General features: G+C 70.0%; 208 protein-coding genes, 1 tRNA gene and 14 pseudogenes (1 of these 223 only partly in view). 164 read left to right on the top strand and 59 right to left on the bottom strand.

Annotated elements, in window-relative coordinates:
• Positions 1-24 precede the first annotated feature (24 nt).
• The 26 genes and pseudogenes from GKE56_RS08105 (at position 25) to trmD (ending at position 26,017) form a co-directional block, all read left to right on the top strand.
• Positions 25-598: pseudogene (locus GKE56_RS08105) on the top strand (DUF177 domain-containing protein).
• 1 nt (position 599) lies between these two features.
• On the top strand, positions 600-794 hold the full coding sequence (gene rpmF, locus GKE56_RS08100) for a 50S ribosomal protein L32 (RefSeq protein WP_154684112.1): 195 nt from the start codon (positions 600-602) through the stop codon (positions 792-794).
• A gap of 104 nt (positions 795-898) precedes the next feature.
• Positions 899-1,672: a ribonuclease III gene (rnc, locus tag GKE56_RS08095; RefSeq protein WP_230209304.1), complete on the top strand. Its 774-nt coding sequence runs from the start codon at positions 899-901 to the stop codon at positions 1,670-1,672.
• A 20-nt stretch (positions 1,673-1,692) separates the two neighbouring features.
• The gene (gene mutM, locus GKE56_RS08090; protein WP_154684110.1) at positions 1,693-2,607 is read left to right on the top strand and encodes a bifunctional DNA-formamidopyrimidine glycosylase/DNA-(apurinic or apyrimidinic site) lyase; all 915 of its coding nucleotides are present in this window, start codon (positions 1,693-1,695) and stop codon (positions 2,605-2,607) included.
• Between the two features lie 45 nt (positions 2,608-2,652).
• The gene (locus GKE56_RS08085; protein ID WP_154684109.1) at positions 2,653-2,949 is read left to right on the top strand and encodes an acylphosphatase; all 297 of its coding nucleotides are present in this window, start codon (positions 2,653-2,655) and stop codon (positions 2,947-2,949) included.
• A 171-nt stretch (positions 2,950-3,120) separates the two neighbouring features.
• A complete protein-coding gene (locus GKE56_RS08080) occupies positions 3,121-3,312 on the top strand; it encodes a hypothetical protein (RefSeq protein WP_154684108.1) in 192 nt (63 codons plus the stop codon).
• Complete coding sequence (locus GKE56_RS08075; protein ID WP_154684107.1) at positions 3,309-3,605, top strand: chorismate mutase; 297 nt, start codon at positions 3,309-3,311, stop codon at positions 3,603-3,605. Before GKE56_RS08080 ends, GKE56_RS08075 begins: the two co-directional genes overlap by 4 nt.
• Before the next feature lie 166 nt (positions 3,606-3,771).
• A complete protein-coding gene (smc, locus tag GKE56_RS08070) occupies positions 3,772-7,344 on the top strand; it encodes a chromosome segregation protein SMC (protein WP_154684106.1) in 3,573 nt (1,190 codons plus the stop codon).
• Positions 7,345-7,405: 61 nt separating this feature from the next.
• Complete coding sequence (locus GKE56_RS08065; RefSeq protein WP_154684105.1) at positions 7,406-7,672, top strand: YtxH domain-containing protein; 267 nt, start codon at positions 7,406-7,408, stop codon at positions 7,670-7,672.
• A gap of 98 nt (positions 7,673-7,770) precedes the next feature.
• Complete coding sequence (ftsY, locus tag GKE56_RS08060; RefSeq protein WP_154684104.1) at positions 7,771-8,973, top strand: signal recognition particle-docking protein FtsY; 1,203 nt, start codon at positions 7,771-7,773, stop codon at positions 8,971-8,973.
• A gap of 127 nt (positions 8,974-9,100) precedes the next feature.
• On the top strand, positions 9,101-10,543 hold the full coding sequence (locus GKE56_RS08055; protein ID WP_154684103.1) for an ammonium transporter: 1,443 nt from the start codon (positions 9,101-9,103) through the stop codon (positions 10,541-10,543).
• Positions 10,540-10,878 (top strand): P-II family nitrogen regulator, encoded by a 339-nt coding sequence (locus tag GKE56_RS08050; protein WP_154684102.1) that lies wholly within the window; start codon positions 10,540-10,542, stop codon positions 10,876-10,878. Before GKE56_RS08055 ends, GKE56_RS08050 begins: the two co-directional genes overlap by 4 nt.
• A 211-nt stretch (positions 10,879-11,089) precedes the next feature.
• On the top strand, positions 11,090-13,465 hold the full coding sequence (locus tag GKE56_RS08045) for a [protein-PII] uridylyltransferase (protein ID WP_154684101.1): 2,376 nt from the start codon (positions 11,090-11,092) through the stop codon (positions 13,463-13,465).
• Positions 13,466-13,557: 92 nt separating this feature from the next.
• Positions 13,558-15,167 (top strand): annotated as a pseudogene (gene ffh, locus GKE56_RS08040) (signal recognition particle protein).
• Between the two features lie 9 nt (positions 15,168-15,176).
• Positions 15,177-15,998: an alpha/beta fold hydrolase gene (locus GKE56_RS08035; RefSeq protein WP_370518492.1), complete on the top strand. Its 822-nt coding sequence runs from the start codon at positions 15,177-15,179 to the stop codon at positions 15,996-15,998.
• A 10-nt stretch (positions 15,999-16,008) separates the two neighbouring features.
• Positions 16,009-17,100: an amidohydrolase family protein gene (locus GKE56_RS08030; protein ID WP_154684100.1), complete on the top strand. Its 1,092-nt coding sequence runs from the start codon at positions 16,009-16,011 to the stop codon at positions 17,098-17,100.
• A gap of 131 nt (positions 17,101-17,231) precedes the next feature.
• Positions 17,232-18,272 (top strand): sulfate ABC transporter substrate-binding protein, encoded by a 1,041-nt coding sequence (locus GKE56_RS08025; RefSeq protein WP_154684099.1) that lies wholly within the window; start codon positions 17,232-17,234, stop codon positions 18,270-18,272.
• Between the two features lie 3 nt (positions 18,273-18,275).
• Positions 18,276-19,145: a sulfate ABC transporter permease subunit CysT gene (gene cysT, locus GKE56_RS08020; protein WP_154684098.1), complete on the top strand. Its 870-nt coding sequence runs from the start codon at positions 18,276-18,278 to the stop codon at positions 19,143-19,145.
• A complete protein-coding gene (gene cysW, locus GKE56_RS08015; protein ID WP_154684097.1) occupies positions 19,142-19,948 on the top strand; it encodes a sulfate ABC transporter permease subunit CysW in 807 nt (268 codons plus the stop codon). The genes cysT and cysW overlap by 4 nt, the downstream gene beginning before the upstream one ends.
• Positions 19,945-20,964 (top strand): sulfate/molybdate ABC transporter ATP-binding protein, encoded by a 1,020-nt coding sequence (locus GKE56_RS08010; RefSeq protein ID WP_154684096.1) that lies wholly within the window; start codon positions 19,945-19,947, stop codon positions 20,962-20,964. Before cysW ends, GKE56_RS08010 begins: the two co-directional genes overlap by 4 nt.
• Positions 20,965-21,092: 128 nt before the next feature.
• Positions 21,093-21,557 carry an Rrf2 family transcriptional regulator gene (locus GKE56_RS08005; protein ID WP_154684095.1) on the top strand — a complete coding sequence of 155 codons (465 nt, stop codon included), beginning with the start codon at positions 21,093-21,095 and terminating at the stop codon, positions 21,555-21,557.
• On the top strand, positions 21,554-23,089 hold the full coding sequence (locus tag GKE56_RS08000; protein WP_154684094.1) for an SDR family NAD(P)-dependent oxidoreductase: 1,536 nt from the start codon (positions 21,554-21,556) through the stop codon (positions 23,087-23,089). The genes GKE56_RS08005 and GKE56_RS08000 overlap by 4 nt, the downstream gene beginning before the upstream one ends.
• A gap of 217 nt (positions 23,090-23,306) precedes the next feature.
• Positions 23,307-23,915, top strand: coding sequence for a 30S ribosomal protein S16 (gene rpsP / locus GKE56_RS07995; protein WP_154684093.1), 609 nt, complete (start codon positions 23,307-23,309; stop codon positions 23,913-23,915).
• 2 nt (positions 23,916-23,917) lie between these two features.
• A complete protein-coding gene (locus GKE56_RS07990) occupies positions 23,918-24,160 on the top strand; it encodes an RNA-binding protein (protein WP_154684092.1) in 243 nt (80 codons plus the stop codon).
• A gap of 100 nt (positions 24,161-24,260) precedes the next feature.
• Positions 24,261-24,803 carry a ribosome maturation factor RimM gene (gene rimM, locus GKE56_RS07985; RefSeq protein WP_154684091.1) on the top strand — a complete coding sequence of 181 codons (543 nt, stop codon included), beginning with the start codon at positions 24,261-24,263 and terminating at the stop codon, positions 24,801-24,803.
• A gap of 11 nt (positions 24,804-24,814) precedes the next feature.
• On the top strand, positions 24,815-26,017 hold the full coding sequence (trmD, locus tag GKE56_RS07980) for a tRNA (guanosine(37)-N1)-methyltransferase TrmD (protein ID WP_154684090.1): 1,203 nt from the start codon (positions 24,815-24,817) through the stop codon (positions 26,015-26,017).
• Positions 26,018-26,042: 25 nt separating this feature from the next.
• Here trmD and GKE56_RS07975 read toward each other — a convergent pair whose 3' ends face one another.
• Positions 26,043-26,801: an ABC transporter permease gene (locus tag GKE56_RS07975; RefSeq protein ID WP_154684089.1), complete on the bottom strand. Its 759-nt coding sequence runs from the start codon at positions 26,799-26,801 to the stop codon at positions 26,043-26,045.
• Positions 26,802-26,944: 143 nt separating this feature from the next.
• On the opposite strand from GKE56_RS07975, the gene GKE56_RS07970 reads away from it, so the two are divergent.
• The 11 genes and pseudogenes from GKE56_RS07970 to GKE56_RS17390 all read left to right on the top strand — a co-directional run bounded on the left by GKE56_RS07970 (position 26,945) and on the right by GKE56_RS17390 (position 35,913).
• Entirely contained in the window at positions 26,945-28,078 is a 1,134-nt protein-coding gene (locus GKE56_RS07970; protein WP_154684088.1) for a LacI family DNA-binding transcriptional regulator, read from the top strand.
• On the top strand, positions 28,075-28,281 hold the full coding sequence (locus tag GKE56_RS07965; protein WP_154684087.1) for a hypothetical protein: 207 nt from the start codon (positions 28,075-28,077) through the stop codon (positions 28,279-28,281). Before GKE56_RS07970 ends, GKE56_RS07965 begins: the two co-directional genes overlap by 4 nt.
• A 231-nt stretch (positions 28,282-28,512) precedes the next feature.
• Positions 28,513-28,872 (top strand): 50S ribosomal protein L19, encoded by a 360-nt coding sequence (gene rplS, locus GKE56_RS07960; protein WP_154684086.1) that lies wholly within the window; start codon positions 28,513-28,515, stop codon positions 28,870-28,872.
• 113 nt (positions 28,873-28,985) lie between these two features.
• Positions 28,986-29,729 carry a signal peptidase I gene (gene lepB, locus GKE56_RS07955; protein ID WP_154684085.1) on the top strand — a complete coding sequence of 248 codons (744 nt, stop codon included), beginning with the start codon at positions 28,986-28,988 and terminating at the stop codon, positions 29,727-29,729.
• A complete protein-coding gene (lepB, locus tag GKE56_RS07950; protein WP_230209272.1) occupies positions 29,726-30,724 on the top strand; it encodes a signal peptidase I in 999 nt (332 codons plus the stop codon). Before lepB (GKE56_RS07955) ends, lepB (GKE56_RS07950) begins: the two co-directional genes overlap by 4 nt.
• A 4-nt stretch (positions 30,725-30,728) precedes the next feature.
• Positions 30,729-31,481 (top strand): ribonuclease HII, encoded by a 753-nt coding sequence (locus GKE56_RS07945; protein ID WP_154684084.1) that lies wholly within the window; start codon positions 30,729-30,731, stop codon positions 31,479-31,481.
• Entirely contained in the window at positions 31,478-31,795 is a 318-nt protein-coding gene (locus tag GKE56_RS07940) for a DUF2469 domain-containing protein (protein WP_154684083.1), read from the top strand. Before GKE56_RS07945 ends, GKE56_RS07940 begins: the two co-directional genes overlap by 4 nt.
• Before the next feature lie 137 nt (positions 31,796-31,932).
• Positions 31,933-32,304, top strand: coding sequence for a YraN family protein (locus GKE56_RS07935; RefSeq protein ID WP_154684082.1), 372 nt, complete (start codon positions 31,933-31,935; stop codon positions 32,302-32,304).
• Positions 32,301-33,837 (top strand): annotated as a pseudogene (locus GKE56_RS07930) (YifB family Mg chelatase-like AAA ATPase). The gene GKE56_RS07935 and the pseudogene GKE56_RS07930 overlap by 4 nt, the downstream one beginning before the upstream one ends.
• On the top strand, positions 33,834-34,949 hold the full coding sequence (gene dprA / locus GKE56_RS07925; RefSeq protein ID WP_154684081.1) for a DNA-processing protein DprA: 1,116 nt from the start codon (positions 33,834-33,836) through the stop codon (positions 34,947-34,949). Before GKE56_RS07930 ends, dprA begins: the two are co-directional and overlap by 4 nt.
• 50 nt (positions 34,950-34,999) lie before the next feature.
• A pseudogene (locus GKE56_RS17390) lies at positions 35,000-35,913 on the top strand (tyrosine recombinase XerC).
• Here the strand turns inward: GKE56_RS17390 and GKE56_RS07910 are convergent.
• The 3 genes and pseudogenes from GKE56_RS07910 to GKE56_RS17385 form a co-directional block, all read right to left on the bottom strand.
• Complete coding sequence (locus GKE56_RS07910; RefSeq protein WP_230209271.1) at positions 35,876-36,613, bottom strand: murein hydrolase activator EnvC; 738 nt, start codon at positions 36,611-36,613, stop codon at positions 35,876-35,878. The pseudogene GKE56_RS17390 and the gene GKE56_RS07910 sit on opposite strands and share 38 nt — an antisense overlap.
• Before the next feature lie 110 nt (positions 36,614-36,723).
• Positions 36,724-37,881: a pyridoxal phosphate-dependent aminotransferase gene (locus GKE56_RS07905; RefSeq protein WP_154684079.1), complete on the bottom strand. Its 1,158-nt coding sequence runs from the start codon at positions 37,879-37,881 to the stop codon at positions 36,724-36,726.
• 293 nt (positions 37,882-38,174) lie between these two features.
• Positions 38,175-38,345: pseudogene (locus GKE56_RS17385) on the bottom strand (MFS transporter); the annotation flags it as partial.
• A gap of 264 nt (positions 38,346-38,609) precedes the next feature.
• Between GKE56_RS17385 and rpsB the strand changes: the two are divergent.
• Both rpsB and tsf read left to right on the top strand, forming a co-directional pair.
• A complete protein-coding gene (gene rpsB, locus GKE56_RS07900; protein WP_154684078.1) occupies positions 38,610-39,620 on the top strand; it encodes a 30S ribosomal protein S2 in 1,011 nt (336 codons plus the stop codon).
• Positions 39,621-39,652: 32 nt separating this feature from the next.
• Positions 39,653-40,483 carry a translation elongation factor Ts gene (gene tsf / locus GKE56_RS07895; protein WP_154684077.1) on the top strand — a complete coding sequence of 277 codons (831 nt, stop codon included), beginning with the start codon at positions 39,653-39,655 and terminating at the stop codon, positions 40,481-40,483.
• Between the two features lie 70 nt (positions 40,484-40,553).
• Here the strand turns inward: tsf and GKE56_RS07890 are convergent, their stop codons facing one another.
• On the bottom strand, positions 40,554-42,515 hold the full coding sequence (locus GKE56_RS07890) for a M13 family metallopeptidase (protein ID WP_154684076.1): 1,962 nt from the start codon (positions 42,513-42,515) through the stop codon (positions 40,554-40,556).
• Positions 42,516-42,624: 109 nt separating this feature from the next.
• On the opposite strand from GKE56_RS07890, the gene pyrH reads away from it, so the two are divergent.
• From pyrH to purU, 6 genes are all read left to right on the top strand, one after another.
• Positions 42,625-43,377, top strand: coding sequence for a UMP kinase (gene pyrH / locus GKE56_RS07885; RefSeq protein ID WP_154684075.1), 753 nt, complete (start codon positions 42,625-42,627; stop codon positions 43,375-43,377).
• A gap of 112 nt (positions 43,378-43,489) precedes the next feature.
• Positions 43,490-44,047: a ribosome recycling factor gene (frr, locus tag GKE56_RS07880; RefSeq protein WP_154684074.1), complete on the top strand. Its 558-nt coding sequence runs from the start codon at positions 43,490-43,492 to the stop codon at positions 44,045-44,047.
• A 25-nt stretch (positions 44,048-44,072) separates the two neighbouring features.
• A complete protein-coding gene (locus GKE56_RS07875; RefSeq protein ID WP_154684073.1) occupies positions 44,073-44,975 on the top strand; it encodes a phosphatidate cytidylyltransferase in 903 nt (300 codons plus the stop codon).
• Positions 44,976-45,064: 89 nt separating this feature from the next.
• The gene (rlmN, locus tag GKE56_RS07870) at positions 45,065-46,231 is read left to right on the top strand and encodes a 23S rRNA (adenine(2503)-C(2))-methyltransferase RlmN (protein ID WP_154684072.1); all 1,167 of its coding nucleotides are present in this window, start codon (positions 45,065-45,067) and stop codon (positions 46,229-46,231) included.
• A 19-nt stretch (positions 46,232-46,250) separates the two neighbouring features.
• Positions 46,251-47,453, top strand: a complete 1,203-nt coding sequence (locus GKE56_RS07865) for a hypothetical protein (RefSeq protein ID WP_154684071.1) — start codon at positions 46,251-46,253, stop codon at positions 47,451-47,453.
• Between the two features lie 33 nt (positions 47,454-47,486).
• Entirely contained in the window at positions 47,487-48,347 is an 861-nt protein-coding gene (purU, locus tag GKE56_RS07860) for a formyltetrahydrofolate deformylase (protein ID WP_154685686.1), read from the top strand.
• 10 nt (positions 48,348-48,357) lie between these two features.
• Here the strand turns inward: purU and GKE56_RS07855 are convergent, their stop codons facing one another.
• Together GKE56_RS07855 and GKE56_RS07850 are read right to left on the bottom strand one after the other, a co-directional pair.
• Positions 48,358-48,876 (bottom strand): DUF1990 family protein, encoded by a 519-nt coding sequence (locus GKE56_RS07855; RefSeq protein ID WP_195908280.1) that lies wholly within the window; start codon positions 48,874-48,876, stop codon positions 48,358-48,360.
• A complete protein-coding gene (locus GKE56_RS07850; protein WP_154684070.1) occupies positions 48,863-50,041 on the bottom strand; it encodes an LOG family protein in 1,179 nt (392 codons plus the stop codon). The genes GKE56_RS07855 and GKE56_RS07850 overlap by 14 nt, the downstream gene beginning before the upstream one ends.
• Positions 50,042-50,073: 32 nt before the next feature.
• On the opposite strand from GKE56_RS07850, the gene GKE56_RS07845 reads away from it, so the two are divergent.
• Positions 50,074-51,072, top strand: a complete 999-nt coding sequence (locus GKE56_RS07845) for an aminoglycoside phosphotransferase family protein (RefSeq protein WP_154684069.1) — start codon at positions 50,074-50,076, stop codon at positions 51,070-51,072.
• Positions 51,073-51,078: 6 nt separating this feature from the next.
• On the opposite strand, the gene GKE56_RS07840 is transcribed toward GKE56_RS07845, so the two are convergent.
• The 4 genes from GKE56_RS07840 to GKE56_RS07825 all read right to left on the bottom strand — a co-directional run bounded on the left by GKE56_RS07840 (position 51,079) and on the right by GKE56_RS07825 (position 54,779).
• A complete protein-coding gene (locus tag GKE56_RS07840; RefSeq protein ID WP_154684068.1) occupies positions 51,079-51,468 on the bottom strand; it encodes a PPOX class F420-dependent oxidoreductase in 390 nt (129 codons plus the stop codon).
• 34 nt (positions 51,469-51,502) lie between these two features.
• Positions 51,503-52,732 carry an FAD-binding oxidoreductase gene (locus tag GKE56_RS07835; RefSeq protein ID WP_230209302.1) on the bottom strand — a complete coding sequence of 410 codons (1,230 nt, stop codon included), beginning with the start codon at positions 52,730-52,732 and terminating at the stop codon, positions 51,503-51,505.
• 173 nt (positions 52,733-52,905) lie between these two features.
• Positions 52,906-54,306, bottom strand: a complete 1,401-nt coding sequence (locus GKE56_RS07830) for an aspartate aminotransferase family protein (RefSeq protein WP_154684066.1) — start codon at positions 54,304-54,306, stop codon at positions 52,906-52,908.
• Positions 54,303-54,779 (bottom strand): Lrp/AsnC family transcriptional regulator, encoded by a 477-nt coding sequence (locus GKE56_RS07825; RefSeq protein WP_154684065.1) that lies wholly within the window; start codon positions 54,777-54,779, stop codon positions 54,303-54,305. The genes GKE56_RS07830 and GKE56_RS07825 overlap by 4 nt, the downstream gene beginning before the upstream one ends.
• A gap of 188 nt (positions 54,780-54,967) precedes the next feature.
• On the opposite strand from GKE56_RS07825, the gene GKE56_RS07820 reads away from it, so the two are divergent.
• From GKE56_RS07820 to GKE56_RS07795, 6 genes are read left to right on the top strand one after another with little or no spacing between them, the layout of a single operon-like run.
• Positions 54,968-56,416: a gamma-aminobutyraldehyde dehydrogenase gene (locus GKE56_RS07820; protein WP_154684064.1), complete on the top strand. Its 1,449-nt coding sequence runs from the start codon at positions 54,968-54,970 to the stop codon at positions 56,414-56,416.
• 49 nt (positions 56,417-56,465) lie between these two features.
• Entirely contained in the window at positions 56,466-57,686 is a 1,221-nt protein-coding gene (locus tag GKE56_RS07815; protein ID WP_154684063.1) for a spermidine/putrescine ABC transporter substrate-binding protein, read from the top strand.
• Between the two features lies 1 nt (position 57,687).
• Entirely contained in the window at positions 57,688-58,800 is a 1,113-nt protein-coding gene (locus tag GKE56_RS07810) for an ABC transporter ATP-binding protein (RefSeq protein ID WP_154684062.1), read from the top strand.
• Complete coding sequence (locus GKE56_RS07805; protein ID WP_154684061.1) at positions 58,793-59,716, top strand: ABC transporter permease; 924 nt, start codon at positions 58,793-58,795, stop codon at positions 59,714-59,716. The genes GKE56_RS07810 and GKE56_RS07805 overlap by 8 nt, the downstream gene beginning before the upstream one ends.
• A 9-nt stretch (positions 59,717-59,725) precedes the next feature.
• Complete coding sequence (locus GKE56_RS07800) at positions 59,726-60,517, top strand: ABC transporter permease (protein ID WP_195908279.1); 792 nt, start codon at positions 59,726-59,728, stop codon at positions 60,515-60,517.
• 6 nt (positions 60,518-60,523) lie between these two features.
• A complete protein-coding gene (locus GKE56_RS07795; RefSeq protein ID WP_154684059.1) occupies positions 60,524-61,801 on the top strand; it encodes a saccharopine dehydrogenase family protein in 1,278 nt (425 codons plus the stop codon).
• A 25-nt stretch (positions 61,802-61,826) separates the two neighbouring features.
• Here the strand turns inward: GKE56_RS07795 and bluB are convergent, their stop codons facing one another.
• Positions 61,827-62,501 carry a 5,6-dimethylbenzimidazole synthase gene (gene bluB / locus GKE56_RS07790; RefSeq protein WP_154684058.1) on the bottom strand — a complete coding sequence of 225 codons (675 nt, stop codon included), beginning with the start codon at positions 62,499-62,501 and terminating at the stop codon, positions 61,827-61,829.
• Positions 62,502-62,533: 32 nt separating this feature from the next.
• Between bluB and speB the strand changes: the two genes are divergently transcribed.
• From speB to ispG, 6 genes are all read left to right on the top strand, one after another.
• Positions 62,534-63,682 (top strand): agmatinase, encoded by a 1,149-nt coding sequence (speB, locus tag GKE56_RS07785; protein WP_154684057.1) that lies wholly within the window; start codon positions 62,534-62,536, stop codon positions 63,680-63,682.
• The gene (locus tag GKE56_RS07780; protein ID WP_154684056.1) at positions 63,682-65,142 is read left to right on the top strand and encodes an NAD-dependent succinate-semialdehyde dehydrogenase; all 1,461 of its coding nucleotides are present in this window, start codon (positions 63,682-63,684) and stop codon (positions 65,140-65,142) included. Before speB ends, GKE56_RS07780 begins: the two co-directional genes overlap by 1 nt.
• A 94-nt stretch (positions 65,143-65,236) precedes the next feature.
• Entirely contained in the window at positions 65,237-66,301 is a 1,065-nt protein-coding gene (locus tag GKE56_RS07775) for a DnaB-like helicase C-terminal domain-containing protein (RefSeq protein WP_154684055.1), read from the top strand.
• 45 nt (positions 66,302-66,346) lie between these two features.
• A complete protein-coding gene (dxr, locus tag GKE56_RS07770) occupies positions 66,347-67,594 on the top strand; it encodes a 1-deoxy-D-xylulose-5-phosphate reductoisomerase (RefSeq protein ID WP_154684054.1) in 1,248 nt (415 codons plus the stop codon).
• A complete protein-coding gene (locus GKE56_RS07765; protein ID WP_154684053.1) occupies positions 67,591-68,955 on the top strand; it encodes an RIP metalloprotease in 1,365 nt (454 codons plus the stop codon). The genes dxr and GKE56_RS07765 overlap by 4 nt, the downstream gene beginning before the upstream one ends.
• Positions 68,956-69,025: 70 nt before the next feature.
• Entirely contained in the window at positions 69,026-70,186 is a 1,161-nt protein-coding gene (gene ispG, locus GKE56_RS07760) for a flavodoxin-dependent (E)-4-hydroxy-3-methylbut-2-enyl-diphosphate synthase (protein ID WP_154684052.1), read from the top strand.
• Between the two features lie 85 nt (positions 70,187-70,271).
• Here the strand turns inward: ispG and GKE56_RS07755 are convergent, their stop codons facing one another.
• Positions 70,272-71,150 (bottom strand): hypothetical protein, encoded by an 879-nt coding sequence (locus tag GKE56_RS07755; RefSeq protein ID WP_154684051.1) that lies wholly within the window; start codon positions 71,148-71,150, stop codon positions 70,272-70,274.
• Between the two features lie 336 nt (positions 71,151-71,486).
• Here GKE56_RS07755 and GKE56_RS07750 point away from each other — a divergent pair, with 336 nt between their 5' ends.
• The 13 genes from GKE56_RS07750 (at position 71,487) to GKE56_RS07690 (ending at position 85,036) form a co-directional block, all read left to right on the top strand.
• A complete protein-coding gene (locus GKE56_RS07750) occupies positions 71,487-72,332 on the top strand; it encodes a DUF4081 domain-containing GNAT family N-acetyltransferase (RefSeq protein WP_154684050.1) in 846 nt (281 codons plus the stop codon).
• Positions 72,332-72,565 carry a hypothetical protein gene (locus GKE56_RS07745; protein WP_154684049.1) on the top strand — a complete coding sequence of 78 codons (234 nt, stop codon included), beginning with the start codon at positions 72,332-72,334 and terminating at the stop codon, positions 72,563-72,565. Before GKE56_RS07750 ends, GKE56_RS07745 begins: the two co-directional genes overlap by 1 nt.
• A gap of 12 nt (positions 72,566-72,577) precedes the next feature.
• The gene (locus GKE56_RS07740; RefSeq protein ID WP_154684048.1) at positions 72,578-72,976 is read left to right on the top strand and encodes a MauE/DoxX family redox-associated membrane protein; all 399 of its coding nucleotides are present in this window, start codon (positions 72,578-72,580) and stop codon (positions 72,974-72,976) included.
• Between the two features lie 53 nt (positions 72,977-73,029).
• Positions 73,030-74,802: a proline--tRNA ligase gene (locus GKE56_RS07735; RefSeq protein ID WP_154684047.1), complete on the top strand. Its 1,773-nt coding sequence runs from the start codon at positions 73,030-73,032 to the stop codon at positions 74,800-74,802.
• Positions 74,802-75,578: an HAD family hydrolase gene (locus tag GKE56_RS07730; protein WP_154684046.1), complete on the top strand. Its 777-nt coding sequence runs from the start codon at positions 74,802-74,804 to the stop codon at positions 75,576-75,578. Before GKE56_RS07735 ends, GKE56_RS07730 begins: the two co-directional genes overlap by 1 nt.
• Before the next feature lie 32 nt (positions 75,579-75,610).
• The gene (locus tag GKE56_RS07725; RefSeq protein WP_154684045.1) at positions 75,611-76,360 is read left to right on the top strand and encodes a TSUP family transporter; all 750 of its coding nucleotides are present in this window, start codon (positions 75,611-75,613) and stop codon (positions 76,358-76,360) included.
• A gap of 99 nt (positions 76,361-76,459) precedes the next feature.
• Positions 76,460-77,887: a ferric reductase-like transmembrane domain-containing protein gene (locus GKE56_RS07720; RefSeq protein ID WP_230209270.1), complete on the top strand. Its 1,428-nt coding sequence runs from the start codon at positions 76,460-76,462 to the stop codon at positions 77,885-77,887.
• A 12-nt stretch (positions 77,888-77,899) separates the two neighbouring features.
• The gene (locus GKE56_RS07715; protein ID WP_154684043.1) at positions 77,900-78,406 is read left to right on the top strand and encodes an FMN-binding protein; all 507 of its coding nucleotides are present in this window, start codon (positions 77,900-77,902) and stop codon (positions 78,404-78,406) included.
• Positions 78,403-79,137 carry an FAD:protein FMN transferase gene (locus GKE56_RS07710; protein ID WP_230209269.1) on the top strand — a complete coding sequence of 245 codons (735 nt, stop codon included), beginning with the start codon at positions 78,403-78,405 and terminating at the stop codon, positions 79,135-79,137. The genes GKE56_RS07715 and GKE56_RS07710 overlap by 4 nt, the downstream gene beginning before the upstream one ends.
• Before the next feature lie 82 nt (positions 79,138-79,219).
• The gene (locus GKE56_RS07705) at positions 79,220-81,967 is read left to right on the top strand and encodes a response regulator (protein WP_230209268.1); all 2,748 of its coding nucleotides are present in this window, start codon (positions 79,220-79,222) and stop codon (positions 81,965-81,967) included.
• Positions 81,964-82,350, top strand: a complete 387-nt coding sequence (locus tag GKE56_RS07700) for a response regulator (RefSeq protein WP_154684042.1) — start codon at positions 81,964-81,966, stop codon at positions 82,348-82,350. Before GKE56_RS07705 ends, GKE56_RS07700 begins: the two co-directional genes overlap by 4 nt.
• Positions 82,347-83,474, top strand: coding sequence for an adenylate/guanylate cyclase domain-containing protein (locus GKE56_RS07695; RefSeq protein WP_154684041.1), 1,128 nt, complete (start codon positions 82,347-82,349; stop codon positions 83,472-83,474). The genes GKE56_RS07700 and GKE56_RS07695 overlap by 4 nt, the downstream gene beginning before the upstream one ends.
• Complete coding sequence (locus GKE56_RS07690; protein ID WP_154684040.1) at positions 83,471-85,036, top strand: peptide ligase PGM1-related protein; 1,566 nt, start codon at positions 83,471-83,473, stop codon at positions 85,034-85,036. Before GKE56_RS07695 ends, GKE56_RS07690 begins: the two co-directional genes overlap by 4 nt.
• 30 nt (positions 85,037-85,066) lie before the next feature.
• Here GKE56_RS07690 and GKE56_RS07685 read toward each other — a convergent pair whose 3' ends face one another.
• Positions 85,067-85,246, bottom strand: a complete 180-nt coding sequence (locus GKE56_RS07685; protein WP_154684039.1) for a hypothetical protein — start codon at positions 85,244-85,246, stop codon at positions 85,067-85,069.
• Positions 85,247-85,388: 142 nt separating this feature from the next.
• Between GKE56_RS07685 and GKE56_RS07680 the strand changes: the two genes are divergently transcribed.
• Positions 85,389-86,042 (top strand): Crp/Fnr family transcriptional regulator, encoded by a 654-nt coding sequence (locus GKE56_RS07680; protein ID WP_154684038.1) that lies wholly within the window; start codon positions 85,389-85,391, stop codon positions 86,040-86,042.
• 2 nt (positions 86,043-86,044) lie between these two features.
• Here the strand turns inward: GKE56_RS07680 and GKE56_RS18210 are convergent, their stop codons facing one another.
• The 3 genes from GKE56_RS18210 to GKE56_RS07670 are packed head-to-tail and all read right to left on the bottom strand — an operon-like array spanning position 86,045 to position 88,276.
• A complete protein-coding gene (locus tag GKE56_RS18210; protein ID WP_370518479.1) occupies positions 86,045-86,629 on the bottom strand; it encodes a hypothetical protein in 585 nt (194 codons plus the stop codon).
• Positions 86,610-88,028 (bottom strand): thioredoxin domain-containing protein, encoded by a 1,419-nt coding sequence (locus GKE56_RS07675; protein WP_370518478.1) that lies wholly within the window; start codon positions 88,026-88,028, stop codon positions 86,610-86,612. The genes GKE56_RS18210 and GKE56_RS07675 overlap by 20 nt, the downstream gene beginning before the upstream one ends.
• 41 nt (positions 88,029-88,069) lie before the next feature.
• The gene (locus tag GKE56_RS07670; protein WP_154684037.1) at positions 88,070-88,276 is read right to left on the bottom strand and encodes a hypothetical protein; all 207 of its coding nucleotides are present in this window, start codon (positions 88,274-88,276) and stop codon (positions 88,070-88,072) included.
• Positions 88,277-88,504: 228 nt separating this feature from the next.
• On the opposite strand from GKE56_RS07670, the gene GKE56_RS17925 reads away from it, so the two are divergent.
• From GKE56_RS17925 to GKE56_RS07655, 3 genes are all read left to right on the top strand, one after another.
• A complete protein-coding gene (locus GKE56_RS17925) occupies positions 88,505-91,489 on the top strand; it encodes an AAA family ATPase (protein WP_195908278.1) in 2,985 nt (994 codons plus the stop codon).
• A gap of 80 nt (positions 91,490-91,569) precedes the next feature.
• The gene (locus GKE56_RS07660) at positions 91,570-92,487 is read left to right on the top strand and encodes an LCP family protein (protein WP_195908277.1); all 918 of its coding nucleotides are present in this window, start codon (positions 91,570-91,572) and stop codon (positions 92,485-92,487) included.
• A gap of 83 nt (positions 92,488-92,570) precedes the next feature.
• Positions 92,571-93,431 carry a hypothetical protein gene (locus GKE56_RS07655; protein WP_154684034.1) on the top strand — a complete coding sequence of 287 codons (861 nt, stop codon included), beginning with the start codon at positions 92,571-92,573 and terminating at the stop codon, positions 93,429-93,431.
• 343 nt (positions 93,432-93,774) lie between these two features.
• Here GKE56_RS07655 and GKE56_RS07650 read toward each other — a convergent pair.
• A pseudogene (locus tag GKE56_RS07650) lies at positions 93,775-95,124 on the bottom strand (cation:dicarboxylate symporter family transporter); the annotation flags it as partial.
• Between the two features lie 126 nt (positions 95,125-95,250).
• On the opposite strand from GKE56_RS07650, the pseudogene GKE56_RS17370 reads away from it, so the two are divergent.
• The 3 genes and pseudogenes from GKE56_RS17370 to GKE56_RS07640 all read left to right on the top strand — a co-directional run.
• Positions 95,251-95,991: pseudogene (locus GKE56_RS17370) on the top strand (sensor histidine kinase); the annotation flags it as partial.
• A gap of 82 nt (positions 95,992-96,073) precedes the next feature.
• Positions 96,074-96,868: a sensor histidine kinase gene (locus GKE56_RS17365; protein ID WP_230209267.1), complete on the top strand. Its 795-nt coding sequence runs from the start codon at positions 96,074-96,076 to the stop codon at positions 96,866-96,868.
• Positions 96,861-97,553, top strand: a complete 693-nt coding sequence (locus GKE56_RS07640) for a response regulator (protein ID WP_154684033.1) — start codon at positions 96,861-96,863, stop codon at positions 97,551-97,553. Before GKE56_RS17365 ends, GKE56_RS07640 begins: the two co-directional genes overlap by 8 nt.
• A gap of 42 nt (positions 97,554-97,595) precedes the next feature.
• On the opposite strand, the gene GKE56_RS07635 is transcribed toward GKE56_RS07640, so the two are convergent.
• Together GKE56_RS07635 and GKE56_RS07630 are read right to left on the bottom strand one after the other, a co-directional pair.
• The gene (locus tag GKE56_RS07635) at positions 97,596-98,540 is read right to left on the bottom strand and encodes an aminoglycoside phosphotransferase family protein (protein ID WP_230209266.1); all 945 of its coding nucleotides are present in this window, start codon (positions 98,538-98,540) and stop codon (positions 97,596-97,598) included.
• The gene (locus GKE56_RS07630) at positions 98,537-99,565 is read right to left on the bottom strand and encodes a DUF4439 domain-containing protein (protein WP_154684032.1); all 1,029 of its coding nucleotides are present in this window, start codon (positions 99,563-99,565) and stop codon (positions 98,537-98,539) included. The genes GKE56_RS07635 and GKE56_RS07630 overlap by 4 nt, the downstream gene beginning before the upstream one ends.
• Before the next feature lie 110 nt (positions 99,566-99,675).
• On the opposite strand from GKE56_RS07630, the gene rimP reads away from it, so the two are divergent.
• From rimP to GKE56_RS07580, 9 genes and pseudogenes are all read left to right on the top strand, one after another.
• Positions 99,676-100,236, top strand: a complete 561-nt coding sequence (rimP, locus tag GKE56_RS07625) for a ribosome maturation factor RimP (RefSeq protein WP_154684031.1) — start codon at positions 99,676-99,678, stop codon at positions 100,234-100,236.
• 1 nt (position 100,237) lies between these two features.
• Complete coding sequence (nusA, locus tag GKE56_RS07620) at positions 100,238-101,308, top strand: transcription termination factor NusA (protein WP_154684030.1); 1,071 nt, start codon at positions 100,238-100,240, stop codon at positions 101,306-101,308.
• Between the two features lie 11 nt (positions 101,309-101,319).
• On the top strand, positions 101,320-101,709 hold the full coding sequence (locus tag GKE56_RS07615) for a YlxR family protein (RefSeq protein WP_370518477.1): 390 nt from the start codon (positions 101,320-101,322) through the stop codon (positions 101,707-101,709).
• A 102-nt stretch (positions 101,710-101,811) separates the two neighbouring features.
• Positions 101,812-104,759, top strand: a pseudogene (infB, locus tag GKE56_RS17360) (translation initiation factor IF-2).
• Between the two features lie 87 nt (positions 104,760-104,846).
• Entirely contained in the window at positions 104,847-105,347 is a 501-nt protein-coding gene (gene rbfA / locus GKE56_RS07600) for a 30S ribosome-binding factor RbfA (RefSeq protein WP_154684027.1), read from the top strand.
• Positions 105,334-106,248, top strand: coding sequence for a tRNA pseudouridine(55) synthase TruB (gene truB / locus GKE56_RS07595; protein WP_154684026.1), 915 nt, complete (start codon positions 105,334-105,336; stop codon positions 106,246-106,248). Before rbfA ends, truB begins: the two co-directional genes overlap by 14 nt.
• A gap of 10 nt (positions 106,249-106,258) precedes the next feature.
• Positions 106,259-107,218, top strand: a complete 960-nt coding sequence (locus GKE56_RS07590; RefSeq protein WP_154684025.1) for a bifunctional riboflavin kinase/FAD synthetase — start codon at positions 106,259-106,261, stop codon at positions 107,216-107,218.
• A gap of 62 nt (positions 107,219-107,280) precedes the next feature.
• Positions 107,281-108,375, top strand: coding sequence for a rod shape-determining protein RodA (gene rodA / locus GKE56_RS07585; protein WP_154684024.1), 1,095 nt, complete (start codon positions 107,281-107,283; stop codon positions 108,373-108,375).
• 83 nt (positions 108,376-108,458) lie between these two features.
• Positions 108,459-110,339 carry a long-chain fatty acid--CoA ligase gene (locus GKE56_RS07580; RefSeq protein ID WP_154684023.1) on the top strand — a complete coding sequence of 627 codons (1,881 nt, stop codon included), beginning with the start codon at positions 108,459-108,461 and terminating at the stop codon, positions 110,337-110,339.
• On the opposite strand, the gene GKE56_RS07575 is transcribed toward GKE56_RS07580, so the two are convergent.
• Positions 110,336-110,941 (bottom strand): protein-L-isoaspartate O-methyltransferase, encoded by a 606-nt coding sequence (locus GKE56_RS07575; RefSeq protein ID WP_154684022.1) that lies wholly within the window; start codon positions 110,939-110,941, stop codon positions 110,336-110,338. The two genes, GKE56_RS07580 and GKE56_RS07575, sit on opposite strands and share 4 nt — an antisense overlap.
• A 132-nt stretch (positions 110,942-111,073) precedes the next feature.
• Here GKE56_RS07575 and GKE56_RS07570 point away from each other — a divergent pair, with 132 nt between their 5' ends.
• Positions 111,074-112,204, top strand: a complete 1,131-nt coding sequence (locus GKE56_RS07570; protein ID WP_154684021.1) for an esterase family protein — start codon at positions 111,074-111,076, stop codon at positions 112,202-112,204.
• A 77-nt stretch (positions 112,205-112,281) separates the two neighbouring features.
• On the opposite strand, the gene GKE56_RS07565 is transcribed toward GKE56_RS07570, so the two are convergent.
• Positions 112,282-113,166, bottom strand: coding sequence for an SGNH/GDSL hydrolase family protein (locus tag GKE56_RS07565; protein ID WP_154684020.1), 885 nt, complete (start codon positions 113,164-113,166; stop codon positions 112,282-112,284).
• A gap of 137 nt (positions 113,167-113,303) precedes the next feature.
• Here GKE56_RS07565 and GKE56_RS07560 point away from each other — a divergent pair, with 137 nt between their 5' ends.
• Together GKE56_RS07560 and GKE56_RS07555 are read left to right on the top strand one after the other, a co-directional pair.
• Positions 113,304-115,304, top strand: coding sequence for a TIGR03960 family B12-binding radical SAM protein (locus GKE56_RS07560; RefSeq protein ID WP_154684019.1), 2,001 nt, complete (start codon positions 113,304-113,306; stop codon positions 115,302-115,304).
• Between the two features lie 131 nt (positions 115,305-115,435).
• Entirely contained in the window at positions 115,436-116,404 is a 969-nt protein-coding gene (locus tag GKE56_RS07555; protein ID WP_154684018.1) for a type IV toxin-antitoxin system AbiEi family antitoxin domain-containing protein, read from the top strand.
• Positions 116,405-116,482: 78 nt separating this feature from the next.
• Here GKE56_RS07555 and GKE56_RS07550 read toward each other — a convergent pair whose 3' ends face one another.
• The 4 genes from GKE56_RS07550 to GKE56_RS17830 form a co-directional block, all read right to left on the bottom strand.
• A complete protein-coding gene (locus GKE56_RS07550; protein WP_154684017.1) occupies positions 116,483-117,106 on the bottom strand; it encodes a hypothetical protein in 624 nt (207 codons plus the stop codon).
• A gap of 111 nt (positions 117,107-117,217) precedes the next feature.
• Positions 117,218-117,580, bottom strand: coding sequence for a hypothetical protein (locus tag GKE56_RS17355; protein ID WP_230209264.1), 363 nt, complete (start codon positions 117,578-117,580; stop codon positions 117,218-117,220).
• Positions 117,553-117,960: an aminotransferase class III-fold pyridoxal phosphate-dependent enzyme gene (locus GKE56_RS17835; protein WP_255424985.1), complete on the bottom strand. Its 408-nt coding sequence runs from the start codon at positions 117,958-117,960 to the stop codon at positions 117,553-117,555. Before GKE56_RS17835 ends, GKE56_RS17355 begins: the two co-directional genes overlap by 28 nt.
• A complete protein-coding gene (locus GKE56_RS17830; RefSeq protein WP_255424984.1) occupies positions 117,903-118,583 on the bottom strand; it encodes an aminotransferase class III-fold pyridoxal phosphate-dependent enzyme in 681 nt (226 codons plus the stop codon). The genes GKE56_RS17835 and GKE56_RS17830 overlap by 58 nt, the downstream gene beginning before the upstream one ends.
• Positions 118,584-118,667: 84 nt before the next feature.
• Here GKE56_RS17830 and GKE56_RS07540 point away from each other — a divergent pair, with 84 nt between their 5' ends.
• The 6 genes and pseudogenes from GKE56_RS07540 to proB all read left to right on the top strand — a co-directional run bounded on the left by GKE56_RS07540 (position 118,668) and on the right by proB (position 126,102).
• On the top strand, positions 118,668-119,420 hold the full coding sequence (locus GKE56_RS07540) for a TIGR03936 family radical SAM-associated protein (protein ID WP_154684016.1): 753 nt from the start codon (positions 118,668-118,670) through the stop codon (positions 119,418-119,420).
• Between the two features lie 171 nt (positions 119,421-119,591).
• Positions 119,592-122,453 (top strand): Rne/Rng family ribonuclease, encoded by a 2,862-nt coding sequence (locus tag GKE56_RS07535; RefSeq protein WP_154684015.1) that lies wholly within the window; start codon positions 119,592-119,594, stop codon positions 122,451-122,453.
• A 214-nt stretch (positions 122,454-122,667) separates the two neighbouring features.
• Entirely contained in the window at positions 122,668-122,976 is a 309-nt protein-coding gene (gene rplU, locus GKE56_RS07530; RefSeq protein ID WP_154684014.1) for a 50S ribosomal protein L21, read from the top strand.
• Positions 122,977-123,012: 36 nt separating this feature from the next.
• Positions 123,013-123,282 (top strand): 50S ribosomal protein L27, encoded by a 270-nt coding sequence (gene rpmA / locus GKE56_RS07525; protein ID WP_154684013.1) that lies wholly within the window; start codon positions 123,013-123,015, stop codon positions 123,280-123,282.
• Positions 123,283-123,450: 168 nt separating this feature from the next.
• Positions 123,451-124,981 (top strand): annotated as a pseudogene (gene obgE / locus GKE56_RS07520) (GTPase ObgE).
• On the top strand, positions 124,978-126,102 hold the full coding sequence (gene proB / locus GKE56_RS07515; protein ID WP_154684012.1) for a glutamate 5-kinase: 1,125 nt from the start codon (positions 124,978-124,980) through the stop codon (positions 126,100-126,102). Before obgE ends, proB begins: the two are co-directional and overlap by 4 nt.
• A gap of 40 nt (positions 126,103-126,142) precedes the next feature.
• Here the strand turns inward: proB and pdxY are convergent, their stop codons facing one another.
• On the bottom strand, positions 126,143-127,000 hold the full coding sequence (pdxY, locus tag GKE56_RS07510) for a pyridoxal kinase PdxY (RefSeq protein WP_154684011.1): 858 nt from the start codon (positions 126,998-127,000) through the stop codon (positions 126,143-126,145).
• Between the two features lie 132 nt (positions 127,001-127,132).
• Between pdxY and GKE56_RS07505 the strand changes: the two genes are divergently transcribed.
• A complete protein-coding gene (locus GKE56_RS07505) occupies positions 127,133-128,425 on the top strand; it encodes a glutamate-5-semialdehyde dehydrogenase (RefSeq protein ID WP_154684010.1) in 1,293 nt (430 codons plus the stop codon).
• Positions 128,426-128,483: 58 nt separating this feature from the next.
• Positions 128,484-129,179: a bifunctional 2-polyprenyl-6-hydroxyphenol methylase/3-demethylubiquinol 3-O-methyltransferase UbiG gene (locus tag GKE56_RS07500; RefSeq protein ID WP_154684009.1), complete on the top strand. Its 696-nt coding sequence runs from the start codon at positions 128,484-128,486 to the stop codon at positions 129,177-129,179.
• On the opposite strand, the gene GKE56_RS17350 is transcribed toward GKE56_RS07500, so the two are convergent.
• Both GKE56_RS17350 and GKE56_RS17345 read right to left on the bottom strand, forming a co-directional pair.
• Entirely contained in the window at positions 129,079-129,477 is a 399-nt protein-coding gene (locus tag GKE56_RS17350) for a hypothetical protein (protein WP_230209263.1), read from the bottom strand. The genes GKE56_RS07500 and GKE56_RS17350 overlap by 101 nt on opposite strands.
• Positions 129,471-130,112, bottom strand: coding sequence for a glycosyltransferase family 2 protein (locus GKE56_RS17345; protein ID WP_230209262.1), 642 nt, complete (start codon positions 130,110-130,112; stop codon positions 129,471-129,473). Before GKE56_RS17345 ends, GKE56_RS17350 begins: the two co-directional genes overlap by 7 nt.
• 741 nt (positions 130,113-130,853) lie before the next feature.
• Here GKE56_RS17345 and GKE56_RS07490 point away from each other — a divergent pair.
• The 5 genes and pseudogenes from GKE56_RS07490 (at position 130,854) to GKE56_RS07470 (ending at position 132,900) form a co-directional block, all read left to right on the top strand.
• Positions 130,854-131,087 (top strand): hypothetical protein, encoded by a 234-nt coding sequence (locus GKE56_RS07490; RefSeq protein WP_154684008.1) that lies wholly within the window; start codon positions 130,854-130,856, stop codon positions 131,085-131,087.
• Between the two features lie 17 nt (positions 131,088-131,104).
• The gene (gene nadD, locus GKE56_RS07485) at positions 131,105-131,695 is read left to right on the top strand and encodes a nicotinate-nucleotide adenylyltransferase (RefSeq protein ID WP_195908275.1); all 591 of its coding nucleotides are present in this window, start codon (positions 131,105-131,107) and stop codon (positions 131,693-131,695) included.
• A 7-nt stretch (positions 131,696-131,702) separates the two neighbouring features.
• Positions 131,703-132,078, top strand: a pseudogene (gene rsfS, locus GKE56_RS07480) (ribosome silencing factor).
• A 7-nt stretch (positions 132,079-132,085) separates the two neighbouring features.
• Positions 132,086-132,733, top strand: a complete 648-nt coding sequence (locus tag GKE56_RS07475) for a histidine phosphatase family protein (protein WP_154684007.1) — start codon at positions 132,086-132,088, stop codon at positions 132,731-132,733.
• A 91-nt stretch (positions 132,734-132,824) separates the two neighbouring features.
• A tRNA-Ala gene (locus GKE56_RS07470) sits at positions 132,825-132,900 on the top strand.
• Positions 132,901-133,411: 511 nt separating this feature from the next.
• On the opposite strand, the gene GKE56_RS07465 is transcribed toward GKE56_RS07470, so the two are convergent.
• The 4 genes from GKE56_RS07465 to GKE56_RS07450 form a co-directional block, all read right to left on the bottom strand.
• Positions 133,412-134,014 carry a TetR/AcrR family transcriptional regulator gene (locus tag GKE56_RS07465; protein ID WP_154684006.1) on the bottom strand — a complete coding sequence of 201 codons (603 nt, stop codon included), beginning with the start codon at positions 134,012-134,014 and terminating at the stop codon, positions 133,412-133,414.
• A gap of 59 nt (positions 134,015-134,073) precedes the next feature.
• A complete protein-coding gene (locus GKE56_RS07460; RefSeq protein WP_154684005.1) occupies positions 134,074-134,808 on the bottom strand; it encodes an SDR family oxidoreductase in 735 nt (244 codons plus the stop codon).
• A 160-nt stretch (positions 134,809-134,968) separates the two neighbouring features.
• On the bottom strand, positions 134,969-135,835 hold the full coding sequence (locus GKE56_RS07455) for an alpha/beta fold hydrolase (protein WP_154684004.1): 867 nt from the start codon (positions 135,833-135,835) through the stop codon (positions 134,969-134,971).
• Between the two features lie 44 nt (positions 135,836-135,879).
• Complete coding sequence (locus GKE56_RS07450; RefSeq protein ID WP_154684003.1) at positions 135,880-136,875, bottom strand: NADP-dependent oxidoreductase; 996 nt, start codon at positions 136,873-136,875, stop codon at positions 135,880-135,882.
• A 772-nt stretch (positions 136,876-137,647) separates the two neighbouring features.
• On the opposite strand from GKE56_RS07450, the gene GKE56_RS07445 reads away from it, so the two are divergent.
• Genes GKE56_RS07445 through GKE56_RS07430 form a run of 4 tightly spaced genes read left to right on the top strand, consistent with a single transcriptional unit; the run spans position 137,648 to position 141,280 of the window.
• On the top strand, positions 137,648-138,685 hold the full coding sequence (locus GKE56_RS07445; protein WP_154684002.1) for a Gfo/Idh/MocA family protein: 1,038 nt from the start codon (positions 137,648-137,650) through the stop codon (positions 138,683-138,685).
• Positions 138,686-138,726: 41 nt separating this feature from the next.
• Positions 138,727-139,500, top strand: coding sequence for an SDR family oxidoreductase (locus tag GKE56_RS07440; RefSeq protein ID WP_230209261.1), 774 nt, complete (start codon positions 138,727-138,729; stop codon positions 139,498-139,500).
• Entirely contained in the window at positions 139,497-140,474 is a 978-nt protein-coding gene (locus GKE56_RS07435) for a cyclase family protein (protein WP_154684000.1), read from the top strand. The genes GKE56_RS07440 and GKE56_RS07435 overlap by 4 nt, the downstream gene beginning before the upstream one ends.
• Positions 140,471-141,280, top strand: a complete 810-nt coding sequence (locus GKE56_RS07430) for an SDR family NAD(P)-dependent oxidoreductase (RefSeq protein ID WP_154683999.1) — start codon at positions 140,471-140,473, stop codon at positions 141,278-141,280. The genes GKE56_RS07435 and GKE56_RS07430 overlap by 4 nt, the downstream gene beginning before the upstream one ends.
• A gap of 84 nt (positions 141,281-141,364) precedes the next feature.
• Here GKE56_RS07430 and GKE56_RS07425 read toward each other — a convergent pair whose 3' ends face one another.
• The 4 genes from GKE56_RS07425 to GKE56_RS07410 all read right to left on the bottom strand — a co-directional run bounded on the left by GKE56_RS07425 (position 141,365) and on the right by GKE56_RS07410 (position 146,830).
• Positions 141,365-142,612 (bottom strand): FAD-binding protein, encoded by a 1,248-nt coding sequence (locus GKE56_RS07425; RefSeq protein ID WP_195908274.1) that lies wholly within the window; start codon positions 142,610-142,612, stop codon positions 141,365-141,367.
• A gap of 74 nt (positions 142,613-142,686) precedes the next feature.
• Complete coding sequence (locus GKE56_RS07420; protein WP_154683998.1) at positions 142,687-144,177, bottom strand: xylulokinase; 1,491 nt, start codon at positions 144,175-144,177, stop codon at positions 142,687-142,689.
• Positions 144,178-144,180: 3 nt separating this feature from the next.
• Positions 144,181-145,359, bottom strand: a complete 1,179-nt coding sequence (gene xylA, locus GKE56_RS07415) for a xylose isomerase (protein ID WP_154683997.1) — start codon at positions 145,357-145,359, stop codon at positions 144,181-144,183.
• A 154-nt stretch (positions 145,360-145,513) separates the two neighbouring features.
• Positions 145,514-146,830, bottom strand: a complete 1,317-nt coding sequence (locus tag GKE56_RS07410; protein WP_195908273.1) for an MFS transporter — start codon at positions 146,828-146,830, stop codon at positions 145,514-145,516.
• Between the two features lie 275 nt (positions 146,831-147,105).
• Here GKE56_RS07410 and GKE56_RS07405 point away from each other — a divergent pair, with 275 nt between their 5' ends.
• The 18 genes and pseudogenes from GKE56_RS07405 to GKE56_RS07325 all read left to right on the top strand — a co-directional run bounded on the left by GKE56_RS07405 (position 147,106) and on the right by GKE56_RS07325 (position 163,159).
• Positions 147,106-147,597, top strand: coding sequence for a DUF6379 domain-containing protein (locus GKE56_RS07405; protein WP_370518491.1), 492 nt, complete (start codon positions 147,106-147,108; stop codon positions 147,595-147,597).
• Positions 147,590-148,699, top strand: a complete 1,110-nt coding sequence (locus tag GKE56_RS07400; RefSeq protein WP_154683995.1) for a sugar phosphate isomerase/epimerase — start codon at positions 147,590-147,592, stop codon at positions 148,697-148,699. Before GKE56_RS07405 ends, GKE56_RS07400 begins: the two co-directional genes overlap by 8 nt.
• 9 nt (positions 148,700-148,708) lie before the next feature.
• A complete protein-coding gene (locus GKE56_RS07395) occupies positions 148,709-149,350 on the top strand; it encodes a TetR/AcrR family transcriptional regulator (protein ID WP_154683994.1) in 642 nt (213 codons plus the stop codon).
• 120 nt (positions 149,351-149,470) lie between these two features.
• Positions 149,471-150,385 (top strand): thioredoxin family protein, encoded by a 915-nt coding sequence (locus GKE56_RS07390; protein WP_195908272.1) that lies wholly within the window; start codon positions 149,471-149,473, stop codon positions 150,383-150,385.
• A 45-nt stretch (positions 150,386-150,430) separates the two neighbouring features.
• A complete protein-coding gene (locus GKE56_RS07385; RefSeq protein ID WP_370518475.1) occupies positions 150,431-151,924 on the top strand; it encodes a GMC oxidoreductase in 1,494 nt (497 codons plus the stop codon).
• A 35-nt stretch (positions 151,925-151,959) separates the two neighbouring features.
• Positions 151,960-153,102: a Gfo/Idh/MocA family protein gene (locus GKE56_RS07380; protein WP_230209301.1), complete on the top strand. Its 1,143-nt coding sequence runs from the start codon at positions 151,960-151,962 to the stop codon at positions 153,100-153,102.
• 17 nt (positions 153,103-153,119) lie between these two features.
• Positions 153,120-154,128 (top strand): annotated as a pseudogene (locus GKE56_RS07375) (sugar phosphate isomerase/epimerase family protein).
• 2 nt (positions 154,129-154,130) lie between these two features.
• A complete protein-coding gene (locus GKE56_RS07370) occupies positions 154,131-154,328 on the top strand; it encodes a hypothetical protein (protein WP_154683990.1) in 198 nt (65 codons plus the stop codon).
• Positions 154,325-155,872, top strand: a complete 1,548-nt coding sequence (locus GKE56_RS07365; RefSeq protein ID WP_154683989.1) for a GMC oxidoreductase — start codon at positions 154,325-154,327, stop codon at positions 155,870-155,872. Before GKE56_RS07370 ends, GKE56_RS07365 begins: the two co-directional genes overlap by 4 nt.
• Positions 155,869-156,174, top strand: a pseudogene (locus GKE56_RS18205) (nuclear transport factor 2 family protein); the annotation flags it as partial. The gene GKE56_RS07365 and the pseudogene GKE56_RS18205, both read left to right, overlap by 4 nt.
• Positions 156,175-156,235: 61 nt before the next feature.
• Positions 156,236-156,649, top strand: a complete 414-nt coding sequence (locus GKE56_RS17335) for a nuclear transport factor 2 family protein (protein ID WP_230209363.1) — start codon at positions 156,236-156,238, stop codon at positions 156,647-156,649.
• Positions 156,646-157,449, top strand: coding sequence for a TIM barrel protein (locus tag GKE56_RS07355; RefSeq protein WP_230209260.1), 804 nt, complete (start codon positions 156,646-156,648; stop codon positions 157,447-157,449). The genes GKE56_RS17335 and GKE56_RS07355 overlap by 4 nt, the downstream gene beginning before the upstream one ends.
• Before the next feature lie 348 nt (positions 157,450-157,797).
• Positions 157,798-158,409, top strand: a complete 612-nt coding sequence (locus GKE56_RS17330) for a sugar phosphate isomerase/epimerase (protein ID WP_230209259.1) — start codon at positions 157,798-157,800, stop codon at positions 158,407-158,409.
• Complete coding sequence (locus GKE56_RS07345; protein ID WP_154683988.1) at positions 158,406-159,395, top strand: sugar phosphate isomerase/epimerase; 990 nt, start codon at positions 158,406-158,408, stop codon at positions 159,393-159,395. The genes GKE56_RS17330 and GKE56_RS07345 overlap by 4 nt, the downstream gene beginning before the upstream one ends.
• Before the next feature lie 74 nt (positions 159,396-159,469).
• Positions 159,470-160,243: a TIM barrel protein gene (locus GKE56_RS07340; RefSeq protein WP_154683987.1), complete on the top strand. Its 774-nt coding sequence runs from the start codon at positions 159,470-159,472 to the stop codon at positions 160,241-160,243.
• A 28-nt stretch (positions 160,244-160,271) separates the two neighbouring features.
• A complete protein-coding gene (locus GKE56_RS07335) occupies positions 160,272-160,670 on the top strand; it encodes a DUF6379 domain-containing protein (RefSeq protein ID WP_154683986.1) in 399 nt (132 codons plus the stop codon).
• 354 nt (positions 160,671-161,024) lie between these two features.
• Positions 161,025-161,663 (top strand): hypothetical protein, encoded by a 639-nt coding sequence (locus GKE56_RS07330; protein ID WP_154683985.1) that lies wholly within the window; start codon positions 161,025-161,027, stop codon positions 161,661-161,663.
• 209 nt (positions 161,664-161,872) lie between these two features.
• Positions 161,873-163,159, top strand: coding sequence for an ABC transporter substrate-binding protein (locus GKE56_RS07325; RefSeq protein WP_154683984.1), 1,287 nt, complete (start codon positions 161,873-161,875; stop codon positions 163,157-163,159).
• A 66-nt stretch (positions 163,160-163,225) separates the two neighbouring features.
• On the opposite strand, the gene GKE56_RS07320 is transcribed toward GKE56_RS07325, so the two are convergent.
• The 3 genes from GKE56_RS07320 to GKE56_RS07310 form a co-directional block, all read right to left on the bottom strand.
• Complete coding sequence (locus GKE56_RS07320; protein WP_154683983.1) at positions 163,226-164,131, bottom strand: LysR family transcriptional regulator; 906 nt, start codon at positions 164,129-164,131, stop codon at positions 163,226-163,228.
• 126 nt (positions 164,132-164,257) lie between these two features.
• On the bottom strand, positions 164,258-164,644 hold the full coding sequence (locus GKE56_RS07315) for a DUF6379 domain-containing protein (RefSeq protein WP_154683982.1): 387 nt from the start codon (positions 164,642-164,644) through the stop codon (positions 164,258-164,260).
• Between the two features lie 18 nt (positions 164,645-164,662).
• Entirely contained in the window at positions 164,663-165,649 is a 987-nt protein-coding gene (locus GKE56_RS07310) for a sugar phosphate isomerase/epimerase (protein WP_154683981.1), read from the bottom strand.
• Between the two features lie 385 nt (positions 165,650-166,034).
• Between GKE56_RS07310 and GKE56_RS07305 the strand changes: the two genes are divergently transcribed.
• From GKE56_RS07305 to GKE56_RS07280, 7 genes are all read left to right on the top strand, one after another.
• A complete protein-coding gene (locus tag GKE56_RS07305; protein WP_230209258.1) occupies positions 166,035-166,850 on the top strand; it encodes a carbohydrate ABC transporter permease in 816 nt (271 codons plus the stop codon).
• Between the two features lie 9 nt (positions 166,851-166,859).
• Complete coding sequence (locus GKE56_RS07300) at positions 166,860-167,702, top strand: carbohydrate ABC transporter permease (protein WP_154683979.1); 843 nt, start codon at positions 166,860-166,862, stop codon at positions 167,700-167,702.
• Positions 167,703-167,830: 128 nt separating this feature from the next.
• Entirely contained in the window at positions 167,831-168,961 is a 1,131-nt protein-coding gene (locus tag GKE56_RS07295) for an FAD-dependent monooxygenase (protein ID WP_154683978.1), read from the top strand.
• Positions 168,962-169,051: 90 nt separating this feature from the next.
• Positions 169,052-170,152 carry a fumarylacetoacetate hydrolase family protein gene (locus tag GKE56_RS07290; RefSeq protein WP_154683977.1) on the top strand — a complete coding sequence of 367 codons (1,101 nt, stop codon included), beginning with the start codon at positions 169,052-169,054 and terminating at the stop codon, positions 170,150-170,152.
• A 120-nt stretch (positions 170,153-170,272) separates the two neighbouring features.
• Positions 170,273-170,614: a hypothetical protein gene (locus GKE56_RS17325; protein ID WP_230209257.1), complete on the top strand. Its 342-nt coding sequence runs from the start codon at positions 170,273-170,275 to the stop codon at positions 170,612-170,614.
• 1 nt (position 170,615) lies between these two features.
• Positions 170,616-171,101 carry a VOC family protein gene (locus GKE56_RS17320; protein ID WP_230209300.1) on the top strand — a complete coding sequence of 162 codons (486 nt, stop codon included), beginning with the start codon at positions 170,616-170,618 and terminating at the stop codon, positions 171,099-171,101.
• Positions 171,102-171,167: 66 nt separating this feature from the next.
• Positions 171,168-172,076, top strand: a complete 909-nt coding sequence (locus tag GKE56_RS07280) for a fumarylacetoacetate hydrolase family protein (RefSeq protein ID WP_370518474.1) — start codon at positions 171,168-171,170, stop codon at positions 172,074-172,076.
• Here the strand turns inward: GKE56_RS07280 and GKE56_RS18200 are convergent.
• From GKE56_RS18200 to GKE56_RS07265, 4 genes are all read right to left on the bottom strand, one after another.
• A complete protein-coding gene (locus GKE56_RS18200; protein WP_370518473.1) occupies positions 172,014-172,355 on the bottom strand; it encodes a hypothetical protein in 342 nt (113 codons plus the stop codon). The two genes, GKE56_RS07280 and GKE56_RS18200, sit on opposite strands and share 63 nt — an antisense overlap.
• Positions 172,356-172,431: 76 nt before the next feature.
• A complete protein-coding gene (locus GKE56_RS07275) occupies positions 172,432-173,361 on the bottom strand; it encodes a restriction endonuclease subunit R (RefSeq protein WP_154683975.1) in 930 nt (309 codons plus the stop codon).
• Positions 173,362-173,474: 113 nt separating this feature from the next.
• On the bottom strand, positions 173,475-173,882 hold the full coding sequence (locus GKE56_RS07270; RefSeq protein ID WP_154683974.1) for a DUF6379 domain-containing protein: 408 nt from the start codon (positions 173,880-173,882) through the stop codon (positions 173,475-173,477).
• Positions 173,883-173,886: 4 nt separating this feature from the next.
• The gene (locus tag GKE56_RS07265) at positions 173,887-174,969 is read right to left on the bottom strand and encodes a sugar phosphate isomerase/epimerase (protein WP_154683973.1); all 1,083 of its coding nucleotides are present in this window, start codon (positions 174,967-174,969) and stop codon (positions 173,887-173,889) included.
• A 226-nt stretch (positions 174,970-175,195) separates the two neighbouring features.
• Between GKE56_RS07265 and GKE56_RS07260 the strand changes: the two genes are divergently transcribed.
• Positions 175,196-176,365: a S9 family peptidase gene (locus GKE56_RS07260; RefSeq protein ID WP_154683972.1), complete on the top strand. Its 1,170-nt coding sequence runs from the start codon at positions 175,196-175,198 to the stop codon at positions 176,363-176,365.
• A gap of 45 nt (positions 176,366-176,410) precedes the next feature.
• On the opposite strand, the gene GKE56_RS07255 is transcribed toward GKE56_RS07260, so the two are convergent.
• Together GKE56_RS07255 and GKE56_RS17825 are read right to left on the bottom strand one after the other, a co-directional pair.
• A complete protein-coding gene (locus GKE56_RS07255; protein ID WP_255424983.1) occupies positions 176,411-176,887 on the bottom strand; it encodes a sulfite exporter TauE/SafE family protein in 477 nt (158 codons plus the stop codon).
• 67 nt (positions 176,888-176,954) lie between these two features.
• Positions 176,955-177,071, bottom strand: a pseudogene (locus GKE56_RS17825) (sulfite exporter TauE/SafE family protein); the annotation flags it as partial.
• A gap of 391 nt (positions 177,072-177,462) precedes the next feature.
• Between GKE56_RS17825 and GKE56_RS07250 the strand changes: the two are divergent.
• The 3 genes from GKE56_RS07250 to GKE56_RS07240 all read left to right on the top strand — a co-directional run bounded on the left by GKE56_RS07250 (position 177,463) and on the right by GKE56_RS07240 (position 178,952).
• Positions 177,463-178,038, top strand: a complete 576-nt coding sequence (locus GKE56_RS07250; protein ID WP_154683971.1) for a dihydrofolate reductase family protein — start codon at positions 177,463-177,465, stop codon at positions 178,036-178,038.
• Positions 178,039-178,224: 186 nt separating this feature from the next.
• Positions 178,225-178,383 (top strand): hypothetical protein, encoded by a 159-nt coding sequence (locus tag GKE56_RS07245; protein ID WP_154683970.1) that lies wholly within the window; start codon positions 178,225-178,227, stop codon positions 178,381-178,383.
• A 119-nt stretch (positions 178,384-178,502) separates the two neighbouring features.
• Positions 178,503-178,952: a DUF1801 domain-containing protein gene (locus GKE56_RS07240; RefSeq protein ID WP_230209255.1), complete on the top strand. Its 450-nt coding sequence runs from the start codon at positions 178,503-178,505 to the stop codon at positions 178,950-178,952.
• Between the two features lie 510 nt (positions 178,953-179,462).
• Here the strand turns inward: GKE56_RS07240 and GKE56_RS07235 are convergent.
• A complete protein-coding gene (locus GKE56_RS07235; protein WP_195908271.1) occupies positions 179,463-182,015 on the bottom strand; it encodes an SIR2 family protein in 2,553 nt (850 codons plus the stop codon).
• A 559-nt stretch (positions 182,016-182,574) separates the two neighbouring features.
• Positions 182,575-183,009: a YkvA family protein gene (locus GKE56_RS07230; RefSeq protein WP_154683968.1), complete on the bottom strand. Its 435-nt coding sequence runs from the start codon at positions 183,007-183,009 to the stop codon at positions 182,575-182,577.
• 270 nt (positions 183,010-183,279) lie between these two features.
• Between GKE56_RS07230 and GKE56_RS07225 the strand changes: the two genes are divergently transcribed.
• The gene (locus tag GKE56_RS07225) at positions 183,280-183,999 is read left to right on the top strand and encodes a hypothetical protein (protein WP_154683967.1); all 720 of its coding nucleotides are present in this window, start codon (positions 183,280-183,282) and stop codon (positions 183,997-183,999) included.
• 46 nt (positions 184,000-184,045) lie between these two features.
• Here the strand turns inward: GKE56_RS07225 and GKE56_RS17820 are convergent, their stop codons facing one another.
• A complete protein-coding gene (locus GKE56_RS17820) occupies positions 184,046-184,174 on the bottom strand; it encodes a hypothetical protein (RefSeq protein ID WP_255424982.1) in 129 nt (42 codons plus the stop codon).
• Positions 184,146-184,685 carry a maleylpyruvate isomerase N-terminal domain-containing protein gene (locus GKE56_RS07220; RefSeq protein WP_154683966.1) on the bottom strand — a complete coding sequence of 180 codons (540 nt, stop codon included), beginning with the start codon at positions 184,683-184,685 and terminating at the stop codon, positions 184,146-184,148. Before GKE56_RS07220 ends, GKE56_RS17820 begins: the two co-directional genes overlap by 29 nt.
• A 207-nt stretch (positions 184,686-184,892) precedes the next feature.
• Here GKE56_RS07220 and leuS point away from each other — a divergent pair, with 207 nt between their 5' ends.
• The 6 genes and pseudogenes from leuS (at position 184,893) to GKE56_RS17305 (ending at position 192,841) form a co-directional block, all read left to right on the top strand.
• Positions 184,893-187,793, top strand: a complete 2,901-nt coding sequence (leuS, locus tag GKE56_RS07215; RefSeq protein ID WP_154683965.1) for a leucine--tRNA ligase — start codon at positions 184,893-184,895, stop codon at positions 187,791-187,793.
• Positions 187,794-187,848: 55 nt separating this feature from the next.
• Positions 187,849-188,700: a DegV family protein gene (locus GKE56_RS07210; RefSeq protein ID WP_154683964.1), complete on the top strand. Its 852-nt coding sequence runs from the start codon at positions 187,849-187,851 to the stop codon at positions 188,698-188,700.
• Positions 188,701-188,729: 29 nt separating this feature from the next.
• The gene (gene plsY, locus GKE56_RS07205; protein ID WP_230209254.1) at positions 188,730-189,332 is read left to right on the top strand and encodes a glycerol-3-phosphate 1-O-acyltransferase PlsY; all 603 of its coding nucleotides are present in this window, start codon (positions 188,730-188,732) and stop codon (positions 189,330-189,332) included.
• A 76-nt stretch (positions 189,333-189,408) separates the two neighbouring features.
• Positions 189,409-190,443, top strand: coding sequence for a helix-hairpin-helix domain-containing protein (locus GKE56_RS17315; protein ID WP_230209253.1), 1,035 nt, complete (start codon positions 189,409-189,411; stop codon positions 190,441-190,443).
• Between the two features lie 44 nt (positions 190,444-190,487).
• Positions 190,488-191,522, top strand: a pseudogene (locus tag GKE56_RS18195) (ComEC/Rec2 family competence protein); the annotation flags it as partial.
• 113 nt (positions 191,523-191,635) lie between these two features.
• A complete protein-coding gene (locus tag GKE56_RS17305) occupies positions 191,636-192,841 on the top strand; it encodes a ComEC/Rec2 family competence protein (protein ID WP_255424981.1) in 1,206 nt (401 codons plus the stop codon).
• Positions 192,842-192,847: 6 nt separating this feature from the next.
• Here the strand turns inward: GKE56_RS17305 and GKE56_RS07185 are convergent, their stop codons facing one another.
• Positions 192,848-193,777 carry a LysR family transcriptional regulator gene (locus tag GKE56_RS07185; RefSeq protein WP_154683960.1) on the bottom strand — a complete coding sequence of 310 codons (930 nt, stop codon included), beginning with the start codon at positions 193,775-193,777 and terminating at the stop codon, positions 192,848-192,850.
• Between the two features lie 177 nt (positions 193,778-193,954).
• Positions 193,955-194,104, bottom strand: coding sequence for a hypothetical protein (locus GKE56_RS07180; protein WP_154683959.1), 150 nt, complete (start codon positions 194,102-194,104; stop codon positions 193,955-193,957).
• On the opposite strand from GKE56_RS07180, the gene GKE56_RS07175 reads away from it, so the two are divergent.
• From GKE56_RS07175 to GKE56_RS07160, 4 genes are read left to right on the top strand one after another with little or no spacing between them, the layout of a single operon-like run.
• On the top strand, positions 194,103-194,540 hold the full coding sequence (locus GKE56_RS07175) for a DUF6318 family protein (RefSeq protein ID WP_154683958.1): 438 nt from the start codon (positions 194,103-194,105) through the stop codon (positions 194,538-194,540). The genes GKE56_RS07180 and GKE56_RS07175 overlap by 2 nt on opposite strands.
• 44 nt (positions 194,541-194,584) lie before the next feature.
• The gene (locus GKE56_RS07170; protein ID WP_154683957.1) at positions 194,585-195,472 is read left to right on the top strand and encodes a hypothetical protein; all 888 of its coding nucleotides are present in this window, start codon (positions 194,585-194,587) and stop codon (positions 195,470-195,472) included.
• Between the two features lie 58 nt (positions 195,473-195,530).
• Positions 195,531-196,772: a patatin-like phospholipase family protein gene (locus GKE56_RS07165; protein ID WP_154683956.1), complete on the top strand. Its 1,242-nt coding sequence runs from the start codon at positions 195,531-195,533 to the stop codon at positions 196,770-196,772.
• Between the two features lie 30 nt (positions 196,773-196,802).
• Positions 196,803-197,648 (top strand): NAD-dependent protein deacetylase, encoded by an 846-nt coding sequence (locus GKE56_RS07160; protein WP_154683955.1) that lies wholly within the window; start codon positions 196,803-196,805, stop codon positions 197,646-197,648.
• On the opposite strand, the gene GKE56_RS07155 is transcribed toward GKE56_RS07160, so the two are convergent.
• Complete coding sequence (locus GKE56_RS07155; protein ID WP_154683954.1) at positions 197,629-198,216, bottom strand: bifunctional 2-polyprenyl-6-hydroxyphenol methylase/3-demethylubiquinol 3-O-methyltransferase UbiG; 588 nt, start codon at positions 198,214-198,216, stop codon at positions 197,629-197,631. The two genes, GKE56_RS07160 and GKE56_RS07155, sit on opposite strands and share 20 nt — an antisense overlap.
• Before the next feature lie 18 nt (positions 198,217-198,234).
• Here GKE56_RS07155 and GKE56_RS07150 point away from each other — a divergent pair, with 18 nt between their 5' ends.
• Positions 198,235-198,762 (top strand): GNAT family N-acetyltransferase, encoded by a 528-nt coding sequence (locus GKE56_RS07150; protein WP_154683953.1) that lies wholly within the window; start codon positions 198,235-198,237, stop codon positions 198,760-198,762.
• 69 nt (positions 198,763-198,831) lie between these two features.
• Positions 198,832-199,251: a DUF4259 domain-containing protein gene (locus GKE56_RS07145; protein WP_154683952.1), complete on the top strand. Its 420-nt coding sequence runs from the start codon at positions 198,832-198,834 to the stop codon at positions 199,249-199,251.
• A 35-nt stretch (positions 199,252-199,286) separates the two neighbouring features.
• Here GKE56_RS07145 and lexA read toward each other — a convergent pair whose 3' ends face one another.
• Entirely contained in the window at positions 199,287-200,012 is a 726-nt protein-coding gene (lexA, locus tag GKE56_RS07140; RefSeq protein WP_154683951.1) for a transcriptional repressor LexA, read from the bottom strand.
• Positions 200,013-200,236: 224 nt separating this feature from the next.
• Here lexA and GKE56_RS07135 point away from each other — a divergent pair, with 224 nt between their 5' ends.
• The 4 genes from GKE56_RS07135 to nrfD all read left to right on the top strand — a co-directional run bounded on the left by GKE56_RS07135 (position 200,237) and on the right by nrfD (position 206,276).
• Positions 200,237-200,635, top strand: coding sequence for a LysM peptidoglycan-binding domain-containing protein (locus tag GKE56_RS07135; RefSeq protein WP_195908270.1), 399 nt, complete (start codon positions 200,237-200,239; stop codon positions 200,633-200,635).
• A gap of 153 nt (positions 200,636-200,788) precedes the next feature.
• The gene (gene fdh, locus GKE56_RS07130; protein WP_154683949.1) at positions 200,789-204,211 is read left to right on the top strand and encodes a formate dehydrogenase; all 3,423 of its coding nucleotides are present in this window, start codon (positions 200,789-200,791) and stop codon (positions 204,209-204,211) included.
• Positions 204,208-205,200, top strand: a complete 993-nt coding sequence (locus GKE56_RS07125) for a 4Fe-4S dicluster domain-containing protein (RefSeq protein WP_154683948.1) — start codon at positions 204,208-204,210, stop codon at positions 205,198-205,200. The genes fdh and GKE56_RS07125 overlap by 4 nt, the downstream gene beginning before the upstream one ends.
• Positions 205,197-206,276 carry an NrfD/PsrC family molybdoenzyme membrane anchor subunit gene (gene nrfD / locus GKE56_RS07120; protein WP_154683947.1) on the top strand — a complete coding sequence of 360 codons (1,080 nt, stop codon included), beginning with the start codon at positions 205,197-205,199 and terminating at the stop codon, positions 206,274-206,276. Before GKE56_RS07125 ends, nrfD begins: the two co-directional genes overlap by 4 nt.
• Before the next feature lie 3 nt (positions 206,277-206,279).
• Here nrfD and GKE56_RS07115 read toward each other — a convergent pair whose 3' ends face one another.
• Positions 206,280-206,699, bottom strand: coding sequence for a rhodanese-like domain-containing protein (locus GKE56_RS07115; protein WP_230209252.1), 420 nt, complete (start codon positions 206,697-206,699; stop codon positions 206,280-206,282).
• 66 nt (positions 206,700-206,765) lie between these two features.
• Between GKE56_RS07115 and selB the strand changes: the two genes are divergently transcribed.
• Positions 206,766-208,535, top strand: a complete 1,770-nt coding sequence (selB, locus tag GKE56_RS07110) for a selenocysteine-specific translation elongation factor (protein WP_154683946.1) — start codon at positions 206,766-206,768, stop codon at positions 208,533-208,535.
• Between the two features lie 9 nt (positions 208,536-208,544).
• Here the strand turns inward: selB and GKE56_RS07105 are convergent, their stop codons facing one another.
• Complete coding sequence (locus GKE56_RS07105; protein ID WP_154683945.1) at positions 208,545-209,654, bottom strand: winged helix DNA-binding domain-containing protein; 1,110 nt, start codon at positions 209,652-209,654, stop codon at positions 208,545-208,547.
• A gap of 379 nt (positions 209,655-210,033) precedes the next feature.
• Here GKE56_RS07105 and nrdR point away from each other — a divergent pair, with 379 nt between their 5' ends.
• The 3 genes from nrdR to GKE56_RS07090 all read left to right on the top strand — a co-directional run bounded on the left by nrdR (position 210,034) and on the right by GKE56_RS07090 (position 216,252).
• Positions 210,034-210,558: a transcriptional regulator NrdR gene (nrdR, locus tag GKE56_RS07100; protein ID WP_154683944.1), complete on the top strand. Its 525-nt coding sequence runs from the start codon at positions 210,034-210,036 to the stop codon at positions 210,556-210,558.
• Positions 210,559-210,663: 105 nt separating this feature from the next.
• Entirely contained in the window at positions 210,664-213,600 is a 2,937-nt protein-coding gene (locus GKE56_RS07095; RefSeq protein WP_154683943.1) for a vitamin B12-dependent ribonucleotide reductase, read from the top strand.
• A 207-nt stretch (positions 213,601-213,807) separates the two neighbouring features.
• Entirely contained in the window at positions 213,808-216,252 is a 2,445-nt protein-coding gene (locus tag GKE56_RS07090; protein WP_154683942.1) for a DUF262 domain-containing protein, read from the top strand.
• Between the two features lie 41 nt (positions 216,253-216,293).
• Here the strand turns inward: GKE56_RS07090 and GKE56_RS07085 are convergent, their stop codons facing one another.
• Positions 216,294-217,208: an HNH endonuclease gene (locus GKE56_RS07085; RefSeq protein ID WP_154683941.1), complete on the bottom strand. Its 915-nt coding sequence runs from the start codon at positions 217,206-217,208 to the stop codon at positions 216,294-216,296.
• A 113-nt stretch (positions 217,209-217,321) separates the two neighbouring features.
• On the opposite strand from GKE56_RS07085, the gene GKE56_RS07080 reads away from it, so the two are divergent.
• From GKE56_RS07080 to GKE56_RS07070, 3 genes are all read left to right on the top strand, one after another.
• Entirely contained in the window at positions 217,322-218,440 is a 1,119-nt protein-coding gene (locus GKE56_RS07080; protein ID WP_154683940.1) for a nuclease-related domain-containing protein, read from the top strand.
• On the top strand, positions 218,418-218,624 hold the full coding sequence (locus GKE56_RS07075) for a hypothetical protein (RefSeq protein ID WP_154683939.1): 207 nt from the start codon (positions 218,418-218,420) through the stop codon (positions 218,622-218,624). Before GKE56_RS07080 ends, GKE56_RS07075 begins: the two co-directional genes overlap by 23 nt.
• A 587-nt stretch (positions 218,625-219,211) precedes the next feature.
• Positions 219,212-221,335 (top strand): MMPL family transporter, encoded by a 2,124-nt coding sequence (locus tag GKE56_RS07070; RefSeq protein ID WP_154683938.1) that lies wholly within the window; start codon positions 219,212-219,214, stop codon positions 221,333-221,335.
• A gap of 75 nt (positions 221,336-221,410) precedes the next feature.
• Here the strand turns inward: GKE56_RS07070 and GKE56_RS07065 are convergent, their stop codons facing one another.
• The gene (locus GKE56_RS07065) at positions 221,411-222,355 is read right to left on the bottom strand and encodes an NAD(P)-dependent oxidoreductase (RefSeq protein ID WP_154683937.1); all 945 of its coding nucleotides are present in this window, start codon (positions 222,353-222,355) and stop codon (positions 221,411-221,413) included.
• Positions 222,356-222,663: 308 nt separating this feature from the next.
• Between GKE56_RS07065 and GKE56_RS07060 the strand changes: the two genes are divergently transcribed.
• The 4 genes from GKE56_RS07060 to GKE56_RS07045 all read left to right on the top strand — a co-directional run bounded on the left by GKE56_RS07060 (position 222,664) and on the right by GKE56_RS07045 (position 226,032).
• Entirely contained in the window at positions 222,664-224,061 is a 1,398-nt protein-coding gene (locus GKE56_RS07060) for an HNH endonuclease signature motif containing protein (protein WP_154683936.1), read from the top strand.
• Positions 224,062-224,095: 34 nt separating this feature from the next.
• Entirely contained in the window at positions 224,096-225,106 is a 1,011-nt protein-coding gene (locus tag GKE56_RS07055; protein WP_154683935.1) for an aldo/keto reductase family protein, read from the top strand.
• Between the two features lie 269 nt (positions 225,107-225,375).
• On the top strand, positions 225,376-225,657 hold the full coding sequence (locus tag GKE56_RS07050; protein WP_154683934.1) for an SRPBCC domain-containing protein: 282 nt from the start codon (positions 225,376-225,378) through the stop codon (positions 225,655-225,657).
• 99 nt (positions 225,658-225,756) lie between these two features.
• On the top strand, positions 225,757-226,032 hold the full coding sequence (locus GKE56_RS07045) for a Smr/MutS family protein (protein WP_154683933.1): 276 nt from the start codon (positions 225,757-225,759) through the stop codon (positions 226,030-226,032).
• A 23-nt stretch (positions 226,033-226,055) separates the two neighbouring features.
• Here the strand turns inward: GKE56_RS07045 and GKE56_RS07040 are convergent, their stop codons facing one another.
• Positions 226,056-226,347: the end of an amidase gene (locus tag GKE56_RS07040; RefSeq protein ID WP_230209251.1), read on the bottom strand. Its footprint extends 1,058 nt past the window's final position; only the last 292 of its 1,350 coding nucleotides appear in the window; its start codon lies beyond the right edge, outside the window; it ends in the stop codon at positions 226,056-226,058.

Raw genomic sequence — 226,347 nt, 5'->3', positions numbered from 1 at the left:
AGTCACTCGACGTCTGCTGGAGCCATGAACCATCTCGATTCTCGGTCGCCCTTGGTGTTCGACGCCAAGAGCCTCGGTCGTCGACCCGGTTCGATGGAGCAGCTGCAGCGGACCGTCGAGGCACCTGCCGACTTCGGCACGGACGTGATCGCGGTGCCCGAGGGCTCCCCGGTCGAGCTGGATCTTCGGCTCGAGTCCGTCGTCGAGGGTGTGCTGGTGACCGGCTCGGTGCGTGCCACGGCAACCGGCGCCTGCGTGCGGTGCCTGGACCCGGTCGACCTTCGGGTCGGCGCGACGTTCCAGGAGCTGTTCGCCTACGCCGATCGCGCGGCGCACCACCGTGAGGTGGGTGCCGACGACGACGAGACCGAGGGAGCACACCCTCGAGGGCGACCTGTTCGACCTCGAGACCGTGCTCCGGGACGCGGTGGTGCCATCGCTGCCGTTCCAGCCGGTGTGCCGGGCCGACTGTCCAGGGCTGTGCTCCGAGTGTGGAGCCCACCTGGCCGACGACCCTGGGCACCACCACGAAGTGATCGACCCCAGGTGGTCCGCGCTGCAGGCGCTGGCCACTGACACCGAAGAGAAGAGGAACTGACGTGGCTGTCCCGAAGCGGAAGACGTCGCGCTCCAACACCCGTTCGCGTCGTGCGAACTGGAAGGCGACGGCGACCACGCTCACCACGTGCCCCCAGTGCAAGTCCCTGACGCAGCCGCACATGGCCTGCCCGTCGTGCGGCACCTACAAGGGCCGGCACTACACGCCGGCCGAGCGCACTGAGCACCAGGGCTGATCAACCCTGAACCTCGCGTGAGTTCCACTCCGTCCTCCACGGGTACGCCCGAGGACAGCGCGACGCAGCGGCCCGTCGGTGGGTTCGCCGAGCACCTCAGCGAGGTGTCCGGAGCACCGGTCGACGAGTCGCTGCTTCTGCGTGCCCTGACCCACCGCTCGTACGCCTACGAGAACGGCGGCCTGCCCAACAACGAGCGCCTGGAGTTCCTCGGCGACTCGGTCCTGGGTCTGGTCGTCACCGACACGCTGTATGCCGCGCATCCCGACCTGCCCGAGGGGCAGCTCGCCAAGCTGCGTGCCGCAGTGGTCAACATGCGCGCGCTCGCGGACGTGGCCCGCACGCTCGGGCTCGGCGAGCACCTCTTCCTCGGGCGCGGCGAGGAGAGCACCGGTGGCCGGGACAAGGCCTCGATCCTGGCCGACACGATGGAGGCCGTGATCGGCACGGTCTACCTCTCCTCCGGCATGCCAGCTGCTGCGGCGCTCGTGCACCACCTCCTCGACCCCTTGATGGCCCAGTCGGCCACCCTCGGTGCGGGTCTGGACTGGAAGACCAGCCTCCAGGAGCTCGCCGCCGCGTCGGCTGTGGGAGTGCCGGAGTACCGCGTCGAGGAGGAGGGCCCCGACCACGAGAAGACGTTCCACGCCCAGGCGGTCGTCGGCGAGCAGGTCCTCGGCACCGGCACGGGTCGCTCCAAGAAGGAAGCCGAGCAGCGCGCTGCTGAGCTCGCGTGGCGCGCGATCACGGCGCGCCAAGCCGCCGCCGAGGGCGACGGCCTGGTCGCCCACACGCAGGCGACATCCCCGCGCGGCGCTGCGGGCGTCGAGACCCCGGACACCGACGCCAGCGAACTGCCCGCTGGCTCGCCCTCGTAGGCGAGCACCCGGCATACCCCGTGCCTGAGCTGCCCGAGGTCGAGGTGGTCCGCCGTGGTCTGGCCGACCACGTGACCGGCCGCGTCATCGAGACCGCCGAGTTCCGTGGCGTACGGGTCGCACGGCGGCACCTGCCCGGCGCCGCCGACCTCGCCGAGCGCGTCGCGGGCAACCACGTCGAGTCCGCGCGCCGTCGCGGCAAGTACCTCTGGCTGGTCCTGCGGGCGCCCGACGGCTCACGCCAGGCGCTCCTGGCGCACCTCGGGATGAGCGGCCAGCTGCTCGTCGAGGACCCAGCGGCACCGCAGGAGAAGCACCTGCACGCGCGGTTCGAGTTCGCCGACGCCGGGCCCGAGCTGCGCTTCGTCGACCAGCGGACCTTCGGTGGCATGGCCTTGTCGGAGCTCACCGAGGACCTGATTCCCGAGACCATCGCCCACATCGCGCCCGACCCGCTCGAGGCGGCCTTCGACCAAGGCGCGGTCGTGCGGCGGATGAAGCTGCGGGACTCGGCGGTCAAGCGGGCCCTGCTCGACCAGACGCTGGTGTCCGGCATCGGCAACATCTACGCCGACGAGGCGTTGTGGCGGGCCCAGGTGCACGGCGAGCGGACATGCTCGTCGTTGACCAAGCCAGCGCTGGCCCGGCTGCTCGACCATGCGCGCGAGGTGATGCTGGAGGCCCTCGGCGAGGGCGGCACGAGCTTCGACGCGCTCTACGTCAACGTCAACGGCGCCTCGGGCTACTTCGACCGGTCGCTGCACGCCTACGGCCAGGAGGGTCGGCCCTGCGACCGCTGCGGCACCCCCATCCGTCGCGAGGCGTTCATGAACCGCTCGAGCTTCAGCTGCCCGCGCTGCCAACCCCGGCCGCGTCCCCGGCCGCCCCGGGGCCGCGGTCCAGAACGCCTTCAGGACACGCCCAGCCAGACCTGACAGCCTCGCTCCGGCGTTGTACAACTGGAAGCAGAGGTGAGGCACATGAACGACAACGGTCCGGCCAGGGCAGTGATCTGGGTGCACGGTCGGGTGCAGGGTGTGGGCTTTCGCTGGTGGACGCGGGCGCGCGCGCTCGAGCTGGGGCTCGTCGGGCATGCCCGCAACGCCGGCGACGGCCGGGTCGAGGTGGTCGCGCAGGGCGAAGCCGAGCGGATCCGCCAGCTGGTGGCGCTGATCGAGGAGAAGCCGTCGCAGCATCTGCGGCCCGGCGAGGTGCACACCTGCGTAGCCACCTGGGGCCCCGCGCGCGACGACCTGTCCGGGTTCGTCGAGAAGTAGGCCGCATCGACCAGTGCGGCTCGGTCCAGTCGGCTTGGTCCAGTCGGCTTGGTCTAGTCGGCTTGGTCCGTGCGGCATTGACCCACAGCCGGGCTGCCTGTCACCCTGAGAGACGCCCCCCTCGGGGCCACGCATGGCGCGAATCCCCCCGCCTGCGGAAAAGGAGTCGACATGGCCAAGGCCCTCGTGGGCTATCGCCCGGTGAACGACCCGCGCCTCCAGCTCGAGACCCTTGAGCTGCGCCGCAGGGTCGCGGACCTCGAGCATCTTGTCGAGCGTCTGCAGCGTGACAACGACCAGCTGCGTGAAGACCTGAGACACCCGGACATCGTGGGCGCGGGCGTGCCTACGATGGGTGGGTGACCTCGCCCGACCCGACGCCACCCGAGCTGGCTCGCCTGCGGGCCAGCATCGACAACATCGACGCCGCCCTGATCCATCTGCTCGCCGAGCGGTTCAAGTGCACGCAGCGGGTGGGGGAGCTCAAGGCACGCGAGGGTCTGCCGCCTGCCGATCCCGCGCGCGAGGAGTCCCAGATCGCGCGGCTGCGGGCGCTCGCCGACGACGCGGGGCTCGACCCGACCTTCGCCGAGAAGTTCCTGACCTTCGTGATCGCCGAGGTCATCCACCACCACGAGGCGATCGCCCAGCGCTGACGCCGCCCGTGAACGGGTCTGGCCCGTCGCGGCATACCTCTGCTGTCACACGGGCCACTCACGTCCCGGGGAACGGCGTGGCGGCGCGAAGCGCCACGACCCGCCGCGACCCCGCCGGTACAGTGAGCCGCGATCCAGCCGCCGCACCGAGGAGCCACGACCGCTCGTGTACGTCAAGAGCCTGACCCTGAAGGGCTTCAAGTCCTTCGCCTCGGCGACCACGTTGCGGCTCGAGCCGGGGGTGACCTGCATCGTCGGCCCCAACGGCTCCGGCAAGTCCAACGTCGTCGACGCGCTCGCGTGGGTCATGGGGGAGCAGGGGGCCAAGTCCCTGCGCGGCGGCAAGATGGAGGACGTCATCTTCGCCGGCACCGCCGGGCGCGCGCCGCTGGGCCGGGCCGAGGTGTCGCTGACGATCGACAACTCCGACGGCGCGCTGCCGATCGACTACACCGAGGTGACGATCGCGCGGACGATGTTCCGCAACGGCGGTTCCGAGTACGCCATCAACGGCACGCCCTGCCGGCTGCTCGACGTCCAGGAGCTGCTTTCTGACTCCGGCATCGGCCGCGAGATGCACGTCATCGTGGGCCAGGGCCAGCTCGACACGGTGCTCCGCGCGACGCCCGAGGAGCGCCGCGGGTTCATCGAGGAGGCCGCGGGGGTCCTCAAGCACCGCAAGCGCAAGGAGAAGGCGCTCCGCAAGCTCGAGACCATGGAGGCCAACCTCCTGCGGGTCAACGACCTCACTGGTGAGATCCGCCGCCAGCTCGGCCCGCTGGGGCGCCAGGCCGAGGCGGCTCGCCGGGCCGCGGTGATCCAGGGCGACGCCCGCGACGCCCGGCTGCGGCTGCTCGCCGACGACCTCGTCCAGCTCACCTCGACCCTCGAGCAGGAGGTCGCCGACGAGAGCGCCCTGATCGCCAAGCGCACCGAGGTCGAGGACGCCCTGGCCACGTTGCGCAGCCGGCTCGCCACGCTCGAGCAGCAGGCCCAGGAGGCCGCTCCCGAGCTCACCCGGGCTCAGGACCGCTGGTTCCGCATCCAGCAGCTTCGCGACAAGCTGGCCTCCACCGAGTCCCTCGCGAGCGAGCGCGTGCGGCTCCTCAGCCAGGACAGCGCCGACGAGCAGACCACCGGCCGCGACCCCGAGGAGCTGCGCGCGCAGGCGGTCGAGGCCCGCGCCCAGGAGGAGTCCCTGCTCGCCGAGGTGCGCGACGCCAAGGAGGCCCTCGAGCGCGCGGTGGCGGCGCGGGCCGAAGCCGAGCAGGCGTATGCCGCGGAGCAGCAGCGCCTGCAGCGCCTGGCCCGCGCGGCGGCCGACCGCCGCGAGGGCTTGGCGAAGCTGGCCGGCCAGGTGGGCGCGCGTCGCAGCCGGATCGAGGCGGGGGAGGCCGAGATCGGCCGCCTGCGCGGCATCGTGGCCCAGTCGCTGGAGCGGGCCGCCGCCGCGGAGAAGGAGTTCACCGGGCTGGAGGCCTCCGTTGCCGTCGACGAGGAGGGCGAGGAGGGGCTCGACTCCGCCTACGAGAGGGCCGCCGCCGTCCTCGACGAGCTCGAGGCCGAGGTCGAGCGTCATCGCGAAGCCGAGCGCACGGCCGAGCGCGACCGCACGACCGCGGGCGCCCGGCTCGAGGCGCTCGAGCTCAGCCTGTCGCGCAAGGACGGAGCGGCCACGCTGCTCGCCGCGGCCGATGCCCAGCACGGCATCATCGGCTCGGTGGCCTCGCTGCTGCAGGTCAAGGGTGGCCACGAAGCCGCGATCGCGGCCGCACTCGGCTGGGCCGGCGACGCGCTGGCGGTCGAGTCGGTCGACCACGCGGCTCGCGCCCTCGCCACCTTGCGCGCGGACGACGCGGGTCGCGCGGCGTTCCTCGTCGGCCAGACCGCGGCCAGCGACGACCCGTCGACCTGGCCGCCTCTGGACGACAGCGCCGTCTGGGCGCGTGAGGTCGTCCAGGCGCCCACCACCGTGCGGCCGGCGGTGGAGCAGCTGCTCGACCGCGTCGCGCTGGTCCCCGATGCCGAGGCTGCTGCGGCCCTGGTGTCTCGCGGTGACGGCGTCACCGCCGTGACGACCGAGGGCGACGTGTTCGCGCCCGGGTTCGTCCGTGGTGGCAGCAGTCACGCCCCGAGCCTCATCGAGATCCAGTCGGCCGTCGACGAGACCCGCGACCGCATGGCGGACGCCACCCGGCGCGGCGAGCAGGCGCGGTTCGCGCTCACCGCCGTGGTCGAGCGGCACCGGGTCGCAGCCGAGGAGGTCGAGGCCGCCCTCGACGCGCTGCATGAGTCCGACGCCAAGATGGCCGCCGTCGCCGAGCGTCTGGGCCAGCTCGGGGCCACCGTGCGTTCCGCCAAGGCCGAGGCCGAACGCACCGAACGCGCGATCGCCGATGCCGAGCGGGCACTCGAGGCCGACCGCGCCGAGCTCGCGGGTCTGGCCGAGCGCCTCGACGAGGCGAGCGCCGAGCCCGCCGATGCCGCGGAACCCAGCACCGACGAGCGTGACCGGCTCGAGCTCGAGGCGAGCCGGGGGCGTGCCACCGAGACCGAGCTGCGGCTCACCCTGCGGACCAAGGAGGAGCGCGCGAGGGCCCTCAAGGGACGTGCGGAGTCCCTCGAGGGCGCCGCCCGCAACGAGCTGGCCGCTCGTCAGCGGCTCGCCGCCCGGCAGGAGCGGCGCAAGCGCGAGGCGACCGTGGCCGAGGCGGTCCGCCGCGGCGCGGCATACGCGGTGACTCTCGTGAGCCGCGCCCTCGAGACGGCGGCCGAGCAGCGCACCCGGGCCGAGCAGGAGCGGGCCGAGCTCGACCAGACGCTGGCCCAGGTGCGGCGCGAGACCTCCGTGCTCCAGGACGAGCTGCGCGACCTCACCGACACCGTCCACCGCGACGAGGTCGCGCGCACCCAGCAGCGGCTGCGGATCGAGACCATGCAGGCCAAGGCAGTCGAAGAGCTCGGCATCGCGCCCGAGACCCTCATGGAGGACTTCGGGCCGCACCAGCTCGTGCCGTTCCTGCAGGGTCCCGACGACGACCCCGACACGGTGCCCGAGCCTGCGCCGTTCGTCCGCGAGGTCCAGGAGAAGCGGCTGCGCAAGGCCGAGCGGGCCCTGGGCGCCCTAGGCCGGGTCAACCCGCTGGCCCTGGAGGAGTTCGCCGCCCTGGAGGAACGTCACAAGTTCCTCACCGAGCAGCTCGAGGACCTCAAGAAGTCCAAGCGCGACCTGCTCGACATCGTCCGCGAGGTCGACGAGCGGGTCGAGCGCGTCTTCACCGAGGCGTTCCACGACACCGCCGCGCAGTTCGAGGGCGTCTTCAGCCGGCTGTTCCCCGGTGGCGAGGGCAAGCTGACCCTGACCGACCCGGACAACATGCTCACCACCGGCATCGAGGTCGAGGCGAGGCCTCCGGGCAAGAAGATCAAGCGGCTGTCGCTGCTCTCCGGTGGCGAGCGCTCGCTGGTCGCGGTGGCCCTGCTCGTGTCGATCTTCAAGGCCCGGCCCAGCCCGTTCTACATCATGGACGAGGTCGAGGCCGCACTCGACGACGCCAACCTCGGGCGCCTCATCACGCTGTTCGAGGAGCTGCGCGACTCGAGCCAGCTCATCGTCATCACGCACCAGAAGCGCACCATGGAGGTCGCGGACGCCCTCTACGGCGTCTCGATGCGCGGCGACGGTGTGACGACGGTGGTCTCCCAGCGCATCCGGGACGTTGCGGCACAGAGCGCCTGACCAGCAGGACCCCTGGCGGGTCGATTTGAGCATTCACAGGAAGGCAGGGCACCCTATACCCATGGTCGTGCTCATCATCGGGATGCTCATCTGCGTCGGACTGGCGGTCGCCGTCGTCGCGGTCGTGGCTGTCCCGGCACGTCGCGAGGGCCGCGAGCTCCTCACGCCCCAGGGCGAGGAGATCGTCGCGATCGTCAAGGAGAAGACCGAGTCGACCCTCGACAAGACCGGTGAGGCGATCTCGACCGCCAAGGACAAGGTGAGCGACACCGTGTCCAACCCGTTCAGCGACAACGCCGACGACACCCCGCGCCACCGCGCCAGCTGAGCGCCCCGCCCGCGCCGACGCGCGGCATACGCACTGGGCCGTCCCCACGGGGGCGGCCTTCGGTCTGCCGGCCGGGATGACCCTGCGCGGATGAGAGGATGGCGCGCGTGATTGATCAGCTGTGGGAATGGATCGCCATCGCCGTCGGGCTCCTGCTGGTGCTCGGTGGTGTGCTCGTCGGCCTGGTGCGGGGACGAGGGGGCCGCAGCCGGTCCGCGCCCGCGCGTCGCCCTGACGTGCTGCCCGGTGTCGGTGACGATGCCGAGCCGCCCCGGGACGCGCCCAAGCGCTCGGTCCAGGATGCCGGCTCCGTCGACACGCTGCCCGCCTCGCCGGCCACGCTTCCCGAGCCGACCACGCCGACGATCGAGCGACCCGAGGCACCCGCGGGCCGTCTCCAGCGCCTGCGAGCCCGCCTCTCGCGTTCGAACTCCGCCCTCGGCCAGGGGCTGCTGGCGCTGCTGTCCCGCGGCGGTCTCGACGAGGCGGCCTGGGAGGAGGTCGAGGACACCCTCATCGCCTCCGACCTCGGCGTCGAGGCCAGCACCGAGCTCGTCGCGAAGCTGCGCGCGCGGGTCAAGGTCGAGGGCACCACTGACGAGAACACCGTGCGCGGCTGGCTCCGCGAGGACCTCCTCGCGCTGGTCGACCCCTCCCTCGACCGGTCGCTGGCCGACTCGAGGGTCGACGGCCGCCCTGCGGTCATCCTCGTCGTGGGGGTCAACGGCACCGGCAAGACGACCACCGTGGGCAAGCTCGCGCGCGTGCTCGTCGCCCAGGACAAGGACGTCGTGCTCGGCGCTGCCGACACGTTCCGCGCGGCGGCAGCCGACCAGCTCGAGACGTGGGGTGCCCGGGTCGGGGTGCCCACGGTCCGCTCGGACCGCGACGGGGCCGACCCGGCGGCGGTCGCCTTCGACGCCGTCAAGGCGGGCGCCGAGCTGGAGGCCGACGTCGTGCTCGTCGACACCGCGGGCCGACTGCACAACAAGGTCGGGCTGATGGACGAGCTCGGCAAGGTCAAGCGCGTCATCGAGAAGCAGAGCCCGATCGACGAGGTCCTGCTCGTACTGGACGCCACCACGGGGCAGAACGGCCTGCGGCAGGCCGAGGTGTTCGCCGAGGTCGTCAACGTCACCGGGATCGTGCTCACCAAGCTCGACGGCACGGCCAAGGGCGGCATCGTGGTCTCCGTGCAGCGCAAGCTCGGGGTGCCGGTCAAGCTCGTCGGCCTGGGCGAAGGGCCGGACGACCTCGCGCCGTTCGACCCCGAGGCGTTCGTCGACGCGATCCTGGCCTGACCACGCTGTCCAGGATGTGAGATGCAGGCCAGCTCGAAACCTGATCCTTACGGCTGTGAGGCTCCGCTAACACGCCCGTAACACGCGACGGCCCTGCGCGAAATGCGCCACCGGCACAGTCTTCGCCATGAGCGCACTAACACTTGTGGCGGCCGACACGCCATTCATCGACAGCGGGAACACCGCGTGGGTCCTCGCTGCGGCGGCCCTCGTGCTGTTCATGACCCCCGGCCTCGCCCTCTTCTACGGCGGCATGGTCCGGACCAAGAGCGTGCTGAACATGATGATGATGAGCTTCATCACCATGGGCACGGTCGGAACCGTGTGGATCCTCTGGGGCTACAGCGAGGCCTTCGGGCCAGACGTGGGTGGCGGCCTGGTGGGCAACCCCTTCACCCACTTCGGGCTCAAGGGGGTGCTCGACCAGATCTACGGCTTCGTCCCCGCCGACCCGTCCAAGGGAGTCGCGGCAGCCGGCGGCATACCGGGCTCGGCCTTCGTCGCCTTCCAGGTGGTCTTCGCCATCATCGCGGTGGCCCTCGTCTCCGGCGCCATCGCCGACCGGGCCAAGTTCACCGCCTGGACCGTCTTCACCGTCGTGTGGGCCACCGTGGTCTACTTCCCGGCGGCGCACTGGGTGTTCGCCTTCAGCGGGTATGCCGCGCAGACCGGCGGCTGGATCGCCAACAAGGCCGGGGGCATGTTCCTCGGCGGTGCTGGCGCCTATGACTTCGCCGGTGGCACGGCGATCCACATCAACGCCGGTGCGGCGGGCCTGGCGCTCGCGATCGTGCTCGGCAAGCGCATCGGGTTCGCCAAGGAGCCCATGCGGCCGCACAACCTCACCCTCGTCATGATCGGTGCGGGCATCCTGTGGTTCGGCTGGTTCGGCTTCAACGCGGGCTCGGCCCTCGGCGCCGGTGCCCAGGCGGCTGGCGTCTGGGTCAACACCCTGGCCGCCACGGCCACCGCGATGCTGGGCTGGCTCGTCGTGGAGAAGGTGCGGGACGGCCACGCCACCTCGCTCGGTGCTGCCTCGGGCATCGTCGCGGGGCTGGTCGCGATCACCCCGGCCTGCGCCACGGTCTCGCCGATCGGCGCGCTCATCGTGGGCCTCGTCGCCGGCGCCGGATGCGCCCTGGCGGTGGGGCTGAAGTTCCGCTTCGGCTTCGACGACAGCCTCGACGTCGTGGGTGTCCACCTCGTCGGTGGCCTCATCGGCACCCTCCTGATCGGCCTCCTGGCCACCAAGGGCAGCCCCACCGGGGCTGCGGGCCTGGCCGTCAACGAGGGGCTGTTCTACGGTGGCGGGTTCTCCCAGCTCGGAGCGCAGGTCGAGGGCGCGCTGTTCGTGATGATCTTCTCGTTCGTCGCGACGTACCTCATCGGCCTGGCGATCCACAAGACGATCGGCTTCCGGGTCGACGAGGCCGACGAGGCCCAGGGCGTCGACCTCACCGAGCACGCGGAGAGCGCCTACGATCTCAGTGGCCTCAGCGGCGGACGCTTTGGCTCCGGCTCGGCAGTGTCCACGGCTTCGGCCAAGACCAAGGAGGGAGCACCCGCATGAAGCTCGTGACCGCCATCATCAAGCCCCACCAGCTCGACGAGGTCAAGGAGGCCCTGGAGGCCTACGGCATCTCCGGCATGACCGTCAGCGAGGTGTCCGGCTACGGGCGCCAGCGCGGCCACAGCGAGGTCTACCGCGGTGCCGAGTACACCGTCGACTTCGTGCCGAAGGTGCGCGTCGAGGTCCTCGTGGACGACATGGACGCCAGCTCCGTGTGTGACGTCGTCCTCAAGGCCGCACAGACCGGTCGCATCGGTGACGGGAAGATCTGGACCGTTCCCGTCGACGACGTGATCCGGGTGCGCACCGGCGAACGCGGAGTCGACGCGCTCTAGCCCCACCCACCCACCCGCCCCCTCCGCCCGGTATGCCGTCCGCTCGCCTCGAGCGGGCGGCATACCGCTGCGTGGGGGCGGTCCCGGTGCCGCTGGAACCTGGACGCCGCGAAACGGGGCCAAGTGGCCCCAAATCTCGGCGGCGGCCCGCTAACACGGGCGTAACACGAACGCGCACCGTCCGAAACGTCCACAGGGCAGGCTCGGGGTCATGACCATCGAGCATGCCGACCTGGCGGCCCGCCGTCTCGACCTGGCCGGTGCGCGGGGCTTCGACGCCCCGGGGGCCGGCCCGGCCCGTCGCACCGCCATCGGGACCCTCACGCGCAGCTGGCTCGCCGAGGTGTGGCGCGAGGCGCTGGCCGGTCGCCCCGCCGAGGGTCTGGCCCTCGCGGCCGTCGGCAGCCTCGCCCGCGGCGACGCCGGCCCGCTCAGCGATGTCGACCTCGTGCTGCTCCACTACGGGCGATCGCTCGGCGGCGAGGACCTGCGCACCCTGGCCGACCAGATCTGGTACCCCGTCTGGGATGCCGGTGTCCGGCTCGACCACTCGGTGCGCACCGTGAGCCAGTGCCGCACCGTCGCCGCCGGTGACCTCACGGCCGCGGTGGGCCTGCTCGACCTCGACTGCGTGGCGGGCGACCCCGAGGTCGTCGCCGCAGCCCGGTCCACGGTGGCGCACGACTGGCGCGCCAACGCCCGCAAGCGGCTGCCGCAGCTCGTCGAGGCGCTGCAGGCCCGGCATGCCCGGCACGGGGACCTGGCGCAGAGCCTCGAGCCCGACCTCAAGGACGCCCACGGCGGGCTGCGCGACATGACGGTCCTGCGCGCCCTCGTCGCCGCGTGGCTCACCGACCGGCCCCACGGCGACGTCGACGAGGCGCACCGGACGCTGCTCGACGTCCGCGACGCGGTGCACGTCGTCACGGGCAAGGGCCGCGACCGGCTGACCCGCGAGGACCACGACGGGGTCGCCGCGCTGCTGGGGCACACCGACGCCGACGAGCTGCTCACCGACGTCTCGAACGCGGCCCGGACGATCGCCTACGCCCTCGACGGCACGGTCCGCCGGGCGGGGCAGTCGCAGCGCGCCCGCACCCTGCGGGTCGGCCCACGCCGCCCCCAGCTCAACCCGCTCGGTTTCGGCATGTACGAGCACGACGGCGAGGTGGTGCTCGGACCACGCAACGCGCTGGCCACCGACCCCCTCCTGCCGCTGCGCGCCGCCGTGATCGCCGCCCGCAACGGCCTGCCCATCGCCCCCACGACGCTGGCCAACCTCGCCTCCCAGACGCCGCAGCTCACCGACCCCTGGCCGGTCATCGCCCGCGACCTGTTCGCCGACCTGCTCGCGACCGGTCCCGGCCTGGTCGGCGTGTGGGAGGGACTGGACCAGGCGGGGATCGTCGACCGTTGGTTCCCCGAGTGGGCCGCGGTGCGCTCGCGCCCCCAGCGCAACGCCGTGCACCGCCACACGGTGGACCGTCACCTCGTCGAGACGGTCGTGCTCGCCGGCGGTCTGGTCCGCGGCGTGCACCGCGCCGACCTGCTGTTGCTCGGCGCCCTGCTGCACGACATCGGCAAGGTCCGGGGCGCCCACGACCACTCGGCCGCTGGCGCGCCGCTCGCGGCCGCCATCGCGACGCGGTTGGGGTATGCCGAGCGCGACGTCGCCACGATCGAGCTGCTCGTGCGCGAGCACCTCACCCTGATCGACCTCGCCACGCGTCGCGACCACAAGGACCCGGGCACCGTCACCGCCGCGAGGGCGGCAGCCGGTGGGTCGCGGGAGATCTTCGACCTGCTGCTGGCCCTCACCGAAGCCGATGCGAGCGCCGCGGGACCGCAGGCCTGGACCGACTGGCGGGCCACACTGCTGCGCCAGCTCGCCGAGGCGGCCCAGAGCGGCTGGGAGGAGGGCGCGACCCCGCCACCGGCCGAGGTTGCCACGGTCTCGAACGCCGACCTCGAGTCGGTCGCGGCGGGGGAGCCCCGGGTCGTCATCCGGCCCCAGGGTGGCTCCTACCGCATCGACGTCTTCGACCGGGACCGGCTGGGACTGTTCGCCGACACCGCGGGGCTGCTCGCGGCATACGGGCTCGTCGTGCGTACGGCGATCCTGCGGACGCTCGACGGCGTCGCCGCCAACGAGTGGCACGTCGAGAGCCCGAGCGGGGAGCCGCCGGACGAGCAGCGCATCGTGCGCGGGCTCGAGCGCCTCGCCGTCGGCGACCGGACCCCGCTCGGACTGCTGGAGCGCCGTCGCCAGTTCGCCGGCCGACCCAGCGCCCAGGCGTCGTCGGGTTCGCCGGGGCAGGCGCGGGCTCTCGTCGTGCCCCACGCGTCGCAGGAGGCCACGGTCATCGAGGTGCGCGCCCAGGACCGCCCCGGCCTGCTCCACGAGCTGGGCCTGGCCTTCGCGAAGGCAGGGCTGTCCGTGCGCTCCGCACACATCGCCACGTATGCCGGGCAGACTCTGGACACGTTCTACGTCACCGAGTTCGGGGGCCGCCTGCTGTCGCCGGCCAAGGTGGCCCAGACGGTGGCTGCGGTGATCGACACCTGTGACGGCAACCCGCCGACCTGAGCATCGGCCTGAGCACCGGCCTGAGCACCGGCCTGAGCACCGGCCTGAGCACCGGTCGGTGGCACCCGCCGCGAACGATTAGCCTTGGGGCCGTGTTCACGTCTCTCTCCGATCGCCTGACCGCCACCTTCAAGAACCTCCGGGGGAAGGGGCGGCTCAGCGAGCACGACGTCAACAGCACGGTCCGGGACATCCGGCTCGCGCTGCTCGACGCCGATGTCGCGCTTCCCGTCGTCAAGGCGTTCACCTCGGCCGTGCGTGAGCGGGCCATGGGCGCAGAGGTGTCCGGAGCCCTCAACCCCGCCCAGCAGGTCGTCAAGATCGTCAACGACGAGCTGGTGTCGATCCTCGGCGGCCAGACCCGGAGCATCCAGTTCGCCAAGAACCCCCGACCGTGATCATGCTGGCCGGCCTCCAGGGCTCAGGCAAGACGACGCTGGCCGGCAAGCTGGCCAAGCGGCTCAAGGACGAGGGCCACACGCCGATCCTCGTCGCGGCCGACCTGCAGCGCCCCAACGCCGTGACCCAGCTCGAGGTCGTCGGGGAGCGCGCAGGCGTGCCGGTCTTCGCCCCCGAACGCGGCAACGTCGGCGGCCACGACGCCGTCGGTTCCACCGGGGAAGGCACCCGTTCGTACGGCGACCCGGTCGCGGTCTCGCAGGCCGGCATCGAGCACGCCCGCCGCACGCAGCACGACGTGGTCATCGTCGACACCGCCGGCCGCCTCGCGGTCGACGCCGACCTCATGCAGCAGGCCGCCGACATCCGCGCAGCGATCCAGCCCGACGAGGTCCTGTTCGTCATCGACGCGATGATCGGCCAGGCCGCCGTCGAGACTGCCCTCGCCTTCCAGGAAGGCGTCGACTTCACCGGCGTCGTGCTGACCAAGCTCGATGGCGACGCCCGCGGTGGTGCTGCGCTGTCCGTCGCCTCGATCACCGGGCGCCCGATCATGTTCGCCTCGACCGGCGAGGGCGTGAAGGACTTCGAGGTCTTCCACCCCGACCGCATGGCCTCCCGCATCCTCGACATGGGTGACGTGCTGACCCTCATCGAGCAGGCGGAGAAGGCGTTCGATGCCCGCCAGGCGCAGGAGATGCAGCGCAAGTTCCTCGCCGAGGAGGACTTCACCTTCGACGACTTCCTCAGCCAGATGGCGGCGCTGAAGAAGATGGGCGGCCTGAAGTCCATGCTCGGGATGATGCCGGGCATGGGCCAGATGAAGGCCCAGCTCGACAACCTCGACCCGAAGGAGTTCGACCGCGTCGAGGCCATGGTCCGGTCGATGACGCCGTTCGAGCGCACCCACTCCAAGCAGATCAACGGCTCGCGCCGGGCCCGGATCGCGCGCGGCTCCGGCGTCGAGGTGTCGGAGGTCAACGCGCTGCTCGAGCGGTTCACCGAGGCGCAGAAGATGATGAAGCAGTTCGCCCGCGGGGGCGGCATCCCCGGTATGCCGGGTATGCCCGGCATGGGTGGCGGCAAGAAGGGCCGCCCCCAGCCTCCGCAGCGCAAGAAGTCCAAGTCGGGCAACCCGGCCAAGCGCGCGGCCGAGGAGCGCGCCGCGGCAGAGAAGGCCAGGACGGGCGGCGCCGCAGCCTCGGGCGCGGCGTTCGGCGGGGGAGCCGGGGACGGCGGCATACCGGCCGACCTCGATCCCGCCAACCTGCCCAAGGGCTTCGAGAAGTTCCTGGGCCGGTGACCTCGGCCGCTGCGCTCCACACCCTCTCGGTCGGCACGGCGGGGCCGCGCGTGGCCTTCCTGCACGGGCTGTTCGGGCAGGGGGCGCAACTGGAGCCAGATCGCCAAGGCGCTCGCCGGGCCCGACGGCACCGGGGCTCGCTGCACGCTGGTCGACCTGCCCGACCACGGCCGGTCCCCGTGGAGCCAGGAGTTCTCGTTCGAGGCGTATGCCGCGTCAGTCGCCGACACCTTGCGCACCATCGCGCCCGATGAGCGGTGGGTGGTCGTCGGCCACTCCCTCGGCGGCAAGACCGCGATGCTCCTCGCGCTGCACCACCCGGACCTCGTCCAGGGCCTGGTCGTCGTCGACATCGCCCCCAAGCACTACGGCGACCTCGACCGGTTCACCGGGTACATCGCCGAGATGCAGCGCCTGCCCCTCGGCGAGCTCGGCTCCCGGGCCGACGCCGAGGCGCGGTTCCAGGAGTCGAACCCCGGCGTCAAGGCGTTCCTCCTGCAGAACCTGCGCCGCGACGGCGACGCCTGGCGGTGGCAGGCCAACCTCGGGATGGTCGCGGCGGACGCCGCGCGGGGGAGCGACTCCGCGATCGCCGACTGGCCGGTCGCGCCCGGCGAGGTGGATCCCTACGACGGGCCGGTGCTGTGGATCGCCGGCAGCGAGTCGCCCTACATCCAGCCCGGGGACGTCGAACCGATGCGGACGCTCTTCCCCCGCGTGCGGCAGCTGACCGTCAAGGGCGCCTCGCACTGGGTCCACACCGATGCCCCGGACGTGGTCGTCGAAGCCCTGCGCCGCTTCGTGGCGCGGACCGCCGAGGTCCCTCGCTAGGGTCGGCCCCATGACGGCACCGGTGCTGCACCTGCAGGGCGAGATCCTCGTCGGACCCGATGACGTGCGCGGTGAGGCGTGGGTGGTGGGCGGCCGGCTGACCTTCGAGCGGCCAACGTCCCCTGGTGCCGATGTCGAGACCCTGCACGGCTATGTCCTGCCCGGTCTGGTCGACGCCCACTGCCACGTGGGTCTCGATGCGCACGGTGCGGTCGACGACGCGACCGCGCAGGCCCAGGCGCTCGCCGATCGCGATGCCGGCACCCTGCTGATCCGTGATGCCGGTTCGCCCTCCGACACGCGCTGGATCGACGAGCGCGACGACCTGCCGAAGATCATCCGCGCGGGCCGCCACATCGCCCGGACCCGTCGCTACATCCGCAACTACGCCCACGAAGTGGAGCCCGACCAGCTCGTCGAACGCGTACGCCTCGAGGCGAAGGCCGGCGACGGCTGGGTCAAGCTCGTCGGCGACTGGATCGACCGCGACGCCGCCGACCTCACTCCCTGCTGGCCGGTCGACGTGCTCACCGACGCGATCGCCGCGGCCCACGACGAGGGCGCCCGGGTGACGGCGCACTGCTTCGGCGAGGCGTCGCTCTACGACTTCGCGGCCGCAGGCACCGACTGCATCGAGCACGCCACCGGGCTCGAGGACGAGACGATCGCCCAGTTCGCGGCCCAGGGCATCGCCATCGTGCCCACCCTGGTCAACATCGCGACGTTTCCCGAGCTCGCCGAGCCCGCTCGCGAGAAGTACCCCGACTACCACCGACGGATGCTGCGGCTCCATGAGCGGCGCTACGCCACCATTGCGGCCGCCCACGACGCCGGGATCCCGATCTACGTCGGCACCGATGCCGGCGGCTCGCTGCGCCACGGGTTGGTGGCCCAGGAGGTCCTGGAGCTCACCCGCGCCGGGCTGACCCCCGACGAGGCGCTGACGGCCGTGACCTGGGGCGCCCGCGCCTGGCTGGGTCGCCCGGGGCTGGAGGAGGGCGCGCCCGCCGACCTGGTGGTGTACTCCGCCGATCCCCGGCGCGAGATCCGCGCCCTCGCCGCGCCCGAGCACATCGTGCTGCGCGGACGCGACCTCTCCTAGCGGCTGTGCTGCATGCGGCATGCCGCGGGCCTTCCACGATGCGAGACATAAGCCCACGTTATTTGACCAATAACGTGATGCTATCCAAACTCCTAGTTACCCCATAGGAGATTTGCTCGAAGGAGAAGCTCATGCGTCATCACCCCCGCCTCGCCCTGGCCGCCGCCGCGACCGTCGGTGCGATGGTGATGACGGCCTGTGCCGGCGGTGGCGCGAGCGACGTCGTGGCGACCGGCGCCCAGGCCCAGAACGCCGCCGCCACGAGCAGCACCCTCAACCTGTTCGCCTACTCCACGCCGAAGCCGGGGTTCGACAAGGTCATCCCGGCTTTCACGCAGACGGCGGCCGGCAAGGGCGTGCAGTTCCAGCAGTCCTACGGCGCCTCCGGTGACCAGTCGCGCAAGGTCGCCGCGGGTGCCTCCGCCGACGTCGTCACGTTCTCCGTCGAGCCGGACGTCACCCGGCTCGTCAAGGCCGGTCTGGTCGACAAGAGCTGGAATGCCGGGCCCTACAAGGGAATCGCGTTCGGCTCCGTCGTGACGATCGTGGTCCGCAAGGGCAATCCCAAGGGCATCCACGACTGGGACGACCTGCTCAAGCCGGGGATCCAGGTCGTCACGCCCAACCCGTTCAGCTCGGGCAGCGCCAAGTGGAACCTCCTGGCGCCGTATGCCGCGAAGAGCGACGGGGGCAAGGACCCCAAGGCCGGGCTCGCGTTCATCGACAAGCTGATCACCCAGCACGTCAAGGTCCAGCCCAAGTCGGGTCGCGAGGCCACCGAGACCTTCCTGCAGGGCACCGGCGACGTGTTGCTGAGCTACGAGAACGAGGCGCTGTTCGCCGAGCGCGCGGGTGACCCGGTCGAGCACGTCACGCCTCCGACGACCTTCAAGATCGAGAACCCCACCGCCGTGCTCAAGGGCAGCCCCAACCTGGCGAAGGCCAAGGCCTTCGAGGCCTACCTCTACACCCCGCAGGCCCAGCGGCTGTGGGCGCAGGCCGGGTTCCGGCCGGTCGACCCGACCGTGGCGAAGGAGTTCGCCGCCACCCTTCCCGCGCCGACCAAGCTGTGGACCATCGCCGACCTCGGCGGCTGGAAGACCGTCGACAGCACGCTGTTCGCCAAGGGCACCGGCGCCATCGCGGTCATCTACGACAAGGCGACCTCCTAACCGATGACCGCCGCCGCCACCGTGCGCAGGGACGACACCACCCAGGTGCCGTCCCTGCCGCCACGCCCCGACCGGTCGCGCCGAGTGCCGGCGCGCCCGTTGGGCATCGGTCTCGTGGGCCTGTGGCTCAGCGTCATCGTGCTGCTGCCCTTGGCCGCCCTGACGGTCACCTCGTTCGGCGAGGGCTGGTCCGGGTTCTGGGCTGCCGTCACGGCGCCGGCGGCCATGGAGTCGCTGTGGGTCACGGTCCTCGTGGCCGTCGTCGTCGCCCTGGTCAACGCCGTCATGGGCACGCTCGTCGCGTGGGTCCTGGTGCGTGACGAGTTCCGTGGCAAGCGACTCGTGAATGCCCTCATCGACCTGCCGTTCGCCCTGCCGACCATCGTCGCCAGCATCGTGCTGCTCTCGCTCTACGGCCCGGACAGCCCGGTCCACGTCCACCTCAACGCGACCCGGCCGGGCCTGGTCGTGGCCCTGGCCTTCGTCACGCTGCCGTTCGTGGTGCGCTCGGTGCAACCGGTGCTCATCGAGGCCGACCGCGAGGTCGAGGAGGCCGCGGCGTCGCTGGGGGCGTCGAACTGGACGACCTTCCGCCGGGTCGTGCTCCCCACCCTGGCTCCCGCCGTCATCAGCGGCACGGGGCTGGCGTTCGCGAGGGCCATCGGCGAGTACGGCTCGGTGGTGCTCATCGGCGGCAACATCCCGCGGCATACCCAGGTGGCCTCCCAGTACATCCAGGAGCAGATCGAGATCGACCGGCCGGTCAACGCCGCGGCGGTGTCCGTGGCCCTGCTCGCCATCGCCTTCGTCACCCTGCTCGTGCTGCGGGTGCTCGCGGGCCGCAGCCAACGCCGCGAGGAGGAGTCCGCGTGAAGACCTCCACCACCGCACGGATCGGGCTGCGCACGATCGCCCTCGGCTACCTGCTCGTGCTGCTCGCGGTCCCGATCGTGCTCATCCTGTGGCGCACCTTCAGCCCGGGCGTCGGCGCCTTCCTCGCCTCGGTGCGCACCCCGGCGGCGATCTCGGCCCTGAACCTCTCGCTGCTCATCGTCGCCATCGTCGTGCCGCTCAACGTCGTCTTCGGGATCGGCACCGCGCTCGCCCTGGTCCGTGGGCGGTTCCGCGGCCGAGGCCTGGTCCAGGCGGTGGTGGACCTGCCGTTCGCCGTCTCGCCCATCGTCGTCGGCGTCTCGCTCATCCTCCTGTGGGGGGCTGGCGGCTGGTTCGGGGGCATCGAGCACCTCGGCCTCAAGGTCATCTTCGGCCTGCCGGGCATGGTCATCGCGACGTTGTTCGTCACGCTGCCCTTCGTCGTCCGCGAGGTCGAGCCGGTGCTCCACGAGATCGGCATCGAGCAGGAGCAGGCGGCCGCCACCCTCGGCGCCAGCTCGTGGCAGACGTTCTGGCGCATCACCCTGCCAGCCATCCGGTGGGGCCTGACCTATGGCGTGGTCCTCACGATCGCCCGTGCGCTGGGCGAGTTCGGTGCCGTGATCATGGTCAGCTCCGGATTCCCGGGCGTGTCCCAGACCCTCACGCTGCTGGTCCACTCCCGCTACATCGACGACCACAACACCTACGGGGCGTATGCCGCGGCCACCCTGCTCATGGGGCTCGCCGTGCTCACCCTGCTGTTCATGACCCTGCTGGACCGCAAGAGGAGCACGACATGATCACCGTGACCGGAGCCCGCAAGAACTACGGCAGCTTCACCGCGCTCGACGACGTGACCCTCGACATCCCCGCTGGCACGCTCACCGCGCTCCTCGGGCCGAGCGGGTCCGGCAAGTCCACCCTGCTGCGCTCGATCGCCGGGCTGGAGCACCTCGATGGCGGCAGCATCGTCATCGGCGGCCGCGACGTCACCGGTGTGGCACCACAGAAGCGCGGCATCGGGTTCGTGTTCCAGCACTACGCCGCGTTCAAGCACATGACGGTGCGCGACAACGTCGCCTTCGGGCTCACCATCCGCAAGCGCCCCAAGGCCGAGGTGGCGCGCAAGGTCGACGACCTGCTCGAGATCGTCGGGCTCGACGGGTTCCAGCACCGGTACCCCGCCCAGCTCTCCGGCGGTCAGCGGCAGCGGATGGCCCTGGCTCGCGCGCTGGCGGTCGACCCCGAGGTCCTGTTGCTCGACGAGCCGTTCGGCGCCCTCGACGCCAAGGTTCGCGCCGACCTGCGGCAGTGGCTCCGCAGGCTCCACGACGAGGTCCACGTGACGACCGTGCTGGTGACCCACGACCAGGAGGAGGCGCTCGACGTCGCCGACCGAATCGCCGTGCTCAACCACGGTCGCATCGAGCAGGTGGGGGACCCGGTCGCGCTCTACGACCGGCCGGCCAACGACTTCGTCATGTCGTTCCTCGGGTCGGTGGCGCGCCTGGGTGGCCAGCTCGTGCGCCCGCACGACATCGTGCTCGACCGCAGCCGCGAGCGGGCGCACTCGCTCGACGCGCGGGCCGGCAGGCGCGGCGGCACGCCCGGGGTCGTGACGGCCGTCGTGGAGCGCGTGGTGCGGCTCGGCTTCGAGGTGCGGGTCGACCTGCGGGCTGACTCCGGGGAGCGGTTCGCCGCACAGATCACCCGTGCGCAGGCCGACGCCCTCGACCTCGTCGACGGCGAGACGGTGTATGCCAGGGCCGCGACGCGACCGGACGCCAGCGAGCTCGAGCCTGCCCTGGCGATCTGAGGCGGCGCAACGACGTGCAGTAGCCCCTGCCTCGCCGGGAGCCCAGTCCGCGCTGGCGTGGGATGCCCCGCCACGCACGTCGTTACGCCGGTGCGATGGTCCTGCGGCCGATAGGAGACAATGCCGCCGTGGACATCTCGGCGCGCACGGAGTATGCCGTCCGAGCCATGCTCATCCTCGCCGAGGCCGCGACGGCTGCGGCCGGCCCGGTCAGCGTCGAGACCCTGGCCTTTCGACAGACGCTGCCCCGCAAGTTCCTCGAGGCCATCGTCGCCGACCTGCGCACCGCCGGGCTCGTCAAGAGCACCCGCGGCGCGCGAGGCGGTTACGCCCTGACCCGGGAGCCGCGGGACATCTCGCTGGGTGACGTCTTCCGGGCCGTCGACGGGCCGCTCGCCGAGGTGCGGGGCCTGCGGCCGCACGAGACGGCATACGAAGGGGTGGCGACCCACCTGCCCACCGTCTGGGTGGCCGTTCGCGCGAGCCTGCGGTCCGTGCTCGACGAGACGAGCCTCGCCGACGTGCTGTCGGGCAACCTCAACGACCGGGTGGCCACCCTCGCCGCCGACCCGGACGCCTGGCGCAGTCGATGACGGAGGCCAACCCGACCGACCAGGCCGTGGGCGAGCTCGGCCCGGGCATCGACCCCGACGACCTCGCGACTGCGTTGCGGGTGCTCGAGCAGCTCGCCGAGATCGATGGCGACCACCCCGACATCCAGACCGTCAAGCGGGCCACGGGCCGGATGTACAAGCGGGTGCGCAAGGCTCGTCGTCGCGAGGCCAAGCAGCCCGAGATCGACCACGACGAGGCGATCATCGCCAAGACCGCCACGGGCTCCCCGATGCGGATCGACGACGAGACCAAGGGCATCCCGCTCGTCTCGACCGTCCGTGGCGCCCACGCCGGGGAGCTGATCAACCCGCGCAACTGCTACATCTGCAAGGCCGAGTACACGCTCGTCGACGCGTTCTACCACTGGCTGTGCCCCGACTGCGCCGCGCTGAGCCACACCAAGCGTGAGCAGCGCACCGACCTGACCGGCAAGCGCGCGCTCCTCACGGGTGGTCGCGCGAAGATCGGCATGTACATCGCGCTGTTGCTCCTGCGCGACGGTGCACACCTCACGATCACCACGCGCTTCCCGCACGACGCAGCGAGACGCTTTGCGGCACAAGAGGATTCGTCAGACTGGATCCACCGCCTCAAGGTCGTCGGCATCGACCTGCGCGACCCCACCCAGGTCGTCGCGCTGGCCGACGAGGTCGCCGCCGCAGGTTCGCTGGACATCCTCGTCAACAACGCGGCCCAGACCGTGCGCCGCTCGCCCGGCGCCTACTCCCATCTCGTGGAGGGTGAGTCGGTGCCCCTGGAGGGCGACGTCGCCTACCCGGAGCTGGTCACGTTCGACCGGATCAGCGAGGCTCACCCGGCCAACCTTCTCGGCACCTTGCAGGACCAGAAGGTCGCCCACCACGAGGGGGAGTCGGAGCAGGAGGCAGCCCGTGCCCTCGCCCAGCGGTCGGCCGCGTCGATGACGTCGATGGCCCTGTCGGCGGGCCACGCGAGCCTCGAGGCACACCTCGCTGGCACCGCGGTCGACGCCGGGGGACTGCTGCCCGACACCCAGCGTAACAACTCCTGGACCCAGAAGGTCGAGGAGGTCGACCCGCTCGAGCTCCTCGAGGTCCAGCTGTGCAACTCGACCGCTCCGTTCATCCTCATCTCGCGCCTTCGACCGGCGATGCGGGCCGCCGTGGCCGCGGGGGCGCGGCGCGCGTACGTCGTCAACGTGTCAGCGATGGAGGGGCAGTTCTCCCGCCGCTACAAGGGTCCCGGCCATCCGCATACCAACATGGCCAAGGCGGCCCTCAACATGCTCACCCGAACCAGCGCCGGCGAGATGTTCGAGACCGACCAGATCCTCATGACCGCGGTCGACACCGGCTGGATCACCGACGAGCGCCCCCACCACGAGAAGCTGCGCATCGCCGCCGAGGGCTGGCACGCGCCGCTCGACCTGGTCGACGGCGCCGCGCGCGTCTACGACCCGATCGTGCGCGGCGAGGCGGGCGAGGACCTCTACGGCTGCTTCGTGAAGGACTTCGAGCCCAGCCCCTGGTGAGCAGGGGCTCGGCGACGGGCGCCGTATGCCGCGTGCCCACCCCGCGTCCCCACGCCGCGTGTCGGGCGCACCCCCGCAGGTCTGGCACAATGGTCGGCTGTACCCGTTCGGCCAGACCCTCTCTGCTGGCTGGATGCCTACCCCGAGCCACGGTTCCCCGCGTGTCCCCACCCGGTCTCGCCGTGCTCACCACACAGAAACAGGAGACACCACAACCGTGGCCGTCAAGATTCGTCTGAAGCGCATGGGCAAGATCCGTGCACCGTTCTACCGCGTCGTCGTCATGGACTCGCGCACCAAGCGCGATGGCCGGGCCATCGAGGAGATCGGCAAGTACCACCCCACCGAGGAGCCCTCGGTCATCGACATCAGCTCCGAGCGTGCGCAGTACTGGCTGGGTCAGGGCGCGCAGCCGACCGAGGCCGTCGCGGCCCTGCTCAAGGTGACCGGCGACTGGCAGAAGTTCAAGGGCGAGCCCGGCACCGAGGGCACGCTGCGGGTCAAGGCTCCGAAGACCTCGAAGAAGGAGCTCTACGAGGCAGCCCTCGCCGCGGCCGGCAAGTCCGAGGCGAGCACCGACGGGGCCACCACCCCGAAGAAGCGCGCCGCGAAGAAGGCCGACGAGGCTCCCGCCGCAGAGGCCCCCGCCGCTGAGGCCCCCGCCGCTGAGGCCCCCGTCGAGGCTCCCGCTGCAGAGGCCCCGGCCGCTGAGGCTCCCGTCGAGGCTCCCGCTGCCGAGGCCGCGCCTGTCGAGGCTCCGGCCGAGACCGTCGCCACCGAGGAGGCCCCCGCGGCCGCCGAGGCTGCCGACGCCGACAAGGCCTGACCGTGTTGGAAGAGGCGCTCGAGCACCTCGTCAAGGGCATCGTCGACCACAAGGACGACGTCGCCGTGCGACGCAAGGAGCTCCGCCGCGGTGAAGTGCTGGAGGTCCGGGTCCACCCCGAGGACCTCGGGCGCGTCATCGGCCGATCCGGCCGCACTGCGAGCGCCCTGCGCACCGTGATGGGCGCGCTGGCCGGCGGCCAGAACGTCCGCGTCGACATCGTCGACACCGACCGGGTGCGCTGACGCAGCTCATCGAGGAGGGCCGCTGGGAGTGATCCCGGCGGCCCTCGTCGCATGTGCACCGAGCACCGCGTGCCCACCACAACCCTGAGAGGATCAGCACATGGCTGCCGACTCCCTGCTGCTCGTCGCCCGCATCGGCAAACCCCACGGCCTGCACGGCGAGGTGACCGTCCAGCTGCACACGGACGACCCTGAGCGCCGGTTCGCCGACGGGGCCGTTCTCGCGACCGAGGCGGTGGCGGGCTCCGGCGTGCCCCGCCAGCTCACCATCCGCAGCACCCGCGTGCACCAGGGGACCTGGCTGCTCGGCTTCGCGGAGGTTCCCGACCGCACCGGCGCCGAGTCGCTGCGTGGCACCCGCCTGCTGGCCGATGTCAGTGATGACGAGCCGGACGACGACGAGCAGGCGTGGTACGAGGACGAGCTGGTCGGGCTGAGCGTGGTGACCGTCGACGGGATGGTGGTCGGTGAGGTCGCCGGGCTCGAGAGCCGGGCCGTGCAGGACCTCCTCGTGGTCCGCCTCAGCGCGGGCGGCGAAGCACTCGTGCCGTTCGTCGAGCAGATCGTGCCCGAGGTCGACCTCGAGAACCGGCGCGTCGTGATCGCTCCGCCTGCCGGCCTGCTCGAGCTCAACGCCGAGTGAGCGGTGCCCAGATGCGCGTCGACGTCATCTCGATCTTTCCCGACTACCTTGCGCCGCTTGAGCTTTCGCTGATCGGCAAGGCGCGCCGCGACGGGCGCATCGACCTGCGTGTCCACGACCTGCGCGACTTCGCGCGCGACCGGCACCGCACCGTCGACGACACGCCCTACGGCGGCGGCGCGGGCATGGTCATGAAGCCCCAGCCGTGGTCAGAGGCCCTCCAGCACGTGGCCGGTTCGGGCGCCGACGGTGCTCGCCCGCGGCTCGTGGTGCCCGGCCCCGGTGGTATGCCGTTCACGCAGGCCATGGCGCGCGAGCTCGCGCAGGAGCCGTGGCTGGCCTTCGCCTGTGGTCGCTACGAGGGCATCGACGAGCGCGTCTACGAGTACGCCGCAGACGATCTCGGGCTCGAGGTGTCCGTCGTGTCGCTGGGGGACTACGTCCTCAACGGGGGTGAGGTGGCCGTGCTGGCCATGGTCGAGGCCGTGGCCCGACTGCTGCCCGGGGTCATCGGCAACGCCGAGTCGCTGGTCGAGGAGTCCCACGAGGACGGCCTGCTCGAGTACCCCGTCTACACCAAGCCGGCCGCCTGGGAGTCCGCGCCGGGACGCACCCGCGAGGTTCCCCCGGTGCTGCTCTCGGGCGACCACCACGCCATCGCCGCCTGGCGCCACCAGCAGCGCCTCGACCGCACGGCGCGCAGACGGCCAGACCTCCTGCACGGGTCGCAGGCGGGCGCACGCCTCGGCGACTTCGACGTGGCGGTCGCGACTGCGGCCGATGCGCCCGAGATCCTGACCTTGAGCCGCGCCTGCTGGGTCACCGAGGCGCAGGCCAACGAGAGCCTGGTGATCCCGCCGCTGGTCGAGACCATCGAGGACACGGTCGCGGGGATCGGGCAGTGGACCACCTGGACCGTGCGTGGCGCGGGTCGCCTCGTCGGGTCGGTCCGCGGGCGGGTCGCTCCGGACGACCCGACGCTCTGGCAGATCGGGCGACTCATGGTCGCGCCCGACCTGCAGGGCCGCGGTCTCGGGCGGGCGCTGCTCGCGCACGCCGAGGCGGCCGCGCCACCGGGCACGGCGGCATACTGGCTCAACACCGGCGTGCGCAGCGACCGCAACCTGCGCATCTACCGCAAGGCGGGCTATCGCGTGCGAGCGGGTGAGGGCAGCTTCCCGGGCACCGTCGACCTGACCAAGCCCCGCCGGTAGGTCCGCGGTCGTCGCAGCCGGGCCGTCAGTCGATCAGGGCTGCGGCCAGGTCGCGTGGCACGAGGCGACGCGCGGCGATGAGGCGCTCGGCCACCCCGACGGTCACGGTCTGGGCGGCCATGATCCCGAACAGCACCAGGACCTGCGCCGTCGCGGCCTGGGCGGGGGAGCCACCACCGAGCATCACCCCGATGAAGGCCCCCGGAAGCGTCACGACCCCGGTGGTCTTCACCTGGTCGAGCCCGGGCAGGAGCGCTTCGGGGGCGCGGCGGTGGATGATCTCGCGGATCGCTTGGCCCGGCAGGAGGCCAAGCGAGAGGCAGGCCTCGTACTGCGAGTGTTCCTCGCGTAGCGCGGCAAAGGACCGGCGTCCGACCAGGGTGTGGGCCGTCATGGCGTTCCCGACGATGATCCCCGCGATGGGGATGATCCCGACGCCGGTGAAGGGGATCGTGCCGGTGGCGAGGACGACGACGAGGACCGGCACGATGCCGGCCGCCATCGCCGCCGCTGCCGCGGGCCAGGAGCGCGGCGCCTCGACCCGCCGGGTTGTGGTGAGGACACCCATGGCGAACATCGCCACGACCAGGACGACCGACCACGCCAGGCTCCGCACCGCGGCGGCGATCACCAGGGCGGCGATGCTCAGCTGGACGATGGCGCGCAGGCCGGCCACGAGCACGGGTCGCCCGAGCGCGTAGCCACTGACCCGATGGGCGAGCAGGGCAAGGCCCATCAGGAGGACCAGCGCGGTCGCGACGGGCCAGCCGGGGTCGATGCTCACCGGGCCAACGGTAGTCCGCGGGCCGGAGGGCCGGAGGCGGACGCGGCCAGAGCTCGGGGTTGACCTCCCCGGACCCTTTCTGTATCGTTCTACTCAATCGTTCTAGTATATCGTTCTAGAACAGAATCCAGAAGGAGCCGGAGATGGGCAACGTGACCCTGAAGTCCGTGGCTGAGGCGGCCGGCGTGTCGATCTCGACCGTCTCCAACGCCTACAACAAGCCCGAGCAGATGTCCGCCGAGGTCCGCCAGCGCGTGCTCGACACCGCCAAGGCGCTCGGGTATGCCGGCCCGAACGCGGCCGCCCGCAGCCTGCGGTCCCAGCGCGCTGGCGCCATCGGCCTGCTGTTCACCGAGCAGCTCAGCTACGCCTTCTCCGACCCCTACTCGGTGGGCATGCTCGCCGGACTCTCGGAGGTGGCCGAGGAGCACCGGACCGGGTTGCTGCTGATCCCGCTGCCGCCGGCCGACACCGGTCGCCCCGAGGACGTCGAGCTGGCCTCGGACACGATGCGTCAGGCGGTCGTCGACGGCGTGGTCGCCTACTGCGTCGATCCGGACCACCCGGCCCGACAGGTTGCCCTGGACCGCGGCCTGCCGATGGCCTCGACGACCGAGCTCGACGACGAGCGCCAGACGTACGTGCTCATCGACGAGGACGGTGCGGCCAAGGCGCTCGGTCGCCACCTGCGGGACCTCGGCCACCGGGACGTCGGGATCGTCGTCAACAGCCGCCAGCCGACGGGCCCGGCCACCTTGGTGGGCCCAGAGGACGAGGCGGAGCTCTACAACGACTCCCGGCTCCGGCTTCGGGGGCTGCGTGAGGCGCTGGGCGGGCAGGCGCGGGTGACCGCGGTGTCGGCCGGCCACAACTCCCACGAGGCCGGCCTCGCGGCGGCGGCATACCTCCTGGACCGGCATGACCGGCCGACCGCGATCGCCTGCACGAGCGATGTCCTGGCCCTCGGCGTGCTCGACGGCATCCGCCAGCGCGGCCTGCAGGTCGGGCGGGACGTCTCGCTGAGTGGCTTCGACGACATCGCCGAGGCGCAGGCCGCTGGCCTCACCACCGTGCGCCAGCCCATCGCCGAGAAGGGCCGCCTGCTCGGGCGGATGCTCCTCGACCCGGCCTTCACCCAGCGCCGCGTGGTGCTCGACACCGAGCTCGTCATCCGGTCCAGCACCGGACCGGCGACCGGCCAGCCCAGCGGACCAACCCCCAACCCAACCCCCAACCCCCAACCCACCGCACCACCACCTGAAAGGAGGAGGACATGAACGACTTCATCGCCCTCAGCATCACCCGCTCCATCGGAGACGCCAGCGAGGCCCGGTCCGCGCTGCCCCACGCGCCTGTCGTCGACGACGGATACGCCCCTCGTCCCGCCAGGGCCGTGCGTCGATCGCTCGCCACCACGCTGCGCACCGCAGCGGCCGTGGAGCACCGCTGGGCCAACCGGCTCGACCCGGCGGCCTGCTGACCGGTGACGCGGGCAGGCTGCCTGCGCAGGGGTCCCTCCGGCGATTTCTGCCGTGGACCCCTGCCATGGCAGAATGACTCGTTGCGCCCGGTGACCCACGCCCCTGCCACAGGGGGAGTGACCGGCACCGTCCGGCCACGCGGCCAGTCACCGGCAGGGCGCAACCCATCTGTCAGCAGCACGACCAACACCCTGGGCGACCTGTGGCGCCGAGAAGAAAGCGAATCCGCCATGCAGCGTTTCGACGCGATCGACCAGGTCTCCCTGCGCGACGACATCCCGGCCTTCCGCGCCGGTGACACCGTCAACGTGCACGTCAAGGTCGTCGAGGGCACCCGCTCGCGCATCCAGGTCTTCAAGGGCGTCGTGATCCGTCGTCACGGAGGCGGCATCGGTGAGACCTTCACGGTCCGCAAGGTCTCCTTCGGCGTCGGCGTCGAGCGCACCTTCCCGCTGCACACCCCGATCATCGACAAGATCGAGGTCGTCACCCGTGGTGACGTTCGTCGCGCCAAGCTCTACTACCTGCGCGACCTGCGCGGCAAGGCCGCCAAGATCAAGGAGAAGCGCGAGACGACCCCCGCCAGCTGAGGCGGGACCATCTCCGTTCCCCGGTGCCGTGACACCTGGTCGTGGTGTCCTGACACCCGGCCCTGGTGTCCTGCCACCCAGCGACACATCCCCGAGAGTTAGGCTCCGGATCGATGAACCCCGGACCGGACTCACCCCAGCAGGACCCGGCCGCCGCGTCAGCTGAACCTGACGCGGCGGTGCCGTCCGTACGTCCTCGTCGCGGGCCATCCTGGCCGGTGCTCGTGGGGGTCGCCCTCGTCGTGATGCTGCTGGTCCGCGGCTTTCTGCTGCAGTCCTTCTACGTCCCCTCGGGCTCGATGGAGCCCACGATCCAGCCGGGCGACCGCATCCTGGTCAACAAGCTCGTCTCGGGTGACGCGCTGCACCGCGGTGACGTCGTGGTCTTCGACGGCACGACGACGTTCGCCGCGGCCGACCTCACCCCCCGGCGCTCGAGCGGCCTGCTCGGGCGGGTTCTCGGCGGAGCCGCGTCCGCAGTGGGGGTGGACCTCGGTGAGCAGGACTTCGTCAAGCGGATCATCGGCCTGCCGGGCGACCACGTCGTCTGCTGCGACACCCAGGGCCGGATCACCATCAACGGCACTGCTGTGCAGGAGCCCTACATCATGTCTGGCGACAAGCCCAGTGACCTGACGTTCGACATCACGGTTCCGGCGGGGCGCCTGTGGGTGATGGGCGACCACCGCAGTGACAGCGCCGACTCGCGGGCCCATCTCGGCGACCCGGGGGGCGGTACCGTGCGACTCAGTGACGTGGTGGGGCGAGCCGCCGCGACGTACTGGCCGCTCTCGCGTATCGGGGGCTTCGACACCCCGGCCGTTCTGGCCGACATCCCGCGGGCGGTGACCAAGTGACCCATCCCGACACGGGAGCCAACCACTCGACGAACGAGCTCGGTGAACCGGTCCCGGCCCAGTCCGAGCACCTCCACGAGGGAAGCCCGGAGCGTGGTTCGGAGCCGCCCGCACGCCCCACGGCGGGGCCGGCCGGCCCGAGCGGGCTGGCGGTGCTGGGGGCCGCCGTCAAGGAGTTCGTCATCGTCGTCGGCATGGCGCTGGTCCTGTCGTTCATCGTCAAGACGTGGCTGCTGCAGGCGTTCTACATCCCCTCCGGCTCTATGGAGGACACCCTGCGGATCGACGACCGGGTCATCGTCAGCAAGCTGACGCCCGGGCCGATCGACCTGCGTCGTGGCGACATCGTCGTCTTCGCCGATCCGGGCAACTGGGTCGAGGCCCCGGTGAGCCAGCCGCAGGGCACCCTCAGCACCGTGGTCCGTGACACGCTGACCTTCGTCGGTCTGCTGCCCGACACCGCGGAGAACCACCTCATCAAGCGGGTCATCGGGTTGCCGGGCGACCACGTGGTGTGCTGTGACGTCGGCGGTCGGATCACCATCAACGGCGCTCCGATCAAGGAGCCCTACCTCAAGCCGGGCAACGCCGCCAGCGAACAGGACTTCAACATCACGGTGCCGCAGGGGCGTGTCTGGGTCATGGGTGACCACCGCGCGGATTCCTCCGACTCCCGCTTCCACGACGGACCGAAGCAGGACGGTAGCGCCGGCTCGGTCCAGGAGAGCCTCATCGTCGGGCGCGCGGTGGCGCTCGTGTGGCCGCTCGACCACCTGACCTGGCTGTCGAACCCGAGTGCCACCTTCGGCGCCGTACCGCCCCCCAGCAGCCACACGTCGGGCACCTCTGGGTCGACCCGACCGTCGAGCACCGCCACCCCGGGCGCGACGGGGACGACCGGGGCTGGGTCTGGCTCGGTGCCCGGAGGCGACGCCTCGAGCAGTACTCCGGTTGGCCTGGGTGCCCCTGGCGGAACCCGCCTCGGGGGAGACTGAGGTCATGCCCAAGGCCGTCGTCCCCCCGAGCCGCCGTCCGAGCCTGCGGGTCGAGCGCGCCCTTCAGCGCGACGGACACCGCGTGCTGGCGGGCATGGACGAGGTCGGCCGTGGGGCGCTGGCGGGCCCGGTGAGCGTCGGTGTCGTGCTCATCGACGAGACGTGCCGCAGCGCCCCTGCTGGGGTGAAGGACTCCAAGCTGCTCACCCCCGCAGCGCGGGTCGCCATGGTGCCCCGTATCCGGCGCTGGGCGCTGGCGTATGCCGTCGGGCACGCCTCACCGGCGGAGATCGACGAGGTGGGCATCATCGCCGCACTCCGGCTGGCTGGGTGCCGCGCGCTGAACGCCGCCGCCGTCGTGCCCGACCTGGTCATCCTCGACGGCAACCACGACTGGCTGACCGCGCCGGGCGACGTGGGGCTGTTCGCGTTCGCCGACTCCGCCCCCGCCACTCCGCCCGTCACCACGATGATCAAGGCAGACCTGAAGTGCTCGTCGGTCGCCGCCGCCTCCGTGCTCGCCAAGGTCGAGCGCGACGCGATGATGGTCGCGGCGGCGCCGCGCTACCCGGCATACGGATGGCACGAGAACAAGGGGTATGCCGCGCCCGAGCACCTCGCGGCGCTCGAGGCCCACGGCGCGAGTGACCTGCACCGTCGCTCGTGGCGCCTTCCCGGAGTGGCAGGAGATGATGGTGGCACCGTGGGTGACCAGGCAGGGCAGGCAGTGGGGCAACCGGAGATGAGCGCGCGATGAGTTCAGAGGACCTCGAGAAGTACGAGTCCGAGATGGAGCTGCAGCTCTACCGCGAGTACCGCGACGTCGTCGGGTTGTTCTCGCACGTCGTGGAGACGGAGCGGCGCTTCTACCTGTGCAACTCCGTCGACGTGAAGGTGCGCAGCGACGGCGGCGAGGTCTACTTCGACGTGACGATGCAGGACGCCTGGGTGTGGGACATCTACCGCCCGGCCCGGTTCGCCAAGCAGGTGCGGGTCGTGACATTCAAGGATGTCAACGTCGAGGAGCTCGCCAAGTCGGACCTCGAGCTCCCCAAGGGGCCGGGCTTCTAGCGGGTCTCGCTTCTAGCGGTTCTCGCTTCTAGCGGTTCTCGTCCTGGTCGTCCACAGGGCGTCGGCCGAGGTGGTCCTGTCCACAACCCCGCCAGGGGTCAGGTGCTGACGGGTCGTCCCCCGGGTTGGCTTGCGGCATGGCAGACCAGACCGACCCGCGGCGCATCGTGGGGGAGTACGGCGAACGTCTCGCGGCGCGGTACCTCGAGGACCAGGGCCTCCACATCGTCGACCGAAACTGGCGGTGCGCGCTCGGCGAGATCGACCTCGTCGCGCGCGAGGGTGACTGCCTCGTGTTCTGCGAGGTGAAGACTCGGCGCAGCGTGCGGTTCGGTGACCCCGTCGAGGCGGTGACGCCAGCCAAGGCGGCCAGGCTCCGACGGCTCGCGGCCGCGTGGCTGCGAGAGCACGGCGTGCGCTCGGGGCGCATCCGCATCGACGTCGTCGCCATCCTCCGGCCGGCGTCGGGGCCGGCCACGGTGCGCCACCTGGTCGGGGTCGGGGCATGACGTTCGGGCGCACCCGCTCGTTGACCCTCGAGGGCCTGGCCGGCGCGGTGGTCGAGGTGGAGGCCCACCTGTCCAACGGGCTGCCGGCGTTCATGCTCGGAGGGCTGCCCGACACGGCCTGCGCCCAAGGCCCTGGCCGGGTCAAGGCGGCGGCGGCGAGCATCGGGCGCTCGCTCGCGCAGGAGCGCATCACCGTCAACCTGTCGCCGGCCTCCCTGCCCAAGAACGGCAGCGGCTTCGACCTGCCCATCATGGTGGCGGTGCTGGCGGCCCTGCAGGTGGTACCCGCGGCCAAGGTGTCCGACGTCGTCCACCTCGGTGAGCTGGGCCTCGACGGCACGGTGCGCCCGGTCCGCGGCGTGTTGCCCGCGGTGCTGGCCGCTGCCCGAGAGGGCTGTGCTGACGTCGTCGTCGCGGCGGAGAACGCCACCGAGGCCGCGCTGGTCCCCGGTGTCCGGGTGCATGCCGTGCACCACATCGCCGACCTCGTCAGCGGCTACACCGCGCCTGGTCCGCTGGCGCTCGGCGCGGGTCCGTCGGCCAGGGTGGCTCGCCGGGCGACCCCGGTCGCACCGGACCTGAGCGAGGTCATCGGCCAGGACGAGGCGCGCGTTGCCGTCGAGCTCGCCGCCGCGGGCGGTCACCACCTCTTCCTGCTGGGGCCGCCGGGCTCGGGCAAGACGATGCTGGCCGAGCGACTGGTGACGGTGTTGCCCCGCCTGACGCACGAGCAGTCCATCGACGTCCTCGCAGTGCGTTCGCTGCTGGGAGTCCGGGCCGACGAGCTCGAGATCGGTGGTGTCCCACCGTTCGTCGCGCCTCACCACAGCGCGTCGCAGGCCGCGATCATCGGCGGTGGCAGCGGGGCCGTGCGCCCCGGGGCGATCTCGCAGGCCCACCACGGCGTGCTGTTCCTCGATGAGGCGCCAGAGTTCCGCACCGGTGCGCTCCAGGCGCTGCGCCAGCCGTTGGAGTCCGGCACCGTCGTGGTGTCCCGGGCGCGGGCGGCTGTGCGCTTCCCGGCCAGGTTCCAGCTGGTCATGGCTGCCAACCCGTGCCCCTGCGGGCTCGGCTTCGGCAAGGGCACCGAGTGCGTGTGCCGGCCGATGGCCAAGCGCGCCTACCTCGGCAAGCTCTCTGGCCCGCTCATGGACCGGGTCGACCTGCAGGTGCACGTGCCGGCGGTGACCCGATCGTCGCTGTCGGGTGAGCCCGGTGAGTCGAGCGCGGTCGTCGCGGAGCGCGTTCGCCAGGCCCGCGCGGCTCAGCATCAGCGGTGGGGCCAGACGTCATGGTCGCTCAACAAGCCAGGTCCCGGGCGCCCGCCTGCGCCGAGGGCCGTGGCGGCTGCCGAGGACCGTGACCGTCGATATCGACGCTGCGCTCGACCGCGGCCACCTCACCCTGCGTGGCTACGACCGCGTGCTCCGGGTGGGCTGGACGGTGGCCGACTTGGCGGGCCGGTCGACCCCGACCCGGGGCGACCTCGGCACGGCTCTGACCTTGCGCCAGCACGGTGCCGTGGCCGCATGAGCCGGCTTCAGATCAGCGTGCCCGCTGGGGACCGCGCGGCTCGCGTCGCGTGGGCTCGACTCGTCGAGCCCCGCGACCGGCAAGCCCTCGAGCTCATCGCCGCCCTCGGGCCCGAGGATGCGTTGCACGCGGTGGACCTCGATGACCGGCTCGGGCAGCGGATGCTCCCACGGGTCGAAACCCTCGATGTCAGCCGTGACCTCGAGATCGCCCGCCACCTCGGCGCCCGGATCGTCGTCCCCGGCGATGCGCAGTGGCCGCGGGGCTTCGACTCGCTCATCGACCCGCCGCTGTGTCTCTGGCTGCGCGGGCCCCTCGACCTCGCCGCTGAGAGCGAGCGCAGTGTGTCGATCGTCGGGGCCCGAGCCGCCACCCAGTACGGCCTGCGTCAGGCCGCTGACCTCGCGGCAGGCGTCGCCGAGCGGGGCTTCGCCGTGGTGTCTGGCGCCGCCTACGGCATCGACGGCGCCGCGCACCGCGGAGCGCTGGGCGTCGAGGGCAGCACCATCGCGTTCACCGCGGGTGGCATCGACCGGCCGTATCCGCGGGGCCATGACGACCTGTTCGCGCAGCTGTGGCGCGACGGGTTGGTGGTCACCGACGTGCCCCCGGGCGCGGCTCCCACAGCGGTGCGGTTCATCGCCCGCAACCGGATGATTGCCACGCTCAGCCAGGGCACGCTGGTCGTCGAGGCCGGTCTGCGCTCGGGCTCGCTGAACACCGCACGCACTGCCAACGAGACCAACCGGGTCGTCTGTGCGCTCCCGGGCTCGGTGGAGTCGGCGGTGTCAGCCGGGTGCCACCAGCTGATCCGTGACGGGGAGGCCGTGCTCGTGACCGATGCCGCCGAGGTCGTCGAGCTCGTCGGCCGGATGGGCGAGGTGGTCGCGGCGAAGCGCGGGCCGGTTCGGTCGGGCGACGACCACGACGAGGCGCATCGGGGGGTCTACGCGGCGCTGCCGGTCCGCAAGCCGGCGCCGGTGGAGGACATCGCCCGGCGCTGTGGTCAGAGCCTGGGCGAGGTCCGGGCGGCGCTGGGCGTGCTCGAGCTCTCCGGACTCGCCCGCCGCAGTGTGGCCAACGAGTGGTCGAAAGCGGGTCGGCGGCGGTAGCAGCGGGGTGGCGGCTTGTCCCACCCGCCAGCATTTGCGACGGTGGCGAGGTGAGCGAGTCCCTGGCCAGCGCTGTCGACGCGTTCGCGCGTCATCTGCGCAGCGAACGGGGTCGCTCCGAGCACACCGTTCGGGCCTACCTCGGCGATGTCCGCAGCCTCTGTGCCTTCCTCGAGTCCGACAGCCAGATCACCGAGCTCGCCGAGATCCGGCTGCCGGACCTGCGGGCGTGGCTCGCCATGCAGTCTCGTGGCGGGGCGGCCCGCTCCACCATCGCGCGGCGCAGTGCCGCCATCAGGACCTTCCTCGGGTGGGCGACCCGCACGGGTCGGATCGCAGTTGACCCGTCGCTGCGCCTGGCCGCACCGCGTCGGACTGGCCACCTACCCGACGTGCTGCGGCAGTCGGACGCCAAGGCGCTCCTGGACCTGGCCGGGGTCGCCAGCGACGACCAGGACCCGATCCACCTGCGGGATCGCGCCGCACTCGAGCTGCTGTACGCCAGCGGCATCCGGGTGGGGGAGCTCACCGGACTGGACATCGACGATGTCGACCTCGGCGGCGCAGTCTTGCGGGTGATGGGCAAGGGAGGCAAGGAGCGCACCGTGCCCTTCGGCATTCCGGCGCGGGAAGCGGTCGAGGCCTGGTTGGCCCTGGGTCGCCCGCGGCTGTGTGGGCCACAGAGCGGGGCGGCCCTCCTGCTCGGCGTGCGGGGCCGGCGCGCGGACGCACGACAGATCCGCTCAGCGGTGCATGCTCTGATCGCGCACGTCCCCGACGCGCCTGATCTCTCCCCCACGGGTTGCGCCACAGCGCCGCGACCCACCTGCTCGAGGGCGGGGCCGACCTGCGCCTCGTCCAGGAGCTGCTCGGGCACGCCAGCCTGGCGACCACCCAGATCTACACCCACGTGTCCGTCGACCGGCTCAAGCAGTCCTACCGTCAGGCCCACCCGCGCGCGTGAAGTCGGCCGAGTGGCCGACCCGGCCCACGGGTGGGCTGGCGGCACGGCCGGAGGCCCAAGCCGCCTCATGTGGGTGGTTCAGCCGAGGGGAAGCAGCCGCACCCTGCCCGGCGCCAACAAGCGCCAACGGGTCGAGATACCTCTCGTCGCGAATCGCCCCGAGGTGCAGGCACGGGTCGGGCGCGCAGTGGCTGCCCGTGGTGGTGAGGGTTCCGATGACCTCACCCGCGGCGACGACCTGGCCGCGGGTGACCAATCCCCGAACGGGCTCGTACGTCGAGCGCACCCCCGATGGGTGCAGCACGGTCACCGTGCCCCGACCGCCCAGAACGCCGACGTGGCTGACGGTCCCCGCCGCAACGGCCCGAACCTGCTGCCCATCGCGGCCGGCGAGGTCGATGCCGCGATGGCCCGAGCCGTAGGCACTGGCCGGCGGGTCGAACGGGCGCAGGACCACGGGCCGGGGGACCAGTGGCCAGGCCCACCGCCCGACGGGGACGGCGCCGGTGGGCCGCACCGGCGGCTGAGACGCGGGTGACGCCGACGCTGATCGCCCCACCGATGCCGCCCCCACCGATGCCGACCCGAACGATGCCGACCCCACCAATGCCGACCCGAACGACAGCGGCCCCGACGACAGCGAGGCGAGCGCCAGGGCCAGCGTCGCCAGCGGCGACAGGAAGGTGGTCCACGAGCTCATCGCCCCACCGTGCCGGCGGACGACCAGACCCAGCGACGCGTCTCGGGTGCGCTGTGGACGCGGCATTCCGCAGGCCGAACCTGTGGAGCGCCCTCGCCGAACGCGGGGGGTTATCGGGACCGGAGCCGGTCCACCGCCTGCTGGAGCACCTCGTCCCGCTTGCAGAAGGCGAAGCGCACCAGGGTCCTGGCCGCGTCAGCGTCGTCGTGGAAGACCGACACCGGCACGCCCACCACTCCGAGCCTGGCCGGCAGCTCGCGACAGAACTCGAGCGCGTCGACCGCGCCCAGGGGCGCCGCGTCTGCGATGACGAAGTACGTCCCCTGCGGCACGGACACCTCGAGCCCCGCCGACCGCAGCCCCGCCACGAGCAGGTCCCGCTTGGCCTCGAGCGAGGCGGACAGCCCGGCATACACCTCGTCGGCGAGCCCCAGTGCCACGGCCACGGCCGGCTGAAAGGGTCCTGACCCCACGAAGGTCAGGAACTGCTTCACCGCGCGTACCGCCGAGACAGCCTCTGCGGGGCCGCTCACCCAGCCGACCTTCCAGCCGGTGGCCGAGAACGTCTTGCCCGCCGACGAGATCGAGAGGGTCCGCGACGCCATCCCCGGCAGTGTGGCGACCGGCACGTGCTCGGCTCCCGAGAACACGAGGTGCTCGTAGACCTCGTCGGTGACCACCCAGGCGTCGAACTCCTGCGCGAGGGCACAGACCAGCTCCAGCTCGTCCCGGCTGAACACCTTGCCCGTCGGGTTGTGGGGCGTGTTGAGCAGCACCAGCCGGGTCCGCGGCGAGAAGGCCGCCCGCAGCGACGCCTCGTCGACCGCGAAGTCGGGGAACCGCAGGATCGAGGTGCGGCGCACCGCCCCCGCCAGCGCGATCGACGCGGCGTAGGAGTCGTAGTAGGGCTCGAACGTCACGACCTCGTCACCCGGCTCGCACAGCGCGAGGATCGTGGCTGCGATGGCCTCGGTCGCGCCCACGGTCACCAGGACCTCTGAGCGCGGGTCGACGGTCAGGCCGTAGAACCGTTGCTGGTGCGCAGCGATCGCGTCGAGGAGCTCGGGCACCCCGGGGCCGGGCGGGTACTGGTTGCGCCCGCCGTCGATGGCCGCCTTGGCCGCGTCGAGCATCTCGCGAGGGCCGTCGGTGTCGGGGAACCCTTGACCGAGGTTGACCGCCCCGTGTTCGGTGGCCAGCGCGGTCATCTCCGCGAAGATCGTCGTTCCGAAGGGTCCGAGCGAGGGTTTGCCGGGTGGACGGGCCATGCGGCCGAGCGTATGCCGTCAGGTCGCCAGCCCGTGGGCAGCATCGTCCGGGTGATGGCCCGGACGAAGCTGCCCACGACCGGGTATGCCGCGTGCCTACCGGCGGGCGGGGGCCGCTTCAACATGGGCGATGTGTGCGAGCTGGCGCCACACCAGCGCGAGGGTGACGCCGGATCGGACGAACGCGAACCAGAACGGCGCCGTAAGCCCCCCACTGCTCCGCGATGATGCCACCCAGGCCCTGACCGAGCACGAGTCCGAGGAATAGGCCCACGACGTAGACGCTGCCTACCCAACGCCACGAGCACGGCCTCGCGGGTCTGGGAAGCCACCAGGAGCGGCCCGGCAGCCAGGGCGATCCCGTCGCCGATGTTGCTCACCCACGAGGAGGCGAGCAGCCACCGGAACCCGCGGCCGAGTCGCGGCGGGGCGACGACGTCGATGATCCGGCTGACCCTGCTCACGACCGACCAACCTAGGGCAGCGGGGGCGTCCGCGGATTTCGCGGCACGACCCCACAGCACGTACGATGGTCGGCGGTCGACGTGCGCGTGCGTGCGGAGACCTAATTCGCGCGTCTTCTCGCCGGGTGACGAGGAATCTCTCCGAACCCGGGGCGCACCACAGCAGTCCGGCGGGTATGCCGGTGGGGTGCGTAGCAGGCGCCAGGCAGGTGGTCGCACCCACGCGGCATACCGACGCAACTGACAAGCACAAGGAGACACGGCATGGCCGTCGTTACCATGCGCCAGCTCCTCGAGAGTGGCGTCCACTTCGGGCACCAGACCCGTCGTTGGAACCCCAAGATGAAGCGCTTCATCATGACCGAGCGCAATGGCATCTACATCATCGACCTCCAGCAGTCGCTGACGTACATCAACAACGCGTTCGAGTTCGTCAAGGAGACCGTCGCGCACGGCGGTTCCATCCTCTTCGTCGGCACCAAGAAGCAGGCGCAGGAGCCGATCGCCGAGCAGGCGACCCGCGTCGGCATGCCGTACGTCAACCACCGTTGGCTCGGTGGCATGCTCACCAACTTCAACACGATCTCCAAGCGCCTCACGCGCCTCAAGGAGCTCGAGGAGCTCGACTACGACAACGTCGCGGGCTCGGGCTACACCAAGAAGGAGCTCCTGATCTTCAAGCGGGAGCACGACAAGCTCGAGAAGACCCTCGGCGGCATCCGCAACATGGCCAAGGTTCCCTCGGCCGTGTGGATCGTGGACACCAAGAAGGAGCACCTCGCCGTTGACGAGGCGCGCAAGCTCGGCCTGCCGGTCATCGCCATCCTCGACACCAACTGCGACCCCGACGAGGTCGACTACAAGATCCCGGGCAACGACGACGCGATCCGCTCCGTCACCCTGCTGACCCGCGTCATCGCCGACGCCGTGGCCGAGGGCCTCATCGCCCGCAGCTCGGGCGGCAAGGGCCAGGCCGAGGCTGAGGGCAACGTCGCCGGCGACGAGCCGCTCGCCGAGTGGGAGCGCGAGCTGCTGGGCGGCGAGGCTGCCCAGACCGCCGAGGCTGCTGCACCCGCGGCCGGCGAGACCGCCGCCGCCGACGCCCCCGAGGCCGTCGTCGAGGCACCGGTCGAGGCCCCCGCCGAGGCCCCCGCCGAGGCGGCCAAGGCTCCCGTCGAGGCCGCTGCCGAGGCACCCGCCGAGGCACCTGCCGAGGCTGCTGTCGAGGCACCCGCCGAGGCTGCGACCGACGCCGACGCCGACGCCAACGCCTGAGCACGCACCACAGAGAGAGCTGAGAGACATCTATGGCGAACTACACCGCCGCTGACATCAAGGCCCTGCGCGAGTCCACTGGCGCCGGCATGCTCGACGTCAAGAAGGCGCTCGACGAGGCCGACGGCGACCGTGCCAAGGCCACCGAGATCCTGCGAGTCAAGGGCCTCAAGGGCGTGACCAAGCGCGAGGGGCGTACCACCTCCAACGGCTTGGTTGCCGCTCGCGCCGATGGTGGCGTGGGCACCCTCGTCGAGGTCCTGTGCGAGACGGACTTCGTCGCCAAGAGCGAGAAGTTCATCGCCCTGGCCGACCAGGTGCTCAGCCAGGCCGTCGCCACTGGCGCGGCCGACGCTGACTCGCTGCTCAAGAGCACCCTCGAGGACGGCCGCACCGTCCAGGAGCTGCTCGACGACGCCAACGCGACGATGGGCGAGAAGATCGAGGTCAAGCGGGTCGCACGGGTCGAGGCGCCCGTGGTCGTGTCCTACCTGCACAAGACCAGCCCCGACCTGCCCGCGCAGATCGGTGTGCTCCTCGGCGCCGAAGGTGGCGACGAGCAGCTCGCGCGGGACGTGGCGATGCACATCGCGGCCTTCGCGCCGTCCGTGCTGACCCGCGACGAGGTGGACGCCCAGACGGTCGAGAACGAGCGTCGCGTTGCCGAAGCCACGGCGAAGGAGGAGGGCAAGCCCGAGGCTGCCCTGCCCAAGATCGTCGAGGGCCGCGTCAACGGCTTCTTCAAGGAGAACGTCCTGCTCGAGCAGCCGTTCGCCAAGGACGCCAAGAAGTCCGTCGCGAAGGTGCTCGAGGAGGCCGGCGCCAAGGCCACCTCCTTCGCGCGCTACCGCGTCGGCGGCTGACGCCCAACCCGCCAGCCAGCAGGCGAGGCCCGTCCCCTTCGGGGGACGGGCCTCCTGCATGACCGGTCGGTCAGAAGATGCGGACCCGCAGCTCGGGCGCGAGCCACATGCCGTCGCCCTCCTGGACGCCGAACGCCTCGTGGAACTCGTCGCAGTTGCGGACCGCGTTGGCGCGCACCTCGGTGGGGGAGTGCGGGTCGACGGCCAACAGCCGGCGAGCCTCCTCGGGCCGGGCCTTGCCTGACCACACCTGGGCCCAGCCCAGGAAGAACCGCTGCGGGCCGGTCAAGCCCTCGAGGACCGGTGTGTCGTGGTCCTCGGTGGCGATCCGATAGGCGGAGAACCCGATGGCCAGCCCGCCGAGGTCGCCGATGTTCTCGCCAACGGTCAGGGCGCCGTTGACCTTGCCCTCGGGCGCGGCCAGCGGCGAGAGCTCGCTGAACTGGGCGATGAGGGCCTGGGTGCGCTCGTCGAACCGGGCGCGGTCCTCGGCGGTCCACCAGTCGCGCAGCGCGCCCGAGGCGTCGAACCGCGAGCCCTGGTCGTCGAACCCGTGCCCGATCTCGTGGCCGATCACGGCCCCGATGCCGCCGTAGTTGACCGCGTCGTCGGCCTCAGGGTCGAAGAACGGTGGCTGGAGGATCCCAGCGGGGAACACGATCTCGTTGAGCAGCGGGTGGTAGTAGGCGTTGACCGCCTGCGGCAGCATCATCCACTCGTCGCGGTCGATGGGCCCACCGAGCTGGCCGAGCTGGCGCTCGAGCTCGAACTCGCTGGCGCGCCGGACGGTGCCGACGAGGTCGTCGTCGACGACCAGGGCGGAGTAGTCGCGCCAGGTGTCGGGGTAGCCCACCTTGGGCGTGAAGGACGCGAGCTTCTCCAAGGCCTGAGCCCGGGTCTGCGGACCCATCCAGTCCAAGCCCTCGAAGGAGCGGCGGAACGCCTCGACGAGGTTGGCGACGAGCTCGAGCATGCGCGCCTTGGCCTCGGGCGGGAAGTACTGTGCGGCATACAGCTGACCGACGGCCTCACCGATGGCGCCCTCGACGAGGGTGACGCCACGCTTCCAGCGCTCACGGTTGGCCGGGAGGCCCGACACGACCCGCCCGGAGAAGTCGAACTCGGCGTCGACGAACTCGGCGCTCAGCAGCGGCGCCGCGGACTCGACCACGTGGAAGGCGAGCCACGCCTGCCAGTCCTCGAGCGGAACCTCGGCGACCGCCTCGGAGAGCCCCGCGAGGAAGTCCGGCTGCCCGACGACGACCCGCTCGAAAGCCGCTCGGGCGCCCAGCTCCTCGACGTATGCCGTCCACGGCACCTTCGGCGCGGTGGCCTCGAGCTCGGCCCAGGTGAACGGGTTGTAGCTTTTCACGGCGTCTCGGGTGGCCACGTTGTCCCAGTGGTGGGCCGCGAGGCGGGTCTCGAGGGCGACAACGCGGGCGGCCGGCGACCCGGGGGCGGTGGCACCCTCGCCGATGCCGGCGAGGGCGAGCATGCGCGCCACATGGGGCAGGTAGGCCGCGCGGATCGCCTCGTGGCGCTCCTCGCGGTAGTAGGACTCGTCCGGCATGCCGAGACCGGCCTGGCCGACGTAGAGGACGTACTGGTCGGGTGACTTGGCGTCGGGGGCCACGCCCATGCCCAGCGGGCCGGGACAGCCCTGCCGCTGGAGGCGGCCGGCGAGCCCGAACAGCTCCTCGACCGTGCGGGCGCCCGCGACCTGGGCGAGGTCGGCGTCGATCGGCGTGCGACCCAGCTCCTCGACCCTGGCCTCGTCCATGAACGCGCGGTAGAGGTCGCCGACCTTGCGGGTCAGCGACCCCGGTTCGGCCTCGGTGTCGGCCGCGGCCTGCTCGATGAGGCCCCGGACGCGCTCGTCGGACTGCTCGCGCAGGATGTCGAAGGTGCCGTAGCGCCCCCGGTCAGCCGGGATCTGCGTCTCGCGCACCCACGTGCCGTTGGCGTGGCTGAACAGGTCGTCTTGGGGGCGCACCGCGTCGTCGCGGTGACCGGGGAGGATGCCGGACCTCATCATGTGTCTCCTTCGCTGGATCGAGGCCCACCCTGCCACGACCCATCGATGGTCCGACGGCTGAGTGTGGAAAGATCGGGTGACCGCCCCGCCCTCAGGAGGATCTCTCGTGACCGCTGCCCCCGAGCAGACCCCCGATGCCCAGACCTTCAGCCCCCGCCGTCGGGTGCTGCTCAAGCTCTCCGGTGAGGTGTTCGGCGGTGGCAAGGTCGGGCTGGCTCCCGATGTCGTGCGCCAGATCGCCCGCCAGATCGCTGCGTCCGTGCGCGAGGGCATCCAGGTCGCCGTCGTCATCGGTGGCGGCAACTTCTTCCGCGGTGCCGAGCTCCAGCAGCAGGGCATGGACCGCACGCGCGCCGACTACATGGGCATGCTCGGCACCGTCATGAACTGCCTGGCCCTGCAGGACTTCCTGGAGAAGGAAGGCATCGAGACCCGCGTGCAGACCGCCATCGCCATGGGCCAGGTCGCCGAGCCCTACATCCCGCGGCGGGCGATCCGGCACCTGGAGAAGGGCCGCGTCGTCATCTTCGGCGCCGGCGCCGGGATGCCGTTCTTCTCCACCGACACGGTGTCGGCCCAGCGGGCCCTCGAGATCAAGTGCGACGCCGTGCTCATGAGCAAGAACGGCGTGGACGGCGTCTACGACTCCGACCCGCGCACGAACCCGAACGCCCGCAAGCTCGACGAGATCAGCTATGCCGAGGCACTGCAGCAGGGGCTTCGGGTCGTCGACGCCGCCGCCTTCAGCCTGTGCATGGACAACAAGCTCCCCATGGTCGTCTTCGGCATGGAGGGCGAAGGCAACGTCGTCAAGGCGCTGCGTGGTGAGAGGATCGGCACGCTGGTCACCCCCGGGTGAGCGCCGTGCGCCGCCGGCCGCCCCACGGACTGCCGCACCGACCGCCACACTACGGCCACACTGACCGCCAGCTGACCCTCGGATCGCCGATCGTTTGCAGAAGGAGCCTCACATGATTGAAGAGACCATCCTCGAGGCCGAGGAGAAGATGGAGAAGGCGGTCGAGGTCGCCAAGGAGGACTTCGCGGGCATCCGCACCGGCCGGGCCACTCCTGCCATGTTCAACAAGCTCATGGTGAGCTACTACGGCGCGCCGACCCCGCTGCAGCAGCTGGCGTCATTCCAGACCCCCGAGGCCCGGACCATCCTCATCAGCCCGTTCGACAAGTCGGCCATGCACGAGATCGAGAAGACCCTGCGCGACTCCGACCTCGGCGTGAACCCCAGCAACGACGGCAACGTCATCCGTTGCGTGCTGCCCCAGCTCACCGAGGAGCGTCGCCGGGACTACATCAAGCTGGCCCGCCACAAGGGCGAGGATGCCAAGGTCGCGATCCGCAACGTCCGGCGCAAGGCCAAGGACGAGCTCGACCGTCTGGTCAAGGACGGCGAGGTCGGCGAGGACGAGGGCAACCGGGCCGAGAAGGAGCTCGACGCCACGACCAAGAAGTACGTCGACTCGGTCGACGAGCTGCTCAGGGGCAAGGAATCCGAGCTGCTGGAGGTCTGACCGGCCGCTCCAGGACCGCCTCACGATGAACATCCCCCAGTCCCGCAGCGCCCGCAGGGAGGCCCGTCGCGAGCCTTCCGGCGGCGGTTCGCCGTCGCCCCGGGCCGCCACGAGCGCCTCCCGGGCCGGACGCAACCTGCCGGCGGCGATCGGCGTCGGGGTGGGTCTGGGCATCGTCATCATCGGCTCGCTGGTGGTCCGCAAGGAGCTGATGCTCGTCATCATCGTCGCGGCCATCGGGGTGGGGGTCTGGGAGCTGCGACGCGCCCTCGGTCAGGTCTCCATCCACGTCCCGCTGGTCCCGAGCCTGGTCGGCAGCGTGAGCATGATCCTGTCCGCCTACGTCGGCGGTGGACAGGCCCTCATCGTCACGCTCGGCCTCACCTGCGTCGGCATCCTGTTGTGGCGAGTGGCCGACGGGGTGCTCGACGCCGTCCGTGACATGGCCGGCGGGTTCTTCGTCGCGGTCTATCCGTCCTTTCTCGCCGGCTTCGCCGCGTTGATGCTCGCGGCCTCCGATGGTCGGGCGCGGATCCTGGTCTTCCTGATCGTCACCGTCCTCAGCGACGTCGGTGGCTACGCGTTGGGCGTTCTGTTCGGGCGGCATCCCATGGCCCCCTCGGTGAGCCCCAAGAAGTCCTGGGAGGGGTTCGCCGGGTCGGTCCTCGCCTGTGTCGGCGGGGGAGCCATCACGGTGCCGCTCATGCTGCACGGCCCCTGGTGGGGCGGCGCGCTGCTGGGCGCCTGTGTCGCCGTCGCGGCGACGGTGGGCGATCTCACCGAGTCGACGGTGAAGCGCGATCTCGGCATCAAGGACATGAGCACGATCCTGCCCGGTCACGGCGGGGTGATGGACCGGCTCGACTCCCTGGTCCTCGTGGCGCCGATCGCGTGGGCGCTGCTCGCCGCGGTCGCCCCTGCGCGCTGACCGCGCTCACCACCCGCCGACCACGCGCGGCATACCCGTATGCCGCGTGGTTGGGCCCGCGGGACCGCACCTGAGAGACTGGGTCCACCATGACCACCGACCTCCCCGAGCCCACGACCGACCGCCCCGAGCCCGGGCAGCTGACCTTCGCGGCGCCCCGACGCGGCAAACCCCCCCGCCACCTCGCCGATCTGTCGCCCGCCGAGCGCAAGGACGCTGTGGAGGCGTTGGGACACAAGGGGTTTCGCGCCAAGCAGCTGTCGACCCACTACTTCGAGCGGCTGGTGGACTCGGCCGACGACATGACCGACCTGCCCAAGGCAGTCCGGGACGAGCTGGTGGCCGACCTGCTCCCCACCCTGCTGACGCCGCTGGTGCAGCGGACCGCGGACGACGGCGCGACCATCAAGTCGGCCTGGCGGCTGCACGACGGGGCCATCGTCGAGTCGGTGCTCATGCGGTACCCCAAGCGCGTCACCATCTGCATCTCGAGCCAGGCCGGGTGCGGCATGAACTGCCCGTTCTGCGCCACCGGCCAGGCGGGCCTCACCCGCAACATGTCGACGGCCGAGATCGTCGAGCAGGTCGTCTCGGCCGCCCGCCTGCTGCGGCGCGGCGAGCTTGCCGGCGGCGGCGAGGAGGACCGCGAGGCGCCGCTGCGCGTCTCCAACGTCGTCTTCATGGGCATGGGAGAGGCCCTGGCCAACTACAAGGCGGCCATCGGAGCGATCCGCCGGCTCACCGACCCCACGCCGGACGGGCTCGGCATGTCGGCGCGCGGCATCACCATGTCGACGGTCGGACTCGTGCCCGCCATCGACAAGCTCGCCGGCGAGGGCATCCCGGTGACGCTGGCCCTGTCGCTGCACGCCCCCGACGACGAGCTGCGCAACGAGCTGGTGCCGATCAACACCCGGTGGAAGGTCGACGAAGCGCTCGATGCGGCCTACCGGTACTACGAGACGACCGGCCGCCGCGTCAGCATCGAGTACGCCCTCATCCGCGACATCAACGACCATGCCTGGCGGGCCGACCTGCTCGGCGAGAAGCTCGTCGCCCGGGGTCGGGGCTGGGTGCACGTCAACCCGATCCCGCTCAACCCGACGCCCGGCTCGAAGTGGACCGCCTCGCGGCGTGGGGTCGAGCAGCAGTTCGTCGAGCGGCTGCGGGCCCACGGCATCCCGACGACCATCCGCGACACCCGCGGACAGGACATCGACGGTGCGTGCGGTCAACTCGCTGCCGCCACTGCCTGAGCCTGCCTAGACTCAAGCGGTGAGGTACCGCGGAGCCCCCGTCGCCGCGCTGGCTGCGCTCCTCGTGGCGGCCTGCGCTGCGTGCGCACCATCGACGGCCACGGGTCACCAGCCCGGTGCGCAGGCGTCGTCAGCAGCGCCAGCCGCCGGATCCTCCGCAGCCTCGGCCGCCTCGGCCCGCTCGGCCCACGAGCCGCCGGACTCTCCGCTGCGCAGGGGGGAGCGGTTCGTCACGCTCCGCATGCCCGCGGCATACACCCCCGCCGCGCCGACTGCGCCCGGCACCGACGACTACCGGTGCTTCCTGCTGGACCCCCACCTCAGCACGCGCACGGTCGTGACCGGGCTCAACGTGCTGCCGGGTACGCCCGCCGAGGTGCACCACGTGATCCTCTTCCGGGTGCCCCCCGGCCAGGTGGCGGTAGCCCAGCGGCTGGACGCGCAGCAGCCGGGCCAGGGCTGGACCTGTTTCGGCGGCACCGGGGTCGAGAGCCAGGGAGCCGGGCTCAACAACGCGCCCTGGCTCGGTGCCTGGGCGCCCGGTGGCGGCGAGCGGGTGCTGTCGCCCGATCTGGGTATGCCGCTCGCTCCCGGGTCGCGGATCATCATGCAGGTCCACTACAACCTGCTCGCCGGCCACGCGCCCGACCGCAGCGCCGCCCGACTGCGTGTCGCGGCCGACGACGGGTCTCGCAAGGTCCTCCAGACGGTGCTCATCCCGGCGCCGGTGGAGCTGCCGTGCCGCCCCGGCAAGACCGGCCCCCTCTGTGACCGCAACGCCGCCATGGCCGACGTGGTGCAGCGGTTCGGCCCCGCGACCGGGCGGATCGGCGACGGTCTCCACCTCCTGTGCCCGGGCAACCCCATCGGCCCCACGCAGGGCTGCACGCGCACGGTGACCCAGGCGTCCACGATCCGTGCGGTGGCCGGCCACATGCACCTGCTCGGTCGAAGCCTCACCATCACGCTCAACCGCGGCAAGGCCGACCTGCGGGTCATCCTCGACATCCCGGTGTGGAACTTCGACGACCAGGGCGCCACCCCGATCGAGCCCGGTATCCACGTCGTGCCCGGCGACACGCTCACCGTCTCGTGCACCCACGACCAGAGCCTGCGCGACCGCCTCCCAGCCTTCGCCGGGCAGCCGGAGCGCTACGTCGTCTGGGGCGAGGGGACGACCGACGAGATGTGCCTCGGCATCGTCATGGTGACCCGACCCTAGGCTGGGCGAGTGCCGCCCGCCCTGCCGTCGCCCATGGAGCCCGGTCGCGAGTTCGTCCTCACCGTGTCGTGCCCCGACCGGCGCGGCATCGTGCACGCCGTCTCTGGGGTGATGCTGGACCTGTCGATGACCATCCTCGACAGCCAGCAGTTCGCCGACGTCACCTCCGGCGAGTTCCACCTGCGCATGCACGTGGCGCGCGAGGGCGACCCGCTGCCCGTGTCAGGTCTGGACGTCGCCATGGCGGGCGTGGTCGCCCGGTTCGCGATGACGTATGCCGCGCACGACCTCTCGCAGCGCCGCCGAGTCCTCGTCATGGTGAGCCAGCAGGGCCACTGCCTCAACGACCTGCTCTTCCGGGTCCGGGCTGGGACGTTGCCGGTCCAGGTCCCGGCCATCGTGTCCAACCACGAGGACTTCCGGGACCTCGCGCAGTGGCACGGCGTGCCCTTCCACCACCTCCCGGTGACCCGTGAGACCAAGCCGGATGCCGAGGCGCAGCTGCGGCGGCTGGTGGCGGACTACGACGCCGACACCATTGCGCTGGCCCGATACATGCAGGTGCTGTCCGCGGACCTGTGCGCCGACTTCCCCGGTCGCATCATCAACATCCACCACTCACTGCTGCCGAGCTTCAAGGGCGCCAAGCCCTACACCCAGGCGCACGACCGGGGGGTCAAGGTGATCGGCGCGACGGCCCACTACGTCACGGCGGACCTCGACGAGGGGCCGATCATCGAGCAGGACTTCCGGCGGGTCGACCACCGGATGAGCCCGGCCGAGCTGGCCGCCGTGGGGCAGGAGCTCGAGGCGATGGCGTTCGCCCGGGCCCTGCGTTGGCACGCCGAGCACCGCGTGGTCCTGCGCGGCCGACGCACGATCGTGTTCGACTGAGCAGCCGGTCTCACGCGCGACGGCGCGCGGCCCGCTGCAGGGCTCGCAGGTAGCCCTGCGCCGCCACCTGCTGGCCCACCCAGAGCAGGGGTCCGGCGAGGCGCGCTACCCGCCAGGCGGGGCGGCTGTAGGCCCGCACCACGGCATACACGTCGTCGCCGCGGCGCTCGATGAGGAAGCCCTCCTCGCCGCTCTCGACGTGGCCCTCGAGCGTGCCGTAGCCAAAGCCCGTGCGGTGGGACTCCTCGACGACCCAGACGACGCGGCAGGGGACGGGCGCCACGCCGAGGCGGCTGAGCAGGTCGACTCCCACCGCGGCGCGCGGCGCCGTGGCGATCGGCCGCAGCCCGATGCCGCGTTGCGGCGCATAGGTCATCAACGCCTCTGCCGCCTGGGCGTAGACCTCGTCGCCGCTGCCCAGCCGGCGCTCGACCTGCAGGTGGTGGAACCCGTCGGGAAGCGGTCCGTCGAGCGTGTGGCCGCGCGGCTCGTAGGTGAACGACGACCTCGCGAGGTCACCGAGGCGCACGAGTGGCCCCAGCCCGGTGGTCGGTGAGGATCGCTGCCGCCTCCTCGATGGTGTCGACCAGGTGCAGGACCGTGCCCAGACCGCGTTCCTGACCGAGGGCGCGCACCGCAGGCCAGACCGGCAGCGTGTCGGTCCAGTACTCCTGGCCGACGAGGACCAGCGGGGCGAGCTCGGCCCCGGGCGCGGCGTAGAACAGCGGGGTGACGGCCTGGAAGATCTCCTGCACCGTGCCCGCCGCTCCCTCGAGGACGACCAGGCCGGCCGTCGACCTGGCGAGCAGGCCGTCCTCGCGGATCGCGTTGGAGAAGTACTTGCCGATGCCGCCGCAGAACACGTTGGGCGGCTCGTGGCCGTAGAACCACGTCGGGATGCCGAGGCTGCGCGACTGGTCGCTGCTCGCGCCGGACACCACCTCGCGCCTGACCTCGAACGCCAGCAGCGCCCACTCACCCACCGATGGCTGGAACGACGGCACTGCGGCCAGGCGCTCGAGGGCTGCCTCGAGGGCAGGCAGGTCCGCGACGAACGCCCCCAGGTTCGCGGCCTCCATGGCGCCCGGGCCACCGCCGGTCGCCACCACCAGCCCCGCGTCTGCGAGCGCCCGCCCGAGGCGAGCCGCCGCGGCATACGAGCTGGTGCCCCGGGCGAGCTGGTGGCCGCCCATGACGCCGACCACGGGGCGGCCGCCAGTGAACTCGTCCAGGGCGTCGGTGATGGAGTCGTCGTGGATGGCGCGCAGGAGCGTGACGAAGGCATCGCGGTGGACGGCGGCGTCGAGCATCCACTGGTAGGCGAGGTAGTCCGGCGTCGCCTCGTAGCCGTGGTCGGCGAGGCCGGCATACAGCTCCTGCGGCGAGTAGAGGGTCGCGCGGTAGGGGTCCACGGGCGCAGCGGGGTCGGTAGGGAAGATCAGCGCTCGATGGGCCCGCAGGTGCGCGTCGAGCGCGGGCGAGAGCCGGCCGCCGAGGACCACCAGGCCCTCGACGTCGGTGCGTGCCAGCAGCGCTGCCTCGTATGCCGTGAGGTCGAGGTCCTGGAGGCGCAGCCCGGTGAGCGGCTCCCCGGACGCGAGCGCGGCGTCGAGGTCGGTGAGGTTCTCGATCTCGGTGCTGTGGCTGGGCCTGGGGCTGGGGGTGGCGGGGGTGCTCCTGCGGGCGCCTTCCATGGCCTGACTCTAGACGCGCCTAGGCTGCCCCCATGGACGAGCCGTTCAGCCTCCGCGTGGCGGGTCCGGCCTGGCGCTGCGAGGCGCAGGACTGGATCGCGGACCAGGTCACGAGGTCGGGTGGCGTGGTCACGGGCGAGATCGAGCAGCGCCGGGTCCGGCCGTGGTCGACCCAGCTCGTGGCGCCCACCGACCGGGGACCGGCCTGGTTCAAGGCCAACTGTCGGGCGCTGGCCTTCGAGCCGGCGGTGCAGCAAGAGCTGTCGCGCCTGGTGCCCGCCGAGGTGGACGCGCCCATCGCACTCGACACGGCGCGCGGGTGGATGCTCACCACCGACCGCGGGACGACTCTGGGCGACGGCCACGAGCCGACTCTCGACGACTGGCGAGCGGTCGTGCGCCTCGCTGCGACCCTCCAGCGCCGGGTGGCGGACAAGGGCCCGACGCTCCGCGCGGCGGGGCTGCCGGACTGCGCGCCGGCCACAGTCCCGCAGCGGTACGCCTGGCTGGTCGACCAGCTGGCCGCACTGCCCGCTGACCACCCGTCGCATGTCGGAGCTGACGAGGCCGCGACCCTGCGCGCCACGGTCGGCCGGGTCGAACAGGCCGTGGAGGAGCTCCTGGCGATGCCGCTGCCCGTCACCTTCCAGCACGGCGACCTGCACCCGAAGAACGTCTTCGCCGTCGACGGCGGTCTGCGCATCTTCGACTTCGGCGACGCCCAGTGGGCGCATGCCCTCGAGGTCCTGGCCGTCCCGTACGGCTGGGTCACCCAGCTGACGCAGCTGCCCTGGGGACTCGTGCTCGACGCCTACGCCGAGGTCTGGTCCGACGTGGTGTCCCGCGATGCGCTGGAAGGACTCATGCCTGCTGCGATGGTCACCCATGCCGTCAACCGCTCGTTCACGTGGCTGGGGTCGGTCGAAGGCGCCCAGGCTTCGGAGCTGGCGGAATGGGGGGACGCGCCGGTCCACTACCTGAGGCTGGCGCACGTCCCGTTTCCGCCGGGGGCCTCGGGCGAAGGCGCCTAGAGGGTCCTAGAGGTTTCCGAGCACGCGGTCGACGGTGAGCTCGACCACCACCCGCTGGGGGTTGGCGCGCGGCACGCGGTAGCGGGCGGCATACCGCTGCTCGGCGTCGCTGACGCTCTCGCTGTCGGTGAGCACGCGCGTCGTGCCCTCGAGCGAGAGCCAGGACCGGCCGTCGACCTGACAGAGCACGGCCCGGCCGCCCAGCGCCGCGTTGCGGGCCTTGCGGCTGCTGCCGCTGGTGATGACCCGGGCGATGCCGTGCTCAGCGTCCCAGGTGAACCCGACCGGCACCACGTGCGGCGAGCCGTCGGGGCGCAGGGTCGTCAGCGTGGCGAGGTGCCGCGTCGCGACGAACTCGAGAGCGGCGGGGGACAGGTGTGCAGGAGCGGTGGCCACGGGCTCAGTCTCGCCGATCGCGACTGGCAGCTCGTCAGTGGCCGGTGAGGGCGTCGAGCAGGCGGCCGATTCGCGCCGGGCGACCGGTGCGCGTCTCCTCGTGGTCGGCAGCCCGAGCCAGGCGCAGGCCGGCGTTGACCCCGAGCCACCGGGCGGGTTCGGGCTCCCAGGGCCGGCTTCGGTGCCCGACCCACGGCAGCTGCGTCAGGGGCGTATGCCGGCCCGTCACGAGGTCGGCCAGGGTGCGGCCCGCGAGGTTGGTCGCCGCGACCCCGTCCCCGACGTAGCCACCGGCCCACCCCAGCCCGGTGGACGGGTCGTGACCCACCGAGGGGTGCCAGTCCCGGGCGATCCCCAGCGGACCACCCCACGCGTGGGTGAACCGCACGTCGCCGAGCTGGGGCAGCAGGTCGGTCAGCGTCGCACGGAGGTCTGCGAAAACCGTCGCGTCGTGGTCGAACTCGGGACGGATTCGTGACCCGTAGTGGTACGGCGCGCCGCGGCCGCCGAAGGCCAGCCGGTCGTCGACAGTGCGCTGGCCGTAGATGACGACGTGGCGGTGGTCGGTGAAGACCTCGTTGTCGCCCAGCCCGATCGTCGACCACTGCTCCGGGGTGAGCGGCTCGGTAGCGACCATGAGCGAGTAGACCGGTGCCACGACCCGGCGCAGGCCGGGCAGCCGCGGCGTCCAGGCCTCGGTGGCGCGGATGACGTGGCGCGCTGAGACCTGGCCGCCGTGCTCGAGGCGCACCCGACCGGGCTCGATGGCGACCACGCGTGCCCCCTCGACCACCTGGCCCCCACGCTGGCGGACGCTCGCGGCAAGCCCGTCGACCAGTCGTCGTGGGTGCACCCGGGCGCAGTGCGGGTTGAACGTCGCCCCGCGCAGCTCGCTCGCCGCGAGCCGCTCGCTGGCCTCGGCGGCGTCCAACCACCGGGTGCCGACGCCCCAGGTGTCGGCGTGAGCGACCTCGGCACGGGCACGGGCCTCCTGGGCGGCGGACCGCGCCACCGCCACCATGCCGCCGCGATGAAATCCGCAGTCGATGCCCGCGGATTCCGCGGCCCGGCCCACCTCGACGACCGTCTCGCGCAGGGCGGCCAGCATGGCGAGGGTGTTCTCACGCCCCGAACGCCGGGCCAGGGTGTCGGCGCCCACCGGCCAGAGGGCCGAGACCCAGCCCCCGTTGCGACCGCTGGCCCCGAAGCCCACGTGCTCGGCCTCGAGTACCACGACCTCGAGCGAGGGCTGCGCCTCGAGCAGGTAGTGGGCGGTCCACAGTCCGGTGAAGCCGCCGCCGACGATGACGACGTCGGCGGTGGCAGGGGCGGCAGCAGGGGTGGCGGCAGGGGGAGGCGGCGCGGCGCGCGGGAGCAGAGGGCCCGGATGCCGTCAGCGCGGCATCCGGGCCCTGCCACCACAGGGGTGCGGTCACCTCAGAGGTGGGACTCGGCGCCCTTGAGCACCGATCGCAGGCGGGACTCGATGTCGTCGAACTCGGCGGGGCCCACGATCAGCGGAGGTGCGAGCTGGATGACGGGGTCTCCGCGGTCGTCGGCGCGGCAGTAGATGCCGGCGTCGAACAGCGCCTTGGAGAGGTAGCCGCGCAGCAGTCGCTCGGACTCGGCGTCGTTGAACGTCTCGCGGGTCTGCTTGTCCTTGACGAGCTCGATGCCGTAGAAGTACCCGGCGCCGCGCACGTCGCCGACGATCGGCAGGTCGAGCAGCTTCTCCAGGGTGGCCCGGAAGATCGGGGCGTTCTCCTTGACGTGGGCGTTGAGGCCCTCGCGCTCGAAGATGTCGAGGTTGGCCATCGCGACCGCCGACGACACGGGGTGGCCGCCGAAGGTGTAGCCGTGCGGGAAGCTCGTCGTGCCCTTCTTGAACGGCTCGAACAACCGGTCGCTGGCGATCATCGCGCCGATGGGGGAGTACCCGGAGGTCATGCCCTTGGCGCAGGTGATGATGTCGGGCACGTAGCCGAAGTCGCTGCTGGCGAACATCGACCCGATCCGGCCGAACGCGCAGATGACCTCGTCGGAGACCAGCAGGACGTCGTACTCGTCGCAGATCTCGCGGACCCGCTCGAAGTACCCGGGCGGCGGCGGGAAGCAGCCACCGGAGTTCTGCACCGGCTCGAGGAACACGGCGGCCACGGTGTCTGGACCCTCGAACTCGATGGCCTCGGCGATGCGGTCGGCAGCCCAGCGGCCGAACGCCTTGTCGTCGTCGCGCAGGTGCTCAGGGGCGCGGTAGGCGTTGGTGTTGGGGACCTTGAAGGCTCCGGGCACCAGCGGCTCGAACATCTCCTTGGCAGCGGGGATGCCGGTGATGGACAGCGCTCCCTGCGGGGTGCCGTGGTAGGCGACGGCCCGGCTGATGACCTTGTGCTTGGTCGGCTTGCCGGTGAGCTTGAAGTACTGCTTGGCGAGCTTCCACGCGGTCTCGACCGCTTCGCCACCGCCGGTGGTGAAGAAGACGCGGTTGAGGTCGCCCGGGGCACCGGCGGCGAGGCGCTCCGCGAGCTCGATGGCCCGGGGGTGCGCGTACGACCAGAGCGGGAAGAACGCGAGCTCCTTGGCCTGGCGCGCGGCGGCCTCGGCGAGCTCGGCGCGCCCGTGCCCGACCTGCACGACGAACAGGCCGGCGAGCCCGTCGATGTACTCCTTGCCGCGGTCGTCCCAGATCTTGTGGCCCTCACCGCGGACGATGACGGGCACCTGGCCGCCCTCTTCGTAGGTGGAGTGCCGGGTGAAGTGCATCCACAGGTGGTCCCGGGCGGCGTCGGCGTATGCCGTGCCTGCGGGTGTCGTGACGGGCGTGGGCGTTGTGGTCATCTTGTACCCCAGTTGTAGTGCTGCTTGTTGAGTTTCAGGTAGACGAAGGTCTCGGTGGACTGCACGCCAGGCAGGACCCGGATCCGCTTGGTGAGCAGCTCGAGCAGCTGGTCGTCGTCCTCGCAGACGACCTCGGCCAGGAGGTCGAAGCTGCCCGCCGTGGTGACGACGTAGTCGACCTCGCTCATGCCGGTCAGTGCGTCGCCGACCGAGGTGAGGTCACCGTCGACGCGGATGCCGATCATGGCCTGGCGGCGGAAGCCGACCTGGAGCGGATCGGTCACGGCGACGATCTGCATCACCCCGGAGTCGAGGAGGCGTTGCACCCGCTGGCGCACTGCTGCCTCGGACAGTCCCACCCGCTTGGCGATGGTGGCGTAGGACTGCCGCCCGTCCTCCTGGAGCTGCTCGATGATCGCCTTCGACAGGTCGTCGAGGCGCACATCGGCGCTGCTGTGGGAAGTGCGGTTCACGCCGCCATGGTGGCCTTTGGAGGCGTTCTGCGCAAGTCCGCACGCCACGGATTCCGTGGCAGATTTGGTAAATCGGTGTTCGTTTCAGCAACATTCGGTCTCGAACCTATTGAAATCCGCCGTGTTGGGGTTACAGTTCCTCACACCTGATTCCGTACCGGCACCGATCAGAAATCCCTGGAGCTCTCGTGACCTCGACCCCGCGCCAGCTGCGCAACTTCATCAACGGCGAGTACGTGGAGGCACAGACCGACGCGACCTCGGACATCGTCAGCCCGGTCACCGCCCAGGTCGTGGCGAAGGCGCCCATCTCCACTGCGGCCGACGTGGACGCGGCATACGCATCGGCGAGCACGGCCTTCGAGGAGTGGGGCCAGACGACCCCGAGCGAGCGCCAGCAGGCCCTCCTCAAGTTCGCCGACGCGATCGAGAAGCGGGCCGACGAGTTCGTCAAGCTCGAGTCCGAGAACACCGGCAAGCCCCACGCCCTCACCGCGAGCGAGGAGCTGCCGCCCATGGTCGACCAGCTGCGGTTCTTCGCCGGGGCAGCGCGGGTCCTCGAGGGGCGCGCGGCCGGCGAGTACCTCAAGGGCCACACCAGCTGGATCCGTCGCGAGCCGATCGGGGTCGTCGGCCAGGTGACGCCCTGGAACTACCCGATGATGATGGCCGTCTGGAAGATCGGCCCCGCGCTCGCGGCGGGCAACGCCATCGTGCTCAAGCCCTCCGACACCACGCCCGAGACGACGCTGCTCCTGGCCGAGATCGCCTCGGAGTTCCTCCCGGCAGGGACCTTCAACGTCGTGACCGGCGACCGCGACACCGGGCGGGCCGTGGTCGAGCACCGGACCCCGGCGCTGGTGGCCATCACCGGGTCGGTCCGCGCCGGCATCCAGGTCGCCGAGAGTGCCAGCCGGAACGTCAAGCGGGTCCACCTCGAGCTCGGAGGCAAGGCGCCCGTCATCGTGTTCGACGACGCCGACATCGAGGCCGCGGTCGAGGGCATTGCCGTGGCCGGCTACTTCAACGCCGGTCAGGACTGCACCGCTGCCACCCGCGTGCTCGCCGCCCCGCGGATCCACGACGACTTCGTCGCCGCGCTGGGGGAGTACGCCAGGAACAACGCCAAGGTCGGCCTGCCCGACGACGCCGACGCCCTGCTCGGACCGGTCAACAACCGCGCCCAGCTCGAGCGGGTCGAGGGTTTCCTGTCGCGGCTGCCCGACCACGCCACCGTCGGCGCCGGCGGCCACCGCGTGAGCGGGCTGGGCGACGGCTTCTTCCTCGAGCCGACCGTGCTGTCAGGGCTGCACCAGGACGACGAAGCGATCCAGGACGAGATCTTCGGCCCCGTGATCACGGTTCAGCGCTTCACCGACGAGCAGGAGGCGATCCGCTGGGCCAACGGGGTCGACTACGGCCTCGCCTCCAGCGTCTGGACCAAGGACTTCGGGCGTGCGATGCGCGTGTCCAAGGCCCTCGACTTCGGGTGCGTGTGGATCAACACCCACATCCCGATCGTCGCCGAGATGCCCCACGGCGGCTTCAAGAAGTCCGGCTACGGCAAGGACCTGTCGATGTACGGCTTCGAGGACTACACCCGCATCAAGCACGTGATGGCCAACATCGAGAGCTGATCGGCGCCCCGCCCGCCCCCACGTCATACCGCCACTGTCAGGAGCGACCATGAACACACCCATTCCCCCCACCCTCACCGCGGCACTCGCCCGGGGACTCCTGTCGCGGCGCACGCTGATGGTGGGTGCTGCCGGCGCTGGCGTCACGGCCCTCGCGGCCTGCGGCTCCAAGGGCCGCAGCCCGAGCGTGTCGGGCACCTCGGCTGCCGCGACGGCCAAGGCCGCCCAGGACATGTCCGACACGGAGAAGCTCGTCAACTGGTCGAACTGGCCGTCGTACATCGATGTCAACGACAAGACCAAGGCCCGTCCGTCCCTCGACGCCTTCACCAAGCAGACCGGCATCAAGGTCAACTACACCGAGGACTACAACGACAACGACGAGTTCTACGCCAAGGTGCGGCCGCTGCTGGCCGACGGGACGGACACCGGTCGCGACGTCTGGTGCAGCACGGACTGGATGGTGGCGCGGCTGATCCGCCAGGGCTTCGTCCAGAAGCTCAACCTCGCCAACATCCCCAACCACGCCAACGTCGAGGCATCCCTGCTCAACGTCACCTTCGACCCCGGCCGGCTCTACTCGCTGCCGTGGCAGAGCGGGTTCGCCGGGATCGCCTACAACCCCAAGGCCACTGGCGGCAAGAAGGTCGAGTCCGTCGACCAGCTGCTGACCGACCCGGTCCTCAAGGGCAAGGTGACGCTCCTGACCGAGATGCGCGACACGGTCGGCCTCGTCCTCATGGCCATGGGCAAGAAGATCGAGAGCTTCACCGACGCCGACTTCACGGCGGCGATCGACGAGCTCAAGAAGGCCAAGGACGCCGGCCAGATCAAGGGCTTCACCGGCAACGACTACACCAAGCCGCTCGCCGCTGGTGACACCGCCGCCTGCTTCGCCTGGACCGGAGACGTCGTCCAGCTGCGCGCCGACAACCCCAACCTGGGGTACGTCCTGCCCGAAACCGGCTGCACGCTGTGGTCCGACAACTTCGTCATCCCGGCCCTGGCCAAGCACAAGAAGAACGCCGAGACACTCATCAACTACTACTACGACCCCAAGGTCATGGCCAAGGTCGTCGACTACGTGAACTACATCTCGCCGGTGAAGGGCACCAAGGAGGTGCTCGCGGTGCTGGACCCCGCCATCGCCAAGGACACCTTGATCGAGCCCGATGCCGCCACCCTGCAACGCGCCCACGTCTTCCGCGGCCTGACCGCTGCCGAGGAGACCAAGTACAACGCGGCGTTCGCGCAGCTGACGGCCGGGTGACATGGCACTGCAGACCTCCGGCGACCTGACCCTCGTCGGCATCAGCAAGGAGTTCGAGACCTTCACCGCGGTTCACCCGCTCGACCTCAAGGTGCCTGCCGGGTCGTTCTTCGCCCTGCTCGGACCCAGCGGCTGCGGCAAGACCACGACGCTGCGCATGGTCGCAGGTCTCGAGGAGCCGACGACAGGAAAGATCCTCATCGGTGACCAGGACATCACCGACACCAAGGCGTTTCGTCGCAACGTCAACACGGTGTTCCAGTCCTACGCCCTCTTCCCGCACATGACGGTCATCGAGAACGTCGCGTTCGGGCTCAAGCGCAGAGGTGACAAGGCGGCCGTCGCCAAGGCGAACGAGGCGCTCGAGCTCGTGCAGCTGGAGGCCGTCTCGAAGAAGAAGCCGGCCCAGCTCTCGGGTGGCATGCAGCAGCGGGTCGCATTGGCGCGAGCCCTCGTCAACCGCCCCGACGTGCTGCTGCTCGACGAGCCGCTCGGGGCGCTCGACCTCAAGCTGCGCCGCCAGATGCAGATCGAGCTCAAGCGGATCCAGTCCGAGGTCGGCCTGACGTTCATCCACGTCACCCACGACCAGGAGGAGGCCATGACGATGGCTGACTCGATCGCGGTGATGAACGCCGGTCGGATCGAGCAGCAGGGCGACCCGGCGACGCTCTACGAGCACCCCGAGTCGGCATTCGTGGCCAACTTCCTCGGCCAGTCCAACCTCCTGCGCGCCTCCATCGAGGGACCGGGGGCCGACGGCACGGTGCTCGTCACCTCGCATGGTCAGCGGCTCGAGGCCGACGCCTCGCACGTGCCGGACGGTGCCCGCGAGCTCTGGCTCGGCGTGCGACCCGAGAAGCTCCGGCTCGGCGAGGACGGCGGTCCCAACCGGCTGCGTGGCGTGGTCACCGATGCATCCTTCACCGGGGTCGCGACCCAGTACCTCGTGCGGCTGCCGTGGGACCAGGAGCTCACCGTCGTCCAGCAGAACGACGGCTCGGCTCGTGCGAGCGTGGGCGAGAACGTGACCGTCTCGTGGGCCAGCCGGCACGGGTTCGTCCTCGACGCCGCCGAGTCCGCCGACGCGGGACTGGGGCACGAGGATGGCTGAGATCGCAGCGGCCGTGCCGGGCACGGGCCATCCTCTTCCACCACCACACGAGCGGCGCCGCAACTGGGTTCCCTACGCCCTGCTGCTCCCCGGGCTGCTCTGGCTGTTCGTCTTCTTCGTCGTACCGATGATCACGTTGGGATCGCAGTCCCTCCAGGAAGGCGACGTCGACAACGGCTACACCTTCACTGGCAACGTCTCCATCTACGGCCAGGCCCTCGACGCCTACTGGCCGCAGCTGATCCGCTCGGTCGGGTATGCCGGTACCGCCACGGTGCTGACACTGCTCCTCGGGTACCCGCTCGCCTACTTCATCGCGAGCCGCCAGGGCCGCTGGAAGTACATCCTGCTGGTCCTGGTCATCGCACCGTTCTTCACGAGCTTCCTCATCCGCACGCTCGCCTGGCAGACCATCCTCGCCGACAAGTACCCCGTCGCGGGTTTCGCCCGCTGGTCCCACTTCACCGACTTCCTTCAGTTCGTGGGCCTCACCAACAACGAGTCGCTCCTGTCGAGCAAGTTCGCGGTGATCTGCGGTCTCACCTACAACTTCCTGCCATTCATGGTCCTGCCGCTCTACTCCTCGCTGGACCGGGTCGACGGCAGGCTCCTCGAGGCCGCCCGAGACCTCTACGCCACGCCCTTCGAGACCTTCCGCAGGATCACCTGGCCGCTCTCGCTGCCGGGGGTGGTCGCGGGAACGCTGCTCACCTTCATCCCGGCGGCGGGTGACTACATCAACTCCCGGCTGCTGGGGAACACCCAGACGGTGATGATCGGCCAGGTCATCGACGCCCAGTTCCTGCGGGTCCTCAACTACCCGCTCGCGGCTGCGCTGTCCTTCGTCCTGCTGGTCCTCATCCTCGGGCTCGTGACGGCATACGTCCGGCGCGCCGGCACCGAGGAGCTGGTCTGAGTGGCGGTCATGAGCTGGATCCGCAGGCACCTGCTTGCCTTCGTGGCGATGGCGGTCCTCGCCATCCTCCTGGTGCCCAACGTCGTGGTCGCCCTGTTCTCGTTCAACAAGCCCAATGGGCGCTACAACTACGAGTGGATTCGGCCTTCGGCCGACGCGTGGCTGAACCCCTGCGGAACCCCCGGTATCTGTGACGCCCTGGGGCTGAGCCTGCGGATCGGCATCACCGCTTCGGTGGTGGCGACCGTGCTCGGGACCATGATCGCGTTCGCCCTGGGCCGCCACCGCTTCCGGGGTCGGGCCGCCACGAACATGCTGATCTTCATGCCCATGGCGACCCCAGAGGTCGTCATGGGGTCGAGCCTGCTGACCCTCTTCATCGCCATGGGAATACCGTCCGGAGCGGTCACGATTCTCATCGCGCACATCATGTTCTGTCTGTCGTTCGTGGTGGTCGCGGTGAAGGCCAGGGTCAGCTCGCTGGACCCGCGGCTCGAGGAGGCCGCTGCCGACCTCGGGGCCGGGCCGGTCGCCACGTTCCTGCGGGTGACGCTGCCTCTGGTCGCGCCCGGCATCGCCGCCGGTGCCCTGTTGGCGTTCTCGCTCAGCTTCGACGACTACATCATCACCAACTTCAATGCCAGCCCCAACTCCGTGACGTTCCCGATGTACGTCTGGGGAGCGGCCCAGCGGGGTACCCCGGTCCAGATCAACGTCATCGGAACAATCATGTTCGTGCTGTCGGTGGGCATCGTGCTCACCGCCCAGTTCGTCTCCGGCCGTCGAGCGAAAGCAGCCTGATCGTCCATGCGCATCCTCATGATCGGCGCCGGTGGCGTCGGCGATGCCGCTGCCCGGATTGCCGTGGAGCGTGACTTCTTCGACCAGCTCGTCGTCGCCGACTACGACCTCGCGCGGGCCGAGGCGACCGTGGCCGCTGCCACCGCCCGTCGGGCAGGTGAGTCCCGGCTCGTGGCCGCACAGGTCGATGCCTCCGACGAGGAGGCGGTGGCCGCGCTCGCCCGGGCGCACAGGTCGACCCACGTCTTCAACGCGGTGGACCCACGGTTCGTCATGCCGATCTTCCGCGGTGCGCTGGCGGCGGGGGCCGGCTACCTCGACATGGCGATGAGCCTGTCGCGGCCGCACCCCGACGACCCGTACGCCCAGGTGCACGTCAAGCTCGGCGACGAGCAGCTGGCTATGGCCGCGCAGTGGGAGCAGGCCGGTCAGCTGGCCCTCCTGGGCATGGGTGTTGAACCCGGCCTCTCCGACGTGTTCGCCCGGTATGCCGCCGACCACCTCTTCTCGCACATCGACGAGCTGGGCACCCGCGACGGTGCGAACCTCGCCGTGCGCGACGAGGACGGCAACGAGACGTTCGCGCCGGGGTTCTCGATGTGGACGATCATCGAGGAGTGCCTCAACCCTCCCGTGGTCTGGGAACGAGCACGCGCGGACGCGGCCGGAGGAGACGTCGAAGCCGGCTTCTTCACCCTGCCCGCGTTCAGCGAGCCCGAGGTCTTCGACTTCCCCGAGGGCATCGGGCCGGTCGAGTGCGTCCACGTCGAGCACGAAGAGGTCCTGCTCATGCCTCGCTGGCTCGACGCGGACCGGGTGACGTTCAAGTACGGCCTCGGTGACGAGCTCATCACCATCCTGCGCACCCTGCACACGCTCGGCCTCGACCGCACCGACCCGGTCACCGTCAAGGGCGTACAGGTGTCGCCGCGCGATGTCGTCGCCGCCGTGCTCCCCGACCCCGCGACGATCGGGCCCAGGATGACGGGCAAGACCTGTGCAGGGGTGCTGGTCACCGGCACGGGCAAGGACGGCATGCCCCGGCGCACCTACCTCTACCACGTGTCCGACAACGAGAACACGATGCGCGAGTACGGCGCCCAGTGCGTGGTGTGGCAGACCGCGGTCAACCCCGTGGTCGCGCTCGAGCTCATCGCGACCGGCGTGTGGCAGGGCAGCGGTGTCCGCGGCCCCGAGGCCTTCGACGCGGTGCCGTTCCTCGAGCTGCTCCAGGCACCCAAGCCGGCCGGGTTCGGGTCGCCGTGGGGTGTGGAGGAACGGTGAGCCCGCTCAGCCCTGCGGCTCGCCGTCAGGGTGCGTCATGACCTGGCCACCGCTCGTCGTGCACGGCCTCGTCGAGGGGACGACGCCGCCGCCAGCCAGCGCGCTCGAGGTCCGGCACCTGCTCGAGGTGGCTCACCGGGCCCAGGCACAGCCAGGCCAGGGGGCGGATCCCGCTCGGGATGCCGAGCAGCTCACCGAGGAACTCCTCGCGGTAGAACGACACCCAGCCGACCCCCCATCCCTCCGCGGTGGCGGCGAGCCAGAGGTTCTGGATGGCGAGGCAGGTCGAGTACAGCCCGGCGTCGGCGATGGCGTGGCGTCCGAGCACGGCCGGGCCGCCGCGGGACTGGTCGTGGGTGACGACGACCGACAGCGACGACTCGAGGATCCCGTCGATCTTGATCCGCGAGAAGGTCGTCGCGCGCTCGCCGGTCAGGGTGGCCGCGAACGTGTCGCGTTCGGTGCGCACGTGCTCGTGGAAGCTCTGGCGGGTCTGTGGCGACCGCACGACGACGAAGTCCCACGGCTGGGTCATGCCCACGCTGGGGGCCGCGTGTGCGGCGCCCAGGATGCGCTGGAGGATCTGCGGATCGGCGGGCGCCCCGGTGAACTCACCGCGCACGTCCCGTCTGCGGTGGATCACGTCGTACAGCGAGTCCACCGGCGCGGACGGGTCGAGACTGGGGGTGGCGGTCGTCATCGGGCGAGCGTAGCGAGGCAGGATGTCGTCCCATGACGCGATATGGCCAGCAGTACGGCCCCGACTTCACCTTCCTGGGCGTGGACCGGTGTGACCTCGACGACGAGAGCTCGTATGCCGGTGCCGACGTCGTGATCCTCGGCGCGCCCTTCGACGGGGGCACCTCGCACCGCTCGGGGACACGGTTCGGGCCGCAAGCGATCCGGGGGACCGACTACCTGCCGCACGACGGCTCCCGGCCGTCGCTGGCGCTGCGCACCGACGGCCTCGCGGACCTCAGGGTGCTCGACGCCGGTGACGTCGAGATGTACTCCGGCGACATCGAGGTCGCGTTGCCGGCCCTCGAGGCGGCCGTGGAGAAGGTCGCGCGGGCCGGCGCGATCCCCGTGATCCTGGGTGGAGACCACTCCATCGCCTTCCCCGACGCCAAGGGCGTCGCCAACGTGCTCGGGCACGGCCGGGTCTCGATGATCCACTTCGACGCCCACGCCGACACCGGCGACATCGAGTTCGGGTCCCTGTGGGGTCACGGGCAGCCGATGCGCCGGCTCATCGAGTCCGGCGCCCTCCGCGGAGACCGCTTCCTCCAGGTGGGTCTGCGGGGGTACTGGCCGCCGCCCGAGACCCTCGACTGGATGGCCGGCCAGCAGATGCGCTCGTTCGAGATGACCGAGATCGTCCACCGCGGGCTGGACGAATGCCTCACGGAGGCGTTTGCGATCGCCACCGACGAGTGCGACGGCGTGTTTCTCTCCGTCGACATCGACGTCTGCGATCCCGGTCACGCACCGGGCACCGGCACGCCCGAGCCGGGCGGGCTGACGGCCCGCCAGCTCCTCGACGCCGTCCGGCGCATCTGCCTCGAGCTCCCGGTCGTGGGGGTGGACATCGTGGAGGTCAGCCCGCCCTACGACCATGCCGACATCACGGCCGCCCTGGCGAACCGGGTTGTCCTCGAGGCCCTTTCGGCAATCGCCCGGCGGCGGCAGGATGAGCGTGACGGCACCCGGTGGGATCCCGCACAGCCCCTGCTGTCGGGTCGCGCCGGCGCCATCCCGCAGGGCCACATCCCGCACCACCACACGCACGAGACCCACACCCACGAGCCCTCGAACCCCGAGCCCTCGAACCCCGAGACCCAGAACCCCGAGACCCAGATCCCCAGCGGAGGCAACCCCTGATGGCCAGCACCCAGAAGTCCCTCGTCGAGTCCGTGCCCAAGGGCCTGCTCATCGGCGGCACCTGGCGCGCGTCCTCCGACGGCGCCACCCTCGCCGTCGAGGACCCGTCCAGCGGCACGACGTTGGCGCAGGTCGCCGACGCGACCGTGGCCGACGGCACCGCGGCCCTCGACGCGGCCGTGGCCGCGCAGGCCGGCTGGGCGGCCACCCCGCCGCGCGACCGGGGCGAGATCCTGCGCGCCGCCTTCGAGCGGATCAGTGAGCGGGCCGAGGACTTCGCCACGCTGATGACCCTCGAGATGGGCAAGACGCTCGCCGAGTCCCGGGGCGAGGTCACCTACGGCGCAGAGTTCTTCCGGTGGTTCTCCGAGGAGGCGGTTCGGATCCACGGACGCTGGTCGACCGCGCCCAACGGCGCGACCCGGCTGCTGACCATGAAGAAGCCGGTCGGCCCGACGCTGATGATCACGCCGTGGAACTTCCCGCTGGCGATGGGGACGCGCAAGATCGGCCCCGCGATCGCCGCGGGCTGCACCATGGTCGTCAAGCCCGCGAGCCAGACCCCGCTGACGATGCTGGCCCTGGCCGAGCTGCTCCAGGAGTGCGGGCTGCCCGCGGGCGTCCTCAACGTCATCACGACGTCCCGGACCGGCGACGTCATGGAGCCCATCATCAAGGACCCGCGGCTTCGCAAGCTCACCTTCACCGGCTCGACGGGGGTGGGGCGACGCCTGGTCGAGCAGTCGGCCGAGCAGTTGCTACGGGTCTCCATGGAGCTCGGCGGCAACGCACCTTTCATCGTCTTCGACGACGCCGACCTCGACCGCGCCGTCGACGGAGCGATGCTCGCCAAGATGCGCAACATCGGCGAGGCGTGCACCGCGGCCAACCGGTTCTTCGTCCAGGAGGGTGTGGCCGACGAGTTCGGCGCGCGGTTCGCCAAGCGGATGGCGGCGCTGACCATGGGCAAGGGCACCAAGAAGGGGGTCGACGTCGGCCCGTTGATCGACGCCAAGGCCCGCGACGGGGTGGCCGCGCTCGTCGAGGACGCCCGTGAGCAGGGTGGCACCGTCCTCACCGGCGGCTCCGCGGTCAAGGGGCGCGGCTACTTCTTCGAGCCCACGGTGATCACCGACGTCCCCGCGTCGGCACGGGTCATGAGCGAGGAGATCTTCGGCCCGGTGGCCCCGATCTCCACGTTCCGCACCGAGGCCGAGGCCATCGAGCGCGCCAACAACACGGAGTACGGCCTCGCTTCCTACGTCTTCACCGCCGACCTGGCTCGCGTGATCCGGGTGAGCGAGGCGCTGGAGTACGGGATGATCGGGATCAACCAGGGGATCATCTCCAACCCGGCCGCGCCGTTCGGCGGAGTCAAGGCGTCGGGTTTCGGACGTGAAGGCGGCTTCGAGGGCATCGAGGAGTACCTCGAGACGACATATGTCGGAATCGCCCCGTAGCGGCCTGTCGTGAACCGGACAGCGCGTGGTCCAAACGGCTGACCTTGCGCCATTCCCCGATCTGGGGCGCCGGCATTCGGGTTGAATCGGTGCCATGACCAGCACTGCCGAAGAGGCGCCCGCTGCGCTCAGTCTCACCGGGGCCGTGGGGGATCGTGGCGGGCCGCGCCTGCGCTCGCTGACCGACCTGATCGTCGAGACCGACGAGAAGCTGCGTCATGGCCAGTCGGCCGCGGCGCGGGTGTGGCCCACGGGGTTCGAGGCGCTCGACGTCGCCCTGACCGGAGGGTTCCGGTCGGGTGAGCTGGTGTTGCTCGGGGGGCCCCAGGGCCTGGGCAAGACCGCGATGGCGCTGCAGATGCTGAGGAACACGATCGCGGCCAACCGGTCGGCGATCCTGTTCTCCTACGAGCACGACGCCCACAGCATCCTCGAGCGGCTGCTTGCCATCGAGGCCGGCGCCATCGCCGGCACCGACGCGATCGGGCTGACCAAGATCCGGGCAGGGTTCGAGGCGCGCCACAGCCGCGCCAACTCGATGGAGGAGCGCTTCGCCAGCTCGCGGGGCGGAGCCGAGGCGGTGCGCGCGCTCGAGAGCTATGGCGACCGTCTGCACGTGCACACGTCGAGTGGCCTGCACACCACGCTCGAGGAGATCCGCGCCGCGGTCGTCGAGGTGACCGAGCGGGACGGCCGGCCGCCGCTGGTGCTCGTCGACTACCTCCAGAAGGTTCCCGTGCCGGAGGCGCCTCCGGTCGAGGAGGAGCGCGTGGCGATTGCCGTGGCTCGGCTCAAGGACATGGCGCTGGAGCTCGGTGTGCCGGTCCTGGCCATCGTCGCGGCTGACAAGGGCAGCCTCGGCGCCGGGCGGCGCATGCGGGTGCACGACCTGCGCGGCTCGTCGGCGCTGGCCTACGAAGCCGATGTCGTGCTCATCCTCAACGACAAGTACGACATCGTGGCCAAGCACCACCTCGTCTACCACCTGGGCAATGCCGAGCGGTTCCGCCACTGGGTGGTCATGTCCATCGAGAAGAACCGCAACGGTGCCGACCACCTCGAGCTGGAGTTCCAGAAGCGGTTCGAGCAGGGTCGGTTCGAGCCGGAGGGGCGCGTCGTCGAGGAGCAGCTCATCGAGGAGCGCGTCTACCAGAACTGACCCCGGCCCCCTCGTGGGCCGGTCCACGCGTGGGAGACTGAGGCAGTGACCTCCCCGCGCACCGTCGCCGTTCTCGGCTCGACTGGCTCCATCGGCACCCAGGCCCTGGACGTCATCGCGCGCAACCCCGACCGGTTCCGGGTCACGGCGCTCGCCGCCGGCGCCAACCTCGACCTGCTCGCCGAGCAGGCAGTCGCCTTCGAGGTCGACCTCGTCGCCGCCGCCGTGGGCACCCACGAGGCCGTCGCCGAGGCGATCGGTGCGTATGCCGCCCGCGCCGGCCGCGCGGCATACCGCCCGCAGGTGGTCGTGGGGCCGGGGGCCGCCGTCACCGCGGCCGGGTCGGGGGCCGACGTCGTCCTCAACGGCATCACCGGCTCGATCGGCCTGCGCCCGACGCTGGCCGCGCTCGTGCAGGGGTCGACCCTGGCGCTGGCCAACAAGGAGTCGCTCATCGTCGGCGGCCCGCTGGTCAAGGCCGCGGCCCGGCCCGGTCAGATCGTCCCGGTGGACTCCGAGCACTCCGCCATCGCGCAGAGCCTGCGTGGGGGCCGGGCCGACGAGGTGCGTCGGCTGGTGCTCACCGCGAGCGGGGGCCCGTTCCGTGGCCGCGGCCGTGACTCCCTGCAGGCGGTGACGCCCGCCGAGGCGCTGGCACACCCGAACTTCTCGATGGGGCGCGTCATCACCACGAACTCCGCGACGCTCGTGAACAAGGGGCTCGAGGTGATCGAGGCGCACCTGCTGTTCGACGTGCCTTACGACCGGATCGACGTCGTCGTGCACCCCCAGCAGCTGATCCACTCCATGGTCGAGTTCGTCGACGGCTCGACGATCGCCCAGGCCGGGCCGCCCCGGATGCTCGTGCCGATCGCCCTCGGCCTGTCGTGGCCCGACCGCCTCGCCGACATCGACGTACCGGTCGACTGGACCCGCGCGCAGACCTGGGACTTCGAGCCGCTGGACGACGACGCGTTCCCCGCCGTGCGTCTCGCGCGCCAGGTCGGCGTCGCCGGGGGTACGTTCCCGGCCGTCTACAACGCCGCCAACGAGGTCGCCGTCGATGCGTTCCATGACGGCCACCTCGCGTTCCTCGGCATCGTCGACACCATCGAGGGGGTGGTCTCCGAGCACGCCGCGGGCGGCCATGGCGACACCGCCGGGAGCGAAACCGGCGGGTTGTCCGTTGACGACGTGATGCGGGCCGACGCCTGGGCCCGCGCCAGAGCCCGAAAGGTCCTCGGATTGCCCGCCACAGACGCTGACCCGACGCTCGATGGGGGAGCCGCATGACGGTCCTGCTCTACATCCTCGGGGTGCTGGCGGTCGCGGTCGGCATCGGGCTGTCGATCGGCTTGCACGAGATCGGTCACCTGCTGCCCGCCAAGAGGTTCGGCGTCAAGGTGACGCAGTACATGGTCGGGTTCGGACCGACGCTGTGGTCCCGACGACGCGGCGAGACCGAGTACGGCATCAAGGCGATCCCGCTCGGTGGCTACATCCGGATGATCGGCATGTTCCCGCCCCGCCCCGGCGACAAGGCGGGCACGCTGCGCGTCTCCAGCACCGGGCGCTTCTCCCAGCTCGCCGACGAGGCCCGTCAGCTGAGCCTCGAGGAGATCGAGCCGGGCGACCACGACCGCGTGTTCTACAAGCTGTCGGTGCCGAAGAAGGTCGTCGTCATGATGGGCGGCCCGCTGATGAACCTGCTCATCGCGGTCGTCCTCCTGACCGGGCTGGTGACACTGTCGGGCCTCCCGACGCCCCAGCCCGGGGCCGTGGTGGCGACGGTCAACGAGTGCGTCGTGCCCGCGAGCCAGGCCACCACCAAGACCGCCTGCGCTCCCTCCGACCCCAAGAGCCCGGCATACGCTGCGGGGCTGCGCCCGGGTGACCGGCTCGTCTCGGTCAACGGACAGGCCATCAAGGGCACGGCCGACATCGGCGCGATCATCCGACCCCGCGTCGGCCAGCGCACCGTGATCGTCGTCGAGCGCGACGGGGCGCGCCTGACACTCGAGGCCACCCCCATCCGCAACCAGCTCCAACAGGTGGGTCGCGACGGCAAGCCGCTCGTCGACGCCCAGGGCAAGCCCGTGGTCATCGAGGCGGGGTTCCTCGGGATCAGCTCGATGACGCCGATCGTGCTCCAGCGCCAGCCCCTGTCGGTGGTGCCGTCCGTGGTGGGCTACCAGCTGACCCAGACCGCCGGGGTCATCTTCCACATCCCGCAGAAGATGGCGGGGGTGGCCCAGGCGGCGTTCGGCTCGGGGCCGCGTGACCCACAGAGTCCGATCTCCGTGGTCGGTGTCGGCCGGATCGCGGGGGAGGCGAGCTCCGGAAAGCTCGCGGGGATCGTGGGGCAGAACGGCATGCCGCTGTGGGCGTTCCTGCTGCAGCTGCTCGCGTCGCTCAACGTCGCCCTGTTCGTCTTCAACCTCGTGCCGCTGCTGCCACTCGACGGTGGGCACGTCGCCGGGGCACTGTGGGAGGCCGTCAAGCGCGCCGCCGCCCGGGTCTTGCACCGCCCCGATCCGGGCTACGTCGACGTCGCCAAGGCACTGCCGGTGGCGTATGCCGTCTCCTCCGTCCTCATCGTGATGTCCGTCCTGCTCATCTACGCCGACATCGTCAAGCCGATCAACCTGGGCTGACGCTGCCCGTGTCACCCCCCGCACCACCGCCCGCATCACCTTGCCCGCACCTCTGGGAGATACTTCGACCATGACCGTTTCGCTTGGTATGCCGTCCGCGCCTGCTCCCGTCCTCGCGCCCAGGCGCAAGACGCGCAAGATCAAGGTGGGCAAGGTCGAGGTCGGTGGTGACGCCCCGATCTCGGTCCAGTCGATGTGCACGACGCCGACGACGGACATCAACGCGACGCTCCAGCAGATCGCCGAGCTCACCGCGTCGGGCTGCGACATCGTGCGGGTGGCCTGCCCCAGCCAGGACGACGCCGACGCGTTGCCGGCCATCGCCCGCAAGTCGCAGATCCCGGTGATCGCGGACATCCACTTCCAGCCGAAGTACGTCTTCGCCGCGATCGACGCGGGGTGCGCGGCCGTGCGGGTGAACCCGGGCAACATCCGCAAGTTCGACGACCAGGTCAAACAGATCGCCAACGCTGCGAAGGACGCGGGAGTCTCGATCCGCATCGGCGTCAACGCGGGCTCGCTCGACCCGCGGCTGCTGCAGAAGTACGGCAAGGCCACCGCTGAGGCGCTGGTCGAGTCGGCCGTGTGGGAGGCGTCGCTGTTCGAGGAGCACGACTTCCACGACTTCAAGATCTCGGTGAAGCACAACGACCCCGTGGTCATGGTCCAGGCCTACGAGATGCTGTCCGAGCGGGGGGACTGGCCGCTCCACCTCGGGGTCACCGAGGCCGGCCCGGCGTTCCAGGGCACCATCAAGTCGGCGACGGCGTTCGGGGCGTTGCTGTCCAAGGGGATCGGCGACACCATCCGGGTCTCGTTGTCCGCACCTCCGGTCGAGGAGGTCAAGGTCGGCAACCAGATCCTGCAGTCGCTCAACCTGAAGCCGCGCAAGCTCGAGATCGTGTCCTGCCCCTCGTGCGGTCGCGCCCAGGTCGATGTCTACAAGCTGGCCGACGAGGTCACCGCCGGGCTCGAGGGCATGACCGTGCCGCTGCGCGTGGCCGTCATGGGGTGTGTCGTCAACGGACCGGGCGAGGCTCGTGAGGCCGACCTCGGGGTCGCGTCCGGTAACGGCAAGGGCCAGATCTTCGTCAGGGGCGAGGTCATCAAGACAGTCCCCGAGAGCCAGATCGTCGAGACCCTCATCGAGGAGGCCATGCGCATCGCCGAGGAGATGGGCGAGCCCGTCGACGAGGCGAGCGCCGGCGCCCCGAGCGTCACCGTCAGCTGACCGGGGCAATGGCGCACCCACGAACGGCCAGCGGGACTGTTCCGCGACCGCGGGGTGCCGTGCAACGAGGTCTACACGACGTCGGTCACAGCGGCGTCGCGATGATCGAGTAGCTGCTGACCCGGAATGTGGTGTTGTCGGCGGAGGTGATCTCCCACCCCGTGTTGAGCTGGCTCATGACCGGTGCCCCGGTGATGAACCGGTTGGCTGTCAGCCAGTCGATCCCGGCCTTGATGTTGATGGTTCCCGAGGTCTGCTGCGCACAGGTGCCGGTGCCACCGGTTCCGTCCAGCACAAAGATGATCTCGGCGCCGAACCCTCCATAGCGGTGCACAGTCCAGTTCTGGCCGTCGATCACCGCGTGGCCCAGAACCGTGCCGCCGAACGCTCCCTCGTTGCAGCGGCCGTGGACGTCGACCCAGAACATGATGTCCGAGCCGTAGTTGTCCAGCCACACATCGGGGGAGTACTGGTAGAGGCTCAGGGCGTCCTGGGGCGAGCTCTCGGCGTAGACGACCTTCAGGGCGGACAAGGAGTTCACCGGGGTGTCGGCCGAGCAGCCTCCCCAGCCGTTCCCGCACCAGTTGTTGAAGAGCTGTTGCGCGTCGGGGAAGGTCTGGACCCCCGTGTATCCGTAAGGCACGTCGTTGGCGACGACCTGCCAGTCGCCCGGGCTGTTGGCTTGGACGACCTGGCTGGTTCCGGTCTGCGCTCCGACCGCCTGGTTGGAGACGTAGGTGTTGTAGCCGTTGGAGTTGGGGATGCCGGCGTACCGGTAGGCCCCGCAGCCCCCACCGAGGGGAGCGGTGCAGGCCCACGTAGCTGGGCCCGTGGTCGTGCTGCTGCTGGTCGTGCTGCTGCTGGTCGTGCTGCTGCTGGTCGTGCTGGTGGTGGTCGTGCTGGTGGTGCTCGTCGGCGAAGGACAGGGCTTGCTGCCCTTGCCATGGCACGTGGGCTTGGACATGGGCTTCGTTGCAGGGTGGTGGGACCACCCAGTACCACTTGCCTGAGCGACCGTCAGGCCAGCCAGGGCAAAGCAGGCAGCAAGGGTTGCGGCGAGAAGACGTGGGGCAATGCGAATGGGCATGGTTCTCCTTCGGTGGCATCGAAAAGGCCCTGCACCCAGGCGAACCACACCAGACTGCCCCTTCTGGGCGGAAATGGTAAAGATCTTCGCGAGTCGCCCGGCCAGCTGTGCGCTTCTGGTCACGCGCGGGCATGGGGACGGGGATTGGGGAAGGGCAGGTGCTTCTCCTCGCATTGGTGCGCAGACGCCCGTCCCACGACTTAGGCTGGCGGCGTGCTGCGCACCCGCAACCCGGTCCACGCGCTGTCGCCCTCGGACCGAGACGACGCGTTGCAGGTGTGTGCCCGCGACCTGCCGGCCAACGTCTTCGTGGCGGCGCGGCTGCTCGAGGGCGTCCTGATGACCCAACCCGGCACCGTGCTCGGCCACCGGGTCGACGGCGTCCTGCAGTCGCTGTGCTGGTCGAGCGCCAACCTGGTCCCGGTCGAGGCCGACACCGCGTCCCTCGGGTACTTCGCCGACCGGGTGCGCCGATGGCGCCGGCACTGTGCCTCGATCCTCGGCCCGGCCGACCAGGTCAGCGAGCTGTGGCGTCACCTGAGCCCGGTGTGGGGCCCGGCGCGCGCGGTGCGGGCCAGCCAGCCGCTCATGAGCACGATGACCGCGCCTTCCGAGCTCGGAGTCGAGCTGGACCAGCGGGTCCGCCCGGCCACCCTGGCCGAGGTCGACCTCGTGATGCCCGCCGCGGCCCAGATGTTCGAGGGCGAGATCGGCTACCCGCCCTACACCGGTTCCGGCGCGGCATACCGGAGCGCGTTGCAGGCGCTGATCGACCGCGGGCACACCTTCGTCGTCATCGAGGACGGCGCCGTGGTGTTCAAGGCCGACGTGGGGTCGGTCGCGCTGGGGTGCGCGCAGCTGCAGGGGGTGTGGCTCCACCCGGCGCTGCGCGGCCAGGGCTTGGCGGTCCCCATGATGGCGTCGGTCGTGGAGCAGGTGATGGCCACCCGCGCCCGCTGGGTCACCTTGTACGTCAACGACTTCAACACCAGCGCGCGGGCGACCTACCGGCACGTGGGGTTCGAGGACGTCGGTACGTTCTCAACCGTGCTGCTCTGATGCGCGAGCTGGAGCACCGGCCGGACACGGCGGCTGCAGGCAACGCGCTGCTGTGGTTGACGGGCTCGCTGTTGGCGTTCGGGGCGTTCCTCGTCGCCGTGCCCGGCCGCCAGACCGCGGGACGCACCTGGCTGTGGGTGGGGATCGTCCTCGTGGTGCTGGGTGGCGTGGCCTTCGCGGCGGCGCTCCGGGCGCGTCTGCGGTACCTGCGCCGGGGTGGCGACCCTCGCTGACAGGATGGCGTGATGACCCGCATCGTCGCCCCGCTCACCAAGGACCTCGCCGGCCTCGCTGGGCTGTTCCTCACCTCCGGCGTCACGCACCTGGTGAAGCCCGAGGTGTTCGAGCCGCTCGTCCCAAGGGCCATGCCCCGGCGCCGCGAGCTCATCTACGCCTCCGGGGTCGCCGAGCTGGCGTGTGCCGCCGGGCTGCTGCACCCCGCCACCCGCCGGTATGCCGGGTGGGCCAGCGCCGCCCTCCTCGTCGCGATCCTGCCGGGCAACGTCCAGATGAGCGCCACCTTCGGCAAGCGGGCCCAGCGCAGGGGGACCCTCGGGGCCCGGGCCGCGTTCGCAGGCACCGTGGCCCGGCTGCCGCTGCAGCTGCCCCTGATCCGCACGGCGCTCAAGGCCACGGGCCGCTGACCTGACGCAGGCCGTTATCCTTCGGAGGTTGCCCCGCACACCGAGGAGAACCCGTGGCCCTGCGCATGTCGACCCTGTTCCTGCGAACCCTTCGCGAGGACCCGGCCGATGCCGAACTGCCCAGCCACCGGCTGCTGGTGCGGGCCGGGTACATCCGGCGCGTGAGCCCCGGCATCTACACCTGGCTGCCCCTGGGCCTGAGGGTCCTGCGTCGTGTCGAGTCCATCGTCCGGGAGGAGATGGATGCGATCGGCGCCCAGGAGCTCCTCTTTCCCGCGCTGCTGCCCAAGGAGCCCTTCGAGGCCACGGGTCGGTGGGAGGAGTACGGCGACAACATCTTCCGGCTCAAGGACCGCAAGGGAGCCGACTACCTGCTCGGGCCGACCCACGAGGAGATGTTCACCCTCACGGTCAAGGACCTCTTCTCGTCCTACAAGGACCTGCCGCTGTCGATCTACCAGATCCAGACCAAGTACCGCGACGAGGCCCGGCCGCGGGCGGGGCTGCTGCGCGGACGCGAGTTCGTCATGAAGGACTCCTACTCCTTCGACCTCGACGAGGCCGGGCTCGACAAGGCCTACCAGCTCCACCGCGACGCCTACATCCGGATCTTCGACCGGCTGGGGTTCCACTACGTCATCGTCCAAGCGATGGCCGGCGCCATGGGCGGCTCGAAGTCCGAGGAGTTCCTCGCCACGGCCGAGAACGGCGAGGACACCTACGTGCACTGCCCGAACTGCGGCTTCGCCGCGAACGTCGAGGCGGTCCGGGTGCCCGTCCCCGACCCCGTGCCGTATGCCGATGCGCCGGCAGCGCACGCCGAGCAGACTCCCGGCACCCCCACCATCGACACCTTGGTCGACCACCTCAACGAGCGGTTCGCTCGCGAGGACCGGCCGTGGACGGCGGCCGACACCTTGAAGAACGTGCTCGTCATGCTCGTGCACCCCGATGGCACCCGCGAGCCACTGGCGATCGGCGTGCCCGGCGACCGCGAGATCGACGAGAAGCGCCTCGGCGCCCAGGTCGAGCCCGCAGCGGTCGAGGTGTTCGGCGAGCTGGACTTCGCGGCGAACCCCGCGCTGGTCAAGGGGTACATCGGGCCCGCCGCGCTCGGCGCCGAGTCGAGCTCGGGCGTCCGCTACCTGCTCGACCCCAGGGTGGTCGAGGGCACCCGCTGGGTGACCGGCGCCAACGCGCCGGGCCAGCACGTCATCGACCTCGTGGCCGGTCGCGACTTCACGGCCGACGGCACGATCGAGGCCGCCGAGGTGCGCGCGGGCGACGCCTGCCCCAGCTGCGGCCACGAGCTCGAGGCGGCCCGCGGCATCGAGATGGGACACATCTTCCAGCTCGGCCGCAAGTACGCCGAGGCGCTCGACCTCAAGGTCCTCGACCAGAACGGCAAGCTCCAGACGGTGATCATGGGGTCCTACGGCGTGGGCGTGTCACGCGCGGTGGCCTGCGTCGCCGAGGGCAACCACGACGAGCTCGGTCTCGTCTGGCCCCGCGAGATCAGCCCTGCCGACGTGCACCTCGTGGCGACCGGCAAGGACGAGGAGGTCTTCCTCGCCTCGGAAGAGATCACCAGAGGGCTTGAGGCTCAAGGGATCTCGGTGCTCTTCGACGACCGCAAGGGCGTCAGCCCCGGCGTGAAGTTCAAGGACTCCGAGCTGATCGGCGTCCCCACGATCGTCGTGGTGGGACGCGGCCTGGCCACTGGAGTCGTCGAGGTGAAGGACCGCGCCACGGGCGAGCGTCGAGAGGTTGCGGTCGGCGACGTGGTGGCCGAGGTGGCGCGGATCGTGCGCGGCGGCGCGGCCTGATGGCTGCCCGCGCCCCGCTGCGCGCCGTCATCTTCGACTGGGGCGGCACCTTGACGCCATGGCACGAGGTGGACCTGCCCCAGCAGTGGCGGGTGTTCGCGCGTGAGGTGCACGGCCTCCCGGTCGAGGACACGCACATGCCCCCGGAGGAGCTCGCCGAGGCGGACTCCCTGGCGCGACGCATCCACGAGGCCGAGGAGCGCGCGTGGTCCCGCGGGCGCGAGACCCACGAGAGCGCCTCGATCGGCGCGATCCTGGAGCAGGCCGGCGTCGACGCGGACCACGACCGGCACCTGCTGGCGCTCGCGGCATACCAGCGCTTCTGGGAGCCGCACACCCACACCGACCCGCAGGTGCGACCGTTGTGGGAGGGGCTGCGCGACCGCGGCCTGCGCGTCGGCGTGCTGTCGAACACCATCTGGACCCGCGCCTACCACCGCGAGGTGTTCCAGCGGGACGGCGTCCTCGACCTCATCGACGGCGACGTCTACTCCTCCGAGATCCACTGCGTGAAGCCCCACCCGGACGCGTTCCGGGCCGCCTGCTCGGCAGTGGGTGTCGAGCCGCATGAGGCGGCCTACGTCGGCGACCGGCTGTTCGAGGACGTCCACGGCCCGCAGCAGGTGGGCATGCGCGCGATCTGGATCCCGCACTCCGACATCCCGCGCAGCCAGCAGGTGGCCGTCGACGCCACCCCCGACGCCGAGGCCCACCAGCTGCTCGACATCCTCGGCATCGTCGACAGCTGGTTGGCCGAGGGTCAGTCGACCGGCTAGTGGGCCCGGTCGCACTCAGCACGCTGGCACTGATGGCCCTGGCCGGGTTCGGCGCGGGCTGGGTCGATGCCGTCGTCGGGGGAGGGGGACTGGTGCAGCTGCCCGCTCTGCTGCTCGGGTTCCCCGCCGCGAGCCCGGCCCAGCTGCTCGCGACGAACAAGGTCTCGTCCATCTTCGGGACGACGACCAGCTCGGTCACCTACTGGCGTCGGGTGCGCCCCGACCTGCGCACCGCGCTGCCCATGGCGGCGGTGGCCTACCTCGGGGCCGTCGGCGGGGCCCTGCTGGGGCTGCACATCCCCAAGACCGCGTTCAACCCGATCATCCTGGTGATGCTCGTCGTGGTCGGCGGCTACACCGTGGCTCGGCCTGCGTTGGGGCACGAGACCGCGCTGCGCTTCGACGGGCACCGGCACACGGTCGTCGCGATGGTCACGGGTTTCGTCATCGGCATCTACGACGGGGCGCTCGGGCCGGGTACCGGGTCGTTCCTCGTCTTCGCGCTCGTCGGGCTCATGGGGTACGCCTTCCTCGAGGCCAGTGCCAAGGCCAAGATCGCCAACTTCGCGACCAACCTCGGCGCCCTCACGGTGTTCATCCCCGGCGGGCACGTGATGTGGAAGATCGGCGGGGTGATGGCGGTGGCCAACATCGCCGGCGGCTACGTCGGCGCGCGCACGGCGGTGGCCCGAGGAAACGGGTTCGTCCGCGTGGTCTTCGTCGTCGTCCTCGTGGCCTTCATCATCCGGATCGGTGGCACGGTGCTCGGGTGGTGGCGGTGAGCATGCCGAGCGGCGACCACGTCGACAGCGATGTGCGCTCATGCGCGGGTCATGGCGGACCCACAGCAGACACTCAGGGAACGACTCCACCCTGAGTCTGTGACCACGACCAACGCCGCTGCGACCGTGCGAGCGTCGACCCCCGCCGCCACGGCACACCCGCGCCGCCCCGTGCGGCCCGTGCCCCGCTGGTGGCGCGACGCGTCCGTGACCCTCTTCTGGCTCGTGCTGCTCTGGGTGACGTCGATGTGGGTCAGCGGCGGGGGAGTCCAAGAGCTCGGCAGCCTCGCGGCGGGCCTGACCTCGCTGGGGCGCCTGACCGGGTTGGTCGCCTCGGCCCTGTTGCTCGTGCAGGTGTTCCTCATGGCGCGCGTCCCGTGGTTCGAGCAGGCGTGGGGCCAGGACGCCCTGGCCCGGACCCACCGGCTCGTCGGCTTCACCTCGTTCAACCTGCTCTGGGCCCACATCGTCCTCATCACCCTGGGCTACGCCGCCGGATCGTCTGCCGGGCTCTGGGGGACGATCGTCGACTTCGTCGTCAACTACCCCGGGATGCTGCTCGCCGTCGCGGGCACCGCCGCCCTGTGCATGGTCGTCGTGACCTCGGTGAAGAAGGCCCGGGGCCGGTTGCGCTACGAGTCCTGGCACCTCATCCACCTCTACGGCTACCTCGGTGCCGGGCTCGCACTGCCCCACCAGCTGTGGACCGGCAAGGACTTCCTCGCCTCGACCACCTCGACCGTCTTCTGGTGGACGTCGTATGCCGTGTGTGCGGCCGCGGTGCTCGTGTTCCGGGTCGGCCTGCCGTTGCACCGCTCGCTGCGCGCCTCACTGCGGGTCGTCGCCGTCCGCGAGGAGGGGCCTGGCGTCACGTCGGTCCTCGTCGGCGGCCGGGGCGTCGCCCGGCTGGACGCTGCGCCGGGGCAGTTCTTCCAGTGGCGGTTCCTCGACGGGCCCGGGTGGATGCGGGCCCACCCCTACTCGCTCTCCGCGGCGCCGGACGGCCGACACCTTCGGATCACCGCGGCCCACGTCGGCGACGGCACGGCGCGGCTGGCCCAGCTGCGACCCGGCACCCGCGTCCTCGTCGAGGGACCGTACGGACGACTGCACCCCGGGGTGCGCACGCAGCGCAAGGTGCTGCTCATGGGGTCGGGCATCGGGATCACGCCGCTGCGCGCCCTCCTCGAGGGGCTGGAACAGGCGCCGGGCGACGTCGTCCTGGTCCACCGGGCGCGCCGCGCGGAGGACTTCGTCCTCGGCGCCGAGCTGTCCGAGCTGGCCCGACAGCAGGGCGCGCGGTACGTCACCGTCGAGGGGTCGCGCGTCCCGGATCGGGACTCGTGGCTGCCCGCCTCGGCGGCGCACCTCACCGACGTCGAGGCGCTGACCCAGCTGGTGCCCGACGTGGCGGAGCGCGACGTCTTCCTGTGCGGGTCGCCCGGGTGGATGGACGCCGCCCGCCGGGCCGCGCTCGACGCCGGGGTGCCTGCGGACCACCTCCACCTCGAACTGTTCACGTACTAGGAGCCACGCATCATGCGACGCATCACCCTGTGGGCGCTGTCGACCCTCACCAGCCTGGTGCTGTTGTTCAGCTACCACACGTCGACCTCGAGCACGACCGCGTCCGCGGCCTCCCCGATCGTGGCCCAGGCCAATGTCACGCCCGCACCGAGCGCGACGACGGGCAGCAGCTCGTCATCGGGCTCGTCATCGAGCTCGGGGTCTCAGGCAACGCCCAAGGCCACCACCACGCCCAAGGCCACCACCAAGACGTATGCCGGGTCGGCGGTGGACACCCAGTACGGCCCGGTCCAGGTGCAGATCACCGTGGCGAACGGCAAGATCACCGCCGCCTCGGTGCTGCAGGTCCCGTGGAACAACGGCCGTGACCAGGAGATCAACTCGGTCGCCGTGCCCCAGCTCAACTCCGAGGTCGTCCAGGCACAGAGCGCCAGCATCGACATGGTCTCCGGCGCCACCTTCACCTCGCAGGGGTACCTGCAGTCGCTCCAGTCCGCGATCGACCAGGCCCACCTGTGAGCGAAGCCGCCGAGGCTCCCCGCCGCGCCTTCGTCGAGCAGGTGATGGGCCTGCCCGTCTCGGTCCACGTGCGCGGCGACGTGCGGTCCGAGGCCGTGGAGACGGCCGTGGGCCAGGTGTGGGGCCTGCTGCGCAGGGTCGACACGGTGTTCAGCACGTGGCGGCCCGACAGCGAGCTCATGCGACTGCGGCGCGGCGAGCTGGACGCCGGGGCGGCGCACCCCTGGCACGCGGAGGTCTTCGAGCTCTGCGCCCAGGCGACGTCGCGCACGCACGGACTGTTCAGCGCAGCCGCCGCGGGCACCGGCGAGTACGACCCGACCGGGCTCGTCAAGGGCTGGGCGGTCGAGAAGGCAGCAGCCCTGTTGGCGCACACGCCCCGCGTGTCGTTCTGCATCAACGCCGGCGGCGACCTCGTCGCCGGCAGTGGACGGTGGTCGGAGCCGTCGACCTGGCAGGTCGGGATCGAGGACCCGCGTCAGCACGGCGCCGTGGCGGCCACCATCCCGCTGCGGGTGGGCGGCCTCGCGACCTCGGGGACGGCCGCGCGGGGGGCCCACATCACCGACCCCCGCACGGGTCGGTCGGTGGCTCGAGACGGCTCCGCCTCGGTCTGGGGCCCCAGCCTGCTGTGGGCCGATGTCTGGGCGACCGCCCTGTTCGTCGACCCCGAGGGTGGTCGTGCCGCGCTGGAAGCCGAGCAGCCGGCATACGGGTGCCTCGTGCTCTGAGGGCCGGAACCACCCGGGGCAAACGCAGTCATCATCCCTTCGCCGTAGGCAAGGGGCCGGGTGTGGGAGCACACTGCAGAGGTTGCTGGCCGCACATCGCCAGTGGGGCCGGGGAGTGGAGGCTCGGATGGTCGCGTCCGAGGACAGGTCGGCCACGACGCAGCCCACCGAAGGTGCCGTGGCAGCTGCGGCACGCCTGCGGAAGCGGCTCGCGGAGACGGAGGAGCAGCTCGCCGCGACCAGCGAGATCCTGGCCGTCCTCGGTGCGTCCAGCGCCGGGGAGGCCGAGGTCTTCGACGCCATCGTCGAACGGGCGCGGCGGCTGTGCCGGGCCAACGCGGCCCAGATCAACCTCGTGCACGACCACGACCTGACGATGGTCCACTCCGTCGGGCTGCCACCGGCATACCTGCAGCTCGCCATCACCGAGCCGGTGCCCCGCGACCGCACCTCCCTGATCGGCCGGGTCAGCATCGACGGACGGACCCAGCAGATCGTCGACGTGCTGGCCGACCCCGACTACAACCGGCCGGAGTTCCAGCGCCTCGGCGGCTTCCGCACGATCATGGGCGCCCCGATGATCGTTGTGGACCAGGTGGTGGGCGTGCTGTCCGTGTGGCGCACCACCGTCGACCCCTTCGACGAGCGGGTGCAGGACCTGTTGAGCACCTTCGCCGCCCAAGGTGCGCTCGCTTTGAGGAACGTCGGGCTCTTCCATCAGCTGGAGAGCAGGTCCGAGGAGCTCTCGCGCAAGGTCGAGCAGCTCGAGGCACTGGCCGAGGTCGGCGAGGCGGTCAGCTCCTCGCTGGACCCCGACGAGGTGCTCACCACCATCGTCAGCCACGCGGTGCAGCTCTCCGGCACGGACGGCGGCTCGCTCATGGAGTACGACGAGGACACCCAGCTGTTCCGGGTGCGGACGGCATACGGGACCAGTCCAGAGGTGCTCGAGCAGCTGCGCCAGTCAAGGATCCACGTCGAGGAGAGCTTCGTCGGCCGGGCGGCGGCCTCGGGCCAAGTGGCCCAGATCCCCGACCTTGCCCTGGTGCCACTGGACCCGCACCTGAGCACCCTCTACCGCGCGGGCTGGCGTTCCCTGGTGGCGATTCCGCTGGCCCGGCCGGACCGGATCGTGGGGGCCCTGGTGGTGCGACGCAAGCAGCCCGGTGGCTTCAGCGACGAGACCTGCGAGCTGCTGTCGGCCTTCGCGAGCCAGTCGACCATCGCTCTGGTCAATGCCCGGCTCTACCAGCAGCTCGAGCGGCAGAGCGCCGAGCTGGCCGAGGCCAGCCAGCACAAGTCGGAGTTCCTGGCCAGCATGTCCCACGAGCTGCGGACCCCCCTCAACGCGGTGATCGGGTTCTCCGAGGTCCTGCTCGAGCGGATGTTCGGTGAGCTCAACGACCGGCAGGCCGACTACCTGCAGGACATCCTCAGCGCGGGCCGCCACCTGCTCGCCCTGCTCAACGACGTCCTGGACCTGTCCAAGGTCGAGGCCGGCCACATGGAGCTGGACCTCAGCTTCTTCGACGCGGCGCAGGCCCTCGGGTCGGCGCTCGCCCTGGTCCGCGAGCGAGCGGCCCAGCACGGCATCGAGCTGACCCTCGACGCGCCGTCAGCCGACCTCGGTGCCGTGCGGGCGGACCGGCTGCGCTTCACCCAGATCGTGCTCAACCTGCTGAGCAACGCCGTGAAGTTCACGCCCGACGGTGGGACCGTGGAGGTCGTCGCGCGGCGGTCCGACGGCAACCTCGTCGTGACGGTCGCCGACAGCGGGGTCGGGATCGCTCCGGCAGACCAGGTGCGGATCTTCGACTCGTTCCAGCAGGCCGGGCGCAACGCAGCATCCGCGGAGGGCACCGGGCTCGGGCTGACCCTTACCCGGCGCATCGTCGAGCTGCACGGCGGCAGGATGTGGCTCGACAGCGCCCCCGGCGCCGGGAGCACGTTCGGCTTCAGCATCCCTCAGCCCGCTGTCGCCACGACCGTCCCGGAGCCGGCCGACTGGACCCTCGACGAGGACGACGGACGCCCGGTCGTCGTGGTGATCGAGGACGACGAGAGCTCGGCCGAGCTCGTCTCGGTCCACATCGCGGCGGCCGGTCTGCGGGCGGTACCGGTCCGCACCGGGGAGCAGGGGGTTGCCGCCGTGCGGTCACTGCACCCGGCCGCGGTCATCCTCGACATCCGCCTGCCCGGGATGGACGGCTGGGACGTCCTGAGCTCGCTCAAGGCGGAGCCCGAGACCGCGGACACCCCGGTCCTGGTCGTCTCGGTGCTGCCCGAACAGGGCCGGGGGTTCGCCCTCGGGGCGGCCGACTACCTGGTCAAGCCGGTGGGTCGCGAGGAGCTCCTCGCCGCCGTACGCCGGGTGGTGACCGACCGCCCACCGGCGCAGTCGGCGCGCCGCATCCTCGTGGTCGACGACGACCCCGTGGCGCTGCGGCTCGTCCGGGTCACCCTGGAACCCCTGGGCTGGGACGTGCGCACGTGTGGGCAGGGCACTGAAGCGCACGCGATGGTGCGCGCCCAGCGCCCAGCGGTGCTCCTGGTGGACCTGCTGATGCCCGACACCGACGGGTTCCGGGTCGTGGAGCAGGTGCACGCCGACCCGGACACCCGCGGCATCCCGATCGTCGTGCTCACGGCCAAGACGCTGACGCCCGAGGACCGTCGCCGGTTGCGCGGGCGGGTCGAGTTCGTCGCGTCCAAGGGCCACCTCGACCTCGTGCAGCTCTCGGCCCGGCTCGCCGACCTGGCCGGCGCGCACGGTGCGGGCGGCCACGGTGCGGGCGGCCACGGTGCGGACGCGGGCCAGGTGGTGTCATGACGCAGACCCGCCCCACGGTCCTGGTCGTGGAGGACAACGAGCGCAACCTCAAGCTTGCGCGCGACCTCCTGGAGTTCCACGGCTTCACCGTCGTCGTCGCCACCACGGGGGAAGCCGCCGTGGACGAGGCGTCCCGCGCCAGTCCGGACCTCATCCTCATGGACCTGCAGCTGCCCGGCATCGACGGTCACACGGCGCTGTCGCGGCTGCGCGCCCAACCGCGCACCGCCGGCATACCGGTCGTCGCCCTCACCGCCTTCGCGATGGCAGCGGACCGTACCCGTGCGCTGGAAGCCGGCTTCGACGGCTACCTCGAGAAACCGATCAGCGTCCGCGACTTCCCGCAGCAGGTTCGCCAGTACCTCAAGGGGAGTGGACCATGAGCGACGACGGCACCGTTCTGGTGGTCGACGACCTGGCCTCGAACCGCAAGCTGCTCGAGGCGGTCCTCACCCCGCGAGGTTTCACGGTGGTCGCGGCCGCGTCGGGGGAGGAGGCGCTGACGATCCTGGCCGACCGACTCCCCGACGTCGTCCTGCTCGACGTGCTGATGCCCGAGCTCGACGGCTACGACACCGTCCGCAGGATCCGGGCGGACGCGCGGACTGCGTTCCTGCCGGTGGTGATGATCACGGCCAGCGGCGAACAGGAGCGGCTGCGCGCCCTCGAGGCCGGCGCCGACGACTTCGTCACCAAGCCGTTCGACCAGGCGGAGCTGCTCGCGCGGGTGCGCTCGCTGGTCCGGGTCAAGCGGTACCACGACACGGTCACGGCACAGGCCGCGGAGCTGCGGGCCTGGAACCGCGAGCTGTCGCATCGGGTCGCCGAGCAGGTCGCCGAGCTCGAACGGCTCAGTCGGCTGCGGCGGTTCCTGGCGCCCCAGGTCGCCCAGGAGATCCTGGAGCGGGGTGACGACGGCATCCTGCTCAGCCACCGCCGCGAGATCACGACCGTCTTCACCGACCTGCGCGGGTTCACCGCCTTTGCGGAGACCTCTGAACCCGAGGAGACGATGGCCGTGCTCGCCGACTACCACCGCACCCTGGGCGAGCTCGTCTTCCGGTTCGAGGGCACCCTCGAGCACTTCGCCGGTGACGGGCTGATGGTGTTCTTCAACGACCCCGTGCCCTGCACGGACGCTCCCGACCGTGCCGTCTCGATGGCGGTCGCCATGCGCGCCCGGGTCGCCGACCTGGCGCAGACCTGGCGCTGGCGGGGGCACGACCTCGGGTTCGGCGTCGGCATCGCCCAGGGCTACGCCACGCTCGGTCGGGTCGGGTTCGAGGGTCGCTACGACTACGCAGCCATCGGCACCGTCACCAACCTCGCGGCCCGACTCTGCGCCGAGGCACGCAACGGCCAGATCCTCGTCACGCCGCGCGTGCTCTCGGGGATCACCGGGGTGGTGGAGAGCCGACCGGTCGGCCCGCTCAACCTCAAGGGGTTCTCCCGCAAGGTCGAGGCCTTCGAGGTCGTCGACCTCCAGCCGATGGCCGTGTCACCGTGAGGGCGTCGACCCCGCCGACTTTGGGCGAGCTCGACGACACCGCGCGGTATGCCGTGTTCGACCGCCTGCAGGAGCGCCTGCCGGCCGTGTGGGACGGCATCCAGACCGGCGACCCGATGGAGTCCGTCGTCGTCGTGCCCTCGCTGACACTCGACCGGGTGGTGGCGTCGAGCCCGGGCATGACGCAGGCGATGGAGGAGCGGTTCCTGTTCATGCTGCTCCTGCTGCGCCAGCCACGCCTGCGGATGGTCTACGTGACCTCGGTGACGATCGACCCGGCCATCATCGAGTACTACCTCTCGCTGCTGCCCGGCGTCATCCCCAGCCACGCCCGGTCGCGGCTCCACCTCGTCAGCGTGGGCGATGCCCGACCCGGCGCGCTGACCGAGAAGCTCCTCGCCCGTCCCCGGTTGCTGGCCCTGATCCGTTCGCTCATCCCCGACCCGCACCGGTGCCACCTCGTGCCCTACAACACCACCGCGATGGAGCGCGACCTCGCCATCGAGCTGGGCATCCCGATGTATGCCGCGGATCCCCGCCTGTTCCCGCTCGGTACCAAGTCGGGGTGTCGCCAGGTCTTCACCGAGGCGGGCGTCCAGTTCCCGGCCGGGTCGGAGGACCTGGCCACGCCGGCGGAGGTGGTCACCGCGCTCACGGCACTGCGGGCGCGCCGCCCGGCCGCACGGTCCGCGATGCTCAAGCTCAACGAGGGCGTGTCCGGCTCGGGCAACGCGGTCGTCGACCTCACCGGCCTGCCGGCCCCGGGGAGCGCCGAGGAGGCGGCCGCGCTGAGGCAGCGAATTGCCGCGATGGCCTTGGAGGACAACGCGATCGGCATCGACGCGTTCCTCGCCAAGCTGGCTGAGCGGCGCGGCATCGTCGAGGAGCGCATCGTTGGCGACGAGGTGCGCAGCCCGAGTGTCCAGCTGCGCGTGACGCCACGCGGTGTCCTCGAGATCCTCTCGACGCACGACCAGATCCTCGGTGGACCCAGCGGCCAGTCCTACCTGGGCGCCCGGTTCCCGGCCGACCCGGCATACGCGCCGTTGATCACGGCCGAAGCCGTCCGCATCAGCGAGGTGCTGGCGCGCAAGGGGGTCATGGGACGGTTCGCCATCGACTTCGTCGTCGTGCGCGACGGCGCCGCGTGGGAAAGCCATGCCATCGAGATCAACCTGCGCAAGGGAGGCACCACCCACCCGTTCCTCACCCTCCAGTTCCTCACCGACGGCCGGTACGACCCGCAGAGCGCCCGGTTCCTCACGCCTGCCGGCGCCGAACGGCACCTCGTCGCCACGGACCACTTCGAGGACCCGCTGTTGCACGGCCTGCGGGTCGAGGACCTCTTCGACCTGGTGGCGCGGACCGGCATGCACTACGACCAGGCCCGCCAGCGCGGCGTCGTCTTCCACATGATCAGCGCGATCACCGAGTGCGGTCGGGTGGGCATGACCGCCATCGGCGAGAGCGCGGCGCAGGCCGAGCAGGTCTACGCGGAGGCGGAGCAGGCGTTGCGCGCCGAGGCGCAGGCAGCGTTGACCCCCCAACCACTGCCCTGGTGAACGCCTGCTCCGCCCGTCACGGCGCCATGGTCAGGGCGCGATGGTCATGGAATGCAGGAGCGCCTCGACCATGACCTGGTGCCAGGTGAGGCGCGCGGTGCGGCACGAGGCGCCCCCGCACGTGCAGGTCCACGCCCACTGCCCGAGCCGCGTGCGATGGACGGTGGGGTGGTGGTGAGCCAGGTCGTGGTGGTGGTGGTGACGTGTCATGACGACCTCCTCGGGCTTGGTGGCTGCTGTGGATTCCCCCCACTGTCGGCGCGTCGCCCTCCCCGGTCTGTTCCGGCGATGACACAGCAGCGGTGGCGTGGGCCACGTTGTGGGCGGCCGGCGTCGGTGCTGCACTTGCGGCATGGAGCCGGACCTGTTGAGCGGCCTGCCGGAGCCCGAGCGCACCCGCGTGGCCGAGCTGATGGTGCGCCGCTACTTCTCGCGCGGCGAGAGCCTCTTCCACGAGGGCGACGCGGCCGACTGCGTCCACTTCCTGGTCGAAGGGCACGTGCTCGTGCGGCGGACCACGCCGGCGGGTGACCGGGCTGCCTTCACCGTGATGGGCCCGGGGGAGGCCTGCGGCGAGCTGGCGCTGCTGTCACCGGACGCGCGGCGCACCTCCTCGGTCCAGGCCCTGGAGCCGGTGGTCACGCTGGTCCTCGACGCTCGAGCCTTCACGGCCCTGACGGTGCAGCGACCCGAGGTGAACCGGCTGCTCGTGGACCTGTTGGCGGCTCGCGTGCGGCGCCTGTCCGACCACCTGGTCGACGCGTTGTACGCGAGCGTCGAGCAGCGGGTCGTGCGCCGACTGGTCGACCTGTGCGCGATCTACGGCGTCGAGCGTGGCGAGGCGGTGCTGCCGCTCACCCAGAGCGACCTCGCCGACCTCGCGGGTGCCTCCCGCCCGGCCACCAACCGGGTGCTGCGTGGGCTGGCGGACCAAGGGCTCGTGGTCCTCGCCCGGGGCCGCATGCGGCTGCCCGACGTCGCCGCCGTGCGCGCCGTCGCCGGGTGAGGTCAGCGCGCCAACGCGCGGGTGAGCGCCTCGACCTCCGTCACCGGAGCGTCGCAGACGAACCCCCTGCACACGTATGCCGCCGCGCGGCCGGCGACGAGGGGGCGCTCGGCGAGCAAGGGGTGGTCGGGTTCGCCGACCGACCCGTGGTCGACGACCAGACCCGGGGACGACGAGCGCCGAGCCACGGCCAGCAGGTCCCCCGCGAGTGGGTCACCCGGCTGGGCTGCCACCACGGCGACCTGCAGGGGTCCAGCGGCGGCTGCCTCGGCGACGGCAAGCGCCCAGCCACCGAACCGGGGGTCCCGCGAGGCGAGCTGCCCGGAGGCCGCCAGAGCCGCCTCGGCGCGCTCGCGTTGGCTGGCGTCACCGGTGAGGGCGGAGCAGGTCAGGAGCGCACCGGCGAGCGCGGACTGCCCCGACGGCTCGGCGTTGTCTGCGGTGGTGCGCGGGCGCAGCAGGAGCGGCTCGGCATCCGCGGCGGTGTCGTGGAACCCCCCGTCGTCGTCCCCGAACTGGTCGACAGCCGTGCTGAGCAGTCGGCGGGCCACCGTCAGCCAGCGTGCCTCACCACTGGCCTGGAACAAGCGCGAGCAGCCCCTCGGCCAGGTTGCCGTAGTCGTCGGCCACGCCGTGTGCGGCACCGACGCGTCCACCTCGTGACGAGCGGCGCAGGCGACCCTCCACGAGGTGGGTGTCCACGACGAACTCGGCGCACTGCTGTGCGGCGGCAAGGAGCGCGGCATCGTCGAGGAGGACGGCAGCGTCGGAGAGCGCGGCGATCGCCAGGCCGTTCCACGACGTGACGACCTTGTCGTCGCGCGCGGGCTGGGGACGGCGGTTGCGGCTCTGCCACAACAGGTGTCGAGCCCGTTGCCACCACTCGGGGTCGTCGGGGTCGGTCGCCAGCTGGAGCGTCGAGCTGCCGTGCTCGAACGTGCCCTGCTCAGTCACGCCGAGCAGCTCCGCCGCGGTGCGACCGTCGTGCTCGCCGAGTACCTCGGCCAGCTGGTCGGGCGTCCACGCGTAGGTCAGGCCCTCGACGCCGTCGGTGTCGGCGTCGAGCGCGGAGGCGAAACCGCCCTCGCCGGTGCCGAGGTCACGCACGAGGAAGGCGGCGGTCTCGGCCGTGACCCGTCGGGCCAGGTCGTCGCCAGTCGTGCGGAACAGGTGGGCGTAGACGCGCAGCAGCTGGGCGTTGTCGTAGAGCATCTTCTCGAAGTGGGGGACTACCCAGGCAGCATCGACGGAGTACCGCGCGAAGCCACCGGCCAGCTGGTCGTAGATCCCGCCGCGGGCCATGGCCTCACACGTCCGCCGCGCCATCGCCAGCGCGTCGGCCGAGCCGGTCCGGGCATGGTGGCGCAGCAGGAACTCGAGCACCATCGACGGCGGGAACTTCGGGGCGCCGCCGAAGCCACCGCGGGCCAGGTCGAACTGGCTGCGCAGGCCCTGCACTGCCTGGGCCAGGGCGGCGTCGTCGATCGGCTGCGCGCTGGTCGACGCCGTGAGCTCGCGCAGCCGGTCGGAGATGTGTGCGCTGCTCTCGGTGACGCGCTCTCGCTGGGTGGTCCAGACCTCGCGCACCTGGGCCAGCACGTGGAGGAACTGGGCTTTCGGGAAGTAGGTGCCGCAGAAGAACGGCTCCGCGTCCGGAGTGAGGACGCAGGTCATCGGCCAGCCGCCGTGGCCGGTCAGCGCCGTGGTGGCCGACATGTAGACCGAGTCGACGTCCGGGCGCTCCTCGCGATCGACCTTGACGGCGACGAAGCCCTCGTTGAGCGCCGCGGCGACCTCGTCGTCCTCGAACGACTCGTGGGCCATCACGTGGCACCAGTGACACGCGGCATACCCGACCGAGAGCAGGACGGGCACGTCACGGCGCCGGGCTTCCTCGAAGGCCTCCGGCCCCCACTCCTGCCAGTCGACAGGGTTGTCCTTGTGCTGCAACAAATATGGGCTCGTCGAGTGCGCGAGGCGGTTCATCAGACGAACCTACCGCGCCGGTTCCCAGCTCCTTGGTCGACTCAGCGCTGCGGTACCCAGAGCGGTGCCGTGGCGCCGTTTCCGGTGAGGTTGTCGCACCTGACCAGCTGAGTCCCGAGCCGCGTGAGCGGGCAGATGTCGTCGTAGGTGACCTGAGCGGAGGCAGGCACCGACTTGAGCGTGGCAAGGATGATCGCACCGGCCAGGGCCTGGGTGGCCCAACGGGAGTGGCGTGTGGTGGTGTGCATGGCGGGCTCCTCGGGTGGGTCGAGATGATCTGACCGATTCACCGTCCCGCCGCAGGCTCCGCAGCCGCATCGGTCGCGCCCCCTCAGGTTCGGGGCTCAGCCCCCTCAGATGACTCGCGTCAGATGCCCTCTCGGAGCCGCGCCCACCACGACCCCCACCACGAACTCCGCCACGACCCTGCATCGGCGGTGGGTGACACCGGTGGAGGGAGGCGGGAAACTGCGCACATGGGTGCACCGTCAGCGGGGCAGTCGGTGCCGCTCGTCGGGCGGAGCGAGGAGCTGACGCGACTTGCGGCGGTGCTGGCCTGCGCAGCACAGGGCGAGCCGAGCATCCTGCTCGTCCACGGCGAGGCCGGGGTGGGCAAGACCGCTCTGGTGCGCGACGCCTGTGCCCGCTTCACCGGCCAGGTGCTGTGGGGGACGTGCGTCCACTTCTCGGGGTCGGCAGTGCCGTTCGCCGCCGTGCTGTCCGCTCTCGAAGGCTGGTTGTCCGGCGCGAGCCACCAGGAACGGGTCGAGGTGCTCGCGGGCCTCGGCGCGCTGAGCGTGCTGCTGCCCAGCGCTCCCCAGGGCGGGGACCCGGAGTCCGGGCTGCTGCTCACCCAGATGGACACCGCAGTGCTGCGCATTGCCCAGCGCGATCCGGTGGTCCTCGTGATCGACGACCTGCAGTGGGCTGACGCGTCCACGCTCGACCTGCTCGCGTTCCTGGTTGCCGGGCTGCGCACCCAGACGGTGGCCGTCATCGCGACACTGCGGGACGAGGACCGTCCGGACGGGCACCCGGTCAACGGGTGGCTCGCTGAGATGCGGCGGAACCTCGCGATGAGCGAAGTCCACTTGGAGCGGCTCGGACCCGAGGACACGGCCGACCAGGTCGCGGCCCTGATGGGTCGCCGTGACGCCGACGGCGGACTGGCCGCGCGGGTCTTTGCGCGTTCGGGCGGCAACCCGTATCTCACCGAGCTGGTGGTCCGCGAGCCCGCAGGTCCGCCGTCGGCGGCCGAGGTGTCCGAGGCACTGCGGGCCGCGCTGCTGGTGCGCTGGTACGGACTGAGCGAGCCGGCGCGCGAGGTCACGCGCCTCGTGGCGATCGGTGGGCGACCAGTGGCGGTTTCGCTGGTCGAGCGGGTGGTCGGCCTGTTGGGCGACGGTTCGAGGTATGGCGACGAGCTGCGTGAAGCGGTCGCCGAGGCGGTCGCCGCAGGGGTGCTCGCCCACCCCGAGGGAAACCAGGTGTGGTTTCGCCACCCCCTGATCGCCGAGGTCCTGACCAGTGACCTGATGGGCCCGGATCCCGCCCCGGCCCATTCGGCATACGCCAAGGTGCTCGCGGACTCTGATGCACCCGAGCCCGGGGACGTGGCCAGGCACCACGAGCAGGCAGGGGAGTGGAGCGAGGCGCTCCGCTGGTCCCTCGCGGCTGCGGATTCGGCGGCCGCGCTCCAGGGGGCTGCCGAGCGTCTGGAGCACCTTCGGCGGGCCTGCCGACTGTGGCCGCGCGTGCGTGCGGCCGCCGAGGCGCCCGAGGAGTATGTGGCGTTGCTGCTGCGCACGAGCCGCGCGGCCCAGGGTGTGGCCGAGCCGGACCAGGCCCTCGACCTGATCGACCAGGCCCTGGCCTTGTGCGACCGGGCGAGCAGCCCCGGCGTGGCCTGCCGACTGTTGACGCTGCGACATCGGATGCAGGTCGAGGCCGAGCACCTGGCCTGGACGGTGGTCACTCCCGCCTTGCGAGAGGCCGAGCAGATCGCCGAGGCCCTTCCCGGCACGCCGGAGCGCGCCATCGTCGACTCGCAGCTCGCGTGGACGCAGTGGTGGGCAGGTGACCAACGAGGCCGTGAGCTTGCCGATGCCGCCCTGCGGACCGCAAGGGAGACGGGCTCCCCGGACGCGGTCATCCCGGCCTTGGTCGTGAGCGCCCTCACCCGGCCCGAGACGGACGTGGCCATGGGCTGGCTCGAGGAGGCGTACGAGCTGGCCCGGATCAGCGGCGAAGCGATCGAGATGACCGATGCCGCCCTGGGCATGCACAACCTCCACGAGGTCCATGGCGAGTATGCGGCGGCGCTGGACTCGGGCCTGCGTCGAGGCACCGACCTGATCGTGGCTGGCGCGCCGGCCGCGGCTCGGTTCGTGCTGACCTCTGCCGCGTACTTCGCCCTGTGCCTGGGCCAGTGGGCCAGGGCCGAGGCGAGCCTGCGGCCATCCCTGGCGGCGGCTGACGGGGGACACCGGGAGGCGGTGGCCCGCTGCACCATGGCCATCCTCTGCGTCCGCCGGGGAGACCTGGCGAGGGCGGAGGACCAGCTGGCCAGGGCCGCGCAGATCTCCTCGACCGAGTACCTCGGCACGGCGACGTACCCGTTCGGTCGGGCCGAGCTGCTCATCGCCCAACGGCGCCCCGCGGAGGCCCTGGCCATCGTGGAAGCGCAGGTCAGGGCGGCGAGCTTGGCCGATCCGCGCGACGCCGACGAGCTCGTGCTGCTTGCTGCCCGGGCCGCGGCAGACCTCGCGCAGGACGGTCGAGACCGCGGCCAGGACGACGCAACCGAGGTCGCGGAGGGCCAGCACGCCGCCGTCCTGAGGGCAGCCGCGTTCAGTAGCGACAGACCGATGTTCGCCCCGTGGAACGAGGCCGATCTGATCCAGCCGGCCCGTGCGGCCCTGTACGAGGCGGAGCTGGCACGGCTGCGAGATCAGCCTGACCAGGCCGAGTCCTGGGCTTGCGCGCGCGGCGCGTGCCGGCGGGCGGGGCTGCGCTGGGAGGCGGCGGTCGCTGCCTCGCACGAGGCGCGCGCCGTCCTCAGGGCGGGCCGGCCAAGGGCCGAGGCCGCGGGGCTCCTGCGCGACGCCATGACCACCGCACTGGAGCTCGGTGCGGTGCCCCTGGGTCGAGCGGTCGAGACCACGGCCCGTGCGGCGCACCTGGCCCTGGACCCCGTCGCCCAAGCCCCGCCGTCGGGGTCTGGCGAGCGGCCCTGGGCCGGGCTCACTGTTCGCGAGCAGGAGGTCCTCACCCACGTCGTGGCCGGTCGCTCGAACAGCGAGATCGCCAAGGCGCTGTTCATCAGCGACAAGACCGTCAGCGTCCACATCTCCAACATCCTGCGCAAGTCTGGAACGACGAGCCGGGTGGAGGCCGCAGCCTGGGCCACCAGACGCGCCGAGGCGACCTCGAACGACGAGAGGGAGGACAGGCGATACTGACCGCCATGCCCGGCCCCTGGCGCGCAGCAGCTCGCACACCCACACCTGTTCGGCCGTCGCGCGCCGTACGACTGGCGGCTGTGGGGTCCCTGCTCGCGCTGGTCGTGGTGGTCGCCCTGCTGACCGACGCGCTCGTGGTGGTTCAGCGCATCCCCACGATCGCGGTGCATGTCCCGACCTCGGATGGGTCGCAGGTCTACCTGCTGCTCGCGTCGGACTCCCGGCAGCGCCTCGAGGGCGCGGACCGCCAGAGGTATGCCGATCCCGTTCAGGCCCAGGGCGAACGCGCCGACCTCATCTACCTGCTCAGGACGGGCGGGCACGGTGGCGCAGCCCTCCTGTCGGTGCCTCGCGACCTCTACGTCGGCACGCACGACCACGACCCACATCGCGTGGGCATGACGCTCCAGCTCGGCCCGCAGGCCATGGTCGACAGCATGTGCCGAGATCTCGGGGTGGGCGTGGACCACGTGGTCATCGCCGACTTCGTGGGGCTGATCGACGCTGTTGACGCAGCAGGAGGCATCACCGTCACGACCGAGGGGCCGGTCCGCGACCTGGGCTCGGGACTGAACCTGCCCACGGCAGGGTCACACCACCTCGGCGGCGCACAGGCGCTCGCGTGGGTGCGCTCACGGCATCCGGAGGTGCGGCGGGCGGGCCGCTGGGTCCCGGATGCAGCTGCCGACCCGACGCGCAGCTCGCACGCGTCCCAGGTCATGCGCCAGCTTGCGGATGCCGTGGCGAACCCGCTCACCGCCCAGCAGATGGCGTGGTCCGCGGCACCGCGGCTGCGCCGCGACAGCGGCAGCTCACTGGTCACCCTGACCGGTCTCCTCTGGGGTCTGCACCAGGCCACGGCCGCAGGCCGCGTGGGCACGGTCCCCGCGCGGTTCTCGCCGACGGAGGTGCCGGTGGCCTTCATGGACGCCAGGTCGCGAGCAGCTCTGGCGCCCTTTCTCAGCAGCACCTGCTCGCGGGGCCGGCTCGGCCCGTGAGGGCGTAAACCCAATACCGCACACAACCTGAGGGTTTCCTGTAGGTTCGCTCCGATTTGGACCATCTGCAGGGGAGACTCACCATGTTCATCAGCCGTACACGTCTGCGCGCCTCGCTGGCCGCCGCCGCCCTCGCCGGGGGAGTGATCGTCGCCGGCGCGACAGCCGCCTCGGCCGCACCGGGGACGACCATCACGCTGGACCCCAGTGACGCCGTGATCACGAGCGAGCCGCTGGTGGCCTCCGGCAGCTGCGCGAGCGGGTCGCGCACCGCCGTGGTCACCGTGAGCCAGAACGGCAGCGTGCTGACCCAGGGCTCCGCCAACCTCTCCGGCTCGCTGACCTACCGGGTCACGCTCGACGTCTCCCAGGGCACCACCGGCCTTGCCTCCGTGGCGGTCGACTGCTTCAAGTACCCCACCGCGGCACCGGTGGGGAGCGCCTCCACGGCGATCGGCATCCTCGAGGACTCCCTGGTGCGGCCGATCGCGGTCACGGTCTCGCCCTCCAAGGTCCACCTCGGCGGCCAGCTCACGGTCACCGGCGCCTGCCCCGCCGGCACGCCGAGCGCAGAGGTGCTCATCGGTAGCGGCAACAACGACCAGCCGTTCTACGACCAGATCGTGACTCCTGCCGCAGACGGCACGGTCACGGTGACCACCACGGTGAAGCCGGGCCGGTACGTCACCGTCGGCGACGCCGGGGCCGTCGTGGCGTGTGGCACCCCGGACAACCCCGCTGGCTTCGGGTTCGCCGACTTCACGCTCCTGGCCGCCCTCCCGACGCCGGCTCGACCGGCCGCTCCCGCTGCTGCGGACCCCGCGAGCGCTGTTCCGACCCTGGCCCGCACCGGCACCAACGGACTCCCGATGACCGGCGCTGCGCTGGGCCTGCTGGCCGTGGGTGGCCTGTTGCAGGTGGCGCGCCGTCGCCTGCGCGCCTGACCCAGCGCACACCATTCGACGACGGGGCTGGCCGGTAGGGCCAGCCCCGTCCTCGCGCGCCGACCAGGCGGACCGGCCTCAGAATGCGTGGTTCTCCTGCATTCGACGGAGTTTGGCTGCGAAACCTCCGGGGTAGCGTCAGTCACACGATCGACGCCGGGCAGGGAGAACGACGCCGATGCGCGGCGTCACCCAGCTCCCAGCCCAGGTGAATGCCCCGAGCCCACGCGGCGGCGCGAGCCCGGGGCACTGGCGTTGGCCAGGAGTCGGTCACGTGGTTCAGCGGGGGCTGCGCGGCCGGCTCCCGGGTGGTGTGGACCGCCGTCGTGGCACCCAACCCATCGTCGGGCCCCGAGGGCGGTGCACCATGCACCTCGTCGTCCAGCAGCGTGGACTCGTCGAACGGCAGGTCGCCGGCGAGCACGGCGTCGAGGCGGGGGCGGTCCAGCTCGCCGACCCAGTGGCCGATCAGGACCGTGGCGACGGAGTTGCCGGCGAAGTTGGTCAGCGCCCGAGCCTCGCTCATCATCCGGTCGATGCCGACGATGAAGCCGACGCCGTCGACCAGGTCGGGGCGGTGTGACTGCAGGCCGCCGGCCAGCGTCGCCAGCCCCGCCCCGGTCACGCCTGCGGCGCCCTTGGAGGCGATGATCATGAACAGCAGCAACGAGATCTGCTGGCCGATCGAGAACGGCTTGTCCAGGGCGTCGGCGATGAACAGCGAGGCCATCGTCAGGTAGATCGCGGTGCCGTCGAGGTTGAACGAGTACCCGGTCGGCACCGTGATGCCCACCACCGGACGGGAGACCCCGGCGTGCTCCATCTTCGCGATGAGCCGCGGCAGCGCCGACTCCGAGGACGACGTCGACAGGATGAGCAGGAACTCGCGGGCGAGGTAGCGCAGCAACGCGAACACGTTCACGCCGGTGGCGAGCTTGAGGATCGAGCCGAGGACGACGAAGACGAACAACGCGCACGTGATGTAGAACGCCACCATGACGATGGCCAGGCTCTGCAGGGCCTTCCACCCGGTGGCGCCCACCACGGCCGCCATCGCGCCGAAGGCACCGATGGGCGCGGCATACATGATCATCGCCATGAGGCGGAAGACGAGCCGCTCGAAGTGCTTGATACCGGCCAGGATCGGCTCGCCGGTGCGTCCCATCTTCTGCAACGCGAAGCCGACGAGCAGCGCGACGAGGAGTGCCTGCAGGACCGACCCAGCGGTCAGCGAGGACACGAGCGTGTCGGGGATCAGGCCGAGGATGAAGTCGGCGGTGCTGGTGTGCGCCGCCCCCACCTGCTTCTGCCCACTGGCAGCGAGCTCCTTGGTCAGGTGCAGGCCTGCGCCAGGGTGGATGAGGTTCCCGACGACCAGGCCGATCGCCAGGGCGACCGTCGACATGGTGAGGAAGTAGGCCAGCGCGAGCCCGCCGACCTTGCCCACCTGGGTGGCCTTCCGCACCGAGCCGATGCCCAGGACGATGGTGCAGAAGATGATCGGCGTGATCATCATCTTGATGAGGTTGACGAAGCCGGTGCCGAGCCACTTGAGCTGCACACCGAACTCGGGAAAGGCGAATCCGACGAGGATGCCCAGGATCATCGCCACGATGACGGCGAGGTAGAGGAAGTGCGTGCGGTCGCGCCTCGGGGCGGGGCGGTCGACGACAGTGTCGGCGCTGCGGGTCACGGTGTTCTCCAGGAGGTTGGTCCCGGGCGATTGCCAGGGAGAGCTGAACAAGCCACGAGACTGGGCCACCGGGGTGACTAGGGTCACCGTTGTGTTCATTGAGTTCGGCCCGCGTCGGCGGCTCGTATGCCGGTGAGCGCGGCCCGATGGGTGCGTGCGCCGGCGCGGTGGAGCGTCGCCGGGCAGACCTTCGCGCTGCAGGTGCTGGTGGCCCTGCTGGTGGTCGTCGTCGGCACCGTCGCGGCGTATGCCCAGACCCAACGGGCCGGACGACAGGAGGCCACCTCTCGGGCGACGGCCGTCGCGGAGACGGTCGCGAGCACCCCGCTGGTCGTCAGCGGGGTCCTGGGGGGCGCGGCGAGGAGCGGGCTCCAGCCGTTCGCCGAGCAGGTCCTCCGGCAGACGCACACCGACTTCGTCGTCGTCATGAGCCCACAGGGGATCAGGTACACCCACCCGGACCCCTCGCAGATCGGCAAGCCGTTCCTCGGGCACATCGAGGCGGCGCGCGCCGGTGGCATCGTCGTCGAGGACTACACGGGCACGCTGGGGCCGTCGCGTCGCGTCGTCGTTCCGGTGCGCGACGCCCGGGGCAGCGTCGTCGGCCTGGTCGCGGTCGGCATCCGTGAGACCGCGGTCAGCGAGCAGCTGCGTGGCCAGCTGCCGGTGATCCTGCTCGCGGGGCTCGCCGCAGCCCTGCTCTCCGGCCTCGGGACCGGGCTCGTCGCACGCCGGATCCGACGGCAGACGCACGGGCTCGGTGAGCGCCAGCTCCAGGAAATGGTCGAGTACTACGACGCCGTCCTCCACGCGGTGACCGAGGGACTGATCCTCACCGACCTCGACGGCCGGCTGCTGCTCGCGAACGACGAGGCCGTGCGGCTGCTCGGACTGCCCGACGACGCCGCAGGACGGCGCGTGGCGGACCTGGGGCTGGGGGCTCCCCCTCGTGGCGGCCCTCACGGACGCCGAGCCCCGTCAGGACGAGCTCCACGTCACGGCCGCGCGGGTGCTGGTGTTGAACAAGGCCCGCGCGCAGTGGGAGGGTCGCGCGCTCGGCTTCGTGGCCACGCTGCGCGACCGCACCGACCTCGAGCACCTCACCGGCGAGCTCGACTCTGCCCGCGGTCTCACCGAGGCGCTGCGCTCGCAGGCCCACGAGTCGGCCAACCGGCTGCACGCCATCGTGTCGCTCATCGAGCTGGGCCACCCCGAGCGTGCGCTCTCGTTCGCCACCGAGGAGCTCCAGCTGTCCCAGCTGCTGACGGACCGCGTCGTCGGGGCGGTGGCCGAGCCGGCGCTCACCGCGCTGCTGTTGGGCAAGGCCGCCCAGGCGAGCGAGCGGGGGATCGACCTGCGGATCGCACCGGACGCCGTCTGGCCGCCCCACACGGCACCGGTCCGCGACGTGGTGACGATCGTCGGCAACCTCATCGACAACGCGTTCGACGCCGTGGCCTCGTCAGGGGGCGAGCGGTGGGTCGAGGTCGCGTCCCGGCTCGACGGTGCCTGCGTGGTGCTCAGTGTGGCCGATTCGGGCCCGGGCCTGCCGCCTGAGGCGGTCGACGCGGCCTTTCGCCGTGGCTACTCCACCAAGGCCCAGGGCAGCGCGGGCCGGCGCGGCATCGGCCTGGCCCTCGTCGCGCAGTCGGTGTCGCGGCTGGGCGGGAGCCTGGAGGTCTCGGGGCCGCCCGGGGCGCGCTTCACCGTGCGCCTGCCCGTCGAGGAACGGGCCCGTGCCTGACCAGGGCGGGCCGGCGCTGCGGGTCCTGGTCGTCGAGGACGAACCGGTCGCGCTCGAAGCCCACACGGCATACGTCGAGCGCGTGCCCGGCTTCACCGTCGCCGCGACGGCAACCACCAGCCAGGCGGCGCTCCATGCCCTGCAGCGCACCGCGGTCGACGTGGTCCTGCTCGACATGAACCTGCCTGACCGCCATGGGCTCGACGTCATCCGCGCGATGCGCGCCGGAGGTCACGCGGCCGACGTCATCGCGGTCACCTCGGCACGTGACCTCGACGTGGTGCGGGCCGCGGTATCCCTGGGGGTCGTGCAGTACCTGCTCAAGCCCTTCGTCTTCGCGTCGCTGCGCGACCGCCTCGAGGCCTATCGTGCCTATCGCGACCAGCTCGGCGGCACCGACCAGCTGAGCACCCAGGCCGAGGTCGACGAGGTGCTGGCCGGCGTGCGCCACCGTGCGCGCACGGCACTGCCCAAGGGCATGAGCGAGGACTTGCTCGTCAAGGTCTCGCGGGCGCTGCGCGAGGTCGATGGCCTCTCGGCGACCGAGCTCGGTGACCGGGTGGGGGTCAGCCGGGTCACCGCCCGCCGGTACGCCGAGTACCTCTGTGAGGGCCGGCTCGCGGTGCGGACCCAGCGGTATGCCGGCGCGGGGCGGCCCGAGGTCGAGTACCGCTGGGTCAGCTGAGGGCTCGCCGTAGGTCTCTGACATCGGCGGGACCTTCTGTGGTCAGCCGTCGAGTGCCTTGAGCAGCGCGATGTGCAAGGACACCGCGTCGTGGTCACCGTCCTGGGCGGCCCACCGTGCCTGGAAGGCCGAATGCACGTAGCTCCACGCGAGCGCCTCGTCCTCGTGTATGCCGGCGGCCTCGGCACAGATCTCCAGGCGCCGGCGCGTGAGGTACCGGAACGCCGAACCGGTCCCGAGCTCGTCCGCTCGGTTCCGCAACAGTGGCTGGATCTCGAAGCCGGGGTGTCCTGCCATCGCGTGGGGGTCGATCGCCAGCCACGGCGGGCGGCCCGAGGCGGGCAGGCTCGCGAGGACGTTCTCGTAGTGCAGGTCGGTGTGCACCAGGACGGCGTCGCACGCAGGGTCTGACGTGAGCTCGCGCACCAGCGCGGTGGTTCGCTCGATCATCCGACGGGGGAGCAGTCCCTCGGACTCCGTGAGCGTCGCGGCCTGCTCGCAGGCGAACGACGAGAGTCGCCGAAAACCTTGAGGCGCAGGCACATTCAGCTCGGCCAGCAATGCCCCCACCACCTCGCAGGCCAGGTCGACCGCGACGCCGGTGAGGTCCTTGGCGCCGTCCAGGAGCTCGAGCAGCAGGGCGCCGCGCGAGGGGTCCGCCGCGACCATCCGCACGGCGCCGTGACCGTCCCAGTGGCGCAGGGCCAGCGGTTCCTCGCGGCCCTCGAGATGCGGCCACGCGAGCTTGAGCGCAAAGGTGTCACCGTCGCGCAGCACCGGGACCACGAGTGCGCTCGAGCCTGCGGTGGACGGGCCGCTCGGCACCAGGCCCCAGTCATCGAGGAGGTCGGCCAGCAGGCGCGGCAGCCGGTCCGCCCACTGCTGCCCGGAGGGGCCGTCCACGGCGCCCTGCTGGGCGCTGTGCCTGCCGACGGCCGTGACGAACGGCTCGGGAACCAGCGCCGCCGCGTCTTCGGTCCGGGTCACTTCAGGCCCGGGAAGGGCGACAGGGCGACCCCCCAGCGGGATGCCAGGACCTCGGTGTCGGCCAGCCACTGCACGGCCGAGCCCAGGGGTTCGGGGTCGGAGCCAGCCGACCCGACGTCGCGGGCGTTGGCGGCCCGCAGGTCCGCCAGCACCTGGACCGCGAGCCGCCTCGCGGCGGTGGGGGTGGTGACCACGAAGGGGGGGGGGTAGCCCAACGGCGGCGGTCCGGCCGACTCCGCGGCCAGCTGCTCCTGGATCTGGGCCCGGGCGACGAGGGTGGCGAGGGTCGTGCGCGCCAGGATGCGTTGGGCGCCGGTGGGGGACTGGGCGGCGACGACCTGCATCGCGTAGATCGCCGCCCGGGTGGTGTCGAGGAATGCCGACGCGAGCGAAGGCGCCTTCCAGGTCGGGACGGGTACTGCGCGGGCTGCGCCGAGCAGGGTGGCCGCCGCCAGGCGTTGGGCGAGGAGCGCGCCGATGAGGGGCCTCGCATCAGCGTCGATGCGGGCGAGGGCCGCGACGGCGGTGGCTCCGACATCGGCGAGCTCCGACGCCGCCAGACCCCCCGGGCCGCGGTGGGTCTCGGCAGGGGCCGGTGCGGTGGCCGAGGTCCCCGACGGACCCGACGTGGTCGCCGTCGTGGTCGACGTCGTGGTCGACGTCGAGCTGCCGGTGGGCTTCGGCGGCGCCTCGATGACGCTCCGCGGGACGGTGAGCCGCTCGAGCTCGGCTTCGAGGATGGTCGCCTGCCGCGAGTGCAGCACCGTCAGGCGCGCCGGCAGGCCGGTGGGCGCGCCGCCGAGGGCCTTGGCCTCCGTGGCCAGCGCGACGCAGCGGTGCCGCAGTCCGACCAGGAACGACTCGCCGGGGACCGGGGAGCGGGTGGGGATGAGCGGCACCCGGGGCGCGTCGTCCTCGAGCCGGATGCCGCACCCCGACAGGGTGAGGGCGGCCAGGGCGCCGAGGCCACCGGTGAGCACCGCTCGGCGACCGGGCCACGGCATACCGGGGTCGTCGCTGGGCATGGCCCGATCATGGCATGGCCGCGCCGGGGCCCGGACCGCACATGCGACGGCGCGCGCGTGGCGGATAGAGTGGTCGGGCACGGCCCCCCAACTTCAGAGAGGACGAGTCAATGAGCGTCAAGGACCAGATTCGTCCCGCCGTCGAGGCCCCGTTGGGCGACCTCGGCCTCCTCATCGAAGACGTCGCCGTCACCCCCGCCGGAAAGCGCCGCCTGGTCCGCATCTGGATCGACCGGGCCGTCCCCGACGGGTCCGATGACAGCACCACGCCCACCGCGCCGCTCAGTCTCGACGAGGTGGCCGATGCGACGCGGGTGGTGAGCGAGGCCCTCGACGAGGCCGAGGCCCTCGGCGAGCAGCCGTACACCCTCGAGGTGACCTCACCTGGGGTCGACCGCCCCCTCACCCTGCCGCGTCACTACCGCCGCAACGTGGGTCGCCTCGTCACCGTCACGCCCACCGAGGGCGAACCCGCCACCGGTCGCATCGCCCGGGCCGGCCACGAGGGCTTCACCCTCGAGGTACCCGCCACGAAGAAGACCGCCGCCACGACGGTGGACTTTCCGTATGCCGCAGTCGCCCGGTCCCAGGTGCAGGTCGAGTTCTCCCGGCCGTCCGATCCCACCGCCAGCGAGACCGCCAGCGACGAAAACTTCCCCGAGGAGAACTGACATGGACATCGACCTCGCCGCACTGAGGGCCCTGGAGCGAGAGCGCGACATCTCGCTCGACATCCTCATCCCGGCCATCGAGCAGGCCCTGCTCGTCGCCTACCACCGCACGGACGGCGCCTACCGCACCGCCCGGGTCGAGCTCGACCGCAAGACCGGTCACGTCGTGGTCCTGGCGCGCGAGGAGATCGAGCAGCCCGAGCCTCCGGAGGGCGAGGAGCGCCCGCCGCGCGAGTTCGGCCCCGAGTTCGACGACACCCCCACGGGTTTCGGACGCATCGCCGCATCGACGGCGCGCCAGGTGATCGTGCAGCGACTGCGTGACCTCGAGGACGAGGCGATCATGGGCGACTTCAAGGGCCGCGAAGGCGACGTCGTCGCCGGGGTCATCCAGCAGAGCCCCGACCCGCGCCACGTCACCGTCGACTTCGGCACCGTCGAGGGCATCCTGCCCCTGGCCGAGCAGGTGCCGGGCGAACGGTACGTCCACGGGGAGCGGTTGCGGTGCTTCGTGGTGTCGGTGCGCCGTGGTCCGAAGGGACCCCAGATCGGCCTCTCGCGCACGCACCCCAACCTCGTCCGCAAGCTGTTCGCCCTCGAGGTGCCCGAGATTGCCGACGGGTCGGTCGAGATCGCCGCCCTGGCCCGCGAGGCCGGTCACCGGACGAAGATCGCCGTGCACTCCAAGGTGCCCGGACTCAATGCCAAGGGCGCCTGCATCGGGCCGATGGGTGCCCGCGTGCGTGCGGTGATGAGCGAGCTGCACGGCGAGAAGATCGACATCGTCGACTACTCCGACGACCCGAAGACGTTCGTCGCGGCCGCGCTGTCTCCGTCGCGGGTCGAGTCCGTCGAGATCGTCGACCCCCAGCTGCGTGCGGCCCGGGTCATCGTGCCCGACTACCAGCTCTCGCTGGCCATCGGCAAGGAGGGGCAGAACGCCCGCCTCGCAGCCAAGCTCACCGGCTGGCGCATCGACATCCGCCCCGACACCGCTGCGGGGGGCTCCGCCTCGGCACCGTCCTCCTCGCGCGCCGCGGCGAGCAGCGGTGACGCACCCGATCGCCGATAGGGGATAGACTGGTGGGGACCGACCGGACTGGACTCCGGCCTGCGGCACCTGGCACCACCCCCCGCACCACGCACGGGCAACCGACCCGGACGTGTGTGGGATGCCGCGGGACGGATAGCTGGTCGGCACTCCTGCGAGTGGTCGCGGAGACGGACGAGTCCGGGGCAACCCGACTGGTTCCAGACCCGCGGCACCGCCTGCCGGGGCGCGGCGCATGGCTGCACCCCACGGGTGACTGTCTCGACCAGGCCCTCCGCCGACGGGCGTTCGGGCGCGCGCTGCACACCAGTGCCGCCCCGGATCCGGTGGCGGTCACGGCATACGTCGAGGGACTGGCCAGCGGCCACGAGCAGCAACCGAAAGAAACCGTCCACCCCCATGGGAACCGAAAGCGGGTTTGACGCTGATGAGCACCCGATGAGAACTCAGCAATGAGCTCCCCCCAGCAGTAACGACGGTCCGCGCCTGTCTCCCCTGACACACGGACCAGGAACAGGAGAAACGTGGCTAAGGTCCGTGTAAGCGCGCTCGCCAAAGAGCTGGGCACCGACAGCAAGACGCTGATCGCCCACCTCAACAGCATCGGCGAGTACGTCAAAACCGCCAGCTCGACGATCGAAGCACCGGTCGTCCGCAAGGCGACAGAGACATTCCCCGAGAACCTCAAGAAGACGCCCGCCCGTGGTGCCGCCAAGAAGGCCACCCCGGCGGCTCCGGCTGCTCCCGCAGCACGCGAGACCGCAGCAGAGACCGATGCAAGGCCCGCTGCTGGGCCCGCGCCGGCCGCTCCGAGCGTGGTCGAGCCGGCCCGTCAGGCCGAGGTCCCCGCCCCCGCAGCTCAGGCGCCGAGCGCCCCAGCTCCGAGCGCCCCGAGCGTCGCGGCCCCCGCTGCGGCCGCTCCGAGCGCGCCCGCCCCCAGTGCCCCCAGTGCCCCAGCGCCCAGCGCGCCGGCTCCGGCCGCGCCCGCCGCGCGGTCCGAGGCTCCCGCCGCCCGCGAGGGTGGACAACAAGCCGGGCACCCCGTCGCCGCGTCCTGGCGCTGCACCGCGTCCCGCTGCCTCGGGTGGCTCGGCCGGCACCTCCACGGGCCCACGCCCCGGCGCTCCGCGCCCGGGCAACAACCCCTTCGCCCCCTCCCAGGGCATGCGCACCGGTCGCGACGGGGCTCCCCGCGAGGGCTCCCCGCGCCCGGGCAACAACCCGTTCGCCCCGAGCCAGGGTATGCCGCGTCCGCAGAGCCGTCCCGGTGCTGCCGGACCGCGTCCCGGCGGCACGGCCGGTCCGGGTGGACCCCGTCCCGGTGGTCCGCGTCCGAGCCCCGGCATGATGCCCGACCGCAGCGCGGTCGGTCGTCCCGGTGAGCGCCCCGCCCGTGGTGGCGGCCGTGGCCCTGGTGGGCCCGGTGCTCCTGGCGGCGCAGGCCGCGGTCCGGGTGGACCCGGTGGCGGCGGCGGCTTCGCCGGACGCCCCGGTGGCGGTGGCTTCGGTGGCCGCGGTGGTGCGGGTCGTGGTTCCACGGCTGGCGCCTTCGGTCGCGGCGGCGGTCGTCCCGTCCGCGGGCGCAAGTCCAAGCGTGCGAAGCGTCAAGAGTTCGAGCAGATGCAGGCTCCCTCGCTCGGTGGCGTGAGCGTGCCCCGTGGCAACGGCACCACCCTCATCCGGGTGCGTCGTGGCTCGTCGCTCAGTGACTTCGCCGACAAGATCAACGCCAACCCCGGCGCACTCGTGACCGTGCTCTTCCACCTCGGCGAGATGGCCACGGCCACCCAGTCGCTGGACGAGGACACCTTCAAGCTGCTCGGTGCCGAGCTCGGCTACAACATCGAGGTCGTCTCCCCCGAGGAGGGAGGAGAAGGAGCTCTTCGACGCCTTCAACATCGACCTGGAGACGGGTATCGAGGGCGAGGACGACGAGGACCTCCAGGCGCGTCCGCCGGTCGTGACCGTCATGGGTCACGTCGACCACGGAAAGACCCGCCTGCTCGACGCCATCCGCAACGAGGACGTCGCCGGCGGTGAGTCCGGTGGCATCACCCAGCACATCGGTGCCTACCAGGTGCACAAGGTGCACGAGGGCGTCGACCGTCCGATCACCTTCATCGACACCCCGGGTCACGAGGCGTTCACCGCCATGCGTGCCCGTGGTGCCAAGGTCACCGACATCGCGATCCTCGTGGTCGCGGCCGACGACGGTGTCATGCCGCAGACCATCGAGGCGCTCAACCACGCCCAGGCTGCGGACGTGCCGATCGTGGTGGCCGTCAACAAGATCGACGTCGAGGGTGCCAACCCGGCCAAGGTGCGCCAGCAGCTGACCGAGTACAACCTCGTCGCCGAGGAGTACGGCGGCGAGACCATGTTCGTCGACGTGTCCGCCAAGGCGGGCCAGAACATCGACGCCCTCCTCGAGGCCGTCCTGCTCACCGCCGACGCCGCGCTGGACCTGCGCGCCAACGCCGACCGTGACGCCCGCGGTGTCGCAATCGAGGCCAACCTCGACCGCGGTCGAGGCGCCACGGCGACCGTTCTGGTCCAGGCCGGCACGCTGCACGTCGGTGACGCGATCGTGACGGGGTCGGCCTACGGCCGAGTGCGCGCGATGCTCGACGAGCACGGCAACAACCTCACCGAGGCGGGTCCTTCGCGACCGGTCCAGGTGCTCGGTCTGTCGTCCGTGCCCCGCGCCGGTGACACCTTCGTGGTGGCCCCGGACGACCGCACGGCTCGTCAGATCGCCGAGCGGCGTGAGGCGGCCGACCGCCAGGCGTCCCTGGCCAAGGCTCGCAAGCGCATCTCCCTCGAGGACCTCAACGAGGCGCTCGCGGCCGGCAAGGTCGAGACGCTCAACCTCATCCTCAAGGGCGACGTCTCCGGTTCCGTCGAGGCGCTCGAGGACGCGTTGCTCCAGATCGACGTGGGCGACGAGGTCGACCTGCGGATCATCGACCGTGGCGTCGGTGCGATCACGATGAACAACATCAACCTCGCGATGGCGTCCGACGCGATCATCATCGGCTACAACGTCCGGGCCGAGGGCCAGAACGCTGACTACGCCGACCGCGAGGGTGTCGAGATCCGCTACTACTCGGTGATCTACCAGGCCATCGAGGAGATCGAGGCGGCGCTCAAGGGCATGCTCAAGCCCGAGTTCGAGGAGGTGGAGCTCGGCACCGCCGAGATCCGCGAGATCTTCCGCTCGAGCAAGTTCGGCAACATCGCGGGTTCCATCGTCCGCAGCGGCGAGATCAAGCGCGGCACGAGGGCACGCATCACCCGCAACGGTGTCGTGGTGTCCGAGAACGTCGAGATCGCCGGCCTGCGCCGGTTCAAGGACGACGTCACCGAGGTCCGCGAGGGGTTCGAGTGCGGTATCAACCTCGGGTCGTTCAACGACCTGCAGATCGGCGACCTGATCGCCACCTACGAGATGCGGGAGAAGCCGCGCGCCTGACCGACATGAGGCGTATGCCGCCGGCCCAGGCCGGCGGCATACGCCGTCGCTCGCATGACCTTTCGCACGACCGCAGGAGAGACCCCCATGGCTGACACCGGACGCGCCCGCAAGATCGCCGACCGCATCAAGACCCTGATCGCCGCGAACGTCGCGTCGATCGTCAAGGACCCGGACCTGGGGTTCATCACTATCACCGACGTCCGGGTGACCGGCGACCTCCAGCACGCCTCGGTCTTCTACACCGTCTTCGGGGACACCGCGCAGCGCGAGACGACGGCCGCCCTGCTGGAGAAGAACAAGGGCAAGCTGCGGTCGTTCGTCGGCCAGCAGATCCAGATCCGGCTGACGCCGAGCCTCGACTTCTTCGCCGACGCGATCCCCGAGACCGCGGCCCACCTCGAGGACCTGCTCCGCGAGGCCAAGGAGCGCGACGCACAGGTGGCCGCTGCCGCCGCCGGCGCGACGTATGCCGGTGAGCCCGACCCGTACAAGAAGGCCGAGGACGAGGAGCTCGCAGCCGAGGCTGACGCTGACGCGCTCAGTGGCGACCTGAGCAGCGGCGACGGCGCGGATGCCCGCTCCTGACGGCCTGCTCGTCGTCGACAAGCCCGCCGGCTGGACCAGCCACGACGTCGTCGGGCGTGCCCGGCGGCTGTGCGCCACCCGCAAGGTGGGCCACGCCGGCACCCTCGACCCGATGGCCACCGGGGTCCTCGTGCTCGGCATCGGGCGCGCCACCCGCCTCCTGACCTTCCTGGTCGGCTGCGACAAGGACTACATCGCGACCATCCGCCTCGGCCAGGGCACGATCACCGACGACGCCGAGGGTGAGGTCACCGCGTCGACCTCCGCGCAGCACCTCAGCGACGAGAGCATCGCCCAGGCCGTGCTGGACCTCACCGGCGACCTCCAGCAGGTCCCGAGCTCGGTCTCGGCCATCAAGGTCAAGGGAGAGCGCTCGTACCACCGGGTCCGGGCGGGCGAAGCGGTCGACCTGCCCGCTCGCCCCGTCACCGTGAGCCGGTTCGAGGTGCTGGCACGACGCACTGGTGACGCCGACGGCATACCCGTCGTGGACCTCGACGTCGAGGTCACGGTGAGCTCCGGCACCTACGTCCGCGCGCTCGCCCGCGACCTCGGGGCCGCGCTCGGGGTCGGCGGCCACCTGACCGCGCTGCGGCGCACCCGCGTCGGCGCCTTCACCCTCGACCAGGCGCACGACCTGGAGTCGCTCGGTGCCGTCGGCGAACCGGAGAGGATGCCGGTCCTCGTGCTGGCGGACGCTGCTCGCTCCCAGTTCATCGTGCGGGAGCTGACCGACGCCGAGGCGACGGCGGTGGCGCACGGCCAGCGAGTGGACTCGAGCCAGCCGGGGCGGGACCAGCCCGTGGCCGCCTTCGCCCCTGATGGCCGGTTGATGGCGCTGCTCGACGAGACGGGCCCGAAAGCCAAGCCGCACGTCGTGTTCGCGCCCGCCGGTTCGTAGAGTGTCCTCCGTGCAGCGTTGGACCGACCCCTCCCAGACGCCCGCCGGCCTTCGGCCCTGCGTGGCGACCTTCGGCAACTTCGACGGCGTCCACCTCGGTCACCGGGCCGTCCTGACCCGGTTGGTCCAGGAGGGCAGCGAGCGCGGGCTCCCGAGTGTGGCCGTGACGTTCGACCCTCACCCGGCGACGATCTTCCACCCCGACACCCTCGAGCTCATCTCGCCAGGACCCCTGCGCGACGACCTCCTCGCGACGACCGGGATCGACGGGCTGCTCGTCCTCGACTTCACCCGCGAGTTCGCCGAGCAGACTGCCGAGGAGTTCGTCGTCAGCACCTTCGTCGAGACGCTGGGCGTCCGGGCGTTGGTCGTCGGTGAGGACGCCCGAGGCTTCGGCCGTGGCTACACCGGCGACGTCGACACCCTGCGCGAGCTGGGCGCTGCGCACGGCTTCGACGTCATCGTCCTCGACGACCTGGGCAACGGCGAGCGCTGGTCGTCCACGGCGGTGCGCCGCCACCTCGACGCGGGTGAGGTGGCCGCCGCGGCCGCCATCCTGGGCCGCCCGCACACGATGGCCGGCACCGTGGTCCACGGCGCCCACCGGGGTCGCGAGCTGGGCTACCCGACGGCCAACCTTGCGGCGGACTCGCTCGGGCTCGTGCCCGCGGACGGGGTGTATGCCGGGTGGCTCACCCGGTCCGAGCGCCCTCGGGAGGACCCCGAGCGCACCATGCCCGCAGCGGTCTCGGTCGGCACCAACCCGACCTTCGACGGCACCATCCGGACGGTCGAGGCCTACGTCCTGGACCGCACCGACCTTGACCTCTACGGCGAGCAGGTCATGATCGAGTTCGTCGAGCACCTCCGCCCGACGCTGCGATTCGACTCGATCGAGGAGCTGCTCGAGGCGATGGCGGGAGACATCGAGAAGTGCCGACAGGTCCTGGCGTCGATCGTCCCGTCCTGACACCCGGGCGGGGTCGTCTCGCGGCGGCCGACCGCTGGTGGAGCCGGGCTGCCGGGGGCTCGGTGCGCTGGACCCGCAGCGACTGGGGCCTGGTCGTGGCCGCGCTCGGGCTGTCGCTCGTCGGGGCGCTGCTGGTGTACTCCGCGACGCGGCGGGAGGCCGGCACGGCATACCTCGTGCGGCACCTGCTCAACACCGCCCTCGGCCTGGGACTGGCGGTCGGGGTGACCCGCATGGGGTACCAGCTCCTGCGTGCGCTCGCGCCGCTGCTCTACCTTCTCTCCATCGGCGGCCTGCTGCTCGTCCTCACCCCGGTCGGGTCCACGGTGAACGGCTCGCACTCGTGGATCCAGCTGCCTGGCGGCTTCTCCGTCCAGCCGTCCGAGTTCGCCAAGGTGGCACTCTGCCTCGGCCTGGCCATCATCCTGGGCGAGCGGCTCGACCGCGGTGCCGAGCCGGACCGCCGAGACCTGCTCGTGGCGGGGCTCGTGGCAGCCGTGCCCATCGGACTGGTCATGCTCCAGCCCGACCTGGGCTCAGCGCTCGTACTGGGTGCCCTCGCGTTCGGCGTGGTCGCCGTCGCCGGCACCCCGAAGCGGTGGCTGGCAGCGGCGGTGGGCCTCGTGGTCACCGGGATCGTGGTCGCGCTGACGACGCCCGTGCTCAGTGGCTACCAGCGCGACCGGCTCACCGCGTTCGCCAACCCCCAGGCCGACCCGCAGGGCATCGGCTACCAGACCCGCCAGGTGCGGATCGCGATCGGCTCCGGGGGGTGGCTCGGCCAGGGGTTGTTCGAGGGACGGCAGACCCAGGGCGGCTTCATCCCGTACCAGCAGACCGACTTCGTGTTCTCGGTGGCGGGGGAGGAGCTGGGGTTCCTCGGTGCCGCTGGCCTCCTCCTCCTGCTGGGCTTCGTCGTGCTGCGGGCGATCCTCGTGGCCGCCCGGGCCCAAGACGCGTTCGGCCTGCTCCTGGGCGTCGGGGTGGCGGTGTGGTTCGTGTTCCAGGTCTTCGAGAACGTCGGCATGAACCTCGGGCTCATGCCGGTCACGGGGCTGCCGCTGCCGTTCCTGTCGTACGGGGGATCGTCGATGTTCGCGTGCTGGATCGCCATCGGGCTTGTGAACAACGCCCACCTGTCGTCCCTGCGCCGCTGACCTATCGCTGGTCTGGCCCGTTTGGTGGGCTGATCCATCGCGGGTCTGGCACGATCGGTCTGACACCCGAGTGAGGCAGGCCCATGACGACGCAGGCCCGGCAGAGGCCCAGTGCAGCCACCGAGCAGGTCAGGCAGGACGTGATCGACCAGCGCGCGCCCAGCGTGGCGCACCTGTTCCGCGCCCGCGTCGACCAGAGCCCGAATGCCGAGGCCTTCCGGTTCCCGGACGGGCAGAACTGGCGGTCGGTGACCTGGGCGCACGTCCAGGAGCAGGCCTACCGCCTGGCCGCCGGTCTGGTCGCGCTGGGCGTGCAGCCGCAGGACCGGGTGGCGATCGCCTCGGCCACCCGGTACGAGTGGGTCGTGGCCGACCTCGCGGTGATGTGCGCGGGTGGGGCGACCACCACCATCTACCCCACGACCATCGCGCCCGACGTGTCGTACATCCTGGCCAACTCGGGCAGTGTCGTGGTCTTCGCCGAGGACGACGACCAGATCGCCAAGCTGCGTGAGCGTCGCGTCGACCTGCCCGAGGTCTCGCGGGTCGTCACCTTCGACGGTACGGCCGACGGCGACTGGGTCATCTCGCTGACCGAGCTGGAGACGATGGGGCGTGAGCTGCTCAGCACGACGTCCTCGGCTGTGGACGATCGCATCGATGCGCTCACCGGGGACCGGCTGGCCACCATCATCTACACCTCGGGCACCACCGGCCGGCCCAAGGGGGTGCGCCTCACCCACGACGCCTGGACCTACGAAGCGGCGGCCGTCGACGCGGTCGGCATCCTCAGCCCGGACGACGTGCAGTTCCTGTGGCTTCCGCTCGCGCACGTCTTCGGCAAGGTCCTCCTGACGCTGCCCCTCCAGATCGGGTTCCCGACCGCGGTCGACGGTCGGGTCGACAAGATCGTCGACAACCTCGCCGTCCTGAGGCCCACCTTCATGGGGGCCGCGCCGCGGATCTTCGAGAAGGCGTACGGCCGGATCACGACCACCGTGGCAGGCGAGGGAGGCCCGAGGGCCAAGCTCTTCGCCTGGGCCACCGCAGTCGGGGCCAAGGTCGCCGACCTGCGGGCCGCGGGCCACGAACCGACCGGGCTGCTGGCGGGCCAGTACGCGTTGGCCGACCGGCTGGTCCTGGCCAAGGTGCGCGACCGGTTCGGGGGCCGGATCCGGTTCTTCATCTCCGGATCCGCCGCCCTCAACCGCGACGTCGCGCGGTGGTTCGACTCCGTGGGCCTGGTCATCCTCGAGGGCTACGGGCTCACCGAGACCAGCGCAGCGTCGTTCGTGAACCGTCCGGCGACGAACCGGATCGGGACGGTGGGCTGGGCCCTGCCCGGCACCGAGGTGATGATCGCCGCGGATGGCGAGGTGCTGCTGCGCGGACCGGGCGTCATGGAGGGCTACCACGACAAGCCCGAGGAGAGCGCGCAGGCCAAGGACGCCGACGGGTGGCTGCACACCGGCGACATCGGCGCCTTGGACGAGCTCGGGTACCTGCGGATCACCGACCGGAAGAAGGACTTCTTCAAGACCTCGGGTGGCAAGTACGTCGCGCCGGCCCTGATCGAGTCGACCTTCAAGGGCCTGTGTCCGTACGTCAGCCAGATCATGGTCTACGGGGCCGACCACAACTTCGTCACCGCGCTGGTCACCCTCGACCCCGAGGCGATCCAGGAGTGGGCGCAGGCGCGCGGGATCGGCGGTGGGTATGCGCAGGTCGTGACCTCGCCGGAGGCACGCGAGATGGTCCAGACGTACGTCGACACGCTCAACGTGAACCTCAACCGCTGGGAGCAGGTCAAGAAGTTCACCATCCTCGACCACGACCTGACCATCGAGGACGGCGACCTCACCCCGAGCCTGAAGCTGCGGCGCAAGGCGGTCAGCGAGAAGTACCAGCCGACGCTCGACGCGCTCTACACGAACGAGTCGACCCGGGCTCTCGGCACGAGCTAGTCGACCAGGGGCCCCGGCGGCGGGTCGGCGACGAGGGGCACGAACCGGTACCACCCGTGCTCCTCGACGTGGGGAACGTCCGCCCCGGCAGCGGGGGCGACGACCCGCAGCATCCGTCCCGACACGGGGATGACCAGCACGCCCCGCGGCGTGAGCTGCGCGACGAGCTCCGCGGGGAGCACCCGGGCCTGGGCGGACACCAGGATGCGCTCGAACGGCGCCTGCGCGGGCAGGCCCAGCGCGTGGGGCACCGCCGGGCCCACCTGTGCCCACGGCATACCGGAGGCGCGCACGTTGCCCGCCCCGAAGCTGGCGAGGTCGGGCACCCGCTCCACCCCCCACACCTGGCCCGACGGCCCGGTCAGCCACGCGAGCAGGGCCGTGGTCCAGCCCGAGCCGCACCCGACGTCGAGCACCCGGTCGCCGGGGCGGACGTCGAGCAGCTCCAGCATGCGGCGTACCGTGGTGGGCTGGCTGTTGGTCTGGCCGTGACCGATGGGCAGCGGGGCGTCGCGTTCGCTGTGTCGCTGCTGGTCGGCTGGGAGGAACGCGCGACGGGGCACGGCATCCATGGCCTGCGCCACGCGGCTGGGCGGGCCCATCTGGCCAGTATGCCGCGCACTCGCAGCCGTGGGGTTCCTGTGCGGACGCTGAGAACGACCAGTGGGTTCCCAGCATTTCCACGGCTGGCTCTCACACTGGGATGCAAGGCTGGTGACGACTGAGGAGGTGCTGTGGTCCCGCTGCTCGGGTGGCAGTTCGAGACCCTGCTCGCAGGGCTCTTGGTCGTCGTGATGGCCGCGACCCTGCTCCTGTGGCCCAGGGTGGTCGGGCCACGGGTGCTCAGGGGTGCCCAGCGCGTCGGGATGGTGCTGGTCTGCCAGGTCGCCGCTGTGCTCCTGGTGGGTGCGGCGGTGAACAACTACGGCTACTTCTACGGCACGTGGAGCGACCTGTTCGGGACCGGCTCGCAGCAGGTCGTGGCAGCCCCGCAGTGGCCCCAGGGTCACTTCGGCCGCACCATGGTCGTGCCGGCCGTCACGGTGGCCAAGCCCACGCCGTGGTCGCCTGCCTCGGCCGCCACGGTCAGGGGAAAGGTGGAGTCGCTGCGCATCCACGGCGCCCGCAGCGGCCTGACCGAAGACGCGCTCATCTACCTTCCGCCCCAATACTTCCAGCCGGCCTACGCCCACCACCAGTTCCCGGCGGTCGAGATGCTCACCGGCTACCCCGGGGTGACTGCGAGCCTGGTCAGCCGGCTGCACGTGCCCGAGCTGTACCTTGCGGAGCTGACCCACCACCGGGCCGCACCGATGGTCGTCGTCATGCTGCGACCGACCGTGGCCCCGCCGCGCGACACCGAGTGCACCGACGTGCCGGCCGGCCCCCAGGCCCTCACCTACCTGTCGCAGGACGTCCCGACCGCGGTGGACGGGCTGCTGCGGGTCCGACCGCTCGACTGGGGCGCGATGGGCGAGTCGACCGGTGGCTACTGCGCCGTCAAGGAGGCGATGCTGCACTCCGACGTCTTCAGGGCCGCGGTGTCGCTGTCGGGGTACTACCACACGCTCGAGGACCCGACGACGGGCAACCTCTGGGGCGGGTCCCAGGTGCTGCGGAACCTCAACAGCCCCGAGTGGCTGCTCGCGCACCAGCCCGCACCGCCGGTCTCCGTGCTCGCCTCGATCGGCCAGGCGGAGGGCGGACTGGGCGGGTTCAGCGACCTGCGCCGGTTCCTGTCACTGGTCCGGCCGCCGATGACCGCCTCGTCGATCATCGTGCCCGGCGGTGGTCACAACTACGCCAACTGGGCCCGGGTGCTGCCGACCGGGTTCGACTGGTTGTCGGCGCGGCTCCACGCCTAACCCACCGCTCCCATCGCCTCACCCAGCGCGCAACCCAGCGCGCAACCCATCGCCTCACCCAGCGCGCAACCCAGCGCCTACCCCAAGGCCCCCAGCGAGTCGGCCTGGATGAGGGTCTGGGCGATCAGCCGGTGTCCTGCCGCGTTCGGGTGGTCCCCGTCGTCCGCGAGCAGCGCGGTCGGGTTGCGGTCACCAGCACCCTCGAAGGGCTCGTAGAGGTCGACGCACGAGTCGCCGGCCTGGGCTGCCGCCGTGCAGATGTGGGCGTTCGCGGACCGCGTCACTGCGGCACTCCACGGCCCGAAGCTCTTGCCGTAGTCGGCATCCGCGACGTCGCCGTCCTCGAACACGTTCCAGTAGGTCGTCACGAGGATGTGCGCGCCCGCCGGCACGAGCGTCCCGAGGCGCGTCAGCACCGCCGCCAACCGGGTGCCCATGAGGTCCGTCGCCGGCTCGATGCAGGAGGTGTCGCACCCACCCTTCTGCCACCGCCCGATCAGCGGGTTGAGGTCGTTGGCTCCGATGGTGAGCACGACGACGCCGGCCCGGGACAGCTGGACCCGGGCCGCGACGGAGTCGAGCTGCTCCGACAGGCTCATGCTCGTGAGGCCGGCGACCCCGAGGTTCACCGCCTCGGTCGGCCGGTGGGCACGCTGCCGCAGCAACGCGGCATACAGGGCGATGAACGTCGTGCAGTCGCACGCGAAACCCGAGGTCACCGAGTCGCCGAGCCCGACGACGACGACCGGCGAGGTGTCGGCGGTCGTGGACGTAGTGGCCGTGATGGGGGTCTTCGTGGGGGTCGCGGGCGTCGGCGTCGCGGGCGTGGCCGTGGCGGGCGCGGCCACCGTGGCCTGCCCGGCCATCGGTGCCGTCGTCATGGCGGCGCTCGAGCAACCGGTGAGCGCGGCGAGCAGGAGGGCCAGCGCGCCGACGGCGAGCCGTGTCCGGGGTGCGGGCATGCCCGGCAGGGTAAAGGGTCAAACTGGGAGTCGCCCGTCGAGCCCGCCATGGGCGCGCCGCCGATCCGTCGCGGATGCGCAGCGGATGCGTCGCGGATGCGCGTTCATCGCGGAGGCCCGGTTACCCTTGGGCCATCATGAACCACACCCCGGGAGCCACCGTCTTTCCTGCCCTCGAGCCCTTGCTCGAGCAGGTCAGCAAGCCGATCCAGTACGTCGGCGGCGAGCTCAACTCGACCGTCAAGGACTGGAACTGCGGCGGTCACGGCCCAGGCGGCGAGGAACTGACCACCCGCTGGGCGCTGATGTACCCCGACGCCTACGAGGTCGGCGTGCCGAACCAGGGCGTCATGATCCTCTACGAAGTGCTCAACGAGCGCGCGGACGCCCTCGCCGAGCGCACGTATGCCGTGTGGCCCGACCTCGAGGCACTGATGCGCGCGAGCGCCGTACCCCAGTTCACCGTCGACGCCCACCGCAGCGTGCGCGACTTCGACGTGCTCGGGCTGTCGTTCTCCACCGAGCTCGGCTACACCAACATGCTCACCGCGCTCGACCTCGCCGGCATCCCGCTGCACGCGGACGCGCGGACCGATGCGGACCCCATCGTCGTCGCCGGGGGCCACGCAGCGTTCAACCCCGAGCCGATCGCCGACTTCATCGACGCGGCCATCGTCGGCGACGGCGAGGAGGCGGTGCTCGCCGTCACCGACCACATCGGTGCGTGGAAGGCGCAGGGTATGCCGGGCGGCCGCCGCGAGCTGCTGCTGCGCCTGGCGCGCACCGGCGGGGTGTACGTGCCCTCGCTCTACGACGTCTCCTACCTGCCCGACGGCCGGATCCAGCGGGTCGCTCCCAAGGCCGACGCCCACGGGGTGCCGTGGCGGGTGTCGAAGCACACCGTCATGGACCTCGACGCGTGGCCGTACCCCAAGCAGCCGTTGGTGCCGCTGGCCGAGTCGGTGCACGAGCGCATGTCGGTCGAGATCTTCCGTGGCTGCACGCGGGGCTGCCGGTTCTGCCAGGCCGGCATGATCACCCGCCCGGTGCGCGAGCGCTCGATCACCGGGATCGGCGAGATGGTGGAGCGCGGGCTCGCGGCCACCGGGTTCGAGGAGGTCGGGCTGCTGTCGCTGTCCTCGGCGGACCACTCCGAGATCGCTGACATCACCAAGGGGCTGGCCGACCGGTACGAAGGGACCCAGACCGGCCTGTCGCTGCCGTCGACGCGCGTGGACGCGTTCAACATCGACCTCGCCAACGAGCTCACCCGCAACGGGCGGCGCTCGGGACTGACCTTCGCCCCCGAGGGCGGCAGCGAGCGCATCCGCAAGGTCATCAACAAGATGGTGTCCGAAGACGACCTCATCAGCACGGTCGCGGCGGCCTACGGCGCGGGGTGGCGTCAGGTCAAGCTCTACTTCATGTGCGGCCTGCCGACCGAGACCGACGAAGACGTGCTCCAGATCGCCGAGCTCGCCAAGAAGGTCATCGAGACCGGCCGCCAGGTCTCCGGGCGCCGCGACATCCGCTGCACGGTGTCGATCGGCGGCTTCGTGCCCAAGCCGCATACGCCGTTCCAGTGGTGTGGCCAGCTCGGGGCGCCGGAGACCGACGCGCGCCTGGCCAAGCTGCGCGACGCGCTCCGGTCCGACCGGCGGTACGGCTCGTCGATCGGCTTCCGCTACCACGACGGCAAGCCCGGCATCGTCGAGGGCCTGCTCTCGCGCGGCGACCGACGGGTGGGTCGGGTCATCGAGCAGGTCTGGTGCGACGGCGGACGGTTCGACGGCTGGAGCGAGCACTTCTCGTACGACCGGTGGATGACCGCTGCCTCCACGGCCCTCGCGGATCTCCCCGTCGACGTCCCGTGGTACACCACCCGTGAGCGGGGCGAGTCCGAGGTGCTGCCGTGGGACCACATCGACTCCGGGCTCGACAAGGAGTGGCTGTGGGCCGACTGGCAGGACGCGCTCGACGAGACCGAGGTCGACGACTGCCGGTGGACGCCGTGCTTCGACTGCGGGGTCTGCCCTCAGCTGGGCACCGAGATCGAGGTCGGGCCCACGGGCAAGACGCTCCTGCCGCTGACCGTGCTGGGCGCAGGGCGCTCGGACCTGGTAGCCCACCAGCACTGAGCGAGGGCTCTGCCGCGAGTCTTTGAGGGATCTGGGTTGTCCTGGCAGCCCAGACCCCTCAAAGACTCGGGTCCGCGCGACCCTGTGGATGAGCGAGCGCCTCACGGTCGCCGCCCGGGCACCCTGGGCTGGTGGCTGTCGACTGGACCGCGCTTCGCCGACTCGCCGACCACCAGTCGGGGATGCTGACCCGGGCGCAGTGCCTCGAGGCGGGTGTGCCGTTGGCGATGCTGAGGTGGCGGGTGGACTCGGGCAGGTGGGTCCGCGTGCACGAGGGCGTGTTCCTCACGGTTCCCGGGCGCGACGACTGGCGCACCGCCGCGACGGCAGCGCTCCTGCGGGCACTGTCCGGCAGCCCCGCCGCGGACGCCGCTCTGTGTGGCGACAGCGCGGCATACCTCTGGGGGCTACGACCACACCCTCCGCGAACCATCGAGCTCGTGGTTCCGCAACGTCGAAGCGTGGCCCGACCGTCCGGGGCGACGGTCCGACGTTCGATGCGCTGGGACGACCTCGTGCACGACCGCGCCTTCCCCTGGCGAACCACGGCCGCCGCGACCGTGCTGGACGTCGCGACGCGCGGCAGCCGGCTCGACGCCCTGTCGTTGGTGGCGCGTGCGGTTCAGCGAGAGCTGACGACGGTGTCCGAGCTCTGGGCCGAGCTGGTGGCGCGCGGTGGTCACCGGCACAGCGCCCTGTTGCGCACTGCCCTGGCCGAGATCGACGAGGGTGGCGAGAGCGGGGCGGAGCTGCTGTTCGTCCGCGACGTCGAGCGAGCCCACGGACTGCCGCGCTCGCTCCGGCAGGAGGCTTCCGACCTGGGCCGCCGCCGGTACCACGACTTCGACTATGCCGAGTACGGCCTGCTCGTCGAGGTGGACGGGCGGCTCGGGCACGAGCAGTGGCGCGACCGGGTGCGCGACGGGCAGCGCGACCGGCAACAGCTGACCCGGGCGCGAGTGACCACGCGCGTGTTCTGGCCGGATGTGGCGGTGACCCCGTGCGATACCGCGGGTGAGCTCGGCTCCATCCTGGGCAGCCGCGGATGGCCAGGACGACCGCGTCCGTGTCGGCGCGCGGGCTGCAGCCTCCGGCGGTGACACGTTGCGGTGAGTCTTTGAGGGGTCTGGGCTGCCCTGGCAACCCAGACCCCTCAAAGACAAGGGTGACCGTGACGGCTAGCTGGTCATCCCCGCCATGGGCGCGCTGGCGAACCACGGGTGGTGCAGGTCGAGGTACCGCACGTCGTTCATCATGGCCATTTCGTCGGCCCAATCCCGCTGGGCCTGCTCGGGCAGCTCCTTCTGCTCGCCCTCGCGCGCCTCGGCCTCACTGCGGAACGCCACCGTCTCGGTGAACCAGCCATCGGGTTCCATGCCGATCGTGCCGCCGATGATCTCGGGGCGCTGCTCGTGCAGCATGTCCATCGGCTGCTCCATGAAGTGGCGGAACCGCTCCGGGTCGCTCACCCGGCCCTGGATCACCTGGACGAAGCCGGCGTCGTCGGAACCGCCGTTAAGGAACATCACGGCGTTGTCGCAGTCGTGGAACGACGCCGGTCCGTCGAAGCAGGCCTCCATGCGGCTCCACCACTCGCCCTGCTCGGGCTTGGTCGAGTTCCGCGCCGCGGCCTCGCGGCTCTCGAAGCGGACGACCCCGACGAACTCGTTGTCGTCCGTGATGCCGTAGGTCCCGCCGAGCCAGCCCTGCGCGGACGACCCCATCTGGTCGCGCCACTCGTCGCTGAGCCGGCGCATCTCGCCCGCGTCGCGCACCTTTCCCTGGATGATCTGGATGAACACCGTCAGCCCTCCGCATCTCGCCACCGGCCGCTTCACCCTGAAGTGGTCAACTTTCGAAGGTACGCCCGGCCCCCGGCGCTGTCATCCGTCACCAACGCCACCAAGCGGACATCACGCCCAGAGTGCGCCCACCACCTCGCGGAACACCTCGGTATGCCGGTCGACGTCGGCGCGCGACGTGTCCGGGCACATCAGGGCCATGTTGTGGAACGGCGTCATGAGGATGCCGCGGTTGCACAGGGCCAGGTGGAGGTAGGCGTCGAGCGCGTCGTCCGCAGCTGCCGCTGACTCCTCGCCGGTCCGGGGCGCGGGACGGGTGAACCGGTACTCCGCCCGGGCGCCCAGCCGACTGACCGACCACGGGACGTCGAGCTCGTCGAAGGTCCGCTGGACCCCCGCTGCGAACGCGGTGGCTAGCTCGGTCATGTGGGCGAAGGCCTCGGGCGTCAGGACCTCGCCGAGGGTCGCGCGCATCGCGGCCGTCGACAGGGCGTTGCCCGCCAGGGTGCCGCCGACCCCCCGACATCGACGATGTCCGCGTCGCCAGCGGCCGTGTGCCGGGTGACGGCCGCGGCGACCTCGCGGCTGATGCCGTACGCCCCGCTGGGGATGCCGCCACCGATCGACTTGCCGATCACCACGATGTCGGGCTCGAGCTTCCACTCGCGGGTCGCGCCACCCCAGCCCGCGGAGAAGGTGTGCGTCTCGTCGATCATGAGCAAGGTGCCGTGCTCGGTCGCCAGCCGGCGCAGGTCGTCGAGGAACCCGTCCTCCGGTAGGACGATCCCGATGTTGGTCAGCGCCGGCTCGGTGAGGATCGCCGCGACATCCCCGTGGGCGAGCGCGGCCTCCACCGAGGCAAGGTCGTTCCAGGTCGCGACGCGGGTGGTGAGGTCGAGGTCGACGGGGGAGCGACGTTGCCGGGGCGGCTTTGGGCCTTGCCGTCCGGACCGGGAAGCGCGAACGCCTCGTCGACGGACCCGTGGTAGCAGTACGCGAACACGAGCACCTTGGGGCGCCCCGTCGCGAGCCGGGCGAGCCGGATGGCCCAGCGGTTCGCGTCAGTGGCTGACAGCGTGAAGCTCCACAGCGGCATACCGAAGCGCCGCTCCAGCTCGGCACCCACCCACTGCGCGTCCTGCGTCGGCAGCATCGTCGTGATGCCGCCGAGCTCACCCGCGCGCCGCTGCACGGCGGCCACGGTGGCGGCGGGGGAGTGGCCCGCCATGGCGCCGGTGTCCCCGAGCGCGAAGTCGACGTAGGTGTGCCCGTCGACATCGGTGACCCGGTTGCCGGTGGCGTGGTCGAGGTAGAGGGGGAAGCCGCCGGACCACATGTTCATCCACGTCATGGGGACGCCGCCGAAGAGGTTGCCGGCGGCAGCGAAGAGCTCGCGGCTGCGGGGGTGGTTCGCGGTGTATGCCGCCTGCTCACGGTCAAGGAGCGCCGTCAGGCGGGCGCGATCGAGTTCAGCCATGGCGTCACGCTAGAGGGGCGCGCGGTGCGGGGGTGCACATCTGCGGATTCCGTACCTGCGGGCGGCGCGGCATACGCTCCTGCCATGGCACGACAGCGCGTTCCCGAGGGACCACCGCCGGAGCCCGCGGTCCAGAAGCTGCGGGTGCGCTACGCCAAGCGCGGGCGGCTGAGGTTCTCGTCGACACGTGACTTCCAACGGGCGCTCGAACGAGCCCTGCGGCGTGCCGGTGTCCCCATGGCCTTCTCGGCCGGGTTCCACCCCCACCCCAAGATCTCGTACGCGAACGCGGCCCCCACCGGCACCGCGAGCGAGGCCGAGTACTTCGAGATCTCGGTCACCGAGCGGGTCGACCCCGACTCGGTGCGGGTCGCTCTCGGCGACGCGCTGCCCGACGGCCTCGACATCCTCCAGGTCGTCGAGGCCGAGCCCGGGGCGCTCGCCGACCGGCTCCAGGCCAGCGACTGGGTGATCGAGTTCCGAGGGGTGGAGTCGGGTGAGCTCCGCCGGGCCGTCGACCAGCTCCTCGCCCTCGAGCGCGCCGAGGTGACCCGCACCTTCAAGACCGGGCCGAAGACCTTCGACGTGCGCTCGGCCGTCGTGTCGATGGACGTATCCACCTCACCGCGGCCGGACTGTGCGATACTGCGGATGGTCGTACGGCACACCACACCGGCCGTACGCCCCGACGACGTCCTGACCGCGCTGCGAGCAGTAACCGAGCTGGCTCCACCGACACCACCCCTGGTGACCCGGCTGGCGCAAGGCCCGCTGCACACCGCAACCGCTGGGGTGGCTGATCCACTGGCTGCCGACAAGGACGACGACGGCGCCTGAGCTGGTGCCGCGCGACCTGCGCGAGCCTCGACGGGCGTAGCCAACCGACTTCCGTGTCGATGGCAGCCGCCACCGACACGACGCTTGATGCGCACCACGCGGCTGATCGGAGTGGCCCTCGCGGGTCCTCGGGTGTGGCCCTCGCCTCGTGGGTGACGGAAGGACGCCGCGATGGCATCCACAGAAGACCTGTTCCAGTCCACCGAGACGACCGCCACCGGCGACGCCGACGCTCCTCGCGAGGCGAGCGTGGGCGACGAGTCCACCGGCGGTGCCCCTGCGCCCGCCCGAAAGCGCGCCCGACGCGCCACCAAGAAGGCCTCGGCTCCGGCCCCGGTCTCCGCGCCGACCGCGGACGACCCGACCCCGGAGCCCACCGACGCCGCGGCGTCCGCCCCGAAGGTTGCCGAAAAGAAGGCGGCCAAGAAGACGGCGAAGAAGACCGCGAGGAAGGCCGCCACGAAGCGGGCGAGCACGAAGGGCGCCACCGCGCCCGAGGCGCCGGTGGAGGAGGTCGACGGCGTCGAGGCCACGGGGGAGCCGAACGAGCCGAACGAGCCGAACGAGCCCGAGGCGTCGCAGCAGCCGCCCGCCGTACCCAGCTTCGGTCTGCTGTTCCAGGCCCCCGACGTCGCCGCCGCCGCGCCTGCGCGGTCCGCGCGCCGGGCCACCCGCAAGGCGGCCGCTCCGGCAGGGCCGGCCGGCGAGCGGGCAGCCGAGACGGCTGGGGAGAAGCCTGCGACGCGCGAGGAGCCTGCGGCGGAGCCGGAGGACCTCGAGACCGACCACCCGACCGATGACCTCGACTCCGACACGTCCGAGGCCGGTCGCCGTCGCCGTCGCCGCGGCGGCAAGGGCCGCGGCCGTGGTCGCGGTGGCGCGGAGGACTCCAGCGGAGACGCCAAGGACTCCAGCGGGGGTGGCCAGGACGCCAGCGCGTCCGGCGCCGAGCCCCAGGACCGGGACGCCGAGGGCGACGACTCCGGCCACGGCCCCGACTCCGAGGCCGACTCCGACTTCGACGGCGACGGCACCTCGACCCGGCGTCGTCGTCGTCGCCGCCGCGGCGGTTCCGCCGCCGAGAACGACGACCCGCCCGGCACCGTGACCAAGGTCCGCGAGGCGCGCCGTGACGAGCCCCAGAGCGTCAAGGGCTCCACGCGCCTCGAGGCCAAGAAGCAGCGCCGCCGCGAGGGCCGCGAGGCCGGTCGCCGCCGCACGATCATCACCGAGGCCGAGTTCCTCGCCCGTCGGGAGAGCGTCGAGCGGGTCATGGTCGTGCGCGAGCGCGGTGGCAAGACCCAGATCGGCGTGCTCGAGGACGGCGTGCTCGTGGAGCACTACGTGTCCCGCGAGACCAACGCGTCGATGGCCGGCAACGTCTACCTCGGCCGCGTCCAGAACGTCCTGCCGTCGATGGAGGCCGCCTTCGTCGACATCGGCAAGGGCCGCAACGCCGTGCTGTACGCCGGTGAGGTCAACTGGGACGCCTCGGGCCTGGAGAACAACCAGCCCAAGCGCATCGAGAACGCCCTGAAGTCGGGCGACTCGGTGCTCGTCCAGGTGACCAAGGACCCGATCGGCCACAAGGGCGCTCGCCTCACGAGCCAGATCTCGCTGCCCGGCCGCTACCTCGTCTACGTGCCCGAGGGCTCGATGACGGGCATCTCCCGCAAGCTCCCCGACACCGAGCGCAGCCGCCTGAAGGGCATCCTCAAGGAGGTCGTGCCCGACAGCGCCGGGGTCATCGTGCGCACCGCGGCCGAGGGGGCCAGCGAGGACGAGCTGCGCGCCGACGTCGAACGCCTCACCAAGACGTGGGAGAAGATCGCGCAGAAGGCCGAGTCGAAGTCCAAGGCGAAGGGCGGCGCGCCCGTCCTCGTCCACGGGGAGCCGGACCTCACCGTCCGCGTCATCCGGGACGTGTTCAACGAGGACTTCACCTCGCTGGTGGTCGCCGGTGACCAGGCGTATGCCGAGGTCAGCGAGTACCTCGGCGATGTCGCCCCCGACCTCGCGGAGCGCCTCCAGAAGTGGACCTCGCAGGAGGACCTCTTCACCCACCACCGGGTCGACGAGCAGATCGCCAAGGCGATGGACCGCAAGGTCTGGCTGCCCTCGGGTGGCTCGCTCGTGATCGACCGCACCGAGGCCATGACGGTCGTCGACGTAAACACCGGCAAGTTCGTCGGCTCGGGCGGCAACCTCGAGGAGACGGTCACCAAGAACAACATCGAGGCGGCCGAGGAGATCGTGCGCCAGCTCCGGCTGCGCGACATCGGCGGCATCATCGTCATCGACTTCATCGACATGGTCCTGGAGTCCAACCGCGACCTCGTCGTGCGGCGGCTGCTCGAGTGCCTGGGCCGGGACCGCACCAAGCACCAGGTCGCCGAGGTCACCTCGCTCGGCCTGGTCCAGATGACCCGTAAGCGGGTCGGCTCCGGGCTGATCGAGGTCTTCTCCGAGACCTGCGAGCACTGCGGGGGTCGCGGCATCATCGTCCACGCCGACCCGGTGGAGCGGTCCTCCGGTGGAGACGGTGGTAGCGGTGGTGGTGGCGCCAACCAGGGTGGGACCGGACAGGCCCGCACCGGCCGCGGTCGTCGCGGGCGTGCAGTCGCCAGCGCTGCGCCCGCCGAGCCGAGCGCGCCCGCGCACGGCGGACCGACTCCGGCGCAGATCGCCGCGGCGGCGCACGCTGCGGCCCTGAAGTCGACCAGCGACCACCACGACGACGAGCACGACGAGCACGGTTCGATCGACTCGTTCGGGCACGCGGACCGCTACGACGGCACCGACCTCGACGAGGCGACGGTCACGCCGGTCACGGCAGCCGACACGACCAGCACGCCGGCCAGCTCGACGCCCCCGGTCACGCCGGTCACGCCAGCCGACACGACCAGCACGCCGGCCAGCTCGACGCCGAAGCGCCGCAAGCGAGGCCGGGTGGTGGCCCCTGCCGGACCGCCGCGTCCGGTCACGGACGGGGCGGACACCACCCCGGCAGAAGCGACGTCGGACGCGTCCTGACCGATCGGGCAGCGGCGCGGGCTGACCCGCGCCGCCGCCCGGCTCCGGCCGGTTTGTTCGCGGGGCCTTCCACCCGGTAATCTTGCCCCTTGGTGCGCCCACCGTCCGGCGTCCGCGCGAGAGTCACCTCGACCGAGCTGATTCAACCGTGGGTCGCTGCCGGCCGGTTCAGACAGAGAGCGCGTGCCTCCCGAAGTACGAAAGAGAGTTCCCCGTGTACGCGATTGTTCGCGCAGGTGGCCGCCAGGAGAAGGTTTCCGTCGGCGACGTCCTCATCATCGACAAGGTCGGTGGCAAGGCCGGCGACAGCTTCGACCTGACCCCCTTGCTCGTGGTCGACGGCTCCACCGTCACCAGCGACGCTGACAAGCTCGCCAAGGTCACCGTCACCGCCGAGGTCGTCAAGGCCGCCAAGGGCCCCAAGATCACGATCATCAAGTACAAGAACAAGACGGGCTACAAGAAGCGTCAGGGCCACCGTCAGCACCTGACCCAGGTCAAGATCACCGCGATCGACGCCTGAGTCCCGGATCACAGAACGTAGAAGGCAGGTACTGACATGGCACACAAGAAGGGTGCGTCTTCGACCCGTAACGGTCGGGACTCCAACTCCCAGCGACTCGGCGTGAAGCGCTTCGGCGGCCAGCTCGTCAACGCGGGCGAGATCATCGTCCGCCAGCGCGGCACGCACTTCCACCCCGGTGAGGGCGTCGGCCGCGGCAGCGACGACACGCTGTTCGCGCTCGTCGCGGGCAACGTCGAGTTCGGCACGCGTCGTCGTCGCCGGGTCGTCAACATCGTCCCGCTGGAGACCGCGGACGCCAGCTGATCTTTGAGGTATGCCGCGTGGCCCAGCCGCGCGGCATACCGCCTCGAAGGGGGCGGGCCTGAACTGGGCCCGCTCCCTTCCTGCGTTCCCCACCTAGACCCGTCCTAGACCCCTCCTAGAATCGGGGGGCGCATCCATGCATAGAGACCGCACAGAGAGAAGAGCCCCATGACCACGTTCGTCGACCGCGTCGTGCTGCACGTCGCCGCCGGCGACGGTGGCCACGGAGTCGCTTCGGTCAAGCGCGAGAAGTTCAAGCCCCTCGGTGGGCCCGACGGAGGCAACGGCGGCCACGGGGGCGATGTGACGCTCCGGGTCGATGGCCAGGCCACGACCCTGCTCGACTACCACCGCCACCCGCACCGCAAGGCGACCAACGGCAAGCCCGGGGCCGGCGACGAGCGCAACGGCGCCGACGGCGACGACCTGGTGCTGCCCGTGCCCGCTGGCACGGTCGTCAAGGACGCCGACGGCACGGTGCTGGCGGACCTGGTGGCCCCCGACGCTGAGTTCGTGGCGGCCCGTGGCGGTCGCGGTGGGCTGGGCAACAAGGCGCTGTCGTCGGCCCGGCGCAAGGCCCCCGGTTTCGCCCTGCTCGGCGAGCCCGGTGACGAGCTCGACATCGTCCTCGAGCTCAAGTCCCTGGCCGATGTGGCCCTGATTGGGTTCCCCCTCCGCGGGCAAGTCCTCCCTCGTCGCGGTCGTGTCGGCGGCGCGTCCCAAGATCGCCGACTACCCGTTCACCACCTTGGTCCCCAACCTGGGCGTGGTCCAGGCGGGGGAGCAGCGGTTCACCGTCGCCGACGTGCCCGGGCTGATCCCCGGCGCGAGCCAGGGCAAGGGGCTCGGGCTGGAGTTCCTGCGCCACGTCGAGCGGTGCTCGGTGCTCGTGCACGTCATCGACTGCGCCACCCTCGAGCCCGGTCGCGACCCGATGACCGACCTCGACGTGATCGAGCGGGAGCTCTCGCAGTACGTCCCCGACGAGACCCTCGGCGGGCGCCCGTTGTCGGAGCGCACCCGGATCGTCGTGCTCAACAAGGCGGATGTCCCCGAGGCGCGTGAGCTGGCCGAGATGGTCAAGCCCGACCTCGAGGCCCGGGGGATCGAGGTCTTCATCGTCTCCGCGGTGGCCCACCTCGGACTGCGCGAGCTGACCTTCGCCATGGCCCGTCACGTCACGGCCGCGCGCGCCGAGATCGAGGCTGCCACCGCGGTGCCGAAGCGCATCGTGCTGCGGCCCAAGTCGGTCGACGACGCCGGCTTCACGATCGTCCACGAGAACACCCCCGACGGCGAGGTCTTCCGCATCGCGGGCGAGCGACCCACTCGCTGGGTGCGTCAGACGGACTTCTCCAACGACGAGGCCGTCGGCTACCTCGCCGACCGCCTCAACCGGGCCGGCGTCGAGGAGGCCCTGTTCAAGGCCGGGGCGGTCGCCGGGTCGACGGTCCTCATCGGCCCGCAGGACAACGCGGTCGTCTTCGACTGGGAGCCCACCCTCGCGACCGGCGCCGAGCTGCTCGGAGCGCGCGGCACCGACCTGCGCCTCGAGGACGCGGCCCGCCCCACCCGCGACGAGAAGCGCTCCGACTACGCCGCGCGACGGGCCGCCAAGACCGCAGCCCGCAGCGAGCTCGCCGCAGAGCGCAAGGCCGGCCACTGGGCTACGGCCCGTGAGGACGAGGACGACGAGTGAGCGGTGCCGACCGCCGGCTCGACGTCGCCCGGGCCACCCGACTCGTCGTCAAGGTCGGCTCGTCCTCGCTCACGGGCGCTGACGGCGGTTCGCTCGACGAGGGCCGGCTCGTCACGATCGTCGACACCCTCGCCCGCCGCCGCTTGGCCGGCCATCAGGTCGTGCTGGTCTCCTCGGGTGCCATCGCGGCAGGGATCACCCCCCTCGGCCTGACCCGACGGCCACAGGACCTCGCCACCCAGCAGGCCGCGGCCAGCGTGGGGCAGGGAGCCCTTGTCGCGGCATACCAGCGCGCCTTCGGCGCCCACAGACTCACGGTCGGGCAGGTCCTGCTGACGGCTGACGACGTGACCCGCCGGTCGCACTACACCAACGCGCGGCGCACGCTGGGGCGGTTGTTGGAGCTCGGCATCGTGCCGATCGTCAACGAGAACGACACGGTGGCCACCCAGGAGATCCGGTTCGGCGACAACGACCGGCTGGCCGCTCTGGTCGCCCATCTCGTGCACGCCGACGGCCTGTTGCTGCTCACCGATGTCGATGCCTTGTATGACGGGCCGCCCAGTCGTGCGGGCAGCAGCCGGGTGCCGCTCGTGGTGGGCGGCGCCGGGCTCGACGACGTGGTGATCGGGGGCACCGGGTCGAGCGTCGGCAGCGGCGGCATGGTGACCAAGGTCGAGGCCGCGTCGATCGCGAACGCCGCGGGCATCACCACGGTGCTCACCAGCGCCGACCGCATCCAGCAAGCGCTCGACGGGGCCGACGTGGGCACCGCCTTCGTCCCCAGCGGGTCGCGGCGCACGTCGCGCAAGCTCTGGCTGGCTCATGCCACGACGCCGCGGGGCCGGCTCGTCCTCGACGCGGGCGCGGTGCGCGCCGTGACCGAGCGGCGTACCTCGCTGCTGCCTGCCGGGATCTCCGCGGTCGAGGGCACCTTTGCCGAGGGTGACCCGGTCGACCTGTGCACCAGTGACGGACGGGTCATCGCGCGGGGCCTGGTCAACTACACCTCGGCCGAGCTGCCCGGCATGCTCGGCCGGTCGACCCGTGACCTGGCCCGCGAGCTCGGGCCCGAGTACGAGCGCGAGGTCGTGCACCGCGACGACCTCGCCCTGCTGTGACGTCGCGCTGCCCTGACCTCGGGCTGGTCTGACCCCGCCGTCAGCGCAGCACCTGCACGGCGAACCGCTCGTCGGGGTGGGCGATCGCCTCCTGGGCGGCGACGATCTGGATCTCGCGCTCACCCGAGCGCGCCGTCTCGGCCAGCACCGCCCACACCGAGGACGAGGTCCGGCCCAGCGCCATGGCGGTAGACCCCGTGTCGAGCAGGTGGGCGAGGAACAACGCCGCGGTGAGGTCGCCGGCACCGTTCACGGACACGGGCAACAGGGGAGTGCTGACCAGCCACGCTCCCGAGTCGTCGACGGCCAGCAGCTCCAGGGTGTCCTCGCCCATGCCGTCGTGGACCAGCGAGGTCACCAGCACGGTGCGCGGCCCCATGGCTCGCAGGTCCTCGACGGCCTCCAGCACGCCAGCCATCGTGGTCGTGCGCTCGCCGCGGCCGGTGAGGTAGTCGAGCTCGAAGTGGTTCGGGGTGGCGATGTCGGCGGCCGGGATGACGTGGTCCCGCATGAACTCGGGGATGCCGGGCCGGACGAAGAACCCGCGCCCGGTGTCGCCCAGCACCGGGTCGCAGCAGTAGACCGCGCCGGGGTTGACGGCCTTGACGCGCGCGACGGCGTCGAGGACGACCGCACCGACGTCCTCCGCTCCCTGGTAGCCGCTGAGCACCGCGGTGCAGCGCCCCAGCACGCCCCGTTCCTCGATCCCCGTCAGCACCTCACGGACCTCCTCCGCGGCCAGGAGCGGGCCTCGCCACTGGCCGTAGCCGGTGTGGTTGGAGAAGTGCACGGTGGCGACCGGCCAGACCTCGAGGCCCAGCCGCTGCAGCGGGAAGACCGCGGCACTGTTGCCGACGTGGCCGTAGGCGACGGTGGACTGGATGGACAGGATGCTCACCCGCCCCATTGAACCAGCGGACCGGCCCTGAACCAGCGGACCGGCACTGAACCAGCGGACCGGCACAGTGCAGGCGGTCCGGCGGACGGAACGGACGTCCTCGTGGCCGGCGCCCCGGCATACCCTTGGAGCATGGTGGAGCAGACCCAGAGCATCGACCCGGCCGCTGTCGCCCAGGTCGCCACCGTCGCGCGCGCCGCTCGCGTGGCCGCGCGCCGGCTGGCCCTCCTGCACCGCACGGAGAAGGACGCGGCCCTGCTCGCGCTCGCCGACGCGCTCGAGGCGGCCACCGACGAGATCGTCGCCGCGAACGGCGCAGACCTCGCCCGCGGCCGCGAGGCAGGTATGCCGCAGGGCCTGCTCGACCGCCTCGCGCTGGACGCCGCACGGGTTGCCGCCGTGGCGCAGGCGCTGCGTGACGTCGCCGCCCTGCCGGACCCGGTGGGTGAGGTCGTGCGGGGGTCGACGCTGGCCAACGGGCTGCAGATCCGCCAGGTGCGGGTACCCATGGGCGTGGTCGGCATGATCTACGAGGCGCGGCCCAACGTGACCGTCGACGCGGCCGGGCTGGGCCTGAAGTCCGGCAACGCCGTGATCCTGCGAGGTGGATCGGCAGCCGAGTCGACCAACCGCGCCCTGGTGGACGTGATGCGAGGTGCCCTTGCGTCCCAAGGACTTCCGCCCGAGGCGATCACCCTGCTCGAGGGTGGCCGCGACGCGGTGCGCGCGCTGCTCACCGCGCGCGGGCTGGTCGACCTCATCATCCCGCGAGGTGGTGCGGGCCTCATCCAGACGGTCGTCCTCGAGTCGACCGTCCCGGTCATCGAGACCGGCGTCGGCAACTGCCACGTCTACGTCGATGCCGCGGCAGACCTCGACAAGGCGCTGGCGATCGCGGTCAACGCCAAGACCCACCGCCCGAGCGTGTGTAATGCGGCCGAGTCGCTGCTCGTGCACGAGGGCGTGGCCGCTGACTTCCTGCCCAAGGTCCTGGCGGAGCTGTCGGGGGCCGGCGTCGTGCTGCACACCGACGCCGCGGCAGCGGCGGCGGCCGACACGGCAGGCGTTCCCCATGTGTCGGCCACCGACGAGGACTATGCGACCGAGTACCTCGCGCTCGAGCTGAGCGTCCGCGTGGTTCCCGACCTCGACGAGGCGCTCGACCACATCGCCCGCTACGGGTCCGGCCACACCGAGGCCATCGTCACGGAGGACCGCGCCGCGGCTCGGCGCTTCACCGCCGAGGTCGACGCGGCCGTGGTGATGGTCAACGCCTCGACCCGCTTCACCGATGGTGGCGAGTTCGGTTTCGGCGCCGAGATCGGGATCTCCACCCAGAAGCTGCATGCCCGCGGGCCGATGGCGCTGCCCGAGCTGACCACCACCAAGTGGATCGTCGAGGGCGACGGGCAGGTTCGCGCCTGAGCGACCCTGCGGCGGCTGCCGTCCGCGTGCGGCGAGCCTGCTGGCAGGATGACTGCTCGTGGAAGGCACTGAAGTCCGCAAGCTGGCGGCACTCGAGGACGCGCACTGGTGGTACCGCGAGCGCAGGCACCTGCTCGCCCGAGCCATCGAGGGGCTGACGCCGGGCCGCGCGCTCGATGTCGGGGCCGCCGGTGGGGGCAACACCCGGGTGCTGCAGGCCGCCGGCTGGTCGGTGGCGGCGCTCGAGTACGGCGCCGATGGTGCCGAGGTGGCGGCGGAGCGCAAGCTGGCCGTGCTGCGCGGCGATGCGACGTCCCTGCCGGTCGCCGACGACTCCCTCGACCTCGTCGTCGCCTTCGACGTCCTCGAGCACATCGTCGACGACGCCACGGCGGTGGCCGAGGTGCGGCGGGTGCTGCGGCCGCAGGGCCGGTTCCTCGTCGCGGTGCCGGCCGACCCGCGGCTGTGGTCCGAGCACGACGTCGCGGTCGACCACGTGCGGCGCTACACGCGCGCCACGCTCAGCCAGGTGCTGCAGCAGGGGGGTTTCGAGGTGACCTCCCTGACGTCGTGGAACGTCCTGCTGCGACCCGTCGTCGCCCTGCGCCGCCGGTCGTCCTCGGGCTCGGACCTCGAGCAGGTGCCCCGCGTCGTCAACGCCGGGCTGCGGGCGGTCGTGACGCTGGAGCGGTATCTGCCGGTGAAGGCGCTGCCGGGCGTGACTCTGCTCGCAGAGGCCCGTCCACGGACGTGACCGGGCCGGTCAGCGAGTCGTAGGCCACGTAGTAGGTCGGTCGTGCCTGGAGCTGCGCGTACATCCGCCCGACGTACTCGCCAAGGATCCCCACGCAGAGCAGCTGCACCGCGCCCACACCGGCGACGGCGACGACCGTGGAGGTCCAACCAGGAAGGGTGTCGCCGCGGGCCATCGACACCAGCGCGTAGGCGAGCAGGAGGATCGCCGCCACGCCGCCGAGCAGGCCGAGCCAGGTCGCGGCGCGCAACGGGGCGGTCGAGAACCCGGTCACGCTGTCGAGGGAGAGCTTCACCATCTTGGTGAGCGGGTACTTCGACTTGCCGGCTGCGCGCTCGTCGCGTCGGTACTCGACCCGCGCGGAGGGGGAACCCGAGCGCCGGCACGACGAACCGCAGGACGCGGTGGTGCTCCGGCAGGGCGTTCACGGCGTCGATCGTGGCGCGCGACATCAGCCGGTAGTCCCCGGCATCGACCTCGGCGTGCGTGCCGGACATGAGCCGGATGAGGCGGTAGAAGGCGCGGGCGCTGGCGCGCTTGAACAAGCGAGTCGCTGGACCGGTCGGTCCGCACGCCGTAGACGACATCGACGCCCTGCCGCGCGGCGGCCACCATCTCGGGGATCACCTCGGGCGGGTCCTGCAGGTCGGCATCGAGGGTGACCACGTGGGCCCCTCGGGCGCTGGCCAGGCCCGCCGAGATCGCCGCCTGGTGGCCGGCATTCGCACGCAGCCGCACGACCCGCAGCTCGGGCCACTCGCGCAGGATGCGCTGGAGGACGACGGGGGACTGGTCGGTGCTCCCGTCGTCGACGGCGACGATCTCGTAGGCCAGGTCGAGCGAGTCGGCAACTGGCCGGAGCCGCCGCACGAGGAGGGGCAGGACGTCTTCCTCGTTGTACACGGGGATGACGATGCTGAGCTCCGGGACCATGCACTCAGCGTACGGTCTGGGGCGTCCCGAGCGGCCCGGCGTTCCGGAACCCGCCCCACCCACGACGAAGGCCCCCCGAAGTATGAGTTCGAGGGGCCTTCGTCGGAGGCTCCCACCGGTGCTGGGCGAACCAGCCCCGGCAGAACTCCGAGGTGTGGCAGGTGCGGCCACCGAGGTGGCGCGCCTGTGCACGGGGTGGTGCAGCACTTTCTGGCCGGCGCGGCCGACAGCAGCCTCTGCTCCGTCTCGATCGCTCCGTCCCGGGCGGGCCGGGCGCGGTTTCCACTGCGACGGTGGCGTCCTGGCGATGCGGCGGGCCGCAGCACCACAACGATGCGATCTGGTCAGCGGGCTCGGAGTACCTCCGCGGCGTCGCCCACGGACCCCTCACCCGAAGGCTCTGGGGACCTCGACCAGGAAACCCGGTCAAGGCGGTCCACCGTTATCCGGCTGACCTGTGCTCTGCCCTGAGATCGGTGCGGGTTTCCCCGTCTCGACCCCCGGCCGGAGCGCGTGAGAGATTTCTAGTGCCCGGAATCGTTGCCCCGCAAGTGGTTTCGGAAACCATTTTTCGTCCACCGGTTTCCCACACCGTTGTCCACATCGCTGCGCGCTCACCACCGATGTTGTGCACACCCCTGTGCACAACATCGGTGGATAGCTTCGGTCACGAGTCAGGACCTGGAGGGGCTCGACCCGCGGTCGCGTGGGCGCACTGCTGAGCCGGGTACGCTGTGGCCCATGTCGTCCTTGTCGAACCTGTTCGCCGCTGCCGAGGAGCCCCCGCACCAGCTCCCCATGGCCCCGCTGGCCTTTGGTGTGCTCGCGTTCCTCGGGTTCCTCCTGCTCCTCGGGGTGCTGTGGTTCTTCCGGGGCACTGCGGCGAAGATCGCGGCGGGCAACCCCCACGTGCACGGCCACGACGCGCACGACGCTCACGACGGGCACAGCGACCACCAGGGCAGTCACCACTGACTATGCGGCTCGGAGTGATGGGCGGGACGTTCGACCCGATTCACCACGGTCACCTCGTGGCCGCCTCCGAGGTCCAGGCCCGGTTCGGGCTCGACGAGGTCGTCTTCGTCCCGACGGGGCTGCCCTGGCAGAAGGACGCCCTGGCCGTCAGCCGCCCCGAGCACCGCTACCTCATGACCGTGATCGCCACGGCATCCAACCCGCGGTTCACCGTGAGCCGGGTCGACATCGACCGCCCGGGTCCCACGTACACCATCGACACCCTGCGTGACCTGCGGGCCGAGCGGCCCGGGGCCGAGCTGTTCTTCATCACCGGTGCCGATGCGCTCGCCCAGATCCTCTCGTGGAAGGACGCCGATGAGCTGTTCCGCTTGGCCCACTTCATCGGGGTGACCAGGCCCGGCTACCCGCTGTCCGAGTCGGGACTGCCGGCCGACCGCGTCACCCTCGAGGAAGTGCCCGCCATGGCGATCAGCTCCACCGACTGCCGGGCGCGCGTCGAACGCGCCGAACCCGTCTGGTACCTCGTGCCAGACGGGGTAGTGCAGTACATCAACAAATATCACTTGTATGCCGCGGGCCAGCCTGCCGCTGCAGCCGCCGAGTAGGAGAGCAGTGCCCGCCACCGAACGTTCCCTCGATCTGGCCAGGACCGCAGCAGCGGCCGCCGACGAGAAGCTCGCCACCACCATTGCCGGGATCGACGTCAGCGAACAAGCTGGCCCTGACCGACGCCTTCGTCATCGTCTCCGCGAGCAGCGACCGTCAGGTCGGTGCCATCGTCGACGAGGTCGAGGACCAGCTGCGCGCCAAGGGCGCCAAGCCGATTCGCCGTGAGGGCGAGCGCGACGGGCGGTGGGTGCTCCTCGACTTCGGCGACATCGTCGTCCACGTGCAGCACGACGAGGAGCGCGAGTTCTACGAGCTCGAGCGGCTCTGGAAGGACTGCCCCGAGATCGACCTCGGCGTGCCCAAGCGCCGCGAGGCGTGAGCCGCTCGTGACGCCCGCAGGGCAGCCGTCGCCGGGTCGCTCGGCGCGACGCGTCATCGTGCTGCGCCACGGTGAGACCGACCACAACGCCCGAGGCGTCTGGCAGGGCCAGCTCGACAGCGACCTGTCGGGGCTCGGTCGTGAGCAGGCGCGGGCCGCGGCAGCCGCCCTCGCGGCATACCAGCCCTCCCTGGTGGTCGCCTCCGACCTCAAGCGCGCCGCCGAGACCGGCGACGAGGTGGCGCGGCTGTGCGACATCCCCATCTCCTACGACGCGCGCTGGCGCGAGATCCACGTGGGCGAGTGGGCGGGCATGACGGCGGCCGAGGTGAACGCCGAGTACCCCGAGGAGCGGCTGCGGCACCTGCGCGGAGAGGACTTCAAGCGCGGTGTCCACGGCGAGTCGCTCTCGGACGTGGCCCAGCGGGTGCGGTCGGGGCTCGACGACCTGCTCGACGACCTCGGGCCCGGCCAGACCGCGGTGGTGGCCACCCATGGCGTGACCGGGCGCGTCGTGATCGCCGAGCTCGTGGACCTCGACCGCCTCACCGCGTGGCGGGTGCTCGGTGGGTTCGGCAACTGTCACTGGGCCGAGGTGGTCGAGGCCGAGACCGGCTGGCGCATCCAGACCTGGAACGCCTCGGCTTCGTCGTGACGGGTCCCTGCGGCTGACCCGATTTGGTGAAACGGGTGGGTCACTGGGTAAACTTCCGCAGTCCCCTTCGGGGGTATCCCCTCGGGAGTCCGGGGCTGTGGCGCAGCTGGTAGCGCACTTCCATGGCATGGAAGGGGTCAGGGGTTCGAATCCCCTCAGCTCCACCAGATACGAGATGGCCCCTAGCCAGCGGAAACGCTGGTCAGGGGCCATCTCGCTTGCCACCGCCAATGACATCATCCGGGCCCTGGAATCGCCCATGCTTGACTGACTGCTTGACTGACACGTGACTCAAGGGCACGTTTCGCCCATCGTGGGAGTCCCCGGAGGTCCGCTGACGTGCGTGGACGTGCGAAGCTCTCCCTGTCACTTCCCATGCCGGGAAGGAGTCAGAGCAGCTGGCTCGTGCAGGGCTGGGTTCTGGACGTCGCAGTCAGGTGGGACGCCGGGTGCGCAACTTCCCGTGTCCGGCAAAGTGGGCGTCCGGCCCGTGGCGCGGAGTGACACATCCGCGCGCGGATTGAAAGCACCTGATTGCCTGGGCCACGCTGCGCGACGTGTTCCCCGAGACCCGCGCCCTTCCACCTCGCGCGGGCTGGGGGGCGGTCGCCGACCATGCCCTCACCTCGGCGCAGGAGCAGGCGAAGGCGAGCGCTTCGGTGCTGACTGCCGACGGCATCACGCGCGTAGCAGAACCTGGACTTGGTTACGTATCTCGTGCACGAGGTCGTCGACCGGGTTGGCGATGTTGATCGTCGCGGCCATGCTGACGAACATGATCGCCGAGACGATGTGCGCGAGCGTCACGGCGTCGCCGGAGTTGATGCGATCGTGCCGCTGAAGCACGTCGGCGATCGCCCTTTCGGTCTGCACGGTCAGGTTGAGCGCGTCGCGGTGGTGCGGCTCCTCGGGGTCGCCGAAAACGATCTCTCGTAGGTAGGTCCGTCCGTTGTCGACCTGTTTGCGGTTGCACTCCACGACAGGGCGGACGATCGCCATCACCGCGTCGAGCATGTCGGGGATGGTCTCGGCCGCCCTCCTGCCCTGGGTTAGCGCATCGGCGTAGGTCGAGTTCTGCACGAGCAGCAGGAGCTCGCCCTTGTTCTTGGCGTAGAGGAACAATGTGCCCGCACCGATGTCGGCCTTGTCGGCGATCTCCTGGGCGGTGACCTCGTCGACTCCGCGCTCGGCGAAGAGTTCTCGTGCGGCGGCGGTGATGCGGTCGAGCTTCTGCTGTTTGTTCCGCTCACGCCGTCCGACGGGTTGGGAGGTGAGTGGCATGGCTGCCGCCCTTCTCTGCGGTGTGGGCTCCTGGGGTGTGGGCTCGAATGTGCCGGCGCTCATTCTTCCACGGCGGTGAGAGGAGCCCTCATATCGCGGAGCTCCGGGTAGAGCGCCCCGACCGGTCCGCTTAGAGCCGCCTTGACTTGGGAGGTCAGGTCATCGGCGATGACCTCGTACTCGTCGGCCTCGACTGCGTCGTAGACCTTGGTCACGAGTTCCGTTGGCTGCATCTTGGGCCCGTCCGCGTGCGCGGCCATGCGGGTCTCGACGTAGCCCATGTGGACACCAGTGACGTGGACGTCCCGGGGCGCGAGCTCGAGACGCAATGAGTTCGTGGCCGACCAGAGCGCGGCCTTGGCGGCGCTGTAGATCCCGCCGAACGCGTACCAGCTGGCGACCGAGTGCACGTCCACGAGGATGGACTGCGGCTTAGCGGTGAGGGTCGGCGTGAACGCACGCGCGAGGAAGACAGGCCCGAAGAAGTTGGTCTCCATGTTTGTCCGGATGTCCGCGTCGGTCACCTCCAGCAGGCTTGCGCTTGGCGGGTTGGCGCCGGCGTTGTTGATGAGGACCGTCACGTCTTGCGCTGCGGCCACGGCCGCGGCAATGGACGCGGCGTCGGTGACGTCGAGGGTGAGGGGGACGATGCGCTCGTCACCCCAGGACCGAGGAGTGCGGGCAGTGGCGTAGACCTTCGCCGCGCCTCGCGAGAGAGCCTGATGGACGAAGTTGGTTCCGATGCCGCCGTTTGCCCCGGTGACCAGGACGACTGCTCCGTTCAGGGAAGGCATGTTTGCGTTCCTTTCTGTTTGTGGGATGGGCGCACGCCGACGAGCGAGCCCGCTACTGCTGGTGGTGAGGAAGGGCTGCGCCGTCTTTGACGAAGGTCAGCAAGTCGGACGCTTCGTACTCATGTCGCTCATTCCCATGTTGGTTCGGTCGCCCGGATGGTCAGCGGGCGAGGAACTCGAGGGCGACCGGGACGAATCTGTCGTGGAACTGGAAGATGCCGCCGTGGCCGGAGTCGGGGTAGATGACCAGCTCGGAGCCCTTGATGCGGTGGTGCAGGTCTTCGGAGAGCACCGAGGGCACCATCCGGTCGTTGTCGCCGTTGGCGATCAGGGTGGGCTGGGTGAGCTGCGACAGGTCGACGGCGGGCGAGCGTCCCCACTTCTTGATCGCCTTGAGCTGGGTCTGGAACGCCTTGACGGCGACCGGCTTGTCACGGTCCGTTGTGCGCTCCTTGAGGCGCTGCACGAACGCGCGGGCGGCGGGCTTGCCCGTGGCGTTGCGGTTGAAGAAGAGGAACTCCTTCGGGTCCGACCGGGTCACGGCGGCCCGGAGGATGTCGTAGTAGGTGACGCCGGCGACCTTGTCCATGTCCTTGCCGCCAGCGGGGCCGGTGCCGGTGAGGACGAGCTTGCGGACGAGGCTGGGGTGCTTCACCACCAGGGCTTGGGCGATCATGCCGCCCAGGGAGAAGGAGAAGATGTCGACCTTGTCGAAGCCGAGCGCCTTGATGAAGGTCGCGGCGTCATCGGCCATCGCCTCGATGCTGTCGGGAACGGTGCCGGTGGAAGCCCCGACGCCGCGGTTGTCGAAGGTGATGACGTGGTGCTGAGCGGCGATGGGGTCGATGATCCGGGGGTCCCAGTTGTCGAGGTTCGCGGCGAGGTGGACGAAGAAGACGACGGGGACCCCGACCTTCGGCCCCAGCTCGCGGTAGGCATAGGTCACGCCGCCGGCGTGGATGGTTCGGGTCGGCGCGTCCTTGTAGGCGGTGATGACGGCGTCCTGTGCGTGGCTGTTCGTGCTCATGATGTTCTCCTGTGTCCTGGTTCGTGGGTGATGAGATGGGCTTGTCAGGCTCTGCTGATGACGGCCTTGCCGCGGATGCCGCTCTTTTCGAGCGACTGAACTGCCTGCACGGTCTGGTCGAAGTCGAAGACCCGTCCGACGACGGGGCGCAGCGCGCCGGCCTCGACGAGGTCGGTGATCTGGCGAAGCTGGTCACCGCTGGCGCGCATGAAGAGGAACTCGTACGTCACGCCCAAGCGCCTCGCCTTGCGGCGGATGCTGCTGCTGAGGGCAGTCGTCACCAGCCGGAGGACCGGGTTCGCCCCGAGCTCACGGGCAAACGCGGCGTCGGGTGGCCCGGCGATCCCGATCGCCTTGCCACCGGGACGCAGCACGCGGAGCGACTTCTCGAGGTTCTCCCCGCCGAGGCTGTCCAGCACGAGGTCGTACCCGTCAAGAAGCTGTTCGAAGTCCTGGCTGCGGTAGTCGATGACCACGTCCGCCCCGAGCGCGCGCACGAAGTCGACGTTGCCGTGACTGACGGTCGTGGCGACCGTGGCACCGAGGTGCTTGGCGAGCTGGATCGCGATCGTCCCGACTCCGCCGGCGCCGCCGTGGATGAGGACCCGTTGCCCTGGCTGCAGGTTGCCCCGCTCGACGAGCGCCTGCCATGCGGTCAACGCCACCAGCGGTAGCGAGGCCGCCTCTTCGAAGCTGAGGGACGCGGGCTTGAGCGCCAGATCGGCTTCGGCAACCGCGATGTGTTCCGCGAAGGCTCCGATGCGGTCCTTGTCGGGCCGGGCATACACCGCGTCGCCGAGTGTGAAGCCGTGCACCTTCGCGCCGACGCCGATCACCGTTCCGGCGACGTCGTTGCCGAGGATCTGGGGCAGCTTGTAGGGGAGGATCTGCCTCAACTCGCCCGCCCGGATCTTCTCGTCGAGCATGTTGAGCCCGGCCGCCTGGACCTCGACCAGCACGTCGTGCTCTCCGACCACGGGGTCCGGGACGTCCGCTTCCTGCAACGGACCCTTGTACTGCCTAACCACGAACGCTCGCATGCTGACTTCCTTCTCGGCAGATTAACTGAGTAGACTCAATAATGAGCATGCTCAGTTAATTTGTCAAGCGAGAGCCGCCAGGGTTGCTCACCGGGCGTGGGGGCCTGGACGGATGCATGCTTGACCAGCTGCTTGACAACGGCGGCGTGTTTCGGCGCATTTCGGGGGACGTTCGGGGAATGGTTCGTGCTCAGGTGGACGTTCCGGGACGCCGCCGGACATGCCGAATGTGCATGGCATGGAAGGGGTCAGGGGTTCGAATCCCCTCAGCTCCACCAACAACGAGACGGCCTCTGACCTGCGGAAACGCTGGTCAGGGGCCATCTTGCTCTCCGCCACATTGACCCCTCCCGTCCGTTGGACGTGGCAATGCCTGACGAACTGCCTGACAGGCCCCCCGGCACTCACTGCCACTTTGGGGTGGGCTTGGAAGGGTGGCGACCGGCGATCATCGATTTTCGGCATTCCACACACCGCGATTTGCGCACCGGTCTCTGGGAATTGCATCGCTCGATGGCATCTCACGGAGGCACGTTGGCTCACGCCCGATGCGCCAAGCGCCTGCTCAGGCGAGCTTCGCTCAGACGAGGCGGGCGCACGGTGGTTCGTGAGACTACGTATCGGTTTGGGTGATGCCTCGCATTGGTACTCAGGTGTTCGTCTGCCAGGGGATCACGGCTTCAATGGTGTTGTCGCGCGACGGGCGAACCGTCACTGAAGTCTTGCGTTGGCCCATGTCCCCCTGAATGCAAACACGAAGGAAGTGATCGGCATGAGGGCGAGGGTGCGGTGGGGCATCGTCGGGACCGGCGGGATAGCTCGGCGAACGGTCGGCGACCTTCAGCTGTGCGACACCGTCGAGCTGGTCGGCATCTGCTCGCGGGACAAGGACCGGGCAGACCAGTTCGCTTCTGAACACTCGATTCCGTTCGCGTCTGCCGACTTCGACGCGTTCTGCGCATCAGGGCAGGTCGACGCTGTGTACGTCGGCATCCCGCACGGGTTGCACTTCGACTACGCCGCTCGCGCCCTGCGTGCGGGCGTGCACGTGGTGTGTGAGAAACCCCTGACGATGACCTCTGCGGAAGCCGAGGAGCTGCACCGTCTCTCGAGGGAGAACGGCGCCTTCCTCATGGAGGCCATGTGGATGAAGTTCACCCCGGCGTTTCGCGCCGTGACCGAGATCCTGGGGTCGGGCACGATCGGTGAACCGCGACTGATCCAGGCGGGTGCCGGGTTTCCGGTGCCCCCGGACGGTCCGGCCAGGTACTGGGTCGCCGAACTGGGAGGTGGCGCCCTCTACGACCTCGGCGTCTACACGATCGCACTCGCGCATGCCGTCCTCGGCACTCCCGACCAGGTGATCGCCGTGGGCAAGATGCGTGACGACGGTGTCGACGAGCAGGTGGCGTACACCCTGAGGTACGACTCCGGTGCGGTCGCACAGCTGACGAACTCGCTCACCGCGTTCATTCCTCCCGGCGGTTGGATCGGCGGTACCCGAGGCAGCATCACCGTCGGCGAGCCGCTCTTCGCCCCACGCTCCCTCCGCGTGGTGACGGGGCAGCCCCCAGCGCCACCGACGGTCGAGGAGCTCGACTTCGACCAGGAGGGCGCCGGATACGTGCCGATGTTCCGTGCCGCGTCCGAGGCCATTCTCCGCGGGGACGTCGAGCACCCCATCCACCCCGTGTCCGCCACGGTTGCTGTTCTCCAGATCCTGGAACGGGTTCGAGCCGAGCTCGTGGAGGCCCGAGACCGCGCCGGCACCGGCGGCCAGCTCGGGGCGTTGAGCCGACCCGGACCATGACGCCGGCGACATCGGCAGAGCTCTCGCTTGAGGGTAGGACCGTGGTCGTCACGGGAGCGGCCTCGGGTATCGGCGTCGCGGTGGCAGCAGGCGCAGCAGCCGCTGGTGCGACCGTCATTGCCCTTGACCAGCACTCGACGGCCGGCGTGCGTGCACTCGACGTTCGCAGCGAGTCCCAGTGGGAGGCCCTGGCCACAGAGCTCTTGGACGCCGGTCGGGACATCCACGGCTTGGTGAACTGCGCGGGCACGACCTGGCGGGCGCGGCTTGCTGACGTCACGCCCGGTGACTTCGCCCGGGTCCAGGACGTCAATGTGGTGGGCGCGCTGCTCGGGACCAACGCACTGGTGCCCCTGATGCGTCCCGGCGCGTCGATCGTCAACATCGGCTCGCTCGCCGCACTTCAGGGTCACTACGCAGTCGCCTACACAGCCAGCAAGTGGGCGCTCCGCGGCCTCACCCATGCTGCCTGTCTTGAGCTCGGCCCGCGCGGAATCCGCGTCAACATCGTCCACCCCGGGTTCATCGACACCCCGATGACGGAGTCGGCCCCGGCGCAGTTCCGGTCCGCTTCCATCGACTCCGCGCCCCTGGGGCGAGCAGGGGCCAGCCCAGAGGTGGCGAGTGTCGTGACCTTCCTGCTGAGCGACGCCGCATCCTTCGTGAGTGGAGCCGAGATCCCCGTGGACGGGGGCGCCAGCTCGCACGGTGGGGCAAAGGCAGTCTCCGACATCCTCCGGCCGCAGTACTCCCCGCCCCTGCGTGACGGAACCCAGCGCCGCGCGGCGACCCTCGACGATTGGACATCACCATGACGCCTGACCAGCTCGATCCAACCGACCCGGCCGGGGCGATCGCCGCAGCGGCGAAGCGCGTCTCGAACTGGGGGCGCTGGGGCGCCGACGACGTCCGCGGCACCATGAACTTCCTGAGCCAGGAGAAGCGACGGTCGGCCGCAGCCCTCGTCGTCACCGGTCGAAGCTTCTCGCTGTCGCAGTCGTTCGACATGGACGGGCCACAGAAGGGGTGGCGCCGGCGAACCAACCCGATCCACGTCATGCTCGACACCGGATCCGACGCCGTCGCGGGCGTGCAGGGCTTTCCCCACGGTCTCGGTGGCGCGGACGACGTGGTGACGATGCCACTCCAGTGCTCGACGCAGTGGGATGGGTTGGGCCACATCTTCGACCACGGTAAGGCCTGGAACGGGCGTCCTGCCGACCAGGTGGTGACCAGCCTCGGCGACAGCGTCACGGGCATCGAAACCGTTGCCGACGTCGTTGCCGGGCGCGGAGTGCTACTTGACGTCGCTCGCGAGTTCGGCACGGACGGCGAGCTGCCCGACGGGTTCGCCATCACCGAAGAGCACCTCGAGGCCACGATCGCGGCACAGGGTCCCAGCTCCACGGTCGGTCGCGGCGACATCGTTCTGGTCCGCACGGGACGACTCGCTCGGGCCAGACGTGAAGGGTGGCAGGACTACGCAGGCGGAGACTCGCCCGGTCTGTCGTTCACCACGGTGGACTGGCTGCACCGTTGCGAGATCTCCGCCATCGCCACCGACACCTGGGGGCTGGAAGTGCGACCCAACGAGTTCGACGAAGCCTTCCAGCCCTTGCACCAGGTGGCGATCCCACACCTCGGCCTCTTTCTGGGTGAGATGTGGGACCTCGAAGCCCTCAGCGAGGACTGCGTCGTGGACGGTGTCTACGAGTTCTGGCTCACCGCCGCGCCCATCCCGTTCACGGGTGCGGTCGGCGCACCGGTAAACCCGGTTGCCGTGAAGTGACAGGACGTCTCGAGGGCAAGGTCGCCCTGATCACCGGAACGGCTGGGGGCCAAGGCCGCGACGCAGCCCTTGCCTTTGCGGCAGAGGGTGCCACGGTGGTCGGCTGCGACATCCAGCCCGAAGGTGCCGCCGAAACCGTCGAGCTCGTGCGCGCCGCGGGCGGATCCATGACCAGCACGCACCCGCTGGATCTCACCGACGACGCGGCCGTGGCTGTCTGGGTGGGTGCGGCCGCAGAGAGGCTCGGCGGCATCGACATCGTGTACGCCAATGCGGGCGCAACGCGCTTCAACCCCGTCGAGCAGGTCTCTGTCGAGGAGTGGCGCTTCGTCCTGGCTCATGAGCTGGACGTAACCTTCCTGCCCATCCGGCACGCGTGGAAGCACCTCAAGGACTCCCGCGCGGGCGCGGTCGTGCTCGTCGGGTCGACCGCGGGCATCAGTGGGTCCATGACGAACACCCGCGTCGCCCACACGGTCACCAAAGGAGGCATCGTCGCCCTCACCAAGCAGCTCGCCGCGGAAGGTGCGCCGCACGGCATACGGGTGAACTGCGTGAGCCCCGGGATGGTCGCCACTCCGGCCACGGCAGGCGACCTGCTCGCGCCCGACCACCCGATGCGAGACATAGCCCGACACATCCCACTCGGCCGCGTCGGAAGCCCTCGCGAGGTGGTGCGCTGTGCGTTGTTCCTCGCGTCCGATGACGCGTCGTACGTCACTGGTGCGAACCTCGTGGTGGACGGCGGCTGGTCGGCCGTCCTACCTGGCGAGTGGGTCTCGGAGGTCCGCGAAGGGCTGCAGTGAACACTGAGCGAGATCGAGCGCCCGGCGGTCAGCGTTGGTGCCGTTTCCGCAGGCGCCAGTCTTGAGGCAGCCGCAGCCGAGGGCTCACTGCAGGCAGCGGTCCAGGAAGGCGTTGCCGAATTTTTGGTCGGGATCAACGCGATCGCGAAGCCTCGTGAATTCCGTCAACCTCGGAAAGACGGCCAACAGGGCGGCATGGTCGAAACCGAAGAGCTTGCCCCAATGCGGCCGCGCTCCCCATGGCGCCAGGGCGGCCTCGATCTCCCGCAGCGCAACCCTGACGGCGGCTTCGTCCTGGACCCACGTGAAGTGCACGGCGACGGTCTCACGCCCATACGCCCCGCTGAGCCACAGCGAATCCGCCGCGATGGTGCGGATCTCGGCAACCTGCAACAGGTGGCGGAAGCTCGTACTCATACGGCGAATGGCTTCGACGGCCCGTACGGCATGCTCGCGAGGGAGGAAGTACTCGCTCTGCAGCTCCTCGCCCCGGCTGGGGGTGAAGTCGATGCGAAAGTGGGGGAGGCGGTGCAGCCACTGGCCTGGCACGCCCCCCTGCTCGGTCAGGGCTTCGACGGCACCCCCGGCGAGCATGTGCGTGGCCGTCGGTGCAGGCGTCGTGCCGAAGATGCTCGCCATCGCCGGCTGATCGACCCGGGCTTTGACCCAGAGCTGGTTCTGCGACTCGTCACCGAAGCGCGTGAACATGCTGACGCTGTATCCCGCCGCGGTGAGGTCGTCGAATCGGCTGTCGAAGGTCGCCCAGGTCAGGCCGCTGCTCACGTCCTGCCGCAGGCCGTAGCCGGGCTCGATGTCCAGCACCAGCCGCGTCACGATGCCGAGTGCGCCCAGCGCAACCACGGAGCCGTCGAAGTCGGGGTCTGCCCTGTCGAGGCGACGGAGGTATCCATCCGGCCCCACGATCTCGAGGGCACGAACGGCACTGGAGAGGGACTGGTTCGTGTCTCCGGAGCCGTGCGTGCCGGTGGCCACGGCTCCACCGACGGAGATGTGCGGTAGGGAGGCCATGTTGGCCAGGGCCTGACCGCGCTCGTCGAGGGCCGCCGCGAGGTCGCCGTAGCGTGTCCCCGCCGACACGGAGACCGAGGACGCCTCTTCGTCGATCTCGATACCGGGCGGCAGACCTGTCAGGTCTACGAGGACGCCACGGGTGTCCGAGAGGTCGGAGAAGGAGTGGCGTGAGCCGAGGGCGCGAATCCGTTCGGAGCGCGCGACCAGTCCCTGGAGCTCGCCGACACTCGATGGTTTCGCCAGCGCGGAGGCGACGTATGTGTGGTTGCCTGCCCAGTTCGTGCCGATGGCGGATGCCACAGTTGACCTCTTCCCTCAGGCCGGTGGCGACCTGCTTCTCGACCTTCTCGACGTTTTCGTCCGTGGTTGTGCGCCTACGGCGCCGGGTCGGATCCCGTTGACACGTATGCCGCGTCGTCGGCGGCACCGGTGACGCGAGCCGCCGCCCGGTCGTAGCTGGTCTGGACCTGCGGTGTGGCGGGCGGGGCGTACTGGGTCGCCTCCCTGAAGTGCCAGCCCGGTGGCTCGGGCGAGTCTGCCAGAACCCAGGCGGCTTGCCGCGCGGCGCCGTCGGCCACGTCCTCCCCGATGTCGGGCACGGTCACAGGCAGGTCCCAGGTCCGGGCAGCCACGACCCGGAAGGCCTCCGACCGTGACCCGCCGCCGACCAGGGTCACACTGGTGATCACCACGCCCTGGTCCCGCATGCCAGACATCGCGGCACCCAGAAGTCCCGCGAGTCCCTCGAATGCGGCCAGGGCGAGATGCGGAGCTGTGAGGCTCTCGAGGGTGATCCCGTGGAGCTCACCGGTTGCCGCGGGCAGGTTGGGCGTTCGTTCTCCCTCGAAGTACGGCACGAGGACGAGTCCGCCCGACCCCGGACCCGCGCTGAGGGCGAGCTGCGACAGCTTTTCGTGGTCGACACCGAGCAACTGCGCTGTCGCATCGAAGACTCGAGCTCCGTTGAGCGTGCACGCGAGCGGTAGGAACTTCCCTGTCGCGTCGGCGAATCCCGCAACGGTGCCACTGGGATCCGTGGTGGGGGTGTGCGAGACCGAGGCGACCACACCGGAGGTCCCGAGTGACACCATGGTCGCCCCAGCCTCGAGGCCCAGTCCCAGAGCGGCCCCTGCGTTGTCGCCGCAGCCCGGCCCAACCACGAGATGCGCCAGATCCAGTTCCGCGGTGCCGCGACCGGCTGCCTGGTGTGGTCCCAGGACGCGTGGCAGGACGATGTGAGAAACCTCGCCCTCCTCGCGTCTGAGCGCCAGGGCGAGCAGGTCCCGCCGGTACTTCCCCGAGACAGCGTCGAAGTAGCCGGTCCCAGAAGCGTCGGATCGATCGGTCACCAACGTGTCGAGTGACTCAGCTCCCGTCAGCCGCCACGTCAGCCAGTCGTGTGGCAGGGCAACCGCAGCAACCCTGGCGGCGTGGTCGGGCTCCGCGTCGGCGAGCCATCGCAACTTCGTCACGGTCAGAGCGGCGACAGGGACACTTCCCACGGCCTGTGCCCATCTCGCGGCGCCGAGGGCGTCATCGCCCTCGCCGAGCTCACGGACCAGCGCCGCGGCGGCGGAGGCGGAGCGCGTGTCGTTCCACAGGAGAGCTGGGCGGACCACCCGGCCGTCGGCATCAAGGCCCACCATGCCGTGCTGCTGTCCTGCGACCGAGATCGCCGAGACGTCGCCGAGGCCCCCGGCAGCATCGACGGCTTCGGTCAACGCCTCCCACCACGACGCGGGGTCCACCTCGGTGCCTGCCGGGTGCGGCGCGCTGCCCCGCCGGACCAGGCGGCCGCTCGCCGCGTCGCGGACGACGACCTTGCAGGACTGCGTCGAGGAGTCGACCCCCGCAACCAGAGTCATCCGTCAGCCGATGAGGTGCTCGAGAGCGAGCTGGTTGAGCCGAACGAAGCCGTAGTCGCGCTCGGCAGCCTTCTCCGGGTCGAAGCCGTCGTCCGTGGCCAGGAAGTCGGCAAGCGACTCTCCGGCATCGAGGGTCGGCGTCGCGAGGGAGGTGACGCCGGAGTACTCCAGCGCTTCGGTGACGCGCTGATCAGCGCGGAACTGCTTGGCCTTCTCGGCGAGGAGGAGATACGTCGACATGCACGCCTTCGCTGACTCCCACACGCCGGTGAGGTGCTCGGTGCGGGACGGCTTGTAGTCGAAGTGCTTCGGGCCGACGAAGCGAGGTGCGTCCGGCCGGCCGACGAAGCCGTTCTCCAGCAGGTCCACCGTGAAGAAGGCTGACAGCAGGTCACCGTGCCCGAACACGAGGTCTTGGTCGTACTTCAGGCCACGTTGGCCGTTGAGGTCGATGTGGAAGAGCTTGTCGCTCCACAACGCCTGCGCGAGCTGGTGGGTGTAGTTGAGGTTCGCCATCTGCTCGTGACCGGTCTCCGGGTTCACTCCCACGATGTCACCGTGCTCCAGCTCCGCGATCAGCGCGAGAGCGTGCCCGACGGTGGGGAGGAAGATGTCTCCGCGCGGCTCGTTCGGCTTTGGTTCGAGCGCAATCCGCAGGTCGTAGCCCTTGTCCTTGATGTAGGACGCAACGGTGTCCAGACCCTCCTTGTAGCGGTCCAACGCCGAGTACAGGTCCTTGGATCCGTCGTACTCGGCGCCCTCGCGGCCGCCCCACATGACGAAGGTCGTCGCACCCATTTCGGCGGCGATGTCGACGGCGCCGAGAACCTTGCGCAGCCCGAACCGGCGGACCGATCGATCGTTCGAGGTCAGGCCGCCGTCCTTGAAGACCGGGTGCGAGAAGGTGTTCGTCGTCACCATCTCGATCGTCAGACCCGATGCGTCAGCCGCGGCCTTCAAACGCCCGAGCCGATCCTGCTTCGTGGCCTCGTCCGCGTCGAATGCGAAGACGTCGTTGTCGTGGAAGGTGATGCCCCACGCGCCGATCTCGGCGAGCTTCTCGGCATACTCCCAAGGATCGAGGGCCGGGCGGCTGGCGATCCCGAAGGGGTCGGCCCCCGTCCATCCGACGGTCCAGAGGCCGAACGAGAACCTGTCTTCGGGCTGGGGCTGACGAACCACGGTGCACTCATTTCCGGGAGGAACGGTCGGGTCGCAAACGGGAGTTGCGAACGGTGTCAGCATCGCCCATGACAAATCAGAATGACAGTTCTAGTTCGTGATGAGGCTCATCCACGACAACGATGCAAAGCCGGACCCCGGGCGCCGCGGCCGGCTATGCTGCCGAGTCGCCCGGGGCCCCAGGGTGGTCGCCGGCGAACTCACGGTGCGGCAGGAGGAGCGACACGACGGCGCCAAGGGCCAGCACCCCCGCGAGGGCCAGGAACAGCCCGCCCTCATCCGACTGGGTGGCGAGTGCGCTCCCGATTGCCGCGGCTCCGATGGTGACTCCGAGTTCACGCCCCAGCGAGACAGTGGACGTTGCGGACCCCACGTGTTCGCTGGGCGCCGCGTCCTGCGCCATGGTGGTGACGAGCTGCATGTAGCAGCCGGTCCCGATGCCGAGCACGCCAACCCACGCGGCGGTATGCACCAGGCTCCAGGACGCGTCCAACCGCGACAGCGCCACCATCGCCCCAGCACTTACCGCGCATCCAAGAACGGGCAGTCGCCGGTATTTCCCGGTCCGAGAGATCAGGGCGGAGGTTCCGAAGATCGAGGCCATCATTCCGACGATGAGTGCCAAGAGGAGGGCGCCGGAAGCTGTGGCGGGGACGTCCAGGACAGTCTGGACGATGGTCGGGAGGTACCCCACGAGCGCAAAGACGGCGACCCCGATCGTCAAGCCCAACCAGGTGCTGACGGTAATCGTGCGATCCTTCATGACGCCCACGGGAATGAGCGGGTCCGCGTGGCGGAGCATGCGTCTCACGAAGACGCCGGTGGCCAACACGGTCATGACCAGAAGCGCCGCACCAGCCTGCTTCCCCCAGGGCAGTCCGTGTCCGACAGTGCCGGTCAGGGAGACCAAGGCCGTCACGGCGACCGCGTAGACAATGGCGCCTGGGACATCGACCTTTCCACTGGCGCCGGCGGACTCGGTCCGGGGGATGGACTTGAATGCCATGGCAAGCGCAGTGACCCCAAGGGGCAGGTTCACCCAGAACACCCACCGCCAGCCGACCGTGTCGGTGAGGACGCCTCCGACAAGGGGAGCCACCACGCTGGCGGTCGCGAACACGAGTCCCACCGGGGCCATGAACTGACCGCGGTGACGGGCGGGCACAGCGTCCGCGACAACGGCCTGGGAAAGGACGAGGACGCCACCCCCCGCCAGCCCCTGAATCGCGCGGAGTCCCACGAGGTGCAGCATGGTGGTTGCCAGCCCGCAGGCCACGGAGGAGATGACGAATCCGGCAAGGCACACAAGGAAGACCGATCTCCGGCCGCGCAGGTCGCCCAGACGTCCATAGACGGGCATGGAGATGGTCATCGCCAGCGTGTAGCTCGCAAAGACCCAGCCCATCGCGGTGCGGCCGCCGACATCGCGAACTATGGCGGGCAACGCGGTCGCGACGATGGTCTGGTCCATGGCCGTGAGCAAGGTGACGACCAGGAGCGCGGCCTGAAGGCGGCGGTGCCGGATGGATGGGTACGCGGGAGACATCAAAGTGGCACTGGGCACGGTGGCAGTCCTGCCTGAGTAGGACGCGGCGATGTGCGCGTAGCCCGCCAATGACGGGCCCGACGGGCGGTCGCAGCCGTGCGAGTGCCACCCCGGCATCCGCGCCCATCGTATGCGACCTCGGCGGGCTGGAGCCGGCCTCACGTCCTTCGAATCGTTGAAGGTGGGCATCGCTTCTGGTGATGCCTCGCATCGGCATTCACGCCTTCGTCGATCGTCAGATCGCCGCTTCAATGACGCTGTCTTGGAACGGACGACCTAGCAAGGGAGAGTTGATGATCCCCGATCGGATTCTGGAGGAGGGGACCCTCAGGGCGGTAGGACGACGCCGCGCCTCCGTGGAGGTTCGCATCCCTTGGTACCGGGCATTGCCGGCCTCATGCATTGCTGACGTCGAGCTGCGCATTGACGGCCATGCCGCACCCAAAGACAGCCTGTTGTGGAACATGAACGGTAGGGATTTCCAGCTGGAGGAGCTCGCGGGCGCGGTCGATGAGTGGTGGTTCACCACCGACTCCGCCGTCCTGTCAGGGGACCTCGCGGTCGAAACCGGCCAGCCGCACGATGTCGAGGTCGACCTCCACCTCTACATCCCGTACATCGTGACCGCCCACGGCGTGCTGCTCATCGAAGAGCACGGCCGCAAGACCATGGAGGTTGCCGCACATGTCTGACGGCCTCGGCACCCCGATCCAGGGCGTGACCCTTTACAGCTTCACGCGCGCGTTCCACGCCCGCCAGTACGACCTCGAAGGCCTGATCCGCCGCGTGTCCGCCGACGGGTATGGGCCGGGCTTGGAGGTCATCGGCTTCTCCGCCTTCCGCGGCTTCCCCGACGTGACCGACGAGTATGCCGAGTGGTTCCGTGGCCTGGTCGATGATGCCGGTCTGGTGCAGACTTCCCTGGCCATCAACACGGACGTCGGCATCCGACGGGACCGCCTGATGACGGACACCGAGCTGGTGGAGTACATGAGGCGTCAGATCGAGTCTGCGGCCAAGCTCGGCTTCCCCCTGGCTCGCGTCCAGATCTCCCTGACCCCGGATTCCATGGAGAGGCTTCTTCCCATCGCGGAGCGTTACGGCGTCACGCTCGCCATCGAAGTCCACGCCCACCACCATGGGAAGAGCGACCTGGTCCTGGCGCTCCGCGACCGCTACGAGAAGCTCGGGTCGCCACTCCTGGGGTTTGTGGCCGACTGGGGCGCCACCGTCTCCGAGTTCGCACCGTCCGCGGTCGAGGCATACCGTCGGCGGGGTGCCAGCGAGGACCTCATATCCGCGGCCGTCTCCCTCTGGCGCGACTACTACCGACAGGGCCCACCCAACACGGACTCCGAGCACGGCGAGCGGTTCGGTGCCTTCATCGGTCTTGCCGCGCGCCACGGGCGCCCGGACCTCGGCGTCGATCTGGCCATCAATGGCACCGGCCTCTGGGGGCCGGCCGAAGTCAGCTCGTGGCTCGAGATCATGCCCTGGATCCGCCACGTCCACGGCAAGTTCTTCGGCATCGACGAGCACGGCGAAGAGCCCTCGGTGCCTGTTCGTGGTCTCGTTACCCAGCTCGTCAACGCCGGGTACAAGGGGGCCATCTCGACCGAGTACGAAGGCTGGCACTGGAACTACTGGGGCGACGCGTTCCCGATCGTCGCCGCGGAGCAGGCCGTTCAGCGCTCGGCGGCAGGGTTCGCTGGATCGCGCATGGTGACCTCCGCTGCCGAGGCTCGTGAGCAGCTGAGCGCGCACCACGACTCGGCGCGGCGCCCCGTTCAGTAGGCTCGGCAGATGACGCCCCCCGGCGGCGAACTCGTCAAGCAACCCATGCAAGAGCGGAGTCGCCAGTCGTTCGACCGCGCAGTCGAGGCTGCCACGGCGCTGATGGTCGAGCGGCGCTCTGGCGCGATCACGGTGGCCGAGGTCGCCGCGCGCTCAGGGGTCTCGACCGGGTCCATCTACGCTCGGGTCGCCAGCAAGGACGACCTGATCCGTGTTGCCCATGCCCGGCTGATGGAACGCCTCGCCATCGAGACCCATCTCGCCCTGAGTTTGGATGCCGGGTCTCATGAGGCGTTGGAGGCCCTGGTGGGGCGCGCAGTTCGCGCGCTTGCGGAGCTGTTGCGCAGGCATGCAGATGAGCTGGCACCCTTCATGCGACTGGCCCACAACGACCCGGTGATCGCCGCAGGCGGCAAGAACGCGCACGAGGACATGGTGTCGGCCTTCTCCAAGGCGCTGCTGTCCGCTGGCGAGGCCATCACCCGCCCGGATCCGGACGCGGCCGTTACCTGGTCCTGCACGGTCGTGTACAGCGTCCTCGCCAGGCAGCTGGGGCTGGGCAGTGACCCAGAAGCGGCGATGGAGCAACCGTGGGAAGAGCTGCTGGCTGTCCTGGTCGAGATGGTGGCTGCCTATCTGAGCCCGGGTTGACGCGGGTCATCGCTCGCAGCGATGCCCCGCATCACGAACTAGAACTGTCGTTTTAGTTCCGGAGCATGAAGACTCTCGATGAGTGCCCACCGCAGTGGTGGGACGTTGAGAGGAGACCCGGTGTCCGACACGACCACGAAGGTCCGCAGGCGGACCGCCGGAGATGACGCCCCAAGCATCAGCCTCCCGGACTCCCAGGGCCAAACGGTCAGCGCGGACTACTCCGCCAACGCGGCCACCGTCGTTGTCTTCACCTCAAACGGGTGCCCCTACGCCCTCGCCTGGCACGACCGCATCCAGCAGATCGCCATGGACTACGACGAGCGTGGCGTTCAGCTCGTCCAGATCGTGAGCAACGACGGAGAGCTCCAGCCGAAGGACTCCCTCGAAGGAATGCGGGTGCGCGTCGCCGCGGGTGAGGTCGCCGGGACGTACCTCAAGGACGTCCAGCAGTCGGTCACCGCGTCCTTCGGTGCCACCGCTACCCCCGAAGTCTTTGTGGTGGACGCCGATGGCGTGATTCGCTACCACGGCGCACCCGACGGCAACCACGACGACCCCACCCAGGACGCCAAGTTCGTCCGGGACGCCCTCGAAAGCGTGCTGGTGGGCGAGCCGGTCCACCGCCCCACCACCTCGCCCGCCGGCTGTTCGGTCAAGTGGCGTGTCGAGCTGCTCTGGTACGACGGCTGCCCCAGCCACGGAGCCGCCGAGACCCTGTTGACGGAATGCCTCACCGAGATCGGCCGCACCGACGTCCGTGTGGATCGGGTCCAGGTCAGCAGCCCCGAGCAGGCAGCAAGTCGATCCTTCCCCGGGTCCCCGACCTTCCAGGTTGGCGGCAGCGACCTCTTCGCCGTCGACGCCCCTTCGGCGCTCGCCTGTCGGACCTACCAGCACCCCGACGGACGTATCTCTCCCCTCCCGTCCAAGGAAGACCTCATCGCCCAACTGCGGGATGCGCTCGCCCGACCCTGGGACCTCCCCGGGTGGCACGACTTCCGCGCCGCCTCCAGGCCCACCGCAGGCGCCTGAGCCATCATCGAGGAATCCCCAATGTCGCGGAAATTCCCCTCACGCGTGGATGTTGCCATCGTCGGAAGTGGTCCGACCGGTGCCGCCTACGCACGCGTCCTCAGCGAGCTGCGTCCCGATCTTGAGCTCGTCTCGTTTGAGGCGGGACCCCTCTTGGCGGACCCGCCCGGGCTCCATGTCAAGAACATCGCCGACGCTGAGGAAAGGGCGGCCGCGCAGCGCCGCTCAGAAGGCCTCGTCGCCTCGGACTCTGAGGACCGGCGGCTGCGTCGCGCCGGAACCCATCTGCTTCCCGACGGCTTCCAACAGCCGGGCGAGGACGGCATACCTTCGCTCGCGATGTCGAGCAACGTCGGTGGGATGGGCGCGCACTGGACCGCAGCATGTCCGCGACCGGGTGACAGCGAGGTGATCGGGTTCATCGACAACCTCGACGAACTCCTCGACGAAGCCGAGCGCCTCCTCGGTGTATCCACCCACGCCTTCGACGGCGCGCCCTTCGCCGACGAAGTGCGAGCACGCCTTGGCAGGGCTTTCGACGATTCGCGCCCGACGGGTCGCAAGGTCCAGCCCATGCCCTTGGCGGTACAGACCCGCGACGACGGTCGGGTGACCTGGTCGGGATCCGACGTGGTCTACGGCGACGCCACGCGGTCCAACCCGCGGCACAGCCTCTTCCCCGAAGCGCAGGTCCGTGTGCTTCGGCTCGAGGACGGTTGCGTGTCAGGTGTCGTGGTCCGCGACCTGCAGGACGGGACCGAACACTACGTGGCGGCCGGCCAGGTCGTCGTGGCGGCTGATGCGGTCCGGACCCCGCAGCTGCTGTGGGCGTCGGGCATCCGTCCGCGGGCCCTGGGCCGCTACCTCAACGACCAGTCCCAGGTCATTTTCGCGGCACGGCTCCGAGACGTCGTCGCCGCAGACGCTGCGGAGGGCAAGGCGTCGGGGAAGCCCAGAATCGCCCGTCAAAGCGGTGTGAGCTGGGTTCCCTTCACCGATGCGGAGCCGTTCCACGGCCAGGTCATGCAGCTGGACGCCTCGCCCGTACCGCTGGCCCCCGACGATGTCGTCGAGCCCGGCAGCATCGTCGGCCTGGGCTGGTTCTGTGCCAAGGACCTTCAGGAGACAGACCGACTCGAGTTCGATGACGAGCAGACGGACGCGTACGGAATGCCGGCCATCCGTGTCCACTACACGCTCACGGACAGGGATCTGGCAGCGCTCGAACAGGCCCGCCAGACCGTTCGAAAGGCGGCCGAGGCGCTCGGTGAACCTCTCGACGCTGACCCGATCACCTTGCCGCCCGGTGCGTCCTTGCACTACCAGGGCACGGCGCGCATGGGCGCGACCGACGACGGCACCTCGGTGTGCGACCCGCTGTCCCGGGTCTGGGGTGTCGACGGACTGAGGGTGGCCGGGAACGGGCTGATCCCCACGTCCACCGCATGCAATCCCACCCTGACCTCGGTCGCGCTGGCCGTGGCAGGTGCTCGCGACATCGCCAGCACCTATCCGAAGCAGGAAGGAACCCTCCCGTGACCGAGCACCCGACCCAGAAACCGCTTCGCGTGGCCATGGTCGGCTATGCCTTCATGGGTGCCGCGCATTCGCAGGCCTGGCGGACCGCGCCCAGGATGTTCGACCTCCCACTCGCTCCCGAGATGTCGGTCCTCGTCGGCCGTGACGAGCACCGCGTCGGTGCGGCGGCCCAGAGGATGGGCTGGGCGACGACCGAGACCGACTGGCGCCGGGTGGTCGAACGGGACGACGTCGACCTCGTCGACATCTGTACCCCCGGTGACACCCACGCCGACATCGCCATCGCTGCACTGGAGGCCGGCAAGCACGTCCTCTGCGAGAAGCCGCTGGCGAACTCGGTGGATGAGGCGGAGCGGATGGCGGACGCAGCTCGGACGGCACGCGAAAGCGGGGTGCGGTCGATGGTCGGCTTCACCTATCGCCGAGTACCGGCAATCGCCCTCGCCAAACGGCTTGTCGAACAGGGGCGCGTCGGCCAGGTGCGCCACGTCCGCGCTCAGTACCTCCAGGACTGGATCGCAGACCCTGAAGCACCCCTTTCCTGGCGGCTCGACAAGAAGAAGGCCGGTTCGGGGGCGCTGGGCGACATCGGAGCCCACGCGCTGGACCTCGCCCAGTTCCTGACGGGCGACACCGTTGTCGAGGTCTCGGGAAACCTGAGGACGTTCGTCACCGAACGCCCCATCGCCAGCGACCACGCGGGCCTGGCGGGCACAGCATCGTCCGAGCGGGGGCCGGTGACCGTCGACGACGCAGCGAGCTTCCTGGCCCAGTTTGCCGGCGGCGCGATGGGGGTGTTCGAAGCCACTCGGTTTGCCTACGGCCGCAAGAACGCCCTACGCATCGAGATCAACGGGTCCAAGGGAAGTCTCGCCTTCGACTTCGAGGACATGAACGTCCTCGAGTTCTACGACGCAGCCGAGTCCTCGGACACCGCGGGCTTTCGCCGCATCCTCGCCACCGAGCCGGAGCATCCGTACGTCGCCGCGTGGTGGCCTCCGGGGCACGGCCTCGGTTACGAGCACGGCTTCAGTCACCAGGTCGTCGACCTCGTGTCAGCCATCGCCGCAGGCGTTGACCCGACGCCGTCATTCGACGACGGCCTCCAAGTGCAACGTGTCCTCGATGCGGTCGAGACCAGTTCCGCTTCGCGGGCCTGGCAGACCGTCCCCGCCTGAGAACCGAAGGAACAACCATGACTCGCCCTGTCACCCTCTTTACCGGTCAATGGGCCGACCTGCCCTTCGAAGAGGTCGCGCGTCTCGCCTGCGAATGGGGGTACGACGGCCTCGAGATCGCCTGTTGGGGGGGACCATTTCGACCCGTGGAAGGCTGCAGAGGACGACGAGTACGTCCAGGCCAAGCTCGACCTGTTGGCCCGGTACAACCTCAAGGTCTTTGCGATCTCCAACCACCTCACCGGGCAAGCCGTGTGCGACGACCCGATCGACGCCCGCCATCAGGGCATTCTCTCGTCCCGGGTCTGGGGCGATGGTGACGCCGAGGGTGTCCGCCAGCGCGCTGCCGAGGAGATGAAGATGACGGCCCGCGCGGCTCAGCGACTCGGGGTCTCCACTGTGATCGGGTTCACCGGTTCGGCGATCTGGAAGTACGTCGCGATGTTCCCGCCCGCATCCGCCGAGATGGTGGACGCCGGCTACCAGGACTTCGCCGACCGGTGGAACCCGATCCTCGACGTCTTCGACGAGTGCGGGGTTCGCTTCGCCCATGAGGTCCACCCGTCGGAGATCGCCTACGACTACTGGACGACGGTCCGCACCCTCGAGGCCATCGGTCACCGTGAGGCGTTCGGACTCAACTGGGACCCCAGCCACTTCGTGTGGCAGGACCTTGATCCGGTGGGCTTCCTCTGGGACTTCAAGGACCGGATCTACCACGTCGACTGCAAGGACGCCAAGCGCCTGGTGGGCAACGGCCGGAACGGACGTCTCGGGTCCCACCTTCCTTGGGCAGACCCCCGTCGCGGCTGGGACTTCGTGTCCACCGGCCACGGTGACGTGCCGTGGGAGCAGTGCTTCCGGATGCTCAACACCATCGGGTACGCCGGACCGATCTCCGTCGAGTGGGAGGACGCAGGGATGGATCGCCTCATCGGTGCTCCCGAGGCGCTCGAGTTCGTGCGGCGGCTCGCCTTCGACGCGCCTTCAGCCTCGTTCGACGCCGCCTTCGCGTCGGGGGAGTGACCGTGATCTCCACCATCCGGCAGGCAGTCCTGACCACAGAGTTCGACGAGCGCCAGCTCACCGCACTGCTCGTCAACGCTGGCTCGTCCGCGGGACCGGCGGCACTCGGAGTCGTCATCGCCAACGTCGTCAGCTCCATCCGCCGTGATCGAAAGCAGCTTCGCAGCTGGCTGGCGGGCGCAGGGGAGATGCGCGCATGAGCAGCGACCGCCTCAAGGTCATCGTCATCGGGTCCGGACCGACGGGAGCGGTGTACGCCCGTCGTCTACTGGAGCGAAGCGACTCCGTCTCGGTCCTGATGGTCGAGGCCGGCCCCGCGCTCAGCGACCCTCTCGGCATGAACGTGCGCAACATCGCGGACAAGGAGGAGCAGACGGCAGCCAAGCTCGCTTCGCAAGGGCCCGCCGCTGGTCGTGCAGGGATGGCTGGCATCCCCACGGGCGGCATGGAGGGCACGGTCACCGCGCGGCAGGGAACACACCTGGTCGGGCGCGCGGCTGAGGGAAGCACCGGTATGCCGGCTGCTGCGGCTGCGACCTGTGTCGGAGGTCAGGGGGCCCACTGGACGTGCGCAACCCCGCGGCCGATAGGCACCGAGCGCATCGACTTCCTCGAAGCGGAGTTGGACGACCTGCTCGACGAGGCAGAGCGACTCCTGCACACCACCCACGAAGCGTTCAGTGGTGCGCCGCAGGCTGCGGCACTCCTGGGACTCGTCGCGGACGAGTTCGCAGCGGACGGTCTGCTCGTCCAACCGCTCCCTGTCGCCGGCGACCCCCGGGCCGACGGCTCGATGCGCTGGTCTGGCACGGATGTGGTGCTGGGGGAGCTCGCCACACCGGGGGCGAAGTCGGATCGATTCGAGCTCCGGACAGGAACCCTTGCCGTACGCCTCATCGTCGAGGACGACACGGTCGTGGGCGCCATCCTGCGCGATGTCGCCACCGGAGCCGAGACCCAAGAACGGGCTGACGCGGTCGTCGTTGCCGCCGATGCCCTGCGAACCCCCCAGCTGCTGTGGGCATCGGGGATCAGGCCCGAGGCACTGGGTCGGTACCTGACCGAGCACCCGCTCATCTTCGGTGTCGTCGCGGTCAAGGAAGGGCTGCTCCCGCCAGTCGGTGCAGCTGCTGCTCCGGTCGACCCGGTTCGCGTGGTGGTGGGGATTCGCTTCGACCAGGAGCTCCACCCATTCCACGCACAGCTCATCTACAGCCCGGTGTGCCCGATCCCGCTCCCGCCGGACAGCCCTTTCATCGGCAATCCCGGAGGCTATGTCGGCATGGGCTGGGGGGTCCGGAAGTGGCCGCGCGCCGAAGACCGACTTCTGTTCGTTGACGATGAACCCGACGAGAACCAGCTGCCGGGCATCAGGATTGCCTACGAGGTCACGCAACGCGAAGAGGCCGAACTCGACCACGCCCGGGACTTCCTGGACCGCGCTGCAGCCGCCTTGGGAACCTTCATCGACGGGATGCCAGTCGTGATGCCACCAGGAAGCTCCCTGCACTACATGGGCACGGTCCGCATGGGGGCACACGACGACGGCACCAGCGTCTGCGACCCCGATTCGCGGGTCTGGGGTGTGAACGGGCTCGTCCTGGCCGGCAACGGCCTGATTCCGACCGCGAACTCGTGCAACCCCACGCTGACCAGCGTCGCGCTCGCCGTGCGCGGCGCCGACGCCCTGATCGAGCGCCTCGCAACCACCCAAACCCGAGCACAGACGGAAGAGGCACGATGACCACCATTGACGACACCACCCTGCTCCAGCGCCTGACGGAGCTGGAGGCACGAGTGGAGGCCACCGAGCTCGAAGCGGTTCGGGCTGCTGACCGCGGCGCGGTGGAGAACGTGTTCAACCGCTACATGCACTACCACAACGCTTATGAGGACGAGCGAATCATCGACGAGCTGTGGGCGAAGCCTGGTACGGAAGGGATCCGGTCCCGCTACAACAATGTCGGCGAGTATTCGACGTACGAGTCGGTCACGGCATACCACCGCGGACGTCCACGACCTGTTGGCAAGCTCTTGTTCCACTACACGACCACGCCCGTGGTCGAGGTCTCCCTCCGAGGGAACCACCGCCAAGGGCATCTGGATCATGGCGGGCCTGGAGTCCGGGCTCATGGATCCAGAGATCGCCAAGGATGTTCCGCCGTATGTGTTCTCCGGTGGCGAGGTCGACGGCAAGCCGGTGTGGGCCCACTGGGTGTGGTGCAAGTACGGCGTCGACTTCATCAAGCAGGACGGCGCATGGCGGATCTGGCACTTCCGTTGCTACGAGGTGGCCAGAGCGCCGTTCAACCGCGACTGGATCAGCTTCGCCAAGGACAACCAGCACAGCCACGACTCGCAGCTGGCATGGTTCGGTGACGACGGCAAGCCGGTCTTCCTTCCCACGGTTGACGGCCCGATCGTGACGGAGAAGTACGAGCCGTACGCCAACGACACCGCCCAGAAGCTCGCTCCGGAACCGCCGCGCCCGTACGGCACGTTCGAGGACTCGTTCCGGTGAACCGGCTCGACTCCCTCTCGGTCAACCTGGAGTACATGTTCCAGGAGGCTGGCGAAGACCTCGCCTCCCGTGTGCGTGCCGCTTCCCGGGCCGGGTTCACCAAGGCCGAGATCTTCTGGACCCACGACAAGGACCTCGACGCGCTCGAGGCTGCCCTCGACGAGACGGGTGTCCAGCTGTGGACGGTGCTCGTCGACCCTCGGACAACTCGGCTCGTCCTCAAGGACACCCACGCGGGCTTCCTCGACGACGTTCGACGGACCGTCGCCGATGCGGTGCGGCTCAAGTGTCCGTACGTCGTCGTCGGGTCCGGCCCGGCCGTTCCCTATCTCAAGCGACCGGTCCAGATCGGGATCATGACGGAGGCGGTCGCTGGCGCCGCCGAGATCGCGGCCGATGCCGACGTCACTCTGCTGGTCGAGGCCGTCAACACCCGGATGGACCACCCGGGCGTGCTGACCAGCATGACCTCCGACTCGGTGGCCGTCGTCCGCGGGGTCGACTCCCCGCATGCCCGTGTCCTCTACGACCTGTACCACTCCGTCGTCGAGGGCGAGGACCCGACCGTCGTGCTTCCTGAGGTCATCGACGTGGTCGCCCACGTGCAGATTGCGGATGCCCCCGGCAGGGGAGAGCCGGGCAGCGGCGCCATTGACTGGCCGGCCGCCTTCGCGCTGCTCGACCAAGTCGGGTATGCCGGCGCGGTCGGGGTCGAGTGCTACCCCACCATCGCGTCGACAGCCGACGCGCTCGGGTACTTGCGACAGGTGGCCGCAGGCGAACAGGTCGTGGCGCGATGACGCAACAGGATGGCGCAGGGGAGCGCCGCATCAAGTGGAGCTACATGGACCACTGGCGTAGCAACGGCCCTTCAGGACCGGTGGACCAATGGCACTCGCACAAGACCATGTCCGCGTGCCTCAAGCAGGTCAAGGCAACCGGCTTCGACGCGATCGACACCTTCGACTTCCGCATCTGGCAGATGTATGGCGACTACGGCGGCCCCGCGAAGTACCAGCAGATGGTGCAGGACCACGGCCTCGAACGCATCGTCAACACACCTTCCACGCGGCTGACTACGACACCCGCAACTACGCCCCCACCTGGCGGAGACGCACGAGAACATCCTCGAGGACTTCCGCGTCACCATGGGGCGCTGGTCGGAGATCCAGCTGGACAACATCATCGTCATGCCCGCGACGCTCTACTACGACATGGAGCCCATCACCGAGGACAAGCTCAAGACCACAGCCGAGCTGTGGAACAAGGTCGGCGAGATCACCGCGAGCCACGGGGTGCGACTCACGTGCCACCACGAGTTCTTCTGCGGGATCCAGAGTGAAGCGGACATCGACACCTTCTACTCGCACACCGACCCGCAGTACGTGTCGCTCTTCGTCGACACCGCGCAGCACTGCATAGCCGGCGTGGACCCGGTCGCGCTCTACAACAGGCACGCACACCGAGTGAGCGGGTTCCACTTCAAGGACACGCACCACGTGGCACTCGGCGATGACCACCGACAGCGTCCCGACTCGGAGATCATGGCGCCTACGACCGGCAAGTGGTTCTACGAGATGGGCACGTCGCAGGGCCTGGTGGACTTCGAGTCGATGATGACCGCGGTCAGGGACAACGGCTACCGGGGCTGGATCTCGGTCGAGCACGACAAGGCCAACAAGGAAGGCGGCGACTACTCCGAGAGCACCGCCGTCTCCCGCTGGTACGCGAGCAACGTCCTGGAACGGATCTACTCATGACTGGCATCAGGTGGGGCTACGCCATCAACCAGTGGAAGCCACAGTTCGACGACTTCGTCCGCCGTGAGCAGCACGAGCGCGCACTCAAGACGATCTCCATCGCCGGGTTCGAGGGCGTCGAGCTCACTGCGGGCACCGGGCGGTGGGAGCCGCTCGGCAACCCCCAGCAGCTCGCGGCGAACTTCGGTTCCGTTGCCGGCCTTCGAAACCTGTTGGACGAGTGCGCCATAGACACCGTGTCCAGCTGGTACTGGGATCCGCAGGAACGCTCGATGGAACACCTGACTGGGCCCCTGTCGCCCCTCCTCGAGGCTGACGTTCCCATCATCGTCGAGCGAGCCGCGTGGTTCGCCGAGGCGTTGGCCGAGCTTGGCGGGTCCGTTCTGCTGGTCCGGCCCGTGCCGGGCGCCGGCGACACCGAGGCCATCGACGATGCCGCGCTCGCCCGGCTGGCGCACTGCTGGGAGGCGGTCGGCGCCGCCACGGCGAGGCACGGCATACGCACGGCGCTGCACGTCGACTTCCTGTCGGCGCTTCGTCGCGGAGATGCCCTCGACAAACTGCTGGATCTCACCGATCCGGAGCTCGTCGGACTCGTCGTCGACACCGGCGAGCTCACCGCTGCGGGCCTGGATCCCGTCGCCGTCATCGAGAAGCACGCTGAGCGGGTGGTCCACGTGCAGTTCAAGGACGCCCTGGCCGTCGACGAGGGCGAGGAGTACCTCGAGCCCCATGCCCACTGGACGGTCCGGGTGCGCGGTGGCGAACGCGAGATCCCACGATGGTTCGCCGAGCCCGGGGCCGACGGCGGGCTGGTCGACTTCCCGGCAGTCACCCAAGCCCTGATCCGGACCGGCTACTCCGGCTGGATCGTCGTCGAGAGTGACCAGAGCCCGCACCCTGCCGCCAGCACCCTGCTGGCCGGGTACCTCGTGCAGCGTGAGCTGCGGCCGATGGTCGAGCAGGAGCGAGCGGCCGATGCCTGAGCGAACCCACCGCATACCCAGCCGTGCCGCCACTGACACCCCGCGCGTCCGCGCGACCAACGAAAGGCTCCACCGTGTACCAGCTCTCTCCTAACATCGAACTGCTGTTCACCGAAGCCGGCGAACACCCCGACCGAGTGCGCGCCGCGGCGGCAGCCGGCTTCGACGCCGTCGAGATGTGGGGCACGTCCACCGTGGATGTCGACGCGCTGGGTAAGGCGCTGACCGAGACCGGGGTGAGCCTCACCTCCGTTCTCGCCGAGCCGCGAACGAACTTCGCCCTCCCCTGGGAAACGCTGGATGCCTTCTTCGAGGGGCTCGACCGTGGGATCGAACACGCCCGCCGGCTCGGGTGCCCGCGAATCGTCCTGGGGTCCGGAGTCGGTTTCCCGGGCCAGAAGCGCACCCAGAACCTCGCCCGTCTTGTCGACGTCTTCTCCCAGGCGGTGGAGCGAACCAAGGACTCCGGCGTGAAGCTGGTCCTCGAGCCGGTGAATACGCGCGTCGACCACCCGGGCGCACTCACGGATCGAACGGCAGACGCCGTCATCGTCGCCCGGGGTGTGGGTTCGGACTCCTTCGGGATCCTCTACGACCTGTACCACTCGATCACCGAAGGCGAAGACCCGGCGACTGAGCTGGCCAACGCGGCAGGCCTCATCGACTACGTGCAGATCGCGGACTCCCCGGGCCGTGGAGAGCCGGGAAGCGGCGGTGTGGACTGGGCGGCACAGCTCGCCGTGCTGCGCGCGTCGGGGTATGCCGGCCCCATCGGACTCGAGTACTTCCCCACCGTTCCCTCCGGGGAGTCGGTCAAGCACATTCGCTCGGTCGCAGCCGACGCGTGAGTCGTTCAACCCCACCAAGGAGGCAACCGTGACCCTTGAAGCCAGTGTGCTCCGTCCTGAGGCCGTGCACGCCACACCGGAGGGATACCAGATCGACGTCCACCTGCCGTGGTACCGATCCCTGCCGTTGTCGTGCCTCGAGGACATCAACTTTCGCCTGGGAACCGACGTCGTGGACCGGGCAGACCTGAGGGTTCGGCGCGACGGTCGTGAACTGACGCTGGACGAGTTGGCGGACCTGGTCGACGAGCAGTGGTTCGTCCAAGACGCGCTGGAGGTTCTTGTGGTCAAGCCGGACAGCTTGCCGGCTGGCCAGGCGCTCGATGTCGAGCTGACCCTCGCCACCCGAATCCCGTACATCATCATCGGCCCGGAGACCGCCCTCGTACAACGGACCCGGGTCGAGCGAAAGGTCGTGGTCCAATGAGCATCGTCCTGGGCGTCACCCTCTACTCGATGACCAACGAGTGGCTTGCGGGGCGTTTCTCCCTGCCTGAGCTCATCGACGAGGTGGGTAGGCGCGGACTCGGCCCTGGCCTGGAGCTCATCGGCTTCCAGAGCCTGCGTGGCTTTCCTGGCAGGGTCGACAAGGCTGAGCTCAAGGCGCTCCGGGAGGCATTGGACCGCAACGAGCTCAGGCCGACGTCCTTGGCCTCCAACGCCGACGTGGCCCGTCGTGCCGGCGCCTGGATGGACACCCAGGAAAGCGTCGAGTACATGAGGGCCGCAGATCGAGCTCGCGGGCGAGCTCGGTTTTCCGGTCGTGCGTACCCAGGTGGGCTTGACCCCCGCGGTCCTCGAACTGCTCGAACCTATCGCGGCCAAAGCGGGCGTCCACCTGGGTATGGAGGTACACGCGCCGGAAGGCCCGAACACCCCCAAGGTCCTGGCCACCCGCGAGGCCTACGACCGGATCGGGTCGGAGCATCTCGGCTTCATTCCGGACTTCAGCTCGTGCATGCGGGCGATCCCACCCGGAATGCTCGACAAGCTCCGTGCCGCGGGTCTGTCCGAGGAAGGCGTTGATGCCCTCGTCCGTGCCTGGGAGTCCCCGGGGCCGCCCTTCCAGAGGTACGGCGCCTTCGCCGGGGAGGCCAAGGGTCTTGGGGAGCCGGAGCTTCCCGTTGGACAGGCGAGGCTCGTCTTCACCATGTTCGGCAGGGAGAACCTGGAGGACTGGCGCGAGGTGCTGCCCCAGGTGCGGCATGTCCACGGGAAGTTCTATGACGTGGATGACGACCTCACCTCTCCGTCGATCGACTACCAGGCCATCCTCGACGTCTTCGCCGAGACTGACCACGAGATCACGATGTCGAGTGAATGGGAGGGGCACGCCTACCTCGACCTCGAGGATCAGGACGCCTTCGAGATGGTCGCTCGCCACCACGCCATGTGCCGCCGGATGATGGACGGCTCGTAGGCGTTTCGCCGACGGCGCGTGATTTTGGAAAGCCGTTGTGGCACAACGTGATTCGCATCCAACTGAAATCGACTGAGGCATCCGTATCAGTGATGCAGATGATCGCAAGTCTGGAGTTCCCAGCGCCACCCGCGTTCTGTGACAGTGGCCACAACCACCCACATGTCTGACCGCTTCGAAGCGGCTGACAGCTAGCCAGGAAGACCCTCATGACACCTTCGAACTCACGACGCGTCATCGCCGCCGCGCTCCCGGTCCTCCTCGGGGCCGTCGTGGCTGGCTGCAGCTCCTCGAACGGCTCGGCCGCCAATGCAGCCGAGCCGCAGTCGATCACCTTCTCGTACCAGATCGCCAACCCGAACGCCAAGAGCACCTATCAGACGCTCGCAGAGCAGTACGTCGCTTCGCACAAGGGCGTCACGATCAAGACGAACCCGATCAACCTCGCGTCGTACAACCAGACGCTCACCACGCAGCTGACGGCCGGAAGCGGCCCGGACGTCTTCTTCATCAATGCCGGCAGCGGTCAGACCGCCTCCGTCGAGCCCCTCCAGAAGGCCAACAAGCTTCTGGACATCTCGGCGAACATCGACCCGAAGTTCATCCCCGAGAACGCCAAGAGCCTCTTCGTCTTCAACGGCAAGACTTTCGCCGTCCCCGTCTACCTGGCGCCGGCCGGGCTCATCTACAACGACGTGGCCGCCAAGCAGGCCGGCGTCGTGCTGACCGGGACCTCCACGATGGACGACCTGATCGCACAGTGCGGCAAGGCCCGTGACAAGGGCAAGGCGTTGCTCGCGCTCGCAGGATCGATGTCGCCCAACACGGGCATCTTCACCACCGCCATTGCGGCATCGACCGTCTATGGTGCCGAACCCGACTGGAACGCGAAGCGCAAGGCCGGCCAGGTCAAGTTCGCGACCAGCGCAGGCTGGCGGACCGCTCTGGAAACCGTCAAGAAGCTGTACGACCAGAAGTGCTTCCAGGACGGCGCTGCTGGTGCCGGGTTCGACGCACTGACCAACGGCATGGGTCAGGGGAAGGTGTTTGGCTTTGCTGCCCCCGGTGGTGCCGCCAAGGACATCATGGACTCCACGCACGGAGCCGTGAAACTGGTCGTCCTCCCGATGCCGGGCGCCGGGGTCGACACGTACCTCATGGCAGGCACGCCGGATGCTGTCGCCGGAAACGCCAAGACGAAGAGCCCCAAGCTGGTCAAGGACTTCCTCTCGTGGATGACGCAGCCCGCTCAGGCCAAGACGGCCGCAGAGGCCGCTGGTGACCTTCCCGTGGGCGCCATCGACACCTCGGCCGTCCTGCCCCAGTACGACGGGATCAAGAGCATCCTCGACGCCAAGCACATCGCCAACTACCCGCAGCTCGACTGGCCCAACGGCGAGGTCTACGACACGCTCGGGTCCGGAGTCACCGGCCTGCTCACGGGACAGAAGTCCGTGGACGACGTCCTGAACGACCTCGACAAGGCCTGGGGCTGATCACACCCCTCGCAGTAACCAACCAAGCCGGTGGGACAGTGACCTGTCCCACCGGCTCGTTGTTGTTCAGGTGATCTCGATGCCGGCAGTGATGAAGAGATCGCGGAACCACTTGTGAGCCGCGTCGTTGTCGTAGGTCGGATGCCACCACATGGTCTCCACGAGCGGGTCCGCGGCGAAAGGCGGCGGCAGGACGCGTACCTCGCCCTTGCGCTCCAGGATCCGACCGAGCCGTTCCTGCACCACGGCGATCCTGTTGGTGCCGGCGACGAGACTGCCGAGAGTCAGGTAGTTCTCCGTCACCACCTCCACGTTCGGCTCGACGCCCTGCATCCGGAGCTGTTGGACCGATGTCGTGAAGGCGGTGCGCTGGTGAAAGGTGACCGCCCACGGGCGGTTGGCCAGGTCGTCCATGGTCAGCTGCCTCGATGCGGACTCGTCATCCTCAGAGACGATGCAGACCCAGTCATCCTCATAGAGGTCACGGTGCGAAAGGCCCGTGAGGAATCCGTGTGGCATGACGATCAGGTCACGCGTCCGCATGGAGTCAGGCGCAGTGTCGACGATCTGCGGAGTGATCGAGTTGATGTGCAGTCGGGAACCAGGGGAGGCCGCCCGCAACAATCGCGAAACGGTCGGCGCCAAAGCCTCCGTGGCGTAGTCGGACATGACGACCGTGAACTCGCGTTCAGCCGTGGCTGGGTCGAACTCTCCTTCGTTCGCGAAGAGGCGACCGACGGCACGAACCGCCGTGTGGGTCGGCTCGACCAGCTGCTGGGCAAGTGGCGTCAGCTCGTAGACGTTCCCGTTGCGGGTCAGCAGCTCGTCACGGAAGTGACGGCGCAGTTTTCCCAGGCTGGCGCTCATGGCCGGCTGGCTGAGGCCCAGCCGGGCTGCTCCCCGGGTGACGCTCTGTTCTTCCAAGATGGCCTGCAGGGCCGGGAGCAGGTTGAGATCGACGTTGCGTGGCAAGGGTCAACACTCCAAGTTTGCTTGGCCGCAGTCGGCGTTCACAACTCGCACGGTACAGGCAGCATCTGGTGCTGCGCACCGAACTCCGGCGACGACCCACGTCCAGGCGGCACGCGCCGCACTGGCTCAGTCCTGCAGCGTGAGGCGCTTGCGGTCACGTCCACCGCCGGGGACCGGCATGTACGAGATGCGCAGGCGGATTGCCACGTCGATGTCGTGAACTCCGGACTCGAGAGGCCGGTCGAGCGGGAAGGCAACGGTGGCGTGCTCGCCCATCTCCCAGCGGTCGTCCAGGACTCCTCCCAGGTCGGAGAACGGGTAGGTACGGCCGTGGACGGTCAAGGTGGTGACCTGGGGATCGACGGTCTGTCCGTCAACGCTCACATCCACGGCCTCGACCATCGACAGGCCCAGGCCGCGGTAGTAGGGGAGGCGAACCTCGACCTGCGCACCCGGCTTGGGTGTCTTGGTGGGGCGAAGGCTGTCCTCACAGATGATGTACTTGTCGAACATGGTGCCTGCCTCCTCGTCTTAGTCGTTCTCGCCGAGCAGCTGCGCAAACATCGCGTGCTGCCGTCGAACCTGCTCGCGGCTGTCGACCTCAAAGGCATCCTCGATGTGGCGGTTGCCTTCGTACTCGCTGGACAGGTAGCCGTCATAGCCGCCCTCGACAAGAACGGGGATGATCCGGTCGTAGGGGATGCTGTACTCGTTGGCGTCGTCGGTCATCTCGTAGAACTTGGCCTGGATGTGACCGATGAGCGGCATGTGTGGAAGCAGCTCCCGCGGGTCGCGGAAGATGAAATGGGTGGCCTGCCGGGCGAGGCCCATCTCGACGGGACCGCCGCCCCGGTAGTGGACGATGTCCATCAGCGCGTGGGTGTCGCCGTGGTCGTCGTAGAGATCGACGATGTACTTGACGAGGTCGGGTCGCCCCCCGTCGCGAAGCGCGCGCTCGGAGACGACCCGGGGGAACCGTTCTACGAACGTCCCCATGTCCGGCATCAGGCCGAGGGCCTGACCTCCGTCAGCATGCATCACCTCGAGGTGCTCCAGGATCCACGGGTGCTCATAGTGGAACGGCGCGTGAACCTCGAGCAGGAGGCGGACCCCGTGGTCGGCGGCGTACGAGGCCGCGTCGCGCATCACCTCCGGCGGGGTGTTGATGATCGCGCGGATGACTGGTGCTCCGAGGGCGACCGCGATGTCGATGTCCTGGCGCACCGAAGCGACCTGCTCATCGTGCGTGAGCCACTGGCCAGGGACGCGCTTGGTGTCGAGGAACAGGTCGGTGGCGCTCGTCTCGAGTCGGTAGCGGTCGATCCATCCATGCCACTGCTCCAGGAACTCCGGGCTGAGCCGCGGATAACCGACGATCGACTGTTCCGGAATGATCTCGACGCCTGTTCCACCGACCGCGGCGACGTGAGCCACGCAGTCCTCGAGCGACATCTGCCTCAGGAAGAACTCCTCCTGGTAGCTGTACAGGCTGACGCCCCGCTTGATCGTGGTGGGCATCGAGCTCCTCCTTGTTTTACGGGCTGCGAACGCCCCCGACTGTGCCGTCCCCGGGCACCAGAGGGAAGGCCTCAAGGCCGATCAACGGCATCAGCGCAGCGGATGCCGTCCTCGTATCAGTCGCGGTGATGTGCTGGATCGCAGGTCTCGCCTTTCCGGAACGCAGTGGCTGGGTCACAGTGAATCGAGTCGAATCTTCATTCCCGTACGGCGGCGCCCGCAGATGCCGCGCCGAGCTGACCTTCCGTCGAGGAGTTCCGAGAGCATGACAACGTCCACCAGCGCCCCTGCAGGGACGGCACCCAAGCCGTCGCGCAGGCAAACCCGTCAGAGGCAAGGCAACCAGGGCCTGACGTTCGGCCGCTGGTGGTGGGCCGCTCCCGGCGTGGGTCTGCTGATCGCGACGGTCTACCTCACCACCCTCAGCGGGGCGTTCTTCGCGTTCACCGACTGGTCGGGCGTCGGGTCGTTCAACTTCATCGGTCTCGACAACTTCCGCAACATCTTCCAGCGGACCGAGCTCCTCTCGTCGCTGGCCAACACGCTGATCTTCGCTTTCGGGTTCCTCGTCATCTCGAATGTGCTCGGTCTGGCCTTCGCGCTGGCCCTCAACCGCAACCTCAAGACCCGCTACCTGCTCCGAACGCTGCTCTTCATGCCGGTTGTCCTAGCGCCCATCTCGGTCTCCTACGTCTGGGGGTTCATCTTCGCGTTCGATGGCCCTCTCAACCAGCTGCTCGGGTCCCTCGGCCTCACGTCGTTGCAGCACCAGTGGCTCGCGGAGCCACTCCTTGCCAGAGGCTCGATCCTGACGGTGATGATCTGGCAGAACATCGGGTTCGTCATGGTCGTGTACCTGGCCGGTTTGGCAACGGTCCCCATCGAGATCGAGGAGGCGGCAGCGCTCGATGGTGCAACCCGTTGGCAGCGTCTACGGCTCGTCGTGCTGCCGACGATCCGGCCGGCTGTCGGCATCGCGACGACCCTCACACTGATCCAGGGCCTGCGTGTCTTCGACCAGGTCATGGCCCTCACCGGTGGTGGGCCTGCCGGGGCGACGGAGACCCTTGCAACCCAGGTCTACAAGCAGACGTTTGCGTTCGGGAAGTTCGGCTTCGGAGCCGCACTTGCGCTCCTGCTCAGTCTGCTGATCCTCGCGTTCTCGGTCCTGCAGCAGCTCGCCACTCGTGAGAGGGCGTGAGCAGCAGCCATGTTCCGCTACACCAAACGCACCTTGCTCCTCGAGATTGTCGTCGTGCTGGCTGCCCTGGCCTTGCTGATGCCGTTCTGGATCCTGGTCACGACGTCCCTCAAGCCCGGGGAGGAGATCCTCACCTCGGCTGCGATCGCACCTCCCAAGTCCCCGACGCTGGAGAACTTCCAAACCCTGCTGTCCCCCTCGAGCACCGCGTCTGGACAGATTCTCAACGGACTGCTCAGCAGCCTGATCATCACCGCGGGCAGTATTGCCGGCCTGGTTGGCCTGGGGTCGATCACCGCCTACGTCCTCATCCGGAGCACGAGCCGCTGGAGCAGACGAGCGTTCTACCTCTTCTTGGTGGCCATCGTCCTGCCGACCCAGCTCGGGGTGCTCCCGCTGTACGTCGGAGCGCAGCAGGTTGGGCTCGTCGGCTCGCGGATCGGGATGATCCTCATCTACTGGGGGGTCCTCCTCCCGCTTGCGGTCTTCCTGTATGCCGGGTTCTTCCGTGAGCTACCCAGGGACTATGAGGAATCCGCGATGCTCGATGGCGCGTCTCCCTTCCAAGTGTTCACGAAGGTCGTCTTCCCTCTGATGGGACCCGCAACGGGGACAGTGGCGATCTTGGCGGGGCTGATCGTCTGGAACGACTTCTTCACCCCCTTGATCTTCCTCAACGGCTCCGACGCGCAAACCCTGCCGGTCGTCATGTACAACTTCGTCGGATCGCTGGTCTCCCAGTGGAACCTCATCTTCGCCGTGGTGCTGATTTCCATGGTTCCGATCCTGATCTTCTACGTGTTCGCCCAGAAGAAGTTCATCCAGGGCTTCAGCGGCGGCATCAAGAGCTGACCGACGCGCCCAGCGAAAGACGCTCGATCACTGCGACGAATGACCCGCATCGCAACCATCCTCTTCCTCCAATTTCCGATCGGCCCGAGGCTGGTTTGCGAACCGCCACCCTTACGAAGGAGAAGAACATGCCTGCCGTTTCCAACGTGCTGGTCATCGGAGCAGGCGCTGCCGGAACCGCCGTCTCCATCCTCCTCGCCGAAGGTGGCGTGTCGGTCGACTTGGTGGACGTCAAGCCAGACGTCAGCGCTCTGGGTTCCGGTATCACCCTCCAGGGCAACGCCCTTCGCGTGCTGCGCGAACTCGGTGTGTGGGACGAGGTCGGCGAGCACGGCTACGCGTTCGACACCCTGGGCCTGCGTGCGCCGGATCCGAACGGCACCCTCGTCGCGGAGCTCGAGGATGTCCGCACCGGGGGAGCCGACCTTCCAGCGACCGTCGGCATGTACCGTCCCGAGCTCGCGAAGATCTTGGTCGACAGGGCAACCGAGGTGGGGGTCAAGGTTCGCTTCGGCCTGACCTTCAGCCAGTTGGTGGACGACGGAGCTGGTGTGAACGTCACGTTCTCGGATGGGTCCGCCGGAAGGTACGACGTCGTCGTGGGGGCTGACGGCGTCCGGTCGGCCACGCGCAAGGCACTCGGGATCGAGCTGGAGCCTCGAGGCACGGGGATGGGTATCTGGCGGGTCTTCGCTCCACGACCCCCATCGGTGACCCGTACGGACCTCGTCTACGGAGGCCCGTGTTACATCGCCGGCTACTGCCCCACGGGTGAAGGGACTCTGTACGCCTACCTGGTGGAGGACTGGCAGGACCGCTCGGGTTTGACCGCAGAGGAATCCCTTGCGGTGATGCGTGGACTGTCCGAGGCCTACCACGGCCCGTGGGACGACGTCCGCGCCGGGATGACCGATCCGTCTCGGGTCAACTACACGGCATTCGAGACCCATGTCCTGGACGCTCCCTGGAACCGGGGCCGCGTCGTCCTCATCGGGGATGCAGTCCACACGTGCCCTCCCACGCTCGCCCAAGGCGCAGCCCAGGCGCTCGAGGACGCGGCCGTACTGGCCGAGCTACTGCTGGCTTCTGATGCCGTCACGGACGAGCTCTGGAACCAGTTCGTGGAGCGTCGACTTCCTCGAGCGAAAGCGATCGTGGAGGCGTCACTGCAACTTTCCCAGTGGCTCTTGAACCATGAGCGCGGTGATGTGCCTGGCCTGATGGCGCAGGTCGCTCACTTGCTGAGCAGCCCTGCTTGACGATGGAACACGAATAACCCCAATGAAAAACAACTTCTGGACCCGTCCGCACCGTGGTCGAACCGAGGCACGACATGAAGAGCCGAAGCCTTGAAACTTGCTGCGTTTAGATTTGTCGAGGACGCCGAAACGACTCGTCGCGTCGGGCTCGTCGTCGGCGACGGTCGACAGTGGTGGCTTCACCCGTTCCCCGAGGGAGTGGAACTCGTTCCCCTGTTGGCCGCCGACCTGGAGGACCGCGAATCGGCTGCCGATGAGGCCGCCCAGGCTGACGGGTTGCGCCCTGACGAGGTCGTGCTGCTGCCACCGGTCTACCCGACCGCGATGCGAGGCTTCCTGACCTTCGAGTCACACGTCGAGAGCATGCAGCTTGCCCTGGGAACACCTGGGGTCCCGGAGGAGTGGTATGCCGCTCCGGTCTTCCAGTTCATGGCACCCCACTCAGTGGTCGGGCCACACGACGATGTCCCCTATCCGCCCGGGACCGAGCTGCTCGACTTCGGCTTGTCGCTCGGCGCCATCGTGTGCCGCGACGTCCGGAACGAAACGCCCGAGAAGGCACGAAGCGCAATCGGCGGTTATTGCGTGGTCAACGACTGGTCGGCCCGGGACGTCCAGCGAGCCGAGATGCGGGTGAACTTTGGCCCCAGCAAGGGAAAGGACTTCGCGACCACCCTCGGCCCCTGGGTGGTCACGGCGGACGAGCTCGAGCGACACGTTGACGGTGAAGGGTTCCTGGACCTTGCCATGTCGGTCAGCGTCAACGGAAAGCGTGTCGGGGCGGACGTATCCGGGCACATGAGCTGGACGTTTCAGCAGCTGGTCTCCCACGCGTCTCGTGGCTCCTGGGTCAAGAGAGGAGAGGTGCTGACGTCCGGCACGTGTTCCTCTGGATCTTTGGCCGAGGCCTGGGCCAGAGCAGGCCACATCGAACCGCCCGCACTGAGGGTCGGCGACGTCGTCGAGATGTCCATCGAGGGCATAGGCAGCATCCAGAACCGCGTCGTTCGCCGATACGGGTCGGTCCCCCCCGTCCAAGGCGTACGGCGTCGCGTCCCCCGGGACCTCCGCGTTCCGCGTCAGGCCGCCCGAGCAGCCGATCTCGCCGGCCTTTCGCAGAGGTCCAACCCACGCCGCCCTACCAGCGACACCACCCGTCCCGCAACGATCGAGAAGGATCCCCAGCCATGAGCGGAAACGTCAACGAATTCGGCATCACCCATCTTCGCCACGTCGACCTCGCGGTACCGGACTACGACACCCAGCGGGCGTTCTACCGCGACACGTGGGGCCTCAGCGAGGTCGGTAGCGATGGTGACCTCTCGTACCTGGCCGCGGAGGGCTCGCCTGAGCAGTACGTCGTGCGGCTTCGCCGTTCAACGGAGAAGCGCCTGGATCTCCCTGGCGTTCGGGGCCGAGTCCCGCGAGGCCGTCGACACCCTTGCCGCGAAGCTCGGGTCCGCGGGCGTCCAGCTGGTGGGTGAGCCGGGCGAACTGCAGACCGCGGGTTCCGGGTACGGCTTCCGATTTTTCGACGGCGATGGCCGCACGGTCGAGATCTCGACCGACGTGGAGACGCGACAGCATCGGGTGATCGAGGAAGGAGAGGCCATCCCTGTCCGCCTCTCGCACTTCGTCGTGAACAAGCAATGACATCGCAGCCACAAAGGCCTGGTACGAAACCCATCTCGGCTTCAAGCACAGCGACAGCCTCTCGAGTCCCCACATGGGGGAGATGATGCACTTCATGCGGTGCAACGACTGGCACCACTCGCTGGCGATCGCTCGCGGCCCCCACACCTCCGTCCACCACGTCTCCTTCGAGATGCGTGGCCTGGATGAGTACATGCGTGGGACCGGCCGCGTCATGCGAGCAGGCATCAAGAAGGTCTGGGGTCCCGGTCGCCACCTCGCCGGCAACAACACGTTCTCGTACTTCCTGGACCCGAGTGGGAACACCATGGAGTACACCACCGAGCTCGAGCGGCTGGAGACGGATGAGTGGCACCCCAGCGTCTACGACATCTCGGACCCGAAGAACCAGGACCAGTGGGGCACTGCGGACCCGATGAGCGAGCTGATCGCCCGAGAGTCGTTCAACGATCCTGACCACGGTGTCTTCGTCCCCCCGCCGGTCTGACCGATGAAGCTGGCCAGCGTCCGCCTGACGCGGGGGGCGACCGTCGGGGCGGTCGTCGACGAGGACATGGTGTTCCCGCTCCCCGACGGCACATCGGTGAGTGCGCTCATTGCCGGAGGGCTGGAACCCGCATTGGCGATCGGTGCCGAAGCGCGCCGCGGTGCCGGCGTCCGTCTCGATATAGTGACGCTCCAGCTTCCCTTTCGGCCACCTAGCATCCGGGACTTCGTCACCTTCGAGGCGCATGTGGAAGGCGTTCGCAAGAGTGTCGATGGCGCCTCGGGTGTCCCAGACGCGTGGTACGACGCCCCCACCTTCTACTTCACGAACCCGCACGCCCTCTACGGGCCAGACCAAGCTGTTCCCAGACCCAAGACCTGCAGAGCCCTCGATTTCGAGCTGGAGGTCGCGTGCGTTCTGGGCCGAGGGGGGACCGACCTGGACGAGAAGCAGGCGCGCGAGTCGATCTTTGGCTACACGATCATGAACGACTGGTCTGCGCGCGACATCCAGTCCCGGGAGATGAAGGTCGGACTGGGGCCGGCCAAGGGCAAGGACTTCGCGACGTCCATCGGGCCATGGGTCGTCACGGCAGACGAAGTCGACGACCTGCACACGGTGGATGGGTTCCTCGACCTCGACTGCAGCGTCTCAGTCAATGGCGCACCGGTCGGCCACGACCGGCTGTCGAACATGAACTGGACGTTCGCCCAGATGATCGCCTATGCCTCGCGCGACTCGCTGGTGGTGCCTGGTGACCTCTTGGCCTCCGGGACGACGGGTGGTGGCGGTTGCCTGGCGGAGCTGTGGGGCCGCCGCGGCCGCCATGACCCGCCTCCGCTCGAGCCCAACGATGAGGTGCGAATCGACGTCGAGCGAATCGGCTCGCTTACCGGCTCTGTCGCGGGTACCTCAGGACACGTCGCGGAAGGTGCCCGGGTGGGTTCCGTCGCCCACCCGGAGTCGTCTGCGTAGATGAAATGGGAGGACCGCCGCCTTCCCCGGGCCGGCGCTCAAGTACGGCAGCAGCAGCTGCATCGAGACTTCGACGTCGTACTCATGCTCGAGCTGTACCTCGAGGGGCCCTGTGATCACGAGTCGGTCCTGGAGGAACCACCACCGTTTGGACTCTGGGAGTTCGGCCAGGGGCCGGTCTCCGCCGTCGACATGTACGAGCAGGTCCACGGCGTCAATTCCACACTGGTCAATCGTCACGGCGAGCTGCAGCACACAGGACAACGGAAGCGACCTCATCCAGGGCAGGCCGACTCGCAGCGAGAACCCATTGGGGTCAGGGCCGAGGGCATCTTCGCGCAGCTCCCAACCCATCTCAGGCTCGCTCTTTGCCGAGACGTGTTGCCTGCTCGGCTCTGGGTAGATCCAGCACGCTGGCGACAAGGTCCAAGTGGTTCAAAGTCATCTCGGTTGCACCTTCGGGTCCTTTCCACCAGTCGTGTCCACCCCACTCGCTGCACAAGGTGCCGGCAAATCCGCCCCTGTCCAAAGCGGCGCCGAGGTCGGCAATAGGACGGGTCACCCTGCCGTCGGAGTCGTCCAGGTCCCAGAACTTGAACTGCACGGCGCCAACGTGGGCCAGGAGTGGTTCGAGGTCTGCGACAGTCCAGGTGCCGAAGCGGAAGATCATGGTCATGTAGAGAGCCATCGCGTTGGGTGGGACCTGTCCCTCGGCGAGGCAGCTCCGGATCGCGGCCGTGGTTTCGGGGCTTCCCCATTCGGTGGTGACCCGTTCGAGCAATCCAGCCGGTAGCCCAGCCTGACTCACGGCCTCCAGATAGCTGATGGGTAGCTGCGGCGTGACCATGCTGGAATCGAGGACGATGCTGAGCCGCTGATCGCTGAAGTCCTCGAGGGCCTCCATCGCCTGTTCGTACCCGCCCGTGCCAGGCCCCTGCGTTCCTTGGATCTCCTGATACAGCACCAAGTCCAGCTCGTGCAGGAGGGGGAGCAGCTCTCTGAGGAGGGAGCGGTCAGGCTGCCCAAACGGGAGCCGGACGCCGACAGCACCGAGCTGCTTGGCCGCGCGGAGCTGAGGCGACACGAATGCCGCCCGCTCGCGTTCGGTGCGGCGCTGTGTGGGCGTCACCCAGTCGTCGAGCCCGAGTCCCACGATGCTGACACGGGCACCCTCGGCTTCCACCGCCTGCCGCATCTGGTCCACCTCGTCCGGGTGCATCGAGGGGAAGGACCGGAAGCACTGGCCAGCCTCGATCTCCAGGACCGGGCAGACTTGTCGCGCCATGACCCGCGCAACGATGTCGAGCGGGGACTCGAGCGCGCGAAGAATGTCCCGGGTCCAGTTGAACGAGCTGGCAGAGAGAACCCAATCGTTCGCGCGAGGTGGCACTGAAGTCCTCAGGCCGCCGACGTGAGAACTGCCGGATCGATCGTCTTCTCGACCACGACCCGGTTGGGGACGTAGCGACCGGGTGCAATCTGCATGTACAGGAGTCGCAGCTCCAACGTCAGCTCGAGGGTGAAAGGCCCGGCCTTCGGCTCCCAGGAAATCACCACGTCCGCACGGTCCTGCAGGAACCACAGGGTGTCCGACTGTTCGGGGAGTTCGTCGACCCGGTAGGTCTTGTCGCGGAGGACGAACCGAAGGTCCTCACGTGCGACGTCCTGTCCGTCGACGCGCACGGCGACGTCCTTGACGGCCGACAGCCATAGGGAGCGGTACCAGGGCAGCTGCACCGAGATGGCGAGGCCATCCGGGTGCAGACGGACGTCCTTGGGCTGGAAGAGGGTGTTGTGAGTAGCCACGGGGTCACCTCGAGGTTTCGTTGGTGCTGCGGTCGGCGACGGCCTGTTCGATGGACTGTCGGATCAGGTGGTGCTGCTTCTTGACCAGGTCGATGGGGTCCGATTCGCCGAGGTCTGCGAACGCATGGCCCTCCCATTCGCTCGACAGGTAGCCCTTGAAGCCGCCGTCGACGAACTGCTTGATGATTCGCGGGAGGTCCATCGCTGGCTCGTTGCCGTGCTCGTCGATGTCGAAGAACTTGGTGTGCACGTGGAAGATGATCGGCATGATGTCCTGCCACTCCTCAGGTGGGACCAAGCCGTGCATGTTGAATGCCAGGCGTGAGAACGGGCCGAGGCTCTTGGGGTCGACACCCTGCGACCGCAGGTACTCCTCGAAGGCCTCATTGCGCTCGTGCATCGGCAGCGGCGCGCGCCAAAACTCCTGCATCGCCTGGAGGTGCTCGTCCTGGAGGCCCATCGTGCGCAGGGTCCTGAACAGGGTGGGGGAGAGGCTGTGCATGGTCGAGCTGAAGTCGGCCGTGAAGCCGAGCCTGTCCGAACCCAGCTCCTCGTAGGTCTCTCGGATGGCGAGGATCTTGGGGTCGTTGGGGCCTGCCGGCGCGTGGAGCTCGTAACCCAGTCGCTGGTCGTACTTCTCAGCCAGGGGGAGCAGTCTCCGAAGGAGTTCTCGACCAGCGTTTCGGATGACCACTCGGTTGAAGCCGAGGCGATTGGCGGTCCTGAGCTGGATCGAAAGGAAGTCATACTCCTCGTCCGGCGTCATGTCGCGATCCGCGCGACGTCCCATGTCGAGGTTGGTGCCCATGGCGCTCGGTTCCAGCTCGAGTCGCTCCATGGTGGAGTGCCACAGGCGGACGAACTCCTCGTCGACATCCGGGTACGTGCGCAGCATCTGCGCCGCGTTGAACTCGACCCCGGGCCCGAAGCCCTGTCGTGAGACCTCTTCGAGCAGGGACTCGAACGTGTACTGACCTGCGGCCCACTCCGAGGTCAGTGAGTAGAGCGTGATGCCAAGGGAAATGCCCGTGCCGGCCACGTTGGAGTTGCTGGTGGCTGACTGGGAGGTGGTCAGGATCTCGGTCATGTCCGTAGCAAAGTCGAGGTTTGGCTCATCGGGAACCACGAGTCACCAATGCCGGGCATCAGCAGAAGTTGGTTCCAGTTCGAGTTCCCTCGTGAGCACAAACGCCAAAGCGCGGGCTGGGCCAGTCGCCTCGTCGATGCGCGGCATCAGCAATGCAGGGTTTTCCCAAGCCCGTGGCACCGGCAGAGTCGGGTCAAGACTCCTACCGACCTAGACGAGGACAGCCGTGTTCGAGTACTTCCCTGGAAACTACATCTGGAACCTCGGCGTCGTCGCCACGCTCAACTCTGGCGGGATGATCGACGAGGTGGACCGCGCCTGCCGCCCGATCCGCGACCTGGCCGACAAAGGCGCGGACGTCGGGACGCAGCAGTTCATGTCCTCGTGGCGCGCGGTAGCTGACCAGCTCGAGTCCCAAGCCACGGCGGCAGAAGCAGCGGGGCACGAGCGCACGGCTGGGCAGAAGTACTTCCGCTCAGCGGCGTACCTCTGCCAGGCCGAGCGGATGCTGTCGAACTCGTCCCCCGACCGCATCCCCACCTACAAGCACCTCCTCGAGGTGATCGAGCGCTCCTTCGAGCTGGTCGACCCCGCCACCACCCGAGTGGAGGTGCCGTTCGAGGGGACCACGCTGCCGGCATACTTCACGAACGCCAGCACGGACGGTTCACCGGTGCCCACCGTGATCATGTGGAACGGGCTGGACTCGACCAAGGAACACATGTACTGCTCCGGGTGGCCCACCGAGATGGCTGCCCGAGGCATCTCGGTGCTTCAGGTCGACTGCCCAGGATCAGGCGAAGCGCTGCGCCTCCAAGGCCTCACGGCCCGCATCGAAACCGAGGGGTGGGCGTCTGCGTGTGTCGGCTACCTGCAGACCCGCGCCGACGTGCGCGCTGACCGAATCGGACTCGTCGGCTGGTCCCTGGGTGGCTACTACGTCCCGCGGGCGGCAGCGTTCGAGCACCGTCTCGCCTTCGCGGTGGCCTGGGGGGCAAACCACAACTGGGGTGGCGTGCAGAAGCGCCGGCTGGAGCGCGAAGGGGAGAACCCCGTGCCCCACTACTGGGAGCACGTGCTGTGGGTCTGGGGACATTCGGACATCCCCACGTTCATCGAGTACGCGGAAGGCGTCACCCTCGAGGGCGTGATCGAACAAGTTCGCTGCCACCTGTTGATCACGCACGGCGAGAAGGATCGACAGATCCCTGTCGAGCTGGCGTACCGCTCGTACGACCAGGCCACCAATGCTGCGTCGCGCACGCTACGCGTCTTCACACCTGACGAGGGTGCGACGGAGCACATCGGTCTGGACCACCTCCCGCACGTCGGTGCCTACACCGCCGACTGGATCGAGGACACCCTGACAACGCTTGACTCGAACTCGCTGGGCTGACGGACGTCGAACCACATCGGCTGGTGCGCCCGGTCGCCCGTCGGGCTAGGCCACAATCAGCACCGCGGCTGAAACCAGGGTGGCCACGAGCACGGCCCGGTCGAAGTGGGCCTGACTCAGGCGCTGAGCAGTCCGAAGCCCGACCCATGTGCCTAGCAACACTGCTGGAGCAAGCGCGAGGGACCGCACCAGCGTTGCCCCTGAAAACAGGCCGAGACCGGCGCTGAAGGGCAGCTTGCACAGGTTGACACCGAGGAAGAACACGGCGTTGGTGCCCAAGAAGCGTCGCTTGTCGACCCCTCTCGCCACCAGGTAGAGCGTCATGACCGCCCCTGCAGCGTTCGCGGTCATCGTGGTGAAACCCGCAGCCAAGCCGGTCGACAGGCTGGCCCACCGGGATGAGGCATGAGTCTCGATCTCCCGCTCGGCCCGCTGGATCACCAGCTGCAGCAGGCCGAGAACAAACAGCATCACGCCGATGCCGTGACGAAGGACCGCGTCGTCCACCAGGCTGAGGAACAAGCGACCCGAGCACCAACCCTGGTAGGACCGCGGGAATCAGGGTCCGCAGGAGCCGCAGGTCGGCAGCGTGGCGGTAGTGCCACACGGCCACGCAGTCACCGACGAGCAGCAGGAGGAGCAGGGCCGCAGTCGACTCCCTCGTCGGGAGCGACAAGGCGAACAGCGCGACCGCGATGGTGGCCACACCACCGATGGACGTCTTGGCGAACCCCACCAACAAGCGCCGCCACGACCATGAGCGTCCAGCTCAATGCCACCGGTCACCCCGCAGAGTCGACGTCGACGCACCCTGCGCTGCCCCTCCGGCGGACGCCCTGAGGCGCGCCGGGGCAGGGCTGCGACATGACATCTCTGGAACCTACCGACGCGAGAGGTCCAGTGCGTGCGAGTCCGGTAGCGGAGACGCGGACAAGTCATGCTCAGGTCGGTGGACGTCGAGAGTCCGTGGGGCACCTGACCGCCGCTGAGCGGATCGCCGAACCAGTCCCGCGGTCTGCGGTCTGCTCGCACCCAGGACGGTGTTGAGTAGGTGGGAACGGGCGCCTGCGCTGCGCGCCTCAAGGGAGAGCAACGAGATGAGACCACTTCGATACTCGATCAACGTCACACTCGACGGGTGCTGCCACCACGAGGCGGGGCTTCCCCCCGACGAGGAGTCGATGCGCTACTGGGCCGCTGAGATGGAACGAGCCGATGCCCTGCTTTTCGGCCGGGTGACCTACGAGATGATGGAGTCGGCGTGGCGGCGGCCGGACACGGGCACCTGGCCTGACTGGATGGATGAGTGGGAGATCCCGTTCGCCGAGGCCATCGACCGGACGAAGAAGTACGTCGTGTCGAGCACGCTGACCGCGGTTGACTGGAACGCCGAGCTCGTGCGTGGCGACTTGGGCCACGCGGTTCAGCGGCTCAAGGAGGAGCCAGGCGAGGGCCTGTTCGTGGGTGGCGTGACCCTCCCCAAGGCGTTGGCAGATCTAGGACTGATCGACGAGTACGTGTTCCTGGTTCAGCCGGTCCTTGCCGGGCACGGGCCGACGCTGCTCGCCGGTCTGCGCGAGCGCATCCAGCTCGAGCTCGTGGATCGCCATGAGTTCCGGTCGGGGGCGGTCGCCCTGCGATACCGGCCTACGCGAGTAGATGGCGTGCGGTGACTTGTTCCGGCACGTTGGCGGTTGCCTCGCGACCAAGCGTCGGCTTCTTCTCGGTGGTAGGGCCCTGGCGTGCCACGACGTTGGTCCGGACCTGCGATGAAGCACGGGGTGACTGGGGCGAATGCGCGGCGGCCACCGGCGTTCTAGGCTAGTCGAGGGCCGGGGCTTGGGCGAAAGGCGATGTTCATGAGCGACACCGATCGACCGGCTGACGACGTCCCAGCACGCGCCCCCAAATCTAGTTCCTGGGCCGAACGGCAGAAGGACATCGGCGGGGCGCTGTTCATCGGCGCGATCATCGTGGTCGTGCTGCTTGGCTTGCTGGTGTGGAAAGGGCTGTTCTGATTGCTCAGGCCGCAGCGACATCCTTGAGGGGCGTGGATCGCCCGTTTCACTGGCGGCGAAGTGACGCGGCTCCTTCTCTGGGCGCGATGACTTCGGGCGCGCGCGCCGGTCCATCTGCCATGGACACCTGGCACGACATGGACATCCCCGGTCACGTCGAGGCATACCTGGCTGGTCAGCCCGAGCCCAAGCAGGCCGACCTCCGGCAAGTGCACGCTCAGGTGCTCGCGGATTTCCCTGACTGCAGATTGTGGTTCAACGACGGCCTCAACGCGGACGGCAAGGTCGTGGCCAACCCCACCATTGGCTACGGCGTCTACACGATCACCTATGCCGATGGTTCATCGCGGGAGTTCTTCCGCGTCGGCGTGAGCGCCAACACGGCGGGCATCTCGGTCTACGTGCTCGGTCTCGAGGACAAGACTTACTTGGCGCGCACCTACGGCGCCTTGATCGGTAAGGCCAGCGTCACGGGCTACTGCATCAGGTTCCGGCGCCTGGCAGACGTCAACACCGACGCCCTTCAGGCGGCCATCCGGCACGGCATGACTGTCGATCACCCCGGTTGAGCGCCAGCGAGCCCAAAGGGACAGATGCCGACGGAACCGATGATCGCGGGCCACGCGTGCGGTGTGGCATTTCGGTATCGCACTGGCGAGCGGAGTTCTCCCCATCGCATGACACGCTTCTGGGTGCCGCCCGACTGGCGGCGGCATGGGGCACTCTCGGAGGAGTCGCCTCCTGCGTTGCGCTTCGGGCTCCGAGCAACGCCTCCGAGAGCAGCGATGCCAACTCAGATGCGTCCGAGAATCCCATGACCGACCGGCTGTCCGGCGCTGCATGAATGGCCTAGGCCCTACTCGGGCCTGCCGAGTTTGGCGCGGATCTGGCTTGCGCGACCTTCGCCATCTCGATTGGCCAACGGCGTGAGCCACAGGATTCGGGCTGGGTGGTTAGGCGTGGCCCCACAGGGTTCAGGTGCGACCCACCAACGATGCTGGTTCCGGAGCCTTGGCGAAAGCTCAGGGGCGGCGACGACGGCTGTCATCCGCTCGTCCCGAGAGCAGACGGGGTGTGAGCTAGACGAGGGCCAGCAGATGTGAGGTCTTTCGCTGAAGCTCTCCGGTTTGGTACCCCGGCAGGGTCTGGGATCCCCTATCGCGGGTCAGTAGGAGGATCGCTTTGTCAACCAACTCATACGCCTGAGATGCCGAAAGCCCAGAGCGTGCGGGCGCCTTGCCGGCGGCCGCATTGGCCACGCAGAGCGCATGATCCTGAGCGCTAATCATCGCCAAGTCGGCAAGCCTTGCGGTGCCAGCGAGGGCCAGCCTCGCTCGATCACTCATCGTCTCCTCATAGGCCTGCAAGAAGAAGCGTGTCATTTGAACGAAGTACTTCCCTGAGTCGGCTCGGGAGATGCTTCCAGCCTCGAACTTCCACGCCGCCGCGATGCAAAGCAAGGCGCTGTAGGGATCTGAGGCATCTGAGAACGCTAGGGAGTAGTCGAAGTAGAACCCGGGCGCGGCGCGTCTCCAATCACGAAAGTTCCTAACCTGCTCGTCTACCAGACCGTAGAGCTCAATGGCCTCCTTTGTCTTGTGCGCCTTCCGCAACAAGGAGCCCAAATCTGTCTGATACACGAGTAGCGCTGGCTCGGCTTCGATCGAGGCCCGCGCAGCTTTCAGCGCAATTGCAAACGCCTTATCTCGCAGGTACCCAACACTGACCAGGCTCTGGGGAAGTTGAGTGCTGAGGTGGACAATCCGAGAGTAATTGCGAAGGTCGAATTGTCGTCCCAATGAAATGGCGCTGGCGACAATGTCCGCGTAGACATCGCCCAATTCGACGCCGCGATCTCTAGCCAGGAGCAGACGGATCGCGCTATTGGCCAGCTCAGGGTGCCGCACCTGAACGAGTCCCCCAGCGCGTGCGGTGGCTGCCTCGGTGCCCAACCTGTACTCGACCGTCCTGCGAAGGAATCGCACGTCAATGCCGAGCAGATCGGCCCATAGGCGGCGGTCGATTCCATCAAGGCCCGCGACCTCGATGGCACTCACGTAAATGAAGGCCTTCAGCAACGAGACGTGGGAGCCCTCAATTCCCTGCCGCTCCAAGGCATCAAGCATGCTGTTGACATGCGCGTCCAGACCCTCCCTGTCGTACCTCAATCGGAATAGGCCGCCGAGGAGGGAGCCGTTGCTGCGGCGGTCCGACGCTACGGCGGAGAGCAGGCGCTCCAACCGCTGTTCGCCGGGATCGACCTGGGCCAACTGACCTAGCCCCTGAGGTACGGAGGCCCACGCATCGATAACCTCGCGCCCCTCCCTCCTGCTCAGGGAGCCGATGGAAATGGTTCTCCCTTCCACTTGTTCGAAGTCCTCGACTTCACCGTTTGCATACCGCCAGTCTGCAAGGCGTGAAGCGGCGATTAGATGGAGGCTGTTCCGACGCTGCATCTTGTCAGCGAGCTCCCTGAGTTCGTCTACGCAGTTGTCTGCGTCGTCGATGACAATCGCGGTCGGGACATCGTCTGCAAGACAGAGGAACTCATGGGGGTTCAACGATGCCCCAGGGTGCGGCCGCCAAAGTACGCGCCACCCCGAGGCCGCCAGCCGACACGCTGCCTGCATTAGCGCTGTTGACTTTCCATCCCCCGAGGCGGCGAGCACAAACTGCCACAGAGGCCGTTCACTGCGCCAATCCAATAGAGGTTCGCACAGTTGATCGACGACCGCCATGGATGGAACTACCGACGAACTGGCTACCGCCCAGTCGGGCGAGCGTCCGTCGAAATACGCTCGAAGGTCTTGATCCGAATGAAGGCCTCTGGCGCCTGTTATGAGGGCGTCATCGACGAGCATCCAGCCAGAGGGAATTTCACCCACGAGTGCGGTAGTTTCCACCGCCCGGCCTGAATCGAGTTTTCGTGCCAGCTCTGGAAGCAGTTGATGGCAGTTTATTCCCGCATATTGGTGAAAGAGGCCTTCGATAATAAGGCGTCCGACTCTGCTGAGCAGAGTCCGATTTCTCGTCTGCAAGACCACAGGATCAGACTCGTAGAATGCCCACATCACTTCAGCGGCGGCACCGTCGTCCAGCGTCAGTGATTCCAGGGCGCCTGTGATTACGTCGTCCCATCCCCCGTAACCCATGACGAACACGTCATGGGACTTCAGCGCGTTGACAATGGCTGCCTGTAGCCTTGGGCGGGAGAACATGAGCTGCTCGGGCGTGTGCATCGTTGGGGCTCCATGCCAGAAGCCATGAACGTAGACGATGTCGACGGCATTCGTTGCTCGGGGACCGGGATCGGAGATTGGCGCGTCCGCAGTGATGATCCTCCGCCTCGTTGGCACGCCGACGCGCTGCAACGCCACCTCGATGAGCGGGTCGAAGTTGGTTGTCACTATGAGTTTGAGGGCATCAGGGCGACTGACCGCGATCTTGCCGAGACCCACAAGACCATCAGTGAGTTGCCAGTTTCCCAAGTCCCCTGGTGATAGCCCATCGTCAACAGGCGATCCGCTTCCTTGCCAAGCTAGAAGGACTGCGTCCCGGATTAGGGCGTCAGCCGCAGCCCTTCCGTGCGCCTTCACAAGTCGGCCCATGAAGCTCCGATAGATCTCGCCCACATCGACCGCGCTTGACTCAAGCGCGCGAAGGAGTGACTGGTCGGCATCGACCTCCGGAAACCGAGCAAGACCCGCCGCCACAATCCCTTTGACATCCGAAACGCCGCGATGCGCGCCCTGATGCGAGATGGCGGACCCCAGGACGACGGCAAGAGGGCGATCATCTGTGTCGAATCGATGGGCAAGACGTGTTAGCAGCAGATCCGAATCGTCAGGCACTTGTCCCCCTGCAGCACGCAAATGGTCCCTTATGGCTGGCGACAGTACACGCCTGGTTCGACTCTACAACCGGGGAAGATGGAGCCCGATGGACGCAACTACCCGCCAGGAAGGGAACTGCCAACTACCCAAATGCGTCACGCTGCCAAGTCTGCGCGTACCTGCTCCCGCGCGAGCGGGGGAGCCGGTACGCGGGAATACGTGAGACGCCCTTAGTGGGCGAAGTGCCGCACGCTGACGGAGCAACTAGGTGACGACGGGGCTTGGCAGCCGTCCGTGCAGCCCCAGCGTCACCTGGCCGGTCGAGGGTCGGAGGTATGACGAACGAAGCCCCTTCGGGTCACGCGGAAGAGGCGTGGTCGTCGGGGGCGGGGTCGGGCAGCCCCGCGAGGCGGCGGATGGCGGCGAGCCCATCCGGGGTGCCGGGCCAGTGCCGCTCCAGGCTCTCCGGACCGGCTCGACGGGTCACCGACCGCAGCGCTATCGCGACGATGACTGCGTCGTCGGCATACCCCAGGATGGGCACGAAGTCGGGGATGAGGTCGATGGGCGATGCGAGATAGGCCAGCAGCAGCCAGAGCCGCACCCGCACCCCGCGGGGCACCGACGGGTCAGCGGCCAACCGCTTGAGCAGGCGCACGAGGTCGGGCAGCAGCCGCAGGCTGTCGCGCAGCCGCAGGTCGTCCGGGCGCGCCTGCCACAACGTGACCAGCAGCACGAGCCACAGGATGAGCAGTCCGCCCGCCAGGGCGACGAGCAGGCTCCACCACGTCATGGGTCCATTGTCGGGCAGCGCCGCGACCGGTCGCCCGCGCCCGAGCAGTGCGAACGGCGAAGATCGTTTGGTCGTGTTCGCCTCCGGAAGGGCGGGGATCGATGTCGATGACCCCGATTGACTGCGCTACGGTACTCCGGTTCGTGCCGTCACGGGGGCGCGAGCCAACCGCCGCGCGAGCCAACCGCCTGGGCGGCACCCGGGCCGACCGCCGTGAGAGGAACCTGCTTGAGCGCCCCGTCCCGTCCAGTGCGCAGTGACCGTCGGATCATGTCCGTCGAGGACGTGGCCCAGGTGCTCGAGATGCGCGCGCACGCGCCAGAGCTCACCGCGGAGCACGTGGCGCAACGGGCCCGCCAGGCGTCCGTTCTCGGGCTCGGCGCCGTCCTGTGCCGGCCAGAACACGTCCGGGTCGCGGCCGAGGCGGTCAGGGGCTCGCGCGTCGAGGTGGGCACGGCGCTCGACTTCCACGCGCGCGGTGGACCGCTCGACGGCCTCGCGGTTCTCACCAACCAGGCCAGGGCGCTGGTCGACCGGGGCGCCACGGTGATCGCGCTGATCGCGACCCAACAGCGACTAGAGGTCGACGGCGGTCGCGCCTTCGCCGCCGCCCTCGGGGCCGTCACCACCGCGGCTCACCACCAGGGGGCCTCCTCCCGCGCCGTGATCGATGTCGGGCGGATGGACCTCGAGCAGGAGATCGCTGCGGCGAAACTGTGCCTCGACGCCGGCGCCAGCCTGATCCAGGTCGGGGTGTGGGACGGTCGGCGCGCCAACTTCGGCCACATGCGCCAGCTGCGGAGGGCCTTGGGGCCCCGAGTCCTGCTGAAGTGGACCACGCCGGTGCGCAGTATCGACGTCCTGCTCCTGGCCATCGCCGAAGGAATGGACCGGTTCAACGCCGACGTCGGCTCGCTGCTGGACGAAGCCAGGTCACGCGCGCAGTGGATGCCCATGGCCGTGCCGCTCCACGGGTGGGACTACGACTGAGCCGACGCGACTGAGCCGACGCGAATCGGCCGGCCGAACCCGCGACCTAGGGGCCGTAGGTCGCGCGGACGCTGGAGTCCCAGGTCCAGGGCAGGTCGCGGGTCTCCTCGGTGCGGCCGGTGGCGCGCAGCAGGTCCTGCCACGCGTCATCGGTGCGGATCGCGCCGGGGAACAAGCCGGGTGAGCACGCGCTCGCAGATTGCGTCGTCCACCCGGAACTCGACGTCGTGGGCGGTGAGCACGTCCCAGGCGTGGGCCGCCGCCTCGACGATCCCCATGGCCGCGAAGCCGGAGGCATCGGCGTTGCCCCGGGGGTGGTAGCCCACGTGCCCAGCTGGAGCGGTGGCCGTGACCGCGACGAGCAGGCCGCCGACCCCGTCGACGCAGCGCACGATGGCCTCGGTTCCCTTGGCGGGGTCGGGCCAGAAGACGATGGGCGGGCTGCTGGGCTGCCACGGCGCGGGCTCGAGCAGGTCGAGGTAGTCGTCCTGCGGGGGGAACCGCCCGGCCAGGTTCATGGCGTAGAAGCCGAAGTCGTCGAGCAGGTGGGCGGCGGTGTCGCGGCAGTCCCAGTCGAGACCGTGCGCGGGGCGCCCCCAGCCGTCGTCGGGAACCACGGCGAACCCCGTCATGACGGCATCGAGGACGGCGCGCAGGTCGGCGGAGGTGGACACGGGTGCGGTCATGCGGGTGAGCGTATGCCGCCGCGCCGACAGCGCGCCGAGCGCGCTGCGAGCCCTGCGCTAACCTAGGGCCCATGGCACGGCAGCTGCTGCTTCTTCGATAGCCGCGCTGGCCCACGGGACCACCCGAGGCCACCGCGGCCAGCCCCTCCTGCGCGAGGGGCTTTTCTGTGAGCAGATCCGTTCGCCGAGACCCGAACCGAGGATGACATGACCGAGACGCCGCACCGTTACACCGCCGAGCTGGCCGAGCAGATCGAGCTCGCCTGGCAGGACCGCTGGCAGCGCGAGGGCACATTCCACGCACCGAACCCCGCCGGGCCCTGGGCTGAGCCCGACAAGGTGGCCGGTCGCGAGAAGCTCCTCGTGCTCGACATGTTTCCCTACCCCAGTGGCGCCGGGCTCCACGTCGGCCACCCGCTGGGCTACATCGCCACCGACGTGTTCGCGCGCTACCACCGGATGACCGGGAAGAACGTGCTGCACTGCCTCGGGTACGACGCCTTCGGCCTGCCCGCCGAGCAGTTCGCCGTGCAGACCGGCCAGCACCCGCGCACGACGACCGAGGCCAACATGGTCGTCATGAAGCGCCAGCTGCGGCGGCTGGGGCTCGGTCACGACGACCGACGGACGATCGCCACGATCGACCCGGACTACTACCGCTGGACCCAGTGGATCTTCCTGCAGATCTTCAACGCGTGGTACGACCCCGAGGCCGTGCGCGCAGACGGTGGTCGCGGCCGGGCCCGCCCGATCGACGAGCTCGTGGCCCAGTTCGAGGACGGCACGAGGCCGCTGCCCGCCGAGGACGGTCGGGGCTGGGCTGACCTGTCCTCCGACGAGCGCCACGCGATCCTCGACGGCTACCGCCTCGCGTACACCTCCGAGGCGCCGGTCAACTGGGCGCCCGGCCTGGGCACCGTGCTGTCCAACGAGGAGGTCACCAACGACGGCCGCTCCGAGCGGGGCAACTTCCCGGTCTTCAAGAAGAGCCTGCGCCAGTGGATGATGCGCATCACCGCGTATGCCGACCGGCTCGCCGACGACCTCGACCGCGTGGACTGGCCCGAGAAGGTCAAGCTCATGCAGCGCAACTGGATCGGCCGCAGCCAGGGCGCTCGCGTCATGTTCCCGGTGGTCGGTCACGCCGAGGGCATCGAGGTCTTCACCACCCGCCCCGACACCCTCTTCGGGGCGACGTTCATGGTGCTCGCCCCCGAGCACCCGCTCCTGGCGACTGTTGTCCCCGAGGGTGACTGGCCCGAGGGCACCAACCCGGCCTGGACGGGTGGCGAGTCGGGACCGCAGGCTGCGGTCGCGGCATACCAGCGCAGTGCCTCACGCAAGAGCGAGGTGGAGCGCCAGACCGAGGGCAAGGACAAGACCGGCGTCTTCACGGGCGCATGGGCCACGAATCCCGTGAACGGACACCAGGTTCCGGTGTTCGTCGCCGACTACGTGCTGATGGGCTACGGCACTGGCGCGATCATGGCCGTGCCGGGTCAGGACGAGCGTGACTGGGACTTCGCCACCCGGTTCGGACTGCCCATCGTGCGGACGGTTCAGCCCAGCGAGGGGCATCCGGACGACGAGGCGTTCACCGGGGACGGGCCTGCCATCAACTCGGCGAACGACGAGATCTCGCTCGACGGGCTGGGAGTGGCCGAGGCCAAGGCGACGATCATCGAGTGGCTGTCGGCCAAGGAGCTCGGGCAGGGCACGGTCAACTACAAGCTGCGTGACTGGCTCTTCAGCCGCCAGCGCTACTGGGGCGAGCCGTTCCCCATCGTCTTCGACGAGGAGGGCAACGCCCACGGGGTGCCCGAGTCGATGCTGCCGATCGAGCTGCCCGACGTGCCCGACTACTCGCCCAAGACCTTCGAGCCGGAGGACGACAGCAGCAGCCCCGAGCCGCCCCTCGGCCGCGTGCAGGACTGGGTCAACGTCGAGCTCGACCTGGGCGATGGGCGCGGGGTTCGCACCTACCGGCGAGAGACCAACACCATGCCCAACTGGGCCGGATCGTGTTGGTACTACTTGCGTTACCTCGACCCCGCCAACCAGGACGCCTTCGTCGACCCGGGCAACGAGCAGTACTGGATGGGGCCTCAGGCGACGCCCGTGCTCGGCGCGCCCGAAGGCACCCGCGACCCCGGTGGCGTCGACCTCTACATCGGCGGGGTGGAGCACGCGGTGCTGCATCTCCTCTACGCGCGGTTCTGGCACAAGGTCCTGTTCGACCTGGGTCACCTGACCAGTGAGGAGCCGTTCCGCCGGTACTTCTCGCAGGGCTACATCCAGGCCGCGGCGTACCGCGACGACCGCGGCCAGCCCGTCGAGGCGGCCGAGGTGGTCGAGGTCGCCGGCGAGTCGGGTGAGATGAGCTACACGTGGCGTGGTCAGCCCGTCACCCGCGAGTACGGCAAGATCGGCAAGTCGCTCAAGAACGTCGTCAGTCCCGACGAGATGTTCGAGCAGTACGGCGCCGACACGCTGCGCGTCTACGAGATGTCGATGGGTCCCCTCGAGCTGAGCAAGCCGTGGGAGACGCGCGCGGTCGTCGGTGCCCAGCGGTTCCTGCAGCGCCTGTGGCGCAACGTGATCGACGAGGAGACCGGTGAGGTCAGGGTCGTCGACGAGGCGATGGCCCCCGAGACCACGCGAGCCCTCCACCGGGCGATCGACGCGGTCTCGCGCGACTATGCCGCGCTGGGCTTCAACACCGCGATCGCCCGCCTCATCGAGCTCAACAACGCCCTCACCAAGCTGGAGGCCGTGCCGCGCGAGGCCGCCGAGCAGCTGGTGGTGATGGTGGCGCCCCTGGCGCCGCACATCGCCGAGGAGCTGTGGTCCCGGCTGGGTCACGAGGAGTCGATCACCTTCGCGACCTTCCCGGTGGCAGACCCGGCGTGGTTGGTCGAGGACACGGTGACCTGCGTCGTGCAGATCAAGGGCAAGGTGCGTGACCGCATCGAGGTGCCCGCGGACATCGACGAGAACACGCTACGCGAGCAGGTGCTGGCGCTCCCGAAGGTCCGGGCCGCCACCGAGGGTGGCATCCGCACGGTCATCGTGCGGGCGCCCAAGCTCGTGAACGTCGTTCCGGCCTGAGCGGCAGATCCGGCCTGAGCGGCAGCCCCAGCGGCGGACTGGATAGCCTTCGAGGGTGAGCGTTGCGATCGTCACCGACAGCACGGCATACCTGCCGTCGTCCGTCGTCGACGCCCACGGCATCCAGGTCGTGCCGCTGCACGTCGTGATCGGTGGCACCGAGTTCAGCGAGGGTGTCGACGTCACGACGGCCGAGGTGGCGGCAGCGCTCCGGAGCTTTACGCCGGTCTCGACGTCGCGACCCTCGCCGCAGGCGTTCCTCGACGCCTACGAGAAGGCTGCCGCCGGCGGCGCGGAGGCCGTGGTCTCGGTGCACATCTCGGCTGACATGTCCTCTACGGTGGAGTCCGCACACCTCGCGGCCCAGCACTCGCCGATTCCGGTCACCGTCGTCGACTCGCGGTCGCTGGGCATGGCGATGGGGTTCGCCGTCGTCTCGGCCGCCGAGCTGGCCGCAGCAGGTGGGTCGGCCGAAGACGTTGCGGCACAAGCATTGTGGCGATGCGAGGCCTCGACCGTGGTCTTCTACGTCGACACCCTCGAGCACCTGCGCCGGGGTGGGCGCATCGGGTCCGCGTCGGCGTTCCTCGGCTCAGCCCTGGCCATCAAACCCATCCTCGGCCTCGTCGAGGGCCACATCCGCGGGCTGGAGAAGGTGCGTACCTCGTCACGCGCGCTGGCGCGCCTCGAGGAGCTGGCGGCCGCGGCCGGCGAGGGTCCCGACGAGGTCGACATCGCGGTGCAGCACCTCGACTCGGCCACTCGGGCCGAGGACCTGGCCGCGCGCCTGCGCGCACGCGTGGGGTCGGCTCGCGAGGTCGTCACGGTGGAGCTCGGCGCCGTCGTGGGCGCCCATGTCGGCCCCGGGACGTTGGCCGTCGCGGTCTCGCCGCGCCCGAGCACATGATCGTCACCGACCACGCCACTGTGTGGGAGGTGACGAAGCTCCCGGTTGCCTCGGCGGCGGCGTTCGTCATCGGGGCCGTGAACCCCGCCACCATCCTGGCCAGGGTGTTCGGCAAGGACCTGCGGCGCTCCGGGTCCGGCAACCCGGGCGCCACCAACGTCGGCCGGGTCCTGGGCGCTCGGTGGGGTGTGCTGGTCGGTGTGCTCGACGTCCTCAAGGGGCTCGTCCCCGTCGTCGTAGCGGCACAGCTCATCGGCCCGATCACTGCCCTGTGTGTCGGCCTCGCGGTGGTCCTGGGCCACATCTGGTCACCGTTCCTCAAGGGCCAGGGCGGCAAGGGGGTCGCGACCTCGTTGGGGGCGATCCTCGCGGTGGAGCCGTGGTTCGGCCTGCTCATGGTCGCGATCTTCGGGCTGCTGGTGTGGCGGTTGCGGTGGGTGGCCGGGGCGTCGGTGTCGGCCTGCGTCGTGCTCCTGGTGCTCGGCCTCATGAGCTGGCTGCGCTGGGTCCCGTTCGGGACGCGCGACAGCGGTGCCTGGTGTGTCGTGCTGGCCGTGGTCGTGATCTACCGACACCGGCGCAATATCGAGCTGTGGATCTCGGCTCGCAAGGACGCGTCCTCCACAGGCTGATCGCACCCCGCCTGCTGTCCACAGACGTGCCCTTCCCGGTTCCAGCCGGGGTGCCCCCGGTTCCTACCGTTCGCGTATGCCGCTGCGTCGCCGCCCCACCGAGCCCTCGCCACGGCTCCGTGCGCTGCTCGCGTCGACCGAGCGTCGCGCAGCACCCGGACGCGACGCGGACGACGCGCACGACGCGGACGAGACGGACGCGACCGCGGACGCGACCGTGGACGCGACCGTGGACGCGACCGTGGACAACGTGGACGCGACCGCGGACACACGGCCGGACCAGCCGGCTGTGGAGCCGTGGCTGCCGGTGCGACCGACCTCGGTGGGGGAGCGGTCCGACGCCCGACCAGGGCGTCATCGGCGACCCGCACCGCCACCTCCGCGCTTCCTGACCCTGCCGGCAGCGCTGCGCGGTGCGCGGGTGAGCGGGTCCCGGGCCGCCGCCGTCGGGCTGGTTATCGTGGTCCTGCTCAGCGCCGCCGGGTTCGGTGTGCGGGTCGCCATGGCGAGGGCGGCGAGCACGCCCCATGTGGTGGCGCCGTCGCGGTCTGGTTCGGCCGTGGCGGCCCGAGGGGCGACGGGCAGCGGCGGAGCCACGGCTTTCGCGGCGTCGGCCACCGGCTCGGGCGGTGGGGGACCGCCGACGGCGACGGTGACCGTCCATGTGGTCGGCCAGGTCGCGAGGCCAGGCCTGCTTCGGCTCCCCGCAGGCTCGAGGGTTGCCGACGCGGTCGCCAGAGCCGGGGGCGCCAGCCGCGGGGCAGATCTCGCGGCGATCAACCTCGCCAGGCTGCTCGTCGATGGCGAGCAGCTGCGAGTGCCAAAGCCGGGTGAGGTGGTCGCGACGGGTGGCGTCGCTGGGGCCGCGGGTGGGCCTGGGACCGGTGTTGGAACGGGGGCGGGCGCCGGTGGGGCGTCCGCGCTGGTCAACCTCAACACCGCCTCGACGACCCAGCTCGAGGACCTGCCCGGGGTCGGGCCGGTTCTGGCCCAGCGGATCGTGGACTGGCGCACCGAGCACGGCCGGTTCGCCTCCGTCGACGAGCTGGGCGAGGTCAGCGGCATCGGGGAGAAGATCTTCGCCCAGCTCCGACCCAAGGTGACCGTGTGAGTGGGGTCGAGCGGGGTGGTCCGCCCGCCGTCGCTGATCTGCGCATGCTGGTGCCCGCGATGGCTGGGTGGGCCGTCGGTGCTGCCGCACTCGGCCTGCCACCGCAGGCGAATGCCGCGGCCGCCGCAGTCCTCGCCGTCGCCGCCCTCCTGCTCGTCCGGCGCCGGCGAGGGCGCCGGGTACGCCCAACCCCGGGGGCCGCTCCCATACCTGGCGCATCGTGGGTCCCCCTGCTCGCGCTCGTCTTCGCGGCGGTGAGCGTGGTGCTGACTGCGGCTGCGGCGCAGAGCGCCCTGCACGAGACCGGGCCGGTCCGGGCGCTCGCCGCCGAGCACGCTGCCGTCGTGATCACTGGCCGGGTGACCAGTGATCCCATGCTGGTCAGCGCGCACCTCGGTGGTGCCACGGTTCGCCTGACCGTCGACGTGCACGAGGTGACCGGGCGGGGGCGCCAGGCGCGGGTGTCCACGCCCGTGCGGGTGATCGGCGACGAGTCCTGGCAGGCGGTTCGGTGGCACGAGACCATCCGCGCCCGCGGCACCCTCATCCCGGCCGATCCCGGTGAGGAGGTCGTGGCCGTCTTCAGGCCGCTGGCGAGGCCGTCGCCGGTGGCGCCCCCCGGGCTGGTTCCGCGGGCGGCCGACCACCTGAGGGCCGGCCTGCGCCGAGCAGCCGAACCCTTGCCTGCGGACGCCCGAGGTTTGATCCCCGCGCTGGTCATCGGCGATACCAGCCGCACCCCTGCCGATCTCACCGAGGCCATGCTGGCTACCGGCATGACCCATCTGTCAGCCGTCAGCGGCTCGAACGTCGCGATCGTGCTGACCTTCGCCATGGGGGCGGCGGCGCTCGTGGGCGTCCCTCGACGGGGGCGGCCCGCGGTCGCGGTGGCGGCGCTCGCGGGGTTCGTCGTCCTGGCCAGACCGGAGCCGAGCGTCGTCCGCGCCGCCACGATGGGCGTGATCGGCCTGATCGGTCTCAGCCGTTCGCGCCGTGGTGCGGGTATCCCGGTGCTGTCGGCTGCGGTCATCGTCCTGCTCGTGGTCGACCCCTGGCTGAGCCGGTCCTACGGTTTTGCCCTCTCGACCTTGGCCACGCTGGGGCTGCTGCTGTTCACCCGTAGCTGGGGGAGGCGATCGGGCGCCGGCTGCCCACGCGGCTCCGGTCGTGGGGGCCTGCCATCGCGATCCCGGTGGCGGCCCAGGCCATGTGCGCCCCGGTCGTGGTCCTCCTCCAGGGCTCCGTGTCGGTCATGGGTGTGTTCGCGAACCTCCTCGCCGCTCCCTTCGTGGCACCCGCGACCGTCTGCGGGGTCGCCGCCGCGGTGGTGGCTCCGCTGTGGCCGTTCGGCGCGACCATGCTGTGCTGGCTCGGGGCTCTCCCGACGCTCGGGATCGCCTGGGTCGCGCGCACGTGCGCCACCGTCCCCGGCGGCACCCTGCCGTGGCTCGACGGCGCCCCGGGCGCGCTGCTGCTGACGGCGCTGACCGTCGCTGTGGTGGTGACCGGCCGGTGGTGGCTCCATCAGGTGTCCCTCCACCCGGTGCTGGCCCTGGCTGGCGCCATCACGCTGCTGGCCTTCCTCGCCCCGACGACCGCGTTGACCTGGCCCCCAGCGGGTTGGCGCTTCGTCGCGTGTGACGTGGGCCAGGGTGACGGTCTGGTGTTGGCCACGACACCGGGTCACGCGGTCCTCGTCGACGCAGGGCCCGATCCGGCGGCGATCAACAGCTGCCTGGGGCGCCTCCACGTCACCGTCCTGGATTCGGTTGTCCTCAGCCACTTCCACGCCGACCACGTCGACGGCCTCCCCGGTGCGCTCGCCGGGCGGGACGTGGGCGAGATCCTCGCCAGTCCGGTGCGCGAGCCTCCCTACCAGTGGAGGGAGGTCGCGAGGTGGGCCGGCGCCCGCGGCATACCCATCCGCGACCTGTATGCCGGGGACCACCTCGCGTGGAGCGGCGTCACGGCGGAGGTGTGGTGGCCGGCCCGCCGGATCGCCTCGGGGTCGGTGCCGAACAATGCCAGTGTCGTGCTGGCCGTCCGGTCCGGGCCGGTCCACCTGCTGCTCCTCGGCGACGTGGAGCGCGAGGCCGCCCACGCCGTGCTGCTGGAGCTGCGACGCAGCCCGGCGATGGCTGCCGAGGCGCAGTCGTTCGACGTGGTCAAGGCGCCCCACCACGGGTCAGCCAACCTCGATGAGGCCTTCATGGACGCCGTGCGGAGCCCGGTGGCGGTGATCAGTGTCGGTGAGGGGAACGACTACGGGCACCCATCGGCAAAGGCATTGGCGGTCTTGCGCCGCAACGGGTCTGCGGTGTTCCGGACCGACCAGCGAGGGGATGTGGCTGTCGTGGAGGAGGGTGGTCGGGTCGGTGTGACCTGGCGCGGTCGTTGACCCGGCTCAGGTGCTGGCGAGCACCCGGGGCTTTGCCTTGGCGGCCTCGACGAGGGCGTCGATGGTGGCCTGGACCGCGGGCACCCGCTGCAGGTCGGCAGTGGTGACGACGCTGATGGTCCTTCGCGAGGCGGGCTTCATCGGCAGGGTGACGACGTCGTTGTGGTGGGCGGTCCGCAGGATCAGGTCAGGGATGAGGGCCACTCCCAAGCCCTCGGCGACCAGGCCCAGGACGGCGACGTAGTCCTCGGTCTCGAAGCCGACATGGGGTGAGAAGCCGGCTGCGGCACACATCTGCAGGAGGTGACCGCGACATCGAGGGCACCCCGCGATCCAGTTCTCCTGGGCCAGGGCGGAGAGCTCCACCATCTCCGCGGCGGCGAGCGGGTGTTGACGGGGGAGGGCGAGCCTGACTTCGTCGTCGATGAGCTTGTGGGTGACGAAGAGATCCATGTCCTCCTCGCCGCGACTGAGGTCGTCGCCCTCGTAGGCGAACGCCACGGCGAGGTCGCATTCGCCCGCCTTCAGCGCGGCCAGGGACTCGGGCGGCTCCGCCTCGGTGAAGGTCACCTGCACATCGGGGAAGCGCTGCTTCACCAAGGCCAAGGCGCGCGGGACGAGGGTCGCCGAGCTCGACGGGAACGCCATCAGCCGCACCCGGCCGGCACGGAGCCCCGCAATCGCGGCGACCTCTTCCTCTGCGGCGTCGAGGGCGGAGAGGACGGCCACGGCATGACGCGCGAGGACTTGGCCTGCCTCGGTCAGGCGGACGTTGCGGCCGACGCGTTCGACGAGCACCGTGCCGGTGCGCTGCTCCAGGCGACGGACCATCTGCGAGATGGCGGGCTGGGAGTAGCCGAGGGCGAGCGCTGCGCCCGTGAAGCTTCCCTCGTCGGAGATGGCCTTCATGACGCGGAGGCCAGCAGCATCGATCATGGATCCACGATAACTGACTGTTATCGAAAGGCGAACATCTCGAGCGGAATGTGATGGTTCGCGAGAGTCTGTCCACCTGAGGACAGGCAAAGCGCAGCAAACGGGGGGAACCGTTAGACTTCACGATGTCGACGCTCGGGGAACTCGGCACGCAGGGGGAGCAGTGAATCGCACACGTCAGGTCTGGGCTGGGCTGTGGCTGGTCACGGGGGTGCTGATGTCGGCGTGCAGTGCCGACGGCAACGCCCCGTCGGGGTCGGTGAGCACATCGACGTCGAGCCCGCCCACATCATCGGGGTCTGCGACGACCCCAGTCTCGCCGTCCATGACCAGGACGACCCGGCCGGTGAGCCTGCCGCCCGAGGCCACCCAGCACACCCACGCGGGCGCCCAGGCCTTCGCGAAGTTCTACCTCAAGCAGTACTCGGCTGCCGCGCATGCCGGTGACGCCAGTCTGATGCGAGGGCTGGCCCGTCCGGAGTGCCAGGGATGCAATGCCCTTGTCCACCTTGTCGAAGCGCTGGAGAGAAAGCAGCAGCACACAGATCTCGACGCGCTCGCGATCCACTCCGCGTGGATCGTTCCGGAGAGCACCAGCGCACGGGCGGTCATCAGTGTGTTGGCCGAGGAGACCCCAAAGCGAATCATCGACGCGAACGGCGCGGTGGTCGCGAACGTCAAGGGAGCTCGCTTCGACATCCGGCTTACCGAACGGTGGGGACCGGACGGCTGGGCGGTCAGCGACCTCAGGCTGATGAGGTAGACGTGTATCGCGCCCCTGCCCTTCTTGCGGTCGCGGCTTTCCTGATGCTGCCCTTGTCGCGCGCGGCGAGCGCCGCGCCAAGTCCACCCACCATCGACAACGACTCGGTCCAAGCCCTGGAGTCCGTCACCACTTCAATCGATCCCAGCTCGTCCGCACCTGCCCCGCCGCCCGCCCACTCGGAAGCTGCTGCGGCGCATGGCCCCAGCCGCTACGAGTACCGGGTCGTTCTTGCGTGTCAACCCAAGCGGCTCTCGGACACGCCCGATGGCGAGGCCACCAACTGCTCGTACGCGCAGACGGCGTGCACGTTCCGTTACCCGGCATCGGATCCCAGAGCGGGGGAGAACCTCTACCGCCTCGAGTACCGCCTCACCGACAACCCCTCCGCGCCATGGGCGTTGGTCCGTGAGATGTGTGGTCTCGGTGATGCGCCGGCAGGCGTCGCGGCACCCCGGATTCCGTCGTTGGGGCAGATCCAGACGGCGTTTCGCCAGCTGCCGTTCTCGAAGCCGAGGGTGTCGGTGCAGCCTGTCGGCAACGTCACGCTGGTGAACCTGCCGACCTTCTACCAGGCGGTCTGGCCCGGCGATGACGGTCTGCAGCCGGGCGAGGTCAGCCGGCCGGTGCAGTTGCTCTCGTGGTCGGTGGAGTTCCGGATCGCCGCGCAGTCCTACGACTTCGCGTTCGGTGATGGCGCACGCAGCGGCCCGGTCACCGATCCCGGTGGCGGGTACCCGGACGGTTCGGTCCGGCACTCCTACCGGCGCCCGCTGCAGGCCGCGCAGGTCAAGGTTGATGCCAGGCTGAGCGCCCAGTACCGCGCGAACGGCGGCGCCTGGACTGACCTCGAAGCGGTCGCCGACCTGCAGGGCGAGCCCATCACCGTGCTCCAGGTCAAGCAGGCGCACGCCCGGCTGGTGAAGCAGTAGCGCGCGGCCCGCGCACCACCGAGCGCGTGTCCGCGCCGTCTGCTTACATCGGGAGACCATGAACCCCGAGGAGACCGCCACCGCCCACACCAGCGACGCCGACCCACCCGACACCCCGGCGGGCGCACGCCACGGCACCGCGCTGTGCCTGTCAGGCGGCGGCTACCGTGCTGCGCTCTTCCACCTCGGCGCGACCCGACGGCTCAACGAGCTCGGCATCCTCGCCTCCGTGACGACCGTCAGTGGCGTGTCCGGCGGCTCGATCCTCGCCAACCTGCTCGCCGACCCCCGACTCGAGTTCCGCCGAGCCGACGCCACGGTCGTGGGCTTCGACGAGTACGTCGCGACGCCGTTGCGCCAGCTCGCCTCCCGCAACATCCGCACCCCTGCCTTCCTCGCCAAGCTCAAGCCGCGCAACTGGCGAGCTCCCGACGCGGCCATCCGCGCGCTCGCTGACGAGCTCGCCTCACAGTTTCCATGGTGGTCAGATCCTCTGGCCCGCAACGACAACGGCGCGCCAGAGATCATCACGGGCGCGACTGAGATCGGCTACGGCGTGGACTGGGTGTTCGAGGGGCCTAGTGCCCGGTCGCCGCGCGGCAGGGTGGGCGACTACCGCACGGGGTATGCCGCCTGGCCGCGCGACCTGCGCCGCGCCGACGCCGTGGCCGCCTCCTGCGCGTTCCCGCCGTTCTTCAGTCCGATGGTGCTCGACGGCGAGGCGATGCACCTGCGGGGTGGCCGCCGAGGCGTCGAGTCGCCGGGCGAGCGCCGCGGCATCCTGCGACGGATCCGCCTCACGGACGGCGGGGTCTACGACAACCTCGCATTGGAGCCCGTGTGGAAGAACCACGCGACGGTCCTCGTGAGTGACGGGGGCAGCGTGTTCCGGGCCCGCACCGAGCGCACCGTGCTCGGTCGCACCCAACGCATCCTCGCCATCGCCACCAGTGGCGGCCAGTCCGTGCGCAGTCGATGGCTCCACGCCAGCTTTGCGCGCGGCATCCTGCGCGGCACCTCGTGGGCGCTCGACACCCTCATCGACGGCGGCTACCCGACGCAGACCGTGACGCGCATCAGTGCCGTTCGCACCGATCTCGACGCCTTCTCGACGGCCGAGCAACAGATCCTCGAGCGTCACGGCTACCTCGTGGCCGACGCCCAGGTTCGGACCCACGCCCCACAGCTGATCGTCCGCGACAGCGACCTCGACCCTCCACATCCGGCGGTTGCCGACCCCGAGGTCGCTGGGGCCGCGCTGTCCGACTCGGCACGCCGGCTGTTCCTCGGCCGCTCCTGAGCAGCCGCCTGGGCCGCGTACCCTTTCTTCGTGACCCAGGGCACCGACACGCGCACCGACGAGCTCTCCGCGATCGCGGGGCTCCTCGAGCACGGCAATGTGCTCGCGCTCACCGGGGCGGGGATCTCGACCGAGTCCGGCATACCCGACTATCGGGGGCCGGACGGCAACCGGCGGGTCACGCCCATGCAGTTCGCCGAGTTCCTCGGTTCGTCGCAGGCCCGGCAGCGGTACTGGGCGCGCAGCTACGTCGGCTGGCAGCGGTTCAACCAGGCCCGCCCCAACGCCGGCCACGCGGCGGTGTCACGCCTCCAGTCGGCTGGGCTCCTCGGCCCCATCATCACCCAGAACGTCGACGGCCTCCACCAGTCGGCGGGCACGACCGAGGTGACCGAGCTGCACGGGTCGCTCGCCAAGGTCGTCTGCCTCACCTGCGGCGACCGGACCTCCCGCTGGGACCTCGACGCCCGCATGCGCGAAGCCAACCCGGCATACACCGTCTCGAGCGACGAGATCCGCCCCGACGGCGACATCGCCCTGAACGACCTCGACGTCGCCGCGTTCCGCGTCCCGCTGTGTCTCGTCTGCGGCCGCGACACCCTCAAGCCCGAGGTCGTGTTCTTCGGCGAGTCCGTGCCGAAACCGTTGGTGGAGCACTGTTTTCGGCTCACCGAGCAGGCCGATGCCATCCTCGTCCTCGGCTCGAGCCTCAAGGTCATGAGCGGCTATCGCTTCGTCCGCCGAGCCGCGGCCCTCGGAATCCCGGTGGCCATCATCACCCGCGGCGCCACCCGTGGCGACGCCGACGCGACGCTGCAGCTCGACGCGCCGCTGGGTGCCACCCTGACCGAGCTGGTCAGCCGGCTGGGCGCCTAGCCACGAGCACCGCGTCGATCGCGTCGCCGGCGTCGGTGGGGCGGACGATCTCTTCGCACCGCTCGATCTCGAGTCCGGCCGCGGCCGACCGCAGCTGCTCGAGGGTATGCAGCAGCGACGGATCTGAGGGGCCGCCGACGCCCTCGGTGAGGTTGCGCAGCGCATGACCCACGACGACCAGGGCGCCACCGGGGGCCAGCCACGAGGTGGCGCGCGACAGGACGTCCTGTGACAGGTGCAGGTAGGCGGCGAGGACGAGGTCGTATGCCGTGCGCTCCGGCGGGTGCCACGAACGCACGTCGGCGACGACCCAGTCCACGGCGACCCCTCGCCGGGTCGCCTCGGCGTCGCCCTTGGCCAGTCCCACCGCCGAGAAGTCGACCGCGGTCACCCGCCAGTGCAGGCCGGCCAGCCACACGGCGTGACGGCCCTCGCCGGCACCGAGGTCCAGCGCGCGACCGGGCGGCCAGCCGCCGACGATCCGGGCGACCTCGGCGTTGGGGGTGGCGCTCCAGACCCGGGCGCTCGCGGCATATCGCTGGTCCCACATCTGCTGGCGGTCGGTCATCCCCTTAGCATCGCCGATATGAGCGCCAATGCCGCGGGGGAGCCGGAGATCGTCATCCGCGACGCCGGCCTCGACGACCTGCCGACGATGGCCGCCATCTACGACGAGCAGGTCGGCACCTCGCTCGCGACGTTCGACACCGAGCCCCGTGGGGCGGCATACCTGGGTGAGAAGCTGGCGTCGGCGGGTGGCAGCGACATCGTGCTCGTCGCCCGAGCGGGGGACGAGGTGCTGGGCTACGCGTACTCCGGGCCGTTCCGTCCGCGCCCGGCGTACGCCGGCACCAAAGAGGTGTCGGTCTACCTCGCGGTCGGCGCGCGGCGTCGTGGACTCGGGCGCGCCCTATATGCCGAGCTGCTCGCCCGCCTCGACGCCCGGCCCGACGTGCACACCCAGGTCGCGGTCGTGGCGTTGCCCAATGACGCCAGTGAGGCGCTGCACCGGGCCGTGGGCTTCGAGCAGATCGGGGTGCTCCGGGAGGTGGGGCACAAGTTCGGCCGTTATGTCGACACCGCGTGGTACCAACGGATGGCTTCGGGCGGCTAGGTCTGGCGTGTCGGCGCAACGCTTGGCAGTCTCGTGAGGTGACGCTCGACGAGAGTTTCGGAGGCTGACATGGGCGCGACGAGAATCAGGACCGGTCCGTTCGAGAACGACGACGCACTCGACTTCCTCGACGACCTCGAGGAGTCCGACCCGCAGGAGCGCCGCGTCAAGGTGGAGTCGGCTCTTCGGCGGGTGATCCGCGCGACGGACTACATCGAGGCGTCCACGATGTCGGAGGCGATCGCCGCGGCCGTCGTCGTGGCGGCCTCGGACGACCCTGAGTCGGTCGTGGGGGAGCGCAACGTGCCCCGCTGGCTGGACGAGGAGCCGCTCGACGTCGACGAGCGGCTCGAGGAGTTCGCCACGAAGGCGTTGCACCGGGCGCTGCGCTCCGAGGACAACGAGCTCTGGGAGATCGTGGCCGACGGGGACGCCGGGGACCGCTTCAACACCCGGATCACGCACTACCTCGACGCACTGGGCGACTGAGCCGGCGTCAGGGCCACTGAGCCGGCGTCAGGGCGTCAGATCCGGCGGAGCACCGCCGTGACCTTGCCGAGGATGGTGGCGTGGTCGCCGTCGATCGGCTCGAAGTCCGGGTTGTGCGGCAGCAGCCACACGTGACCGTCCTTGCGCTTGAACGTCTTGACCGTCGCCTCGCTGTCGAGCATGGCCGCGACGATGTCGCCGTTGTCCGCCGTCGGCTGTTGGCGCACGACCACCCAGTCACCGTCACAGATCGCCGCCTCGACCATCGAGTCACCCACGACCTTGAGCAGGAAGAGCTGGCCCTCGCCAACGAGCTGACGGGGCAGCGGGAACACGTCCTCGACGGACTCCTCGGCCATGATCGGCACGCCGGCCGCGATCCGGCCCAGCACAGGGACGTAGGACGCCTCGGGACGGGCGTCGCCCAGGCCGGTCTCGTCGAACGTCGCCGTCTCGTCCTCGGCGCTCGCGCCGCCGCGGTAGCCGCGCGTCTCGGCGGTGGCATCGGGGGAGACGACCTCGATCGCGCGGGGCCGGTTGGGGTCGCGGCGCAGGAAGCCCTTGCGCTCGAGCGTCGACAGCTGGTGGGCGACGGAGCTGGGTGAGGTGAGGCCGACGGCCTCGCCGATCTCGCGCAGGCTGGGCGGGTAGCCGCGGCGGTCGACCGAGTTGCGGATCACCTCGAGGACCCGGCGCTGGCGCACCGTCAGCCCGTCACCGCGGTCGCGGTCGGGAAGCTCCTTGACGTTGTCCTCGCTCATCGCGCTCCTCGTTTCTGCAGGTCAGGTGCCTGTGGCGGGTGGTGCAGGTGGGGCTGTCGGTGGCCTCTGATCTGATCTGAGGCGTGACCACAGCGTATGGCGTTCGAACAGAGTTGCCAAACATGTGTTCGACGCGTGTCTTGAACCTTTCGAACATGCGTGCTAGAAATCAGGCAGAGCGCTTTTCGCACACTCGTTCGAAGAGCCGTCAGATGGAGGAACCGATGAGTGCAGCAGTTGCCTGGGACGTCGCCCCCGCCCCCCTGCGTGTGCCGAGCCGGGTGGCCCGGCCGCACCTGGTCTCCGTGCCCTGCGGCAGCGACGCCGTGGCGGTGCCCGGCGCGCCACTGCGCCTCACCCGCGCGGGCCGCCTCGCCATCACGTCCCTGGTGCTCGTCGTCCTCGTGGCCGCCACCATCGCCCTGCTCTCCGGCGGCGCCTCGGCCACGGTGATCGACCACTCGACGACGGTTCAGGGTGGCCAGACGCTCTCCCAGATCGCGGCTCAGCAGCTGCCCGGCCTGCCGGTCGCCGACGCCGTCGCTCGCATCCAGGTCGCCAACGACCTGACCAGCTCCGAGATCCACGCCGGGCAGAGCCTGCTCATTCCCGCCGTCGGCTGAGCCGGCCCCTGAACGCCCCTGAACGACGCTGAACGGCTGCTGAGCCAACCGCCGCCGGGCTTGGCTGCCGGCCTGCCTGCCGGGCGTGCACCGGCCCGCGAGTTGTGGCAGGTTGACAGCAACATCGCTGATCAGCAGGCAGGGAGGTTCCGCGTGGACGCCAGGAAGGCCTTTCTCTCGTGGCCGGTCGTCCGCCAAGTCCGGTCGGGAGATCTCCTGGGCCGCGGTCCGGCGGTCACTTCGCGGCATACCGAGGAGCTGACCCCGCGCACGAGCACTGCTGACCGGGTCGTGCAGAGCATCTGCCCCTACTGCGCGGTGGGCTGCGGGCAGCGCGTGTTCGTCAAGGACGAGAAGGTCGTCCAGATCGAGGGCGATCCGGACTCGCCGATCTCCCGTGGCCGGCTGTGCCCCAAGGGCTCCGCCAGCGAGCAGCTGGTCAACCACCCCGGCCGCCAGACCGCCATGCTCTACCGCCGCCCCGGGGGCACCCAGTGGGAGTCCCTCGACCGGGACACCGCGCTCGACATGGTCGCCGACCGCTTCGTCGAGAGCCGCCGCCGCGGCTGGCAGGACCACGATGCCAAGGGCAGGTCGCTGCGCCGCACCATGGCCATCGCCTCGCTCGGGGGAGCGACCCTCGACAACGAGGAGAACTACCTCATCAAGAAGCTGTTCACCGCGGCGGGCGCGATCCAGATCGAGAACCAGGCGCGTATTTGACACTCCGCCACGGTCCCCAGTTTGGGGGCCTCGTTCGGGCGCGGAGGCGCCACCCAGTACCTCCAGGACCTCGCCAACGCTGACTGCATCGTCATCCAGGGGTCGAACATGGCCGAGTGCCACCCGGTCGGCTTCCAGTGGGTGGTCGAGGCGCGGCGCAAGGGTGCCAAGGTCATCCACATCGACCCGCGGTTCACCCGCACCTCGGCCAGCGCTGACAAGCACCTGCCGATCCGGGCCGGCAGCGACGTCGTCTTCCTCGGTGCCCTGGTCAACCACGTCCTGACCAACGAGCTCTACTTCAAGGACTACGTCGTGGCGTACACCAACGCCGCCACGCTGATCAGCACGGACTTCCAGGACACCGAGGACCTCGACGGGCTCTTCTCCGGCTACGACCATGACAAGGGTGGCTACGACCAGACGTCGTGGTCCTACGCGACCGCCGACGATGGCGGCGACGGCGACGGCGACGGCGACGGCGACGGCGACGGCGACGGCGACGGCGACGGCAAGCGGACCGTAGTGGGCGACGCCGGCGCCGAGCAGCAGCACGGCAGCCAGAAGTCCGCACACTCCGCCGGTGACCAGCACGGCTCCGGGGGCCCGGCGCTGGAGCACGCCCGGGTGCTGCGCGACGAGACGCTCCAGGACCCGCAGACGGTCTTCCAGATCCTCAAGCGGCACTACGCCCGGTACACCCCCGAGATGGTCGCGCAGGTCTGCGGCATCTCCGTCGACGACTTCGACTACGTCGCCAGGGCCATCACCGAGAACAGCGGCCGGGACCGCACCACGTCCTGGGTCTACTCCGTGGGCTGGACCCAGCACACGCTCGGTGCCCAGTTCATCCGCACCTCCGCGATCCTGCAGCTGCTCCTGGGCAACGTCGGTCGTCCCGGCGGCGGCATCATGGCGCTGCGCGGCCATGCCAGCATCCAGGGCTCGACCGACATCCCGACGCTCTACAACATCCTCCCCGGTTACCTCGCCATGCCAATGGCCGGCAGCCACGACACCTGGGCGCAGTACCTCGAGGCGATCGCGAGCAAGGAGCAGAAGGGCTTCTGGGCCAACGCCGACGCGTATGCCGTGAGCCTGCTCAAGTCGTGGTGGGGCGAGCACGCCAGCGCGGACAACGACTGGTGCTACGACTACCTCCCACGTCTGACCGGGCCGCACGGCACCTACCAGACGGTCATGGCGATGCTCGACGATGAGGTCGAGGGCTACTTCCTGCTGGGCCAGAACCCGGCCGTCGGCTCGGCCCACGGGCGCATGCAGCGGCTGGGCCTGTCCCACCTGAAGTGGCTCGTGGTTCGTGACCTCAACCTGATCGAGTCAGCCACCTTCTGGAAGGACAGCCCCGAGATAGCCACCGGCGAGCTGGCCACCGAGGACATCCAGACCGAGGTCTTCTTCTTCCCGGCCGCCTCGCACGTGGAGAAGTCCGGCAGCTTCACCCAGACCCAGCGGCTGCTCCAGTGGCACCACAAGGCGGTCGAGCCGCCCGGCGACTGCCAGAGCGACCTCGAGTTCTTCCACCTGCTCGGCCAGCGCATCCGCGAAAAGCTCAAGGACTCCACCGACCCCCGCGACCGACCGCTGCTCGACCTGACCTGGGACTACCCACTCGAACCGTCCGGCGAGATCGACGCCGAGGCCGTCCTGCGTGAGATCAACGGGGTCCACCTCAGCGGCGACGATGCCGGCAAGCCGCTCGACAACTACCTGGCCATGCGGGCCGATGGCTCGACCACCGGTGGGTGCTGGATCTACGCCGGGGTCTTCGCCGGCGGGGTCAACCGCGCGGCGAGCCGAGTCCCGGGGCGCGAGCAGTCCGAGGTGGCGCCTGACTGGGGTTGGGCGTGGCCGATGAACCGCCGGATCCTCTACAACCGCGCGTCGGCTGACCCGGCCGGCAAGCCGTGGAGCGAGCGCAAGGCCTACGTGTGGTGGGACGAGGAGAAGGCGACGTGGACCGGCAAGGACGTCCCGGACTTCCCGGTGGCCACGCGCCCCGACCACCGACCGCCACCGGGCACGGGCGGCCCGGACGGCCTGGCCGGTGACGACCCGTTCGTCATGCAGGCCGACGGCAAGGGCTGGTTGTTCGCGCCCAAGGGCCTGGTCGACGGACCGCTGCCGACCCACTACGAGCCGCAGGAGTCCCCGGTCCAGAACCCCCTCTACGCCCAGCAGTCCAGCCCGACGCGGGTCGTGTTCCCCCGCAAGGACAACCTCTGGAGCCCGTCGGGCACGAGTCCTGGCGCCGAGGTCTACCCCTACGTGTTCACGACGTACCGGCTCACCGAGCACCACACGGCCGGTGGCATGTCCCGATGGCTGCCCTACCTCGCCGAGCTCCAGCCCGAGTTCTTCTGCGAGGTGAGCCCAGAGCTCGCCCAGGAGCGGGGCCTCGAGAACGGCGGGTGGGCGACGCTCGTCTCCGCGCGGTCGGCGATCGAGGCGAGGGTCCTGGTCACCGAGCGGATGACGCCGCTGGTCATCAACGGGCGCACCATCCACCAGATCGGGCTGCCGTACCACTGGGGCGTCGGCAGCGACGCGATCGTCTCCGGCGACGCGGCGAACGACCTGCTCGGTGTCGCCCTGGACCCCAACGTCCAGATCCAGGAGTCCAAGGTCGGCTCGTGCGACATCCAGCCCGGTCGACGGCCGCGCGGTGAGGACGTCCTACGGCTGGTTGCCGAGTACCAGTCACGGTCGGGTACTACCGTCCAGACCGGCAACGAGCTGGCCACCGACCACACCAATGACGACCACACCAATGACGACCACACCAATGACGACCACACCAACGACCACCAGGACGAGGGGCGCGACCGATGAGCTTCTGGAACAACCAGCTCTCCGGTCCGACCGACCCTGCGACGGACGCGGGCTGGACCGGCGACAGCGCACGCAAGGGCTTCTTCACCGACACCTCGATCTGCATCGGCTGCAAGGCCTGCGAGGTGGCCTGCAAGGAGTGGAACGCCATCCCCGAGGACGGCCTCGACCTGCTCGGGTCCTCCTATGACAACACGGGCGCGCTCGGAGCGAGCACCTGGCGCCACGTCGCGTTCATCGAGCAGGACGGCGACCGGATCGCGGCGGCGCGCGAGTCCGGGCGCCGCCTCATCGACCTCGGTATGCCGGCTCTGCGCACCGAGGTCGACGCCGAGGTCGGCTCGGGTGTGGGGTCCGACGTGGACTCCGTCGCGAAGGCGTTCGCCGAGGACCAGATGCCCGACTTCCGCTGGCTGATGTCGTCCGACGTGTGCAAGCACTGCACCCACGCGGCCTGTCTCGACGTCTGCCCGACGGGGGCCTTGTTCCGCACCGAGTTCGGCACGGTGGTGGTCCAGGACGACGTCTGCAACGGCTGCGGGTACTGCGTCCCGGCGTGCCCGTTCGGCGTCATCGAGCGCCGCCCCGGCGACGACACGGTCACCAACGCCGGCGCCGCCCAGAAGTGCACGCTCTGCTACGACCGGATCGGCCACGACCAGACGCCAGCCTGTGCGCAGGCGTGCCCGACCACCTCGATCCGGTTCGGTGACCTCGCCGACATGCAAGCCGAAGCCCACGAGCGGGTGGCCCAGCTCCACGACCAGGGCTACCCCGAGGCGCGGCTGTACGGCGCGAACGAGAATGACGGCGTCGGCGGCACCGGGTCGGTCTTCCTGCTGCTCGACGAGCCCGAGGTCTACGGCCTGCCACCGGACCCCCGGGTCACCACTGCCGCCCTGCCCGACATGTATCGCAAGGCCGGCCTGGCTGGGCTGGCGATGCTCGTCCTTGCCGCGGGCTCGTTCCTCGGAGGCCGCCGGCGATGACCACCAACCCCCTCGACTCCGACCGCCCGCCCGAGCGCAGCCGGGCCGAGCGTCGGGCCGAACGCCGCGATGGTGGTCGCGACGGTGGCCGCCGCCGCGACGAGTCGATGATGGTGCCGGACGTGAAGTTCGACAGCTACTACGGCCGGCCCGTGGTCAAACCCGCGCCGTGGGAGGCCGACATCCCGGCCTACATCTTCCTCGGTGGGCTGGCCGCAGGGTCCGCGCTGCTCGGTGCGGGTGGGGCAGCGCGCCGGCTGCCGGTGCTGCGCCGCAACAGCCGGTATGCCGCGCTGGCGGCCCTCACCGCGGGTGGCCTCGCGCTGGTGCGCGACCTCGGCAAACCCGCGCGTGCCCTCAACATGATGCGCACGGTCAAGCTCACCTCGCCGATGTCGGTGGGCAGCTGGATCCTCACGGGCTTCGGCGCGTTTGCCGGACTGGCTGTGGCGTCCGAGGCGAGCCGCGAGCTGCTCGACGACGACTCCGCGCTGGCCGGTGCGCTGAGGTTCGTCGACCCGGCCGCGTCCGCGGGGTCGGCGCTGCTGGCCGCGCCGCTCGCGGCATACACGGCGGTGCTGCTGGCCGACACGGCCACGCCCACTTGGCACGAGTCCTATCGCGAGCTGCCGTTCGTGTTCGTCGGTTCGGCCAGCGCAGCAGCCGCCGGGCTCGCCCTGGTCACCGCACCGCCGGAGCAGACCGGACCGGCCCGTCGGATGGCCGTGGCCGGGGCTGCGCTGGAGCTGGCGGCCATGGACCGTCTCGAGCGCAGCCTTGGCGAGACGCTCGCCGAACCGCTCAAGACCGGCCACGCCGGCACCTTGCTGAAGGCCAGCCGGGCGCTCACGGTCGCCGGTGCGGCCGGGGGAGCCGTGCTCGGTCGCCACCGCACCGCCGCGGTCCTCAGTGGTCTGGCGCTGATGGCCGGCTCGGTGTGCACGCGGTTCGGGATCTTCGAGGCGGGCATGGAGTCCGCCAAGGACCCGCGCTACACCGTGGCACCGCAACGCGAACGTCTCGAACGGCGCCGCGAGCGGGGAGTCACCGACGACTCGATCACGACCGGTCGATAGCGCTCACTCGCGCACGTCGGCAGCGCTCGAGCCCACGGGTAGCCCCGCCGCGAGCCATCCCTCGACGCCGCCGATGACGTCGGTGGCGTCGACCCCGAGTCGGCGCAGCGAGGCCGCCGCAAGGGACGAACTGTAGCCCTGACGGCACACGACGACCACCTGGCGGTCGGCCGACGCCTCGGCGATGTGCCAGTCGCTGGTCGGGTCCAGCCGCCACTCCAGGACGGTTCGGTCGATCACGACCGCCCCCGGCAGCTCGCCCTGGCGGCGACGCTGCTGAGGCGTCCGGGTGTCGACCAGCAGCGCGCCCTGCCGCTGCGCGGCCAGCGCCTCGGCTGGCGTGAGGCGGTGCAGGGTCGTCTGGGCGTCCGCGAGGGCCAGGTCGATCGCGCTCGCGAGGGCTGCCGGTCGTGAGGTGTCCACGCACCGACGATGGGCCCGAGATAGCGTGGGCGAGGTCTCCACCCCTCTCGACGAAAGGCCCCGCCGGTGCATGTCGTCGCCACCGCTGGGCACGTCGACCACGGCAAGTCCACCCTGGTCCGCGCCCTCACCGGGATCGAGCCGGACCGGTGGGAGGAGGAGCGCCGACGCGGCCTGACCATCGACCTGGGCTACGCATGGACGACCCTGGACTCGGGGGAGCCGCTCGCCTTCGTCGACGTGCCCGGCCACGAGCGCTTCATCGGCAACATGCTCGCCGGCCTGGGCCCGGTGCCGGCGGTCCTGTTCGTCGTCGCCGCCGACGAGGGCTGGCGCCAGCAGTCGGCCGAGCACCTGGCGGCGGTCGACGCGTTGGGCGTGGCCCACGGCCTGCTCCTGGTGACCCGCAGCGACCTCGCCGACCCCGGGCCGGCGCTCGCCGACGCCCGGGCGCGGCTGGCGGCGACCTCCCTCGGCGCCGTCGAGGCCGTCGCCGTCTCGGCTCGCACCGGCGAGGGCCTCCCGGAGGTGCGGGCTGCCCTCTCGCGCCTGGTCGCGGCCCTGCCGCAGCCGCGCGCCGAGGGGCGCACCCGCCTGTGGGTCGACCGCGCCTTCACGATCAAGGGCAGCGGCACGGTGGTGACCGGCACGCTCGGCGAGGGCACCATCGCGGTGGGCGACTCCCTCGAGCTCGGCGGGCGGGCGGTGGCCGTTCGCTCCCTGCAGTCCCTCGAACGCCCGGTGACCACCGCACCCCCCGTATGCCGCGTGGCCGCCAACCTGCGCGGTCTCGCCACCGCGCAGGTCGGGCGCGGCGACGTGCTCCTGACGCCTGGCGCCTGGCGGGTCACCGAGCTGCTCGACGTGCGCGTCAGAGGTCTGGCCGTGGGCGAGCTGTCCGGTGAGCTGGTGCTGCACGTCGGTACGGCAGCGGTGGGCGCCAGAGTCAGGCCGTTGGGTGACGACACGGCCCGGCTGGTGCTGCGGCGGGCGCTGCCCCTCGTGGCCGGCGACCGGGCGATCCTGCGCGACCCGGGGTCGCGGGCGCTCGCCGGCGCCTTGGTGCTGGACCCTGACCCGCCGGCCCTGCGACGTCGCGGCGCCGCGGGCCGACGCGCCCTCGAGCTCGAGGGGTACTCGGGCGTACCCGACCTGGCGGTCGAGGTCGGCCGTCGCGGCGCGATGAGTCACGTCGATGCGCAGGTGCTGGGGGTCGTTGCACCCCAAGGGAACCCGCCGGACTCGGTACTGACGGTCGGCTCGTGGTACCTCGACACGGCCGCGCTGAAGCGGTGGGCGCAGTCGGTGCGGGCGGCTGTCGAGGCCAAGGCGCAGGCGTCTCCACTCGACCCGACGATGACGGTCGACGCGGCACGGACGATGGCGGGCGTGCCCGACCGGTCCCTCATGTCGACCGTCGTCGCGCACGCGGGACTCGAGCTGCGCGAGGGTCGGCTGGGGGTGCCGGGGGCGGCGGAGGCGAGCCTGGGGACCGCCGAGGCCGGCCTGCGCGCGGTCGAGCAGCGGCTGGCCGTGGCGCCGTTCGCGGCGCCCGAGCGGCCCGAGCTCGCCGAGGCCGGGTTGGGGCAGCGCGAGCTGGCCGCAGCCGAACGCATCGGTCGGATCGTCCGCCTCGGTGACGACGTGGTGCTGCTGCCGGACGGCCCCGCGCGGGCCATGCGGGAGCTGGCCGCGCTGCCGCAACCGTTCACCCTCAGCCAGGCCCGGCAGGCGCTCGGCACGACCCGTCGCGTCGCGGTGCCACTGCTGGAGCACCTCGACCGCCGAGGGTGGACCCGCCGGGTCGACGCGGCCCATCGCGAGGTCGTGCGCTGACCGTCAGGGCTAGCCGCGCCACAGGTGGGGTCTGCCCTCGTTCTCGGCATACGACAGGTCGCGGCCGAGGAACCCGGCGAGGCGCTGCGCCGCGATGCGTACCTGCTCCCGGCCGCGCGGCGACACGCTCGGTGCGAGGCGCACGTCGACCTCGACCACGTCGCTCGTCACGGTGCGTTTCCACAGGCCGACGTTGACGCCGTCGAGGACCACTCGGGCCCAGAACGGGTCGGGCCGCTCGGCGAACGGATGGTCGGGCGCCGCCGGGAACGTCACCTGCGGATAGGTCAGGATCACCTCGTCGTAGACCGGCAGCAGGTATGCCGCGGGCGCGCCTCGGCGGCGGCGCGGCACCGCTGCGGGGTCGCGCCAGTGCGGGACTCCGCTGACCTCGACCTGTTCGAGGTCGTCGCCCAGGTCGGCCAGGGCCGCCTTGGTGTCGGCGCCGGTCAGGGACGACCAGCGGGTGAAGTCCTTGACGGACGCCGGACCGTGCCCGACGAAGAACCGGCGCACGAGCTCCCTCAGGGCCGCGTCTCGCTCTCGGGCCGGGGCCGGGGCGACGACCTCGTCGACCAGGGCGTAGGTGTGGTGGACGCCGCTCATCGGCCCCGAGCAGATCAGGCCCCGCAGCTCGGCGACGAGCAGCAGGTGGCCGAGCTCCTGGCCCGCCGTGATGGACGAGCCGCGCTCGTTGAACGCGGCGCCGATCTCGTGCCGGGTGCGAAACGGCTTGTCCTGCAACAGCTCGGCAACCAGCTCGAGTCCGTCGCCGAGGCGTCGAGGGTCGTCGAGCCCCAGCTGTCGGTGCCGCCCGGCCATGCCTGACAGGACCCGTGGCGAGGTCAGCTCGAGGATCCACCGCAGGTCCTCGGGCGCCACGAAGTGCCACGTCGGACGGAGGATGTGCGTGCGCAGGAAGGCGCCGGCGTCGTGCTCGGCGCGGAGCGCGGCATACGTCGCGCTGGTGGAGCGCATGGCGAGGGAGAAGAAGGCGTGGTCGCGCTCCTGGCTCTGCACGCAGGTGAGCAACCGGACGGCGTCAGCGGCCGAAGCCACGGGAGCCGACGACAGCCGCTGGGTGGCGAGGCGGTCGGAGAGGACGCGAGGAGGGTCCATGCGGTCATCCTGCCGAACGGCACCGACAGCGGCACGGGGACGAGTCCCCACATCTAGGGGGGCCGAATGCGGGCAAACACCAGATCTGGGCGCCTCTGGTGTCACACCAGTCCCATGGACCCCAGATCTGGGGGTTGTCGGCGCGCCGTCGCAGGCCCCTGACCTGCGGCGATGCAGACTGCCACACAAGTTTGGGCGATCCGCTTGCGTCCCAGGTCACAGTGGGACAAGATATCCCTACATCTAGTGGTTACATCCGTGTAGTTCGTCCACATGTAGTGCACAGGACTAGACTGGTTGTCCACACGTTGTCCCCAACAGATCCACAGATTCATCCCCAGCTGGCGGGTCCAGAGGGCTTTCAGGGAGGAGCGCCGTCATGCACTGTCCGTTCTGTCGGCACACCGACTCCCGGGTCATGGACTCGCGCACGACCGACGACGGCAGCTCCATCCGCCGGCGTCGCCAGTGCCCCGAGTGCGGGCGCCGGTTCACCACCATCGAGACCGCGAGTCTCACGGTGACCAAGCGCTCCGGCGCGAGTGAGCCGTTCAGCCGCAGCAAGGTCCTCGTCGGCGTCCGCAAGGCCTGTCAGGGCCGCCCGGTCACCGAGGACGACCTCGCCCTGCTCGCCCAGCGCGTCGAGGAGTGCATCCGCCAGCAGGGCCAGGCCGAGGTCGAGGCCCACGAGGTGGGGCTGGCCATCCTCGGTCCGTTGCGCGAGCTCGACGAGGTCGCCTACCTGCGGTTCGCGTCGGTCTACCAGGCGTTCGACAGCCTGGAGGACTTCGAGGCCGCGATCACCCTGCTCCGCGCCGAACGCGACGCCACGGGCACCGAGCCACCGCCACGCGGGCCGCAACCACGCGAGCCGCAACCACGGGGGAGCGTGTCGCCGGGCTGAGCCCGCGGCATACGCCACCACCAGCACGGCGGGCACGACCACTGTCAGTGCCCTTTGACACCATAGAAACCGCAGCATCACCAGGGGCTAGGGAGGCCACCAGAAATGACTGAAACCGCAGGAGCACGTGCAGGTGCCCGCAAGGGCGCTGGCAAGGGCGTCCGTGTTGAGCGGATCTACACCACCCCTGGTGTGCACCCGTACGACGAGGTCACGTGGGAGAAGCGCGACGTCGTCCAGCAGAACTGGAAGACCGGCGAGACCATCTTCGAGCAGCGCGGGGTCGAGTTCCCCGACTTCTGGTCGGTCAACGCCTCCACGATCGTCACCACCAAGTACTTCCGCGGCGCCCTCGGCACCGAGAAGCGCGAGGTGAGCCTCAAGCAGCTCATCGACCGTGTCGTGCTGACCTACGTCAAGGCGGGCAAGGACCACGGCTACTTCGCGAACGCCGAGGACGCCGAGCTCTTCGAGCACGAGCTGACGTACGCGCTGCTGCACCAGGTGTTCAGCTTCAACTCCCCGGTGTGGTTCAACGTCGGCACGTCGTCGCCGCAGCAGGTCTCGGCCTGCTTCATCCTGGCCGTCGACGACTCGATGGACTCGATCCTCAACTGGTACAAGGAAGAGGGCAAGATCTTCCAGGGTGGCTCGGGCGCAGGCCTGAACCTCTCCCGGATCCGCTCCTCCAAGGAGCTGCTGTCCTCCGGTGGCACCGCGTCCGGCCCGGTGTCGTTCATGCGCGGCGCCGACGCGTCCGCCGGGACGATCAAGTCCGGTGGCGCGACCCGTCGTGCGGCCAAGATGGTCGTGCTCGACGTCGACCACCCCGACATCCTCGAGTTCGTCGAGACCAAGGCCCGCGAGGAAGACAAGATCCGCGCGCTGCGGGACGCCGGCTTCGACATGGACCTCGGCGGCAAGGACATCACCTCGGTCCAGTACCAGAACGCCAACAACTCGGTCCGCGTCTCGGACGAGTTCATGAAGGCTGTCGAGGACGGCACCGAGTTCGGGCTGCGTGCCCGCAACACCGGTGAGGTCATCGACACCGTCGACGCCCGCGAGCTCTTCCGCAAGATCGCGGAGGCCTCGTGGGAGTGCGCCGACCCGGGTCTGCAGTACGACGACGTCATCAACGACTGGCACACCAACCCCGAGACCGGCCGCATCACCGCGTCCAACCCCTGCTCGGAGTACATGTCGCTCGACAACTCCTCGTGCAACCTGGCGTCGCTGAACCTGCTCAAGTTCCTCAAGGACGACGACACGTTCGACGCCGTCACCTTCCAGAAGGTTGCCGAGCTCGTCATCACCGCGATGGACATCTCGATCTGCTTCGCGGACTTCCCGACCGAGGCGATCGGCGACACCACGCGTGACTACCGCCAGCTCGGCATCGGCTACGCCAACCTCGGCGCGCTGCTCATGGCCACCGGCCACGGCTACGACTCCGACGGTGGCCGTACGCTCGCCGCGGCGATCACCTCGCTGCTCACCGGTGCCGCCTACAAGCGGTCCGCCGAGCTCGCCGGGGTCGTCGGCCCGTATGCCGGGTACGCCCGCAACGCCGACGCGCACAAGCGCGTGATGCGCAAGCACCAGGCCGCGAACGACGCGATCCACCCGCTCGACACCATGGACACCGCGATCCACCGCGCCGCCAGCAAGGCGTGGGACGACGTCGTCAAGGTGGGGGAGAAGAACGGCTACCGCAACGCGCAGGCGTCGGTGCTCGCGCCGACCGGCACCATCGGCTTCATGATGGACTGCGACACCACCGGCATCGAGCCCGACTTCTCGCTGGTGAAGTTCAAGAAGCTCGTCGGTGGCGGGTCGATGCAGATCGTCAACCTCACCATCCCGCGTGCGCTCAAGAAGCTGGGCTACACCGGCGAGACCATCGAGGCGATCGTTGAGTTCATCGCCGACAAGGGTCACGTCATCGACGCGCCTGGCCTCAAGACCGAGCACTACGAGGTCTTCGACACCGCCATGGGTGCGCGGGCCATCCAGCCGATGGGCCACGTGCGCATGATGGCTGCGGTCCAGCCGTTCCTGTCCGGTGCCATCTCCAAGACGGTCAACCTGCCCGAGACGGCCACGGTCGAGGAGATCGAGGACGTCCACCTGCAGGGCTGGAAGCTCGGCCTCAAGGCGATCGCGGTCTACCGCGACAACTGCAAGGTCGGCCAGCCGCTGTCCGATGGCGGCTCGACGGCCAAGGATGCTGCGGCTGACAAGCTCACCGCTGCTGCCGAGGCCAAGGTGGAGAAGGTCATCGAGTACCGCCCGGTGCGCAAGCGCCTGCCGAAGCGTCGGGCCTCGCAGACCACCTCGTTCGCGGTCGGTGGCGCCGAGGGTTACCTCACCGCTGGCACGTACGAGGGCGGCGACCTCGGCGAGATCTTCCTCAAGTTCGGCAAGCAGGGCTCGACCCTGGCCGGCGTGATGGACGCCTTCTCGATCGCGGTCAGCATCGGCCTGCAGTACGGCGTGCCGCTGGAGACCTTCGTCGAGAAGTTCACCAACCTGCGCTTCGAGCCTGCTGGCCTGACGGACGACCCCGACGTGCGCATGGCGCAGTCGATCATGGACTACGTGTTCCGCCGCCTGGCGCTGGACCACATGGACTTCGACACCCGTTCGTTCATGGGCATCCACACCGCCCAGGAGCGCGCTCGCCAGCTCGAGACCGGCTCGTACGTCGCGGTCGAGGCTGACGGCGAGTCCGAGGAGGAGATCGAGGACGAGCTGGAGAACTTCAGCCAGTCTGCCCCGGTCACCAAGCCGGCCGTCGCGGCGAAGTCGGAGGCCGCGGTCGAGGGCAAGACCCTCAACGCGGACGCGGTGAAGTCCGGTGCCGGTGCCGCCTCGGCCCGAGAGGTCTCCGTCGAGGTGCACTCCTCGGCCGAGCTCCTCGAGAAGTTCCAGGGCATCTCCGCCGACGCGCCGATGTGCATGACCTGCGGGACCAAGATGCGTCCCGCTGGCTCCTGCTACGTCTGCGAGGGCTGCGGAAGCACCAGCGGCTGCAGCTGACCTAGCCAGTCAAGAACGGAAGGACCCGGAGCGGAGCCGCTCCGGGTCCTTCCGTATGTCATGCAGCGCCGTGGGTGATTCGGTTGTCGTCACGGAGGAGCAGCACGCCGACGATAAGGCGCCCCGGGACCCGGTGCGTGGTCCAAATTTCCGACGGAGTGTCACGAAAGGCCCAGATGGTCTGGTTCGCCATCTACGGTGCTAGATGTGAAGACCGACGTACTCACGCCGCAGGCTGTGTTCTACCTTCCGCAACATCTCGTGGTGCCTCTGTTTCAGCGGCCGTACGTCTGGGACGAAGCGGAGCAGTGGCTGCCGCTGTGGCAGGACATCGCTCGCCTCGCCGAGATGCGGATTCGGGAACCGTACACGGCGGCGACGCACTTCCTTGGAGCTGTCGTCCTGCAGGCGTTGGACGGCCAACAGGGGGCGGTCCCCGAGAAGAACGTCATCGACGGTCAACAGCGGCTCACGACCCTGCAGCTTCTGATCGACTCGTCAGCGGCCGTATTCGAGGGGCGGGGCCTTGAAGGTCTCGCGCAGCAGTTCGACGATCTGACACACAATCGCGCATACGGCGGCGTTGTGGAGGCCAGTCTCAAGCTGACGCACACCAACCAGGACGGCGCACCATTCCGTGAGGTGATGGACAGCGAGCCCCCTGTGGAGCACGCCGAGTTGAGGCACGCTGGCGCACGCATCGTCCGAGCCCACGGCTTCTTTGTCGCGAGAGTCGAGGAATGGCTCGGGGTCGGTGAGAACGTTCGTGAGCGAGCGGATGCCCTCGCGCACTCGATCAGCCAAGGACTCCAGCTCGTCGTCATCGATCTGCTGGCCCAGGAGAACTCGCAAGAAATCTTCGAAACGCTCAACGCGCGTGGCACACCACTTACGGCAGCGGACCTAATTAAGAACTTCGTCTTTCAGCGACTCGAGTCCGAGGGCGCCGATACCAAACGCGCGTACGCCGAGGACTGGCCGTTCGAGACCAAGTTCTGGGAACAGGACGTGAGCGTCGGGCGATACACCATGAGCCGCAGTTCCCAGTTTCTTGGTCAATGGCTCGGCAGCCGACTAGGCGAGGAAGTCAGTCCACGGCAGACGTTCATCCGGTTCAAGACCTACGTCGACTATGAGTCCGGCAGCAAGATGAGCGATCTGCTGCTGGCGATCAAAGCGCAGGCTGAGCTCTACCGACGCTGGACGGAGAATGCTGCCGACACCTCGCGGATTCTGACCCGGCCCGAGCTGGCGTTCTACAGAATGCGGGCCGGCGGGGTAGAACTGCTCAAGCCGGCGATGATCTGGCTGTACGACCCCGAACTTGCCATCGCCGCAGAGGTTGCCGATGCGGTCGTTGCAATGCTTGAGTCGTGGATCGTCCGCCGCCAGCTACTTCGTCTAACGTCGGCGGACCTCGGCCGAATCGTGGCGGACATCATCAAGACCAGCCGCGCTGCGCCCGCGGGTGAGCTCGTTGGGCGTGTCCAGGCTCATCTCACGAGGCTCAACGTGGCGTCCACGTACTGGCCTGGCGATGACGAGGTGCGGGAACATCTTCGTACTGAGCAGGCGTACAACCGCTACCCACGAGGCCGGATGCGTCTCTATCTCGAGGCGATCGAGGACCATCTTCGGGCGGCGCACAAGTACCCGCAAGTGCCGCGCATTGGATACCCGATCGAACACGTTCTGCCGCAAAAGTGGCAGACCCATTGGAACGTTGCTGGGCTTGAGGCGGAACTCTCGCGGAGCGAACATGTTCATCGCTTGGGGAATCTAACGCTGCTCACGACCAGCCTCAACAGCACGGTGTCGAACGGACCGTGGCAGGGCGCCGGTGGCAAGCGCGACCAGATCGTGAAGCACGACGTCCTACTGCTCAATCGACAGTCCCATGAGCAGACCACCTGGGATGAGGCTGCCATCGACGAACGCACGACGGCGTTGACCGAGATCCTCCTGGCAGTCTGGCCGAGCCCTCCCGGACATACGGGGTCGATTAGCGACCCGCAGCCGAAGGACAACGCTTGGGTCGAGCTCAAGCATCTTTTTGCTGCTGGACTTCTGCAGCCAGGGACCGTCCTCCGGCCAAGGCCAGGTCAATGGGAGGCGCTCGAAGCGACTGTCACATCAGCGGGGCAGATCGAGTTTGGCGGAAGGAGCTACGCGACGCCCTCAAGCGCTGGCTATCACATGAAGGGTGGCAAGGCGACGAATGGCTGGACGTTCTGGCATCTCACCGACGGGCGGCGTCTGGCGGATGTGCGAGCGCTCTACCGAGGCGAGAAGGCAGACAAACCAACTGCGTTCGACTGGTCACGTCTGCACGAAATACTTGAGGCGCTACCCGAGGCGCATTGGACGTCTTACACCGAACTCGCGGACGCCGTCGGCACGGCGCCCCAGCCTCTCGGTGGCCATATCGCCAAGTGCTTGCAGTGCACCCACGCATGGCGGGTTCTGACGTCCGACGGGCGCGTGGCCCCCGGTTTTGCGTGGAGTGACGAGTCCGACCATCGCGATCCGGAGGCACTGCTGCGTCAGGAGGGTGTGCGCCTGACAAACGGAGTAGCCGACCCGGAGCAAAGGCTTGACAGCGAAGCGCTCACCGCGCTGATAGCCGAGGCTGAGTCGCCACATTCGATGTAGGAGCCGTGCCGCGCGCGCCGGCCTGTGGGGCCGACGGCACCTCACGGCCACCCACCCCTAGCCCGCGACGAACAAGCTGAAAGCGAGTCTCGAGGCGCTCCGGATCGGGCCGGTCCGCCTTCGCCCGGGGAAGCGCGAGATCGCGGCCGTGCATCTCCTGCAGGCCATGGAGCAACATCGGTCCGTCGATCTCCTCGAGCAGGCGTGCGTTGATTCTGACCTCGTAGTCGGGAGTGATGCCCAACAAGCAGCCGGTCGTATGCGGCGTGGTGGATCTTGCACAGGCTGAGCCCGTTGGGGACGACGGGATCGCCATCGCCCTGGTTGTCCTCGATGATGTGCGCCGCGTCGAGCAGCTCGGGGTGCTTCAACGTGCACACGCAGCAGGTGCCCTCGTAGGCGAGCATGACTCGGGCGCGGAACGCTGGCTGGTGGACGCGCGCCCGGACCAGGCGCGCGGCATACGCCTTCTCGATGGGGGACAACGTCTGCGAGCCCGGCAGAGCCCGGAGGACTTCGTCGAGCGTCAGGGTGAACTCGCGGGTGATCGGGTTGTCTCCGACGACGAAGACGGGGTAGATCGGGTGGTACGCCCCCTTCGCGACCTTGTCGAACCGGATGACGGGAAGGCGGTGCTCCATCGCCGCCCGGAGCTTGAGGTTCTTCCCGCCCTCGGGCCCCTTCTGGTAGCTGTACTGGAGGAAGCCGCCGTCCTCTCTGTCTGGATACGGCCCGTCCGGCGAGGTCAGGATACTGAGCGTGGCGCCGAAGCCTTGCGGGTTCCAGATGCCGCCACGTCCGCCATCAACGAGACGGAGGCGCGTTCCGTCCGGCAACGGGAAGTCGCTCAGCTCGTTCCACGGCAGGTAGCCGCCCAGCTCGTCGGCTCGCCGCATGACCGCGGCAGCGATCACCTCGCGTCGAAGTCGTTCGTCGTCCAGCGCGTCCCCTGCCACGGCGCCAGCTTAGGAGCAAGAAGGGCGTCCCGGTCATCCGTTTGGTCAGGTTTGCCCCCGAAGTCCTGGGTTCGGAGGATGCCCGAACGGCGCTAAATCTAGGGTCCCTGACCATGGCAGTCGGGGGAGGAAGCGCTGAGCGCAAAGCCGAGGAGCTGAAAGACATCGGCGACGACGGAGCAGGGGCGTGGGCGGCCGGCGCAGCGGGCGAGCGCCGGGTGGCTGCGGCCCTGAGCGAGCTGCGGGAGGCCTGGACGGTCCTGCACGATCGGCTGCTGCGCCCGGGCCAGTCCGAGGCCAACCTCGACCACGTGGTGATCGGACCCGGCGGCCTTTTCCTGGTGGACGCGAAGAACCGCGCGGGTCGGGTCACCGAGTTCGACGGGGGCCTCTTTCAGCACACGGTCCGCGACGGGCAACCCGTCTCGGTCAGTCTCGCCGTTGAGCTCAAGAAGGTGCACGGCATGGCCAGCTACATGGCAGCCGAGGCGGGTATGCCGGTGACGCCGGTCCTGTGCCTCGCCGGCGCGCACGAGGCCGAGTTCGGGGAGCCCCGCATGGTGCGAGGCGTCTCGATCGTACCCGTGGGTCGCCTCGTGGACTGGCTGAACGCTCAGCCCGTGCTCCTGGACCGCGAGTCGGCGGGGCGGGTCGTCACTCGAGCCATGACTGACTTCCCTTCGACCACAACGCACCCCGAGCTCCTGGCAGCCATCGGACAAGCGGCTGTCGCCGCCAAGTCAGTCCGTCGAGGGCGTGCACCCGCCCGCCGGTCGACCGCGCCAGGCTCGGCGTCACCTCACGTGCCGGGGCGGGCGAGGCCGGGAAGGCGCTCAGTCGGTGCGCGACTCGGCCGTGGCTTTGGGGCCTTGCTCGCGGGGCTGCTCGTCGTGGTGATGGCGCTGGGGTTCCTGGCCTCGTTGCCGAAGATCCTCGCCTCGCTGCCGGGAGGTCACCCGTCGAGTGCGAGCCTGGGGTCGATCTCCGCGTCGGGATCCACTGTCCCGGCGCCGACTGACTGCTCTCGCGTCACAGGGGCCGAGGTGGCTTCGGCGATCAAGCGCACGGTTCAGCCGATCACGACTCGCAACGGCTGTGCCTGGGGCACGCGCCTCGATGACCCCGCAACGACGTTGGTGACCATCCAGCTGAGTGCCAACCACTCGGCAGCCGACCTCGAGCTCGAGACGTCGCTCAAACAAGCGCCGAGTGGTCTACGGCACCAGCGTTGACCCGCAGTTCCGGCCTGCCACGGCCCTGTGGGTCGCGGCCGGCCAGCCGATCCGGGCCGGGGGTTCGAGCGTGACGGCCGGCGCCGACACGACCATCGTCGTCGCGAGCAAGGCGCTTGGCGTCTCGGACGACCGAGGCCGTGCGATGGCGTTGGCGATCGCGGCCTCGGCCAACCGCAGGTAGGCCTTACTGGGCCCCGCTCAAGAGTGACTGCGGGACCACGTGTGCGCCCAGAGCACGAGCGCTCTCCCGCAGTCGAAGGTCCCACACGGCGAAGTAGGCCTGATCGACACCGACGGCTGCGACCGTGGCGAGGTGCACCGCGTCGGCGCCCCGCAAGGCGTGGGCTCGGGCCAGGCGACCTGCAGCCCCGCAATCGACTCGCTGAGGTCGACCGTGCGCACCCCGGCCCACAACGACTCCCAATCCTGCAAGGCCGTGGCGACTTGGGTGGTCGTCAGGCGCTGCCAACGCTCGGCCGCCGCGAGCGCGGCACAGACCTCAACATGGACGGCACGCGGGCCCTCGCCGCGCCGGAGGTCCCCCAACCATGGATCCCGCCACGCGGCATACGACCCGATTTGCCCGACCCGACCTCAGGGTCACCCCTGAACGACCCCTGAACCATCGCCCAACTCCAGCGAAAACCGTTGTTCCGCAAGGGTCCGGCGGCTTAGCGTGAAGGGGGACAGCGCCTGGCAGGAGGGTGCGACGACGCTAGGCGAGAGGCAACGGGGATGGCACAGACACGGATCGGCGATGTCGGGCGGATGGCATGGTTCCCAGCGGGCCGGGTGACCAAGTGGTTCGTCGTCGGGTTCTGGCTGCTCGTGCTGGCCGCGGCGTTCGGGCCTGCGGGCAAGCTGCAGGGCGCGCTCAACAACGAGGCCGTCGCCTGGCTGCCGGCGGACGCCCAGTCGACCCAGGTGGTCAAGCAGATCGAGGCGTTCCAGAGCAAGAACGAGTTCCCGGCGGTCCTCGTCTACGAGCGCGCGTCTGGCCTGACCCCGGCGGACACGCAGGCAGTCACCGCACAGGTGGCGAAGTTCAACGCCCTCGCCCCGGTCCGCAAGGACAGCGTCGGCCCGATCCCGTCGCGCGACGGCAAGGCGCTGCAGGTCATCGTCCCCGTTGATGCAGGCAGCGCCGGGTGGGACTCGCTGAGCGCCACCGCCAAGGACCTGCGGGCCATCGCCCAGGACCGCCCGGCGGGGTTGTCGATGCAGGTCACTGGGCCGGTCGGATTCTCCGCTGACTCGTCGGCGGCCTTCTCGGGCATCGACGGCAAGCTGCTCTACTCGGCCATGACCGTCGTCATCATCATCCTGCTGCTGACCTACCGCAGTCCGATCCTGTGGCTCGTCCCGGTCATCTCGGCCGGCACGGCCCTGTTCGTCGCCCAGGCCGTCATCTACTTCCTCGCCAAGGGCGACACCCTCACCGTCAACGCGCAGAGCTCGGGCATCCTCACCGTCATCGTGTTCGGCGCCGGCACCGACTACGCCCTGCTGCTCGTCGCCCGCTACCGCGAGGAGCTGCGCCGTCACGCGGACCGCCACGAGGCGATGGCGTTCGCGCTCCACCGCGCCGGCCCTGCGATCTTCGCGTCCGGCGCCACCGTCATCGCCGGCATGCTGTGCCTGCTCGTCGCGACGATGAACTCCACCAAGGGCCTCGGCCCGGTCGCCGCGATCGGTGTCGCCGTTGGTCTGCTCGTCATGCTGACGCTGCTGCCGGCGCTGCTCGTCGTGCTCGGACGCTGGATCTTCTGGCCGGTGCGGCCGTCGTTCGGCTCGGCCGACCACACCCGCGACGGCGTCTGGGCGCGCATCGGCGCTCGCATCGCCCGCGCCCCGCGGCGCACCTGGGTCGTCACCTCGGTGCTGCTCGCCGTGGCGTCGCTCGGCATCCTCCAGCTCAACGCGGTCGGCCTGCAGAACAAGGACGCCTTCTACGGCACCCCCGAGTCCGTGGTCGGCGAACAGGTCCTGGCCAGGCACTTCCCGGCGGGCTCCGGTTCTCCGGTCATGGTGCTCGCGAACGCCTCGCAGGCGGGCGCCGTCAAGACCACCCTGCAGGGCCTGGCGGGGGTCTCCTCCGTCACCGACCCGGTGACCAAGGGCGGCCGCTCGCTACTCCAGGCGACCCTCAGCGCCGCTCCCGACTCCGACGCGGCGACCCAGAGCATCGACCGCATCCGCAGCGCCATCGCTCGGGTCCCCGGGGCCAACGCGATCGCCGGCGGCGACACCGCGACGCGCGCGGACACGCTTCGGGCGTCATCGGACGACAACAGGCGGATCATCCCGCTCATCCTCGCGGTGGTGCTGCTGATCCTCGTCCTGCTGCTGCGGGCCGTCACCGCGCCGCTGATCCTCATCGGCACAGTCGTTCTGTCGTACGGCGCGGCGCTCGGGCTCTCCTCGCTGATCTTCCGGCACGTCCTCGGCTTCGCAGGGGCGGACACCTCGCTGCCGCTGTTCGTCTTCGTGTTCCTCGTGGCGCTGGGGATCGACTACAACATCTTCCTCATGACACGCGTTCACGAGGAGGCCAAGGAGATCGGCACCCGACGTGGCGCCCTCGCCGGGCTGGCGGCAACCGGTGGCGTGATCACCTCGGCAGGCCTCGTCCTCGCGGGGACGTTCGCGGTGCTCGGCACGCTTCCGGTGGTCGCCTTCGCCGAGATCGGCGTGGCCGTGGCGCTCGGTGTCCTGCTCGACACCCTCGTGGTCCGCTCGGTCCTCGTGACGGCGCTCAACCTCGATGCCCGCGGTCGGATGTGGTGGCCCGGTGCGCTGGCCAAGCGCGACGCCGAGCTCGACGGGGCACCAGCTTCCGAGCCCGAGTCCGAGGAGACCGAGGGCAGCGCCGCGCTTCAGCCGGCGCGCTGAACGCCCCCGGAGGTGAGGTATGCCGCGTGGCGAGCCCGCGGCATACCTCCTCACCTCTCGCTGGTGGCGCCGGTGTCAGGGGCTCGGCGTCGTCAGCTCGTGGAAGCCCTGACGCCAGCTCGGGTGTGACGGGCTCCAGCCGAGCTCGCGCTTCGCCTTGGCGTTCGAGGCGCCCCGCAGCTCGGTCATCATCACCACTCCGACCTCACCGGTGAGCAGCCGCCCCACGACGCGAGGTGCGTGCATCGGCTCCTTGGCACCCAACGTGCGCGCCAGGATGGGCAGCCACTGGGCCACGGACGCCGGCTCGTCGTCGACGATGTTGTAGACCCCGCGCCGACCGCGTTCGACCGCCGCGACGGTGGCCTCCGCCGCGTCGGCGATGTGGATGAACGACCACACGCCGGCGCCGTTGCCCACGACCGGGAACTTCCGCTGGCGGACCGCCTCGGTCTGCTCGCCATCGGGCCCGAGTGACGTGCCCGGCCCGTAGAAGCCGCCGTAACGCAGCACGACCCCCTCGGTCCAGTGCGCTGCGAGCACCGCCTCCTCGACGTGCCGGATCGCGGCGACCGTCTCGCGCATCTCCTTGGCCGGTGTGAGCCCGAACGGGTCGTCCTCGGTCTTGACCAGGCCGCCGGTGCGTTCGTATGCCGCGAAGAAGCTTTGTGCGACGAAGCGCTCCACCCCAACCGCCTGGCCAGCGGCGAGCAAGTGGTCGGTGCCCTCGGTGCGCAGCCGGTTGGTCATCGCGAACGCGCGGTCGAAGTGCCGCAGGTCCATCGGGCCGATCGAGGTGAGCTGGTGCACGATGACGTCCGGTTGCACCCGACCGACGGCCTCGGCGACCTGCTCGGCAACGAGCGCGTCGGCGACCACGGGGACGGCGCCCAGGTCGCGCACGAGCTGCTGTTTCGCGGCGCTGCGCGTCATGCCGTGCACCTCGTGGCCGGCCGCGACCAGCCGTGGCACGAGCTGGCGGCCGATGGCTCCGGTGGCCCCTGCGACGAAAACCCTCATCATTGGCTCCCTCGTCGATGGTGTCCTTCCATCCGTCCGACAAGACAAGCGTGCCGCCTGTGACGGCGGGTGCTGTTCAGGGTTCGCCCGTAGCGGATTTCTGTCCACACCCGGGCGCTGCGCCGTTGCCCGCGGCGGTTGCCTGTGGATGATCGATTCCGCAACGGCGCGGTTGACGCGTCCGGGGTGACGGGTGCGGCGTCTGTGACGAAGAAGGCTATGGTTATCGCCGAAGTCGTTGCGGGGCAATGAGATTCGTGCATGATGATCCGGAGCCGACTGTCAGTGGTTGCCCGTAGGTTTCTGACATGGCGATCGCACCACAGGAGCACCCACGGGAAGACGGCCCGCAGAGCCGGCCCGTGCTCGGGGGTGCGCGGGTCGCGCAGGCGAGTCTTGCCGAGTGCCTGCCGGAGCGTGTCTGGGCGCTGTCCGATGACGAGGTGCGCGGCGCTGCCGAGGCGCTCGGCCACGTCGTCACGGCGGCGCAGAGTGCCATGGTCGCGGTCCTGGCCGAGGCGAGGCGGCGGGGCCTGAGCACCTCCGATGGGTGGAGCGCGATGGACTGGGCCCGCTCAGCCGCGCCGCTCATGCCTGAGCGGACCCTGCGGGACCTCGACGCCGTTGCTGCCGTGGCCGACGAACTGCGCCTCGAGGGTGTCCTCGACGCCGTGGCCGAGGGCGTTCGCTCGGGGGACCAGGACGTCCGGCCCCTGCCGGTCGTCAAGGCCGCCCAGGTCGTGCGGTTCCACACGGATGTGCGCAGCCTCGCCGACCCGACCGTGCTGGCCGAGGCGACCGCCACGCTGATCGACGGTGGGCGCGGGGCCGACGGTTTGTCCGAGCGGAATCTGGCCGCTGCCGTGCGGTATGCCGCCGATCACCTGCGTTCCGACCGCCTCGTGGAGGACGAGGCGGGGGTCCGTCGAGCGATGCGCTCGCTCGTCAAGGGCGCAGGGCCGCTCGGGATGTGGCGCTACACACTGCTGCTCGACGAGGAGGGCGCGGCGATCGTCGACGCCGCTGTCGACGCCCTGGCCAAGCCGGAGCCTGACGCCCAGACCGGTGAGCCCGACCTCCGCAGGCCCGCCGCTCGCCGGGCCGACGCCCTCATCGAGCTCGTGGCGCGCGCGGTGTCGGCCCCAGACGGCGTGCCGCGCCAAGCCAAGACGAGCCTCGTGCTGACCATCGGCCTCGACGCGCTGGTGGGTCGGTGCCGGGGCGCCGGTCTGAGCCCCGCGGGCGACCTGCTCACCGCGGGAACCGTGCGCCGGCTGGCCTGCGATGCCGAGGTCATTCCCATGGTGCTCGGCGCCGACGGCGAGATCCTGGACCAGGGACAGGCGATCAGGCTGTTCAACCGCGCCCAGATCCGACACCTCTGGATCCGCGACCGGGGCTGCACCTTTCCCGGCTGCTCCAAGCCCGCAGCGTGGACCGACGCCCACCACCTGATCCATTGGGTGGACGACGGCCCGACGGATCTCGACAACGCGGCGCTCCTCTGCCGCGCCCACCACACCGTGGTGCACAGCCACGGCTACGGCGGCCGCCTGGTCGCCAGCCCCACCGGACCGCGAGTCGAGTGGGACCTGACGACCGGGTCCTACCAACGCCGACTCGGGCAGTGGCGGCGCGAGCGTGCGGGGCCGCCGAGCGCGCGGGGCCGCCCAGCGGGTGGGGCGCCGAGTGCGGGGGGCCCGTAGCGCGCGATCTCGCGCCGCGGCATACGGTTGAAGCATGGACTATCGATACCTCGGCAACAGCGGACTCAAGATCTCCGAGATCACCTACGGCAACTGGCTCACCCACGGCTCGCAGGTCGAGAACGACGTCGCCACGCAGTGCGTGCGCGCCGCGCTCGACGCGGGCATCAGCACCTTCGACACGGCCGACGTCTATGCGAACACCAAGGCCGAGACCGTCCTCGGCGACGCCCTGCTGGGGGAGCGGCGCGAGAGCCTGGAGATCTTCACCAAGGTCTACTGGCCCACCGGCCCGGGTGGCAAGAACGACACCGGCCTGTCGCGCAAGCACATCATGGAGTCGATCAACGGCTCGCTGACGCGGCTCCAGACCGACTACGTCGACCTCTACCAGGCCCACCGCTACGACACCGAGACGCCGCTCGAGGAGACCATGCAGGCCTTCGCCGACGTCGTCCGTCAGGGCAAGGCCCTCTACATCGGCGTGAGCGAGTGGACCGCCGACCAGATCCGCGAGGGCGTCAAGCTCTCCAAGGAGCTCGGCTTCCAGCTCATCTCGAGCCAGCCGCAGTACTCGATGCTGTGGCGGGTCATCGAGGGCGAGGTCGTGCCGACCTGCGAGGAGCTCGGCGTCAGCCAGATCGTCTGGAGCCCCATCGCGCAGGGTGTCCTGACCGGCAAGTACCAGCCCGGCCAGCAGCCGCCGGAGGGTTCGCGGGCCGCCGACGAGAAGGGTGGTGCCGACATGATCAAGCGCTTCATGAACGACGACGTCCTCACCCGGGTCCAGGGGCTCAAGCCGATCGCGGACGAGGCCGGCCTGTCGATGGCGCAGCTCGCCGTCGCCTGGGTGCTGCAGAACCCGAACGTCGCCGCCGCGCTCGTGGGGGCGTCGCGCCCGGAGCAGGTGCACGAGAACGTCAAGGCCGCTGGGGTGAAGCTCGAGCCCGAGGTGATGAAGCAGATCGACGACGTGCTCGGCGACATCGTGGTCCGCGACCCCGGCATGACCAAGCAGACCGCGCCGCAGACCCGCGTCGCCTGATTCGGGCTGCTCGGTCGACCGAAACTCCTTCCCGGACCGGTTGTCAGGCGCGCCGGGCTTTGGTCGACTGTCCATGGTGGGTCTCGCCCATCCGGGGCGCGACCGGCTCGATTTGGAGGTCTCCATGAGCAGTGAGGTCGACACGCCTGCCGACGAGTCGGACACGGGTGGACCGGAGGCAGGCGTCCGCGCCGGCCTCTCGGTCCATGCCCCGGTCGCCCAGGTCTGGGAACACCTGATCAGCGCCGACGGCACCAGGGCCCTGTTGGGTGACGGCGCCCGGATCGGCAACAAGGGGGGAGCCGTGGCGGGCGGGCGACGGCTCCTATGGCGTCGTCCGGAGCTACCACCCGCTCGAGCAGGTTCGAGTCACCTGGCACCCCCATGAGGACGGCCCGCTGAGCATGCTCGACGTGCAGCTCACGCCCGAGGGCGACGGCACGAGGGTGGAGGTGTTCCACGAGGGGCACGGCATTGCCGACGACCCCCGTGGCGACTGGCAGCACTGGGCGGACGCGCTGCACCGGTTCGCGGCAGACCTGCCCACCTGACGGCGAGGCCGACGCCCCCTGAGGCGCGCGGTGCGGTATGCCGATGACTCACCGGCATACCGCAGCGCGCCGCGCGGGTGTGGGGTGCACGATGGCGGGGTGAAGCTCACCCTCGACCTGCACGACATCTACAACCGGGGCGCGGACATCGACCGCGCCCTCCGGGCGGTCATGGACGAGGCGGTGGCGAAGAAGGCTCCCCTCGTGGAGATCATCCCCGGCAAGGGCTCGGGGGCGCTCAAGAAGCGCGTGTTGCGGTTCCTCGACCAGAAGGAGAACCGCGCGCTGTACCACCGGGTGGAGAAGGACGTGGACAACCACGGCCGGATCTTCGTGCACTTCCGGTGGAAGGGCCCCTCTCGGCGCGGCAGGTGAGGCGAAACGAGCCCCGGAGGAGCTCAGGCGTAGGCCGGCGCCACCCGCGCCCACGGGGCGAGGCGCTCCAGCACCGCTGCCACGCCGAGCAGCAGCTGTTCGCCACCTGCGGGTGCGACCAGCTGGACGGCCAGCGGGGTGCCGGTGCGCGGGTGGACGCCTGCCGGCACCGAGACCGCGGGGTAACCGGCGAAGTTCCACGGTGCGGCGTACGGCGCATACCGGGCGTTGGCGGCGAAGACCCGAGGCCAGGACCGTTCGCCCCACCGCGCGGCGGCAATCGGGGGAGCCGCGAGGGTCGGGGTGACGAGGATG

The sequence above is a fragment of the Nostocoides sp. HKS02 genome, from assembly GCF_009707485.1.
Lineage (GTDB): Bacteria > Actinomycetota > Actinomycetes > Actinomycetales > Dermatophilaceae > Pedococcus.
The sequence above is the reverse complement of the archived record's forward strand: the minus strand, read 5'-3'. Positions and strand labels throughout refer to the sequence as shown.

What these genes read in the sequence shown, in the direction of transcription:
- GKE56_RS08085 (WP_154684109.1), top strand. Translation starts at nt 2,653, where the DNA reads ATGAACGACAACGGTCCGGCCAGGGCAGTGATCTGGGTGCACGGTCGG.
- GKE56_RS08080 (WP_154684108.1), top strand. Translation starts at nt 3,121, where the DNA reads ATGGCCAAGGCCCTCGTGGGCTATCGCCCGGTGAACGACCCGCGCCTC.
- GKE56_RS08065 (WP_154684105.1), top strand. Translation starts at nt 7,406, where the DNA reads ATGGTCGTGCTCATCATCGGGATGCTCATCTGCGTCGGACTGGCGGTC.
- ftsY (WP_154684104.1), top strand. Translation starts at nt 7,771, where the DNA reads ATGGCGCGCGTGATTGATCAGCTGTGGGAATGGATCGCCATCGCCGTC.
- GKE56_RS08055 (WP_154684103.1), top strand. Translation starts at nt 9,101, where the DNA reads ATGAGCGCACTAACACTTGTGGCGGCCGACACGCCATTCATCGACAGC.
- GKE56_RS08050 (WP_154684102.1), top strand. Translation starts at nt 10,540, where the DNA reads ATGAAGCTCGTGACCGCCATCATCAAGCCCCACCAGCTCGACGAGGTC.
- GKE56_RS08045 (WP_154684101.1), top strand. Translation starts at nt 11,090, where the DNA reads ATGACCATCGAGCATGCCGACCTGGCGGCCCGCCGTCTCGACCTGGCC.
- GKE56_RS08030 (WP_154684100.1), top strand. Translation starts at nt 16,009, where the DNA reads ATGACGGCACCGGTGCTGCACCTGCAGGGCGAGATCCTCGTCGGACCC.
- GKE56_RS08025 (WP_154684099.1), top strand. Translation starts at nt 17,232, where the DNA reads ATGCGTCATCACCCCCGCCTCGCCCTGGCCGCCGCCGCGACCGTCGGT.
- cysT (WP_154684098.1), top strand. Translation starts at nt 18,276, where the DNA reads ATGACCGCCGCCGCCACCGTGCGCAGGGACGACACCACCCAGGTGCCG.
- GKE56_RS08010 (WP_154684096.1), top strand. Translation starts at nt 19,945, where the DNA reads ATGATCACCGTGACCGGAGCCCGCAAGAACTACGGCAGCTTCACCGCG.
- GKE56_RS08000 (WP_154684094.1), top strand. Translation starts at nt 21,554, where the DNA reads ATGACGGAGGCCAACCCGACCGACCAGGCCGTGGGCGAGCTCGGCCCG.
- rimM (WP_154684091.1), top strand. Translation starts at nt 24,261, where the DNA reads ATGGCTGCCGACTCCCTGCTGCTCGTCGCCCGCATCGGCAAACCCCAC.
- trmD (WP_154684090.1), top strand. Translation starts at nt 24,815, where the DNA reads ATGCGCGTCGACGTCATCTCGATCTTTCCCGACTACCTTGCGCCGCTT.
- GKE56_RS07970 (WP_154684088.1), top strand. Translation starts at nt 26,945, where the DNA reads ATGGGCAACGTGACCCTGAAGTCCGTGGCTGAGGCGGCCGGCGTGTCG.
- GKE56_RS07965 (WP_154684087.1), top strand. Translation starts at nt 28,075, where the DNA reads ATGAACGACTTCATCGCCCTCAGCATCACCCGCTCCATCGGAGACGCC.
- rplS (WP_154684086.1), top strand. Translation starts at nt 28,513, where the DNA reads ATGCAGCGTTTCGACGCGATCGACCAGGTCTCCCTGCGCGACGACATC.
- lepB (WP_154684085.1), top strand. Translation starts at nt 28,986, where the DNA reads ATGAACCCCGGACCGGACTCACCCCAGCAGGACCCGGCCGCCGCGTCA.
- GKE56_RS07945 (WP_154684084.1), top strand. Translation starts at nt 30,729, where the DNA reads ATGCCCAAGGCCGTCGTCCCCCCGAGCCGCCGTCCGAGCCTGCGGGTC.
- GKE56_RS07940 (WP_154684083.1), top strand. Translation starts at nt 31,478, where the DNA reads ATGAGTTCAGAGGACCTCGAGAAGTACGAGTCCGAGATGGAGCTGCAG.
- GKE56_RS07935 (WP_154684082.1), top strand. Translation starts at nt 31,933, where the DNA reads ATGGCAGACCAGACCGACCCGCGGCGCATCGTGGGGGAGTACGGCGAA.
- dprA (WP_154684081.1), top strand. Translation starts at nt 33,834, where the DNA reads ATGAGCCGGCTTCAGATCAGCGTGCCCGCTGGGGACCGCGCGGCTCGC.
- GKE56_RS07910 (WP_230209271.1), bottom strand. Translation starts at nt 36,613, where the DNA reads ATGAGCTCGTGGACCACCTTCCTGTCGCCGCTGGCGACGCTGGCCCTG.
- GKE56_RS07905 (WP_154684079.1), bottom strand. Translation starts at nt 37,881, where the DNA reads ATGGCCCGTCCACCCGGCAAACCCTCGCTCGGACCCTTCGGAACGACG.
- rpsB (WP_154684078.1), top strand. Translation starts at nt 38,610, where the DNA reads ATGGCCGTCGTTACCATGCGCCAGCTCCTCGAGAGTGGCGTCCACTTC.
- tsf (WP_154684077.1), top strand. Translation starts at nt 39,653, where the DNA reads ATGGCGAACTACACCGCCGCTGACATCAAGGCCCTGCGCGAGTCCACT.
- GKE56_RS07890 (WP_154684076.1), bottom strand. Translation starts at nt 42,515, where the DNA reads ATGAGGTCCGGCATCCTCCCCGGTCACCGCGACGACGCGGTGCGCCCC.
- frr (WP_154684074.1), top strand. Translation starts at nt 43,490, where the DNA reads ATGATTGAAGAGACCATCCTCGAGGCCGAGGAGAAGATGGAGAAGGCG.
- GKE56_RS07875 (WP_154684073.1), top strand. Translation starts at nt 44,073, where the DNA reads ATGAACATCCCCCAGTCCCGCAGCGCCCGCAGGGAGGCCCGTCGCGAG.
- rlmN (WP_154684072.1), top strand. Translation starts at nt 45,065, where the DNA reads ATGACCACCGACCTCCCCGAGCCCACGACCGACCGCCCCGAGCCCGGG.
- purU (WP_154685686.1), top strand. Translation starts at nt 47,487, where the DNA reads ATGGAGCCCGGTCGCGAGTTCGTCCTCACCGTGTCGTGCCCCGACCGG.
- GKE56_RS07850 (WP_154684070.1), bottom strand. Translation starts at nt 50,041, where the DNA reads ATGGAAGGCGCCCGCAGGAGCACCCCCGCCACCCCCAGCCCCAGGCCC.
- GKE56_RS07845 (WP_154684069.1), top strand. Translation starts at nt 50,074, where the DNA reads ATGGACGAGCCGTTCAGCCTCCGCGTGGCGGGTCCGGCCTGGCGCTGC.
- GKE56_RS07830 (WP_154684066.1), bottom strand. Translation starts at nt 54,306, where the DNA reads ATGACCACAACGCCCACGCCCGTCACGACACCCGCAGGCACGGCATAC.
- GKE56_RS07815 (WP_154684063.1), top strand. Translation starts at nt 56,466, where the DNA reads ATGAACACACCCATTCCCCCCACCCTCACCGCGGCACTCGCCCGGGGA.
- GKE56_RS07810 (WP_154684062.1), top strand. Translation starts at nt 57,688, where the DNA reads ATGGCACTGCAGACCTCCGGCGACCTGACCCTCGTCGGCATCAGCAAG.
- GKE56_RS07805 (WP_154684061.1), top strand. Translation starts at nt 58,793, where the DNA reads ATGGCTGAGATCGCAGCGGCCGTGCCGGGCACGGGCCATCCTCTTCCA.
- GKE56_RS07800 (WP_195908279.1), top strand. Translation starts at nt 59,726, where the DNA reads ATGAGCTGGATCCGCAGGCACCTGCTTGCCTTCGTGGCGATGGCGGTC.
- GKE56_RS07795 (WP_154684059.1), top strand. Translation starts at nt 60,524, where the DNA reads ATGCGCATCCTCATGATCGGCGCCGGTGGCGTCGGCGATGCCGCTGCC.
- bluB (WP_154684058.1), bottom strand. Translation starts at nt 62,501, where the DNA reads ATGACGACCGCCACCCCCAGTCTCGACCCGTCCGCGCCGGTGGACTCG.
- speB (WP_154684057.1), top strand. Translation starts at nt 62,534, where the DNA reads ATGACGCGATATGGCCAGCAGTACGGCCCCGACTTCACCTTCCTGGGC.
- GKE56_RS07780 (WP_154684056.1), top strand. Translation starts at nt 63,682, where the DNA reads ATGGCCAGCACCCAGAAGTCCCTCGTCGAGTCCGTGCCCAAGGGCCTG.
- GKE56_RS07775 (WP_154684055.1), top strand. Translation starts at nt 65,237, where the DNA reads ATGACCAGCACTGCCGAAGAGGCGCCCGCTGCGCTCAGTCTCACCGGG.
- GKE56_RS07765 (WP_154684053.1), top strand. Translation starts at nt 67,591, where the DNA reads ATGACGGTCCTGCTCTACATCCTCGGGGTGCTGGCGGTCGCGGTCGGC.
- ispG (WP_154684052.1), top strand. Translation starts at nt 69,026, where the DNA reads ATGACCGTTTCGCTTGGTATGCCGTCCGCGCCTGCTCCCGTCCTCGCG.
- GKE56_RS07755 (WP_154684051.1), bottom strand. Translation starts at nt 71,150, where the DNA reads ATGTCCAAGCCCACGTGCCATGGCAAGGGCAGCAAGCCCTGTCCTTCG.
- GKE56_RS07745 (WP_154684049.1), top strand. Translation starts at nt 72,332, where the DNA reads ATGCGCGAGCTGGAGCACCGGCCGGACACGGCGGCTGCAGGCAACGCG.
- GKE56_RS07740 (WP_154684048.1), top strand. Translation starts at nt 72,578, where the DNA reads ATGACCCGCATCGTCGCCCCGCTCACCAAGGACCTCGCCGGCCTCGCT.
- GKE56_RS07730 (WP_154684046.1), top strand. Translation starts at nt 74,802, where the DNA reads ATGGCTGCCCGCGCCCCGCTGCGCGCCGTCATCTTCGACTGGGGCGGC.
- GKE56_RS07725 (WP_154684045.1), top strand. Translation starts at nt 75,611, where the DNA reads ATGGCCCTGGCCGGGTTCGGCGCGGGCTGGGTCGATGCCGTCGTCGGG.
- GKE56_RS07715 (WP_154684043.1), top strand. Translation starts at nt 77,900, where the DNA reads ATGCGACGCATCACCCTGTGGGCGCTGTCGACCCTCACCAGCCTGGTG.
- GKE56_RS07700 (WP_154684042.1), top strand. Translation starts at nt 81,964, where the DNA reads ATGACGCAGACCCGCCCCACGGTCCTGGTCGTGGAGGACAACGAGCGC.
- GKE56_RS07695 (WP_154684041.1), top strand. Translation starts at nt 82,347, where the DNA reads ATGAGCGACGACGGCACCGTTCTGGTGGTCGACGACCTGGCCTCGAAC.
- GKE56_RS07685 (WP_154684039.1), bottom strand. Translation starts at nt 85,246, where the DNA reads ATGACACGTCACCACCACCACCACGACCTGGCTCACCACCACCCCACC.
- GKE56_RS07680 (WP_154684038.1), top strand. Translation starts at nt 85,389, where the DNA reads ATGGAGCCGGACCTGTTGAGCGGCCTGCCGGAGCCCGAGCGCACCCGC.
- GKE56_RS07675 (WP_370518478.1), bottom strand. Translation starts at nt 88,028, where the DNA reads ATGAACCGCCTCGCGCACTCGACGAGCCCATATTTGTTGCAGCACAAG.
- GKE56_RS07670 (WP_154684037.1), bottom strand. Translation starts at nt 88,276, where the DNA reads ATGCACACCACCACACGCCACTCCCGTTGGGCCACCCAGGCCCTGGCC.
- GKE56_RS17925 (WP_195908278.1), top strand. Translation starts at nt 88,505, where the DNA reads ATGGGTGCACCGTCAGCGGGGCAGTCGGTGCCGCTCGTCGGGCGGAGC.
- GKE56_RS07655 (WP_154684034.1), top strand. Translation starts at nt 92,571, where the DNA reads ATGTTCATCAGCCGTACACGTCTGCGCGCCTCGCTGGCCGCCGCCGCC.
- GKE56_RS07630 (WP_154684032.1), bottom strand. Translation starts at nt 99,565, where the DNA reads ATGCCCAGCGACGACCCCGGTATGCCGTGGCCCGGTCGCCGAGCGGTG.
- rimP (WP_154684031.1), top strand. Translation starts at nt 99,676, where the DNA reads ATGAGCGTCAAGGACCAGATTCGTCCCGCCGTCGAGGCCCCGTTGGGC.
- nusA (WP_154684030.1), top strand. Translation starts at nt 100,238, where the DNA reads ATGGACATCGACCTCGCCGCACTGAGGGCCCTGGAGCGAGAGCGCGAC.
- rbfA (WP_154684027.1), top strand. Translation starts at nt 104,847, where the DNA reads ATGGCTGACACCGGACGCGCCCGCAAGATCGCCGACCGCATCAAGACC.
- truB (WP_154684026.1), top strand. Translation starts at nt 105,334, where the DNA reads ATGCCCGCTCCTGACGGCCTGCTCGTCGTCGACAAGCCCGCCGGCTGG.
- GKE56_RS07580 (WP_154684023.1), top strand. Translation starts at nt 108,459, where the DNA reads ATGACGACGCAGGCCCGGCAGAGGCCCAGTGCAGCCACCGAGCAGGTC.
- GKE56_RS07575 (WP_154684022.1), bottom strand. Translation starts at nt 110,941, where the DNA reads ATGGGCCCGCCCAGCCGCGTGGCGCAGGCCATGGATGCCGTGCCCCGT.
- GKE56_RS07565 (WP_154684020.1), bottom strand. Translation starts at nt 113,166, where the DNA reads ATGCCCGCACCCCGGACACGGCTCGCCGTCGGCGCGCTGGCCCTCCTG.
- GKE56_RS07560 (WP_154684019.1), top strand. Translation starts at nt 113,304, where the DNA reads ATGAACCACACCCCGGGAGCCACCGTCTTTCCTGCCCTCGAGCCCTTG.
- GKE56_RS17355 (WP_230209264.1), bottom strand. Translation starts at nt 117,580, where the DNA reads ATGCGCGCGACCCTCGGCGAGGTCCTGACGCCCGAGGCCTTCGCCCAC.
- GKE56_RS17830 (WP_255424984.1), bottom strand. Translation starts at nt 118,583, where the DNA reads ATGGCTGAACTCGATCGCGCCCGCCTGACGGCGCTCCTTGACCGTGAG.
- GKE56_RS07540 (WP_154684016.1), top strand. Translation starts at nt 118,668, where the DNA reads ATGGCACGACAGCGCGTTCCCGAGGGACCACCGCCGGAGCCCGCGGTC.
- GKE56_RS07535 (WP_154684015.1), top strand. Translation starts at nt 119,592, where the DNA reads ATGGCATCCACAGAAGACCTGTTCCAGTCCACCGAGACGACCGCCACC.
- rpmA (WP_154684013.1), top strand. Translation starts at nt 123,013, where the DNA reads ATGGCACACAAGAAGGGTGCGTCTTCGACCCGTAACGGTCGGGACTCC.
- GKE56_RS07505 (WP_154684010.1), top strand. Translation starts at nt 127,133, where the DNA reads ATGGTGGAGCAGACCCAGAGCATCGACCCGGCCGCTGTCGCCCAGGTC.
- GKE56_RS17350 (WP_230209263.1), bottom strand. Translation starts at nt 129,477, where the DNA reads ATGGTGAAGCTCTCCCTCGACAGCGTGACCGGGTTCTCGACCGCCCCG.
- GKE56_RS17345 (WP_230209262.1), bottom strand. Translation starts at nt 130,112, where the DNA reads ATGGTCCCGGAGCTCAGCATCGTCATCCCCGTGTACAACGAGGAAGAC.
- GKE56_RS07490 (WP_154684008.1), top strand. Translation starts at nt 130,854, where the DNA reads ATGTCGTCCTTGTCGAACCTGTTCGCCGCTGCCGAGGAGCCCCCGCAC.
- nadD (WP_195908275.1), top strand. Translation starts at nt 131,105, where the DNA reads ATGGGCGGGACGTTCGACCCGATTCACCACGGTCACCTCGTGGCCGCC.
- GKE56_RS07465 (WP_154684006.1), bottom strand. Translation starts at nt 134,014, where the DNA reads ATGCCACTCACCTCCCAACCCGTCGGACGGCGTGAGCGGAACAAACAG.
- GKE56_RS07460 (WP_154684005.1), bottom strand. Translation starts at nt 134,808, where the DNA reads ATGCCTTCCCTGAACGGAGCAGTCGTCCTGGTCACCGGGGCAAACGGC.
- GKE56_RS07455 (WP_154684004.1), bottom strand. Translation starts at nt 135,835, where the DNA reads ATGAGCACGAACAGCCACGCACAGGACGCCGTCATCACCGCCTACAAG.
- GKE56_RS07450 (WP_154684003.1), bottom strand. Translation starts at nt 136,875, where the DNA reads ATGCGAGCGTTCGTGGTTAGGCAGTACAAGGGTCCGTTGCAGGAAGCG.
- GKE56_RS07445 (WP_154684002.1), top strand. Translation starts at nt 137,648, where the DNA reads ATGAGGGCGAGGGTGCGGTGGGGCATCGTCGGGACCGGCGGGATAGCT.
- GKE56_RS07435 (WP_154684000.1), top strand. Translation starts at nt 139,497, where the DNA reads ATGACGCCTGACCAGCTCGATCCAACCGACCCGGCCGGGGCGATCGCC.
- GKE56_RS07420 (WP_154683998.1), bottom strand. Translation starts at nt 144,177, where the DNA reads ATGACTCTGGTTGCGGGGGTCGACTCCTCGACGCAGTCCTGCAAGGTC.
- GKE56_RS07410 (WP_195908273.1), bottom strand. Translation starts at nt 146,830, where the DNA reads ATGGACCAGACCATCGTCGCGACCGCGTTGCCCGCCATAGTTCGCGAT.
- GKE56_RS07405 (WP_370518491.1), top strand. Translation starts at nt 147,106, where the DNA reads ATGCCTCGCATCGGCATTCACGCCTTCGTCGATCGTCAGATCGCCGCT.
- GKE56_RS07400 (WP_154683995.1), top strand. Translation starts at nt 147,590, where the DNA reads ATGTCTGACGGCCTCGGCACCCCGATCCAGGGCGTGACCCTTTACAGC.
- GKE56_RS07395 (WP_154683994.1), top strand. Translation starts at nt 148,709, where the DNA reads ATGACGCCCCCCGGCGGCGAACTCGTCAAGCAACCCATGCAAGAGCGG.
- GKE56_RS07380 (WP_230209301.1), top strand. Translation starts at nt 151,960, where the DNA reads ATGGTCGGCTATGCCTTCATGGGTGCCGCGCATTCGCAGGCCTGGCGG.
- GKE56_RS07365 (WP_154683989.1), top strand. Translation starts at nt 154,325, where the DNA reads ATGAGCAGCGACCGCCTCAAGGTCATCGTCATCGGGTCCGGACCGACG.
- GKE56_RS17335 (WP_230209363.1), top strand. Translation starts at nt 156,236, where the DNA reads ATGGCGGGCCTGGAGTCCGGGCTCATGGATCCAGAGATCGCCAAGGAT.
- GKE56_RS17330 (WP_230209259.1), top strand. Translation starts at nt 157,798, where the DNA reads ATGGGGCGCTGGTCGGAGATCCAGCTGGACAACATCATCGTCATGCCC.
- GKE56_RS07345 (WP_154683988.1), top strand. Translation starts at nt 158,406, where the DNA reads ATGACTGGCATCAGGTGGGGCTACGCCATCAACCAGTGGAAGCCACAG.
- GKE56_RS07325 (WP_154683984.1), top strand. Translation starts at nt 161,873, where the DNA reads ATGACACCTTCGAACTCACGACGCGTCATCGCCGCCGCGCTCCCGGTC.
- GKE56_RS07315 (WP_154683982.1), bottom strand. Translation starts at nt 164,644, where the DNA reads ATGTTCGACAAGTACATCATCTGTGAGGACAGCCTTCGCCCCACCAAG.
- GKE56_RS07310 (WP_154683981.1), bottom strand. Translation starts at nt 165,649, where the DNA reads ATGCCCACCACGATCAAGCGGGGCGTCAGCCTGTACAGCTACCAGGAG.
- GKE56_RS07300 (WP_154683979.1), top strand. Translation starts at nt 166,860, where the DNA reads ATGTTCCGCTACACCAAACGCACCTTGCTCCTCGAGATTGTCGTCGTG.
- GKE56_RS07295 (WP_154683978.1), top strand. Translation starts at nt 167,831, where the DNA reads ATGCCTGCCGTTTCCAACGTGCTGGTCATCGGAGCAGGCGCTGCCGGA.
- GKE56_RS17325 (WP_230209257.1), top strand. Translation starts at nt 170,273, where the DNA reads ATGGTGACCTCTCGTACCTGGCCGCGGAGGGCTCGCCTGAGCAGTACG.
- GKE56_RS07280 (WP_370518474.1), top strand. Translation starts at nt 171,168, where the DNA reads ATGGTGTTCCCGCTCCCCGACGGCACATCGGTGAGTGCGCTCATTGCC.
- GKE56_RS18200 (WP_370518473.1), bottom strand. Translation starts at nt 172,355, where the DNA reads ATGAGGTCGCTTCCGTTGTCCTGTGTGCTGCAGCTCGCCGTGACGATT.
- GKE56_RS07275 (WP_154683975.1), bottom strand. Translation starts at nt 173,361, where the DNA reads ATGGCGCGACAAGTCTGCCCGGTCCTGGAGATCGAGGCTGGCCAGTGC.
- GKE56_RS07265 (WP_154683973.1), bottom strand. Translation starts at nt 174,969, where the DNA reads ATGACCGAGATCCTGACCACCTCCCAGTCAGCCACCAGCAACTCCAAC.
- GKE56_RS07250 (WP_154683971.1), top strand. Translation starts at nt 177,463, where the DNA reads ATGAGACCACTTCGATACTCGATCAACGTCACACTCGACGGGTGCTGC.
- GKE56_RS07245 (WP_154683970.1), top strand. Translation starts at nt 178,225, where the DNA reads ATGAGCGACACCGATCGACCGGCTGACGACGTCCCAGCACGCGCCCCC.
- GKE56_RS07240 (WP_230209255.1), top strand. Translation starts at nt 178,503, where the DNA reads ATGGACACCTGGCACGACATGGACATCCCCGGTCACGTCGAGGCATAC.
- GKE56_RS07230 (WP_154683968.1), bottom strand. Translation starts at nt 183,009, where the DNA reads ATGACGTGGTGGAGCCTGCTCGTCGCCCTGGCGGGCGGACTGCTCATC.
- GKE56_RS07225 (WP_154683967.1), top strand. Translation starts at nt 183,280, where the DNA reads ATGTCCGTCGAGGACGTGGCCCAGGTGCTCGAGATGCGCGCGCACGCG.
- GKE56_RS07220 (WP_154683966.1), bottom strand. Translation starts at nt 184,685, where the DNA reads ATGACCGCACCCGTGTCCACCTCCGCCGACCTGCGCGCCGTCCTCGAT.
- leuS (WP_154683965.1), top strand. Translation starts at nt 184,893, where the DNA reads ATGACCGAGACGCCGCACCGTTACACCGCCGAGCTGGCCGAGCAGATC.
- GKE56_RS17315 (WP_230209253.1), top strand. Translation starts at nt 189,409, where the DNA reads ATGCCGCTGCGTCGCCGCCCCACCGAGCCCTCGCCACGGCTCCGTGCG.
- GKE56_RS07185 (WP_154683960.1), bottom strand. Translation starts at nt 193,777, where the DNA reads ATGATCGATGCTGCTGGCCTCCGCGTCATGAAGGCCATCTCCGACGAG.
- GKE56_RS07175 (WP_154683958.1), top strand. Translation starts at nt 194,103, where the DNA reads ATGACCAGGACGACCCGGCCGGTGAGCCTGCCGCCCGAGGCCACCCAG.
- GKE56_RS07180 (WP_154683959.1), bottom strand. Translation starts at nt 194,104, where the DNA reads ATGGACGGCGAGACTGGGGTCGTCGCAGACCCCGATGATGTGGGCGGG.
- GKE56_RS07170 (WP_154683957.1), top strand. Translation starts at nt 194,585, where the DNA reads ATGCTGCCCTTGTCGCGCGCGGCGAGCGCCGCGCCAAGTCCACCCACC.
- GKE56_RS07165 (WP_154683956.1), top strand. Translation starts at nt 195,531, where the DNA reads ATGAACCCCGAGGAGACCGCCACCGCCCACACCAGCGACGCCGACCCA.
- GKE56_RS07155 (WP_154683954.1), bottom strand. Translation starts at nt 198,216, where the DNA reads ATGACCGACCGCCAGCAGATGTGGGACCAGCGATATGCCGCGAGCGCC.
- GKE56_RS07150 (WP_154683953.1), top strand. Translation starts at nt 198,235, where the DNA reads ATGAGCGCCAATGCCGCGGGGGAGCCGGAGATCGTCATCCGCGACGCC.
- GKE56_RS07145 (WP_154683952.1), top strand. Translation starts at nt 198,832, where the DNA reads ATGGGCGCGACGAGAATCAGGACCGGTCCGTTCGAGAACGACGACGCA.
- lexA (WP_154683951.1), bottom strand. Translation starts at nt 200,012, where the DNA reads ATGAGCGAGGACAACGTCAAGGAGCTTCCCGACCGCGACCGCGGTGAC.
- GKE56_RS07135 (WP_195908270.1), top strand. Translation starts at nt 200,237, where the DNA reads ATGAGTGCAGCAGTTGCCTGGGACGTCGCCCCCGCCCCCCTGCGTGTG.
- GKE56_RS07125 (WP_154683948.1), top strand. Translation starts at nt 204,208, where the DNA reads ATGAGCTTCTGGAACAACCAGCTCTCCGGTCCGACCGACCCTGCGACG.
- nrfD (WP_154683947.1), top strand. Translation starts at nt 205,197, where the DNA reads ATGACCACCAACCCCCTCGACTCCGACCGCCCGCCCGAGCGCAGCCGG.
- GKE56_RS07105 (WP_154683945.1), bottom strand. Translation starts at nt 209,654, where the DNA reads ATGGACCCTCCTCGCGTCCTCTCCGACCGCCTCGCCACCCAGCGGCTG.
- nrdR (WP_154683944.1), top strand. Translation starts at nt 210,034, where the DNA reads ATGCACTGTCCGTTCTGTCGGCACACCGACTCCCGGGTCATGGACTCG.
- GKE56_RS07095 (WP_154683943.1), top strand. Translation starts at nt 210,664, where the DNA reads ATGACTGAAACCGCAGGAGCACGTGCAGGTGCCCGCAAGGGCGCTGGC.
- GKE56_RS07080 (WP_154683940.1), top strand. Translation starts at nt 217,322, where the DNA reads ATGGCAGTCGGGGGAGGAAGCGCTGAGCGCAAAGCCGAGGAGCTGAAA.
- GKE56_RS07070 (WP_154683938.1), top strand. Translation starts at nt 219,212, where the DNA reads ATGGCATGGTTCCCAGCGGGCCGGGTGACCAAGTGGTTCGTCGTCGGG.
- GKE56_RS07065 (WP_154683937.1), bottom strand. Translation starts at nt 222,355, where the DNA reads ATGAGGGTTTTCGTCGCAGGGGCCACCGGAGCCATCGGCCGCCAGCTC.
- GKE56_RS07060 (WP_154683936.1), top strand. Translation starts at nt 222,664, where the DNA reads ATGGCGATCGCACCACAGGAGCACCCACGGGAAGACGGCCCGCAGAGC.
- GKE56_RS07055 (WP_154683935.1), top strand. Translation starts at nt 224,096, where the DNA reads ATGGACTATCGATACCTCGGCAACAGCGGACTCAAGATCTCCGAGATC.